The sequence below is a fragment of the Pseudomonas sp. EA_15y_Pfl1_P101 genome (genome assembly GCF_963970835.1).
Lineage (GTDB): Bacteria > Pseudomonadota > Gammaproteobacteria > Pseudomonadales > Pseudomonadaceae > Aquipseudomonas > Aquipseudomonas tritici.
In genome coordinates this window covers 55386-239579 of record NZ_CAXAPA010000011.1, presented here as the reverse complement: position 1 = coordinate 239579, position 184194 = coordinate 55386, and the positions used below count along the sequence as shown (strand labels likewise).

170 protein-coding genes, 8 tRNA genes and 9 pseudogenes (1 of these 187 cut by a window edge) are annotated in these 184194 nt (G+C 59.3%); 87 read left to right on the top strand and 100 right to left on the bottom strand.

What is annotated here, in order from left to right:
- Positions 1 to 497: 497 nt before the first annotated feature.
- The 4 genes and pseudogenes from rhtA to AACY36_RS19110 all read left to right on the top strand — a co-directional run.
- Positions 498 to 1385, top strand: coding sequence for a threonine/homoserine exporter RhtA (gene rhtA / locus AACY36_RS19125; RefSeq protein WP_339414599.1), 888 nt, complete (start codon positions 498 to 500; stop codon positions 1383 to 1385).
- A 164-nt stretch (positions 1386 to 1549) separates the two neighbouring features.
- Complete coding sequence (locus tag AACY36_RS19120) at positions 1550 to 1831, top strand: hypothetical protein (RefSeq protein WP_049709138.1); 282 nt, start codon at positions 1550 to 1552, stop codon at positions 1829 to 1831.
- 110 nt (positions 1832 to 1941) lie between these two features.
- A pseudogene (locus tag AACY36_RS19115) lies at positions 1942 to 2055 on the top strand (glucose 1-dehydrogenase); the annotation flags it as partial.
- Positions 2031 to 2258: pseudogene (locus AACY36_RS19110) on the top strand (DsbA family protein); the annotation flags it as partial. The pseudogenes AACY36_RS19115 and AACY36_RS19110, both read left to right, overlap by 25 nt.
- 51 nt (positions 2259 to 2309) lie before the next feature.
- On the opposite strand, the gene AACY36_RS19105 reads toward AACY36_RS19110, so the two are convergent.
- The 3 genes from AACY36_RS19105 to AACY36_RS19095 form a co-directional block, all read right to left on the bottom strand.
- Positions 2310 to 4118: an aminopeptidase P family protein gene (locus AACY36_RS19105; RefSeq protein ID WP_339414600.1), complete on the bottom strand. Its 1809-nt coding sequence runs from the start codon at positions 4116 to 4118 to the stop codon at positions 2310 to 2312.
- 49 nt (positions 4119 to 4167) lie between these two features.
- Positions 4168 to 5328: a cysteine desulfurase family protein gene (locus AACY36_RS19100; protein WP_339427806.1), complete on the bottom strand. Its 1161-nt coding sequence runs from the start codon at positions 5326 to 5328 to the stop codon at positions 4168 to 4170.
- Positions 5329 to 5561: 233 nt separating this feature from the next.
- Positions 5562 to 5831, bottom strand: a complete 270-nt coding sequence (locus AACY36_RS19095; protein WP_339414603.1) for a hypothetical protein — start codon at positions 5829 to 5831, stop codon at positions 5562 to 5564.
- 383 nt (positions 5832 to 6214) lie between these two features.
- Here AACY36_RS19095 and AACY36_RS19090 point away from each other — a divergent pair.
- The 3 genes and pseudogenes from AACY36_RS19090 to AACY36_RS19080 form a co-directional block, all read left to right on the top strand.
- A pseudogene (locus AACY36_RS19090) lies at positions 6215 to 6556 on the top strand (NAD(P)H-dependent oxidoreductase); the annotation flags it as partial.
- A 159-nt stretch (positions 6557 to 6715) separates the two neighbouring features.
- Positions 6716 to 6935: pseudogene (locus AACY36_RS19085) on the top strand (acyl-CoA dehydrogenase family protein); the annotation flags it as partial.
- A gap of 11 nt (positions 6936 to 6946) precedes the next feature.
- Complete coding sequence (locus tag AACY36_RS19080; RefSeq protein WP_339414604.1) at positions 6947 to 8050, top strand: sigma-54 interaction domain-containing protein; 1104 nt, start codon at positions 6947 to 6949, stop codon at positions 8048 to 8050.
- On the opposite strand, the gene AACY36_RS19075 is transcribed toward AACY36_RS19080, so the two are convergent.
- On the bottom strand, positions 8039 to 8404 hold the full coding sequence (locus AACY36_RS19075) for an antibiotic biosynthesis monooxygenase (protein WP_339414605.1): 366 nt from the start codon (positions 8402 to 8404) through the stop codon (positions 8039 to 8041). The two genes, AACY36_RS19080 and AACY36_RS19075, sit on opposite strands and share 12 nt — an antisense overlap.
- Before the next feature lie 101 nt (positions 8405 to 8505).
- Here AACY36_RS19075 and soxR point away from each other — a divergent pair, with 101 nt between their 5' ends.
- The 9 genes from soxR (at position 8506) to AACY36_RS19030 (ending at position 15352) form a co-directional block, all read left to right on the top strand.
- The gene (gene soxR / locus AACY36_RS19070) at positions 8506 to 8955 is read left to right on the top strand and encodes a redox-sensitive transcriptional activator SoxR (RefSeq protein WP_339414607.1); all 450 of its coding nucleotides are present in this window, start codon (positions 8506 to 8508) and stop codon (positions 8953 to 8955) included.
- Positions 8956 to 9183: 228 nt separating this feature from the next.
- Positions 9184 to 10386, top strand: a complete 1203-nt coding sequence (locus tag AACY36_RS19065) for a PepSY-associated TM helix domain-containing protein (protein WP_339414608.1) — start codon at positions 9184 to 9186, stop codon at positions 10384 to 10386.
- Positions 10383 to 10919, top strand: coding sequence for a thiamine pyrophosphate-binding protein (locus AACY36_RS19060; RefSeq protein ID WP_339414609.1), 537 nt, complete (start codon positions 10383 to 10385; stop codon positions 10917 to 10919). Before AACY36_RS19065 ends, AACY36_RS19060 begins: the two co-directional genes overlap by 4 nt.
- Positions 10916 to 11245 carry a hypothetical protein gene (locus AACY36_RS19055; protein WP_370467889.1) on the top strand — a complete coding sequence of 110 codons (330 nt, stop codon included), beginning with the start codon at positions 10916 to 10918 and terminating at the stop codon, positions 11243 to 11245. The genes AACY36_RS19060 and AACY36_RS19055 overlap by 4 nt, the downstream gene beginning before the upstream one ends.
- Positions 11242 to 11802 (top strand): DUF6162 family protein, encoded by a 561-nt coding sequence (locus AACY36_RS19050; RefSeq protein WP_339414611.1) that lies wholly within the window; start codon positions 11242 to 11244, stop codon positions 11800 to 11802. The genes AACY36_RS19055 and AACY36_RS19050 overlap by 4 nt, the downstream gene beginning before the upstream one ends.
- Before the next feature lie 19 nt (positions 11803 to 11821).
- Positions 11822 to 12754 (top strand): metal ABC transporter substrate-binding protein, encoded by a 933-nt coding sequence (locus tag AACY36_RS19045; protein WP_339414612.1) that lies wholly within the window; start codon positions 11822 to 11824, stop codon positions 12752 to 12754.
- Positions 12751 to 13497, top strand: coding sequence for a metal ABC transporter ATP-binding protein (locus AACY36_RS19040; RefSeq protein ID WP_339414613.1), 747 nt, complete (start codon positions 12751 to 12753; stop codon positions 13495 to 13497). Before AACY36_RS19045 ends, AACY36_RS19040 begins: the two co-directional genes overlap by 4 nt.
- Complete coding sequence (locus AACY36_RS19035) at positions 13494 to 14393, top strand: metal ABC transporter permease (protein ID WP_339414614.1); 900 nt, start codon at positions 13494 to 13496, stop codon at positions 14391 to 14393. The genes AACY36_RS19040 and AACY36_RS19035 overlap by 4 nt, the downstream gene beginning before the upstream one ends.
- Positions 14393 to 15352, top strand: coding sequence for a metal ABC transporter solute-binding protein, Zn/Mn family (locus AACY36_RS19030; protein WP_339427805.1), 960 nt, complete (start codon positions 14393 to 14395; stop codon positions 15350 to 15352). The genes AACY36_RS19035 and AACY36_RS19030 overlap by 1 nt, the downstream gene beginning before the upstream one ends.
- A gap of 65 nt (positions 15353 to 15417) precedes the next feature.
- Here the strand turns inward: AACY36_RS19030 and AACY36_RS19025 are convergent, their stop codons facing one another.
- On the bottom strand, positions 15418 to 16131 hold the full coding sequence (locus AACY36_RS19025) for a UTRA domain-containing protein (RefSeq protein WP_339414616.1): 714 nt from the start codon (positions 16129 to 16131) through the stop codon (positions 15418 to 15420).
- Between the two features lie 347 nt (positions 16132 to 16478).
- Between AACY36_RS19025 and AACY36_RS19020 the strand changes: the two genes are divergently transcribed.
- From AACY36_RS19020 to AACY36_RS18995, 6 genes are all read left to right on the top strand, one after another.
- Positions 16479 to 17555 carry an ABC transporter substrate-binding protein gene (locus AACY36_RS19020; RefSeq protein WP_049709160.1) on the top strand — a complete coding sequence of 359 codons (1077 nt, stop codon included), beginning with the start codon at positions 16479 to 16481 and terminating at the stop codon, positions 17553 to 17555.
- A 179-nt stretch (positions 17556 to 17734) separates the two neighbouring features.
- A complete protein-coding gene (locus tag AACY36_RS19015) occupies positions 17735 to 18541 on the top strand; it encodes an alkaline phosphatase family protein (protein WP_339414617.1) in 807 nt (268 codons plus the stop codon).
- Complete coding sequence (locus tag AACY36_RS19010) at positions 18538 to 19374, top strand: ABC transporter permease (RefSeq protein WP_445262853.1); 837 nt, start codon at positions 18538 to 18540, stop codon at positions 19372 to 19374. Before AACY36_RS19015 ends, AACY36_RS19010 begins: the two co-directional genes overlap by 4 nt.
- Positions 19361 to 20161, top strand: coding sequence for an ABC transporter permease (locus AACY36_RS19005; RefSeq protein WP_339414619.1), 801 nt, complete (start codon positions 19361 to 19363; stop codon positions 20159 to 20161). Before AACY36_RS19010 ends, AACY36_RS19005 begins: the two co-directional genes overlap by 14 nt.
- Positions 20158 to 21147 (top strand): ABC transporter ATP-binding protein, encoded by a 990-nt coding sequence (locus AACY36_RS19000; protein WP_339436692.1) that lies wholly within the window; start codon positions 20158 to 20160, stop codon positions 21145 to 21147. The genes AACY36_RS19005 and AACY36_RS19000 overlap by 4 nt, the downstream gene beginning before the upstream one ends.
- Before the next feature lie 29 nt (positions 21148 to 21176).
- Complete coding sequence (locus AACY36_RS18995; protein WP_339414621.1) at positions 21177 to 21830, top strand: HAD family hydrolase; 654 nt, start codon at positions 21177 to 21179, stop codon at positions 21828 to 21830.
- A gap of 130 nt (positions 21831 to 21960) precedes the next feature.
- Here the strand turns inward: AACY36_RS18995 and AACY36_RS18990 are convergent, their stop codons facing one another.
- Entirely contained in the window at positions 21961 to 22923 is a 963-nt protein-coding gene (locus AACY36_RS18990) for a zinc-binding dehydrogenase (protein ID WP_339414622.1), read from the bottom strand.
- 138 nt (positions 22924 to 23061) lie between these two features.
- Between AACY36_RS18990 and AACY36_RS18985 the strand changes: the two genes are divergently transcribed.
- From AACY36_RS18985 to AACY36_RS18970, 4 genes are all read left to right on the top strand, one after another.
- Positions 23062 to 25143 carry a carboxy terminal-processing peptidase gene (locus tag AACY36_RS18985; protein WP_339497423.1) on the top strand — a complete coding sequence of 694 codons (2082 nt, stop codon included), beginning with the start codon at positions 23062 to 23064 and terminating at the stop codon, positions 25141 to 25143.
- 118 nt (positions 25144 to 25261) lie between these two features.
- A complete protein-coding gene (locus tag AACY36_RS18980) occupies positions 25262 to 26761 on the top strand; it encodes a GGDEF domain-containing protein (RefSeq protein WP_339497422.1) in 1500 nt (499 codons plus the stop codon).
- A gap of 283 nt (positions 26762 to 27044) precedes the next feature.
- On the top strand, positions 27045 to 27860 hold the full coding sequence (locus tag AACY36_RS18975; RefSeq protein ID WP_339497420.1) for a Hachiman antiphage defense system protein HamA: 816 nt from the start codon (positions 27045 to 27047) through the stop codon (positions 27858 to 27860).
- Entirely contained in the window at positions 27850 to 30999 is a 3150-nt protein-coding gene (locus tag AACY36_RS18970) for a DEAD/DEAH box helicase (RefSeq protein ID WP_339497419.1), read from the top strand. Before AACY36_RS18975 ends, AACY36_RS18970 begins: the two co-directional genes overlap by 11 nt.
- Before the next feature lie 70 nt (positions 31000 to 31069).
- Here the strand turns inward: AACY36_RS18970 and AACY36_RS18965 are convergent, their stop codons facing one another.
- Positions 31070 to 31897: a hypothetical protein gene (locus AACY36_RS18965; RefSeq protein ID WP_339497418.1), complete on the bottom strand. Its 828-nt coding sequence runs from the start codon at positions 31895 to 31897 to the stop codon at positions 31070 to 31072.
- A gap of 94 nt (positions 31898 to 31991) precedes the next feature.
- On the opposite strand from AACY36_RS18965, the pseudogene AACY36_RS18960 reads away from it, so the two are divergent.
- Positions 31992 to 32435, top strand: a pseudogene (locus AACY36_RS18960) (diguanylate cyclase domain-containing protein); the annotation flags it as partial.
- On the opposite strand, the gene AACY36_RS18955 reads toward AACY36_RS18960, so the two are convergent.
- The 4 genes from AACY36_RS18955 to AACY36_RS18940 form a co-directional block, all read right to left on the bottom strand.
- On the bottom strand, positions 32432 to 32803 hold the full coding sequence (locus tag AACY36_RS18955) for a hypothetical protein (RefSeq protein ID WP_005786715.1): 372 nt from the start codon (positions 32801 to 32803) through the stop codon (positions 32432 to 32434). The pseudogene AACY36_RS18960 and the gene AACY36_RS18955 sit on opposite strands and share 4 nt — an antisense overlap.
- Entirely contained in the window at positions 32800 to 33138 is a 339-nt protein-coding gene (locus AACY36_RS18950) for a helix-turn-helix domain-containing protein (RefSeq protein ID WP_339414624.1), read from the bottom strand. Before AACY36_RS18950 ends, AACY36_RS18955 begins: the two co-directional genes overlap by 4 nt.
- Positions 33139 to 33232: 94 nt before the next feature.
- Complete coding sequence (locus tag AACY36_RS18945; RefSeq protein ID WP_339414625.1) at positions 33233 to 33691, bottom strand: YkvA family protein; 459 nt, start codon at positions 33689 to 33691, stop codon at positions 33233 to 33235.
- Between the two features lie 352 nt (positions 33692 to 34043).
- The gene (locus tag AACY36_RS18940) at positions 34044 to 34784 is read right to left on the bottom strand and encodes an FKBP-type peptidyl-prolyl cis-trans isomerase (RefSeq protein ID WP_339414626.1); all 741 of its coding nucleotides are present in this window, start codon (positions 34782 to 34784) and stop codon (positions 34044 to 34046) included.
- 258 nt (positions 34785 to 35042) lie between these two features.
- On the opposite strand from AACY36_RS18940, the gene AACY36_RS18935 reads away from it, so the two are divergent.
- A complete protein-coding gene (locus tag AACY36_RS18935) occupies positions 35043 to 36851 on the top strand; it encodes a di-heme-cytochrome C peroxidase (protein ID WP_339494395.1) in 1809 nt (602 codons plus the stop codon).
- Complete coding sequence (locus tag AACY36_RS18930; RefSeq protein WP_339414628.1) at positions 36848 to 38014, top strand: catalase family protein; 1167 nt, start codon at positions 36848 to 36850, stop codon at positions 38012 to 38014. Before AACY36_RS18935 ends, AACY36_RS18930 begins: the two co-directional genes overlap by 4 nt.
- 235 nt (positions 38015 to 38249) lie before the next feature.
- Here AACY36_RS18930 and AACY36_RS18925 read toward each other — a convergent pair whose 3' ends face one another.
- The 5 genes from AACY36_RS18925 to AACY36_RS18905 all read right to left on the bottom strand — a co-directional run bounded on the left by AACY36_RS18925 (position 38250) and on the right by AACY36_RS18905 (position 43363).
- The gene (locus AACY36_RS18925) at positions 38250 to 39185 is read right to left on the bottom strand and encodes a LysR substrate-binding domain-containing protein (protein WP_339414629.1); all 936 of its coding nucleotides are present in this window, start codon (positions 39183 to 39185) and stop codon (positions 38250 to 38252) included.
- Between the two features lie 83 nt (positions 39186 to 39268).
- Positions 39269 to 41278, bottom strand: a complete 2010-nt coding sequence (locus AACY36_RS18920) for a CocE/NonD family hydrolase (RefSeq protein ID WP_339457014.1) — start codon at positions 41276 to 41278, stop codon at positions 39269 to 39271.
- Between the two features lie 27 nt (positions 41279 to 41305).
- Positions 41306 to 42889, bottom strand: coding sequence for a BCCT family transporter (locus AACY36_RS18915; RefSeq protein ID WP_339427803.1), 1584 nt, complete (start codon positions 42887 to 42889; stop codon positions 41306 to 41308).
- A gap of 302 nt (positions 42890 to 43191) precedes the next feature.
- Positions 43192 to 43268: transfer RNA gene (locus AACY36_RS18910), tRNA-Asp, on the bottom strand.
- A 19-nt stretch (positions 43269 to 43287) separates the two neighbouring features.
- A tRNA-Val gene (locus AACY36_RS18905) sits at positions 43288 to 43363 on the bottom strand.
- Between the two features lie 324 nt (positions 43364 to 43687).
- Between AACY36_RS18905 and AACY36_RS18900 the strand changes: the two are divergent.
- A pseudogene (locus AACY36_RS18900) lies at positions 43688 to 43912 on the top strand (hypothetical protein); the annotation flags it as partial.
- A gap of 136 nt (positions 43913 to 44048) precedes the next feature.
- On the opposite strand, the gene AACY36_RS18895 reads toward AACY36_RS18900, so the two are convergent.
- Positions 44049 to 44125, bottom strand: a tRNA-Asp gene (locus AACY36_RS18895).
- A 19-nt stretch (positions 44126 to 44144) separates the two neighbouring features.
- Positions 44145 to 44220: transfer RNA gene (locus AACY36_RS18890), tRNA-Val, on the bottom strand.
- A 159-nt stretch (positions 44221 to 44379) separates the two neighbouring features.
- On the opposite strand from AACY36_RS18890, the gene rdgC reads away from it, so the two are divergent.
- The 3 genes from rdgC (at position 44380) to sugE (ending at position 46853) form a co-directional block, all read left to right on the top strand.
- Positions 44380 to 45300, top strand: coding sequence for a recombination-associated protein RdgC (gene rdgC, locus AACY36_RS18885; protein WP_034103031.1), 921 nt, complete (start codon positions 44380 to 44382; stop codon positions 45298 to 45300).
- A 166-nt stretch (positions 45301 to 45466) separates the two neighbouring features.
- Positions 45467 to 46432 (top strand): bile acid:sodium symporter family protein, encoded by a 966-nt coding sequence (locus AACY36_RS18880; RefSeq protein ID WP_339414632.1) that lies wholly within the window; start codon positions 45467 to 45469, stop codon positions 46430 to 46432.
- A gap of 106 nt (positions 46433 to 46538) precedes the next feature.
- A complete protein-coding gene (gene sugE, locus AACY36_RS18875) occupies positions 46539 to 46853 on the top strand; it encodes a quaternary ammonium compound efflux SMR transporter SugE (RefSeq protein WP_010211634.1) in 315 nt (104 codons plus the stop codon).
- Between the two features lie 118 nt (positions 46854 to 46971).
- Here sugE and AACY36_RS18870 read toward each other — a convergent pair whose 3' ends face one another.
- The 4 genes from AACY36_RS18870 to AACY36_RS18855 form a co-directional block, all read right to left on the bottom strand.
- A complete protein-coding gene (locus tag AACY36_RS18870; RefSeq protein ID WP_339414633.1) occupies positions 46972 to 48846 on the bottom strand; it encodes an MFS transporter in 1875 nt (624 codons plus the stop codon).
- 58 nt (positions 48847 to 48904) lie between these two features.
- Positions 48905 to 50053 carry a TDT family transporter gene (locus AACY36_RS18865; protein WP_339414634.1) on the bottom strand — a complete coding sequence of 383 codons (1149 nt, stop codon included), beginning with the start codon at positions 50051 to 50053 and terminating at the stop codon, positions 48905 to 48907.
- Between the two features lie 106 nt (positions 50054 to 50159).
- On the bottom strand, positions 50160 to 50471 hold the full coding sequence (locus tag AACY36_RS18860; RefSeq protein WP_028615765.1) for a cupin domain-containing protein: 312 nt from the start codon (positions 50469 to 50471) through the stop codon (positions 50160 to 50162).
- 43 nt (positions 50472 to 50514) lie between these two features.
- Entirely contained in the window at positions 50515 to 51708 is a 1194-nt protein-coding gene (locus tag AACY36_RS18855; RefSeq protein ID WP_339427802.1) for an MFS transporter, read from the bottom strand.
- 91 nt (positions 51709 to 51799) lie between these two features.
- On the opposite strand from AACY36_RS18855, the gene AACY36_RS18850 reads away from it, so the two are divergent.
- Positions 51800 to 52339, top strand: coding sequence for a TetR/AcrR family transcriptional regulator (locus AACY36_RS18850; RefSeq protein WP_339427801.1), 540 nt, complete (start codon positions 51800 to 51802; stop codon positions 52337 to 52339).
- A 69-nt stretch (positions 52340 to 52408) separates the two neighbouring features.
- Here AACY36_RS18850 and AACY36_RS18845 read toward each other — a convergent pair whose 3' ends face one another.
- The 4 genes from AACY36_RS18845 to AACY36_RS18830 all read right to left on the bottom strand — a co-directional run bounded on the left by AACY36_RS18845 (position 52409) and on the right by AACY36_RS18830 (position 55588).
- The gene (locus AACY36_RS18845) at positions 52409 to 53188 is read right to left on the bottom strand and encodes an ABC transporter permease (RefSeq protein ID WP_339427800.1); all 780 of its coding nucleotides are present in this window, start codon (positions 53186 to 53188) and stop codon (positions 52409 to 52411) included.
- Entirely contained in the window at positions 53185 to 54117 is a 933-nt protein-coding gene (locus AACY36_RS18840) for an ABC transporter ATP-binding protein (RefSeq protein WP_049709188.1), read from the bottom strand. The genes AACY36_RS18845 and AACY36_RS18840 overlap by 4 nt, the downstream gene beginning before the upstream one ends.
- Positions 54118 to 54253: 136 nt before the next feature.
- Positions 54254 to 54871: a glutathione S-transferase family protein gene (locus AACY36_RS18835; RefSeq protein WP_339414639.1), complete on the bottom strand. Its 618-nt coding sequence runs from the start codon at positions 54869 to 54871 to the stop codon at positions 54254 to 54256.
- Positions 54872 to 54928: 57 nt separating this feature from the next.
- Positions 54929 to 55588, bottom strand: coding sequence for a transglutaminase-like domain-containing protein (locus AACY36_RS18830; RefSeq protein ID WP_339414640.1), 660 nt, complete (start codon positions 55586 to 55588; stop codon positions 54929 to 54931).
- A gap of 158 nt (positions 55589 to 55746) precedes the next feature.
- Between AACY36_RS18830 and AACY36_RS18825 the strand changes: the two genes are divergently transcribed.
- Both AACY36_RS18825 and AACY36_RS18820 read left to right on the top strand, forming a co-directional pair.
- Positions 55747 to 58194, top strand: coding sequence for an acyl-CoA dehydrogenase (locus tag AACY36_RS18825; protein ID WP_339497416.1), 2448 nt, complete (start codon positions 55747 to 55749; stop codon positions 58192 to 58194).
- Positions 58195 to 58269: 75 nt separating this feature from the next.
- Positions 58270 to 58677, top strand: a complete 408-nt coding sequence (locus AACY36_RS18820; RefSeq protein ID WP_339414642.1) for a PA2817 family protein — start codon at positions 58270 to 58272, stop codon at positions 58675 to 58677.
- 91 nt (positions 58678 to 58768) lie between these two features.
- On the opposite strand, the gene AACY36_RS18815 is transcribed toward AACY36_RS18820, so the two are convergent.
- The gene (locus tag AACY36_RS18815) at positions 58769 to 59701 is read right to left on the bottom strand and encodes a LysR family transcriptional regulator (protein WP_339427799.1); all 933 of its coding nucleotides are present in this window, start codon (positions 59699 to 59701) and stop codon (positions 58769 to 58771) included.
- Positions 59702 to 59790: 89 nt separating this feature from the next.
- Here AACY36_RS18815 and AACY36_RS18810 point away from each other — a divergent pair, with 89 nt between their 5' ends.
- The 4 genes from AACY36_RS18810 (at position 59791) to AACY36_RS18795 (ending at position 65676) form a co-directional block, all read left to right on the top strand.
- Positions 59791 to 60417, top strand: a complete 627-nt coding sequence (locus tag AACY36_RS18810) for an alanyl-tRNA editing protein (RefSeq protein WP_339414644.1) — start codon at positions 59791 to 59793, stop codon at positions 60415 to 60417.
- 227 nt (positions 60418 to 60644) lie between these two features.
- Positions 60645 to 62384, top strand: a complete 1740-nt coding sequence (locus tag AACY36_RS18805) for a dipeptidase (protein ID WP_339414645.1) — start codon at positions 60645 to 60647, stop codon at positions 62382 to 62384.
- A gap of 117 nt (positions 62385 to 62501) precedes the next feature.
- Positions 62502 to 64670 carry a hypothetical protein gene (locus tag AACY36_RS18800; RefSeq protein ID WP_339414646.1) on the top strand — a complete coding sequence of 723 codons (2169 nt, stop codon included), beginning with the start codon at positions 62502 to 62504 and terminating at the stop codon, positions 64668 to 64670.
- Positions 64657 to 65676, top strand: coding sequence for an NAD(P)/FAD-dependent oxidoreductase (locus AACY36_RS18795; RefSeq protein WP_339436685.1), 1020 nt, complete (start codon positions 64657 to 64659; stop codon positions 65674 to 65676). The genes AACY36_RS18800 and AACY36_RS18795 overlap by 14 nt, the downstream gene beginning before the upstream one ends.
- A gap of 54 nt (positions 65677 to 65730) precedes the next feature.
- On the opposite strand, the gene AACY36_RS18790 is transcribed toward AACY36_RS18795, so the two are convergent.
- The 4 genes from AACY36_RS18790 to AACY36_RS18775 all read right to left on the bottom strand — a co-directional run bounded on the left by AACY36_RS18790 (position 65731) and on the right by AACY36_RS18775 (position 66145).
- Positions 65731 to 65806, bottom strand: a tRNA-Gly gene (locus AACY36_RS18790).
- A 3-nt stretch (positions 65807 to 65809) separates the two neighbouring features.
- A tRNA-Glu gene (locus AACY36_RS18785) sits at positions 65810 to 65885 on the bottom strand.
- A gap of 104 nt (positions 65886 to 65989) precedes the next feature.
- A tRNA-Gly gene (locus AACY36_RS18780) sits at positions 65990 to 66065 on the bottom strand.
- 4 nt (positions 66066 to 66069) lie between these two features.
- Positions 66070 to 66145, bottom strand: a tRNA-Glu gene (locus tag AACY36_RS18775).
- Positions 66146 to 66504: 359 nt separating this feature from the next.
- Between AACY36_RS18775 and AACY36_RS18770 the strand changes: the two genes are divergently transcribed.
- Together AACY36_RS18770 and AACY36_RS18765 are read left to right on the top strand one after the other, a co-directional pair.
- The gene (locus AACY36_RS18770) at positions 66505 to 67275 is read left to right on the top strand and encodes a hypothetical protein (RefSeq protein WP_339414647.1); all 771 of its coding nucleotides are present in this window, start codon (positions 66505 to 66507) and stop codon (positions 67273 to 67275) included.
- A 117-nt stretch (positions 67276 to 67392) separates the two neighbouring features.
- Positions 67393 to 68205, top strand: coding sequence for an alpha/beta fold hydrolase (locus AACY36_RS18765; protein ID WP_339414648.1), 813 nt, complete (start codon positions 67393 to 67395; stop codon positions 68203 to 68205).
- 36 nt (positions 68206 to 68241) lie between these two features.
- Here AACY36_RS18765 and AACY36_RS28355 read toward each other — a convergent pair whose 3' ends face one another.
- From AACY36_RS28355 to AACY36_RS18750, 4 genes and pseudogenes are all read right to left on the bottom strand, one after another.
- Positions 68242 to 69084, bottom strand: a complete 843-nt coding sequence (locus AACY36_RS28355; protein ID WP_370468012.1) for a methyl-accepting chemotaxis protein — start codon at positions 69082 to 69084, stop codon at positions 68242 to 68244.
- Positions 69085 to 69102: 18 nt separating this feature from the next.
- Positions 69103 to 70143 (bottom strand): annotated as a pseudogene (locus tag AACY36_RS28350) (HAMP domain-containing protein); the annotation flags it as partial.
- A 180-nt stretch (positions 70144 to 70323) separates the two neighbouring features.
- A complete protein-coding gene (locus AACY36_RS18755; RefSeq protein ID WP_339414650.1) occupies positions 70324 to 71736 on the bottom strand; it encodes an aminotransferase-like domain-containing protein in 1413 nt (470 codons plus the stop codon).
- A gap of 204 nt (positions 71737 to 71940) precedes the next feature.
- A complete protein-coding gene (locus tag AACY36_RS18750; protein ID WP_339414651.1) occupies positions 71941 to 72702 on the bottom strand; it encodes an SDR family oxidoreductase in 762 nt (253 codons plus the stop codon).
- Positions 72703 to 72942: 240 nt separating this feature from the next.
- On the opposite strand from AACY36_RS18750, the gene AACY36_RS18745 reads away from it, so the two are divergent.
- On the top strand, positions 72943 to 73950 hold the full coding sequence (locus AACY36_RS18745; RefSeq protein ID WP_339414652.1) for an NADP-dependent oxidoreductase: 1008 nt from the start codon (positions 72943 to 72945) through the stop codon (positions 73948 to 73950).
- A gap of 78 nt (positions 73951 to 74028) precedes the next feature.
- On the opposite strand, the gene pyrF is transcribed toward AACY36_RS18745, so the two are convergent.
- Entirely contained in the window at positions 74029 to 74727 is a 699-nt protein-coding gene (gene pyrF / locus AACY36_RS18740) for an orotidine-5'-phosphate decarboxylase (protein WP_339414653.1), read from the bottom strand.
- A gap of 259 nt (positions 74728 to 74986) precedes the next feature.
- Here pyrF and AACY36_RS18735 point away from each other — a divergent pair, with 259 nt between their 5' ends.
- Together AACY36_RS18735 and AACY36_RS18730 are read left to right on the top strand one after the other, a co-directional pair.
- Positions 74987 to 75751, top strand: coding sequence for a response regulator (locus AACY36_RS18735; protein WP_339414654.1), 765 nt, complete (start codon positions 74987 to 74989; stop codon positions 75749 to 75751).
- Entirely contained in the window at positions 75751 to 76788 is a 1038-nt protein-coding gene (locus AACY36_RS18730) for a sensor histidine kinase (RefSeq protein WP_339414655.1), read from the top strand. Before AACY36_RS18735 ends, AACY36_RS18730 begins: the two co-directional genes overlap by 1 nt.
- Before the next feature lie 38 nt (positions 76789 to 76826).
- On the opposite strand, the gene AACY36_RS18725 is transcribed toward AACY36_RS18730, so the two are convergent.
- The 9 genes from AACY36_RS18725 to AACY36_RS18685 all read right to left on the bottom strand — a co-directional run bounded on the left by AACY36_RS18725 (position 76827) and on the right by AACY36_RS18685 (position 84671).
- A complete protein-coding gene (locus AACY36_RS18725) occupies positions 76827 to 77888 on the bottom strand; it encodes an AI-2E family transporter (RefSeq protein WP_339414656.1) in 1062 nt (353 codons plus the stop codon).
- Positions 77889 to 77959: 71 nt separating this feature from the next.
- A complete protein-coding gene (locus AACY36_RS18720; RefSeq protein ID WP_339414657.1) occupies positions 77960 to 78778 on the bottom strand; it encodes a DUF4892 domain-containing protein in 819 nt (272 codons plus the stop codon).
- Positions 78779 to 78880: 102 nt separating this feature from the next.
- Positions 78881 to 79735: an alpha/beta hydrolase gene (locus AACY36_RS18715; protein ID WP_339414658.1), complete on the bottom strand. Its 855-nt coding sequence runs from the start codon at positions 79733 to 79735 to the stop codon at positions 78881 to 78883.
- The gene (locus AACY36_RS18710; protein WP_339414660.1) at positions 79732 to 80535 is read right to left on the bottom strand and encodes an alpha/beta fold hydrolase; all 804 of its coding nucleotides are present in this window, start codon (positions 80533 to 80535) and stop codon (positions 79732 to 79734) included. Before AACY36_RS18710 ends, AACY36_RS18715 begins: the two co-directional genes overlap by 4 nt.
- A gap of 97 nt (positions 80536 to 80632) precedes the next feature.
- On the bottom strand, positions 80633 to 81076 hold the full coding sequence (locus AACY36_RS18705) for a hotdog fold thioesterase (protein ID WP_339414661.1): 444 nt from the start codon (positions 81074 to 81076) through the stop codon (positions 80633 to 80635).
- Positions 81077 to 81106: 30 nt separating this feature from the next.
- The gene (locus AACY36_RS18700) at positions 81107 to 82756 is read right to left on the bottom strand and encodes an AMP-binding protein (protein WP_339414662.1); all 1650 of its coding nucleotides are present in this window, start codon (positions 82754 to 82756) and stop codon (positions 81107 to 81109) included.
- 85 nt (positions 82757 to 82841) lie between these two features.
- On the bottom strand, positions 82842 to 83291 hold the full coding sequence (sixA, locus tag AACY36_RS18695; RefSeq protein ID WP_339427796.1) for a phosphohistidine phosphatase SixA: 450 nt from the start codon (positions 83289 to 83291) through the stop codon (positions 82842 to 82844).
- On the bottom strand, positions 83288 to 83635 hold the full coding sequence (locus tag AACY36_RS18690) for a DUF4389 domain-containing protein (RefSeq protein WP_339414664.1): 348 nt from the start codon (positions 83633 to 83635) through the stop codon (positions 83288 to 83290). Before AACY36_RS18690 ends, sixA begins: the two co-directional genes overlap by 4 nt.
- 10 nt (positions 83636 to 83645) lie before the next feature.
- Positions 83646 to 84671, bottom strand: coding sequence for an NAD(P)H-dependent glycerol-3-phosphate dehydrogenase (locus AACY36_RS18685; RefSeq protein WP_049709214.1), 1026 nt, complete (start codon positions 84669 to 84671; stop codon positions 83646 to 83648).
- A gap of 194 nt (positions 84672 to 84865) precedes the next feature.
- Here AACY36_RS18685 and AACY36_RS18680 point away from each other — a divergent pair, with 194 nt between their 5' ends.
- The 5 genes from AACY36_RS18680 (at position 84866) to fabB (ending at position 91812) form a co-directional block, all read left to right on the top strand.
- Positions 84866 to 86986, top strand: a complete 2121-nt coding sequence (locus tag AACY36_RS18680) for a TonB-dependent receptor plug domain-containing protein (protein WP_339414667.1) — start codon at positions 84866 to 84868, stop codon at positions 86984 to 86986.
- A 1-nt stretch (position 86987) separates the two neighbouring features.
- Positions 86988 to 87917 (top strand): ABC transporter substrate-binding protein, encoded by a 930-nt coding sequence (locus AACY36_RS18675; protein ID WP_339414668.1) that lies wholly within the window; start codon positions 86988 to 86990, stop codon positions 87915 to 87917.
- Positions 87914 to 89815: an ATP-binding protein gene (locus tag AACY36_RS18670; RefSeq protein WP_339414669.1), complete on the top strand. Its 1902-nt coding sequence runs from the start codon at positions 87914 to 87916 to the stop codon at positions 89813 to 89815. Before AACY36_RS18675 ends, AACY36_RS18670 begins: the two co-directional genes overlap by 4 nt.
- Before the next feature lie 249 nt (positions 89816 to 90064).
- Positions 90065 to 90580: a 3-hydroxyacyl-[acyl-carrier-protein] dehydratase FabA gene (gene fabA, locus AACY36_RS18665; RefSeq protein ID WP_003210552.1), complete on the top strand. Its 516-nt coding sequence runs from the start codon at positions 90065 to 90067 to the stop codon at positions 90578 to 90580.
- 11 nt (positions 90581 to 90591) lie between these two features.
- Positions 90592 to 91812, top strand: coding sequence for a beta-ketoacyl-ACP synthase I (fabB, locus tag AACY36_RS18660; RefSeq protein WP_012723103.1), 1221 nt, complete (start codon positions 90592 to 90594; stop codon positions 91810 to 91812).
- A gap of 80 nt (positions 91813 to 91892) precedes the next feature.
- Here fabB and AACY36_RS18655 read toward each other — a convergent pair.
- Both AACY36_RS18655 and AACY36_RS18650 read right to left on the bottom strand, forming a co-directional pair.
- Positions 91893 to 92371, bottom strand: a pseudogene (locus AACY36_RS18655) (HAMP domain-containing protein); the annotation flags it as partial.
- A 173-nt stretch (positions 92372 to 92544) separates the two neighbouring features.
- On the bottom strand, positions 92545 to 93567 hold the full coding sequence (locus AACY36_RS18650; RefSeq protein WP_339415038.1) for an amidohydrolase family protein: 1023 nt from the start codon (positions 93565 to 93567) through the stop codon (positions 92545 to 92547).
- A gap of 139 nt (positions 93568 to 93706) precedes the next feature.
- Here AACY36_RS18650 and AACY36_RS18645 point away from each other — a divergent pair, with 139 nt between their 5' ends.
- Complete coding sequence (locus AACY36_RS18645) at positions 93707 to 94123, top strand: OsmC family protein (RefSeq protein WP_314567716.1); 417 nt, start codon at positions 93707 to 93709, stop codon at positions 94121 to 94123.
- A gap of 64 nt (positions 94124 to 94187) precedes the next feature.
- On the top strand, positions 94188 to 95054 hold the full coding sequence (locus AACY36_RS18640; protein ID WP_339414671.1) for a pirin family protein: 867 nt from the start codon (positions 94188 to 94190) through the stop codon (positions 95052 to 95054).
- Between the two features lie 107 nt (positions 95055 to 95161).
- Here the strand turns inward: AACY36_RS18640 and AACY36_RS18635 are convergent, their stop codons facing one another.
- From AACY36_RS18635 to AACY36_RS18620, 4 genes are all read right to left on the bottom strand, one after another.
- Positions 95162 to 95890: a dienelactone hydrolase family protein gene (locus tag AACY36_RS18635; RefSeq protein WP_339414672.1), complete on the bottom strand. Its 729-nt coding sequence runs from the start codon at positions 95888 to 95890 to the stop codon at positions 95162 to 95164.
- A gap of 67 nt (positions 95891 to 95957) precedes the next feature.
- Positions 95958 to 97862 carry a molecular chaperone HtpG gene (gene htpG, locus AACY36_RS18630; protein WP_339414673.1) on the bottom strand — a complete coding sequence of 635 codons (1905 nt, stop codon included), beginning with the start codon at positions 97860 to 97862 and terminating at the stop codon, positions 95958 to 95960.
- A 104-nt stretch (positions 97863 to 97966) separates the two neighbouring features.
- Positions 97967 to 98404, bottom strand: a complete 438-nt coding sequence (locus AACY36_RS18625; protein WP_339414674.1) for a PaaI family thioesterase — start codon at positions 98402 to 98404, stop codon at positions 97967 to 97969.
- Complete coding sequence (locus tag AACY36_RS18620) at positions 98401 to 98877, bottom strand: PaaI family thioesterase (RefSeq protein WP_339414675.1); 477 nt, start codon at positions 98875 to 98877, stop codon at positions 98401 to 98403. Before AACY36_RS18620 ends, AACY36_RS18625 begins: the two co-directional genes overlap by 4 nt.
- Before the next feature lie 157 nt (positions 98878 to 99034).
- On the opposite strand from AACY36_RS18620, the gene AACY36_RS18615 reads away from it, so the two are divergent.
- Entirely contained in the window at positions 99035 to 99286 is a 252-nt protein-coding gene (locus tag AACY36_RS18615) for a hypothetical protein (protein ID WP_339497414.1), read from the top strand.
- 90 nt (positions 99287 to 99376) lie between these two features.
- Here AACY36_RS18615 and AACY36_RS18610 read toward each other — a convergent pair whose 3' ends face one another.
- From AACY36_RS18610 to sdhC, 11 genes are all read right to left on the bottom strand, one after another.
- A complete protein-coding gene (locus tag AACY36_RS18610; RefSeq protein WP_339414676.1) occupies positions 99377 to 100114 on the bottom strand; it encodes a DUF599 domain-containing protein in 738 nt (245 codons plus the stop codon).
- Between the two features lie 171 nt (positions 100115 to 100285).
- The gene (gene brnQ / locus AACY36_RS18605; protein ID WP_339414677.1) at positions 100286 to 101599 is read right to left on the bottom strand and encodes a branched-chain amino acid transport system II carrier protein; all 1314 of its coding nucleotides are present in this window, start codon (positions 101597 to 101599) and stop codon (positions 100286 to 100288) included.
- Positions 101600 to 101972: 373 nt separating this feature from the next.
- Entirely contained in the window at positions 101973 to 102854 is an 882-nt protein-coding gene (gene sucD, locus AACY36_RS18600) for a succinate--CoA ligase subunit alpha (protein WP_065872666.1), read from the bottom strand.
- Positions 102854 to 104020 (bottom strand): ADP-forming succinate--CoA ligase subunit beta, encoded by a 1167-nt coding sequence (sucC, locus tag AACY36_RS18595; RefSeq protein ID WP_060754516.1) that lies wholly within the window; start codon positions 104018 to 104020, stop codon positions 102854 to 102856. The genes sucD and sucC overlap by 1 nt, the downstream gene beginning before the upstream one ends.
- 204 nt (positions 104021 to 104224) lie before the next feature.
- Complete coding sequence (gene lpdA, locus AACY36_RS18590) at positions 104225 to 105661, bottom strand: dihydrolipoyl dehydrogenase (protein WP_339414678.1); 1437 nt, start codon at positions 105659 to 105661, stop codon at positions 104225 to 104227.
- 108 nt (positions 105662 to 105769) lie between these two features.
- Positions 105770 to 106984 carry a 2-oxoglutarate dehydrogenase complex dihydrolipoyllysine-residue succinyltransferase gene (gene odhB / locus AACY36_RS18585; RefSeq protein ID WP_339414679.1) on the bottom strand — a complete coding sequence of 405 codons (1215 nt, stop codon included), beginning with the start codon at positions 106982 to 106984 and terminating at the stop codon, positions 105770 to 105772.
- 44 nt (positions 106985 to 107028) lie between these two features.
- Positions 107029 to 109860 (bottom strand): 2-oxoglutarate dehydrogenase E1 component, encoded by a 2832-nt coding sequence (locus AACY36_RS18580; RefSeq protein ID WP_339414680.1) that lies wholly within the window; start codon positions 109858 to 109860, stop codon positions 107029 to 107031.
- Between the two features lie 263 nt (positions 109861 to 110123).
- Positions 110124 to 110828: a succinate dehydrogenase iron-sulfur subunit gene (locus tag AACY36_RS18575; RefSeq protein WP_003172807.1), complete on the bottom strand. Its 705-nt coding sequence runs from the start codon at positions 110826 to 110828 to the stop codon at positions 110124 to 110126.
- A gap of 11 nt (positions 110829 to 110839) precedes the next feature.
- Positions 110840 to 112612, bottom strand: coding sequence for a succinate dehydrogenase flavoprotein subunit (gene sdhA, locus AACY36_RS18570; RefSeq protein ID WP_065872671.1), 1773 nt, complete (start codon positions 112610 to 112612; stop codon positions 110840 to 110842).
- A gap of 3 nt (positions 112613 to 112615) precedes the next feature.
- A complete protein-coding gene (sdhD, locus tag AACY36_RS18565; protein WP_003172805.1) occupies positions 112616 to 112984 on the bottom strand; it encodes a succinate dehydrogenase, hydrophobic membrane anchor protein in 369 nt (122 codons plus the stop codon).
- Positions 112978 to 113364, bottom strand: coding sequence for a succinate dehydrogenase, cytochrome b556 subunit (gene sdhC / locus AACY36_RS18560; RefSeq protein ID WP_094950716.1), 387 nt, complete (start codon positions 113362 to 113364; stop codon positions 112978 to 112980). The genes sdhD and sdhC overlap by 7 nt, the downstream gene beginning before the upstream one ends.
- 351 nt (positions 113365 to 113715) lie before the next feature.
- Here sdhC and gltA point away from each other — a divergent pair, with 351 nt between their 5' ends.
- The gene (gltA, locus tag AACY36_RS18555) at positions 113716 to 115005 is read left to right on the top strand and encodes a citrate synthase (protein ID WP_339414682.1); all 1290 of its coding nucleotides are present in this window, start codon (positions 113716 to 113718) and stop codon (positions 115003 to 115005) included.
- A 151-nt stretch (positions 115006 to 115156) separates the two neighbouring features.
- On the opposite strand, the gene AACY36_RS18550 is transcribed toward gltA, so the two are convergent.
- From AACY36_RS18550 to AACY36_RS18540, 3 genes are all read right to left on the bottom strand, one after another.
- Positions 115157 to 116815, bottom strand: a complete 1659-nt coding sequence (locus AACY36_RS18550; protein WP_339414683.1) for a cation acetate symporter — start codon at positions 116813 to 116815, stop codon at positions 115157 to 115159.
- Positions 116812 to 117123 (bottom strand): DUF485 domain-containing protein, encoded by a 312-nt coding sequence (locus tag AACY36_RS18545; RefSeq protein WP_339414684.1) that lies wholly within the window; start codon positions 117121 to 117123, stop codon positions 116812 to 116814. The genes AACY36_RS18550 and AACY36_RS18545 overlap by 4 nt, the downstream gene beginning before the upstream one ends.
- Before the next feature lie 217 nt (positions 117124 to 117340).
- Positions 117341 to 118192: a glycine betaine ABC transporter substrate-binding protein gene (locus AACY36_RS18540; protein WP_339414685.1), complete on the bottom strand. Its 852-nt coding sequence runs from the start codon at positions 118190 to 118192 to the stop codon at positions 117341 to 117343.
- 332 nt (positions 118193 to 118524) lie between these two features.
- On the opposite strand from AACY36_RS18540, the gene AACY36_RS18535 reads away from it, so the two are divergent.
- Complete coding sequence (locus tag AACY36_RS18535; protein ID WP_339497412.1) at positions 118525 to 120078, top strand: glycoside hydrolase family 17 protein; 1554 nt, start codon at positions 118525 to 118527, stop codon at positions 120076 to 120078.
- Between the two features lie 33 nt (positions 120079 to 120111).
- On the opposite strand, the gene AACY36_RS18530 is transcribed toward AACY36_RS18535, so the two are convergent.
- Positions 120112 to 120480, bottom strand: coding sequence for a hypothetical protein (locus AACY36_RS18530; protein WP_339436677.1), 369 nt, complete (start codon positions 120478 to 120480; stop codon positions 120112 to 120114).
- 235 nt (positions 120481 to 120715) lie between these two features.
- On the opposite strand from AACY36_RS18530, the gene AACY36_RS18525 reads away from it, so the two are divergent.
- Both AACY36_RS18525 and AACY36_RS18520 read left to right on the top strand, forming a co-directional pair.
- Positions 120716 to 122014 (top strand): serine/threonine protein kinase, encoded by a 1299-nt coding sequence (locus AACY36_RS18525; protein ID WP_339414688.1) that lies wholly within the window; start codon positions 120716 to 120718, stop codon positions 122012 to 122014.
- Positions 122007 to 122795, top strand: a complete 789-nt coding sequence (locus AACY36_RS18520; protein ID WP_339414689.1) for an MlaA family lipoprotein — start codon at positions 122007 to 122009, stop codon at positions 122793 to 122795. The genes AACY36_RS18525 and AACY36_RS18520 overlap by 8 nt, the downstream gene beginning before the upstream one ends.
- A gap of 55 nt (positions 122796 to 122850) precedes the next feature.
- Here AACY36_RS18520 and AACY36_RS18515 read toward each other — a convergent pair whose 3' ends face one another.
- Positions 122851 to 123765, bottom strand: a complete 915-nt coding sequence (locus AACY36_RS18515; protein WP_339497410.1) for a DUF808 domain-containing protein — start codon at positions 123763 to 123765, stop codon at positions 122851 to 122853.
- Positions 123766 to 123899: 134 nt separating this feature from the next.
- Here AACY36_RS18515 and AACY36_RS18510 point away from each other — a divergent pair, with 134 nt between their 5' ends.
- Together AACY36_RS18510 and AACY36_RS18505 are read left to right on the top strand one after the other, a co-directional pair.
- Positions 123900 to 124505 carry a TetR/AcrR family transcriptional regulator gene (locus tag AACY36_RS18510; RefSeq protein WP_339414691.1) on the top strand — a complete coding sequence of 202 codons (606 nt, stop codon included), beginning with the start codon at positions 123900 to 123902 and terminating at the stop codon, positions 124503 to 124505.
- 209 nt (positions 124506 to 124714) lie between these two features.
- A complete protein-coding gene (locus AACY36_RS18505) occupies positions 124715 to 125173 on the top strand; it encodes an REP-associated tyrosine transposase (protein ID WP_339414692.1) in 459 nt (152 codons plus the stop codon).
- A 129-nt stretch (positions 125174 to 125302) separates the two neighbouring features.
- Here the strand turns inward: AACY36_RS18505 and AACY36_RS18500 are convergent, their stop codons facing one another.
- Complete coding sequence (locus tag AACY36_RS18500; protein ID WP_339497409.1) at positions 125303 to 125743, bottom strand: GlcG/HbpS family heme-binding protein; 441 nt, start codon at positions 125741 to 125743, stop codon at positions 125303 to 125305.
- Between the two features lie 267 nt (positions 125744 to 126010).
- Here AACY36_RS18500 and gcl point away from each other — a divergent pair, with 267 nt between their 5' ends.
- The 8 genes from gcl (at position 126011) to AACY36_RS18460 (ending at position 135294) form a co-directional block, all read left to right on the top strand.
- A complete protein-coding gene (gene gcl / locus AACY36_RS18495) occupies positions 126011 to 127786 on the top strand; it encodes a glyoxylate carboligase (protein ID WP_339436674.1) in 1776 nt (591 codons plus the stop codon).
- Positions 127787 to 127796: 10 nt separating this feature from the next.
- Complete coding sequence (gene hyi / locus AACY36_RS18490; RefSeq protein ID WP_339438597.1) at positions 127797 to 128579, top strand: hydroxypyruvate isomerase; 783 nt, start codon at positions 127797 to 127799, stop codon at positions 128577 to 128579.
- 172 nt (positions 128580 to 128751) lie between these two features.
- Complete coding sequence (locus tag AACY36_RS18485) at positions 128752 to 129642, top strand: 2-hydroxy-3-oxopropionate reductase (RefSeq protein WP_339414695.1); 891 nt, start codon at positions 128752 to 128754, stop codon at positions 129640 to 129642.
- Positions 129643 to 129726: 84 nt separating this feature from the next.
- On the top strand, positions 129727 to 131007 hold the full coding sequence (locus AACY36_RS18480; RefSeq protein WP_339414696.1) for a glycerate kinase type-2 family protein: 1281 nt from the start codon (positions 129727 to 129729) through the stop codon (positions 131005 to 131007).
- Positions 130997 to 132412: a pyruvate kinase gene (gene pyk, locus AACY36_RS18475; RefSeq protein WP_339414697.1), complete on the top strand. Its 1416-nt coding sequence runs from the start codon at positions 130997 to 130999 to the stop codon at positions 132410 to 132412. Before AACY36_RS18480 ends, pyk begins: the two co-directional genes overlap by 11 nt.
- 40 nt (positions 132413 to 132452) lie before the next feature.
- The gene (locus tag AACY36_RS18470) at positions 132453 to 133328 is read left to right on the top strand and encodes an urea transporter (protein WP_339414698.1); all 876 of its coding nucleotides are present in this window, start codon (positions 132453 to 132455) and stop codon (positions 133326 to 133328) included.
- Positions 133329 to 133359: 31 nt separating this feature from the next.
- On the top strand, positions 133360 to 134184 hold the full coding sequence (locus tag AACY36_RS18465) for an ion transporter (protein WP_339414699.1): 825 nt from the start codon (positions 133360 to 133362) through the stop codon (positions 134182 to 134184).
- 105 nt (positions 134185 to 134289) lie between these two features.
- The gene (locus AACY36_RS18460) at positions 134290 to 135294 is read left to right on the top strand and encodes a sulfate ABC transporter substrate-binding protein (RefSeq protein ID WP_339414700.1); all 1005 of its coding nucleotides are present in this window, start codon (positions 134290 to 134292) and stop codon (positions 135292 to 135294) included.
- Between the two features lie 39 nt (positions 135295 to 135333).
- Here AACY36_RS18460 and AACY36_RS18455 read toward each other — a convergent pair whose 3' ends face one another.
- Entirely contained in the window at positions 135334 to 136701 is a 1368-nt protein-coding gene (locus AACY36_RS18455; RefSeq protein ID WP_339427791.1) for a hypothetical protein, read from the bottom strand.
- Between the two features lie 125 nt (positions 136702 to 136826).
- A complete protein-coding gene (locus AACY36_RS18450) occupies positions 136827 to 137441 on the bottom strand; it encodes a DUF5666 domain-containing protein (protein WP_339436670.1) in 615 nt (204 codons plus the stop codon).
- Positions 137442 to 137616: 175 nt separating this feature from the next.
- Here AACY36_RS18450 and AACY36_RS18445 point away from each other — a divergent pair, with 175 nt between their 5' ends.
- Positions 137617 to 138813, top strand: coding sequence for an MFS transporter (locus tag AACY36_RS18445; RefSeq protein WP_339414703.1), 1197 nt, complete (start codon positions 137617 to 137619; stop codon positions 138811 to 138813).
- Here the strand turns inward: AACY36_RS18445 and AACY36_RS18440 are convergent.
- The 6 genes and pseudogenes from AACY36_RS18440 to AACY36_RS18415 form a co-directional block, all read right to left on the bottom strand.
- On the bottom strand, positions 138776 to 140356 hold the full coding sequence (locus AACY36_RS18440) for a M10 family metallopeptidase C-terminal domain-containing protein (protein ID WP_339497407.1): 1581 nt from the start codon (positions 140354 to 140356) through the stop codon (positions 138776 to 138778). The genes AACY36_RS18445 and AACY36_RS18440 overlap by 38 nt on opposite strands.
- A gap of 161 nt (positions 140357 to 140517) precedes the next feature.
- Positions 140518 to 140999, bottom strand: a pseudogene (locus AACY36_RS18435) (type II toxin-antitoxin system HicB family antitoxin).
- A 283-nt stretch (positions 141000 to 141282) separates the two neighbouring features.
- Positions 141283 to 143007, bottom strand: coding sequence for a M10 family metallopeptidase C-terminal domain-containing protein (locus tag AACY36_RS18430; RefSeq protein ID WP_339497405.1), 1725 nt, complete (start codon positions 143005 to 143007; stop codon positions 141283 to 141285).
- 212 nt (positions 143008 to 143219) lie between these two features.
- The gene (locus tag AACY36_RS18425; RefSeq protein WP_339414706.1) at positions 143220 to 143624 is read right to left on the bottom strand and encodes a type II toxin-antitoxin system HicB family antitoxin; all 405 of its coding nucleotides are present in this window, start codon (positions 143622 to 143624) and stop codon (positions 143220 to 143222) included.
- 11 nt (positions 143625 to 143635) lie between these two features.
- A complete protein-coding gene (locus tag AACY36_RS18420; RefSeq protein WP_339414707.1) occupies positions 143636 to 143824 on the bottom strand; it encodes a type II toxin-antitoxin system HicA family toxin in 189 nt (62 codons plus the stop codon).
- A gap of 112 nt (positions 143825 to 143936) precedes the next feature.
- Positions 143937 to 145058: a cytochrome P450 gene (locus AACY36_RS18415; RefSeq protein WP_339414708.1), complete on the bottom strand. Its 1122-nt coding sequence runs from the start codon at positions 145056 to 145058 to the stop codon at positions 143937 to 143939.
- Between the two features lie 74 nt (positions 145059 to 145132).
- Between AACY36_RS18415 and AACY36_RS18410 the strand changes: the two genes are divergently transcribed.
- Positions 145133 to 145819: an ArsR/SmtB family transcription factor gene (locus AACY36_RS18410; RefSeq protein ID WP_339497403.1), complete on the top strand. Its 687-nt coding sequence runs from the start codon at positions 145133 to 145135 to the stop codon at positions 145817 to 145819.
- Between the two features lie 71 nt (positions 145820 to 145890).
- On the opposite strand, the gene phnN is transcribed toward AACY36_RS18410, so the two are convergent.
- Positions 145891 to 146463, bottom strand: coding sequence for a phosphonate metabolism protein/1,5-bisphosphokinase (PRPP-forming) PhnN (phnN, locus tag AACY36_RS18405; RefSeq protein ID WP_339414710.1), 573 nt, complete (start codon positions 146461 to 146463; stop codon positions 145891 to 145893).
- Positions 146464 to 146728: 265 nt separating this feature from the next.
- Between phnN and AACY36_RS18400 the strand changes: the two genes are divergently transcribed.
- The gene (locus AACY36_RS18400; RefSeq protein WP_339414711.1) at positions 146729 to 147007 is read left to right on the top strand and encodes a DUF6124 family protein; all 279 of its coding nucleotides are present in this window, start codon (positions 146729 to 146731) and stop codon (positions 147005 to 147007) included.
- A gap of 175 nt (positions 147008 to 147182) precedes the next feature.
- Here the strand turns inward: AACY36_RS18400 and AACY36_RS18395 are convergent, their stop codons facing one another.
- From AACY36_RS18395 to ccmA, 10 genes are all read right to left on the bottom strand, one after another.
- On the bottom strand, positions 147183 to 147578 hold the full coding sequence (locus AACY36_RS18395) for a hypothetical protein (protein WP_339414712.1): 396 nt from the start codon (positions 147576 to 147578) through the stop codon (positions 147183 to 147185).
- Between the two features lie 16 nt (positions 147579 to 147594).
- Positions 147595 to 148782 (bottom strand): c-type cytochrome biogenesis protein CcmI, encoded by a 1188-nt coding sequence (ccmI, locus tag AACY36_RS18390; RefSeq protein ID WP_339414713.1) that lies wholly within the window; start codon positions 148780 to 148782, stop codon positions 147595 to 147597.
- Positions 148775 to 149248, bottom strand: a complete 474-nt coding sequence (locus AACY36_RS18385) for a cytochrome c-type biogenesis protein (protein WP_339414714.1) — start codon at positions 149246 to 149248, stop codon at positions 148775 to 148777. The genes ccmI and AACY36_RS18385 overlap by 8 nt, the downstream gene beginning before the upstream one ends.
- Positions 149245 to 149781 carry a DsbE family thiol:disulfide interchange protein gene (locus tag AACY36_RS18380; RefSeq protein WP_339414715.1) on the bottom strand — a complete coding sequence of 179 codons (537 nt, stop codon included), beginning with the start codon at positions 149779 to 149781 and terminating at the stop codon, positions 149245 to 149247. The genes AACY36_RS18385 and AACY36_RS18380 overlap by 4 nt, the downstream gene beginning before the upstream one ends.
- On the bottom strand, positions 149778 to 151766 hold the full coding sequence (locus AACY36_RS18375; protein ID WP_339497402.1) for a heme lyase CcmF/NrfE family subunit: 1989 nt from the start codon (positions 151764 to 151766) through the stop codon (positions 149778 to 149780). Before AACY36_RS18375 ends, AACY36_RS18380 begins: the two co-directional genes overlap by 4 nt.
- Before the next feature lie 3 nt (positions 151767 to 151769).
- Positions 151770 to 152225, bottom strand: coding sequence for a cytochrome c maturation protein CcmE (ccmE, locus tag AACY36_RS18370; protein ID WP_339414717.1), 456 nt, complete (start codon positions 152223 to 152225; stop codon positions 151770 to 151772).
- Entirely contained in the window at positions 152222 to 152398 is a 177-nt protein-coding gene (ccmD, locus tag AACY36_RS18365; protein ID WP_049709263.1) for a heme exporter protein CcmD, read from the bottom strand. Before ccmD ends, ccmE begins: the two co-directional genes overlap by 4 nt.
- The gene (ccmC, locus tag AACY36_RS18360; RefSeq protein WP_339414718.1) at positions 152395 to 153150 is read right to left on the bottom strand and encodes a heme ABC transporter permease; all 756 of its coding nucleotides are present in this window, start codon (positions 153148 to 153150) and stop codon (positions 152395 to 152397) included. The genes ccmD and ccmC overlap by 4 nt, the downstream gene beginning before the upstream one ends.
- An 86-nt stretch (positions 153151 to 153236) precedes the next feature.
- Positions 153237 to 153905, bottom strand: coding sequence for a heme exporter protein CcmB (gene ccmB / locus AACY36_RS18355; protein WP_339414719.1), 669 nt, complete (start codon positions 153903 to 153905; stop codon positions 153237 to 153239).
- On the bottom strand, positions 153902 to 154537 hold the full coding sequence (gene ccmA, locus AACY36_RS18350; protein ID WP_339427789.1) for a cytochrome c biogenesis heme-transporting ATPase CcmA: 636 nt from the start codon (positions 154535 to 154537) through the stop codon (positions 153902 to 153904). Before ccmA ends, ccmB begins: the two co-directional genes overlap by 4 nt.
- 200 nt (positions 154538 to 154737) lie before the next feature.
- Between ccmA and fliK the strand changes: the two genes are divergently transcribed.
- Positions 154738 to 156315 carry a flagellar hook-length control protein FliK gene (gene fliK, locus AACY36_RS18345; protein ID WP_339414721.1) on the top strand — a complete coding sequence of 526 codons (1578 nt, stop codon included), beginning with the start codon at positions 154738 to 154740 and terminating at the stop codon, positions 156313 to 156315.
- Complete coding sequence (locus AACY36_RS18340; RefSeq protein ID WP_269133304.1) at positions 156312 to 156641, top strand: EscU/YscU/HrcU family type III secretion system export apparatus switch protein; 330 nt, start codon at positions 156312 to 156314, stop codon at positions 156639 to 156641. The genes fliK and AACY36_RS18340 overlap by 4 nt, the downstream gene beginning before the upstream one ends.
- Before the next feature lies 1 nt (position 156642).
- Here AACY36_RS18340 and AACY36_RS18335 read toward each other — a convergent pair whose 3' ends face one another.
- From AACY36_RS18335 to moaB, 3 genes are all read right to left on the bottom strand, one after another.
- Complete coding sequence (locus tag AACY36_RS18335) at positions 156643 to 157899, bottom strand: hypothetical protein (RefSeq protein ID WP_339414722.1); 1257 nt, start codon at positions 157897 to 157899, stop codon at positions 156643 to 156645.
- Positions 157900 to 158002: 103 nt separating this feature from the next.
- Entirely contained in the window at positions 158003 to 159229 is a 1227-nt protein-coding gene (locus AACY36_RS18330; RefSeq protein ID WP_339414723.1) for a molybdopterin molybdotransferase MoeA, read from the bottom strand.
- Complete coding sequence (moaB, locus tag AACY36_RS18325) at positions 159213 to 159752, bottom strand: molybdenum cofactor biosynthesis protein B (protein WP_339414724.1); 540 nt, start codon at positions 159750 to 159752, stop codon at positions 159213 to 159215. The genes AACY36_RS18330 and moaB overlap by 17 nt, the downstream gene beginning before the upstream one ends.
- Positions 159753 to 159828: 76 nt before the next feature.
- Here moaB and mobA point away from each other — a divergent pair, with 76 nt between their 5' ends.
- A complete protein-coding gene (mobA, locus tag AACY36_RS18320) occupies positions 159829 to 160431 on the top strand; it encodes a molybdenum cofactor guanylyltransferase MobA (protein ID WP_339414725.1) in 603 nt (200 codons plus the stop codon).
- A 79-nt stretch (positions 160432 to 160510) separates the two neighbouring features.
- Positions 160511 to 160732: a YgdI/YgdR family lipoprotein gene (locus AACY36_RS18315; RefSeq protein WP_339414726.1), complete on the top strand. Its 222-nt coding sequence runs from the start codon at positions 160511 to 160513 to the stop codon at positions 160730 to 160732.
- A gap of 55 nt (positions 160733 to 160787) precedes the next feature.
- On the opposite strand, the gene AACY36_RS18310 is transcribed toward AACY36_RS18315, so the two are convergent.
- The 3 genes from AACY36_RS18310 to AACY36_RS18300 all read right to left on the bottom strand — a co-directional run bounded on the left by AACY36_RS18310 (position 160788) and on the right by AACY36_RS18300 (position 162397).
- Positions 160788 to 161678, bottom strand: coding sequence for a pseudouridine synthase (locus tag AACY36_RS18310; protein WP_339414727.1), 891 nt, complete (start codon positions 161676 to 161678; stop codon positions 160788 to 160790).
- Between the two features lie 72 nt (positions 161679 to 161750).
- Positions 161751 to 162086 (bottom strand): transcriptional regulator, encoded by a 336-nt coding sequence (locus AACY36_RS18305; protein ID WP_339414728.1) that lies wholly within the window; start codon positions 162084 to 162086, stop codon positions 161751 to 161753.
- Positions 162087 to 162160: 74 nt separating this feature from the next.
- Entirely contained in the window at positions 162161 to 162397 is a 237-nt protein-coding gene (locus tag AACY36_RS18300; RefSeq protein ID WP_339414729.1) for a glutaredoxin family protein, read from the bottom strand.
- Positions 162398 to 162546: 149 nt separating this feature from the next.
- Between AACY36_RS18300 and AACY36_RS18295 the strand changes: the two genes are divergently transcribed.
- Entirely contained in the window at positions 162547 to 164283 is a 1737-nt protein-coding gene (locus AACY36_RS18295) for a cation:proton antiporter (protein WP_339414730.1), read from the top strand.
- On the opposite strand, the gene AACY36_RS18290 is transcribed toward AACY36_RS18295, so the two are convergent.
- A complete protein-coding gene (locus tag AACY36_RS18290) occupies positions 164270 to 165478 on the bottom strand; it encodes an ammonium transporter (RefSeq protein ID WP_339414732.1) in 1209 nt (402 codons plus the stop codon). The genes AACY36_RS18295 and AACY36_RS18290 overlap by 14 nt on opposite strands.
- Before the next feature lie 360 nt (positions 165479 to 165838).
- On the opposite strand from AACY36_RS18290, the gene AACY36_RS18285 reads away from it, so the two are divergent.
- The 8 genes from AACY36_RS18285 to AACY36_RS18250 all read left to right on the top strand — a co-directional run bounded on the left by AACY36_RS18285 (position 165839) and on the right by AACY36_RS18250 (position 174646).
- Positions 165839 to 166153 (top strand): DUF883 family protein, encoded by a 315-nt coding sequence (locus AACY36_RS18285; RefSeq protein ID WP_012723021.1) that lies wholly within the window; start codon positions 165839 to 165841, stop codon positions 166151 to 166153.
- 2 nt (positions 166154 to 166155) lie between these two features.
- Complete coding sequence (locus tag AACY36_RS18280) at positions 166156 to 166539, top strand: phage holin family protein (RefSeq protein WP_339414733.1); 384 nt, start codon at positions 166156 to 166158, stop codon at positions 166537 to 166539.
- Entirely contained in the window at positions 166536 to 166871 is a 336-nt protein-coding gene (locus AACY36_RS18275) for a hypothetical protein (protein WP_339414734.1), read from the top strand. The genes AACY36_RS18280 and AACY36_RS18275 overlap by 4 nt, the downstream gene beginning before the upstream one ends.
- Before the next feature lie 93 nt (positions 166872 to 166964).
- On the top strand, positions 166965 to 168128 hold the full coding sequence (locus AACY36_RS18270) for an EAL domain-containing protein (protein ID WP_339414735.1): 1164 nt from the start codon (positions 166965 to 166967) through the stop codon (positions 168126 to 168128).
- A gap of 71 nt (positions 168129 to 168199) precedes the next feature.
- Positions 168200 to 169531 (top strand): deoxyguanosinetriphosphate triphosphohydrolase, encoded by a 1332-nt coding sequence (locus tag AACY36_RS18265; protein ID WP_339427788.1) that lies wholly within the window; start codon positions 168200 to 168202, stop codon positions 169529 to 169531.
- A gap of 172 nt (positions 169532 to 169703) precedes the next feature.
- Complete coding sequence (locus AACY36_RS18260) at positions 169704 to 170105, top strand: response regulator (protein WP_339414737.1); 402 nt, start codon at positions 169704 to 169706, stop codon at positions 170103 to 170105.
- Positions 170106 to 170354: 249 nt separating this feature from the next.
- Positions 170355 to 170981: a response regulator transcription factor gene (locus tag AACY36_RS18255; protein ID WP_339414738.1), complete on the top strand. Its 627-nt coding sequence runs from the start codon at positions 170355 to 170357 to the stop codon at positions 170979 to 170981.
- A gap of 8 nt (positions 170982 to 170989) precedes the next feature.
- The gene (locus AACY36_RS18250) at positions 170990 to 174646 is read left to right on the top strand and encodes a transporter substrate-binding domain-containing protein (RefSeq protein WP_339427787.1); all 3657 of its coding nucleotides are present in this window, start codon (positions 170990 to 170992) and stop codon (positions 174644 to 174646) included.
- Here AACY36_RS18250 and AACY36_RS18245 read toward each other — a convergent pair whose 3' ends face one another.
- Positions 174647 to 175129, bottom strand: coding sequence for a GAF domain-containing protein (locus tag AACY36_RS18245; RefSeq protein ID WP_339414751.1), 483 nt, complete (start codon positions 175127 to 175129; stop codon positions 174647 to 174649).
- Positions 175126 to 176016 (bottom strand): ATP-binding protein, encoded by an 891-nt coding sequence (locus AACY36_RS18240; RefSeq protein WP_049709281.1) that lies wholly within the window; start codon positions 176014 to 176016, stop codon positions 175126 to 175128. Before AACY36_RS18240 ends, AACY36_RS18245 begins: the two co-directional genes overlap by 4 nt.
- A 164-nt stretch (positions 176017 to 176180) precedes the next feature.
- Between AACY36_RS18240 and AACY36_RS18235 the strand changes: the two genes are divergently transcribed.
- Positions 176181 to 178490, top strand: a complete 2310-nt coding sequence (locus tag AACY36_RS18235; RefSeq protein WP_339415039.1) for a hybrid sensor histidine kinase/response regulator — start codon at positions 176181 to 176183, stop codon at positions 178488 to 178490.
- Here the strand turns inward: AACY36_RS18235 and AACY36_RS18230 are convergent.
- The 3 genes from AACY36_RS18230 to msrB form a co-directional block, all read right to left on the bottom strand.
- On the bottom strand, positions 178444 to 178923 hold the full coding sequence (locus tag AACY36_RS18230; RefSeq protein WP_339414753.1) for a MarR family winged helix-turn-helix transcriptional regulator: 480 nt from the start codon (positions 178921 to 178923) through the stop codon (positions 178444 to 178446). The genes AACY36_RS18235 and AACY36_RS18230 overlap by 47 nt on opposite strands.
- Positions 178920 to 179405, bottom strand: a complete 486-nt coding sequence (locus AACY36_RS18225) for a glutathione peroxidase (protein WP_339414754.1) — start codon at positions 179403 to 179405, stop codon at positions 178920 to 178922. Before AACY36_RS18225 ends, AACY36_RS18230 begins: the two co-directional genes overlap by 4 nt.
- A 138-nt stretch (positions 179406 to 179543) precedes the next feature.
- On the bottom strand, positions 179544 to 179936 hold the full coding sequence (gene msrB / locus AACY36_RS18220; RefSeq protein ID WP_339414755.1) for a peptide-methionine (R)-S-oxide reductase MsrB: 393 nt from the start codon (positions 179934 to 179936) through the stop codon (positions 179544 to 179546).
- A 201-nt stretch (positions 179937 to 180137) separates the two neighbouring features.
- Here msrB and AACY36_RS18215 point away from each other — a divergent pair, with 201 nt between their 5' ends.
- Positions 180138 to 181349 (top strand): pyridoxal phosphate-dependent aminotransferase, encoded by a 1212-nt coding sequence (locus AACY36_RS18215; protein WP_339414756.1) that lies wholly within the window; start codon positions 180138 to 180140, stop codon positions 181347 to 181349.
- A 304-nt stretch (positions 181350 to 181653) separates the two neighbouring features.
- Positions 181654 to 182541, top strand: a complete 888-nt coding sequence (gene htpX / locus AACY36_RS18210; protein WP_339414757.1) for a protease HtpX — start codon at positions 181654 to 181656, stop codon at positions 182539 to 182541.
- Positions 182542 to 182700: 159 nt separating this feature from the next.
- Here htpX and AACY36_RS18205 read toward each other — a convergent pair whose 3' ends face one another.
- Positions 182701 to 183357 (bottom strand): thiopurine S-methyltransferase, encoded by a 657-nt coding sequence (locus AACY36_RS18205; RefSeq protein ID WP_339497401.1) that lies wholly within the window; start codon positions 183355 to 183357, stop codon positions 182701 to 182703.
- 103 nt (positions 183358 to 183460) lie between these two features.
- Between AACY36_RS18205 and AACY36_RS18200 the strand changes: the two genes are divergently transcribed.
- A protein-coding gene (locus AACY36_RS18200; RefSeq protein WP_339414759.1) for a DODA-type extradiol aromatic ring-opening family dioxygenase crosses the window boundary here: on the top strand, positions 183461 to 184194 show its 5' portion. 34 nt of this gene lie beyond the right edge of the window; the window shows 734 of its 768 coding nt (coding positions 1-734); the start codon lies at positions 183461 to 183463; the stop codon falls past the right edge of the window.

Below are 184194 nucleotides of genomic sequence, written 5' to 3'. Positions count from 1 at the left end.
TCTACAGCAGCCTCATTTGCTGTCAAGTGATTATTTTCAGAAGTTTTCGAAGAATTCTTCAACAACTTCAACCACTTGCGCTTCCGATCTCTCGTTAGCGGGAGGCGAATTCTACAGCGTTACACGCCGCTGTCAACACCTCTTTTTCTCCGCTTTCGACCGAGAGGATCGAAACGTTAATAGAGCCAAACAACACCGCCCTACCAACTCCTTCTGGGCTTCGATTAACTGAAGCAACTCGCCGTCGAATTTCGCATAACTCTTTGTTTACCAAGTAGTTTTCCGTTTCGACTGCGCCGGAAGTGGGGCGAATTATAGACTTCCAGAATCTGCCGTCAACCCTTAATTTGGTTTTTCTATCAAAGAGGCTGAAAAACTCAAAACCCGCAGTCTGTAAGTTGCCTGCCAGGATAATTGAGCAATATATTGCTCAACCTCCGACAGTTAAGCATCATAGCGCCGACGCCTCTCTTAATATGACCTCGGACGTACACCCAATGAATACCTCCACCCGCAGCCTGGCCTCGACATTGTTCCCTGTTGGCCTGTTGTTGATCGCCATGGCTTCCATACAGTCCGGCGCCTCGCTGGCCAAGAGCATGTTCCCTATCGTCGGCGCACAAGGCACTACGACCCTGCGTCTGATTTTCGCCAGTGTGATCATGCTACTTCTATTGCGTCCTTGGCGCGCCAAACTGACGGCCAAATCCCTGCGCACGGTGATCGTCTACGGAATGGCACTCGGCGGCATGAACTTCCTCTTCTATATGTCCTTGCGCAGCGTGCCCCTGGGTATTGCCGTTGCCCTGGAATTCACCGGGCCGCTTGCCGTGGCGATCTACGCCTCACGTCGAGCGGTGGATTTTCTGTGGATAGCTCTCGCGATCACCGGCCTGCTTCTATTAATCCCAATCGGTGACGCCAGCAGCGGCATCGACTTGTTAGGCGCAGGCTACGCCTTGGGAGCTGGGGTCTGCTGGGCGCTCTACATTCTGTATGGCCAGAAAGCCGGCAATGACAACGGCGTACAAACCGCCGCCCTCGGCGTGATGATTGCCGCATTGTTTGTCGCACCGATCGGCATCGTCCATGCAGGCAGCGCGTTACTGACTCCCGCACTGATCCCGGTCGCCATCGGTGTCGCTATCCTGTCCACCGCCCTGCCCTACACCCTGGAAATGGTCGCACTGACGCGCCTCCCCGCCCGCACCTTCGGCACCCTCATGAGCATCGAACCGGCGTTTGGCGCGCTCTCTGGCCTGTTCTTCCTGAACGAGCACCTGTCCTTGGCGCAGTGGCTGGCAATTACTTGCATCATTCTGGCCTCCGTAGGTGCCACGGTAACGATGCGCAGCGAGTCAAAGCCATTGGTTCCGGCGGATTGAAACCTGTTTGAATGTAGCTCTGGCATTTAGCGCGCATTTAGGCCATGTTTAAGCCGTAAACGAATGTCTTTCATGGAGAATTTCGACAAGGACTGTGCCAACGCGACACCCGAGAGCAAGTAGAGCAAGCTTCACTCTTTGCGAGGCGGCTATTAAGGATAGGAATGAAGCGAATTTTGATACTGTTAATGGTCATGGCCATTGCTGGCTGCGCCGCGACCACCAAGACAGAAGTAAAACGTGGCAAAAAAGGGCTGCATATCAACTGTTCCGGCCTGTCTTCTTCCTGGGACCAGTGCTACACCAGTGCTACCAACGCCTGCGGCGCCAAGGGCTACCGGGTAATCGCAAAGTCCGGTGACAATTCCGAGGAGCCAGGGGACTACCCCTTCGGCCTCAACCCTGCCGGCTACACCAGCCGCAGCATGATCGTCATCTGTAAGTAATCGCTTGAGCAGTCACCTCCTGGCTGCTCACATCTAATTCCCGGCACAAACCGACCCTTTACACAGCTGCGTCTAAACGCCTGCTCGACATTCGAGCCAAGGGAGTTCCCATGACGCACAACAAGAAAATCGTCTTAGTAGTAGGCGCCGGTGATGCAACCGGTGGCGCCATTGCCAAACGCTTCGCCCGCGAAGGCTACGTTGCCTGCGTGACCCCGAGGTCGTGGCTGCCGTGCTTGCCGAGCACGGTTTCGATCCAGAAAAGGTCCTGGCCCAGGCAAACGACGAAGCTGTAAAGGCTGCCCTCAAGGACAACACCGAACAGGCCGTTAAGCGCGGCGTGTTCGGTGCACCCAGCATGTTCGTAGGCAGCCAGTTGTTCTTCGGTCAGGACCGTTTGGAGTTTGTGCGCGAAGCCCTGAGTTAGATGTCGACAATATAGCCGGCGCCCTGATCAAGGCGCCGGAACGGCAAGTGATCAGATAGCCGCCGTACGCACCCGCAGCCATTCAAGCGCCGCGCCACTGAGCAATAGGCTTAAGCGCTCACGCACTTCGGCGTGGTAAGCGTTGAACCACTCACGCTCGTCCGCCGTCAGCATCGACGGTTCCAGACAGCGCGTGTCGATCGGGCACAAGGTCAGGGTTTCAAACTTGAGGAATTCGCCGAACTCGGTCTTGCCCGCTTCGCGGTTCAACACCAGGTTCTCGATACGCACGCCCCAACGTCCCGGACGGTAAGTGCCCGGCTCAATTGAGGTGATCATCCCCGGCTGCATCGCCGTTTGCGGAGCAGTCGCAGCCTGGTAGGCAATCACTTGCGGACCTTCATGCACGTTGAGGAAATAGCCTACACCGTGCCCGGTACCGTGGCCGTAGTCCACGCCTTCGGCCCAGATCGGCGCGCGGGCAATGGCGTCCAGCAGCGGTGACAAGATGCCTTTTGGGAAATGCGCACGGGACAACGCAATCACACCTTTGAGCACACGGGTGCAGTCACGTCTCTGCTCTTCACTCGGCGTACCGATAGGCACCATTCGGGTGATATCCGTGGTGCCACCCAGGTACTGGCCACCCGAATCAATCAGCAACAGGCCATCGCCTTCGATCAGCGCGTGCTCCTCTTCAGTGGCGTGGTAGTGCGGCATCGCACCGTTGGCATTGTACGCGGCGATGGTGTTGAAACTCAGCGACACATAACCCGGGCGACGGGTGCGCGCAGCGGTCAGGTGTTCGTCGATGGTCAGTTCGGTAATGCGCTCACGGCCCAGCGCACTGTCCAGCCAGGCGAAGAATTCGCACAAGGCCGCGCCGTCCTGCTCCATGGCTTGGCGGATGTGCTCCGCGTCGGCCAGGCTCTTGCGGGATTTGGCCAATGTGGTCGGGTTGAGTCCTTCGACCAGCTTGACACCGGCATCAAGGTTTTCCAGCAAGCCGGCGGTGACGCGCGCTGGGTCGACCTGCAAACTGGCGCCCGCCGGCACCGCGCGCAACGCCTCTACCACTTCGCTGTAATCACGCAGTGTCACGCCATCCTGCTCCAGCACTGCCCGCAACTCGGCATCGACTTTGCTCAGTGCCACAAACAGCGTGGCCTGCTGTTGATTGATCAACGCAAAGGACACAAACACCGGATTGAACGAAACATCACCGCCGCGCAAATTGAACAGCCAAGCAATGTCATCCAGGGTGGCGATGAAGTGCCAGTCGACGCCCTTCTCTTTTAAGCTAGCGCGCAGTGCCGCGAGTTTTTCGCCACGGCTGACGGTGGCTTGCGGTGGAAGGTGTTGATAGATCGGTTGGTTCGGCAGCGCCGGGCGGTCTTTCCAGACCTCACTCAGCAGGTCGATATCAGTACGCAGCTGTGCACCGCGCTCCGCCAATTTTCCGCCCAGGGTACGTGCCGAGGCCACGGCCATCACCGCACCATCCACCGCCACCACACCACCTTCCGGCGTTTGCTCGGCCAACCACTCCAGCGGGCCAGGTTGGCCCGGTTGCAGCTTCACCAATTCGATGCCGCTGCCCTTGAGTTCCTTGGTGGCCTGCTCCCAGTAACGGCTGTCGGCCCACACACCGGCGAAATCCGCAGTGACAATCAGTGTTCCCACCGAGCCATGAAACCCCGATAACCATTGCCGCCCCTGCCAGTAACCCGGCAAGTACTCGGACAAGTGTGGGTCGGCCGACGGCACCAGCAAGGCATGAATGCCCTCGCGGCTCATCAGTTCACGGGTATGCGCCAGGCGCTGGGTAACCGTTCCATGGGTCAAAGGCTGCGTACTCATTGTGTCTCCTGCTAACCACGAATAATTATTATGTGTTGCGATAGATGAATCAGACCGCCCAGAACGCCGGCTCGCAGGCCAGGGCAGCCTTGATCAATTGCACCGCCTGGTCGATATCCTGCTCGGTGGTAAACCGGCCCAGGCTCAAGCGAATGGTACGGCCAGCACTGCGAGCATCATGGCCCAGCGCCAACAACACATGGGACGGTGCATTGCTCGCCGAATTGCAGGCCGAGGTCGCAGAAAACGCGATCCCCGCACTCAGCGCAGCGGAGTTGAATTCGCCTTCACTGAACGTGAGGCTCAGGGTGTGGGGAATACGTTGTGTAGCGCTGCCATTCAGGCGCACGCCCGCCACCGATGCCAACTGATCCAGCAAGCGCTGGCGCAAGGCGACGATTACTGCTTTTTCCTCTGAAAAAGACGCCGCCGCCAGGGCGAACGCAGTGCCCATGCCGGCGATCTGGTGGGTTGCCAGGGTGCCGGAGCGCAGGCCACCTTCGTGCCCACCGCCGTGAATCTGCGCCAAGACTTTCTGCTGCGCCCGCGGCCCGACATATAAAGCGCCGATACCTTTGGGGCCATACAGCTTGTGGGCGGAAAACGACATCAGGTCCACCGGCCACTGCGACAGGTCGATCGCCACCTTACCCGCGCCTTGCGCCGCATCCACATGCAAGAGCGCGCCATGCTCACGCACGCGAGCGCCGATGGCCGGGATATCGTTGAGGGTGCCCAGTTCGTTATTGACCAGCATCAGCGACACGAGGAAGGTGTCTTCGCGCAACGCTTCGCTGACCGCTTCGGCACTGATCAACCCATCCGCGTCCGGCACCAGGTAGGTCACGGCCACGCCGGCTTCCTGCAACTGCCGTGCGGTATCCAGCGTGGCCTTGTGTTCGATCTGGCTGGTGATGATATGCCCGCCCGCCACACCCCGCGCCTGGGCCACGCCCTTGATCGCCAGGTTGTTGGACTCAGTGGCGCCAGAGGTCCAGACGATCTGCTCGGAATTGGCACCGACCAGTTCGGCCACTTGGCGACGCGCCTGTTCAACCGTTTGCCGGGCCGCTTGGCCGAACGCATGGGAACTGGACGCAGGGTTACCGAAGTTGGCATTGAAGCCCAGACACTCGACCATCACCTGGATGACTCGCTCATCTACCGGGGTAGTGGCGGCGTAGTCGAAATACAACGGACGTTTATTCATGACGTTAAAAACTCGCAGAGCAGGTTCCCGAGAGCAGCGTCTCAGGGGCACCGACCGGAACAGAGGTCGTCAGGTTTAACCGATCGGATGCCATTAAAGAAGGACCACTTTATGAAAATGTGCGTAGGAAGGCTCCTGAAATTCAGCTTAACAGGCTGAAGTCGAGCCATGGCAAACAAAAAGCCCGAGGTTCCTTAAAGGAAGCCTCGGGCTTTTTGTCGCTGAGCGCAGGTTCAACTGGGACGACCATGCAGGGTCACGCTGCGTTCGGCGTTCATTTCACCCTGGCGATCAAAGCCGAAAGGTTTCTTTGGTTGACCGATCAGTGCGGCGCGCTGCTGTTGATACTCATCAAACGACAAACCACGACGGCTCAACGCTTCCAGGGACAACTCTTTGGTTTCTTCCGCTGTGTAAGGGCGCAATTCCGGCGAAGGATGGGTCGCACATCCGGCGAGGACAGAGCTGCCAATCAATAAGCAAACAGCGAGGAATCGGTTCATGGCGGTGGCCCTGCAGAGGAGGTTTCGAGTCAATGAACACAGGCTACTCCCGCCCTCGCACGGTGAAAAATCACCTCCCGTGATAGTTGCTATCAACCGCCAAGGCACCTCTGATAACGATGCCTTCATATTTCTTTATGATCTATAAATATGGAAATACATTCATTTACTGAATAAACGTAACCCTCTATAAATGTCGCTACGCCTCATCAGCACTGTTGCCCAGGCAACAGCCGTTCAACAAATCACCCGTCAGACAACAGCAGCATTTTCAGCAGTGAGCCTGCAACCCACGCCAATCAGGGGCTGAACCCGTTGGTGCAGTTCTTGCTCAACCGGTGTACTCCACCTGCGACAAACCACTGTTGAAAAAGGAACTGTTCATGACCCGTCCCCTGAATGTCGTTGCCCTCTGCGGCGGAACCTGGCGCCCGTCTCGTACCCTCGTGCTGACTCAAGCCTTACTGGCTGAACTGGCCACCTTGCTGCCGATCCAGAGCACCCTGATCGAAATGGGTGACATTGCGCGGCCGTTGGGCGGTGCGCTGTCGCGTGATGAACTGACCGCTGAAGTCGAATCCCAACTGTTGGCCATCGAACAAGCCGAGCGGCTGATCGTCGCCGCGCCGGTCTATCGCGGTTCGTACCCAGGCTTGCTCAAGCACCTGTTTGATCTGGTCGGCCTCAACGCCTTGATCAACACACCGGTATTGCTGGCTGCCACGGCATGTGATCGTGCACGAGAGCGAAGAGGACGCCTGGAAAGCCGCCGACAAGTTGATCGAGCCCATCAGCGACGAAGGCCTGAGTGCAATGAAGGCTAAATAGACATTGAGGAACACCGTGTGATAGCCAAACCCCACAGCGTCCTGCCTTCCCCTTTGCACACCGCCAAAGTAGCCGGCCCCCCCCCAGGGCCTGGAACTCTGCAGCCGCCTGTTCAAAGTTACCGGCGCGCGCTCCACCCATGCTTCGCTGCGCCTGGACCGTCACTTGCGCACCCTGCGCACGCAAACCCTGCACGACCTGGTGGACTACAAGCTCCATGAACTGGGGGATTGGGCATTGAACCAGTCCCTGCCGATTCCAACGTTCTATTCCTAAGAGAGGTGCCCATGCAGCTTTTGACCTTACCGCCCTCGCCCGCCCTTGCGACGTCGATCCGCGCCACGGCACAGGTCTTCGAAGACCCGAAATCCCAGGCGCTGCTCGACCACATCCAGCAAGTGGCGCCCAGCGAAGCCAGCGTGCTGATCATCGGCGAGACCGGCACCGGTAAAGAGTTGGTGGCGCGTCACATCCATAACCTCAGCGCGCGGCGTAACCGGCCGTTCGTGGCGGTGAACTGTGGGGCGTTCTCCGAATCTTTGGTGGAAGCCGAACTGTTCGGCCATGAAAAAGGCGCCTTTACCGGCGCCCTCAGTGCCAAGGCAGGCTGGTTTGAGGAGGCCGACGGCGGCACCTTGTTCCTCGATGAGATCGGCGATTTGCCGATGGCGATCCAAGTCAAGCTGCTGCGCGTCCTACAAGAGCGCGAAGTGGTTCGCCTGGGTTCGCGCAAGAGCATTGCGATTGATGTGCGGGTGCTTGCCGCGACCAACGTGCAACTGGAAAAAGCCATCAACGCCGGGCATTTCCGCGAAGACCTCTACTACCGTCTCGACGTGGTCAGCCTGGAACTCAGCCCGCTGCGTGACCGTCCTGGCGATATCCTGCCGCTCACCCGGCACTTCATCGAAGCCTACAGCCAGCGCCTTGGCTATGGCCCGATCACCATCAGCCGCGAAGCCGAGCACAAACTCAAAAGCTACAGCTGGCCGGGCAATATCCGCGAACTGGAGAACGTGATTCACCACACCCTGTTGATCTGCCACAACGGCCTGATCGAACGCGACGATTTGCGCCTGTCGAACCTGCGCATCGAGCGCCAGGACGACAGCCAGCACGGCACCGACAACAGCGCCGAAGCATTGCTGGCGCGTGCCTTCCAGAAACTGTTCGAAGAACAGGCCGGGGCCCTGCATGAAAAGGTTGAAGACGCCCTGCTCCGCGCCGCCTACCGTTTCAGCCATTACAACCAGGTGCACACCGCCCATCTGTTGGGCCTGAGCCGCAACGTCACGCGCAGCCGCTTGATCAAGATCGGCGAGTTGGCGGTCAACAAACGCCGCCCCGGCGAGAACGTGCAAGGCGAGCGCATGCTGCACTTATCCATTTAGGCGGCAGTGCAGCGCGTTGTCATGGCTGCGCTCAAAACTGCTCAGCACCTGGAACGAACCAAAGGTCACGGCGGTTGCCTGGTGGGCGCGAATCAGCGTCCAGAAATCTTCCTCACCGTGCTCAAAGCACTTGAATGCCGCCTCGCCGTCTTCACGCGTACGCCATTGCAGATAATTCAACACCCGCCGCCCATCAGCGCTGACCTGCACGCTTGCGTTGATAAAACCGCCATGGCCTTGGGCCAGACGCTCACTCTGGGTGCTCAAGGCTGCCACCAGGGCGAATTGTTTCTGGGGCTCGATCTGAAACTCGATCAACTGAGTGAAACTGCGATTTTTCTCTGATACCTGCATGAACACTCCCCTTTCTCTGTAGGCAGAATCTTGTGATTCGATGCCACGCAGGGTAAAACCTCTAGTTAAGTCAAGGTCAAGCGGTGTTTGGGGGTTTTTGCATGATGACTAAAGAACTCACCGTCGGCCAGTTGGCGGCGCGCAGCGGTGTGGCCGTCACGGCCCTGCACTTCTACGAGGCCAAGGGGCTGATCAAGAGCAATCGCACCGAGGGCAACCAACGCCGTTATCCACGGGATGTGTTGCGGCGCGTGGTGGTGATCAAGATCGCCCAGCGCCTGGGGATTCCGCTGGCAACCATTGGTGACGCGTTGCAAACCTTGCCGGATGGACGCACGCCCAACGCTCAGGATTGGGAGCGGTTGTCGGCGCTGTGGCGGGAGGACCTGGATGAGCGCATCAATAAGCTGATGCTACTGCGGGACAAACTCAGTGGTTGTATTGGCTGTGGGTGCCTGTCGATGGAAGCGTGCCCGTTGCGTAATCGGGATGATCAGCTCGGTGAGCGCGGGCCGGGGGCGCAGCTGCTGGAGCCCACCACACAACGCTGAAGTGATAACCCAGCGTTCACATTTGGATAGAGGTGTGTCAGGGGTTGGCTTGCAGGTGCAGGCGTTCGAACGGCTGAATTTGAACCTGAAACATTTTCTTTCATATCTGGCTTAGGGATTTCTCATTCTCATCCGTCTTAACTTAGATACAGCCTGTCGCGTCAGCAAAAGCTACGACCGGCCTTTTCTGGGCCTTTACTGCCCCTTCCGATCAAGACCCTCATTCACATGTCGAAGAAGTCACGCTCCAAACTCTGGTTTCTCGTGCATAGCTGGCTGGCATTGCCCATCTGGTTTTTTGTACTGATCGTCTGCGTCACCGGCACCCTGGCGGTGGTCAGCCAGGAGATCGTCTGGCTGGCCAACCCGGATATCCGTGCGAGCAAGCCGACGGACGACGCCGAGCCACTGAGCTACGACCAAGTGATCGCCGCGATCAAGCGCGAAGAGCCCCAGGTGTTCGTCCAGTCGATCAGCCGGCCCGACGAATCCCATTTCGCCCTCAGCGTCGACCTCAGCTACCCCGACGGGCGTTCCGTGGAGGTTTACGTCAACCCTTACACCGGAGCGATCCAGGGCATCAGCCCGTCCTTCAACTTTCAGCAATTCACACGCGCCCTGCACGGCTGGTGGCTGGTGCCGTTTACCAATGGCTACAGCTGGGGCTGGTATTTGGTGTCGGCGCTCGGCATCCCGCTGCTGGCGTCGCTGGTCACCGGATTGGTGGTGTACAAGAAGTTCTGGAAGGGTTTCCTGCGCCCGACCCTGCGCGTGCGCCATGGCGCGCGGATATTCTGGGGGGATTTCCACCGCTTGAGCGGTATCTGGTCAATCTGGTTTATCGCAGTGATTTCTGTCACCGGTATCTGGTTCTTGATCCGGGCGATCCTGGGCGACAACCAGATTTCGATTTCCACTGAACCCGTCATCCCAGTGATCGCCCGGGAGAAAGTGCCGATGTCGGCGCCAGGCGTGCCAGCGCCGATGATCCCGGTAGACGAGGCGATCAAGATCGCCACCCAGCGTATTCCTGGCCTGGAGCCGAGTTTCATCAGCCTGCCGCTCAATGCCTACAGCCACCTGCAGATTGGCGGGCGGGGCTGGTACCCACTGATGTTCCAGACCGCGCAAATCAACCCGTATGACGGCGAAGTCGCTGCGGCGCATTTGCTGTCCGACCGTTCAAAGCTGGAGTTCGTCACCGAATCCATGCGCCCGCTGCACACCGGCGACTTTGGCGGGCTGTGGATCAAACTGATCTGGGCGTTCTTCGGCCTTGTCATGAGCATGATGGTGTTGAGCGGCCTGCTGATCTGGACCAAGCGCACCGCCCTGGCCACCCTCAATGCGCTCAAGCGTGAAGCCAAGGCCCCGCGCAAGCCTGTTTCCATCCCGGCAAGGCAGGCTGAAACCTCGCAGGCCCAAACATGAGCAAGGTCGCTACCGCAAAGCCATCGCCGCTGCGAGCCTTCTGGCTGAAATGGCGTTTCCACATCAATGTGCTGTTGTTGCTCGTGCCCCTGGGCTTCATGCCCAAGTACTTCGCCGACGCGGCGCTGTTTCGCGGCGACACCGGCATCGGCGAGCGCGTGGCCGGTGAAGTGCAGGTCGGGCCCTGGAGCCTGACCCTCGCCGAATTTCGTAATGAAGGCCCGCGCCCAGACCCGGCCGGCCCGATGAAGTTTTTCAACGCTGCCCTGTGCGCCACCTGCGCCGACCAGGTCAAGGCCACCTACCTGCGTATCGGTAAGCCGCGCAGCCTGCGGGCCGCCGGGGTGATCTTCTTCGGTACGCCGTACCGCATGGGCGCTGCCCTGCCGATCCCGGAACGCACACCAGCCGACGCCGAACTGTGGGTCACCATGGAAGGCTGGGACGGGGCTATGCACCAGGGCTCCATCCCGTTGAACCAGGCCTCGCCTGCCACCATTGCCTGGCTGAACAAGCAAGGAGTTAAACCATGACTTTGATGCGCCTGACCCGCGCCTGTGCCGTCCTATTGGCGTGCGCCGGTTTCAGTACCGTCACCCTGGCCCACAACCCGATGTGCGAGTGCAAGGAAATTCCCGGCGAGCAGGTCCAGTGCAAAGGCGGTTTCTCTGACGGTAGCGGCGCGCCCGGCGTGACCCTGGACGTGATCGGCTATGACGAAACCATCCTGGTGCCCGGCAAGCTTGGCGAAGACTCGACCCTGACTTTCAAGAAGCCGTCCGCCGAGTTCTATGTGCTGTTTGATGCAGGCCCGGGCCACGTGGTGGAAATCGACCAAGCGGATATCCAGCCGCAATGAGTACCACACAGGTTGTACGCCCCGCCGGTGCCGGTCACGAAACCCTCTACGTGCTGCTGTTGTGCCTGATCATCCTTGCGGTGGCCGGCACGGTGGTGGCCCTGCACGGTGAAACCCAGGAAGTCGCGGCCGTGCCCAGCCACCAGTTGGACGCCCGTCGCGACCTGAGCGCCGCCGAGCAAGGCATCTACGCCGACCTGCGAGTGACCCTGGATGAGATCCAGCTGTTGCAGCAGGAGCAAAGCGCGCTTCCCACACCGGCGCATCTGGCCGAAGAAGGCTTCGCGCCGTTTGCCCAGGACGCCAGCTCGGTCAGCCGTGGCGATCATCGCTGGCAGTTGCTGGAACCCTCGGCCTACCTGGGGTTGAGCCAAGTGCCCGGCACCAGCGGCTCGCTGCTCATGCGCGTGCACGGTGCCGAACCGGATATCTGGCTCAACCGGCAAGCCAACCTCGCCGCCCCTTCCGACCTCACTGACCAGGCGCTGATCGCGGCCGGCTGGCAGCAGGTGGTCGCGCAATTCGATGCCGGCGTCACACGCCAGCACCGTCACTGAACGAGAAGACCGATTGCCCATGTCTATTTCATCTCCCCTGTTGCGCCTGTTGCTGGTTGGCCTGTTCAGCCTGATGCTCGCCCCCCTGGCCAATGCACTCTCTAACCCAGAGCCGGCTAAACGCCTGCGTATCGGCATCACGCTTCACCCTTACTACAGCTATGTGGCCAATATCGTCGGCGACAAGGCCCAGGTGGTGCCGCTGATTCCGGCCGGTTTCAACCCGCATGCCTACGAGCCGCGCGCCGAGGACATCAAGCGCATCGGCACCCTGGACGTGATCGTGCTCAACGGCGTCGGCCATGATGATTTCGCCGACCGCATGATCGCCACCAGCGAGCGCCCGGATATTCCCGTGATCGAAGCCAACGCCAATGTGCCGCTGCTGGCCGCCACCGGGAACGCTGCGCGCGGTGCGGGCAAGGTGGTCAACCCGCACACCTTCCTGTCGATCAGCGCATCGATTGCCCAGGTCAACAACATCGCCCGCGAGCTGGGCAAGCTCGACCCGGACAACGCCAAGACCTACACCCAGAACGCCCGCGCCTACGGCAAGCGCCTGCGCCAGATGCGCGCCGATGCCCTGGCCAAGTTGACCAGCGCGCCCAACCCGGACCTGCGCGTGGCCACCGTGCACGCGGCCTACGACTACCTGCTGCGCGAATTCGGCCTGGAAGTCACCGCCGTGGTCGAACCGGCCCACGGCATTGAGCCAAGCCCCAGCCAGTTGAAGAAAACCATTGATGAACTACGCGCCCTGGACGTGAAGGTAATCTTCTCGGAGATGGACTTCCCGTCCACCTACGTCGACACCATCCAGCGTGAGTCCGGGGTCAAGCTGTACCCGCTGTCGCATATTTCCTACGGCGAATACAGCGCTGAAAAGTACGAAGTGGAAATGACCGGCAACCTCAACACCGTGGTCCGCGCAATCCAGGAGTCCGGGTCATGACCGCGGCGCAGCAACTGAATGCGGTCAGCGTCGGTCCGACGCTGGCGTTCGACAAGGTGTCACTGACCCTGGGTCGCACCGTGATCCTTGATGACGTGAGTTTTCAGGTACAGCCGGGCAGCATCCATGCGCTGGTCGGCCCCAACGGCGGTGGCAAAAGCTCGCTGATCAAGACCCTGCTGGGGCAAACGCCGCATCAGGGACGGCTGAGTCTGCATTGGCCGACCACGCCCGGCACCATCGGTTATGTGCCTCAGGCCCTGGAGTTCGACCGTGGTTTGCCGATGACCGTTGATGATTTCATGGCGGCCATGTGTCAACGGCGCCCTGCATTTCTTGGCCTGTCAAAACATTACGCCGGCGCGATGGGTGATGCGCTCGAGCGCGTTGGCATGCAGGACAAACGCAAGCGGCGCATGGGTGCCCTGTCCGGCGGTGAACGCCAGCGCGTGTTGTTGGCCCAGGGATTGATACCGGCGCCGCAACTGCTGGTACTGGATGAACCGATGTCGGCGCTCGACGAAGCCGGAATCCAAGTGTTCGAACGCCTACTGAGTGACTGGCGTCTGGCAGGGATCACCGTGCTGTGGATCGAGCATGACCTGGAAGCCGTGGGCCGCCTGGCCGACCGCGTCACAGGCCTGAACCGCCGCGTGCTGTTCGACGCCACGCCCAACGAGGCGCTGACCCCGGATCGCCTGCTGACCCTGTTCTCCACCCACCCTCGGAGCCCGGCGCAATGAGTTATGAAGCCTTTCGCTTGATGGTCCAGGGCTGGGCCTCTTCCGGTTATCTGCCGGAGGCGCTGGCCTACGGGTTTGTGGTCAACGCACTGCTCGCCGGTCTGTTGATCGGCCCAGTGCTGGGTGGTTTGGGCACGCTGGTGGTGGTCAAGCGCTTCGCGTTTTTCTCCGAAGCGGTCGGCCATGCCGCGCTGACCGGCGTGGCCGTGGGCATTCTGCTGGGCGAACCCTACACCGGACCCTATGGCAGCCTGTTCGGCTACTGCCTGCTGTTCGGCATTCTGCTCAACTACCTGCGCAACCGAACCGGCCTGGCGCCGGACACCTTGATCGGTGTGTTTCTGTCGGTGTCACTGGCATTGGGTGCGAGCCTGTTGCTGATCCTGGCCGGCAAGATCAACGTGCATATTCTGGAGAACGTGCTGTTCGGCTCGGTGCTGACGGTCAATGGCAATGACTTGCTGGTGCTGGCGATTGTCGGCTCGTTGGTGATGGCCCTGGCCTTGCCGCTGTACAACCGCATCATGCTGGCCAGCTTTAACCCGCAACTGGCGGCAGTGCGCGGGGTGGCGGTGAAGACCCTGGATTACTTGTTCGTGATTCTGGTGACACTGATCACCGTCGCGGCGGTGAAGGTCATCGGCGCGATCCTGGTAGGCGCGCTGTTGGTGATTCCGGCCGCAGCGGCGCGCCTGCTGAGCCAGTCGCTCAAGGGGTTCTTCTGGGTCTCGGTGGTGATCGCCACCGTCAGCACACTGTGCGGGATCCTGCTGCCGATCATCTTCGACCTGCCGATCCCATCCGGCGCCGCGATCATTCTGGTTGCCGGTATCGCCTTCGCCCTGGCCGCCATCGCGCGCGGCACGGTGCCCAGCCTCAAGGGGAATTTTGGATAATGCGTCCTGTCTTTCGTCCATTGGCCCTGGCCATCGCTTATTTGATTAGCACTTCGGCACTGGCTGTCGACGGTGCAGAACCCAAGACCCTCAAAATCCATCCCGGACTGGGTCACGCCGCACTGAGCAAGGCCAAGTCTGTACAACCGGTGAAGGTCCTTGCCTCGCTGCCGATCACCTACGGCCTGGCCGAGGTGCTGCTCAAAGGCACCAATGTACAGTTGGAGCGCGCCGCCCCGGCCAACCTGCCGGGTTCGCGGCAGGTGTCCTACTTCACCGGTCGTGGCGCGCCGGCATTGAGCGCGTTGGCGCTGGACGCCGACGCCACTATTGGCCTGCGCTCGCTGTGGGCCGATGACCCGCTGTACCCAGTGGCGCGCCGCAGCAATATCCGCATCGTCGAAGTCGACGCCGCCCGCCCGGTGGACGGCGGCTTGCCGGGCATCGCCGTGCAGCCTGGCGTCACCGATGGTTTGAACAGCCAGCCATGGCAGTCGAGTAACAATATGGGACGCATGGCCGATGTATTGGCCGCGGACCTGAGCCGCCTGGCCCCCGACGCCAAGCCGACGATCGACGCCAACCTTGCCGCCCTCAAGCAGCGCCTGCTCAAACTCAGCGCCGACAGCGAAGCGCGGCTGGCCAAGGCGGATAACCTCAGCGTGGTCAGCCTTAGCGACCACTTTGCGTATCTGGTCAGCAGTTTGAACCTGGAAGTGCTCAGCACCGATGCCCGGCCAGACGCCGACTGGACGCCTGAGGCGTTGCAGAAACTCAGCGCCGAGTTGAAGGACAACGATGTCGCGGTGGTGCTGCATCATCGTCAGCCGAGTGAAGCGGTGAGGGCCGCTGTTGCGGCGGGGGGAGCGGGATTGTTGGTACTGAATGTCGACGGTGCAGAGCCGGTGACGGAGTTGGAGACCAATGTGGATCAGGTGATCACGGCACTCACCCCCTGACGACCCACCGATCGGTCATGCCTGGCACGGTTCAACTGTGGTGTGTCATTCAGCACGGTGCGCGGCTACACAACATCCACGCCGACGTGGATGGCATCATGCCGCCAGAACTCCAGGTCGCAGTCGATCAGCCTATGGTGCTGGTCATAATTGACCCGGGCTATCCGCAAGCCCGGGCTGCCGACCGACACGCGCAACGCAGCGGCAGCCTCTACCGGCAGTGACGTCGGCACGATCTCGAAACGCACCCGACCATAGTGCAAGTCGTACTTGCGCGCATACAGTTCGGTCATCGACAGGTTCAGGTCGCAGTCCAGAATGCCCGGAAAATACTTCGGGTTCAGGTAGTGCTCCACATACAACACCAAACGCCCATCAATCCGCCGGCCCCGGCAGATCTGGATCACGCGGGACAACGCCGGCAACTGCAACCACGCACACACCGCCGCCGACGCCGGTTGCATCCGTGCAGAGATCACTTCAGTGGATGCCACTCGCCCCTGGTCACCGACCATGGCGTGAAAGTGGCTGCGCTGCATCAGGTTGTAGGCCAGCCGTGGCGGCGAGACAAACCAGCCGCGACGTTCCTCACGATAGATCTGCCCTTGGGCCTCCAGTTGTAACAAGGCTTCCCGCACGGTAATCCGGGTGGTACCAAACAACTCGCTGAGCTTGCGTTCGGCGGGCAGTTTGCTTGCAGGCGGCAGCAGGCCATGGTCGATCTGCTCTTGCAGCGCCAGGCCGATGGATGTCACCGCCTTGATTGCCTCATCACGCATCAACGTTACCTATCTGGACTAGACCAGCACCGATCAGGTGCGCAAACCGCTTCGTAATTGGGCTTGCGCTGCTGCCTGCCAGCCTAGGCATTACAGATGACCGACAGATGACAGTCCGCGTCGATCCCGCGCAGCACACCCTGCAATACATCGGCCAAGTCCAACCGTAGCGGGCACTTGGACGTGGTCTACGCTAAGCCTGCGCGCTGCGACATCTGCGCTTTGAAAACGACATCGAAATGAAACTGTCATCCATCGCGTCTAGATTGGCTCAGGTATTGCTCTGACCTAGACCAACAACACCGTAGAAAAAACCGCCGCGTTGAAAACGCCCAAAGGAGCTTCGGATGAAACAGCTTTTCCTGGCATCACTGTTAGGCTCGACCATTGCCATGTGCACCGCCGCAATGGCCGCTGATACCGATCTAAAAACTCTGGAAGCCGCCGCGAAAGCGGAAGGCGCCGTCAACAGCGTCGGCATGCCCGATGACTGGGCCAACTGGAAAGGCACCTGGGAAGACCTGGCCAAGACCTACGGCCTCAAGCACATCGACACCGACATGAGCTCGGCCCAGGAAATCGCCAAGTTCAAGGCCGAAAAAGACAACGCCAGTGCCGATATCGGCGACGTGGGCGCGGCCTTCGGCCCGATTGCGGTGAAGCAGGAAGTCACCCAGCCGTATAAACCGTCCACCTGGGCCCAGATTCCAGATTGGGCGAAAGACAAAGACGGTCACTGGGCCCTGGCCTACACCGGCACCATCGCGTTTATCGTCAACAAAAAGCTGCTGCACGGTTCCGAGGTGCCTACCAGTTGGGCTGACCTGCAGACCGGCAAATACAAAGTGTCCGTCGGTGACGTAAGCACCGCGGCCCAGGCCTCCAACGCGGTACTCGCCGCCGCCATCGCCAACAAAGGCGACGAGAAGAACATCGCCCCAGGCCTGCAATTTTTCACCAAAATAGCCCAGCAAGGCCGTCTCGGCCTCTCCAACCCGACCATCGCCACCATGGAAAAAGGCGAAGTCGAAGTGGGTATCGTCTGGGACTTCAACGGCCTCAGCTACAAGGCCAAGATGGCCAACCCGGATGACTACGTGGTGCTGATCCCATCGGACGGTTCGGTTAAATCCGGCTACACCACCATCATCAACAAATACGCCAAGCACCCGAACGCCGCCAAGCTGACTCGCGAATACATCTTCAGCGATGCCGGCCAGCTCAACCTGGCGAAAGGCAACGCACGTCCGATCCGCGCGGAAACCGACCTGAAGCTGCCAGCCGATATCGCCAAGAACCTGATCCCGGGCGAGCAGTACACCAAGGCCAACCCACAGCCGATCAAGGACGCGGATGCTTGGGAAGCGACTTCCAAGAAGCTGCCTCAGCTGTGGAACGAGCAGGTCATCGTAGAGATGAAGTAATCAGGCTCCCGGCCTGAAATGCAGTCAGTGTGGGAGCTGGCTTGCCTGCGATAGCGGTCTGACATTCAACATCTGTGTCGATTGATGCACCGCCATCGCAGGCAAGCCAGCTCCCACATTTTGACCCGGTTGCGCCAGAGAAATTGAGTCAAGCCTACTGTTGCGGAGCGCCAGCCCCCATGAAGCACAATGTCATCCTTGTGGTGCTCGACGGCCTGAACTTCGAGGTTGCCCGGCACGCCATGGGGCACTTGCAGGCCTATGTCGGCGCAGGACGCGCAGCCCTCTACAAACTGGAATGTGAACTGCCCGCCCTGTCCCGCCCGTTGTATGAATGCATCCTCAGCGGCGTGCCTCCGATCCAGAGCGGCATCGTGCACAACAATGTCTCGCGCCTGTCCACCCAGCGCAGCATTTTCCATTACGCCACCGACGCAGGCCTTACCACTGCGGCGGCGGCCTACCACTGGGTCAGCGAGTTGTATAACCGCACGCCCTTTATTGCCACCCGCGACCGTCATACCGACGACAAGGCGCTGGCGATCCAGCACGGGCATTTCTACTGGAATGACCACTACCCGGATTCCCACTTGTTCGCCGACGCCGAAAGCCTGCGCCTCAAACACACGCCGAATTTTTTGGTGGTTCACCCGATGAACATCGACGACGCCGGCCACAAGCACGGCCTCGACACCGCGCAATACCGCAACAGCGCACGCTCGGCCGACATCATCCTGGCTGATTACCTGCAAGCCTGGCTCGACGCCGGCTACCAGGTCCTGGTGACCGCCGACCACGGCATGAACAACGACCGCTCTCATAACGGCCTGTTGCCCGAAGAACGCGAAGTACCACTGTTTGTGCTCGGCGATGCGTTCAGCCTGGACACCACTGCCACGCCGAAACAAACCGACCTCTGCGGCACCGTCTGCGAACTGCTCGGCGTGCCCCACGACAAACCTGTATGCCGGGAGCTGTTGAAATGACCCGTGGCAAATGGCTGGCACTGCTGTGCCTGGTGCCTTTCGCACTGTTCTTTATCGTGTTCGAGATTGCCCCGCTCGTTTGGGTACTGATCAACAGCCTGCAGACCGAAGAAGCCGGCTGGAGCCTGGAAAACTTCGTACGCATCTTCAGCTCGAAGTTCTACCTGCAAGCCATTCAGTTCAGCCTGGAGATCAGCTTCTACTCCAGCATTTTCGGGATCATCATCGCCACGCTGGGCAGCTACTCGTTGCGCCGGGTGGATTCGCCGCTGCGCAATTTCGTCACCGCCTTCGCCAACATGACCAGCAACTTCGCCGGCGTGCCACTGGCGTTCGCGTTCATCATCCTGCTGGGCTTCAACGGCAGCATCACCATCATGCTCAAGCAGGCGGGGATCATTCAGGACTTCAACCTGTATTCCAAAACCGGGTTAATCATCCTCTATACCTACTTCCAGATTCCGCTCGGCGTGTTGCTGCTGTATCCGGCCTTCGACGCGCTGCGCGAAGACTGGCGTGAGTCGGCCGCCTTGCTCGGCGCGAATGGCTGGCAGTTCTGGCGGCATATCGGCCTGCCGGTGCTCACCCCTGCCCTGCTCGGTACGTTCGTGATTCTGCTGGCGAATGCCTTGGGCGCCTACGCCACTGTCTACGCATTGACTACCGGCAACTTCAACGTGCTGCCGATCCGCATCGCGGGCCTGGTGTCCGGCGATGTGTCCCTCGACCCGAACATGGCCAGCGCCCTGGCCGCGGTGCTGGTGGCGCTGATGACCGTGGTCACCGTGGTCCATCAACTGCTGCTCAAGAGGAGCTACCATGTCTCGCGCTGAAGCCGGCCCGGCCTCCCTCTACCATCGGGTAGTGGTGTGGTTGTTATTTGCGATCCTGGTGTTGCCGCTGGTGGGCACTTTTGTCTACTCCATTGCCAGCAGTTGGTCGGCGACCATTCTGCCCGCCGGTTTTACCCTGAAATGGTACGTGCAGCTGTGGAGCGACCCGCGCTTCTTGATAGCCTTTGGGCAATCGCTGCTGGTGTGCGTGGGGGCGCTGATCCTGTCGGTGGTGTTGATTCTGCCGCTGCTGTTCGTGGTGCATTACCACTTCCCCAAGCTTGATGCGCTGATGAACATCCTCATCCTGCTGCCCTTTGCGGTGCCACCGGTGGTGTCGTCGGTGGGCTTGCTGCAACTTTATGGCTCCGGGCCGCTGGCAATGGTCGGTACCCCGTGGATCCTGATCGGCTGCTACTTCACCGTAGCCTTGCCGTTCATGTACCGGGCGATCACCAACAACTTGCAAGCCATCAACCTGCGCGACCTGATGGACGCTTCACAATTACTCGGCGCCAGCACCTGGCAGGCCGCGATCTTTGTGGTGCTGCCGAATTTGCGCAAAGGCCTGATGGTCGCGCTGTTGCTGTCGTTTTCGTTCCTGTTCGGTGAGTTCGTGTTTGCCAACATCCTGGTGGGCACCCGCTACGAAACCCTGCAGGTGTACCTGAACAATATGCGCAACACCAGCGGCCACTTCACCAGTGCCGTCGTGATTTCCTATTTCTTCTTTGTGCTGGTGCTGACCTGGGCCGCCAACATCTTGAACAAGGACAAAAGCCAATGAGCTTCGTCAGCGTCCAACACCTGCAAAAAGGCTACGCCGGCACCCCGGTGTTCAGTGATATCAACTGCGAGATCGCCAAGGGTGAGTTCGTCACCCTGCTCGGCCCGTCCGGTTGCGGCAAGTCCACGCTGCTACGCTGCATCGCCGGCCTGACCTCGGTGGACAGAGGAAAAATTCTGCTGGATGGGCAGGACATCGTCCCGCTGAGCCCGCAGAAACGAAACATCGGCATGGTGTTCCAGAGCTATGCGTTGTTCCCCAACATGACCGTGGAACAAAACGTCGCCTTCGGCCTGCGCATGCAAAAGGTCAACGCCGACGACAGCCATAAGCGCGTGCAGGAAGTGCTGCAACTGGTGGAGCTCAAGGACCTCGCCGGCCGCTACCCGCACCAGATGTCCGGTGGCCAGTGCCAGCGCGTGGCGCTCGCACGTTCACTGGTTACCCGCCCGCGCCTGCTGCTGCTGGATGAGCCGCTGTCGGCGTTGGATGCACGCATTCGCAAGCACCTGCGCGAACAAATCCGCCAGATCCAGCGCGAGCTGGGGTTGACCACGATCTTCGTGACCCATGACCAGGAAGAAGCCCTGACCATGTCCGACCGCATCTTCCTGATGAACCAGGGCAAGATCGTGCAAAGCGGGGATGCCGAAACCCTCTACACAGCCCCCGTCGACGTGTTCGCCGCAGGTTTCATCGGCAACTACAACCTGCTGGACGCCGACAAGGCCACGCAATTGCTGCAACGCCCTTTCAACAGCCGCATCGCGATTCGCCCGGAGGCCATCGAGCTCAGCCGCACCGGCGAGCTGGATGCCCTGGTGCGCAGCCACAGCCTGCTGGGCAACGTGATTCGCTACCGCATCGAAGCGCGCGGCGTGGAATTGGTGGTGGACGTGCTCAACCGCTCGGCCGACGATCTGCACCCCGACGGGCAACGCCTGGCACTTACCATCGACCCAAGCGCCCTGTGTGAAGTAGCCTGATGCAACGTTTTATTGAGAGAGCATGACCGATGGCATTGGTAATTTTTGATCTGGACGACACGTTGATCCATGGCGACTGCGCCACCCTGTGGAGCGAGCAGATGGGCCGCCTGGGCTGGGTCGACCCTGAGTCGTTCATGCGCAAGAACAATGAACTGATGGACGCCTACAGCCAGGGCAAGTTGTTGATGGAAGACTTCATGGGCTTCAGCCTGGAACCGATGATCGGCCGCACGCCGGAGGAAATCGAGCATCTGGTGGAGCCGTGGGTCGAGGACGTGATCGAACCGTTGATCTACAGCGACGCCACCAAGACCATCGCCCGCCACCGTGCGAATGGCGACCGGATTCTAGTGATTTCCGCATCGGGCACGCATCTGGTTACGCCGATTGCGGCGCGGATCGGCATTGATGAAGTGCTGGGGATCAACCTTGACGTCAGCCATGGTGTGTACAGCGGACGGACGGTGGGTGTGCTGACGTATCGCGAGGGCAAGATCACCCGACTGATGGAGTGGCTTGAGCAGGAAGGCGAATCGCTGGAAGGCGCGTACTTCTATTCGGACTCGCGCAATGATTTGCCATTGCTGCTGAAGGTGGATCATCCGCAGGTGGTGAACCCGGATCCGGTGTTGCGTTCCCACGCGGAACAAGCTGGCTGGCCGATCCACCACTGGACCTGATTCAACAGAGATCAAAATGTGGGAGCGGGCTTGCTCGCGAAGGCGGTGTGTCAGATGAAACATTCTTCACAGATATCCCGCCTTCGCGAGCAAGCCCGCTCCCACGTTTGGACTGCACTCCAAATTGAGATCAGTTCAACGTTTCATCAATCACAACCACCAACTTCCCGGAAATCTGATTGGTCGCCAACTCGGCGAACGCCGCCTCGGCATCCCCGATCGGAAAGGTCTTGGCCAGTTGCGGGCTCAACCGCCCTTCAACAAACAACGGCCAAACATGCTGGCTCAGATCACTGAACAGGTCCGCCTTGAACTGATCACTGCGGCTTCGCAGGGTCGAGCCCAACAGTTGAATACGCTTGCCGAGCACCTGCGCCAAGTCCAACTGCGCGTCGCGCCCGCCCATCAATCCGATCAACACCCAGCGCCCATCCAGCGCCAGCAGCTTGAGGTCCAGGGCTGCATAGCTGCCACCGACCGGGTCGAGGATCACATCGAACGGCCCGAAATCCCGCAGGCCTTCGATCCCGTCAGTACGCACCACGCCGCCTTGGGCGCCCAATGCCTCACAGTAGGCCAAGCGTTCCGCCGAGCCGACGCTGACCCAGCACGGGCTGCCAAACGCCTTGCACAGCTGGATCGCCGCCGAGCCCACGCCACTGGCGCCGGCATGCAACAACACTTTCTCGCCCGGCTTGAGGCTGGCCAGTTGGAACAGATTGAGCCACGCCGTGCTGTACACCTCAGGCAACGCCGCCGCTTCGATCAGCGACAAGCCCTCCGGGACAGGCAGCACATGCCGCGCGTCCACCACCACCTCTTCGGCCATGCCACCCCCGGCCAGCAGCGCGCAAACGCGGTCGCCGACTTGCCAGGATGAACCCGCCCCCACTTCGCTGATCACCCCGGAACACTCCAGGCCCAGCACGTGGCTGGCGCCCGGCGGGGGCGGATAAAGCCCTGCGCGCTGCAATAAATCCGCGCGATTGAGGCCCGCTGCCGCCACGCGAATGCGAACTTGGCCTACATCGCAGGTAGGACTGGCTTCTTCCAACCACTCCACATGACCGTCAACGCCTTGCAATGCTTTCACAGTGCCTCCATAGTGAGTCTGGACTGAGCCCGTAGCTGTATCGCCGGGCTTTTTGCATTATGCGACCGGACCATATGGAACCGGCTCCCTCAAAGACGGCCTAATATGCGTTATCAATTGCCCCCGCGTCGAATCAGCATGAAGCATTTGTTCCCCAGAACCGCCCTCGCTCTTTTCATTGGTCTCGGCTTCGCGTCGATGTCGACCAATACGTTCGCAGCCAACAGCTGGGACAAACTTCAGCCGGATCGCGATGAGGTGATTGCCAGCCTTAACGTCGTCGAGTTGCTCAAGCGTCATCACTACAGCAAGCCGCCTCTGGACGACGCTCGTTCGGTGATCATCTATGAGAGCTACCTCAAGCTGCTGGATCCGTCGCGCAGCTACTTCCTGGCCAGCGATATCGCCGAGTTCGACAAGTGGAAGACGCAGTTCGACGACTTCCTCAAGAGCGGCGACCTGCAGCCCAGTTTCACCATCTACAAGCGTTACCTGGACCGCGTCAAAGCGCGTCTGGACTTCGCCCTGGGTGAGTTGAACAAAGGCGTCGACAAGCTCGACTTCACCCAGAAGGAAACCCTTCTGGTGGACCGCAAGGACGCCCCTTGGCTGACCAGCACCGCCGCGCTTGACGACCTGTGGCGCAAACGCGTCAAGGACGAAGTGCTGCGTTTGAAGATCGCAGGCAAAGAACCAAAGGCGATTCAAGAGCTGTTGACCAAGCGCTACAAGAATCAATTGGCGCGTCTGGACCAGACCCGTGCCGAAGATATCTTCCAGGCCTACATCAACACGTTCGCGATGTCCTACGACCCGCACACCAATTATCTGTCGCCAGATAACGCGGAAAATTTCGATATCAACATGAGTCTGTCGCTGGAGGGCATCGGTGCCGTCCTGCAAAGCGACAATGACCAGGTCAAGATCGTGCGTCTGGTGCCGGCAGGTCCGGCAGACAAGACCAAGCAGGTCGCCCCGGCTGACAAGATCATCGGTGTGGCCCAGGGCGACAAAGAGATGGTCGATGTGGTCGGCTGGCGCCTCGACGAAGTGGTCAAGCTGATCCGTGGGCCGAAAGGCAGCGTGGTGCGCCTGGAAGTGATTCCGCACACCAATGCACCAAACGACCAGACCAGCAAGATCGTGTCGATCACCCGTGAAGCGGTGAAGCTCGAAGACCAGGCCGTGCAGAAGAAAGTCCTCAACCTCAAGCAGGATGGCAAGGACTACAAGCTGGGCGTGATTGAAATCCCGGCCTTCTACCTGGACTTCAAGGCCTTCCGTGCTGGCGATCCGGACTACAAGTCCACCACCCGCGACGTTAAGAAAATCCTGACCGAGCTGCAGAAGGAAAAAGTCGACGGCGTGGTCATCGACCTGCGCAACAACGGCGGCGGCTCCCTGCAAGAAGCCACCGAGCTGACCAGCCTGTTTATCGACAAGGGCCCGACTGTGTTGGTACGCAACGCTGACGGCCGTGTCGACGTGCTTGAAGACGAGAACCCAGGCGCGTTCTACAAAGGCCCGATGGCATTGCTGGTCAATCGCCTCTCGGCGTCGGCCTCGGAGATTTTCGCCGGTGCCATGCAGGACTACCACCGCGCCTTGATCATCGGCGGCCAGACCTTCGGCAAAGGCACCGTGCAGACCATCCAGCCGCTGAACCATGGCGAACTGAAGCTCACGCTGGCCAAGTTCTACCGGGTTTCCGGGCAGAGCACCCAGCATCAGGGCGTACTGCCGGACATCGATTTCCCGTCGATCATCGACACCAAGGAAATCGGCGAAAGCGCCTTGCCGGAAGCCATGCAGTGGGACACCATCCGCCCTGCGATCAAGCCGGCGTTGGATCCGTTCAAGCCGTTCCTGGCGCAGTTGAAGGCTGACCACGACACCCGCTCCGCCAAGGATGCCGAGTTCGTGTTCATCCGCGACAAGCTGGGCCTGGCCAAGAAGCTGATGGAAGAAAAAACCGTCAGCCTGAACGAAGTGGACCGTCGCGCGCAGCACTCCGACATCGAGAACAAGCAGCTTGTACTGGAAAACATCCGCCGCAAGGCCAAGGGTGAAGATCCACTCAAGGAGCTTAAGAAAGAAGACGAAGATGCGCTGCCAGCCGAGGCTGACAAAACCAAGCCGGAAGATGACGCCTACCTGGCCGAGACTGGCAGGATCCTGCTGGACTACCTGAAGATCACCAAGCAGGTGGCCAAACAGTAAACGATGGCGATTTAATGTGATCGCTCCTCGGAGTGTCATCATATAGACATCATTCTGTCGTGAAATGAAGGACCGCAGGTTTTCAGCCTGCGGTCCTTTTTTTTCGATCGAGATCGCCATGACCATGACAGAACAGCTGAATGCACTGGGCTCTATCCTGGCTCAAGGCAGTGTGCACAGCCTGTTCCAACCGATCATCAGCCTGTCCGAACGGCGCATCCTCGGCTACGAAGCCCTCAGTCGCGGCCCGTCCAACAGCCCGCTGCACTCCCCCGTCGCCCTGTTCTCGATTGCCAGCCAGGCCGGGCGCCTCAGCGAACTGGAGATCGCGTGCCGCGAAAGTGCCTGCCGGCGCTTCAGCGAGCAGAAGTTACCGGGCAAGCTGTTCCTCAACGTATCGCCACAATCGCTGATGGAAACCGCGCACCAACCGGGACGCACCTTGCAACTGCTGCATGACTTCGGCATCCCACCGAGCCAGGTGGTGATCGAACTCACTGAGCAAACCCCCACCAACGATATCGACCTGCTGCAAACTGCCTTGCACCACTACCGCAACATGGGTTTCTCGATTGCCCTGGATGACTTGGGCGTTGGGTATTCCAGCCTGCGGCTGTGGTCGGAGTTGCGCCCGGATTACGTGAAGATCGACCGGCACTTCATCGACGGCATTCATCAGGATGCGCTCAAGCGCGAGTTTGTCGGTTCCATCCTGCAAATCGCCAGGGCTTCGCGCGCCCAAGTGATCGCCGAAGGCATCGAGCTGCCCGAGGAGCTGGCGGTGCTGACGGAGATGGGCGTCGACCTGGTCCAAGGCTACCTGCTCTGCCGCCCGCAGGAACAACCGCCGCAGGAAGCACGGCTGATGTTACCCAAGCCCGACAGTGCCAACGTGGCACTGAACGATGAAGCCAGTGACCTCAGCGCCTTGCTCAGTGAACAACCGGCGGTAGACCAGGACACCGCCACCGCCCAAGTGCTCGAAGCGTTTCGCCGCCAGGCCAACCTCAATTCCCTGGCCGTACTGGATGGGCGCGGGCACCCGATCGGCATCGTCCACCGGCATTCGCTGTCAGATGCGCTGCTCAAGCCGTTCGCCACCGACCTGTTTGCGCGCAAGCCCATCAGCCGCTTGATGAGTACCGACTTTCTGGCGGTGGAGCTGAGCCAGTCCCTGCAACAGGTCAGTCGCTTGCTCACCAGCCGCGCACGGCAACGCATCGAAGAAGACTTCATTATTACGCTCAATGGCGACTACTTGGGCCTGGGCCGAGTGATCGACGTACTCAAGCTGATCACCGAGCTGAAAATCCAGCAAGCGCGCTACGCCAACCCACTCACCCTATTACCGGGCAACGTGCCGATCCAGCAATGCCTCACGCGCTTGCTGCAACAACAGCGCGAATCGGTGATCTGCTACGTGGATATCGACAGTTTCAAGCCGTTCAACGACCTAAAGGGATTTCACTGTTTAAAATTTATCGACGTGCCTAGCCCTACGTCTACCCAAGACCGTGAGCAAGGGGCCATCGCGGATAGATCAACACAATTAAGGATCACGATAGATTTTCCTCCCACCTCATACACTGATGGTGATCCCTCTCCTGAAAAGAGGTAGATGACCGCGAGATAGTGCTTGCAGGCATATAGACATCACCACCCTCCCCTGAAAGCTGCCTTCCAAAATTTCTACGCTTCGCCATGATCAAAAAGCAACAATACAAGTGGCTAATCGACATCAGACAAAATTTAATATAGGGTGAGCTTAGATAAAATCTTAGGCTAGTAATGGAGTACTACATGCTTAAAAACACATCAAACATACCAGACCCTTTGTATTTTAAGCCGCATACTAATAATAAACATCGGCATCCATCAAAAAATTATAAGGCCAAATAAATATGGCCTTCCCATTGGGCTACCTTAATTGGCTCCAAGATACTGGTGCCGCACTAACAACTAAAGATGGAGTCCCTGTCCAAGTATTCGAACTATTACATACGACGGATAATGGCATACTCTCTGAATGGGCCAAGCACTTTAGAAATCAGTACTGTAGTGATTCAGATATCGACTTCCTAAGAGAAGCCACTGGGAAAAGCAGAACAGAATACTTAGATGACTTAAAGTTTCCAACTGAAAAAGGAGGATTCGGCCCCGGAACCAGATCCGGTGATTTTGCCGAAATACTTGTATCAGATTACCTAGAATACGTTTCAAACTATTGGGTTCCTCGAACAAGGTACGATAGAAAAACAATTAGGAACGAGTCGACTAAAGGCTCCGATGTTCTAGCATTCAAAATATTGTCCCAGACAGACTCCCCTAACGACTGCTTAGCAATGTATGAAGTCAAAGCTAAACTTTCCGGTAAAAAAGCAAATGCGAGACTTCAGGAAGCTATAAACCACTCAGGTAAAGATAATCTTAGAAAAGCGGAATCGCTCAATGCCATAAGGCAGCGATTCTATGAAGCGAAAAACATTCAAGATGCACAAAAAATTGGCCGCTTCCAAAATCCAGCTGACAGGCCTTATAAAGATATTTATGGAGCAGTAGCTCTCTACGAAAGTGTTATATACGACCCATTAGAAGCCTCTGTATCAGATACGTCTGAGCATCCTAATAAGAGTTCACTTTCGCTAATAATCATAAAAAGCAAAGACTTTATGACCCTAGTAAATAGCCTCTATAAGCGAGCAGCTGATGAAGCCTGAAAGAGCATCGCGTGTTTTACTGGGTGTAACTCGCTCAAAAGCCAAAATGTACGAATACAACATACCGACTGAGCACCACATTGAAACAAGTAGTGATCCTTCTCAATTACTAATACTCTCCATCGCAACACTTGGGGAAATCTGTTTAGCAATCAACTCGACAGATACACCTGCAGATAGGCTGACCGAATTAAAAACGGATCTTCAGTTTTCGGCACAATTCTTTGACTCATACCTTCAATCCAAGCTTGACGAAGAAATAGACCCCTATTTAATTTTACTTGCATCTGCATCATATTATTTATGCGACCTACCCGGTAGTTCATCTGTTCTTATTAAAAAACTGCCTCCAACATGCCCATATCTAGACGCATCTCACTTAGAAGATCTATTGCACTGGCTGCTAGTAGGCGATTTTTCCATATATTTTACGGACGCGAGAGAAAAATACAAATCTAATATTATCGCACTGTCCTACTCAATCCTGACCTACTACAGTACCGGAGAAGGCGTCTCTAAAATCGAAACCGAACTGTCCAAGCTTAAAGCTAAGGCTTATGACATAGGTTCAGATAGAGAGCTACTATTTGCAGACGTAATTTGTGCAATCACTAATTTTAGACTAAAAAATTCCTCTTGGAGCTTACTCCCTCGTTACTCCGGCTTAGCAAAAGAAATCTGGATGAGCTATCTTAAAAAGGATGGCTCAATAAAAGAACTCTGGCCATCCCAACGCCTACTAGGGGAGAAAGGGATATTTGAAGAGTCATCAGCAATCATTCAAATGCCTACAAGTGCAGGAAAAACCAAGTCAATCGAACTTATTATCCGTAGTGCATTTTTATCGGCGAGAGCAAATCTGGTAGTTGTTGTAGCCCCATTCAAAGCCCTTTGCCAAGAAATAAGAAGTGAACTCTCAAGAAGCTTCGACGGCGAGGTAGTCAGCATTGATGGTGTCTCCGACGTACCGCAAATGGACTTTGCTGAATTTGATCTAGATGGTTTTCTAGACCTTGATTTTAACTCATTAGAAACGGACAGCATATTAGTCCTTACGCCCGAAAAATTGATGTATATACTGCGTCAATCTCCAGAACTAGCAGAAAGTATTGGAGTTGTAATCTATGATGAGGGTCATCAATTCGACAGCGGCCCTAGAGGCGTTACTTATGAGCTTTTACTTTCCTCACTGAAATCTTTGATACCAAAAGAAGCTCAGACTATACTTATATCAGCAGTCATTAATAACTCACAAGCTATAGGCAGTTGGCTCAATGGCGAAGACGGAATAAACATCAACGGCACAGACATACTTTCAACTTACAGAACAGTAGCGTTTGCAAGTTGGAAAGATTCACTAGGCAGGCTTGAGTTCGTAGAACAAAACAACACTGATGAAAAAACTTTTTTCGTCCCACGAGTGATAGAAAAATATAAGCTTTCACGCAAACCGAGGGAGAGAACCGATAGATTTTTTCCTGACAAAGCAGATGGGAAAAGTATTTCGATGTTCCTAGGTTTAAAATTGGCATCTAATGGCAGTGTGGCTATATTTTGCGGTGTAAAAGCAGCCGTCTCAACCATTGCTAAAGTGGCAGTTGATATTTACTCGAGAAACCTATCTATCCCCAAACCAAGCGAATATTCAGATGAGGCCGAAGTCAAAAACTTACTAAACCTGCACACAATTCATTTGGGCATAGAGAGCGAAACGACGAAGTGCTCGAGTTTAGGCATTTACTCCCACAGTAGTAACACACCACAAGGTTTGAGAGTCGCAATAGAATATGCGATGCAGAAAAGCCTGATAAAATTTATTATTTGCACTTCTACACTCGCACAAGGAGTGAATCTGCCGATAAGGTATCTGCTCATAACGAGCATTTATCAAGCTGGAAAACCGATTAAAGTAAGAGATTTTCATAATTTAATCGGTAGGGCTGGTCGTTCAGGGATGTATACAGAAGGCAGCATAATTTTTGCCGACCCTGATATTTTTGATATGAAATCCTCTGACAAGGGACGCTGGAAATGGTCTGAGTTCAAAAAAATCCTTAACTTTGAAAATTCAGAACCTTGTACCAGCAGCATTTTGAACATATTAGAGCCTATTAAAAGCGTAGATGGAAAGCATCACTTCACCATCAGCCCCATAGATTATTTGAAAAACTATCTTAACTCTCCAAAAGTCTTCCTAGAACAATTAGCAGAAGCCGCTAAATTAAGGTCCGATTTAAAATTTACTATTGAAAGCGTCCTCGACCAAGCCGAACAGAAAGCGAATATCATAGCCTCGATAGAGGGATACTTACTGGCCCACTGGGATGATACAAAAGAAGTCTTTGGCGAAAACGGTGCTGTACATCTAGCTCAGCAAACATTGGCCTACAACCTGAGCAGCGAAGACGACAAAGAAACCATTCTGTCTATATTTGACATTATTGCGAAAAACATCGAAAACAATTGCCCTTTAGAAGTTGAAAGACGTGCATTTGGAAGAACACTCTTCGGTCTAACACAAGCTCAAGAAATAAAAGAATGGACAACATTTAATATTGTAGCACTCGAACAGTGCACTAGCGAGTCCGACGCATTAGACGTACTATGGCCGTTTATTTACTCTCAATCGAACAGCAAAGGAATCCATAAAATTGAGTCTCGCGATGACTTAAGGTCATTAGTGTCCGAATGGATAAAAGGGATTCCATACTACGCATTAAGGACTCATTTAGAAAAAGCAAACTCGAAGTTGATTTGGGGAACTCAGAGACGTGACATTACAAATGAGCACGTCATTGACGCTTGCGAATCTGGAATTGCGTATGATGGAACCTTACTAATAGGCTCTATAATCGAACTATTAAAACTCATAAAACCAGAAATCGATCAACAACTATTAGATAACTTATCGACATTACAGAAAAAACTTCGATACGGCTTACCCTCTATTGACGCGATTTTATTATACGAAATGGGCATCTCGGATCGTCACATTGCTCAGGTTTTATCGAGCGTTCTGGTCCAGTCCAATGATTCAATTAGCATTCGAATTAAAAACTCGGGAAAAGCTTTAACCAACTGCGTGAGCGACTTCCCATCATACTATCAAGATTTTATAAAAAGGACTCTTTCCAGCTGACCTGCCCAATACATCACCTAATGAGTAAATAGTGTCAGGCACTTTAGTGCCTGACGCCAGTATCACTACTTTATTTTTTACAATACTCAGTCCTAAATGAATACCCCTCCACACCTTCCTTTATAATTAAATAACGCCCATCCTCTCCCTTTATACCTCTTTCCTTCTCATCCAACGTACAGCTTGTAAATTTCTTACCCTCTAACAAGAACAATGAAAACGGCAATTGTTTATCCAAAAAACTATCATAGCCGCGAGCCCACTCCTGCCCCTCAGCCTTTATAAACCCAAAAAGCAATAAAAATGCAATGAAACGAGCAGCCAAAGTTGTCTTAGCAAGATAATTGCTAAAAATACTTCCGACAAAACTAAAGCATGGATTTTGAGCAAAATCCTTACCGATTACCAAAAACATAAAAATTATCGGAAGAAACACAAAACTCATAGTCATTAAAAAAACTGAAATACCCCACGCGAACAATGGAATCATTATCACCGTTAGTATCGCCTTCGTATATACAACTGATATGAAGTCTGCCTTCGTCACTATATTTATAGCATTCTCCGACAGTCCAAGGGCGATATTAGAAAGCAGGAAGTAGGCTATTAGCAAAAACGCCTTCCCTAAAGTGGTCCCCCAAATTTTCTTATAAACCATGATAAGATCAGAAGTAACCCCGAGCCCCAACATCAGCATTATAAAATACAAAATATTAAGACCACTATCAAATCCGGCAAGCCGAATTACAATCACACTAAGTGCGATAGAGTAACCAAAAGCATATAGTTTTTGGCTCCTCGATGCTGTTGAGCAAAATACAGAGTTTTTATCCAGAAGCCACTTGGCGAAACGCTGAAGGCGAGTCAGTTTGAGATTGCAATCCTGCGTACTATTCAATTTTCAGTTCCATCCAAATTTTCATTGCCGCATTATCTTGAGCAGCGTCATAGAGACCTAAGGTCACAAGCTATTTTTTCACAAAACAGCATCCTTCAACGATATCTACGGCTACGGGCGCGGGGATGAGGTGTTGTTGTGCCTGGCGCAGTGCTTGAACGACCGCGTAGACCCTAGCCGCGACTTTGTCGGGCACATCGGTGGCGATGACTTTTTGTTGGTACTGGGCCCACAGGACTGGCGCAAACGGCTCAATCAACTGCTGGATGACTTCCACACCCAATGCCGGCGCTTCTACCGCGCTGAACACCTTGATGCCGGCTGTTTCGTGGCACTGAACCGCCAAGGCGTGCGTCAGGAATTTGCGCTGCTGTCGCTGTCCATCGGTGTCGTGCATTTGTATCCACAGGCCTGTGGACAACTCGATGCCAGTCAGTTGGCGGAGCTGGCGTCGCAAGCCAAACATCACGCCAAGAATGTCGCCGGCTACAGCATCCATGTGATCGACAGCATGGACACCTTGTCCCCGGCGCTCTAGGCCTCGGCAGACTCCGGGTACTCGTATTCGAATACCCGCACCACTTCCGAGGCGTGCCAGGAGGCCGCGGCCACACCGTCGGATGGCCCGCTGAATCGCCCCAGGCGCTCCACACATTCAAAGAAACCGGTACGCGGCAGGCGGCTGGCGCCCTGGCTGATCACCAGCGAGCTGCGCAACGGCTGCTCGGCCTTGGCGTCCAGCGCGGCCAGGTGTTCCAGGGCGGCGGCCAGGGTTTGCATGGCCGGCGTGGGGAACTGCAAGCGCTCCAGCAACGCGCGGTAAGTCAACAGATGGCGCTGGCGGCGCGCCTGGTCCAGTTCATTGAGTAACCCATCCCAGTGTTGACGACTGATACGTAGGCTCAAGATTCATCCCTCCAACCTGCAACGCCCAATTCCCAGGCCAGGCTGCGACGGATCGCGGCATCCGGCTGGCGCTCACCACTTTCAATCAATCCGAGATACGAGGGGCTGATACCCACGGTGCGGGCCAGGGTCTCGACCGCCAGGCCTTTGGCTTCGCGCAGGTCGCGCAAGTCTGCGAGCGGGCGCAGACCCTGCTCGGGAGCGGCTTGGGCAGTAGAAGAAGGAGGTGGCGAAGGTTGTTGCTGACCGGCAGCTTTTAGCAGCGCCTGATACTGATCCCATGGCAACACCGCGTATTCGGGTTCGCCATTCCGTGAAATTATCTGAATATCCATGACTGCCCCGTAGGATAACAACACTTACTGAGTAAGCTCTTTCCTTAGGAGTGTAATCCTAACAGCCACAAAGGTCGCAGGGGGATATGCCGTGTCATCCGTTTTTTTGCGGGTTTTCTTTGGCCAACAGGGCTGGCGTCGCTGGCAGACGCTCAACCACGGCGAGCTTTTCCGGACGCTGGGCGTCACGCCAGGCGCGAAAAGCGCTCAGTTCGCCGTCCAGGGTCTTCATGACCCATGCCAGCACGGCGATGTCGTCGAGCATGCCGAACATGGGTATAAAGTCCGGGATCGCGTCAATCGGGCTCAGGAAATACATCAGCCCTGCGACCACTGAAATCAGCGCCTTGGGACTGATTGCGCGGTACTCGCCACGCCAGTAGGCCAGGCACAGGGCCTGGAGCAACTTGAAGTCATCCTTGAGCTTGCCCAGGCGATTGCCCTGGCTGGAGCCTTTGGCGGCGACAGCGAACAGCAGCGTCGGTAAACGCCCACGACCCAGCAGGCGTGCGGCGATGGGCAGGAAACGGGTGAAATTGAAGGGTGGTTTCATCTGTCACTCCAGTTCCAGTCAACATAAAAGGTTATCCACACAAATTGTGGATAACCTTGTGAACAGAGCCTGTTTTATCGGCTGAAAGCCACGACTTACAAGGCTTTCAGTCAGATCGGGCGTTTTTTGCGCACATTAAAAAAACCCAAGATTTCATTGACTTGGTGTTGCTGTGCGGCTAGCCATGCTCGGGTTTTATATCAGACTGTTGCCAGGTGTGGACGTTCGTTTGGATTTGCACAGCCTGTGGACATGGGCCCGCTCACTACAAGATCGTGTAGATACCCGAAACTGCAGCCCCCGGAAACAACAACGCCCCGTCGAGACGGGGCGTTGTGTGTTCAGGCGCCTATTACTTCTTGGCGGCTGGTGCTGCTGGGGTTGCAGGGGCTTCAGCCTTGGCTGGGTCCTTGATGCCCAGCAGTTCCAGGTCGAATACCAGCACGGAGTTGGCTGGAATCGCTGGGCTCGGGCTCTGGGCGCCGTAGGCCAGGTCGGACGGGATGTACAGCTCGACCTTCTCGCCAACGTGCATCAGTTGCAGGCCTTCGACCCAACCTGGGATCACGCCGCTGACTGGTAGGTCAATCGGGCTACCGCGATCCACGGAGCTGTCAAAGGTAGTGCCGTTGGTGAGCTTGCCGGTGTAGTGCACAGTCACCACGTCAGTCGGCTTAGGCTGTGCGCCATCGGCTTTCTTGATGATCTTGTACTGCAGACCGGAAGCGGTGGTGACGACGCCGTCTTTCTTGGCGTTGTCTTCGAGGAATTTCTTGCCGGCGGTTGCCGACTCTTCACTCATCTTGGTCATGCGTTCTTCAGCACGCTTTTGCAGTGCGGCAAACGCTTCAACCAGCTCGTCGTCTTTGAGCTTCTGCTCTTTTTTGCCGACGGCATCTTCGATGCCTTGGGCTACTGCTTTGGAATCCAGGTCATCCATGCCTTCCTGGGCAAGGCTCTTGCCCATGTTCAGGCCGATGCCGTAGGAAGCTTTCTGCGCCGGGGTTTTCAGCTCTACGCTGGTCTGCGAATCACAACCCGCAAGTACCAGGCTAACCAGGGCCACCGCCGCCGCCAACCGATGCTGTTTCATGCTATTTCCTTGTTCATGCGCCAAAAGGGCATTCGAATAAAGTCGCGAGCTTATCAGGCGGCCACGACCAATGGCTACCGGCATGTGAGCAGGAAACTTCTGATAAGTTCACGTCTTTAAAAGCATTTTCATTCATGATGGGGCCCCACGAAGGATCGTGGGACCGCCGACTACCAGGCTCATGGCCACTTGCCGCACTTGTGGCGTAGTGGCATAACAACACGACTCCTCGACAAGACCGAGACAAGGATAGCTATCTTGCGCATTTTTTCCCGTGTATTACTGCTGACATTCACGATTCTGGTCCTATTACTGGCCGTGGTGCTCTATTACACCGTCAACCCCAAGCTGCCGGAATACGTGCCCGTGGAGCAGGTGCACTATCAGGACCAATGGAGTGCCGCCGACCGCCAGACTTATTACTTCACGCCCCAAGGCACTCAAGTAAAAGGCCTGCACTACGACTGGTTCACCGCCCTGGAACTGCCGTTTTCCGAGCGCCGTTTTGCCACGCCGGATTACCTCGCGCGCTTCGGTTTCCTGCTCGATCCCAAACAGCTGCCGACCGCGCAAAACCCCGGCAATCTGCCGGTAGGCTTCGCCCGACACAAGAACGCCGGCAGCAACGTCGAGTACCTGGATATCACCTGTGCCGCCTGCCACACCGGCGAGCTGCACTTCAAAAACCAGGCGCTACGCGTCGACGGCGGTTCCGCCCAGCACGTGCTGCCATCCAGTGTGCCAACCTTGCGCGGCGGCAGTTTCGGCCAAGCCCTGGTCGCCAGCCTTGCGGCTACCTACTACAACCCATGGAAGTTCGAGCGCTTCGCCCGCCAAGTGCTGGGAGATCGCTATGACGCTGAGCACAAACAACTGCGCGAGGACTTCAAGCAGTCCCTGAACAAGTTTCTCAAAGTGGCCTGGAACGACACTCACCGTGGTCTCTACCCCACCGAAGAAGGCCCCGGCCGCACGGACGCCTTTGGCCGTATCGCCAACGCCAGCTTTGGCGACGCGATTTCCCCGGACAATTATCGCGTCGCCAATGCACCGGTGGACTACCCACAACTCTGGGATATCTGGACATTCGACTGGGTGCAATGGAACGGCTCGGCCCAGCAACCCATGGCGCGCAATATCGGTGAAGCCCTGGGCGTAGGCGCGACCCTGACCTTTTTCGACGCCGCCGGCCAGCCGCTCCAGGGCGATGCGCGCTACCCGTCCAGCGTCCGCGTGCGCGACCTCAACCTGATCGAAGAAACCCTGCAACGCCTCAAGCCACCAACCTGGCCCGAGGAACTGTTCGGCGCCGTCGACAAACCGCTCGCAGCCCAAGGCCGCACACTGTTCGCCGAGCACTGCGCCGGCTGCCACGTGCCCAACGCCACCCAGGAAAACGGGCGGCCGGTGCAGCAGCTTAAAATGCTGCCCGTGGACTACATCGGTACCGACCCCGGCACCGCCAGCAACATTGCCGACCAGCGCTACGACCTCAGCGCCCTGCAATGGGACCCCGCGGAACTGGCCACGCTGAACGTCGAACTGCACCCCGCGCTAACCGAGCCACTGGACCTGAAAAAAATGTCCGTGGCCAAGGGCCTGGCCTACGTTACCGCCTTCGTCGAAGAGCATGCCTACCGCGCCGCCGGCGTGACCCCGGCCGAGCGCCCGCGCCTGGACGGTTACGGCCTGCCCATCGGCGTACGCGAGTTGCGCGCCTACAAGGCGCGGCCACTGGCTGGCGTCTGGGCGACGCCGCCGTTCCTGCATAACGGTTCGGTGCCGACGCTCTACCAGTTGCTCTCGCCCCAGGACGAGCGCAGCACCACGTTCTATAAAGGCACTTTCGACTACGACCCGCGCCATCTCGGTTTTGAAACCGGCGCGTTCAAGAATGCCTTCCTGTTCGATACCAAAATCACCGGCAACCACAACAGCGGCCACGAATTCCGTGCCGGCAGTCGTGGCAATGGCGTGATCGGCCGTGGCCTGCTACCGCAGGAACGCTGGGCGCTGCTGGAATACCTTAAAGTGCTGGGCGGCCCGCTGGAGCAACAACTGCCATGATGATTCGATCCCCTTACGACCGACCTTCCCTGCTCGGCCGCCTCTGGCTGCGCATCGGCGCATTTCTCGGCAAAACCTTGCTGTGGCTGGTGGGCCTCGGCCTACTCGGTTGGCTGGCGGCGACCGCCTGGTACGCCTGGCAACACAGCGGCCCGGTGTCACCAAATGAGCAAATCCCAGCGGGCGAAGCGGCGATGACCCAAGGCATCATCCAGACGGCGGTGCGCATCGTCGACCAACACCGCGAAGGCACGCGCTACCTGCGTGATGCCCACGCCAAGGCCCACGGTTGCGTGAAAGCCGAAGTCAGCGTGCTCGCCGATCTCGACCCGGCACTGCGCCAGGGCGTGTTCGCCGAACCGGGCAAGACCTGGCAGGCGATGATGCGGTTGTCCAACGGCAACGCTTACCCGCAGTTCGACAGCATCCGTGATGCCCGCGGCATGGCGCTCAAGTTACTGGATGTGCCGGGCAAGCAGCTGCTGGCCGACCAGCAGACGCGCACGGAACAAGACTTCGTAATGTTCAGCCACCCGAACTTCTTTGTCAGCGATGTGGCGGAGTACGCGCAGAATATCGGCGCGCAGGCGGACGGCAAGAAGGTGCTGGCGTTCTTCCCCAAGGCCGACCCGCGCAGCTGGCAAGTGCGTCACTTGTTCATCGCCCTGGCGACCCTCGCACCCGCACCGGCCAGCCCGACGCAGACTACGTACTTTTCAGTTTCGCCCTACAAGTTCGGCACGGCCAACGCCAAATTCCGCGTCGCGCCCGACCCGCAAAACTGCCCGGAGTATCAACTGCCGAAACAAAACCAGGACCTGCCAAATTTCCTACGCAGCGCCTTGAGCCAGCAGTTGTCCACCGACCGCGTGCCCGCGTGTTTCGTGCTGCAGATCCAGCGCCAGAACCCGCAGAAATTCATGCCGATCGAAGACACCAGCATCGAATGGAAAGAAAGCGATGCGCCGTATGAAACCGTGGCGAAGGTGCATATCCCGGCGCAGGATTTCGACACGCCCGAGCAGAACCTGGCGTGCGACAACCAGTCCTTCAACCCCTGGTTCGGCGTAGCGGAGCACCGCCCCATCGGCGGTATCAACCGTTTGCGCAAAGCCGTGTATGAAGCGGTCAGCGATTACCGCCACAGCCGCAACGCGCCATAAAGAATGCGTAACAATGGACCCGACGGTGTAAGGATTGCGTCGGGTCTATTGAGCCATTTTCACCCCGCCTCTACCGTGAGCACCTACCCCATCACCCGCAGGAAATCACCGTGGAAGGCTCAACCCTCGGCATGATCGTACTCACCCTGATCGCCGTGTTCGGCACCGCGTCTTTTTGCTTCGAACACCTGGCGACGCGCCAGATCAAAAACAAAAAACCAGTCAGCACTGACCTTCAGTCAGGGAGCCCAGCCTCTGCGGTACGGGCCCGCAACCACTGACGAAAACTGCGCACCGCCGCGGGTGGATTGCGATGATGCGGCTGCATCAGGTGCAAGCGACCGCGACTGTGCATGCTGTGGGGCAAGGCCATTTGCAGGCGCCTGGAGTCGAGGTCGCTTTCCAGCAAGCGCTTCCACCCCAGGGCGACGCCGTGGCCCATCACCGCCGATTGCATCAACAGTTGATAGCTGTTGGTGCGCAAGGCATGGCGCGGCGAGTAGTAATCGGCGCCCGCGTCAGCAAACCAGTCGGCCCAAGTCAGCCAGTCGTGGTGGTGGTCTTCCACGATCAGCAAGGTGTGAGCGTGCAACAGGTGATGCAGGTCGCGAATCGGGCCATGGCGCTCAAGGTAACCGGGGCTGCACACGGCGATGACCTGCTCGCTGTCGAACACCGGCGACAGCTCAAGGCCGTGGGGCGCGGCCAGTTCATCCAAGTGATAGAACAAGCCCAGGTCATATTCGCTGACATCCAGATGGCTGGGGCTTTCGCTGCACAGGATGCGGATATCCAGGTCCGGATGGTCGCGCTGGAACTGCGGCAACAGACCGGCCAGCCAGATAGAGCTGATGGTGGGCGTACTGGCCAGGGTCAACTGGCGATCGGCACCGCGCCTGCGCAACTCGGCGGACTCGCGGTCAAGCTCGCGCAACAGGCGTTGGACAGTTCGAAAATAACGCACCCCGGCGGGTGTCAGGCTCAAGCCCTGGGCCAGCCGATAAAACAGCGGGCGGGCCAGGTCTTCTTCGAGGCGTTTGACCTGGCGGCTGACCGCGCTCTGGGTCAGGTTCAATTCATGGGCGGCCTGGGTAAAGCTCAAATGGCGGGCCGCCGCTTCAAAGGTCTGCAAGCAATTGAGGGGAGGAAGATCGACGTTACGGCGCGACATGAGCAAGTCCATTGGCAATGACGGGCCCAGGTTACCCCAGGCCCGCAGAGATCACGTTGGCGAGCATCCTGCCAGTTGCCTGCTCAGAGTGCGACCCTGGCCACGCGTTTACTCCATTGCCGACGGTGTTCCAACTGGCCGTTTTCCCAGGCGGTCTGCTCCGCTTCGATGTAGAACCACTCGGCGTCGGCGTGCACGCTCAATTGGCTTTCCACCTCCACGGCCCACTGGTCGCGGCCGACTCGGTAGTGCCATTCGATATCGGCCCGCGTCGACAGCGGATCCCAGGGCAAAGTGCGGTATTGCTCAGTGCAACGCTGGTCCACCGACAAGCCGTGGTCGGTAAACCGCACTGAACCCAAGTCATCTTCGATTTTCACGGAGACTTCGCCACTGCCCACGTCTTCGATCAAGGTGCGTTTCGGCGCAGCGGCGCGTAGGACGTCCATCGCCACCGGCGTAGCCGACTGTGGCGCTTCGAACGGGCAGTCCACCGCCTCGCCTTTGAATATCGGCAGTTGCAGGCTTTGCAGACTCGGCAGCAACGTCAGAGTGGTCAGCTCACGGCTCGGCCACAGTAACGGGAAACTCGCGGTACTAAGGGCAAGACGCAAACGGTAGCCGACGGGCAGGCGCATGCCGATGTGGTCGAGGTTTAACTGCACGTCCATGGGCTCACCGGGGACTACAGGTGTTACCTGGGAAAAATCCTCACGCAGTGTGAGATTGAGTACCCCGTAACTGATCTGCGTGACTTGCCCGTCCGGCGCTATCGCATTCAGCCGGGCGACCAATTGACCACAGGCGGTGTCACTTGCCAGGCGCAACTTAAGACGTGCATCGCCGAGCAACGACAGCGGCTCGGTCAGCACCTGGGAGTCGAAGCACAGCGAGTGGGCGTCATCACGACGTTGATCCGTCGGTCCATCGGGGCCAAACCAGATGGCGCAGTATTCGCCTTGGTGCAGGCCGGTGGTCAGCGGCGAGCAGATGCTGCGCGGCGCCGCCAATGGCAGTGAGCCTGCACTCAGGCCCTGTTCGCCGAGACTGAAATCCGCCCATTGCACCTGCGGATCCGGCCAGCCGGAGGTCTGCACCCAGATCCCCGGCCGCTCGGCATAACTGCCCTTCGGCGGCAGAATATCCTGTAGGTAAAAGGTGCAAGACGCGTCATCCATTACCCCGTTATTGATGCCCTTGAGCCAATGATCCCACCAGCGCTTGGCCTCTTGCAGGAAGCCGATGGCCGGGTTGGGCACGGCGAAATGCGGGTACTTGTGGATCCAAGGTCCGATCATGGCTTTCTTCGGGCCTGGTAGGTTTTGCATCAGGCGCGAAACGGTGTTGCGGTAGGCATCGCCCCAGCCACCCACCGCATACACGGCCGCCTTGATCTTCGAATAGTCCTCGCACACCGAGCCATGGCGCCAATAGTCATCGCGGGTCTGGTGTTGCAGCCAGGTTTGCGCCAGCAACGGCATGGCGTCCAAGCGTTGGTGCCAGAGGTGTTTCCAGTCGTCGCCCACCAGCAAAGGATCCGGCACCGCGGCGCTGAAGTTGAGCATGGTGGCGGCCCAGCCGAAGTTCTCCATCAACAGATTGCCGCCCTTGTAATGGATGTCGTCGGCAAAGCGATCATCGGTGGAGCACAGGGTAATGATCGCCTTCAACGCCTCGGGCTGGCGTGCCGCGACTTGCAGCCCGTTGAAGCCGCCCCAGGAGATGCCCATCATGCCGACATTACCGTCGCACCAGGGTTGATGGCACAGCCAGTCGATCACTTCGAGGGCGTCTTCCTGTTCCTGAAGCAGGTATTCATCGGCCATCAAACCTTGGGATTCACCGTTGCCCCGCATATCCACCCGCACACATACATAGCCCTGCCCCGCCATCCACGGGTGGGTCAGCGCATCGCGTACGGCGGTGCCGTCGCGTTTGCGGTACGGCAGGTATTCCAGGATCGCCGGGAAGGTTTGCAGGCCGGCGACTTCCGGTAACCAGATGCGGGCCGCCAGTTGGGTGCCGTCCTTCAAGGGGATCAGGCAGTGCTCGATTTCGCGCACGGTGTAAGCAAATTCAGTGACGATTTCCATCAGTAACTCCTACAGCGGTTCAATCGATCAGCGGGCGAAATCCGGCACCGGGCTGGCGCCACGCGATTGCATTTCGGGGGTCCGCTGAAGGCGTTTCACATCCAGCAACGCGGGATTTTTCAACCAGAAAATCAGCGAGGTACTGGCCAACAACACCAGGATCATCCCGGGCAAACCGCCGAGGTTGGAGAGCATCTTCACCCCGTCGATGCCCACAAACGCGACCATGACCCACGACACCGTGCCGATAATCAGGCCCCAGACGATCTTCAGCAGCGGGTTGCCGTCGAGATCGGAGTCCGCGGTCACGCCTTTGCTGCACAGGTTGGCGATCACATCGGTGCTGGAGTCCGCCGCCGTGACAAACGAGATGAACGCTACTAACAGCAGGAACGCGATCATCAGGCCGCTGGCCGGCAATTGCTGGAACATCTGGTACAGCACGTGCTCCACGCCCTGCTCGTTCAGCACACGGTTGAGGCTGCCGTCGCCGAGGGCATCGAAGTACAGGCTGGTGCCGGAGAAAATGCAGATCCATATCGCCGTGAACAGCGCCGGGTAGAGCATGTTGATATGGATGAATTCGCGCACGGTATAGCCACGGCCAATCTTGCCAAGGAACAGCGCGCTCACCGGCGCCCAGGCAAACCACACCGACCAGTAGAACACCGTCCAGCTCTGCGGCCAGGTGTCGCCACTCGCGGCGCCAGTGAACAGGCTGCGGCTGAAGAAGGTGTCGAGGTACACGCCAAGGGACTCGACGCCGAGGCTGAACATGTACAAGGTCGGCCCGCACAGCAGCACAAACAATCCCAGCCCCAGCATGATCCAGGTGTTGAACGAGGACAGCATCACAATGCCTTTCTGCAGGCCGCTGGCGGCCGAGGCGACAAAGGTGATGACGATGATCGCAACGATGATGGCCAGGCGGAACGGCGTGGTTTCACCGCCGATATATTGGGCCAGGCCACCGGCCAGGGTCAGCGCGCCAGTGCCCAGGGATGAGGCCATGCCCGCCACCAGGGCGAACATCGCCAGGGTGTCGATCAGCCCGGCGTAGCGCTTGACCCGCGCTGCGCCCAGCAGCGGCTCGAGCATGGCGCCAATGGAGAAGTTGCTGCGACGGTTATAGAACACCAGCGCAAACACCAGCGAGGGCACCAGGTAAATGGCGTAGGGGGTGATGGTCCAGTGCAGGAACATCGTCGACATGGCAAAGGTCTTCGCCGCCGAACTGCCCGCTTCGATCGGCAGGCTGGTGGGTGGGCCATACAGGTGATAGAGCGGTTCGGCGGTGGTCCAGAACAGCACGCCCACTGCGAGCGTGGTGCACAGCGCCACCATGAACCAGCGCCATTTGCGCAGCAATGGCTGGGCGTCTTCGCCGCCGATACGCACCTTGCCCAACGCGGAGAAGTAGACGATCGCCGTCAGCACCACCATGGCAAACGAGCCGGCACTGAACAGCCATGAGAAGTTTTTCAGGATTAGGTTATTGAGCTGTTTGCTGATCGCCAGGAAGGCATTCAAGTCGACATAGCTGGCGATCACCGCCGCCAGCAGGATCAGGAACGTTGGCCAGAACACCAACGGACGCAGTGGATACTTCATAGAGAGCCATTCCCCTTGCAGACTATTCTTATCTTAGAGAGCGGGCACCGCAGCATCCTGCTGCCGTGACTCGCCTGGAAGTCTTCGCGTAGCTATAGATAAACGTTTAAGCGGCCAGGGACGCAATCAACCAATCTGCATAGGGGTATTCCGTCACGTCATGGCGCACCAGCACAGTTCAGGGCGACATGCAGTGCACAACGGCGAAGCGTAAGGCGGATAAATCGCAGACGAAAAAAAGCCCGCTCAATGAGCGGGCTTCTTGTGGTGACCTGGCGTTCAGCGTTCCAGGTGACCGAATATGGCGCAGCGGACGGGACTCGAACCCGCGACCCCCGGCGTGACAGGCCGGTATTCTAACCGACTGAACTACCGCTGCGCGTAACACTTGAAGCGAATGGTGGGTGATGACGGGATCGAACCGCCGACATTCTGCTTGTAAGGCAGACGCTCTCCCAGCTGAGCTAATCACCCTTCACTTTCGGTGTGGGCGGCATCATACACCAAAAATTCGCAATGTCTTGATTTAAATGCACTTTATTTTTGATTTTTTCCAGAGCCCGGCGAAACCCCGTAAAAACGGGCTTCTGCTCGCGCAAATACGAGTCTATTGGGTTTACCGGGCGCTTAACCGCACAATTAAAAATTATTCTCAATAACGCCTGAGCCACGCTTATGTCTGTGGGTGAACTGCCCTTCCAAAGGGAAATCACCCAGCTCTGCAGCGAGCATCATGCCTGGCTGCTCACCTGGCTGTGGCGCAAGCTCGACTGCCGCCAAAGTGCCGCTGACCTGGCGCAGGACATCTATAACTCTCCCCATGGCGGCGATGAAGAGCTCTCCCAGGACGCCAATTGGCTGGTCGACCTGATGACCCAATATCAGGTCAGCAAAAACCTGTCGGCGACGCTGAACGTCAACAATATCTTCGACAAGTCTTACTACACCAACATCGGCTTCCATAACTCCGCCGCTTACGGTGAGCCACGCAATTTCATGGTGATCACACACTGGAATTTCTGATCCCCCAATAAAAAACGCCGCCGACCATCGGAAATGATCGGCGGCGTTTTTTTTGCAAAGCCCAGACAGCAAAAAGCCCGCTCAATGAGCGGGCTTCCTGTGGTACCTGGCGTTCAGCGTTCCAGATAACCGAATATGGCGCAGCGGACGGGACTCGAACCCGCGACCCCCGGCGTGACAGGCCGGTATTCTAACCGACTGAACTACCGCTGCGCGTAACACATGAAGCGAATGGTGGGTGATGACGGGATCGAACCGCCGACATTCTGCTTGTAAGGCAGACGCTCTCCCAGCTGAGCTAATCACCCTTCGTTTCGGTGTGGCGCGCATTCTACGGAGCGGCCCTAGGTCTGGCAAGCACTTTCTTAAATCTTTTTTTTGATAGCTTCCAATGGCTTAGGCAGGGTTGGCCTGGGACGTTATCAAGAGAATAATGCCCCCCTTTGTATAAAGGAGAGACTCGCCCCATGTGGTTCAAGAACCTGCTTATCTATCGCCTGACCCAAGATCTGCCTGTTGATGCCGAGGCGTTGGAAGCGGCCATGGCCACCAAACTGGCGCGCCCTTGTGCCAGCCAGGAGTTGACCACTTACGGTTTCGTCGCGCCTTTTGGTAAAGGTGAAGACGCTCCCCTGGTTCACGTCAGCGGTGACTTCCTACTGATCGCCGCGCGCAAGGAAGAACGCATCCTGCCGGGCAGCGTGGTGCGTGACGCACTGAAAGAGAAAGTCGAAGAGATCGAGGCCGAGCAAATGCGCAAGGTCTATAAGAAGGAACGCGACCAGATCAAGGATGAAATCATCCAGGCCTTCCTGCCGCGCGCCTTTATTCGTCGCTCGTCGACCTTTGCCGCGATCGCGCCGAAACAGGGCCTGATCCTGGTCAACTCCGCCAGCCCCAAGCGCGCCGAGGACTTGCTGTCCACACTGCGTGAAGTGATCGGCACCCTGCCGGTTCGCCCGCTGACGGTAAAAACCGCACCAACCGCGATCATGACCGACTGGGTCACCACCCAGAAGCCGGCGGATGATTTCTTCGTGCTCGACGAGTGCGAACTGCGCGACACCCATGAAGACGGCGGCATTGTGCGCTGCAAGCGCCAGGACCTGACCGGTGAAGAGATCCAGCTGCACCTGACCACCGGCAAAGTCGTGACCCAACTGTCGCTGGCCTGGCAAGACAAGCTCTCCTTCATGCTCGACGACAAGATGACGGTCAAGCGCCTGAAGTTCGAAGACCTGCTGCAAGACCAGGCGGAACAGGATGGCGGTGAAGAAGCCCTGGGCCAACTGGATGCGAGTTTTACCCTGATGATGCTGACGTTTGGTGACTTCATCCCTGCGCTGGTCGAAGCACTCGGCGGTGAAGAGACCCCACAGGGTATCTAAAAGCTAATTAGATCTTATGTGGGCACGGTCAGTGTGGGAGCCGGGCTTGCCCGCGATGCAGGCACCTCGGTCTTCAGTTGAATCGAGTTGATGCTATCGCAGGCAAGCCAGCTCCCACATTTGATCGAGTTGCCACCTCCAGCACTCTAATAACAAGGACACCCCCATGCGCGCACTCGCCGTCTTGAGCCGCTTCGTTGGCAATACCTTCGCCTACTGGGTGTTGATTTTCGCCGTCGTCGCCTTCCTCGAACCCGGCTGGTTCATCGGACTGAAAAGCGCCATCGTCCCGTTGCTGGGTCTGGTGATGTTCGGCATGGGATTGACCCTCAAGATTGATGACTTCGCCGAAGTCGCCCGCCATCCGTGGCGCGTGGCATTGGGCGTGGTCGCACACTTCGTCATCATGCCGGGCGTGGCTTGGTTGCTGTGCCAGGCCTTCCACCTGCCGCCGGAAATTGCCGTTGGCGTGATCCTGGTCGGCTGCTGCCCAAGCGGCACCTCCTCCAACGTGATGACCTGGCTGGCCCGCGGCGACCTGGCGCTGTCGGTCGCCATCGCCGCCGTCACCACCCTTCTCGCCCCGCTGTTTACGCCGGCGTTGATCTGGCTGCTGGCGTCGGCCTGGCTGCCGGTGTCGTTCATGGAGTTGTTCTGGTCGATCCTGCAAGTGGTGCTGCTGCCGATCGTGCTCGGCCTACTGGCGCAGCGCGTGCTCGGTGATCGGGTACGCCACGCGGTGGATGTGTTGCCACTGGTGTCGGTGGTGAGCATCGTGATCATCGTCGCGGCGGTGGTTGCCGCCAGCCAGGCGAAGATCGCCGAGTCGGGCCTGTTGATCATGGTTGTGGTGATGCTGCACAACAGCTTCGGTTACTTGCTGGGCTACTTCACTGGCCGCGTGTTCAAGTTGCCATTGGCGCAGCGCAAGTCGCTGGCGCTGGAAGTGGGCATGCAGAACTCCGGGCTGGGTGCCGCATTGGCCAGCGCGCATTTCTCGCCCTTGGCGGCGGTGCCGAGTGCGTTGTTCAGCGTCTGGCACAATATTTCCGGGGCGTTGCTCTCGACTTACTTGCGCCGCATGAGCGAGAAGGAAGACCGTCGCGCCTTGGAGAACACGCCGCAAACTTGATCAGTCGATCACTTTTGGGCACTCTTACGAGCTTCGCGGGGACGACCCCGTGACGCTTTCAAGCGCCTAATCCGGGGACGACCCCACCTAGCGTTAGGAGGTCATCATGTCCTGGATCATTCTGTTTTTTGCGGGCCTGTTTGAAGTTGGCTGGGCCGTCGGCCTGAAATACACCGACGGTTTCAGCAAGCCGCTGCCCACTGCCCTAACGATTGCCGCCATGGCCGTAAGCCTTGGCCTGCTGGGGCTGGCGATGAAGGAACTGCCCCTGGGCACCGCCTACGCGATCTGGACCGGAGTCGGTGCCGTGGGCACCGTGATCGCCGGGATTATCCTGTTTGGGGAATCCATGGCGCTGTTCCGCTTGGCCAGTGTCGCGCTGATCATTTGCGGGCTTATTGGCCTGAAGATCAGTACTTAAGCCACTACCGCAATCGCGGCGATGCGGCGACCCGACAAGTCCGCTCCCACATTTGGATTTGTAGATACGCTCAGATGTGGGGGCTTGCCTGCGATGAGGGCCTTGAAGCCAGAAAAAACTACCTGACACTCCCCCGCAACACCCCCACCCTTTCCTGCAACTGCGCAGGCGTCGCGGCCTCTACCGTCACCGGCTCACCCGCCACCAACACCACCCGCGACCAGACCCGATGAAACAACCCTTTGTTCGGATCGCGGCTGAAAAAACTCCCCCACAACCCCTGCAACGCCATCGGAATCACCGGCACCTGCGTCTCCTCCAGGATGCGCGTCACGCCACCGCGAAACTCGTTCATCTCGCCATCGGCGGTCAACTTGCCCTCCGGGAAAATGCACACCAACTCCCCGTCCTTCAGATACTGCGCAATCCGCGTGAAGGCCTTTTCATAGATTTGGATGTCTTCGTGACGCCCGGCAATCGGAATCGCCCCGGCCGTGCGGAAGATAAAGTTCAGCACCGGCAAGCGGTAGATCTTGTAGTACATGACAAAGCGAATCGGCCGACGCACCGCGCCGCCGATCAGCAGCGCATCGACAAATGAAACGTGGTTGCACACCAGCAGCGCCGCGCCTTCGTCCGGGATCGCTTCCAGGTTGCGATGCTCCACGCGGTACATGGAATGGCTGAGCAGCCAGATCATGAAACGCATGGTGAACTCGGGGACGATCTTGAAGATGTAGGTGTTAACCGCGATGTTGAGCAGCGACACCACCAGGAACAATTCGGGAATCGACAGCTTGGCCACGCTCAGCAGCAGGATCGACACAATCGCCGAGACCACCATGAACAGTGCGTTAAGAATGTTGTTGGCAGCGATGACCCGCGCACGCTCGTTCTCGGCGGTGCGCGACTGGATCAACGCGTACAGCGGCACGATATAGAAGCCGCCGAACACGCCCAGGCCGAGGATATCGAACAACACCCACCAGGCTTGGCCGTAACTGAGCACCGCGAGCCAATCGTTGGCCTGCACGTTCTGCGGGAAGCCGCCGGAATGCCACCACAGCAACAGGCCGAACACGGTCAGGCCGAATGAGCCGAACGGCACCAGGCCGATTTCCACCTTACGCCCGGAGAGTTTTTCGCAAAGCATCGAGCCGAGGGCGATCCCCACAGAGAACACCGTGAGGATCAACGTGACCACGGTTTCGTCGCCGTACAGCCATTCCTTGGCGTACGCCGGGATCTGCGTCAGGTAAATCGCGCCAACAAACCAGAACCACGAGTTACCCACGATTGAGCGCGAAACGGCCGGCGTCTGCCCCAGTCCCAGGCGCAAGGTGGCCCAGGATTCACTGAAAATGTTCCAGTTCAGGCGCAACGCTGGGGTCGACGCCGCCGCCCGCGGAATACTGCGGCTGGCCAGGTAACCCAATACCGCCACACCGACGATCGCCACGGCTACCACCGGTGCGTAATGGGTGGACGACATCATTATTCCAGCGCCGATGGTACCGGCCAGGATCGCCAGGAACGTGCCCATTTCCACCAGGCCGTTGCCACCTACCAGCTCATCGTCGTGCAGGGCCTGGGGCATGATCGAGTATTTCACCGGACCGAACAGCGCCGAGTGGGTGCCCATGGCAAACAGCGCCAGCAGCATCAATTCCAGGTGGTTGGTCAGGAAGCCCGTCGCGCCCACGGCCATGATCACAATCTCGCCGATCTTGATCGCGCGGATCAATGCGTCCTTGTTGAACTTCTCGCCAAACTGCCCGGCCAGCGCCGAAAACAGGAAGAACGGCAGGATGAACAGCAAGGCACAGAGGTTGACCCAAATGGACCGGTCACCGTCGATGGTGAGCTTGTAGAGAATGGCCAGGATCAGCGATTGCTTGAAGATATTGTCGTTGAACGCACCCAGCAACTGGGTGATGAAAAACGGCAGGAAACGCCGTGTGCGCAGCAAGGTGAATTGCGAGGGGTGGCTCATCGTCCGTGTTCCTGCGTGGCCTGTTATCGATTCAGGCCACGACTTTACCTAATCCGGCTTACTTATTCGCTAGTCCTGCAATGCATGGCGAAACAAAAAGCTCACCTTTATAGGCGCCCTGCACCGTGCGTTTAGCGACGATCAGCCACATCAGCGTCAACGCCACCACCAACAGACAGCCGAATACACTAAAGAACCCCAGGTGCAGCAGGCTCGCCAACTTCAGTGTGGACAAGGCGTAAACCCCCAAGGGAAAAGTGAAGCCCCACCAACCCAGGTTGAACGGGATACCGGCGCGCAGGTAGCGCAGGGTAATCAGTACGGCGATCAGCATCCACCAAAGGCCAAAGCCCCACAGTGTAATGCCTGCCACCAGCCCGAGGCCGTTAGCCATTTCACCGACACCCGGCAAGCCATTGGCCGCGAAGATCGCCGGCGCATCTCCCCCCAGCAACAACATGCCCAAGGCACCGGTGCCGATGGGGCCTAGCGCCAGCCAGCTCGACGCGGCCATATTGGCGTGGGGCAATTTATGCAGGGCCATGCGCAGCATCAGGATGGTCAGGATGCTGAACGCCACCGGCAGGGAAAACGCCCACAGCACGTAGCTGGTCACCAGCATCACCAGTTGCGAATGGGCGTCCGCCAGGTGCGGGGCCAGCAGGCCACCGCTGGCGGCGGCGACTTCGGCGGCAACCACGGGCAGCAGCCAAACGGCAGTCATCTGGTCGATGCTGTGTTCCTGGCGGGTGAACATCATGAACGGGATAAGCACGCCGCAGGCCAAGGCCATCGCGACATCCAGCCACCACAGCGCTTCAGCCAGCGGGATCACGTCGCTGCCCCAACGCGGCAGGCCGAACAGCAGCAAGCCATTGAGAATGGTCGCGAGCCCCATGGGGATAGTGCCGAAGAACATCGACACCGTGGAGTGCCCGAAAATCCGCCGCGCCTCGTGGAAAAACATCACCCAGCGGGCTGCGTACAACACGCTGAACAACACGAACAGGCCGACGGTGAACAACCACAGCGCTTCAGCGATGGCGTACAAACCTGGCAGGTTGACCGGCAACTGCGCCAGCGCCAGCGCCAGCACGCCCGTGCCCATGGTCGCGGCAAACCAGTTGGGGGTGAACTGGCGAATCACTTCCCGAGGACGGGTCAGGTAACTGAAGGGTTTATAACTGATGGTATTCGAGCAGGTCATGATGGCAATCCTCTTCCTCACATGAGGTTGAGACCATGATAGAACCTGATCGAATATCTATATAACGGGTAATATCTCTATCTGTTATCTACTTTGTAGATATGGCCTAAACGCTGCCTTCGCACTCGATCACCAGAATACGCGCCGGGCCTTGGGGATGGGCCACATGCTCGGTGCCGACACTGGCATAGAAGATATCCCCTACGCCCAACTCCGCCACCTGTTCGAAGCCGTTGTCGCGGTAGTGCATCTGCACGCGGCCATCCAGCACCACGAACACTTCCTCGCCGTCATTGATGTGCCAGCGATACGGCTGGTCAGTCCAGTGCAGGCGCGTGGTGATGCCGTTCATATTGGCGATATCCAGCGCCTCCCAGGCGCGACTGCCGGTGAAGTCCTTGCTGCGGATGATCTTCATGCTTGAATCTCGGTCGGGCGATACGAGAGGCGATTATTACCTATCAGCCGCGTGTCGTCGCCTTGGCGCTCGCCGAATCCTGCAACAGCAGCCCGACCAGTGCGCCGAGGGACAGCAGGATGAGTACCGCGCCGTAACCATCGGTGGTGACGATCAAACCAAAGCTGCGAATCAGGTTGCCCGCCAGCAAAGACGGCAGGCAGAACGCCAGGTAACTCAGCACATAAAACGCCGACATTAAACCCGCACGCTCATGGGACAAGGCCAGCGGCACCACACTGCGCAGGGCACCGAGGAAGCCTGCGCCAAACCCACTGCCGGCGATCAGGGTGGCGATAAAAAACAAAGGCAGGCTGGCGCTGTGCACGGCCGTGAGGATCAGCGCCACACCGACTGCCAGCAAGCCGGCCCCAAGGCGTAGCACTTTGTCGGCCGGGCGATTGCGCAGCGTGAAGATCATCAATGCGCCGCTCAAAGTCAACACCGCCACCAGGCCGCCGCCGATCAGGTTGGAGGTCGAACCGGTGGCGGCCCGTACGAGTGACGGCGCCAGGGACAGGTAGAATCCGCCCATCGCCCACACCGCCACATCCACCGGCAGCGACAACCACAAGGCCCGGCGCGCTTGCGGCGGTACATGTAAGGTCGGACACAGCGAAGCCAGTGCGCCGGGGATACGGCTGACGGTTTCCGGCAGGCGCCATACGTACACGGCCTGCAACAGCATCAACACGAACAGCGTGCAGTAGATCAACTGGGTCGGCAGCGGCGCGAATTCCACCAGCAGACTGCTGCCCATCGCACCGCACGCCATGCCCAGCAGCGGCGCCACGCTGTTGACCAGTGGACCTTGCTGGCGATCCGTGTCGAGCAGTGCTGCGCCCAGCACGGCAGTGGCCATGCCCGTAGCAAAGCCCTGCAGCGTACGTGCGGCGATCAACCAGGCCACGCTGCCTTCATTGATAAACAGCAGCATCGCCAGCATGTTAAGGATCAATGCAGCGAAGATCACCGGCTTGCGCCCCAGGTGATCCGATAGTGAGCCGACGGTCAGCAGCGCCGCCAGGAGACTCAGCGCATAGACACCAAAGATCAGCGTGAGCATGCCTGCGGAAAAATGCAGGCCTTCCTGATACAGGTGGTACAACGGCGTCGGCGCACTGGAGGCGGCAAGAAACGTCAGCAAGGTGATCGCAAGGAACACCAGGCTGGAACGCTGAGAAATAAAGTTGGGCATGCGCACACTCCGCTAAAGCTAATATTTTGCTTTTGCGGAGTGTGCTACCAGGCTGGGCTTAAAGCAAATTCTTTGTGTTAAGGTTTTACACATGGCGATAAAAGAAGGCCTCCGCCCGGGGGGCCGTAGTGCCCGGGTACAAGAATCCGTCCATTCAGCCGTGCGTGAACTGCTCGAAGCCCATGAGCGCTCCAGCGTCACCGTGCCGATGATCGCTGCGCGCGCGGGGGTGACGCCGTCGACCATCTACCGGCGTTGGGGCGACCTTTCTGTGTTGCTGGCGGATGTGGCGTTAGCACGGATGCGCCCGGACAGCGAGCCGGCGAACACCGGCAGCCTGCGCGGCGATTTGCAGGCCTGGGCCGAGCAGTATCTGGATGAGATGAGTTCAGAGCCTGGGCGGAACATGATGCGTGATGTGCAGTGCATGATTACGCCAGGCTACTGCGTGAGCATCCTGAGCGGGCAGTTTCAGGCGATTGTCGATCGCTATCCGGACAGCAGCCCGCCGAGCGTGGATCACCTAATCAACCTGCTGGCGGCGCCAACGGTGTTTCGTATTCTATTCTCGACCTCGCCGCTGACGGTTGAACAGCTGCATAGCCTGATCGAACTGGCACTGAAGGTCTGAAGCCCTTGCACAAAACCAAATGTGGGAGCGGGCCCGCCCCCACATTTTAGACCGCGTTTAGGTCCGCGCTTACGTACGCATCCCGCGCCCGCTCACCAGCAGCTTCGCGCAGCCCATATACAGCACCACGGTCGCCACCAACATGAACGTAATCGCCACGCTGATCTTGATATCCGACACACCCAAAATACCGTAGCGGAAGGCGTTGACCATGTGCAGAACTGGGTTGGCCAGCGATACGGTCTGCCAGAAAGGCGGCAGCAAGCTGATCGAGTAGAACACGCCACCGAGGTAGGTCAGCGGCGTCAGCACGAAGGTCGGAATGATCGAAATATCATCGAAGTTGCGTGCAAACACGGCGTTGATGAAACCCAGCAGCGAGAAGATCGTCGCCGTCAGGACCACCACCAGAATGGTGAGCCCGAGGTGATGCACTTGCAGGTGGGTGAAGAACAGCGACAACAAGGTCACGATCACGCCGACCATCAGGCCACGCAGCACACCACCGGCGGTGTAGCCGATCAGGATGGTGTGTGGCGACACCGGCGACACCATCAATTCTTCAATCGAGCGCTGGAACTTGCTGCCGAAGAAACTGGAGACCACGTTGCCGTAGGAGTTGGTGATCACCGACATCATGATCAGGCCCGGCACGATGTATTCCATATAGGTGAAACCACCCATGTCACCGATCTGCCGGCCGATCAGATTACCGAAGATCACGAAGTACAGGACCATGGTGATCGCCGGCGGCAGCAAGGTCTGCGGCCAGATCCGGGTAAAGCGCTTCACTTCGCGATAGACGATGGTTTGCAGCGCGACGAGGTTGGGTTGCAGTTCGGAACTCATACCGCCACCTTCGCCAGATTTTTCTCCACCAGGGACACGAACAACTCCTCAAGGCGATTGGTTTTATTACGCAGGCTCAGCACTTCGATGTTCTGGGTCGCCAACTGCGTAAACAGCGCGGTGATGCCCATGGCTTTGTCCACCTGCACTTCCAGGGTGTGGCTGTCCAGCAGACGACTTGGGTAGCCCATCAGTTGCGGCGCCACCGACAGGTTATTTTTCAGGTCGAGCAAAAAGGTTTCCACGTGCAACTGGCCCAGCAGGTTACGCATGCTGGTGTTTTCGACGATGGTGCCATGGTCGATGATGCCGATGTTGCGGCACAGCTGCTCAGCCTCCTCCAGGTAGTGGGTGGTGAGGATGATAGTGATGCCTTTCTCGTTCAGCTCGGTGAGGAATGTCCACATCGAACGACGCAGCTCGATATCCACGCCAGCAGTGGGCTCATCAAGGATGAGAAGGCGCGGCTCATGCACCAGCGCGCGGGCGATCATCAGGCGGCGCTTCATGCCACCAGACAGCGAGCGTGAGGGCACATCGCGCTTGTCCCACAGGCCCAGTTGGGTCAGGTATTGCTCGGCGCGCTCCTTGGCGATTTTCGCCGGGATGCCGTAGTAGCCCGCCTGGGTCACGACGATATCGAAGGTCTTTTCAAACTGATTGAAGTTGAATTCCTGGGGCACCACGCCGATGGAGCGCTTGAGCGCCGCCGGGGATTTGTCCAGGTCATGGCCGAAGATATTCACCGAGCCGCTGGTCTTGTTAACCAGGGTCGAGAGGATGCCGATGGTGGTGGATTTGCCGGCGCCGTTGGGGCCGAGCAAGGCGAAGAAGTCACCTTCGGCAACGTCCAGATCGATACCACTCAGGGCCTGGAAACCGTTGCCGTAGGTTTTGGTTAGCTGCCGGATGGACAGAGCGGAACTCATATCGGGATACGCACCAAAAGAAGGGAATAGAAAGAGTAGATGAGGGCGCAGCGCAGGTAGTTCAACCTGCGATGCATGGCAGGCATGGTGCTTGCACGCGCGGCACAAGTACAGTCACCTGTATTAATAGTCAGTATTAAGTCAACACGGTCATGACCGCTTTGCGGTAGGCCGGCCGTTGTTGCAGGCGCTGATACCAGGCCTCTAGATGGGGCATTTCAGGCCGTTCAATGGGCATTTCAAACCAGGCATAGATGAAGCTGCCCAAGGGGATATCGCCCATGCCGATCTCATTGCCCGACAGATACGGCTGCGCGGCGAGCGCCTCGTCAACGGTCTTGAGCACATCGATACAGGTTTGGCGCCCGGCGTGGATGCTGTCCCAGTTCTGTTTTTCGGCCGGGGTGCGCAGCACGCCCCAGAACACGATCTTGAAGGGTTCGGCGAAAGTGGAAGTGGTCCAGTCCATCCACTTCTCCGCGTTGGCGCGGGCTTTCAAGTCACTCGGGTACCAGTTGGACGCCTGTTTGGCGCAGAGGTAACGCACGATGGTGTTGGATTCCCACAGCACAAAGTCGCCGTCTTCGATCATCGGCACCCGACCGTTGGGGTTCAACGCTCGGTATTGCGGTGTGTCGACTACACCAAAAGCCCCGCCCGCATCAATTGCCTCATAGTCCAGGCCGAGCTCCTCGGCGCACCACAGCGCTTTCCTGACGTTTGATGAATTTTTACGACCCCAGATTTTCAGCATGACCGCGCCTTCATTGTTGATGAACATGGCTGGATGAACGCAGCAGCATACGCCGGTTCAGGCGCGGCTCAAATCGCTGTGCATATCGCCAAGCAGGGGCGGCATATCCTCGGCAAACAGATGCGGGTAACACTGCTGGATATGGGCGAAGAAAAACGCCTCGGGTACGTCAGGGAATTGCCCATGGTCGACCACGTACTCCATCGAACGCTGGCCCTGGCGGTTGAAAGCGTGGAAAACGCTGTCGTTGATCCCGTCGAAATCCAGCGGCGGCACGTCGAACACATCGCACAGTTGCCTGTTGAACGCGGGCGTGGCTTTGACCCAGCGATCATTTAGGTAAAGCTCGGTATAACCGTGCATGGCAAACACGTCACTTTTGAGCAAGGCGAGCAGGCGCGGGGTCGACAAGTGATTGCGCACGTCCGCCAGGCCGATGCGCGCCGGGATGCCGCAGTGGCGGGCACAGGCCGCGAGCAACGTGGCCTTGGGCACGCAGTAGCTTTCGCCGGTGGACAGGGCAAAGCTGGCATTTAATGTGTCTGGATCGCGACTGAAGGTGTAGGGGTTGTAGCGAATCGCCTCACGCACGGCGTAGTAAAGGCTGACTGCCTGGTCACTTAAATTCGCACGAGTTCCGCGATGTTTTTCGGCGAACTCCACCACCGCAGGGTGGTCACTATCGATGAAGCGGCTGGAACTCAGGTACGTATCCATGAGTGTTATCTCCGAAGGAAGCCTAGAGTCTAACCACAGGCCTGCCGTGGAGTTAACGACGAATCGGCCAAATCTCGTTACACCCTGATCACCCCGCTTGCTCGGATGCCGACTAAGCTCCCTGGTGGTTTCGCCCCTGGTTTCACGGAGGATTGAATATGCTGTTGTTGTGGATACTGGTGCTGGTGGTCGGCATTGCCTACCTCGCACACCGCCGCGTCGCCCCCCTGCCCGCCATTGGCGTCGTCGCCGTGTACTTGCTGGCAATGGGCGCCTGGAGCCACGCACCGGGCTGGCTGTTGCTGATCTTCTGGGTGTTGATCGCGGTTGTGGCCGCGCCGCTGTTGCTACCCGATCTGCGCCGCCAATACTTCACCAAGCCGCTATTCAGCTGGTTCCAGAAAGTCCTGCCGCCGATGTCCGAAACCGAGCGCGACGCCATCGAAGCCGGCACGGTGTGGTGGGACGGCGAGCTGTTCAGTGGTCGCCCTGACTGGGACAAGTTGCTGGCCTATCCCAAGGTCCAACTGACCGAAGAAGAACAGGCCTTTATCGACGGCCCGACCGAAGAACTCTGCGCCATGGTCAGCGATTGGGAAATCGGCCAGGCCATGGACTTGCCGCCGGCTGCCTGGGAACACATCAAGACCCACGGCTTTTTCGCGCTGATCATTCCCAAGGAATATGGCGGCAAGGGCTTCTCGGCTTATGCCCACTCCCAAGTCGCGATGAAACTCGCCACCCGCAGCGGCGACCTTGCGTCCACCGTGATGGTGCCCAACTCCCTCGGCCCGGCCGAACTGCTGCTGCACTACGGCACTGACGAACAACGTAACCATTACCTGCCGCGCCTGGCCCGTGGCGATGACATCCCTTGCTTTGCGTTGACCGGCCCGCTGGCGGGTTCCGACGCTGGCGCCATGCCCGACACCGGCGTGATCTGCAAGGGTGAATGGGAAGGCAAGGAAACCCTCGGCCTGCGCTTGAACTGGGAAAAACGCTACATCACCCTCGGCCCGGTCGCGACCCTGCTGGGCCTGGCCTTCAAGGCCCATGACCCAGACCACCTGCTGGGTGAAGAAGAAGACCTGGGCATCAGCCTGGCGCTGATCCCGACCGACACCCCCGGCGTGGAAATCGGCCGCCGCCACCTCCCCCTCGGCGCCGCCTTCATGAACGGCCCCAACTCCGGCAAGGATGTGTTCATTCCCCTGGAGTACCTCATCGGCGGCCAGGAAATGCTCGGCAAGGGCTGGATGATGCTGATGAACTGCCTGTCGGTGGGCCGTTCGATTTCACTGCCCGCCGTCGGGACCGGCGCCGCCAAGTTCACCAGCCTGGTGACCGGCCAATATGCGCAGGTGCGCGAACAGTTCAACGTGCCATTGTCGGCCTTCGAAGGCATCCAGGAAGCCCTGGCCCGCATCGGTGGCAACGCCTGGCTGATGGACAGCGCGCGCATGCTGACCGCTAATGCCGTGGACCTGGGGGAGAAACCTTCGGTACTGTCGGCGATCCTCAAGTACCACCTCACCGAACGTGGCCGCGAGTGCATCAGCCACGCCATGGACGTGCACGGTGGCAAGGGCATCATCATGGGCCCGAACAACTACCTGGGCCGCAGCTGGCAAGGTGCGCCGATCTTCATCACCGTGGAAGGCGCGAATATCCTCTCGCGCAACCTGATGATCTTCGGCCAGGGCGCCATCCGTTGCCATCCGTTCGTGCTCAAGGAAATGGCCCTGGCCGGTCGCGAAGACCATGACCAGGCGCTGAAGGAATTCGACAGCCTGCTGATGCAACATATCGGTTTCGCCGTGAGCAACGCCGCCAGCACCCTGGTGCTGAACCTCGGCGTAGGTCATTTCGAGAAAGCGCCGGGCAACCGTTTGAGCCAGGGGTATTTCCGCGCATTGAACCGTCAGGCTGCCGCGTTCGCGCTGCTGGCCGACCTGAGCATGATGCTTCTGGGGGGCGAGCTGAAGCGCCGCGAACGCCTGTCGGCACGCCTGGGTGATGTACTGAGCCATATGTACCTGGCCTCGGCCGCACTCAAACGTTATCACGACCTCGATTCACCGGATCATCTGCAACCACTGTTCACCTGGGCCATGGAAGAGAGCCTCGGCGAGTCGGAGCGGGCATTGGATGAACTGCTGAGCAACTTCCCGAACAGGGTCCTGGGCTGCCTGCTGCGGGTGATCGTGTTCCCGTTCGGCCGTCGCCATACCGGTCCGTCCGATGCACTGGATGCCGAAGTGGCCGCGGTAATCGGCCGTGCCAAAGGCGACCCAACCCTGGAAGAACTGCTCGCTGGCTGCTACCGCCCGCAATCTGCGGAAGACCCAGTGGGCGCCCTGCAGCATGCCTACGACCTGCTCGGCGCGAGCCATCCACTGCAGAAAAAACTGCACACTGCGTTAAAAAGCGGCCAGGTCAAACCGGCTGCCGGGGAACATGCCATCGACGCCGCGCTGCACGCCGGGGTATTGCAACCGGCCGAGGCGCAATCTTTGCGTGATGCCGAAGCGGCACGGCGCAAGGTCATCGACGTGGATGATTTCAGCAAGGAAGAGCTGACCCAAGCCGAAGGTAAAGTCCGCTGACCTCAGCGGTCATATAAATGCGGGCGTGAGAGCTATATACTCTCGCGCCCGTTTTTGCTTTAGAGGACTTATCTCGTGTCCAACATCGTTGCCGATCATCTCGTCTTGCTCGACCACTTGCGCAGCATCCTGGTTGCCGTCGGCGAAGCCGAGCAGGTGCCCGAGGAAAGCCATACGCTTTTTCTGGAGCGTTTTGACGAATTGCGCGCCCAGCTGCCGATTGATCCGATCGAAAGCCAGTACCTGGGCCAGGACCTGATGAGCCAAGTCATCCTGCGCTACCCACAAATTGCCCACTTGGTGCCGCGCGACCTGCTGTGGTTCTTTGGCGGTGACTGCCTGCACTTTATGCCAGACGAAGAACTGGACCTGTACCAGGCCCTGGAAGAACGTCGCTTCGAAGCCGAACAAAACGACGAGCCGTTCGACTGGAACCGGGAAAAACAGCTGCTGGCCATGCCGCAAGACCAGAGCAAGCACTGATTCCTGTGGGAGCTGGCTTGCCTGCGATGCAGGCAACTCGGTCTGCAGTTGAGCCGAGGTGATGCCATCGCAGGCTAGCCAGCTACCACATCTACCGACGACGCAGTGTCGGCTCCTTTGCCATACACTCCACCAGATAATCGATAAACACCCGCAACTTCGGCGGCAGATACCGCGTGGGTGAATGCAGCAACCACGCCTCGCCATGATAGGACGCAATAAAGTCCCACCCCGCCAACACATGCACCAACCGCCCCTCTTCCAAGGCATGGCGCGCCGTGAAATACGGCAAGCTGCCAATCCCTACATGCTGCAACACCGCATCCAAGCGCACACCGGTATGGTTCGCCGCATAACGCCCGCGCACGGGAACCGTCACTGCCTTGCCGGCCTGGCGGAATCTCCAGCGAGAATCCCCCGGCGTTTCCCCCAGATAGATGCAACTGTGCTCCAGCAAATCATGAGGATGGCCCGGCGTACCGTGATCGTCCAGGTACTGCGGTGTCGCGCACAACAAATGCTCGATAGGCAGTAACTGCCGGCCCACCAACCCCGGCGGTGGGCTGTCGGTGATGCGAATACTCAAGTCGATATTGTCATCAATCAGGTCCACCGGCCGGTCCTCGAGGATCAACTGCACATCTACCTTGGGATAACGCCGCAGGAACTCCGGCATGTGCGGGTGCACCACAAACCGCCCCACCGCCTTGGGCACGCTGACCCGCACCAGCCCTTCGGCTTCATGGGTGAACTGGCCGCTGATCTCCATCACCGAACGCGCCGCGCTGACCATTTCCTGGCAGCGCCTGAACACCTCTTCGCCACCCTCGCTCAAGCGCAATTTGCGTGTGGTACGTTGCAGCAACCGAGTCGCCAGGGCTCTCTCCAGGCGCGAGATGCTGCGGCTCACCGAGGAGGGTGAAGCGCCCATCTGCCGGGCGGCTTCGGAGAAGCTGCCGGCCTCCACCACATTGACGAAAATCGCCATTTCGCCCAGCAGCGGCAAAGGTAGATTGATGCTCATGGTGCACAGGTCCATTGACGATTCGGCGGATTATCACCCATTTGCGCACTATTTATACTGTCGGTAGAACCCTGATACGGATGTAGATAATGACCGAGCGCCTGTTTTTCACCCACGACCACCTGACTGCCGAGCTTGAAGTACTGGGTTGCACCCCGCACGAGGACCAGTTTGCAGTCATCCTGCACTCGACCATTTTTCACCCCCAGGGCGGCGGACAACCCTTCGATACCGGCTGGCTCGGTGACAGCACTGTACTGCGCGTCACCCAGGAAGCCGATCGCGTAGTGCACTACGTCGACCGGCCACTGGAACCGGGCCCGATCACCGCGCGGGTCGATGAACAACGCCGCGCGCTGCACACCCGGCTGCATTCCGCCGGGCACTTGATCGGCAACGTGGGCGAGACCTTGGGTTGGATGCCGATCAAGGCCCATCACTGGCCAGGCGAAGGCAAGATCACCTTTATCCGTGGTGAAACTGCGCAGGTCATGGAGGCCGCGGCGATTCAACAGCAGGTCAACCAATGGATCGCTGCGGACTCCCCACGCCATATGAGCCTCAAAGACGGCACTCGCGAAGTCGGCTTCGGCGAATTACCCGCGTATGCCTGCGGCGGTACTCATGTGCAGACATTGAGCGAGTTGGGCCAGGTGACCATCCTGGCCGTGTCGGAGAAAAAGGGCGCGCTCTGCGTTCGCTACGAAATCGACTGAGAAGACGCCTATATTCCGCAAGTGCGCGTGCAACTGCAAATAGCCCAGGCACGCCGGTTAGCCGGTCAATTCGCGTCGTCGTTGACGACCATTGCCGGCAAGCCTGCTTCTACAGGTCCGTTCGACCCCCTCGCCCATGGAAAAAGGAGGTGGTAGTGTGTGGAAATATTTCTGACACTTCGATCAGAAATCTTCTACTGACTACCAGCAAAGGAATGCGTCCCTCCATGCACTTTCCACTCAAGCAACTGGCGGCTGCCACCCTGTTCGCGGCGAGCCTATCGGCCATCTCTGGCCCAGCTTTCGCCACTATCACCCCCGACCAAAGCACGGCGATTCTCAAGAGTTTCAGCGAAACCTCCGTCAGTGATTTTCGTGGTTTCCTCGGTACCCTGGCCAACGGCGACCTTGGCAAGACCAGCGATGTGGGCCCGGCGATCAGTGCCTTTCTCGACAACAAAACCCTGAGCGCCGACCAGCAGAACGAAATCAATCGGCTGCTGGGCATCTATACGCGGGTGAAGTATGGCAAGGCCGCCACCGAAACCCTGCGCGAGCTAGTGGAAATTCCGACCTTCAATGTGGACGGTCTACCGCAGTATAAAAATCCGGAATTCATCAAGATCGCCGGCAAGATCCAAGACCTCGCCAAGGCCTTCAACCTGAATTTCCGCAATATCGACAATCGTGTGTACGAAATTTCTCTGGAAGGCAGCGGCGATGAGGTGGTCGGCATCCACGCCCATGCCGATGTGGTACCGGTAACGCCGGAAAACTGGGTGCTGAAAGACGGCACCAAGCTAGATCCGTTCAAGGTCACGCTGATCGGCGACCGCATGTACGGCCGTGGCACCGAGGATGACAAAAACGCCATTGTGGTAGCCCTGTATGCCATGAAGGTCATCAAGGAAGAGAAGCTGGCGCTGGCGCGTAACTTCAAGCTGCTGGTGGACACCACCGAAGAAACCTCCGGCGACGCAATTCCGTATTACTTTGAAAAGAACCCGACGCCGCAATACAACCTCGCGCTGGATGGCGGCTACCCAGTGGTAATTGCCGAGAAAGGCTACGGCACGGTGATGGCAACCTTCCCGCGTCGCAAGCCTGAAGGCAAAGGCGCGGAAATCATCTCGATGACCGGCGGCATGGCGACTAACCAGATCCCGTCGGCTTCGGTTGCAACGTTTCTCAGCGACAAACCTGCCGAATTGGCCGCCAGCCTGCAAAAGGCCGGCACTGAATATGCCAAGCGTAACGGCGGTGATTTCGAGGTCGCCACCAAGGTCGACGGTAAAGACGTCAAGCTGACGGTCACTGGTGTTTCGGCTCACTCGTCCGAGCCGGAGTCCGGCATCAACCCGGTATCGCGCATGCTGGAACTGATCCACAGCATCGACGGCAAAATCGCACTCAAGCACAACCAGATTACCGATGCCGCACGTTATGCGTCTGACAACTGGGGCCTGGACTACCTCGGCGGCAAGCTGGGCGTGGGCTTCTCTGACGAATTCATGGGACCGCTGACCACCTCGCTGACCTTTGTTGGCCTGGATGACAAAGCCTTCAAACTGGCGGTGAACCTGCGTGTGCCGAAGGGCAAATCCCCGGAGAAACTCAAGGCACAAATCGCCGAAAAGTTGAGCGCCTGGGACAAGAAAACCAAGGTTAACGTGGACTTTACCTACTCGGTGGCCGAACCGATGTTCCGCAACCCGGAAGGTGAATGGGTGAAAGCACTCTTGGCAGTGGCCAGCGAAAACCTCGGCATGGAGCACAAGTTCGGCACCTCGGCCGGCGCAACGTCCGTGCACGAACTGCCGAACGGCGTGCAATTCGGCCTGGCGCGGCCGGAAGTAAAGTACACCGGGCACACCGACAACGAGTTCAAGACCGTCGACCAGTTCTTGCTGGACTTGCAGATTGTCACAGAAATGATGGGCCGTATCGGGCAGTTGCCGAAGCTCTGACCCTCCCCGGACCCGCCAGCCTGGCGGGTCCTTTTGGCGCCGACCTAGCCATTCGGTCAGTTACCACGCTGAATCCTCTTGCGTACCCTGCCCTCTGACTCTGTCGGAGGAATCGGGATGTCTCTGCTCAACGCTGTCGAACGTGCCTGTACACGCCTGGCTCCCTTTGGGTGGCGCGACCTGTTGCTGCTCCATGGCCTGGATATCACTTCGGGCACGCTGCGCGAAGAACTTGCCCAACCTCTGCAGATCAACCGCACATTGGCGGGTTTCGAAGACTTCTCTGTCAGCGCTATGCGTGGTATCGAACCGGGGCGACCGGCTGACAGCCTGCTGTTTCATGCATTCGCATCGCCCAACGTGAGCACCGATATCCGCGGTGAAGCACTGACCGAATTTCCGACAGCGGCTGAAATCGAGCAGATCCTCAATTACGTCTACGGCGCAGCGCCCCCCAGCTTGGCGTCATTCGGTGATCAGCAACTGGCGATCGCGGTGTTTGCCTACGAATACCGGACACAGCCTGAAACCGTGCATCGCCGCCAGGCCGACTTGTGTTTTTCCCGCACCGGCGTGGCCCGCGTGGGCACAGCCGCCGCGCTATATGACCCGCAACGGCGAGGGTTCTTGCCATTCGTTGAGGGCCAGCCCAGTCAAATGCGCGTTATACCGGCGCGCTACGGCGCCTTTATCGCGGCAAAACACATTGGCCAGCCAGAACAATTTGGCCCGATGAACGCCCAGCCCATCGACTCGGACCTTGAGTTCTGGGTGCCCCTGCACAAACTTTTCGATGGAGATGAATGCCTGGCGGGGATGGACCTGAGGGTGCAACTGGAAAGCCACCAGATCAACGAAAAGATCGGGCAGATCCACCGGCGCTTTCACGGTACCGGTTGGCAGGAACCTGACATTCTCAACCCGCCTTTCGTGATTACCCAAGGACTCTGCCATTGGGCGGATGTCGATACGTTCGCGCCGGGACTGCTGGTGCCCGACGCTAAAAAGACCCTGGTGGAGCTGGCTTATTATCAGGGCAGCCCGCTGTCGTTCATGATGCCGTCGGACTCGGGTGGCCTGATCCATGGACGGCATCGCGTGCGCGACGACGGCTCGGTCGAAGACCTCAATGAGTTGGAAAACGTCGATGCAATCGTCAAGGCCGGCGGCTATCGCGCCCTGCACTATCAAGACGCCATGGCGGACGGCTGGGTGCGGGCGAACTGCCCGCAGTTGATGCTGGAAAGCATTGCCGCCTATTCCATCATTGGTGCCCCGGACTTTTTCCCACTGTGCGGACAACGAGAACTCAAGGCGTGGTCCAGCGACCCCGAGGTGTTCCCCTGCCCGGCGCCACCTTGCCCGGAGGTGTGGCATACACGGGTCAATCCGCTGTGCGACGTGCGCTTCTATATCAATCAGTCCCTGACGGGTAATCACTTCTCCCCGGAAGATCGCGGCGTCACGGCGATTATCTCCCATCCCCAGCCCTCGACAACGCCCAACGCGAGCACGTCGGTGGCGGGTGCCCAGCGACAATCCTGGCTGCCGGATTTCGCCAACGGTGTGTTTGGACCCGGCTGGGAAGTCGGCCGCGGCTTGGTGGATGCGCCGTTTACCAATGTGCTTTGCGGCTATCAACTGGCCAGCCCATTTACCGAGGACGCACGTATCTGTGCCGCGCTGGGCTCCTACTGGCCAGGTGTCGCGCCGGACTCGACCCGCACGTTCGAACCGCGCAGTGTGTCGGCCACGGTCATCCCGCTGACAGACAGCGAAACAGGCCAGCGCGGCAGCCCGGGCTGGGATGGCCGCAGCGGACCGGCACTGATTGAAGTTGAAGGACGCTCGGTGGTCCAGTACGAGGCCTATGAGTACAGCGATTACACAAGAGCCGCACTGGCCGGCCAGTTGTCGCTGGCGATGACCGGGCAGACCAGCACCGAGCAGTACCATCAGCGTGTGCTGGGCATGCGGCGCGCGTACAAGGCAGTCGGCGCAGGATCAGACAAAGAACAGCGAAAACTCTGGCCCCTGCTGTCGTTTTATCGGGTAGAACTGCCGGATGACGCCTTCGAGGCGGCGCAACAGCAAGCCAATCATCGGCTGGAGGGCGATGTGCAGCACTACTGGCTGTACAAGCGCGGGGGGATCACCACACCGACGGACAACTTCAAGCTTCGCCATGTGCAGATCGAGCAACAGGTGCAACTGTATATGGGCCAGGACGCGCTGCTTGTCCGCCAGGACGGTGGGCCCTGGCGCAAAGTTGATGAACGACGTTGACGTGGTGGTCATGGGAGCGGGCCCGGCGGGATGTGCCGCGGCGATTCATTGCGCACAACGCGGTTTGCGGGTTGGCTTAGTAGAAAGAAGCCATTTCCCTCGACACCGACCCGGGGAGACTTTGCATCCAGGGGTTGAACCCTTGCTGCGGCAACTCGGCGGCAACGCACTACTGACCGATCCGGCATACCTGAGACACGCCGGGCACTGGGTGCATTGGGATGGCCCACCGCGCTTCCATGGATTTGGCGGTGAGGCCTGGCGGGGTTTTCAGATCCCGCGCGCCCTGCTCGATCAGCAATTGCTCCAACAGGCCCGCACGCTGGGCGTGCAGGTTAGCCAACCGAAGTGCGTCAGCCAGGTGTTGCAACAGCACGGTCGGGTATCGGGCGTTCAGGTCGGGGCTACCCAATGGACCGCGCGCTACGTGTTGGACGCCACCGGTCGGCATGGCTGGCTGCAACGTCAATTGCAGATACCCTGCCTGCGCCTTTCACCTCGGCTGATTGCAAGGTATGGCTACTGCGAGGACCACCGCCTTCCGGATACAGCACTGGGACTGTTTGCCAACCGCCAGGGCTGGCACTGGCTTGCTCGAATCAGCAGCACCTGCGTGCATTGGACGCAGCTGTCGTTTTACGCTGCGGACACCTGCAGGGCGATCCCTAAAGCACTGGACCAACAAACAGCGACCGACGTGACGCGAGGCGCCGACGTGACGTGGCGGTGCGCTCAGCACACCACGGGGCCTGGCTACTTTTTAGTCGGCGATGCCGCCGCAACCCTCGACCCTTGTGCCTCCCATGGCGTAATCAAGGCATTGATCTCAGGCATGCAGGCTGCCTCGGCGATTGTTGATTGCCTGTCCTGGCCGGCGGGGGAATCGATTATTCAAGCGGCCTATCACGCCTGGGTACGGGAAGGCTTCAAACGTGATGTGACGGCGCTGCGCGGCTTTTATCAAGCCCACCCCCACCCACCGGCGTGGCTGCACACTCAGGAATAAAAATCGACACACACAAAAACGCCGATCATCTCTGATCGGCGTTTTCGTTGAATATGGAGCGGGAAACGAGACTCGAACTCGCGACCCCGACCTTGGCAAGGTCGTGCTCTACCAACTGAGCTATTCCCGCAAATGGCGTCCCCTAGGGGACTCGAACCCCTGTTACCGCCGTGAAAGGGCGGTGTCCTAGGCCACTAGACGAAGGGGACACGCTACTGAAATACATGGTGTGTATTTCAGTGCCCAGAGATTAGATCCGAAGATCATGCCCTGGTTTCACTCAGTGTCGCCCAAGAGCAACACTGCTTAAATTTGGAGCGGGAAACGAGACTCGAACTCGCGACCCCGACCTTGGCAAGGTCGTGCTCTACCAACTGAGCTATTCCCGCATATTGGCGTCCCCTAGGGGACTCGAACCCCTGTTACCGCCGTGAAAGGGCGGTGTCCTAGGCCACTAGACGAAGGGGACACACGTACAACATTCACTCCCTACCGCGTTTCGCTGTGCGCTTTACGCTGTAAGTGGCGCGCATTCTATGGATGGATTGAAAGGTCGTCAACCCCCAAGGATAAATTTATTTAAATCAATGACTTCGCCCTGCTTTACGGGCTTGTGCGAACGTTATGCCCGTTCGGGCTTTGGCGCCTATATTCTGGCGCCCGACAAGACGCTATAGTTCACTCCGGAAAATGATGGCAATGTGCATTCATGCAGGGAACGCCTATCTATATAGAAGCAAACTACCTGGGCAACTGGTCGATCAGTTCTATCCGCCGGAACGCCCAGTCACTACACTCCACTGTAAACCCTATAAAGAGGTCACACCGGTGACACCACTCATGATCACCCTGTTGGTAATAGCCGTTATCGCCATACTGATTGCCATTGGCTATATGAACCACGTGGTGGAAAACAACAAGCTGGAAAAGAAACGTACCGAAATCGAACTCAATGATCGGCTGCGCCGCTGCGGTGAAATCACCGAGACCTTTCCTGGCCAGTTGATGACCCCGGCGCTCAAACTGTTGCTGACACGACTGGAGCTCAACGTTAACCAGCGGCTGTTGAACCTCAACAAGACCAGCGCACCGATCAAGGCCCGCATCGCCGAGCTGAATGCGCTGGTGGCCCAGGGTGAATCGATCCCGGTGAGCAACCCGCCCGCGCCGATCCAGACCGAAGCCAAGGCCAAGGACGTGCGTTTCCTGCTTGAAGCCCTCCACGGCCAGGTCACCCGCGCTGCTCAGGACGGCTTCCTGTCGTCCAACGAGGCCAAGCACTGGATCAAGGAAATCCGCCATATCCTGGTGTTGCTGCATATCGAGTTCTTCAACAACCTCGGCCAGCACGCTTTGCAGCAAAGCCAGCCGGGCCAGGCGCGCCTGGCATTCGAACGTGGCGTGCAGTACCTGCGCAAACAACCGGAGCCGGGGATCTACAGCGCACAGCTGCAACAACTGGAAGCCCAACTGGTCCGCGCCAACTCCACGGTACTGACCAACAGCAAGCCTGCCCAAGACGAGGTCAACGAATTGACCGAAGGCCTCAAAGTGGTCGACGCCGACGCGGAATGGAAGAAAAAAGCCATTTACGACTGATTGGCCCCTCTCCATGTGGCGAACTCTGTTCGCCACATGCCATCACTTTGCATCTATCCGCCGCCCCTCGACTAGCGTAAAAAAGTGCCCCTCACTCCGTGAAGTCAGAGGCCTGCTATGCCTGTCGCCGTCATTGATGGACAACCGCTGCACTACGTCGACCAGGGCTGCGGCCCCGTCGTCCTGCTGGGCTCAAGCTACCTGTGGGACCGCGACATGTGGTCGCCGCAGGTCGAAGCCCTGTCGCAACAGTACCGCGTGATCGTGCCCGAGCTGTGGGGCCATGGCGAGTCCGGCCCGCTGCCGGCGCAAACCCATTCCCTCGACGACCTCGCACGCCAGGCCCTGGCCCTGCTGGACCAGTTGGACATTTCACACATCAACCTGGTGGGTCTCTCGGTCGGTGGCATGTGGGGTGCGCGGCTGGCGTTGCTCGCACCCGAGCGGGTCAACAGCCTGGTGCTGATGGACACCTACCTCGGCGCCGAGCCCGAGGCCACGCGCCAGTACTATTTCTCGCTGTTCAAGATGATCGAAGACGCCGGCGCCATCCCTGAACCTTTGCTGGATGTTATTACTCCGATCTTCTTCCGCCCAGGCATCGATCGCGAATCAGCGCTGTACCAGGATTTGCGCAAGCAATTGCAGGGTTACTCCAAAGAGCGCCTGCTGCGCAGCATCGTGCCCCTGGGCCGGTTGATCTTCAGTCGCGAGGATGTGCTGGCGCAGTTGCCACGCTTGGATGCCAACACTACCTTGGTAATGTGTGGCGAACAGGACAAACCGCGCCCTCCCGCCGAGTCCGAGGAGATGGCCGGTCTGATCGGCTGCAGCCTGATCCTGATTCCGCAGGCCGGCCATATCAGTGCGAGGGAACATCCGGACTTCGTCAACGAAGCGCTGCTGACCTTCCTGGCCAACCACGCCTGACCGCCCTCCCCAGTGATCGCAGCCAACACGCTGCGATCACAGGCGAAAATGCCCCACCATGCCCTTGAGCTCCGCCCCCAACTGCGCCAGTTGAATACTCGACGCAGCGTTGCCCTGCATGCTCAGCGCCGACTGATCCGCACTGGCACGGATACTGGTGACGCTGCGGTTGATCTCTTCGGCCACCGAGCTTTGTTCCTCGGCCGCAGCGGCAATCTGCTGGTTCATCTGCTGGATCAACGACACCGCCGCCGCGATGCTGCCCAGGGCGCTTTCGGTTTCCAGCGCATCGCTCACTGCCAGCTTCACCAGCTCGCCGCTTTGCTGGATCTGCTGCACGGACGACTGCGCCGCACTGCGCAAGGTACTGACCAACCGCTCGATTTCTTCCGTGGATTGCTGGGTGCGCAGGGCCAACGCGCGCACCTCATCGGCGACCACCGCAAAACCCCGCCCCTGTTCGCCCGCGCGGGCGGCTTCGATGGCGGCGTTAAGGGCCAGCAGGTTGGTCTGTTCAGCCACGCTTTTGATGACGCTCAACACGGTGCCGATATGCTGGATCTCTGCGCTCAGGCTCTCGATGCTGGTGCTGGCACTGGTGCTGGAGGTGGCCAGTAATTCGATGCGCTGCAGGCTTTGGCGCACCACCCGTTGGCCACTGTCGACTTTGTCATCCGCCGTCTGCGCGGCTTGCGCGGCCTCTTCGGCATTGCGCGCCACGTCGTGAACGGTGGCGGTCATCTGGTTCATCGCCGTGGCAACCTGTTCGGTTTCTTCTTTTTGGCTGCTGACTTCGATATTGGTCTGCTCGGTGACGCTGGACAATGAATGCGCCGAGCTGGCCAGTTGTTCGATACCGGCTTGCAGGCCGCTGACCATTTGGCTCAAGCCACTGCCCATCTGCTGCATCGCCTGCATCAACTGGCCGATTTCATCGCGACGACTGACGTCCATGCGCCCGCTCAAGTCGCCGGCGGCGATCTGCTGGGCCACGGCGATCACACTGCGCAGCGGCGCGACGATCAATCGGGTTATCACCCACGCCGCAATCAACCCTACCAGCAGTGCCAGGGCCGAAGAACCGATGATCAGCCCTGCGCTTTTCTTTAACTGCGCCTGCATCGACTGATCTTCGGCGCTGTAAGCCTGGTTGACCCGGCTGACCACTTGCTCCGCCCGATCATGCAACTGTTTGTAGACCACTTTCTCCTGCGCCAGCAGGCCGGTGTATTCGCCGAGCTTTTCACTGAACGCGGCAATATGCCCGGAGACTTCGTTGAGCACGGTCTGGTAGCCCGAGTCCTTGACCGAGGTCTTCAGTTGCTCGACCTGGGCCAGGGCCTGGTCGGCCTGCTCGATCTTGCCCTGCTCAGTGCCCTCCCCGCTCACTTTGCGGCTCTGATCCAGACGCACATGGGCTTCGTTCATGGCTTGCAACATCAAGCGTGAGACTTGGCTGATCTGTCCCGCCTGCTCGATAAACTCAGCGCCCTCCTTGCCCTGGCTTTCCTTCAGGCCATAGGCACCGTCATCTGCCAGCCCGGCCTGCAAGACGTCTAGGTTGTTCGCCACGCTGGACACCGACCAACTGGCCATTTCAAGGGCCAGGTCCTTGGTCTGGGTCAATTCGACAAACTCATCGAATGCCTTGCGGTATTCCGCCAAGGCTTGCTCGACATCGTTCATCACCGGCACGTTGGCGGGCGATTGAGCCTTGAGGCTGGCCGCGAGCGCTGCCAGGGTATCGACACTTTCATGCAGGGCATCGACGGCCTTGGGGTCGGCATGCAATGCGTAGTCCTGCTCGATCAGGCGCACCTTGAGCAGGCCGCTGTTGAGCGAAGACATGGCCTTGAGGCCTTCGAAACGCTGTCCAACGGATTGCAGGGACCACACGCCGATGGCCGCGACCAACGCGGTCAGCAGCAATACCAGCATGAAGCCCAAGCCCAGTTTCTTTGCCATACCGAGGTTGGCGAAATGTCGTTGCACGACCGAAATCATTGCACTTGAATCCTCTTGCAATGGCAGATGCCATAAAGCCCGGTTAACTCAGGCGAGATTCGCAACCACAAGGCATTGAACACAAGGCGTTGGCGCCACAATAATGGCAAAAAGCTACACGCTCGTCGTTTTCAGGATGGTCGAGGTCGATCTGGCAGGCCCCATGGCGCGGAACAACGCCAAGGCTCGTTGATCGGCCGCATAGGCCACATTGATACGCAGCCAGTCACTGGGTTCGCCGGTTGGACTGAACAGCGCCCCCGGCGATAACAAGACACCGAGCCGCCGGGCACACCCCTGCACTCGTGACCGATCCCCCACCCCTGGCCGTGCCCACAGGAACATACCGCCAGCGGGTTTGGCGAACACCTCCCACTCCTCGTCCTCCAGTACCTGCAACGTAGCGGCCATTTGCGCACGCAGTCGCTTGCGCAGGCGCTGCACACACTTGCGATAGGTGCCATTAGCCAGCAGCGTGGCCACCACCGCCTCGGCAAATCGCGAGGTGCCAAACCCGGTCATGGTCTTGAGGCTGGCCAGTTGCGCGATGATCACCGTGCTGGCACTGAGATACCCCACGCGCAGGGCACTGCTCAGGGTCTTGGAAAAGCTCGCGACATAGATCACCCGGTCATCATGGGGAAACGCCGACAGCCGCGTGCAACTGGCAGGTTGCAGGTCGCCGAAAACATCCTCTTCAATGATCAGGAAGTTCTCGCGGTGCGCCAGTTCCAGCAAACGTTCAGCCACTGTGCGGTTCAGGCTGGTGCCGGTGGGATTGTGATACAGGCTGTTGATGAACAGGCACTTGGGCCGATGCCGCTGCAACAATGCTTCCAGCGCCGAGAGGTCCGGGCCTCCTTGGGTGCGCGGCACTTGCAGCAGTTGCACGCCGTGGAACGCCAGCTGCCGATAGAGGTTGCCGTACCCCGGCGATTCGACCACCACGCAATCGCCAGCCTTGAGCAACGTGCGTATCAGCAAGTCCTGTGCATGACTGGCGCCTGACGTGGTGAGAATGCAGTCAAGGTGGGTGGCAATGTGGATCTGGGTCAGTCGCTTGAGCAGTTGTTCGCGCAGCGCCAGCAAACCCAATGGGGTGCTGTAGTTGAACAGACCGGCGGTGTCGGTACGGGTGACTTCACGAATCGCATAGCTGATGTCATCGCTTTCGCGCCAGGCATCCGGCAACCAGCCGCAGCCCAGTTTCAGCTCACCCATTGGGTTATCGATGAACGGCCCCCATTCCCGCTCTGCGCCTTCGTACCATTGGCCCTCATGCAAGCCGGACGGCTGCGCGACCACAAACCCCGAGCCGGGCTTGGACACCAGTACGCCCTGGGCGGCCATCCGCTCGAACGCCTCGATCACGCTGGACTGGCTGAGCAGATTATCGAGGGCCACCTGTCGAATGGACGGCAAGCGCGTGCCGGGACTCGCCCCACTGTTGCGAATCCACTGCGCCACTGCGCTGATGATTTGCTGCACCACCGGTACAAGGGCTTGTCGATCGATCCCTAAATCCATGCGCCACTCACTTCCTCTGTCTGTTATTCAACCCAGAACAGTTAAGCACAGAAGCCCCTCACAACCCGTCGCCAAATTTTATTAAAGTATTGATTTTATTGAATTATTTACCTAATGATACACATTCTGACAGGGCCCATTGCCAGCTATGGAAACGCCCCACAGCCCTCCCAAACCTTTTCGAATGGCGGGCGACGCGAGGTCCTAGATAGCCGTAGCACCACCGTCCACCGCCAAGGCCTGGCCAGTGGTAAAGGCCGCGCCATCGCTACAGAGGTAGAGCACCGCGCTGGCGACCTCCTCGACCTTGCCAATGCGCCCGACCGGATGCATGGCGGCGGCAAATTCGGCTTTGCGTGGGTCGGCTTCATAGGCACGCCGGAACATATCGGTATCGATCACCGCCGGGCAGACCGCATTGACGCGAATTTTCTTCTTCGCATATTCAATGGCCGCCGATTTGGTCAGGCCGATCACCGCATGCTTGGAAGCGGCGTAAATGCTCATCTTGGGCGCCGCGCCCAAACCCGCTACCGACGCGGTGTTGACGATTGCCCCGCCACCCTGGGCCAGCAGTAGCGGCAACTGGTACTTCATGCACAGCCACACGCCTTTGACGTTGACGCCCATGATGGCGTCGAACTCATCCTGGCTGCCGTCGGCCAACTTGCCTTTCTCGATCTCGATTCCGGCGTTATTGAAGGCATAGTCCAGGCGGCCATAGGCGGTGATGGTCTGGGCCATCAATTGCTGCACATCGGCCTCCAGCGTGACGTTGCAGCGTACAAACAGCGCTTCCCCGCCCGCCTGGTGGATCAAGGCGACGGTACCCTCGCCGCCCGCTGCATCCAGGTCGGCAACCACGACCTTCAAGCCTTCGGCGGCGAATGCGAGCGCAGTGGCGCGACCAATACCGGCGGCGGCACCGGTTACCAGGGCGACTTGACCGGAAAACGTCATGCTCATGGAGGATGTCCTGAAGAGTGTGTTGTGGGAAATCTAGCCGTGGCCCGAGTCTAGCCAACGCCACGCCGGACGCGTCAGCACTATCAAAAGGCCAGTTAAGGCTGCATGGATCGCAGTGATAACAGACATAGGCTGACTATCAGCAATGCCTATCGACAAGCATTCGCGCATTGGGTGAACCTTGCTCCATGGCCGTTCAAGGTTTATCACTTCAGGTTCATTTCCAGAAGAGTCCCTGCCATGACCGCCCAGACCAACCGCCAATTCCTGCTCGCCAAGCGCCCGGTCGGCGCGGCGACCCGGGAAACCTTCACCTACCAGGAAGTGCCGGTGGGCACACCCCAGGATGGGCAGGTGCTGGTGCGCAACGAATACCTGTCCCTCGACCCGGCCATGCGCGGCTGGATGAATGAAGGCAAGTCCTACATTCCGCCGGTCGGCATCGGTGAAGTCATGCGCGCGCTGGGTGTGGGAAAAGTGATTGCGTCCAACAACCCGAAATTTTCGGTCGGGGACTACGTCAACGGTGCCTTGGGTGTGCAGGATTACTTCCTGGGCGAGCCGCGTGGTTTCTACAAGGTTGATCCAAAACTCGCGCCTTTGCCGCGCTACCTGTCTGCCCTGGGCATGACCGGCATGACGGCCTACTTCGCGTTGCTGGACACCGGCGCACCCAAGGCAGGCGAAACCGTAGTGATCTCCGGCGCGGCCGGCGCCGTGGGCAGCATTGCCGGGCAGATCGCCAAGCTCAAAGGCTGCCGCGTGGTGGGCATTGCCGGCGGTGCAGACAAGTGCACGTTCCTGGTGGATGAACTGGGCTTCGACGCCGCCATCGATTACAAAAGCGAAGACGTGCCCGCCGCGCTCAAGCGCGAATGCCCCAAGGGCGTGGATGTGTATTTCGATAACGTCGGCGGCGATATTCTCGACGCCGTCCTCAGCCGCCTGGCACTGAAGGCGCGCGTGGTGATTTGCGGTGCCATCAGCCAATACAACAACAAGGAAGCCGTGAAGGGCCCGGCCAACTACCTGTCATTGCTGGTCAATCGCGCGCGTATGGAAGGTTTTGTGGTGATGGATCACGCGGCAAACTTTGCCGCGGCCGGGCAGGAAATGGCCGGCTGGATGGCGCAGGGCAAGCTCAAGAGCAAGGAAGATATCGTGGAGGGGCTGGAGACGTTCCCGGAGACGTTGATGAAGCTGTTCAACGGGGAGAACTTTGGCAAACTGGTACTCAAGGTCAACTGACACACCTTGGATCTAATTGTGGGAGCAGCGATGCGACGTGCTCGCTCCCACATCTATGTTTCCAGGTTCGACCTGATATCAGGCGATCTCGGCAACTACCGCCGCCAGCGCCTTCGCCGGATCCGCCGCCTGGCTGATCGGGCGGCCAATCACAAGGTAATCCGAACCCGCATCCAGTGCCTGACGCGGGGTCAGGATACGGCGCTGGTCATCCTGGGCGCTGCCCGCCGGACGAATCCCCGGAGTCACCAGCTGCAGCGACGGGTGCGCGGTTTTCAGCGCCTGGGCTTCCAGCGCCGAACACACCAGGCCATCGAGGCCGGCTTTCTGCGCCAGGGCGGCCAGGCGCAGGACTTGCTCCTGGGGCTCGATGTCCAGGCCAATACCGGCCAGGTCTTCACGCTCCATGCTGGTGAGCACAGTGACGCCGATCAGCAGCGGTTTAGGACCGCTGCGCTGTTCCAGCACTTCACGGCAGGCGGCCATCATGCGCAGGCCGCCGGAGCAGTGCACGTTGACCATCCACACGCCCATTTCGGCGGCAGCCTTGACCGCCATGGCGGTGGTGTTCGGGATGTCGTGGAATTTCAGGTCGAGGAACACCTCGAAGCCTTTATCACGCAGGGTGCCGACGATGTCCGCGGCGCAGCTGGTGAACAGTTCCTTGCCGACTTTGACGCGGCAAAGCTTCGGATCCAACTGGTCAGCCAGCTTCAGTGCGGCGTCACGAGTGGGGTAATCCAGGGCGACGATGATAGGAGTCTGGCAGACGGGCATTGGAATGGGCTCTCAGGCAAGTCGAAATCGGCGCGGATTGTAGCGCAAGCAGCGCCTTTGCGGGATCCGATGATCGGTAAATACTGACCAAGCGCCGTCAGGCGGGCATTTCTGGAAATTATTTCAAAGCTGATACATTCACGACATGCCCACAACACGCCCTACGGCTAGCCTCGCCTGCACGACCCACCGACCAGCACTTCCAGCCATGGGGCTGGGCGCCTATGCTGACCGCAACGACCAGGCAGATGATTGCATTATGCACACCCCTTCCGTCTTTATGAACGACGAGCAAAAAGCCGCGGTGATCGCCGACGACAAGCGCTGGAACACTCGTGCGCTGATCGTTGACGACGATGTGCCGATCCGCGAACTGCTGATCGACTACCTGGCACGCTTCGGCATTCTCGCCACCGGCGTCATCGACGGCACCGCGATGCGCCAAGCCATGCACGCCGAAACCTTTGACGTGGTGGTGCTCGACCTGATGCTGCCAGGCGAGGACGGCCTCTCGCTGTGCCGCTGGCTGCGCGCGGAATCGGACATCCCGATCCTGATGCTCACCGCCCGCTGCGAACCCACCGACCGCATTATCGGCCTGGAACTGGGCGCCGATGACTACATGTCCAAGCCGTTCGAGCCGCGCGAACTGGTGGCGCGCATCCAGACCATCCTGCGCCGCGTGCGTGACGACCGTACTGAACAGCGCACGAATATCCGCTTCGACAACTGGCGCCTGAACAGTGTGCTGCGCCAGCTGGTGGCCGACGATGGTTTGGTGGTGCCGCTGTCCAACGCGGAATTCCGCTTGCTGTGGGTGTTTATCGAGCGCCCGCGCCGCGTACTGAGCCGCGAGCAGTTGCTGGATGCAGCCCGTGGCCGATCAATTGAAGCCTTTGATCGCAGCATCGACTTGCTGGTATCGCGCCTGCGGCAGAAACTCGGGGATGATCCCAAGGCACCGCAGTTGATCAAGACCGTGCGTGGCGAAGGCTACCTGTTCGATGCGCGAGATATCGGCTGATGCGTGCGCCCTTCAACACGCTGTTTGGTCGGCTGTTTGGCGTGTTGCTCGTGGCGATTGTGCTGGCCCACGCGCTGGCGTTCTTCTGGTTCCACCATTACGGCCAACCGCCGCCGCCACCGCCTGAGCGGTTTATCGAGCAACCGGACGGAACAAGGGTACCGGAGCGCAAAGAGCACCACCGCCCCTGGTTTGGCGGCCCGGTGGTGCCCCTGACGTTTCAATTTGTCTCACTGATTATCGCCGCCTGGTACGGGGCCAAGCTGTTGAGCAGACCGATTCAACGCCTCAGCGAGGCGGCCGAGCGTTTAAGCCTGGACCTTGACAGCCCGCCGCTGGAAGAGTCCGGGCCGCTGGAAGCGCGGCAGGCGGCATCGACCTTCAACCTGATGCAAAAACGCATCCGCGAACAGGTCAGCCAACGCGCGCGCATGCTCGGTGCGGTCTCCCATGACCTGCGCACCCCACTGTCACGCCTCAAGCTGCGCCTGGAACAGATCGAAGATACGCGGCTGCAGGGCCAGATGCGCCAGGACCTGGACGACATGATCGGCATGCTCGACGCCACCCTGAGCTACCTGCACGAACAACGCACCAGCGAAACCCGGCATTGGCTGGACGTGCAAGCGCTGGTGGAGTCGATGAGCGAAAACGCCCAGGACCAGGGTTCGGATGTGCAATTCGCCGGCACCTGCGCGCCGTTGCAAGTACAGCCGATGGCCTTGCGTTCGTGCCTGAATAACCTGATCGACAACGCCTTGCGTTATGCCGGCTCGGCACGCATCGAGCTGACGGACAGTCGCGAGGCACTGGTCATCCGCGTCATTGATCATGGCCCCGGCATCGCCGCCGACAAGCGTGAAGCGGTGTTCGAGCCGTTCTACCGGCTCGAAGGCTCACGCAACCGCAACTCCGGCGGCGTCGGCCTGGGCATGACGATTTCCAAGGAAGCGGCGGAACGCCTCGGCGGTCGCCTGAACCTGGAGGAAACCCCAAGTGGTGGACTGACTGCCGTGATGTGGTTGCCCAGGACCTGAGGGCCAGCACCACTCCCACATTAGGCCTCATACAACCGTTACAGCGGCTTATCTTCCAGACGCGCCTGAGCCTGGGTCGCACTCCAATCCGTCAACAGGCTGTAGGCCACCGCCAGCAAGGTCGGGCCGATAAACAGGCCGATAAAACCAAAGGCAATCAAGCCACCGAACACGCCGAGCAGCACAATGACCAGCGGCAGGTTGCCGCCCCGACTGATCAGGTAGGGCTTGAGCACGTTGTCCACGCCGCTGATGATGAACGTGCCCCATACACCGAGGAACACCGCATAGGTGTAATCGCCTTTCCAGGCCAGCCAGGCCGTGGCAGGGATCCACACCAGCGGCGGGCCCATGGGGATCAGGCTGAGCAGGAAGGTGACGACGCCCAGCACCAGCGCGCCCGGTACGCCGGCGATCAGAAAGCCGATCAGTGCCAGCACCGCCTGGGCGGCGGCGGTGCCAATCACGCCGTTGACCACCCGTTGTACGGTGCCAGCCACCAGTTCGATGTAGTAGCCCGCGCGTTCGCCGATCAAGCGTTCCAATAAACGGTGGACGAACATCGCCAAGCGCGGCCCGTCTCGATAGAAAAAGAACACGAACACCAGGCTCAACGTCAGTTCAAGAATGCCGCCGCCGATCTGCGCACTGCGCGCCAGCAACCAATTGCCAACCTGCCCCAGGTACGGTTTGATGCTGACCATCAAGGCCGCGCCTTGTTGGTCGATGCTGTCCCAGGTTGCCACCAGCCGCTCGCCGACAAAGGGAATCGAACCGAGCCAGGTGGGCGCCGCCGGCAAGCCGTCGACCTGGATATCCTTGATCAACGCCACCGCGTCGCGCACATGGTCCGCGAGGTTGAAGCCCATCCACACCAGCGGCACCGCCACCAGCAAGATCCAGCCCAGCGTCAGGATGGCGGCCGCCAAAGACTCCCGGCCGCCGAGCCAACGCGTGAGCAGGACCATCAGTGGCCAACTGGCAAACGCCAGCACCGCGCCCCAGAACAGCGCCGACCAGAACGGCGCCATCACCCATAGACTGGCACCAAACAGCACCAGCAGCAGGATTTGCACCAGTAGGCGATCGTTATTGAGCATGGGGTATCTCTAGAAGAAGGCTTAGGAAGACAGCTTAGGCGAACGAAGCGGGTCCGTTCGCCTGGTCACGCCTAGCGTATCAGATGCACGCGCAGGCCTTTGGCATCACCGGCGCCGGTTTCCAGGCGAGCAGCGCGCACGCCTTTGTCGATCAGGCCCTGGCGCCACGCTTCGGCGTTCGGCCCGGTCAAACTGACGCGCAACGTGGTGTCGAGGTTCAACCCACGGGAAATCAAGGTCAGCCAGGTGGTGTCGGGTGCGCCGGCGAGCGCGGGGAAGTCCAGCTCACCGGTGCTTTTCAGCTCGCGCGACAGGGTCGCCGAGGTCGGCAATAGATGGCCCAATGGCGCGCTGGCGTCCAATTGCTCCACATGCAGATAGGCGCGGCGATTGCCCCGGGTGATGCCATAGAGCGCGACCAGGGAGTTGGCCTGTGGCTCGGCCAGACGCAGCAACACGTATTCCTGCTGGCTGTCGGCGCCGACCAACTTGGCGTTGCCGAAAATCTCATTGGCCCACAGGCTGCTTTCACCACAATCGCGGGCATTGCACCAGAATAACAACTGCGCGCCCTTTTCCTGCAACGCTTCACGCGTCGCGGTAAACGCGGCGCTGGAGCTGTGTTCGGCGGGCAACTCATAGGTGATGGCGGTGGCTTGGCCGCGCGCGATGGCCTGGTCTTCATAGCGCAACTGGCCGCTGATCTTGCGGATCGCGCCCATGGGGTAGATCCGTTCTTTTTCTTCAGCGGGCCGGTAATCGACGATTTGCGAATCGACCTGGCGGGCCACGGCGGGCAGGTCCTGGCTACCCGGTAGGTCGGCGGCGAATACCAACGGGCTAAGCAGGCTTAAGCCCAAGACACGGATACATCCGTTACGCACGCTCATAAGATCAACGAGCCCTGGCCATCGTTGGTCATAGCGATGTCGAAGTTGTTCATGGTTGACTCCTTTTCAATCCGCCCAGCCTCGGCAGTTGACCGCCCCAAGTCAAGGCGCTCGGAAGAACCGATTGAAACAGTCTGCAACAAGGAGCGCCCCAGACTCATCATTCAGGTGCAAATGATGGCCACCGGGCAGCGTGGTCACGGTAAAGGGTAGCTGGGAAAGCAATTCGGGATGTTTCGCCAGCATGCCGTCGGCAGCGACCACTAACTGCGTAGGGCACCTTACGCGCCGCACGAAGGCCATGGCTTGTTCGTCGGTCAGGCGCATCGGCGAAGCCAGGGTCAGGCGGCTATCGGTACGCCAGGTGTAACCACCCGGCACCGGCATCAAACCGCGCTGGGCCAGCAGTTCTGCGGCTTCGCGACTGACCGCTACCACGCCTTTCATGCGCGCTTCGACGGCGCTATCCAGGGTGTTATAGACCGGCTTGCGCTTGTCCTGCAGGTTCAATTGCGCTTGCAACGCCATGCCCAGCCGCTCGGCGGCGTTCTCACCGTTGGCCGTCGGCGGGATGACGCCGTCGATCAATCCCAGGTGCGTTACGCGCTCCGGCAACGCACCGGCGAGCACCAGAGACACGATAGCGCCGAGAGAGTGACCAAGTAATGCAAAACGTTTCCACCCGAGTTGCTCGGCGACTTGCAGCACGTCATAGACGTAATCCCACAAGGCATAACCGGCGCCTGTAGGACGATGCGCCGAATGCCCGTGCCCGGCCATATCCAGCGCAACGACGCGCAAACCCTGAAGTTTCGGGGCCAGTCGCGCAAAGCTGTTGGCGTTGTCCAGCCAGCCATGCAGCGCGATCACCGGCACACCGTCCTCGGGGCCGAACAGGTGGGCCGCCAGTTCGATATGCGGCAGGCTCAGGCGGACGTCCTCGACGGGTGTGCTCATGCGCAACTACGCTCGCGCGTTTCCCAGCGGGAGAACAGGTTCTTGATCAAGGTCGCGGTGTCTTGGGGGCGCTCAAGGGGGAACATATGGCCGCCGGGCATGGTGAGCATTTCACCCATGGGCAGACGTCCGACGCCGCTGGCGTGGTGACGCATCACTACGCGGCTCTGTCGGCCGCGCACCACCGCCAGCGGCACCTTCAGTTGGCGCACCTGGCCCGGGCTGGTGTGCGGCACGCCACGGTAGATGCTGATTTCTGTGGCCGGGTCAAAGCGCAGGCGCAGGCGATCACCCACCTGATACAAACCATGTTGCAGGTAAGCGTCGAAGCATTCCGGGTCAAAGCCACGGAACAAGGTCTTGCCGGCGAAGTAACTGCGCGCAGCCTCTAGGTCGGTAAATTCCTCGCGACGGCCCAGGGTGCGTCCAGCCGGGGTCAGGCGGTCGATGAAACCCAAGCGCTTGGCCGCGCGAATTACCCAGCGGTCGGCGCGGGTCAGCACCGGCGAATCGAGCATCACCACACCGCGATACAACTGCGGGCAACGCATGGCCGCGTGCAGATGCAACACGCCGCCCAAGGAATGGCCCACCCCCCACACCGGTTCCGGCTGCTGCTCAAGGTGGTGGATCAACTCGTCCACCAGGTTCTGCCAATTATCATCCACCGGAAACCTGGGATCATGACCGTGCTGCGGCAGATGAGCCACCTTGTATTCCGGGGCCAGGGCGGCAAACAGCTTGCCGTAGGTGGCCGAAGGGAAGCCATTGGCGTGGGCAAAAAACACATGCTGCGACATACCGGATCCATCTACAAAAACAGAGATTGATTGTCACCATGCCTGGCCGGCACAGCAATGACTGTAACTGCCAGGAATGATGACACTCACGCCACGCCTATCGCGCCGGGGGGTTCTCGCCCAGCGGTACCACCGCCATGGTCAGGCGCGAGATACAACTGGCTTTGCCATCGTCGCTGGTCAAGCGGATGTCCCACACCTGAGTAGTGCGGCCGATGTGAATCGCGCGCGTTACGGCAGTCACCCGCCCGCTGCGCACACCACGCAGGTGGTTGGCGTTGACCTCAAGGCCGACGCAATAGAACTTGGCGGGATCAATACACAGGTAGGCGGCCGTCGAGCCGACGGTTTCTGCCAACACCACCGACGCACCACCGTGCAGCAAGCCGTAGGGTTGATGGGTGCGATGATCGACCACCATGCTGGCGGTCAGGGACTCGTCGTCCACGCTGTCGAAGCGAATATCCAGCAGCTCACCGATGGTGTTTTTCTGCATGGCATTGAGTTGCTCGATATTCGGCTGGGTGCGCCACAGGCTCATACAAGTGTCCTTCTTGGTTTTATGATGGGCCTAATCCTGCCACAGAACCGATTCGGAACGCTCGCTCCACGCCTGCAATTGTGCACCGTAGGTCGATTCGATCACGTTGCGCTTGATCTTCAGGGTCGGGGTCAGAAAGCCGTTTTCCACCGCCCAGTTTTCGTTCACCACCACCAGTTGACGCAAACGCTCATGCTTGTCCAAGGCGCCGTTGACCTGTTCCAACAGGCGCTCAAGGCTGCTGCGCAGCACTTGCCGGTCCTGGCTCCCCGCCGACAGCACACACAGGCCGATTGGCGCAGCCAGGCCGTCGCCCACTACGCACACCTGCTCGATGCGCGAGTGTTCGGCCAGGCGGTTTTCGATCGGCGCCGGGGCTACGTATTTGCCTTTGCTGGTCTTGAAGATTTCCTTGAGCCGCCCGGTCAGGCGCAAACGGCCATCGGCATCCTGCTCGCCCTTGTCGCCGGTACGCAAGAAACCATCGGCGGTGAGGGTCTCGCAGGTTTTCTGTGGGTCCTTGAAGTAGCCGAGCATGGTCGCACCGCTGCGCACCTGCACTTCGCCCGAGGGGTCGATGCGCACTTCAACACCGGGGCACGGCAGGCCAATCCAGCCGAGGATCTGCTGGCCGGGACGACACACATGGGAGTAGCCGCAGCTCTCGGTCATGCCATACACCTCGAGCACATCCAGGCCCAGGCGTTGGTACCAGCGCAGCAGCGCCTCAGGCACGGGCGCCGCGCCGGACAGTGCGATGCGCAACGCGTCCAGGCCCAGGCCGGCAAGTACCTTGTGGCCTACACGTTTGCCGATAAAGGGCAGGCGCAGCAAGGTATCGAGGCGCTTTTGCGGGATCTTGGCGTAGACGCCCATCTGGAATTTGCTCCAGATCCGCGGCACGCCAAACAGTGCGGTCGGACGTGCCCTACGCAGATCGGTCAAAAAAGTATCCAGGCTTTCTGCGAAATAAACCGTTTGCCCAGTGTAAATCGACGCCATCTCCACAAACATCCGCTCCGCCACATGGCACAACGGCAGGTAGGACAACAGCCGGTCGCCCTCCCCCAGCCCGAATAACTCGGTGCCGCGGGTGGTGGCAAACCCCAAGGCGCCAAAGCTGTGCATCACGCCTTTGGGCAGGCCGGTGGTGCCGGAGGTATAGATGATGGTGGCCAGGTCCGAAGCGGCAGGCTGGGGGTCGTCATGAATCGACGGGCAGGCTTGCAGGTCGGCCCAACTGAAATCGAACGCGCCCGACGGGCACAGTGGCAGGCTGATGGTCGGCACACCCGCCGGCACACCGGGTGCCATGGCGGGCCAATCGTCGAGCTTGCCGATAAACACCAGTGCCGCCTCGGAATGGCTGAGCACATGGGCAACGGAGTCGGCGGTGAGGTTGGGGTACAGCGGCACAGAGACGTGCCCGGCCATCCAGATCGCCAGGTCGGCAATGATCCAGTGCGCGCAGTTTTTCGAGATCAGGGCAATGTGCGAGCCCTGGGGCAACTCGCGAGCACGCAGCCACTGCGCGGCGCAACGGGCCTGGTGGCCGACATCGCCCCAACTGAGGCGTTGCACCTCGCTGCCGCCAACGGGCTGGACCAGAAAGGTCTGACGCGGGTGGCGCGCTTCACGTTCAAAGAAGACCTGCAACGGCAAACGAAAAGCGACGGGCATGGGACGCGCTCCTTTGTGGTCCGACGATAGCCAACCAAGCACTTGCTTGGTTGAATATATAGCACACACAAAGCAGCGATATAGCCTACGGGTGTTTCACACCGACCAGGCTCATCAGCCCCGCCAGCGGGAAATCCCCCTCCAGTTCCGCCAGGCTGGCGGTGTGCATCGGCTGCGGCTGACGCTGGTGACCATGCTGCAGAAAGCTGATCAGGCTGCCCACCAACGGCTGGTGGCTGACCAGCAGCACGTTGTCATCGGTGTCGAGCTTTTCCAGCACCTGCAAAGGATTGCCCTCCGGCGTCAGCCACGGCACCGTGCGAATATCCGGCTCGAAACCCAAGGCCTCACGCACCAGGTGCGCGGTCTGCTGCGCCCGCACATAGGGGCTGGCGATGATGGCGCTGAGGGGTTGGCCAATCAGGTGCGCAGCACTGCGCAACACTTCGGCGCGCCCGTGTTCGGTGAGGTTGCGCTGAGCGTCGGAGGGGGCATGGGCTTCTGCTTCGCCGTGACGCAAAATCCACAACTTCACAGCTTTGGCTCCTCATCACGCACCGGGTGCGGCGCTGGCGGCACACTGTGGGCGGCTTCGCCCTCGGGTGCGCGCGGGGTCGGCCAGTCGGCGAACGGCCATGGTTTCTGTTCGGAGTGGAAGCTGCCGAAACGGCCGATCTGCGCCAGGAACTGGCTGAGGCTGTCGCCGAAGTTCATCAGGCCCAGGTTCGGTGCGCCATAGATCAAGCGGTAGATCAACTGCACCACCACCAGCGCGCCGAGCAGGAACTGAGCCACCTGCCACACCAGGGCAAACACCAGCATCCACAGAATGCGCAGGCCAATGGATTCGTACTTGGGCGCTGCTTTTGGATCGTTCATGACGCGTTCCTCAGTTGAAACCACTGGTGGAAATAAAGTCGACATCGGTTTTCGGCTCGGCGCGCATCAGCAGCTCGATGACCTGGTCCAAGGTGCGCCCTTCAAACAGGATAGCGTGCAGCCCGGCGACCAGCGGCATATACACGCCGGCCTCCTGGGCCTTGGCCTTGAGCACCTTGAGGGTGTTGACGCCTTCGGCCACTTCACCCAGGCGCGTGACCGCGTCGTCCAGGCTCAAGCCCTGGCCGAGGGCGAAACCCACCTGGTAGTTGCGGCTTTTCGGCGAGGAGCAGGTGACGATCAAGTCGCCCACACCCGCCAGCCCCAGGAAGGTCATCGGGTTGGCGCCCTGGTTCACGGCAAAACGGGTCATCTCGGCCAAGGCGCGGGTGATCAGCATGCTCTTGGTGTTTTCGCCCATGCCCAGCGCCACGGCCATGCCGGCGATGATCGCATAGACGTTTTTCAGCGCACCGCCCAGTTCGACGCCAAAGCGGTCGTTGCTGGCATAGACGCGGAAGGTCCGGCCATGCAGCACGGCCTGGACGCGCTCGCAGAGCGCTTCGTCTTCACTGGCGACCACGGTGGCGGTCAGCGCGTGCTCGGCCACTTCCCGCGCCAGGTTCGGCCCGGACAGCACGCCAATGCGCGCCTGAGGAGCGATTTCTTCAAGGATTTCACTCATCAGCTTGAAGGTCTGCGCCTCGATGCCTTTAGTCAGGCTGACCAGCAGCTTGCCCGCCAGGCGTTCAGCGTGAGGCGCCAACACCGAACGCAGTGCGCTGGACGGCAGCGCGACAAAACACAGGTCGCAGGCTGTGAGGGTTTCCAGCAGGTCGGTGACAGGCTCGACCGCCGGATGAATCTTGATGCCTTTGAGGTAACGCGGGTTTTCCCGGTTAACCCGAATGGCCTCGGCCTGTTCGGGATCGCGCATCCACTGGCGCACAGCGTGACCGTTTTCGGCCAGCAAATTTGCCACGGCGGTACCAAAACTTCCGCCTCCCAGGACCGCGATAGGGCGCTGTTCAGTCATATGCAATCCGTTAATCCATACCAGTGGCGATGGCGCATTATACGGGCCGACCCGCTTGCGGCCAGCCCCCGTATCAATTCATGCGTTTGCCGGAAAATGGCAAATTTACATGAAGTAATTACAAGTCCGACGACTGGCAAAAGGCCCCACCTCAGTTAACATGGGCGGCTATCCGCAATTATCAAGGCCGTGCCGTGTATTTGGGCCCTCCTCCTCGTCTACTTCTGTGGCTGATGCCGCTGTGCAGCGCGCCGGTCATGGCCGATGACCTGTTCCTCGACAGCCAGCCCCTGCCCCAAGTGTTGACCGCCACGCGCCTCAAGCAATCGGCCGCCGCCGTGCCTGGCAGTATGACCGTGATCGACAGCCAGCTGATCAAGGCCAGTGGCGCGCGGGATATCAGTGAACTGCTGCGGCTGGTACCAGGGATGATGGTCGGCTACACCACCGGCAACCAGGCGACGGTGAACTACCATGGCACCAGTGCCAGCGATGCGCGGCGCATGCAGGTGCTGATAGACGGCCGCTCGGTGTATCGCGCGGGCCTGGCCACCGTGGACTGGAGCGACATTCCGGTCGCCATGGAAGATATCGAGCGCATCGAAGTGTTCCGCGGCCCCAACACCGTCAGCTACGGCGCCAATGCCTTGATGGCGGTCGTCAACATCCTCACGCGCTCGCCGGCCAACAGCCATGGCTCGCGGGTCAAGGTGGTGCGTGGCGCACGCGGCATCAACGACTTCTATGCCAGCCAGGGCGCAGGCTGGGAAACCGGCGACTTGCGCTTGTCCCTCTCCGGGCAACAGGACGACGGTTTCGACAGCGACGCTGCCGGCGCCGACCGCCGTGACGGCCGCCGCCTCAACCGCTTCAGCCTGGCGATCAGCCAGACGCTGAACACCCAACAGAGCATCGACGTGCAGTTGGATGCAAAGGAAGGCACCAACCAACGACCTTATACCTACACTCCAGTGTTTGCCGGGATTACCGAAGGCGGTAACAATTCCGACGTCACAGCCAAAGACTACGCGGGTTCCCTGCGCTGGAATTTTGATTTCAATCCTGACCACAGCCTGTATATCCAGGGCTCGGCCCAACAGTGGGATCGCCGGCAAATCTGGAACGCCTGTGATGCCAAGGTCTCGTTCAGCCCGGAGCTGACCCAGTTATGGCAGTTGAACCCCAATTATGCCGAACGGCTGGCCCGGCACATGGACACCTACAGCCAAGGCAGTGCGCCACCGGGCAGCCCCGCCGAGCAAGCCCTGGCCGACCAGGTGCTGGACCAATGGCGTAACGGCGCCAACCAGAGCGTGTGCGGTGACATCGACCAAAGCACTCGCGAAAGCCGCTACGACCTGGAGATTCAGGACACTCTCAGCCTGTCCGACAGCCTGCGCCTGGTCAGCGGCATGAACTACCGCTACGACCGCGCCGACTCCGACACCTATTTCAACGGCACTCTGGACGACAGCACCTGGCGTCTGTTCGGCCAGTTGGAATGGCGCGCCAGCGAGCATTGGCTGCTGCAAGGCGGCGCGATGTACGAAGACACGCACCTGAGCGGCAACTCGCTGACGCCACGGGTGGCCGTCAACTACCTGATCAACCCGCGCCACGGCCTGCGCGCGGTGTATTCCGAAGCGATCCGCTCGCCGGACATGTTCGAGAACAATGTCAACTGGAGCTATCGCGTCACCAACCTCGGCTCCCCGGCCTATGGGCAGACCACCGGGCAATACTTCGTAAAGACCCGGGGCCCGGGCAACCTCGATAAAGAGATGATGAAATCGAGGGAACTAGGGTACAACGGCTTTTTTGCCGACATCGGGCTGAACATGGACGTGAAACTGTTCTACGACGAGATCACCAACATGATCAGCTCGCCGCTGCGCAATAACCAATACATTGCCAGCAACGCCAACAGCTCTCGGTTTACCGGTGCTGAATCCCAGTTCGACTGGCGCGTGAGCAACGCCGACCGCCTGCGGCTGACCTATGCTTACGTCGATGCCACCAGCAGTAACCCGCGTGATAAAGCACAAACCGCGCGTAACAGTGGCTCCGCCGGCTGGTTGCGTGAATGGGGTCAGGGCTGGTCGAGCGCGCTGTTCTACTATGGCGACGACGCACTCAACGGCTATCGCTTCGAACGGGCCGACCTGCGGGTGGCCAAGCGCATTGCCCTGGGCAAAGCCAATGTGGAGCTGGCCGGCATGCTGCAACAACGCCTCGACAACCAGCCCACCACCTGGGCCGATAACAATTATGACAGTCGCCACGTGCTCTACTTCAGCGCGGAGTTAGAGTTCTGACATGGGCGACTCGTCACGGATGACCCGTTCTTTTGTCAATACGTTCTGGCGACGCGCTGCGCTGCTCGGTTGCCTGCTGTTTGCCGCTCCTGCCTGGAGCGCCGATATCCTGCTGACCGCCGCCGAAGACGGCGCGGGCGTGCAAGCCTTTGCCCAGGCGCTGGCCCAACAACGCCCCGAAGACCACGTCACTTTCACCGCCCTCAAGGATTTACCGGCTCCCAGCCACCTGCCGGCCAACACGCGCCTGATCTTGCTCGACCTGCCCGGTCTCGACTGGCGCCTGCAGGACACCCTGGGCCCGCCGACCCTGGTGCTGCGCATCAGTCGGGTGCAGGCCCACCAGCGCCTGGGCACAACGCAGCACCCACGCATCAGCCTGTTGTGGAGCGACCCGCCGCTGGAGCGCCAATTGCGCCTGATCACCGGCATCCTTCCCCGAGCACGGCGCATCGGCGTGCTCTATGGCACCGAAAGTGAATTTCTCCTGCCCGAATTGCGCCAGCACGCCACGCCCTTGGGCCTGGAAATCGTGCCGCAGCGCTGGGACAACATAAATGACAGTCGGCCGCTACAAACCCTGTTCAGAAAAAGTGACGTGTTGCTCGGCCTCGACGACCCGCAGTTGTACAACCCGAAAACCGCGAAGAACCTGTTGCTGAGCAGCTATGCCCAGCAATTGCCGCTGGTGGGCCCAAATGCGGGCTTTGTGCGGGCCGGCAGCCTGGCCAGCACCTACAGCGACCAGGACGACTGGCTGCGCGTGCTCGACCGCCTGCTCGACCATCCGCCAGCCCATTGGCCGAGTTCGCTGTATCCGGAACACTTCAAAGTCGTGGGCAACCCGCAAGTCGCGCGCTCACTGGGGATCGAACAGGTGGACGAAGCCAGCGTTGCCACGCGATTGGCCGAAGGAGAAAAACGCCCATGACCTTGCGTCGCCGTTGGGATATCAACACCCGTACCCAGCTCATCACCCTGGGCCCGGCACTGTTGCTGACGTTGCTGTTGATCAGCTTCTTTACCTTCGTGCGTATCCAGGACCTGCGCCAGGAACTGGACCACACCGGCCAATTGATCGCGAACCAACTGGCGCCCGCCACCGAATACGGGGTGATTTCCGGCAACAATGATGTGCTTGATAGCCTGTTGCGCGCCACGCTGGCCACGCCCCATGTGCGCTTCCTGGAGATCCAGGACAGCAGCGAGAACATTCTGGTGTACGTCGAGCAACCTTCAGAGCACCACGACCGTTCGCTGTCGGTAAAAGTGTTCCAGGCGCCGATTCGCCTGCAACACATCCAGTTGGGCAATGACTTCTTCCAGGACACCCTCAACGAACCCAAGGCACCGCGTGAGGACTACCTGGGCCGGGTGATCGTCGGCATGTCCAACGACGCGTTCAGCCAGCGCCAGCAGGAGATCCTGTTGAAGGCCGGCATCCTGGCGCTGTTCGCCCTGTTGTTCACCTTCCTGCTCGCACGGCGCCTGGCCGCCAGCCTGTCACAACCGATCAGCGCCATGGGCAATGCGGTGAAGGCCATCCAGCAAGGGGACTACAAGACGCCGCTGCCGATCGTGGATGATTCGGAGCTCGGCGACCTGTCGCGGCATATCAATAACCTCGCCGAAGGGCTCAATCAGGCCAGTCGCGAACAACAGCAGGCCATGGCCCAGTTGATCCAGACCCGCGAAGAAGCCGAGCGCGCCAACAACGCCAAGTCGGATTTCCTGGCGATGATGAGTCATGAGCTGCGCACGCCCATGAACGGTGTGCTGGGCATGTTGCAGTTGCTGGAAACCACCGAGATGACCGAGGAGCAGACCGAGTACGCGGCGCTGGCTTGCGAGTCCACCGAGCATTTGCTCAAGGTCATCAATGACATCCTCGACTTCTCGCGGATCGAGCGCGCCGCGCTGGAGTTGGAGCACATTCCGTTCAACCTCGCGGACCTGATCAACAACTGCGCCCAGGCCTTCCAGCACAGCGCGCAGCAGCGTGGGTTAGCGCTGCAGCTGTCGATCCCGCAAGGAATGGACGCCTTGCGCGTGCAGGGCGACCCGACGCGGATCCGCCAAATCCTGGTGAACCTGATCGGCAACGCACTGAAGTTCACCGAGCACGGCGCGGTCAGCGTTGAACCCCAGTGGCAGACCCTCGACCATGAGCTGGTGTGGTTCACCTGTACCGTGCGTGACAGTGGCATCGGGATTTCCACCGAGCGCCTGGAGTTGATGTTCGATGCATTCCAGCAAGCCGACAGTTCCATTTCAAGACGTTACGGCGGCACCGGCCTGGGACTGCCCATCGCCCGTACCCTCGCTGAACGCATGGGCGGCACCCTGCGCGCCCAGAGCGAAGAAGACCGTGGCTCGTTGTTCACCCTGGAAATTCCCCTGGCCATTGATCAGCAGAGCTTGCCGACCATCGCTACCGACGCCGACGGCAAAGGCAGCGCCGGCGATGGCCGCCATGTCCTGCTGGTGGAAGATAACCCAGTCAACCGCACCGTGGTCGAAGCCATGCTGCGCAGCCTGGGCTTCGCAGTGAGCATTGCCACCGACGGCGCCGAGGCGATCCGTAGCGCCGAAAGCCTGATTTTCACGGCGATCCTGATGGATTGCCGGCTGCCGCTGATCGATGGCTACGAAGCCACCCGGCAGATTCGCCAATTGCCGGGGTGCGCTGACCTGCCGATCATCGCCCTGACCGCCAACGCCTTGCAGGGTGACCGTGAAGCCTGTCTTGCAGCCGGAATGAACGATTACCTGGCCAAGCCGTTCAAACGCACGGATTTGCAGCAAATACTGCAACGTTGGGTGCAATAGCGCCGCGCCATCAGCCAACTCCGACTGGCGTGAAAGGCGAAAGTGCGGCAGTCTTAGGCACCCGAACGGGCCCATAAACAGACCCGGTTTAAAATTTCAGTGAACAAGTGTACATTCAGTGCCTTGCCGCTGTGACTTTCACTACAACGCAATAGTCTATGTGTAGGCTGCCGACATGAGGCATGAACGCTTCATTCGGTTCGGGAAGATTTGCCCTACCCTGCCGCATGGGATTATTGAGGAGCTCGCATGACCAAACAAAACGCCTTTACTCGGGAAGACCTGCTGCGCTGCAGTCGCGGTGAGCTGTTCGGCCCAGGTAACGCGCAACTGCCCGCCCCGAACATGCTGATGGTGGATCGAATCACCCATATCAGCGAAGAAGGTGGCAAGTACGGCAAAGGTGAATTGGTCGCCGAGCTGGATATCACCCCGGACCTGTGGTTCTTCGCCTGCCATTTCGAAGGTGACCCGGTGATGCCAGGCTGCCTGGGCCTTGACGCCATGTGGCAACTGGTTGGCTTCTACCTGGGCTGGCAAGGCCTGCCGGGTCGCGGTCGCGCCCTGGGGTCAGGCGAAGTGAAATTCTTTGGCCAGGTCTTGCCGACCGCCAAGAAAGTCACCTACAACATTCAAATCAAGCGCGTCCTCAAGGGCAAGCTGAACCTGGCTATCGCTGACGGTTCGGTGACTGTCGACGGTCGCGAGATCTATACTGCCGAAGGCCTTCGAGTCGGCGTATTCACTTCCACTGACAACTTTTAAGGGTTATCCGCATGCGCCGCGTCGTTATCACTGGTCTGGGCATCGTTTCTTGCCTGGGCAATGACAAAGAGACCGTCACCGCTAACCTGCGTGCAAGTCGCCCTGGCATCCGCTTCAACCCGGAATATGCCGAAATGGGTCTGCGTAGCCAGGTTTCCGGCTCCATCGACCTGCCCCTCGAAGAACTGATCGATCGCAAGATCTATCGCTTCGTCGGCCACGCAGCCGCCTACGCCTACCTGGCGATGAAAGACGCGATCGCCGACTCCGGCCTGAGCGAAGACCAGGTATCCAACGTACGCACCGGCCTGATCGCTGGCTCCGGCGGCGCATCGACCCTCAACCAGATGGAAGCGCTGGACATCCTGCGCGAAAAAGGCGTGAAGCGCGTTGGCCCGTACCGTGTTACGCGGACCATGGGCAGTACCGTTTCGGCCTGCCTGGCCACGCCATTTGCAATCAAGGGCGTGAACTACTCGATCTCCTCCGCCTGCGCCACCAGTGCTCACTGCATCGGGACTGCCGTTGAGCAGATCCAGCTGGGCAAGCAGGACATCGTGTTCGCCGGCGGCGGTGAAGAAGAGCATTGGAGCCAATCGTTCCTGTTCGACGCCATGGGTGCACTGTCCACCCAGTACAACGAAACCCCGGAAAAGGCCTCCCGCGCCTACGACGCCAAGCGTGACGGTTTCGTCATTGCCGGCGGTGGTGGCATGGTGGTGGTCGAGGAGCTGGAACACGCTCTGGCCCGTGGTGCCAAGATCTACGCGGAAATCGTTGGCTACGGCGCGACGTCCGATGGCTACGACATGGTTGCACCAAGCGGTGAAGGCGCCATCCGCTGCATGCAAATGGCAATGTCTACCGTTGACACCCCAATCGACTACCTGAATACCCACGGCACGTCGACTCCGGTCGGTGACGCCAAGGAAATGGAAGGCGTGCGTGCGGTTTTCGGCGACAAGGCCCCGGCCATCAGCTCTACCAAGAGCCTGTCCGGTCACTCCCTGGGCGCCGCTGGCGTTCACGAAGCGATCTACTGCCTGCTGATGATGGAAGGCAACTTCATGGCCGGCTCGGCCAACATCGACGAGATTGATCCGGTTGTGGCTGATATGCCAATCCTGACCAAGACCGTTGAAAACGCCAAGATCGACACCGTGATGAGCAACAGCTTCGGCTTTGGTGGCACTAACGCTACCCTGGTGCTGAAACGCTGGCAGGGTAAATAAACCTCGCAGTTTGATCATATGAAAAGCCCCGACTGGTTCGGGGCTTTTTTGTGGGTCACTGAATTTGAGATCGTGCTGCGCTACACAGAAAACCGCGCCACCATCGAATTCAAATCCACCGCCAACCGCGACAACTCCTGGCTCGCCGCACTCGCCTGATTCGCCCCCTCGATGTCTGATGCGCCAGATCGCGAACGTTCATCAAATTGCGATCCACTTCCCGCGCCACTGCCGCCTGTTGCTCAGACGCACTGGCAATCACCAGGTTACGCTCATTGATGAGGGTAAACGCCGAGGCAATTTCCTCCAGCGCCGTGCCCGCCGAGGTCACACAGCTGAGTTCTTCAGAGGCCGACGCCAACTGGTTGGAAGACGCGGAGATACGCCGGATGGTGTCGCGCAAGTTCTCCTGCATGCCCTTGAGCGCCCGCTGCAAGCGCGCCGGCTCGTCGCGGCCACTCACGCCGACCTCACCGGTCAAGTCTCCGCTGGCCACGCCCTGGGCGACTTTCAACGACTACGCCAACGGCTGCACGATACTGCGTGTCAGCAAAACCGCCCAGGGCAAACACCATCAACGCCAACACACCAAAACCCAATCCTGCACGCGGGGGATATTCAGACGTCTGATACTCATGCCTTGGCTCCTTCCAAACGCGCTGCATCCATTTGCAGCCGGCTCCTGAAAGGAATCGGCCGATTACGGCCATTGCGCAAGACCACAACGTGATATCAACGTGCTCCGCCATCGCGGCTCGCTTTAGGCAAGACGGCAAGAAAGTTGTCACGCGCGACTTTTTTGGCAACCTCCTCAGGCAACGCATCTAGAAAAGGGTCAAAGCGGCGCATTTCCTTACCCAGCTTGTTGAAACGCCCGACTACATCCGAGCCCACCATAAACCGATCTGGAAAGCGCCTCACCAGCGCTACCCACTCCGAGCGTGGCTGACCTGCGTCGTCCAGTAGATACGGCGTGAGCATGCTCCAGGACAAGTCGATATACAGGTTGGGGTAGGCCTCCAGCATGCGGCTCAACGCGGGCAACAAAAAGTCCATCTGCACCTGATGCCGGTGGATTTCCTTGCTGGTGCCGGCATGGGCCCAGATAAAGCGGGTGTGCGGATGGTTGCGCAGCGGCTCCTCGACCTCGGCGAGATACAGCGGGTTACGCTCGCGTTTGGAGGTGATATTGGAGTGCAGCATCACCGGCAGGTCGTTTTCCGCGGCGAGGTGATAGATGCGTGTCATGGCTTCGTTATTCGCGCGCGGCGTGTCACCCGCCGTGATGGCTGTGAGGTCGTCATGGCGCGTGAAGACTTCGCCGATGCCCTGCCAAAGCCCTGGGTTGAGGTCGAGCATGCGCTGGATATGGGCGTCTGAATTCTTGTCGTTGGGATTGAAGCCGGACAGGAACGGATGAAAGTGCTGGCGCTGCTCTGGGGTCAGTTTGTTGACGGCTGCCGCGACGATCACGTCGGTGGCGCTGTACCAATAGGCATCGGCGTCATCACCGGCGTAGTAGCGTGGGCGTTTGGGCTCGTCTTCGTGCCATTTCTTCGCGACCGGTATGCCGGAAATCATCACATGCTCAATGCGGTTGTCGGCCATCGCCTTGAGCAGCTTGTCCATGCCCGCGGTTTCCTGGAAGAAATCCACGTAATGCAGGTGCGCGTCGCTGTAGGCATAGTCGCGAGCCTGCACGGCAAGGCTACTGGCGGCGAGCCACAAGGCAAGGGTCAGGCGAGTCCAGGGCACGGTAAAACCTCGATTAGGGCTGATACGGGTAGACCTTGCGCGCCATGCCAGGTTCATCCAGCAAAAAACGCGGAACACCGAAGTGCCCGCATGCTCTATAACTGCATGACCTTCATCCTGCCACCCTGTGAGGTTTGCCATGCCTGTTACCGTGAATACCCTGAACCAGGACAACTTTCGCCATAGCGTCAATATCAACAACCATGAGTTGTTTACTGACCTGCCCAAAAGCCTGGGCGGCGACGATTCGGCGCCCTCCCCCCATGACTACTTCGACGCGGCACTGGCGTCGTGCAAGGCCTTGACCGTCAGGCTTTATGCCCAGAAAAAAGACATCCCGCTGACCGGCGTGACCGTGGAAGTCACCCACGACGCCACCGAAGAGCAAAAGGGCAAATACAAGCTCAACGTCAAGCTGACGCTAAAGGGCGTACTCACCGACGAACAACGCGATGAGCTGCATCGCGTGGCTGATCGCTGCCCGGTGCACAAGTTGATGACTACCGCCGAGGTCAGCATCGAGACCCAATTGTCGGAAGGCGCCTTCAGCCAATAGCGGCAACATCCTACCGAGCGGGTTATGCTCAGAAGCATCCAACCCGCTCAGACTGGGATGCACCATGACCACCCTCACCGTGATTCGCCCTCGCCCCGAAGATGTCGAAGGCCAACCGATCCTGCGCCCTTTGCCATCGCGAGAATGCCGCAGCGTTGGGCCTTTTGTGTTTTTCGACCATATGCTGCTCACCCGCTACACGCCGGGCGATGGCATGAACATCCGCCAGCACCCGCATATCGGGCTGTCGACCCTCACTTATCTGTTCGACGGTGCACTGCAGCATAAGGACAGCCTGGGCTCGGACCAAGTGGTGCAGGCCGGCGATGTCAGCTGGATGACTGCCGGCAGTGCGATTGCCCACGTCGAGCGCACGCCAGAGGCGCTCAAGGCCAGCGGTTTCAGCCTGCATGGGCTGCAAGTCTGGCTGGCATCACCAAAGGACCACGAAACGGGGCCGGGACATTACAGCCATCACCCGGCAGCGAGCTTGCCGGTGAGTGACAACCTCGGCGTGCAGATCCGCCTGATTGCGGGTGATGGGTTCTGCCTCAAGTCGCCGGTGCCGGTGCTATCGCCCACGCTGTATGCAGAGGTGCGCATGCAACCCTCCACCACGCTGCTGATTCCTGATGAGCATGAGGAACGCGCGGTGTATGTGCTGGAGGGTGAAGCGCAGTTGGATGGTGAGGTGTTGGAGGTGCACAGCCTGGTAGTGTTGCCGACCGGGCAGGAAATGACGTTGTGTGCCGAGAGTGACTGCCATCTGGTGGTATTTGGCGGCGCGGCGCTGGATGGGCCACGGCGGATCAATTGGAATTTTGTGGCGAGTGACCCCTCAAGAATCGAACAGGCGCGGCAGCGCTGGGCGGCTGGGGATTGGCCGACGGTGCCGGGTGAGTCTGAGAGAATTGAGTTGCCGGTGAGATAGCATTCGCGAGCAAGCCCGCACACATTCGACCGCGTTTACCCTGTAGGAATGCGCTCGAATGTGGGAGCGGGCTTGCTCGCGATGAGGCCCGAACAAGCGCTAGGGATTTAGCCCTTGAACACTTCATCCAACAAGTTATGCATCGACTGAAAGGCCCGCGCAGCGGTCTTCGCGTCGTACATCATCGTGCCCGGCACATTCGCATGCGGGTCAGTGAAGGAATGTACCGCGCCGCCGTAGCTCAGCAACTGCCAATCCACACCCGCCGCGCTCATTTCATCTTCAAACGCCGGCAGTTGCTCTTTCGGCACCAACGGGTCGCAAGCACCGTGCAGCACCAGCACTGAACCCTTGATGTTCTTCGCATCCGCCGGATTCGGCGTGTCGAGGGTGCCGTGGAACGATACCGCCGCCTTCAACGGCGCACCGGTGCGCGCCAGCTCCAGGGAGCAGCAACCGCCAAAGCAGAACCCAAAGGTTGCCAACCTGGAGGTATCAACCTTCGCTTCGGCCTGGCCTTGCAACTGCTCGAAGGCCGCCTGCATACGCTGGGTCAGCAACGGGCGGTCATTCTTCAACGGCATCATCGCTGCGCCGGCTTCATCGCCATTCGACGGACGCACGGTTTGCCCGTACAGGTCGGCGATGAGCACCACGTAGCCCTTGCTGGCCACGCTTTTGGCGATCTCTTCGGCACCCGCACTCACACCCATCCAGTTCGGCGCCATCAGCAGGCCCGGCAACGGGCCTTTGTGGCTGGCATCGAACGCCAGGCGGCTTTCATAAGACTGGCCATCAATCTGATAGACCACGGAACGCACAGTGACTTGGCTCATCATTTACTCCAGTTGAGATGCACTAGAACGAAAAAACCCGCCGAGGCGGGTTTTCTCTACAACGGTGTCAAACCGACAGTTCAACCAACAGCTTGTTCAGGCGGCGCACATAGGCGGCCGGGTCTTTCAGGCTGTCGCCAGCAGCCAGGGCCGCTTGGTCGAAGAGGATGTGCGACAGGTCGCCAAAACGCTCTTCGTTCTGCTCGGCGTCGAGCTTCCCGATCAGCGGGTGAGCCGGGTTGAATTCGAAGATCGGCTTGGAATCCGGAACCTTTTGCCCGCTGGCTTCGAGGATCTGACGCATCTGCATGCCCAGGTCCGCTTCGCCGATGGCCAGGATCGCCGGGGAATCGGTCAGACGGTGGGAAACCCGCACTTCGCTGACAGCCTCGCCCAGGGACGCCTTGATCCGCTCAACCAGGCCTTCTTTGGCCTTGGCGACTTCTTCGGCTTCTTTCTTCTCTTCTTCGGAGTCCAGGTTACCCAGGTCCAGGTCACCACGGGCCACGTCGACAAAGGACTTGCCGTCGAAGTCGCTGAGGTAGCTCATCAGCCACTCATCGATACGGTCGGTCAGCAGCAGCACTTCGATGCCTTTCTTGCGGAAGACTTCCAGGTGCGGGCTGTTCTTGACCTGAGCGTAGGTTTCGCCGGTCAGGTAGTAGATCTTGTCCTGACCTTCCTTGGCACGTGCCAGGTACTCGGCCAGCGACACAACTTGCTCGCCGCCCTCTTCATGAGTCGAGGCAAAACGCAGCAGGCCGGCGATTTTTTCCTTGTTGGCGAAATCTTCAGCAGGGCCTTCTTTCATGACCTGGCCGAAGTTTTTCCAGAAGCCTTTGTATTGCTCAGGCTCGTTCTTCGCCAGTTTTTCCAGCATGTCGAGCACGCGCTTGGTCAGCGCCGACTTCATGGAGTCGATGATCGGGTCTTTCTGCAGGATTTCACGCGACACGTTCAGCGACAGGTCGTTGGAGTCGACCACGCCTTTGATAAAGCGCAGGTACAGCGGCAGGAAGGATTCCGCCTGGTCCATCACGAACACGCGCTGCACGTAGAGCTTGAGGCCCTTCGGCGCTTCACGCTGGTACAGGTCGAACGGAGCACGGGCCGGCACGTAGAGCAGCGAGCTGTATTCCAGCTTGCCTTCGACCTTGTTGTGGCTCCAGCTCAGCGGGTTTTCGTAGTCGTGACCGATGTGCTTATAGAACTCCTGGTATTCCTCGTCCTTGATCTCGGTACGCGGACGGGTCCACAGCGCGCTCGCGCGGTTGACCACTTCCCATTCCTGGGCCTGCGCTTCTTCGCCTTCGGCAGCAGCCTGTTCTTTAGGCAGTTCGATGGGCAAAGCGATGTGGTCGGAGTACTTCTTGATAATGTTGCGCAGGCGCCAGCCATCGGCAAACTCGTCTTCACCGTCTTTGAGGTGCAGCACGATACGCGTGCCACGGTCGGCCTTATCGATGGTAGCGATTTCGAACTCGCCCTCACCTTTGGATGACCAGTGCACGCCTTCACCAGCGGCAAGGCCGGCACGGCGGCTGAACACTTCAACTTTATCGGCAACGATAAAGGCCGAGTAGAAGCCCACACCGAACTGGCCGATCAGGTGCGAATCTTTTTTCTGGTCGCCCGACAGATTCTTCATGAAATCAGCGGTACCGGATTTGGCGATGGTACCCAAGTGGGTAATCGCGTCTTCACGGCTCATGCCGATGCCGTTGTCTTCGAGGGTGACGGTCTTGGCGTCCTTGTCGAAGCTCACACGGATTTTCAGTTCGGCGCCACCTTCAAGCAACTCCGGCTTGGACAGGGCTTCGAAACGTAATTTGTCGACAGCGTCAGAGGCGTTCGAGATCAATTCGCGAAGGAAGATTTCCTTGTTGGAATACAGCGAATGGATCATGAGGTGCAGCAGTTGCTTCACCTCGGTCTGGAAGCCCAGGGTTTCCTTTTGAGTTTCCACACTCATGGTCATCAAACTCCAATTGGATGGTAGTGGCCGCGCCCTTGAGGGTTGGCGGCGGGTTGTCATCAAAGTTGGGGGCTAAGACCAGGATTTCAAGGGCAGCTCTGTTACTCGATTTTGAAATGCGCACGAGCGGTGGCGATGGGCTCGGCCGCGATGCTTTGCCAGGCGGTGATCGCCACGTTTGCCACTCGTCGGCCTTGGCGCCACACCTGGCATTTGGCGTAAGTGTCGCGAAACTGCCCGGCGCGCAGGTAATCCAGGGAAAAATCGATGATTTTCGGGATGCCTGGCGTACCGGTAAACACCAGTAGGTGCAGCGCCGCCGACAGCTCCATAAACCCCGCTATCACCCCACCGTGCAGCGCCGGCAATATCGGGTTACCAATATTGTCCTTGTTGGCCGGCAGCCGAAACAGCAATTCATCTCCAAGCCGGGTGCATTCGATGCCGATCAGTTTGGCGTAAGGGATCAGGTTGAGCAGCGCCTCGTAATCGCCGCGCGCATGGGCCTGCTCCAGGCGGGTCTTGAAACGGTACGTCATGCCTGTTCTCCCTTGATCGTACTGCCCAGCCCTTGTGTGCCTTTGAGGCGCTTGCCCATGCGCATGAACGTACCCACCACATGGGCGATGGGTTGCTGAGGGTCATCCTGATAGGCGAAGCCACGGGTGAAGATCACGTCGGTGGTCACTCGATAGCATTGGGCGAAGCCATACACCGGTTTATGTGGCGCGGCGGGATGCATGTAATCGACCCGCAGGTCGAGGGTCGGGCACACCTCGAATTCCGGCAATACACACAAGGTGGCCATGCCGCAGGCCGTGTCCATCAAGGAGGTCAGCGCGCCGCCGTGGATCACGCCGGTAGCGGGGTTTCCTACCAGATGCGCGGCGTAGGGCATGACAAGTGTGACGCCCTGCGCGTCGGCATGATGGGCAGTAATGCCCAACACCTGACAATGGCGCAAGGCCGATACAAAGCGTGTCGCACGCGCTAGCAGGGGATTTTCGGTCATCGTGTCTGGACTCTTATTTGTATGGATTCGCAATATCGGTGGCGCATATGGAAGTTCCTAGGTGACTGTTTTTATATATCTTCGTAACAAAAGGAACTAATGCTGAACCGCCATGCTCGAAAGGCCAGTAGATATCTTCAATAAGGAGAAACACCCAATGCGCAAGACTTTAGCTATTTCCATGATGCTGGCCGCTGCCCTCAGTCTCGCTGCCTGCGACAAGAAATCCGAAGACAAAGCCCAAGACGCCGCAGCACATTCCGAGCAAGCTCAGAAAGACATGGCGAAGGCTCAGGATAAAGTGAACGACGCCGCGAAAGAAAATGCCGATGCTGCCAAAGCTCAGGCTGAATCGAACGACGCCGCCGCAAAAGAAGCAGCACCTGCTACCCCTGCCACCGGTTCTTGAGACCGCGGCTTGAAATAGCTTTGCTGCAAGAAGAAAGCCCGCTTAGATAGCGGGCTTTCTTTTGTCTGGCATTTAGAGTTGACGGTTTAACTAAATCGTCTCTTTAACCACTTCCGGCAACGGCGTATCGGTCTGCGTATACACCATCACTTGCAGTACGTCGGAATGAAACTCCCGGCGATACAACACCAGCACCACCCCACTGCTCATCAACATGAACAACCAGGGGCTGACAAACCACGCGAGCATGGTCATGCCGAAGTAATAAGCGCGCAGACCAAAGTTGAACTGGTTGGCGGCCATGGAGATCACCCGTGCCGCGCGCAGGGCGAATGCGTTGCGCTCCTGCTCCGACACGTGCCGCTCGCCGATCATCGGTGCCGAGCCCACCAGCACCGCCGCGAAGTTGTATTGGCGCATGCACCAGCTGAACGTGAAAAACGCATAGACGAATACCAGCGCCAGGCATAGCAGCTTGATCTCTGACATGCCTTGGGAGGCCTGTTGCACCATGGGGATGTCCGCCAACAGCGACACCGCGCGCTCCGAGGCGCCGAGCACGGTGAGAATGCCGGCCAGGATAATCAAGGTACTGGAGGCGAAGAACGAGGCGTTGCGTTCCAGGTTGCCGATCACACTGGCATCGGCGATGCGGTTGTCGCGCAACAGCATGCGGCGCATCCAGTCTTCGCGATACAGATGCAGCACGCTGGCGAGGCACGCGGTGTCCCGGGCTTTCCAGGTGGCATAGCGGGTGTAACCCCCCCAGCAGAGGACGAACCAGAGGGCGGCAAGCAGGTGGATCTGATTGGTTTCGACGAACGACATGTGGGTCCTGTTACACGGTGGTGTGGATGTTCACGCAGTCTAAAATGTGGGGGCGGGCTTGCTCGCTCCCATATTTACTGCGCTCCAACTTTAGAAGGTTGTTGTCTCATAAGCATAAAAAATGCCCCGTATCGATTGATACGGGGCATTTCAGTACTGCGCGAGCGTGGGTTATGCGATGGCTTCGCTACGCTTGCCGAGCATACGGTCAACCACCACCGCAACCCCCAGGGTCATCACCGAAGGCACCAGCCACGCCAGGCCCTGCTCGCTCAAGGGCAAATTTGCAAACTGCGACGGCAACCAACCCGCCAGGCCCGCACCCTTGAGCGCATCGATGCAGCCAAAGATGAACGACACCAACATCACCGGTCCAACGATACGGCCCTGCTCCTGCCAGAAGTCTTTGCAGAAGCTCAGCGCAACCAGCACGATGCACGGCGGATAGATCGCGGTGAGTACCGGGATCGAGAAGGCAATCAGCTTGGTCAGGCCCAGGTTGGACACGAACAGCGAGAACAGCGCCAGGATCACCACTAGGGTCTTGTAGGACAGCGGCAAGACGCGGCTGAAGTACTCGGCGCAGGCACAGGTGAGGCCAACAGCCGTGACCAGGCACGCCAGGGAGATCAGCACAGCCAGGAAGCCGCTGCCCAGGGAGCCAAATGTGTGTTGCACATAGGCGTGTAATACGGCGGCGCCATTGGCAGCACCGGCGGCGACTTCATGACTGCCCGAACCAAGGCGGAACAGGCTGACATACACCAGCGCCAAGCCCACACCGGCGATCAAGCCGGCGATGATTGCGTAGCGGGTGATCAGCTTTGGCGACTCCACGCCACGGGAGCGAATGGCGTTGACGATCACGATGCCGAACACCAGGGCGCCCAGGGTATCCATGGTCAGGTAGCCGTTGATGAAGCCTTGTGAGAACGGCGCAGCCACGTATTCCGGGGTAGCGACACCCACGTCACCGGCCGGCAAGGCAAACGCGGCGATGCCGAGGATGGCCAACGCAATGATCTTCAGCGGTGCGAGGAATCGACCCACGGTGTCCAGCAGTCGGCCTGGGTACAGGGAGACAAAGAACACCACCAGGAAATACACCGAGCTGTAGAGGAACAGCGCCAACGGGCTTTCGCCGGTCAGCGGTGCCAGGCCCACCTCAAAGGATACGGTCGCGGTACGCGGCGTGGCGAACAGCGGCCCTACCGCCAGATACGCCGCCGCCGCCAGCAGGCCACCGGCAATCTTGCCGATCGGGCTGCTCAACGCGTCCATACCGCCGCCAACCTTGGCCAGCGCGATCACGGTGACCACCGGCAAACCCACCGCGGTGATCAAAAAGCCCAGCGCTGCCATCCAAACGTGAGGTCCGGACTGCAAACCCACAATAGGCGGGAAGATGATGTTGCCGGCGCCCACGAACAGGGCAAAGGTCATAAAACCCAGCGCCAGGATGTCCTGGCCTTTCAACACTTTCATTTGAGGAAATACCACACTACTGAATCGGAATTTAGAGAGGGATTCCCTATGGATGAGGGAAATACTGCCGGCCCTTATGGGAGCCGACCGGTCTAGCGCGCGGCTTCCTTTTGGGATGCGGGCGCATAAAGAGGCGGCTAGGGTACAGAATTGGGCTGACAAACGCACTGTTGCGGGGCGGACTGTCCGATAAGCGACAGTTCCATGTCGCATTCTCGTAAGAGCAGCAACAAGAGGCAAGCTTCAAGCGGCAAGAAGCACCGCATGCTTCTTTCTTACAGCTTAAAGCTTGCCGCTTATAGCTGCCTTTAAACGCACAAAGGCCACCCGAAGGTGGCCTTTGTGTGGGTAAAGCGTCAGCTAAGCGCGAGGCTTATTTGACAGCCCAACCCGTCAGCTCGGACAAAGCCTTGCCGATGTCTGCCAGCGAACGCACGGTTTTAACGCCTGCGTCTTCCAGGGCAGCAAACTTCTCGTCTGCAGTGCCCTTGCCGCCAGAGATGATTGCGCCAGCATGGCCCATGCGCTTGCCAGCAGGGGCAGTCACACCAGCGATGTAGGAAACAACCGGCTTGGTCACGTGTGCCTTGATGTAGGCAGCCGCTTCTTCTTCAGCCGAACCGCCGATCTCACCGATCATGACGATCGCTTCGGTCTTCGGGTCTTCCTGGAACAGCTTCAGGATGTCGATGAAGTTGGAGCCTGGGATCGGGTCACCGCCGATGCCGACGCAAGTCGACTGACCGAAACCGGCGTCAGTGGTCTGCTTAACAGCTTCGTAGGTCAGGGTGCCGGAACGGGAAACGATACCGACTTTGCCTGGCAAGTGAATGTGTCCTGGCATGATGCCGATCTTGCATTCGCCTGGGGTGATCACGCCTGGGCAGTTAGGGCCGATCAGGGTAACACCCAGCTCGTCGCACTTAACTTTAGCGTCCAGCATGTCCAGGGTAGGAATGCCTTCGGTGATGCAAACGATCAGCTTGATGCCGCCGAAGGCTGCTTCCAGGATGGAGTCCTTGCAGAAAGGAGCTGGAACGTAGATCACGCTGGCGGTAGCGCCAGTGGTTTCTACAGCTTCTTTCACGGTGTTGAACACTGGCAGACCCAGGTGCTCGGTACCGCCTTTACCAGGAGTAACGCCACCCACCATCTTGGTGCCGTATTCGATGGCTTGCTGGGTATGGAAACTACCTTGCGAACCGGTAATACCCTGGCAGATAACTTTGGTGTCTTTATTGATCAGGACGCTCATTATTTGCCCTCCGCAGCTTTGACAACTTGTTGAGCAGCGTCGGTCAGGCTGGTAGCCGCGATAATGTTCAAACCGCTTTCTGCCAGTACTTTAGCGCCCAGTTCAGCGTTGTTACCTTCAAGGCGAACAACAACCGGGATTTTAACGCCGACTTCTTTCACTGCACCGATGATGCCTTCGGCAATCATGTCGCAACGAACGATGCCGCCGAAGATGTTGACCAGTACTGCAGCGACGTTGGCGTCGGACAGGATGATCTTGAAGGCTTCGGTCACGCGTTCTTTGGTAGCACCACCGCCTACGTCGAGGAAGTTGGCTGGTTTGCCGCCATGCAGGTTGACGATGTCCATGGTACCCATGGCCAGGCCAGCACCGTTGACCATGCAACCGATGTTACCTTCCAGCGCTACGTAGTTCAGTTCGAACTTGGCAGCGTGCGCTTCGCGCGGATCGTCTTGCGACGGATCGTGGAAAGTCTTCAGCTTAGGCTGACGGTACATGGCGTTGGCGTCGATGTTGATCTTGGCGTCCAGGCAGTGCAGATCGCCGTCAGCCTTGATCACCAGCGGGTTCACTTCCAGCAGGGCCAGATCGTGATCCTGGAACAGTTTGGCCAGACCCACAAAGATCTTGGCGAACTGGGCAACTTGCTTGCCTTCCAGGCCCAGCTGGAATGCCAACTCGCGACCCTGGAATGGCTGAGCGCCAACCAGTGGATCGATAGTGGCTTTCAGAATTTTTTCTGGGGTTTCGTGAGCGATTTTCTCGATGTCCACGCCACCTTCGGTGGAAGCCATGAACACGATGCGACGGCTCGAACGGTCAACGACAGCGCCCAGGTACAGCTCTTTAGCGATATCAGTGCACGATTCAACCAGGATCTTGGTGACTGGCTGGCCATTGGCATCAGTCTGGTAAGTCACCAGACGCTTGCCCAGCCACTGCTGTGCGAAGGCTTTGGCGTCTTCTTTGCTGCGAACCAGCTTAACGCCGCCCGCTTTACCGCGACCACCAGCGTGGACCTGGGCTTTGACAACCCACTCGGTGCCGCCGATTTTGTCGCACGCTTCCGCTGCTGCTTCCGGGGTGTCTACTGCGTAGCCCTTGGATACTGGCAGGCCGTATTCAGCGAACAGCTGCTTACCCTGATACTCGTGAAGATTCATGCTTTTTACCGTCTTCGTTAGGTACTGCGCATTCGGCGCTGCGCTCATTATGAGTGCCGCGCCACCTGTGACTGCTGCTTGCGCAACTTGCGGGGCTCAGGGCCCGTAAAGCTGCGCAAGACTGCGTCCAGCGGATATTCCGCGGTGAGTCTTGCGCGCAAGGCTCACGACGGGCAACTCCGCCGTGGTTTCTTATTATCTCGCTTAGCGCTTCTTGCGGTTGGCGATGTGGATGGCGCCGCCATTCACCGCCAACGCTGCTTCGTGCAACGCTTCGGACAGGGTCGGATGGGAGAAGACCATCATGCCCAGGTCCTCGGCACTGGTGCCGAATTCCATACCGATCGCGCCTTGCTGAACCAGTTCTGCAGCGCTTGGGCCAATCACGTGGACGCCCAATACGCGGTCAGTCTTGGCATCAGCGATGACTTTGACAAAACCACCGGTGTCGTTGGCTGCCATGGCACGGCCAGATGCAGCAAACGGGAAGGTGCCGACGTTAACTTCAACGCCTTCAGCTTTCAACTGCTGTTCGTTCTTGCCGACCCATGCAATTTCCGGGTGGGTGTAGATAACCGATGGGACCAGGTCGTAGTTCATCTGGGTCTTGTGACCCTTGATGCGCTCGACAACCATAATGCCTTCTTCGGAAGCCTTGTGCGCGAGCATCATGCCGCGAACCACGTCACCGATGGCGTACACGCCAGGCACGGTGGTAGCGCAGTGATCGTCAACGTGGATGAAGCCACGTTCGTCGATGTTCACGCCGCTGTCAGCTGCCAGCAGGTCAGTGGTCACTGGACGGCGACCAACGGCTACGATCAGCTTGTCGAATGTGATGGTCTGCTCGCCTTCTTTATCGGTGTAGGTCACAACGACTTCTTCGCCGTTGACCTTGGAACCGGTAACACGGGCGCCCAGTTTGATGTCCAGACCTTGCTTGGTCAGGGTTTTCAGGGCTTCTTTGGACACCGCGGTGTCGGCAGCCAGCAGGAACGTGTCCAGGGCTTCCAGCACGGTGACGTCGGAACCCAAACGGGACCATACCGAACCCAGTTCCAGGCCGATCACGCCAGCGCCGATCACGCCCAGACGCTTAGGAATCGATTGGAACTCCAGGGCGCCGGTCGAATCAACGATCACGTTCTGGTCAACTGGAGCAGGCGGGATGTCGATTGGGCGCGAACCTGGGGCCAGGATCACGTTCTCGGCTTCGATGACTTCAACCGAGCCGTCTGGCTTGGTGATTTCAACTTTCTTGCCGGCCAGCAACTTGCCGTGACCTTGCAGGGAAGTCACGCCGTTGGCCTTGAACAAGGTGGCAACGCCGGAAGTCAGGCCTTTAACGATGTTGGCTTTACGGCCGATCATCGCTGGCACGTCCATGGTCACGCCAGCGTGGTTAATGCCGTGGATCGCGAAACCGTCTTGGGCTTCGTGGAATTTCCAGGAGCTGTCCAGCAGCGCCTTGGAAGGAATGCAACCAACGTTCAGGCAAGTACCGCCCAATGCCAGTTTGCCTTCCTTGTCGGTGTATTTTTCGATGCAAGCAGTCGAGAGGCCCAGTTGTGCGGCCTTGATGGCGGCAACATAGCCGCCAGGACCTGCACCAATCACTACAACGTCAAATTTCTGTGTCATAAAAAGGTTCCCTTTTTAGCTGCAAGCTACAAGCTGCACGCCGCAAGTTGAAAGCACCGTTCGCCACTTTGGGCTTGGCGCTTTCAGCTTGCGACTTGCAGCTGCTTTTTAGATATCCAGAAGCAGACGAGCTGGGTCTTCCAGCAGGTTTTTGATGGTCACCAGGAAAGTCACGGCTTCTTTACCATCGATCAGGCGGTGATCGTAAGACAGTGCCAGGTACATCATCGGGCGGATCACGACTTGGCCGTTGATGGCCATCGGGCGCTGGATGATGTTGTGCATGCCCAGGATCGCGGCTTGTGGCGGGTTGACGATCGGCGTCGACATCATCGAACCGAAGGTACCACCGTTAGTGATGGTGAACGTACCGCCGGTCATCTCGTCGATGGTCAGTTTGCCGTCACGGGCTTTCTTGCCGAAGCCTGCGATGCCGCCTTCGATTTCAGCCAGGCTCATCAGCTCAGCGTTACGCAGTACTGGAACTACCAGGCCACGGTCGCTGGACACGGCAACGCCGATGTCTGCATAGCCGTGGTAAACGATGTCGGTACCATCGATCGAAGCGTTGACTGCCGGGTAGCGTTTCAGCGCTTCAGTAGCCGCTTTCACGAAGAACGACATGAAGCCCAGGCGCACGCCGTTGTGGGACTTCTCGAACAGATCCTTGTACTTCGAACGCAGGGCCATGACTTCGGTCATGTCGACTTCGTTGAAGGTAGTCAGCATCGCCATGTTCGACTGTGCTTCAACCAGACGCTTGGCCACGGTGGCCCGTACGCGGGTCATCGGTACGCGCTTCTCGGTGCGGTCGCCAGCGGCGAACACAGGCGCAGCGGCAGCCGGGGCAGCAGCCTTGGCAGGTGCGGCAGCTGGAGCGTTTTTCTTGGCTTCAACTGCAGCCACCACGTCTTCCTTGGTCACACGGCCGTCTTTGCCGGTGCCTTTGATGGACGACAGGTTGATGCCGTTTTCTTCAGCCAGCTGACGGGCAGCCGGTGCAGCGATTGGATCTTCGCCGCCTGCAGCCGGAGCAGCAGCGGGAGCCGAAGCAGCAGCCGGTGCAGCGGCAGCAGGAGCAGCGCTGCCCTCTTCGATCGAGCCCAGCACCTGGTTCGACAGAACGGTAGCGCCTTCTTCGGCAACGATTGCACCCAGTACGCCGTCAGCTTCGGCCAACACTTCCAGAACGACTTTGTCGGTCTCGATGTCGACGATCAGGTCGTCACGCTTTACAGCGTCGCCTGGTTTCTTGTGCCAGGTGGCAACGGTGCCATCGGCAACCGATTCCGGGAATGACGGGGCTTTGATTTCGATAGCCATTATCTGTGGGTCCTTAAAATTCGGTTTCAGTCAGCGCGAAGGCGTTAAACAGTGAAAGCATCTTGCAGCAGTTTTTCCTGCTGCTCGGCGTGCATCGACGCATAACCACACGCAGGTGCAGCAGAAGCGTCACGACCGGCATATTCCAGGCCCAGGGCCTGCTTATGGTTACCGATGCTGCGACGCAAATGATGCTGGCTGCTGTACCAAGCGCCCTGGTTCATCGGTTCTTCCTGGCACCACACAACATTAGTGAGGTTGGTGTAAGGCGCGATGGCCTCCATCAGGTCGTCTTCCGGGAACGGGTAAAGCTGCTCGATACGCACGATGGCGATGTCTTCGCGGCCTTCGGCACGGCGTTTTTCCAGCAGGTCGTAGTAGACCTTGCCGCTGCACAGGACCAGGCGAGTCACTTTCGCCGCGTCCAGCGTGTCGATCTCTGGAATAACGGTCTGGAACGAACCATCCGCCAGATCTTCCAGGGTCGAGATGGCCAATTTATGACGCAGCAGCGACTTCGGTGTCAGTACCACCAGCGGCTTGCGCAGCGGGCGGATCACCTGGCGACGCAGCAAGTGGTAGATCTGGGCCGGGGTAGTCGGCACGCACACCTGGATGTTGTGCTCGGCGCACAGCTGCAGGTAACGCTCCAGACGGGCCGAGGAGTGCTCCGGACCCTGACCTTCATAACCGTGCGGCAGCAGCATGGTCAGACCGCACAGACGGCCCCACTTGTGCTCGCCGCTGGTGATGAACTGGTCGATAACCACCTGGGCACCGTTGGCGAAGTCGCCGAACTGGGCTTCCCAGATCACCAGCGCCTGCGGCATGGTGGTCGAGTAACCGTACTCGAACGCCAGTACGGCTTCTTCGGACAGGAACGAATCGTACAGGTCGAAACGTGGCTGGCCTGCATACAGGTTCTGCAACGGGATATAGGTGCCCGCGTCTTTCTGGTTGTGCAGCACAGCATGACGGTGCGAGAACGTACCACGGCCGATGTCCTGGCCAGTCATGCGGATAGGGTGACCTTCGAACGCCAGGGTCGCGTACGCCATGGTTTCGGCGTAACCCCAGTTGATCGACAGGCCGCCGGCTTGCATCTTCTGACGGTCTTCGTAGATCTTCGCAACCTGGCGCTGAACCACGAAACCTTCCGGGATTTCCAGCAGCTTGGCGGACAACTCCTGCAAGGTCTTCAGATCGAACGACGTATCGTGACGCGCAGTCCAGGCGTGGCCCAGGTACGGACGCCAGTCAACGAACAACTCTTTGTTCGGCTCTTTAACCAGGCTTTTTACAACATGCAGACCATTGTCCAGCGCGTTGCGGTATTCATCGACTTTCGCCTGAACACGCGCATCGTCAACCACGCCGGCCTTGGTCAGGCTTTCGGCGTACAGCTCACGGGTAGTGCGCTGCTTGGTGATCTGCTGATACATCAACGGCTGAGTACCACTTGGCTCGTCCGCTTCGTTGTGACCGCGACGGCGGTAGCAAACCAGGTCGATCACCACATCGCGCTTGAACTGCATGCGGTAATCAATGGCCAACTGGGTCACAAACAGCACAGCTTCCGGATCATCGCCATTCACATGGAGGATCGGCGCCTGGATCATCTTGGCAACGTCGGTCGCGTACTCGGTAGAGCGCGCGTCCAGCGGGTTGCTGATGGTGAAGCCAACCTGGTTGTTGATGACGATGTGAACGGTACCGCCGGTCTTGAAGCCGCGGGTCTGCGACATCTGGAACGTTTCCAGGACCACGCCTTGACCGGCGAAAGCCGCGTCACCGTGGATGGAAATCGGCAGAACCTTTTCACCGGTGGTGTCATTACGACGATCCTGGCGAGCACGGACCGAACCCTCGACCACTGGAGAAACAATTTCCAGGTGGGATGGGTTGAAGGCCATGGCCAGGTGAACTTCACCGCCGGTGGTCATCACGTTGGACGAGAAGCCCTGGTGGTATTTAACGTCACCGGAACCCAACTCAACCTTCTTCTTGCCTTCGAACTCGTCGAACAGCTCACGCGGGTTCTTGCCGAAGGTGTTGACCAACACGTTCAAGCGACCACGGTGAGCCATGCCGATCACGATTTCCTTGGTGCCGTAGGAACCCGAACGCTGGATCAACTCGTCGAGCATCGGGATCAGGCTTTCGCCGCCTTCCAGACCGAAACGCTTGGTGCCCGGGTATTTGGTACCCAGGTACTTTTCCAGGCCTTCGGCAGCGGTTACGCGCTCGAGCAGATGGCTGCGGACATCGTCAGACAGCACTGGACGACCACGCACACCTTCCAGACGGTGCTGGAACCAGTGGCGTTGCTCGGAATCGGTGATGTGCGTGAACTCAGCGCCAATGGTGCGGCAATATGTCTGCTGCAACGCTTCGTGAATTTCGCGTAGGCTCGCTTCCTCTTTGCCGATGAACAGGTCGCCGGCACGGAAGGTCGTATCAAGATCGGCATTGGTCAAGCCGTAATGATTGATCGACAGGTCAGCAGGTGCAGGACGCTTCCAGAGCCCCAGCGGATCAAGCTGGGCCGCCTGGTGGCCACGCATCCGGTAGGCCTGGATCAGTCGCAATACCTCAACTTGCTTCTTCTCGTGCTCACTGCTCACGCTGCCGGCGGAAACCGGTTGGGCGCGGCGCTGGTTCTTTGCCAGCAGCACAAACTGATCGCGAATCGTGGCGTGCGATACATCGGTGGCAGCGTTGCCGTCTGAAGACAACGTCTGAAATTTGGTGCGCCATTCTTCTGGCACAGCGTTAGGGTCGTGCAGGTAGAGCTCATAAAGCTCTTCCACATAGGCAGCGTTACCACCTGAAAGATAGCCGCTGTTCCACATGCGCTGCATCACGCTTTCTTGCATGCTTGGTCACCCTCGATTTGGGGACACCACCGGCGAAAACACCGAGTTTGCTTGCGAAAGGCCAAGTGCAGCGACCAAAACAAGCCACTTAGGATCACGCTGATAGTTCGGGTACCAACCCGAATGCCCCTGCTTGTCTCATTTCTTCAAAATAAGAGCCGCGGCTTTGTAAGTCGCTGCTCAAGTTAAAACTACGGCGCCGGTTGAAGCCTGCGCCGTAGCATTTACGGGCACAACGGTCCTGCTTTTACGAAAAACGTCGCTTACACGCCGCTCTGCAGCAGCATGTTACGGATGTGACCAATGGCCTTAGTCGGGTTCAGGCCTTTAGGACATACGTTGACGCAGTTCATGATCCCGCGGCAGCGGAATACGCTGAACGGGTCATCCAGCGAAGCCAGACGCTCGGACGTCTTGGTGTCACGGCTGTCTGCCAGGAAGCGGTACGCTTGCAGCAGGGCAGCTGGACCCAGGAACTTGTCCGGGTTCCACCAGAAGGACGGGCAAGACGTCGAGCAGCAAGCGCACAGGATGCACTCGTACAGACCGTCGAGCTTCTCGCGCTCTTCCGGGGACTGCAGACGCTCGATGGCCGGAGCCGGCGTGTCGTTCTGCAGGAACGGCTTAACTTTCTCGTATTGCTTGTAGAAGATGCTCATATCCACGACCAGGTCACGGATAACCGGCAAACCTGGCAGCGGACGAACGATCAGCTTGTTGCCTTTAACCACGGCAGACAGCGGCGTGATGCACGCCAGGCCGTTTTTGCCGTTGATGTTCATGCCGTCGGAACCGCACACACCTTCACGGCAAGAGCGACGATACGAGAAACCTTCGTCCTGCTCTTTGATCAGCGCCAATACATCCAGCACCATCAGGTCTTTACCACCGGTATCAACCTGGAACTCCTGCATGAACGGCGCAGCGTCCTGATCAGGGTTGTAGCGATAAACACTGACTTTCAACATGGCAGCCACCCTTAGTAAGTCCGAATCTTCGGTTCAAACGTCGGTACCGTCTTCGGCGAGAAGTTCACGGCACGCTTGGTTACGCGCTTGTCACCCGGGAAGTATAGGGTGTGGCACAACCAATTTTCGTCATCGCGATCCTCAAAGTCTTCACGCGCGTGAGCACCACGGGATTCTTTACGAACCTCGGCGGCGATCGCAGTCGCTTCAGCCACTTCCAGCAGGTTTTGCAGCTCAAGGGCTTCGATACGAGCGGTGTTGAACGCCTGGCTCTTATCGTTGATCTTGACGTTGGCGATGCGCACGCGCAGATCGGCCAGTTGGGCAATACCCTTCTGCATGTATTCGCCGGTACGGAATACACCGAAGTAGTTCTGCATGCAGCTTTGCAGCTCGCGACGCAGGGTAGCTACGTCTTCGCCATCCGTGCGCGAGTTCAGCGCATTCAGACGGGCCAGGGCCGCTTCGATGTTGGCGTCGGTCGCGTCATCGTATTCGATGCCGTCGGTCAGCGCTTTTTCGAGGTGCAGGCCGGCAGCACGACCGAATACCACCAGATCGAGCAGCGAGTTACCGCCCAGACGGTTGGCACCGTGTACCGATACGCACGCCACTTCGCCTACGGCGAACAGACCATGAATGATCTCGTCCACGCCTTCAGCGTTCTGGGTGATCGCCTGGCCATGAATGTTGGTCGGCACGCCGCCCATCATATAGTGGCAGGTTGGAACAACCGGAACCGGTGCAACGACCGGGTCAACGTGTGCGAAGGTCTTGGACAGCTCGCAGATGCCTGGCAGACGGCTGTGCAGCACTTCTTCGCCCAGGTGATCGAGCTTGAGCAGTACGTGGTCGCCGTTCGGGCCACAGCCGTTGCCGGCGATGATTTCTTTAACCATCGAACGGGCTACAACGTCACGGCCAGCAAGGTCTTTCGCGTTCGGCGCATAACGTTCCATGAAACGCTCGCCGTGCTTGTTGATCAGGTAACCACCTTCACCACGGCAACCTTCTGTAACCAGTACACCGGCGCCGGCGATGCCGGTCGGGTGGAACTGCCACATTTCGATGTCTTGCACCGGAACACCGGCACGCAGCGCCATGCCAACGCCGTCACCGGTATTGATCAGGGCATTGGTAGTCGAGGCGTAAATACGGCCTGCACCGCCCGTCGCCAGAACAGTAGCCTTGGCACGGATATAGGTGGTTTCACCGGTTTCGATGCAAATGGCGATCACGCCGACGAATGCACCGTCGGCGTTCTTCACCAGGTCAACCGCGTAGTATTCGTTCAGGAACGTGGTGCCGGCTTTCAGGTTGCCCTGATAAAGCGTGTGCAGCAGCGCGTGACCGGTACGGTCGGACGCGGCGCAGGTACGGGCAGCCTGCCCGCCTTTACCGTAATCCTTCGACTGGCCACCGAATGGACGCTGGTAGATACGGCCTTGCTCGGTACGGGAGAACGGCAGACCCATGTGGTCAAGCTCGAACACCGCGGCCGGGCCTTCCTGACACATGTATTCGATAGCGTCCTGGTCACCGATATAGTCGGAACCCTTGACGGTATCGTACATGTGCCAGCGCCAGTCATCGTTCGGGTCGGCGGAGGCGATGGCGCAGGTGATGCCACCCTGGGCCGATACGGTGTGGGAACGGGTCGGGAACACCTTGGTGATCACGGCAGTCTTGTGACCGCCCTGTGCCAGCTGCAGCGCAGCGCGCATGCCAGCACCGCCGCCACCAATAATGATGGCGTCGAATGAAATAGTTGGAATGTTAGCCATGAATCAGATACCCCAAAGAATCTGCACACCCCAGACGAAGTAAGCGAACATCGCGACGCCGCATACTGCCTGGAAGAGGAAACGTACTGCGGTCGCGGACTTGCCCAGCGCCATTGGCGTCAGGTAGTCGGTCGCGATGGTCCACATGCCAACCCAGGCATGAGCACCCAGGGCGACAAGGGCCAGCAGACTGAAGATTCGCATCGCATTGTGGGAAAACAGGCCGTGCCATTGCTCATAGCCGATGCCCGGATTTGCGACGAGGTATCCGATCAGGAAAATGAAATAAGCCGCGAGAACAACCGCAGACACACGTTGTGCCATCCAGTCATAGAGGCCCGAACGCGATAGGTTCGTAACGCTGGTTACCATATCCAAACTCCTGCCAGAACGATCAGCACCACAGAAATGGCGATGATGATTTTCGAGCCCAGGCGGCCGCCTTCCAGCGTCTCACCGATGCCCATGTCCATGATCAAGTGGCGCACACCGGCTACCAGGTGATACAGCAGAGCGGACAAGAGGCCCCATGCTACGAACTTGGCCAGCGGGCTGGTCAAGCATGCCTTCACCTCGGCGTAACCTTCCTCGGAACCCAGGGATTTGCTCAATGCATAAAGCATGATGCCCAAGCCCAGGAACAGGATGATGCCGGAAACACGGTGCAGGAACGACGTAACGCCGGTGATGGGGAGTTTGATGGTCCTTAGGTCTAGGTTTACAGGTCGTTGGCTATTCACGGCTTTTTTCACACTTAAGAGCCCCTAACAATCAGGGCAAAGTTGTCGGGGAGTGCACTGGTCAGGTAAGCACCACCCAGGGAGTGCGACCCCCAATGAAAGCAAGCCCAAAAGCCCTTGGCGGTCGGTGGCCGAGTATAGACAGTTAGGTTACTAATGACAACGCGCTCACCTCACCCTAATAGCGGATTGCGCTGACGGGATAAAAGGCGTAAACGGCAGTCAATTTCGAGGAAAAAGTACGCTTAAAGCCTTCTGGGGCAAGACTTTAGGCAAATTGACATCTGAATTTATCTCACTATAGTGGTGCGGGCCCTGCGTGGGGGGTCTGTCTGATGATTTGAAGCATAAATAGGAGGCCACATGGCTGACAAAAAAGCGCAGTTGATCATCGAGGGCGCAGCCCCCGTCGAGCTGCCCATTTTAACCGGCACCGTTGGTCCCGATGTTATCGACGTACGGGGCCTGACAGCCACGGGCCGTTTCACTTTCGACCCTGGCTTCATGTCGACCGCCTCATGCGAGTCGAAGATCACCTATATCGACGGCGATAATGGCATTCTGCTTCACCGCGGCTACCCGATCGAACAACTGGCTGAGCAGTCGGACTACCTGGAAACCTGCTACCTGCTGCTAAATGGCGAATTGCCAACAGCCGAGCAAAAAGCCCAGTTCGTCAGCACCGTGAAGAACCACACGATGGTTCACGAGCAGTTGAAGACCTTCTTCAACGGCTTCCGTCGCGACGCCCACCCGATGGCCGTCATGTGCGGCGTGGTCGGCGCCCTGTCGGCCTTCTATCATGACTCCCTCGACATCAATAACCCGCAGCATCGCGAAATCTCCGCGATCCGCCTGGTTGCCAAGATGCCGACCCTGGCCGCAATGGTTTATAAGTACTCCATGGGCCAACCCATGATGTACCCGCGCAACGACCTGACGTACGCGGAAAACTTCCTGCACATGATGTTCAACACCCCGTGCGAGATCAAACCGATCAGCCCGGTGCTGGCCGCCGCGATGGACAAGATTTTTATCCTTCACGCCGACCACGAACAGAACGCCTCGACTTCTACCGTACGTCTGGCAGGTTCTTCGGGTGCCAACCCGTTCGCCTGTATCGCCGCCGGTATCGCCGCACTGTGGGGCCCTGCCCACGGCGGTGCGAACGAAGCCGTGTTGGCCATGCTCGATGAAATCGGCGACGTCTCGAACATCGACACATTCATCGCCAAGGCCAAGGACAAGAACGACCCGTTCAAGCTGATGGGCTTCGGTCACCGGGTCTACAAGAACCGCGACCCGCGCGCCACCGTCATGAAACAGACCTGCGACGAAGTGTTGAAGGAACTGGGCATCAAGAACGATCCGCAACTCGAACTGGCCATGCGCCTGGAAGAGATCGCCCTGACCGACCCCTACTTCATCGAACGCTCGCTGTACCCGAACGTCGACTTCTACTCGGGGATCATCCTCAAGGCGATCGGCATTCCAACCAGCATGTTCACCGTGATCTTCGCCCTGGCGCGGACCGTGGGCTGGATCTCCCACTGGAAAGAAATGCTCTCCAGCCCGTACAAGATTGGCCGCCCGCGCCAGCTGTACACCGGCTACGAGTCGCGTGACATCACCAAGCTGGAAGATCGGCACTAAATTCCAGCCAAATAAAACGGCCTCTTAATGAGGCCGTTTTTTTTGGCTGGAATTTAGTGAGCTGCAAGCTGCAAGCAAAAAAATACCCCTGCATCTCTACAGGGGTATTTCTCTACACAGCACTGCTTTTAACTTGTAGCTTAAAGCTGCTTCAGTGCTGTACTGCCCCACTCGCCCCCAGGCCAGTTTGCGAACGCACAAACTGCGGGAAGTACAGCGCACGCTCTTTCTCTGCCGCCGCCGACTTGTCGGTGATGGAGAAGAACCAGATGCCGACGAACGCAATGATCATCGAGAACAGCGCCGGATACTCGTACGGGAAGATGGCTTTTTCATGATGCAGGATCGAGACCCAGATGGTCGGGCCCAGCACCATCAGACCAACGGCACTGATCAAGCCCAGCCAGCCGCCAATCATCGCGCCACGGGTGGTGAGGTTTTTCCAGTACATGGAAAGCAGCAACACCGGGAAGTTACAGCTGGCCGCAATGGAGAACGCCAGGCCGACCATGAACGCAATGTTCTGGCTTTCGAACAGGATACCCAGGCCGATAGCCAAAACGCCCAAGGCGATGGTGGTGATCTTCGATACGCGAATCTCATCCTTGTCGTTGGTCTTGCCTTTCTTGATCACGCTGGCGTACAGGTCATGGGACACCGCCGAAGCACCGGCCAGGGTCAAACCGGCAACCACCGCTAGGATGGTGGCGAACGCCACGGCCGAGATGAAGCCCAGGAAGATACTGCCACCCACCGCATTGGCCAGGTGCACCGCCGCCATGTTGTTACCACCCAACAAGGCGCCTGCCGCGTCTTTGAACGCCGGGTTGGTGCTGACCAGCAGGATCGCGCCAAAGCCGATGATAAAGGTCAGGATGTAGAAGTAGCCAATGAAGCCGGTGGCATACAGCACGCTCTTACGCGCTTCCTTGGCGTCGCTTACGGTGAAGAAGCGCATCAGGATGTGCGGCAGACCAGCGGTACCGAACATCAGTGCCAGGCCCAGGGAGAATGCCGAAATCGGGTCTTTGACCAGGCCGCCGGGGCTCATGATCGCTTCACCTTTAGGGTGAACCTTGATCGCCTCGGAGAACAGGGCGTTGAAGTCGAAGTTGACGTGCTTCATCACCATCAGCGCCATGAACGAGGCACCGGACAGCAACAGCACTGCCTTGATGATCTGCACCCAAGTGGTCGCCAGCATGCCGCCGAACAGCACGTACATGCACATCAAGATACCCACCAGGATGACCGCTACGTGGTAGTCCAGGCCAAACAGCAGTTGGATCAACTTGCCCGCGCCAACCATCTGCGCGATCAGGTAGAACGCCACCACTACCAGGGAGCCACACGCCGACAGGCTGCGGATCTGGGCTTGCCCGAGGCGGTAGGACGCCACGTCGGCAAAGGTGTACTTGCCAAGGTTACGCAGGCGCTCGGCGATCAGGAACAGAATGATCGGCCAGCCCACCAGGAAGCCGATCGAGTAGATGAGGCCGTCATAACCGGAGGTATAGACCAGCGCGGAAATCCCCAGGAAGGACGCCGCCGACATATAGTCACCGGCAATCGCCAGGCCGTTTTGGAAACCGGTAATCTTACCGCCAGCCGCGTAGTAGTCGGCTGCCGAATTGTTACGTTTGGACGCCCAGTAGGTGATGCACAAGGTGGCACCGACAAACGCGACAAACATCACGATGGCGGAGATGTTCAGCGGTTGCTTTTGCACTTCACCGGTCAATGCCTCCGCCGCCCAAACGGCCGGAGCAAAGAGCGAAGCGCCGAATACTGCCAGTAGACGCCGGATCATTGCGCAGCCTCCTTGAGAATCGCATTGTTCAGGTCGTCAAACTCGCCATTGGCCCGCCGCACATAGATGCCGGTCAGGACAAAAGCCGACACAATCAGCCCGACACCCAAGGGAATGCCCCAGGTAATCGACGAGCCGGGGCTGAGCTTTGCCCCCAGCACGTGTGGCCCGTAGGCGATCAACAGGATGAAACCGGAGTAAAGCCCTAGCATGATCGCCGAGAGAATCCAGGCGAACCGTTCCCTTTTTCTCACCAGCTCCTTGAAACGCGGGCTGTTTTGAATCGAGAGGTAAATGCTGTCGTTCATTGTTTTTATCCTCGCAGCACAGCTTTTTTATTATTGGAACGTATCCACTGTATGCGGCTGCACAAAGGGTTCCAGACGACCTTAGTATTAGAACGACATGAGGGTTATCGCCAGTTTTGCACTGACTGAATTGACAGGCTTTGGCCCAGAAACGACAAAGCCCGCCTGACGACAACGCCAGACGGGCCTGCAAGGTGCTATCTAGACACGTCAGGTTTTATTTACCAACCCACTCGGCGACACGCTCCGGGTGCTTGGCGACCCAATCCTTAGCCGCCGCATCAGGCTTGGCACCGTCTTGTATTGCCAGCATGACTTCGCCGATTTCGTCCTTGGAAGCCCACTGGAATTTCTTCAGGAAGGCTGCGACTTCCGGCGCTTTCTTCTCCAGGCCCTTGCTACCGATACTGTTGACTGTTTCAGCAGCACCATAAATCCCTTTTGGATCGTCCAGGAAACGCAGTTTCCACTTGGCGAACATCCAGTGTGGCACCCAACCGGTAACCACAATGGATTCCTGCTTGTCTTCGGCACGGGCCAACTCGGCGATCATCGCCGCGCCCGAACTGGCTTGTAGCTTATAGTCGAGGCCATATTGCTTGATGGCTTCGTCGGTCTTGAGCATCACACCTGAACCTGCGTCAATGCCGACGATTTTGTTGTTGAAGGTGGTGTCAGTCTTGAGGTCTTCGATGGACTTGGCCTTGACGTACTCCGGCACGATCAAGCCGATCTTAGCGTCCTTGAAGTTGGGGCCGTAGTCGACCACCTTGTCCTTGTTCTTGGCCCAATACTCACCGTGGGTGACCGGTAGCCAGGCAGAAAGCATGGCGTCGAGCTTACCGGTGGCAACAGCCTGCCACATGATCCCGGTGGCGACCGCTTGCAGTTTCACGTCATAGCCGAGCTTTTGCTTGATCACCTCTGCCGCCACGTGGGTGGTGGCAACGCTGTCCGACCAGCCATCTACGTAGCCTATGCTCAGGGTTTTGCTGTCGGCGCTGGCCAGTGTGCAGCTCATCGCAACTGCCAAAGTGGCAGCTGCGCCCAAGAGTCGTCGCATCTTCATTGTGCTTCCCCGAAAGTGCTGCGCCCAGCGGATGCCGAGCGACGTCAACCTGTTGTTCTGTGGTGCACCGCACCCCCTTCATGCGCATCGATCCGGCTGCTGCGCCGTCAGTGGAGTGCTGACCCTTCGATCATCGACCTGACTGGACTTGGAACCTGCTCTGTCAGCGACCTTGTACTAGCAGGAAACGACATCACATCGCCAGCAGGACGGCTTGTAGAGCTTGACGCCAAAATCCCGCCCGAACTTTGCATGTCAAAATTGTGCTGCCCCACTGGCACGCGCCAAATCCGGGTAAGATGCGCGCCTTTGCTCTTCCAGATAAGCCGACCATGCCCGCGAATGCCCGCTTCCCTGCCCTAACCTATTTCTTCGCCTTGCTCCTCGGCCTGTTGGCCCTGATCGGTTACTGGTATGGCCTCGGCCGGCCCGTGGTGTTACCCGATGTCGCCAGTGCTACGCACAAGATGCAGTGCGCGTCGTACACGCCGTTCGACAAAGACCAATCGCCGTTTGACCAGCCGTTCAAACTGCGCCCGGAACGCATGGACGCCGACCTGGCCCTGCTGGCCACCCGCTTTGAATGCATTCGCACCTACTCCATGACCGGCCTGGAAGCCTTGCCGGACATGGCGCGCAAGCATGGGCTGAAGGTGATGGCCGGCGCCTGGGTCAGCAGCGATCCGGTGGCGACCGAAAAGGAAATCGACCAGTTGATCGCCTCGGCCAACGCCAGCCCTGATGTCGTGACGTCGGTGATCGTCGGCAACGAAGCCCTGCTGCGCAAGGAAGTCACCGCCACGCAACTGGTAAAGCTGATCCATAAAGTCAAAAGCCAAATCAAGCAGCCGGTGACGTATGCGGATGTGTGGGAGTTCTGGCTGCAACACCCAGAAATAGCTCCGGCGGTGGATTTCCTGACCATTCACCTGTTGCCGTACTGGGAAGATGACCCGTCCGGCATCGACCAGGCCCTCAAGCACGTGGGCGATGTGCGCCAGACCTTTGGCAACAAGTTTGCGCCCAAGGACATCCTGATCGGCGAGACCGGCTGGCCCAGTGAAGGCCGCCAGCGCGAAACCGCGGTGCCAAGCCGGGTCAACGAAGCCAAGTTCATGCGCGGCTTTGTGGCCATGGCTGAGGCCAATGGCTGGCGTTACAACCTGATCGAAGCGTTTGACCAGCCCTGGAAGCGCGCCAGCGAAGGCGCCGTGGGTGGTTACTGGGGCCTGTTCGATGCTGATCGCCAGGACAAGGGTATCCTCGCCGGGCCGGTGACCAATGTGCCGTACTGGTCACTGTGGCTGGGAGTGGGTGGGGTTATCCTGCTGGGCACCTTGGCGCTGGGTGGGCGTGTACGCAGCACGCGCGCCGCCATTGCCCTGCCGCTGCTGGGTGCAGTCGCCGCCTGCTCCATCGGCACCTGGGCTGAGCTGAGCCGGGTGACCGCACGCTTCAGTGATGAATGGGTGTGGGCAGGTTTGCTGATGGTGTTGAACCTGTTGGTGCTGGCTCACGCCGCACTGGCTTTGAGCGCGCGCGAAGGCTGGCGTGAACGGGCGTTCAACTGGCTGGAGCAGCGTGCAGGCTGGCTGGTGGCGATTGCCGGGTTTGCCGGCGCAGTGATGATGTTGGCGTTGGTGTTTGACCCGCGTTATCGCAGCTTCCCGAGTGCGGCGCTGGTGCTGCCTGCTCTGGTGTACCTGGTACGTCCGGTGACGGGGCCGCGTCGGGAGATCGCGCTGCTGGCTTTTATCATCGGTGCCGGCATTGCGCCGCAGTTGTACCGTGAAGGGTTGTTGAACCAGCAGGCTTGGGGTTGGGCGGTGGTCAGCCTGCTCATGGTTGTGGCTTTGTGGCGTTGCTTGCGGGTGCGTAAGGCTTAACGGCGCTTTCGCGAGCAAGTCGAAGAGGCTCTATCAACCAGCACGAGGCTTCCTGACCAAACGCAACCCCGCAATCACCACCGCAAACACCGCAAAAGCCGTGTTGTACAACGCCAGCGCCGGCAACCCGAACACCATCCCCAGCACTGCCAACCCCCATCCCGCACGACCCGGCACGAAAAACGCCAGGACCGACGTAACCAACGCCGCCCAGCCGAGTACCTTGAAGTGAATCATCAACCCCAGGTTCGAACGCAGCTGACACTCCCAGCGGCTGGCCTCATCGGCGCAAATGCCAACCCACCGGCCATCTTCCATAAAGCCGTAACGCGCGCCATAACTGGCGGCCAGCCATAACGGCAAGGCAATAAGCAGCAAAATCAGCGGCAAACGACGGGACATGAGGTACTCCGATAGGCAAAAACGGCGCTCAGCTTAATGCTCCGACGGCCGTTAGCAAGGTATACGCGCAGATAACTGTTCACCAATGGGCGGCAAAGTGTATCTTCTCGCTACTATTACCCCGATTCCGACGTTATTTTCCGACTTTTCGTGCCGAGAGCTGGCACTTCGGTTGCAAAGCGGTGGTCATAGCCTGCGAACTTTATTAAGCACGTTTCCTCCTAGGGATTAAGTCATGCTCCGTTCCTTGCGCTGTGCTGCCTTGCTGGGCAGCCTTTTTTTGAGTGCGTCAGCACTGGCCGTCGACATCGACCAGGCCACCTATGGCTATCCTTTGACGAATCCGTTCGAGGCGACCATCGCCACTACCCCGCCTGACCTTCGGCCGAAATTGCCGAGCGATGACGAGATCAACCAGTCCGACTACACCCTGAACATGCGCCCCGAGCGCGAATTCAGCCTGCCGGACAACTTCTGGGCGGTGAAGAAACTCACCTACCGCATCGCCAAGCAGGATCGCGCCGCGCCGTTGATCTTTCTGATCGCGGGCACCGGTGCGCGTTTTGACAGCAGCATCAACGAATACCTGAAAAAACTGTATTACCAAGCCGGCTACCACGTGGTGCAACTGTCGTCGCCGACCAGCTTCGACTTCATCAGCGCCGCCTCGCGCTTCGCCACGCCGGGGATCACCCAGGAAGACGCCGAAGATATGTACCGGGTGATGCAGGCCGTACGGGCACAAAACGCTTCGCTGCCGGTCACCGACTTTTACCTCACCGGCTACAGCCTCGGCGCACTGGATGCGGCGTTTGTCAGCAAACTCGACGAGACACGCCGCAGCTTCAACTTCAAGAAAGTCTTGCTGTTGAACCCGCCGGTCAACCTCTACACGTCGATCACCAACCTCGACAAGCTGGTACAGACCGAGGTCAAGGGCATCAACAACTCCACCACTTTCTATGAGTTGGTGCTGAACAAGCTGACCCGCTACTTCCAGCAAAAGGGCTACATCGATCTGAATGACGCCCTGCTCTACGACTTCCAGAACTCCAAGCAGCACCTGACCAACGAACAGATGGCCATGCTGATCGGCACCTCGTTCCGCTTCTCGGCGGCCGACATTGCCTTTACCTCGGACCTGATCAACCGCCGCGGCCTGATCATCCCGCCGAAATACCCGATCACCGAAGGCACCAGCCTCACGCCGTTCCTCAAGCGTGCGCTGCAATGCGACTTCGATTGCTACCTCACAGAACAAGTCATCCCGATGTGGCGCGCGCGCTCGGACGGCGGCAGCCTGTTGCAACTGGTCGACCAGGTCAGCCTGTACGCCCTCAAGGACTACCTGCACACCAACCCGAAGATCGCCGTCATGCACAACGCCGACGACGTGATCCTCGGCCCTGGCGACCTCGGTTTCCTGCGCGAAACCTTCGGCGATCGCTTGACCGTCTACCCGCTGGGCGGCCATTGCGGCAACCTCAATTACCGCGTCAACGCCGACGCCATGCTGGAGTTCTTCCGTGGCTAAATATCTTCTGCTGCTTGCCGCCTTGATGTGCGCAGGCGTGGCCAATGCCGACAACAGCAAGGCTCACGAACCCACCGTGGTTGGCTCAGACGGCTTCAAGGAGCCGCTGACCAAGCTCAAGTTCAACCCCGGCTTGGACCAGCGTGAATTCGAGCGTTCAACGCTCACCGCGCTCAACGTCTACGACCCGCTGGAAGCGTGGAACCGTCGCGTGTACCACTTCAACTATCGCTTCGACCAATGGGTATTCCTGCCGGTGGTCGACGGTTACCGCTACGTCACCCCAAGTTTCCTGCGCACCGGCGTGAGCAACTTCTTCAACAACCTGGGCGACGTGCCGAACCTGTTGAACAGCCTGCTGCAGCTCAAGGGCCACCGCTCCCTGGAGACCACCGGGCGCCTCCTGGTCAACACCACCATTGGCATCGCCGGCCTGTGGGACCCTGCTACCGCCATGGGCCTGCCGCGCCAGAGCGAAGACTTCGGCCAGACCCTGGGCTTCTACGGCGTGCCTGGCGGCGCGTACCTGGTACTGCCGGTCTTCGGCCCGTCAAACCTGCGCGACACCGGTGGTTTGCTGGTCGACTACACCGCCGAAACCCAGATCAACTTCCTCAATGTGGCTGAAGTCAGCTCCAACCATCCGGAACTCTGGGCACTGCGTGCAGTGGACAGGCGTCATCAGACCAGCTTCCGGTACGGTCAGATGAACTCCCCGTTTGAGTATGAGAAGGTGCGGTACATCTATACGGAATCGCGCAAGCTGCAGATTGCGGAGTAATTAGCGCCATAAAAAAAGGCCATTCGATTGAATGGCCTTTTTTATGGCTATTGGATCATGCCTTCGCGGTTTTCCAGCGCTTACCCACTACGCTGACCACCGCCAGCACCACCGCCCCCGCAACCATCCCCGCCACGCCATTCAGCAGCGTCGGCACCCACCATGCCACGCTACCTGTCCCCTGGCTGACCGTCTCGATCCAGTGATGCACCACGGGTACACCATGGGTGAGAATCCCACCGCCGACCAGGAACATTGCTGCCGTGCCGATAACCGACAGGCTCTTCATTATGTAAGGCGCTGCGCGCAGGATGGCACCACCGATACTGCGCGCCACCTGGCCAGGTTTCTGGGTGAGCCACAGGCCCAGGTCATCCAGCTTGACGATGCCGGCCACCAGCCCGTAGACACCCACCGTCATGACGATGGCAATGCCCGACATCACAACCACCTGCTGCATCAGTGGGGCGTCTGCCACGGTGCCAAGGGTGATGGCGATGATTTCGGCGGAGAGGATGAAGTCGGTGCGGATTGCGCCCTTGATCTTGTCCTTTTCAAAGGCCACCAGGTCGGTCGCCGGGTCGCCAACAGCTTCGACCAACTGGGCGTGTTCAGCTTGATCTTCATCCTTGCTGTGCAGGAACTTGTGCGCGAGCTTCTCAAAGCCTTCGAAACACAGGTAGGCACCGCCAAGCATCAACAAAGGCGTCACCGCCCAAGGCGCAAATGCGCTGATCAACAGTGCGGTGGGCACTAGGATCAATTTATTGATAAACGAGCCCTTGGCCACCGCCCACACCACGGGGATTTCCCGCTCGGCCCGCACCCCGGAGACCTGCTGGGCGTTGAGTGCCAGGTCGTCACCCAGCACGCCTGCAGTCTTCTTCGCCGCCATTTTTGTCATCAGGGCAACGTCATCGAGCACGGCGGCGATATCGTCGATCAACACCAACAAGCTGCTTCCTGCCATGAATCGGACTTCCGTAAGAGTGAGATGGCGCAAGCATAACGCGGCGCAAAGCGTTGCAGGCACATTGTTGAGGCTCGCGGATGGCCGGTGCTACCATGCGCAACCGCCTGTACTGGCAAGGAAACCTCTGGTTTATGAGCACCATTCGCGAGCGCAACAAAGAAAAGATCCTGCGGGCGGCCAGCGAGGAGTTTGCCGACAAAGGCTTCGCCGCGACCAAAACCAGCGACATCGCCGCCAAGGCCGGGCTGCCCAAGCCCAACGTGTATTACTACTTCAAGTCCAAGGACAACCTCTACCGCGAGGTGCTCGAAAGCATTATCGAGCCGATCCTGGCGGCTTCCACGCCGTTCAATCCGGAAGGCGAGCCTTCGGTGGTGCTGAGCAACTACATCCGTTCGAAGATCCGCATTTCCCGCGACCTGCCATTTGCCTCGAAGGTCTTCGCCAGCGAAATCATGCACGGCGCGCCGCACTTGAGCGCTGATCAGGTCGAACAGCTCAACGCCCAGGCCAAGCACAATATCGCGTGCCTCCAGAGCTGGGTGGATCGTGGCCTGATCGCGGCGATCGACCCCCATCACTTGATGTTCAGCATCTGGGCGGCGACGCAGACGTATGCGGATTTTGACTGGCAGATCTCGGCGGTGACCGGGAAGGCCAAGTTGGATGAGGCCGATTATGAGGCGGCGGCGTTGACGATTATTCGGTTGGTGCTGAAGGGGTGTGAGTTGGACTGAGAGACCGGGGTGCCTGTGCCATTCGCGAGCAAGCCCGCTCCCACTTGGATTTAGCGTCAGACACAAGTTGTATAAACACCCAAGATCCAATGTGGGAGCGGGCTTGCTCGCGAAAGCGCCCTCCCAGACACATCCTGCCAAAAGCCTACCATTCAGCATCAGCCACCTAGATCTAGCCTCTCAGAACCCCACTGAAGAGAGGCCAAGGAATGCCTGATCTAGCCACATCACACCGCCTGCGCATTGGGCGCTTCAGCGAACCCAACCGCATCTACCTGATTACCACCAATACCCACGAACGTGTGCCGATATTCAGTGACTTTCATCTGGGCCGTTTGGTGGTCTGGCAATTCAGGCTTGCCCAGTATCAAGGATTAGCAAACTCACTAGCCTGGGTGGTGATGCCCGACCATTTCCACTGGCTGCTCGAACTACAAAAAGGCTCACTGGGGGATCTGATGTGCCAAGTGAAATCCAAAAGCACTCGAAGCGTAAACGGGGCTACCGGGCGCAAAGGTCGGCTTTGGCAAACCAGCTTTCATGATCGCGCGCTGCGCAAGGAAGATGACTTGGTGAAAATGGCCAGGTATGTGGTGGCCAATCCATTGCGAGCCGGGCTGGTGACGCGGATTGGCGACTATCCGTTGTGGGATGCGATTTGGGTTTAGAGCAGAGACCGAGGTGCTGCCCTTCGCGAGCAAGCCCGCTCCCACATTTCGACCGCATTCTCATGCTGAAAAACGGTCGAAATGTGGGAGCGGGCTTGCTCGCGAAGGGGACCTTTCATTCACCTCAAATCAAGCCGACACCCCCGCATCCGCCATCAAACCCACCCCCTCAATCGCCGTAATCGCACACTGCTCATCAATATCCGATGTATCCCCGCTGATCCCGATCGCCCCCAGCACTATGCCTTCATGACTTCGAATCAACACCCCCCCCGGCGCCGGCACCACGCTGCCTTGCCCCAGGCTGTTCAATGCCGCGATAAACGCTGGCCGTTGTTGCGCATCCAGCGCCAGCAGCCGTGAGCCCTTGCCCAGGGCAATCGCGCCCCAGGCTTTGCCGATGGCGATCTGCGGGCGCAGCAGGCTGGCGCCGTCTTCGCGTTGCAAAGTGACCAGATGGCCGCCGCTGTCGAGTACTGCGATGGTCAGGGGCGCCGCCACAATCGTGCGCCCTGCGCTGAGGGCCTGGCTGGCCAGTTGGGTGGCGAGTTTCAAGGTTAAAGCGCTCATGGTGCCGTCCTTCTTTTGTTATTGGGAAAGCGGTGGAGGTCTGAGAGATCAGATGCTCGACCAAACAAATAGAACACAATGATATGATTTTATGTATACAATATTTTCAAACAAATTCGCCATTCGTCGATAAAACTCGCTCTTAAGGCTATCCGACGCACAGGCAGGCCAGAAAATAAAATGCATTGACCTGCGCAGGCGGCCGTGAATACACTTCAATCAGAAACAACTTGTATACAATTACAAAACGCAAGAGGCACCAAAACAATGAGCAAAATGAGAGCAATCGAAGCCGCCGTCCTGGTGATGCGCCGTGAAGGCGTGGACACCGCCTTCGGCATCCCAGGCGCCGCGATCAATCCGCTGTACTCGGCCTTGCAGAAGGTGGGTGGCATCGATCACGTCCTTGCTCGCCACGTTGAAGGCGCCTCGCACATGGCGGAGGGGTACACCCGCACCAAGGCCGGCAATATCGGCGTGTGCATCGGCACCTCGGGCCCGGCGGGCACCGACATGGTCACCGGCCTCTACAGCGCCTGGGCTGACTCGATCCCGATCCTGTGCATCACCGGCCAAGCACCCCGCGCCCGTATGCACAAGGAAGATTTCCAGGCCGTCGACATCACCAGCATCGTCAAGCCTGTGACCAAATGGGCGACCATGGTGATGGAGCCCGGCCAAGTGCCCTACGCGTTCCAGAAAGCCTTCTACGAAATGCGCTCCGGCCGCCCAGGCCCGGTGCTGATCGACCTGCCGTTCGACGTGCAGATGGCTGAGATCGAATTCGATATCGATGCCTACCAACCGTTGCCACTGGCCAAGCCACGGGCAACCCGCATCCAGGTCGAAAAAGCCCTGGCCTTGCTGGACCAGGCCGAACGCCCACTGCTGGTCAGCGGTGGCGGCGTGATCAATGCCGACGCCAGCGAACTGCTTGTTGAATTTGCTGAGTTGACGGGTATCCCTGTGATCCCGACGCTGATGGGCTGGGGCACCCTCCCGGACGATCACCCGCTGATGGTCGGCATGGTCGGCCTGCAAACCTCCCACCGCTATGGCAACGCGACGCTGCTCAAGTCGGACGTGGTGCTGGGCATCGGTAACCGTTGGGCCAACCGCCACACCGGTTCGGTGGAGGTCTACACCGAGGGTCGCAAGTTCATTCACGTCGACATCGAGCCGACGCAGATTGGCCGCGTGTTCACCCCAGACCTGGGCATCGTTTCCGACGCCGGCTCGGCACTGACGATGTTCATTGAAGTGGCCCGCGAGTGGAAAGCCGCCGGCAAGCTCAAGGATCGCAGCGCCTGGTTGAATGACTGCCAGCAGCGCAAAGCCACCCTGCACCGAAAGACCCACTTCGACAACGTGCCGGTCAAGCCGCAACGGGTGTACGAAGAGATGAACCAGGTGTTCGGCAAAGACACGTGCTACGTGAGCACCATCGGCCTGTCGCAGATTGCCGGCGCGCAATTCCTGCATGTGTACAAGCCACGCCACTGGATCAACTGCGGCCAGGCCGGCCCGTTGGGCTGGACCATTCCGGCGGCGCTCGGCGTGGTCAAGGCTGACCCGACGCGCAAAGTGGTGGCGCTGTCCGGCGACTACGACTTCCAGTTCATGATCGAAGAACTAGCCGTGGGCGCGCAGTTCAAGCTGCCGTACATCCACGTGGTAGTGAACAACTCCTACCTGGGCCTGATCCGCCAGGCCCAGCGCGGGTTTGAAATGGACTACTGCGTGCAGTTGTCCTTCGACAACCTCAACGCGCCGCAGCTCAACGGTTATGGCGTGGACCACGTGGCCGTCGCCGAAGGCCTGGGTTGCAAGGCACTGCGTGTGTTCGAGCCAAGCCAGATCGCGCCTGCTTTGCGCCGCGCCGAGCAAATGATCGAAGAATTCAAGGTCCCGGTCATCGTTGAGATTATTCTGGAGCGCGTGACCAATATTTCCATGGGCACCGAGATCAACGCCGTTAACGAATTCGAAGATCTGGCACTGGTCGGCAACGATGCGCCGACTGCCATTTCCCTGCTCGATTAAGGAGAACCTTATGCCGCGTTTCGCCGCCAACCTGTCCATGCTGTTTACCGAACAGGACTTCCTTGCTCGCTTCAAAGCGGCCGCCGATGCTGGCTTCGAAGGTGTCGAGTACCTGTTCCCCTACGAATTCAGCTCCGCTGAAATCAAGGCGCAACTCGACGCCCATGACCTGACCCAAGTGCTGTTCAACCTGCCGGCCGGCGACTGGGCCAAGGGCGAACGCGGCCTGGCGTGCCACCCGGACCGGGTCGAGGAGTTCCGTGCGGGGGTCAAGCTGGCCATCGCCTATGCCGAGGTGCTGGGCAATACCCAGATCAACTGCCTGGCGGGCATTCGGCCACAAGGCGTGGATGATGAAACCCTGGAAAAAACCTTTGTCGCCAACCTCAAGTACGCCGCCGACAAGCTGCAAGCGGTGGGCATCAAGCTGGTGATGGAAGCGATCAACACCCGCGACATACCGGGTTTCTACCTGAACAACACGGCGCAGGCCCTGTCGATTCGCGAGCAAGTGGGCAGCGCCAACCTGTTCCTGCAATACGACATCTACCACATGCAAATCATGGAAGGCGACCTGGCCCGCACCATGGCCGCGTACCTGGGTGAGATCAACCACATCCAGCTGGCGGACAACCCTGGGCGCAATGAGCCGGGGACTGGGGAGATCAACTACCGCTTTGTGTTCGAACATTTGGACCGGATTGGGTACCAGGGGTGGGTTGGCTGTGAGTACAAGCCGTTGACCACCACCGAGGCGGGCTTGGGTTGGCTGAAGACCCACAACGCCATCTAACAGACACAAAACTAAACAATGTGGGAGCTGGCTTGCCTGCGATAGCGGCGTATCAGGCAATCAGTCTGTAACTGAACGATCGCCATCGCAGGCAAGCCAGCTCCCACAGTAGATCTTTGGTGCTTGGCAGACCGAGCTGGGCCTGCCTATCGAATAACAAGAGGATTTTCTCATGGCTAAAATCGGATTTATCGGCACCGGCATCATGGGCCAACCCATGGCCGCCAACCTGCAAAAAGCAGGTCACCAACTGTTCCTGTCCGAGCACCACGGCAAGGCTGCGCAAGCACTCGTCGACGCCGGCGCCGTGGCCCTGGCCAACCCGCAGCAAGTGGCGCAGGAAGCCGAGTTCATCATCGTGATGGTGCCCGATACCCCGCAGGTCGACGACGTGCTGTTCCGCGCCGACGGCGTGGCCGCAGGCCTGTCGCCCAACAAGGTGGTGATCGACATGAGTTCGATCTCTCCCACGGCGACCAAGGCTTTCGCGTCCAAGATCAACGCAACTGGCGCGCAGTACCTCGACGCGCCGGTGTCCGGTGGTGAAGTCGGCGCCAAGGCCGGCACCCTGAGCATCATGATCGGTGGCGAGCCACAGACCTTCGAACGCGCCTTGCCGTTGTTCCAGGCCATGGGCAAGAACATCACCCTGGTGGGTGGCAATGGCGATGGACAGACCGCCAAGGTCGCCAACCAGATCATCGTCGCGCTGAACATCCAGGCGGTGGCCGAAGCGCTGCTGTTCGCCGCCAAGAACGGCGCCGACCCGGCCAAAGTGCGTGAAGCGCTGATGGGTGGCTTTGCGTCATCGAAGATCCTTGAAGTGCATGGCGAACGCATGATCAAGGGCACCTTTGATCCGGGCTTCCGCATCAATCTGCACCAGAAGGACCTCAACCTGGCGCTGGCCGGTGCCAAGGAGTTGGGGATTAACCTGCCGAACACGGCTGGCACGCAGCAGGTGTTCAGTACCTGCGCTGCGATTGGCGGCGGTAACTGGGACCATTCGGCGCTGGTCAAGGGCCTGGAGCATATGGCGAATTTTTCGATTCGCGATAAATAACCCACATCGCTCCCACATTTGATCGCGTTCCAATGCTCGAATTTGCTGAAACTCTAATAACAAGAATCCCCCGGGAGCCCGCTTATGTCGGTCGATCCGCAACACCTGCTTCGCCAGCTGTTCGCCACAGCTATCGACGCCGCCCACCCCCGGCACGTCCTTGAATCCTACCTGCCCACCGACCGCAGCGGCCGTGTAATCGTGATCGGCGCCGGCAAGGCTGCCGCCGCCATGGCCCTCGTGGTCGAGAACTGCTGGCAGGGCGAAGTCACCGGCCTGGTGGTCACCCGCTACGGTCACGGCGCGCCGTGCAAGACCATCGAAGTGGTCGAAGCCGCCCACCCTGTGCCCGATGCGGCCGGTCTGGCGGTAGCCAAGCGCGTGCTTGAATTGATCAGCAACCTGTCCGAAGACGACCGCGTGATCTTCCTGCTGTCCGGCGGCGGCTCGGCGTTGCTGGCCCTGCCCGCCGAAGGCATCACCCTGGCCGACAAGCAGGCCATCAACAAAGCCCTGCTCAAATCCGGCGCGACCATTGGCGAGATGAACTGCGTGCGCAAGCACCTCTCGGCCATCAAGGGCGGCCGACTGGCGAAAGCGGCATGGCCCGCGACGGTCTACACCTACGCGATTTCCGATGTGCCGGGTGACCAGGCCACGGTGATCGCCTCCGGCCCCACGGTCGGTGACCCCAGCACGTCGCAGCAAGCCCTGGCAATCCTCAAGCGCTACAACATCGACGCCACGGCCTCGGTGCGCAGTTGGTTGCAGAACCCAGCCTCGGAAACCGTCAAGCCCGGTGACCCGGTACTCGCCCGCAGCCATTTCCAGTTGATCGCACGCCCGCAGCAATCACTCGAAGCGGTCGCGGTGAAAGTCCGCCAAGCCTGTTTCAGCCCGTTGATCCTCGGCGACCTCGAAGGCGAAGCGCGGGACGTGGCCAAGGTGCACGCCGGTATCGCCCGGCAGATCGTGCAGCACGGCCAGCCACTGGCAGCGCCGTGCGTTATCCTGTCCGGCGGCGAAACCACCGTCACCGTGCGCGGCAATGGCCGTGGCGGGCGCAACGCGGAATTCCTGTTGAGTCTTACCGACAACCTCAAAGGCCTGCCCGGTGTGTACGCCTTGGCGGGTGACACCGATGGCATTGACGGTTCTGAAGACAACGCCGGCGCCCTCATGACCCCGTGCAGCTATGCCCGCGCCGAAGCCCTCGGCCTGTCAGCCAGCGACGAGCTGGACAACAACAATGGCTACGGCTACTTCGCCGCCCTCGACGGTTTAATCATCACTGAGCCGACGCGCACCAACGTCAACGACTTGCGCGCCATCCTGATTCTTGAGACTGCCAACCATGACGCCTGACAAGAAGGTCAAAATCCTCGCCACCCTGGGCCCGGCCACCGACGGTATCGATGACATCCGCGAGCTGGTGGAAGCCGGGGTGAATATCTTCCGGCTCAATTTCAGCCACGGCGATCACGCCGACCACGCCCAGCGCTTCCAGTGGATTCGCCAAGTCGAACGCCAGTTGAATTACCCGCTGGGCATCCTCATGGACCTGCAAGGGCCGAAGCTGCGGGTCGGACGTTTTGCCGAGGGTAAGGTGCAACTAGTGCGCGGCCAGGCCTTGCGCCTGGACCTGGACCCGACGCCGGGTGATCAGTGCCGGGTCAACCTGCCCCACCCGGAAATCATCGCGGCGCTGGAACCGGGCATGGACCTGCTGCTGGACGACGGCAAGCTGCGTCTGCGGGTGATCACCAAACATACCGACGCCATCGACACCACGGTGCTCAATGGCGGCGAATTGTCTGATCGTAAAGGCGTCAACGTCCCACAAGCCTTGTTGGAGCTCAGCCCACTGACCGCCAAGGATCGGTGCGATTTGAGCTTCGGCCTGGAGCTGGGTGTGGACTGGGTGGCGCTGTCATTCGTGCAACGCCCGGAAGACATCCGCGAAGCCCGCGAGTTGATCGGCGACAAGGCCTTTCTGATGGCGAAGATCGAGAAGCCGTCCGCCGTGCAACGCCTGCGGGAGATCGCCGAACTCAGCGACGCGATCATGGTGGCCAGAGGCGACCTCGGCGTGGAGGTGCCGGCAGAAAGCGTGCCGCAGATCCAGAAAGACATCATCAGCACCTGCCGCCAACTGGGTAAACCGGTGGTGGTGGCCACACAGATGCTTGAATCCATGCGCTTCTCCCCGGCGCCGACCCGTGCCGAGGTAACGGACGTCGCCAATGCCGTAGCCGAAGGGGCGGACGCCGTAATGCTGTCGGCCGAAACCGCGTCCGGCGAGTACCCGCTGGAAGCCGTGCAGATGATGAGCAAGATCATCCGCCAAGTGGAAAACGGCCCGGACTACCAAACCCAACTGGATGTCAGCCGGCCCAAGGCGGATGCCACGGTGTCGGACGCCATCAGTTGCGCGATCCGCCGCATCAGCAGCATCCTGCCCGTGGCGGTGCTGGTGAACTACAGCGAGTCCGGCAGCTCCAGCTTGCGCGCGGCGCGGGAACGGCCGGTGGCGCCGATCCTCAACCTCACGCCGAACCTGTCCACGGCGCGGCGGTTGAGCGTGGCGTGGGGCGTGCATTCGGTGGTGAATGATCGGCTGCGCCAAGTGGATGAGGTGTGTTCCACGGCGCTGGAGATTGCCCAGGCGCAGGGCATGGCGCAGCGCGGAGATACCTTGGTGATTACGGCGGGGGTGCCGTTTGGGCAGCCGGGGTCGACGAACTCGTTGCGTATAGAGATGTTGATTTAGCGTCTGTAAGGGGGCAACTCGGTCTAACTGACTTAACCAAATGCACAACCAAACCTGCCCAGACTGGGCCGAAGCCCTGCTCAACGGTTTCAGCCAGATCTTCCTGCTGCGCCAGCCGCTGTGTGGCCTGCTGTGCCTGCTGGCCATCCTGATCGGCGCGCCGGCCTTGTTCGGCGGGGCGTTGCTGGGTGGTGTGGCGGGATTGCTCACGGCTCAGCGCCGCGGCTATCCCAAGGCTGAGCGCCAGGCCGGCCTTTATAGCTACAACGGCGTGTTGCTGGGCGTGTTGATCAGCCATGACCTCGCCTCGTCGGCCTTGTTGCCGCCGTTGATCCTGGCGTGCGGTGGCTTGAGTGCGATCCTGACCCGGCAATGGTTGAAGCGCGCCAGCCAGCCCGATGACTTGCCCGCATATACCGCGCCTTTTGTGGTACTGGGTTGGCTGCTACTGGGCACGGTCCAGGAGAGTACGTTTACCCTGAGCGAACCCGACACCTTGAACATCCTCACGGCACCTTTTATCGGGCTCGCCCAAATCGTGCTGCTGGACCAACCCATCGCCGGGGGCCTGATTGCGCTGGGCCTGTGGCTGGCCAACCGCCGCGCCGCCGTGTGGGCCTTGATTGGCGCCAGTGTCGGCGTGCTGATTGCGCTTTGGCTGGACGAACACGCCAACGCCCTCCTCGGCCTGCACAGCTACAACCCTGCGCTGGCAGCGCTGGCGCTGAGCCAAGTGCGCCGCCAACCCTGGCTGCCGCTGCTCGGCATCGTGCTGGCGATCCTCCTCACGCCGGGCTTTGCCGCCCTGCACCTGCCCGCATTGACCGCGCCCTTCATCCTTGCTTGCTGGCTGGTGCGCGCAGGCGGTCGCGTGCTGCGCAAACCCCGCATGGACAGCCCCTTCGAATCACCCTAGGCTTGCCCAATATCAGTTTCAGGCGGGATTTATGGACAGCAACAACGAATGGCGCGAGCGGCTCTACGTCATAATTTTTCAAAGTGACACCAAGGCCGGGCGGCTTTTTGACGGCATTCTGCTGCTGGTCATACTCGCCAGCCTGGTGATCGTGATGCTCGACAGCATCGACCAGATCCACCAGAACTACGCTGACGTGCTGGCCTATATCGAGTGGGGGTTTACCCTCATCTTCCTGATCGAGTACGGGCTGCGGCTGTATTGCTCGCCCAAACCCTTGCGCTATGCCTTCAGCTTTTATGGGCTGGTGGACCTGCTGGCCATCGTGCCCGGCATCCTCGCGCTGTATTACAGCGACGCGCAGTACCTGCTGATCATCCGCATCATCCGGATGCTGCGGATTTTCCGCGTGTTCAAGCTCAGCCCGTACCTCAAGCAGGCCAATTACTTGATGGCGGCGCTGCGCGGCAGCAAGCAGAAGATCGTGGTGTTCCTGGTGAGCGTGTGCACGCTGGTCACGGTATTCGGCACCTTGATGTATGTGATCGAAGGTCCGGAACACGGCTTTACCAGCATCCCCAAGGGTATCTACTGGGCCATCGTGACGCTGACCACCGTGGGCTTTGGCGATATCGTGCCGACGACGCCGCTGGGCCAGGTGATTTCGTCGCTGGTGATGATCACCGGTTATTCGATCATCGCCGTGCCCACGGGTATTTTCACCGCCGAACTGGCGAGTGCCATGCGCGGCGAACAGCTGCAGACCGACTGCCCGGTGTGCAAGAAAGACAGCCATGAGCCCAACGCCGCGTTCTGCTCGCGGTGTGGGAGTCATCTTTTTCGTAAAGTGGAATAAGCAAAGTGCGTTTTAATCTTTAAACGTCTATGCGACGCCAGCTATAGTCACTGGCAAAATGCCCTCACGCACACAGCAACCTTCTCGAACAACAAGGAATGAGCAGTGAAAAAACTCGTTAGCGCCTCTCTTCTGGCCGCCGGCCTTGTCCTGGCGGGCGCCGCACAGGCTGCCCCGGTCACACTGCTCAATGTCTCCTACGACGTGATGCGCGATTTCTACAAGGACTACAACGCCGCCTTTCAGAAACATTGGGAAGCCGAGCACCCAAACGACAAGCTGACCCTGCAGATGTCCTTCGGCGGTTCCAGCAAACAAGCGCGCTCGGTCATCGACGGCCTGCCGGCTGACGTAATCACCATGAACATGGCCACCGACATCAACGCACTGGCAGACAACGGCAAATGGGTGCCGGACAACTGGGTCACCCGCCTGCCGAACAACAGCGCACCGTTCACCTCCGCCACTGTATTCATCGTGCGCAAAGGCAACCCAAAAGCCCTGAAAGACTGGCCGGACCTGCTCAAGGACGGCGTGCAAGTGATCGTGCCCAACCCGAAAACCTCGGGTAACGGCCGCTACACCTATCTGTCGGCCTGGGGTTATGTGCTGAAAAACGGCGGTGATGAAGAGAAGGCCAAGGCCTTCGTCGGCAAACTGTTCAAACAGGCGCCTGTGCTGGACACCGGGGGCCGTGCTGCTACCACGACCTTCATGACCAACCAGATCGGCGACGTGCTGGTGACCTTCGAGAACGAAGCTGAAATGATCGCCCGTGAATTCGGCCGTGATCAGTTCGAAGTGATCTACCCAAGCGTCTCTGCCGAAGCTGAACCGCCGGTGTCGGTGGTCGACAAGGTGGTCGAAAAGAAAGGCACCCGCGTGGCGGCCGAAGACTACTTGAAGTACCTGTGGTCGCCGGAAGGCCAGGAAATCGCGGCGAACAACTACCTGCGCCCACGTGATCCGAAAGTGCTGGCCAAATACACCGACCGCTTCCCGACAGTTGACTTCCTGTCGGTGGAGAAGACCTTTGGTGACTGGCGCACCGTGCAGAAGACTCACTTTAATGATGGTGGGGTGTTTGACCAGATATATTCCGGTCAATAAGCCCTGGTTCAAAAGCCCCTGATTTCAGGGGCTTTTGCTTTATGCAGGGATACACCACACACCCTCACTGCCTGTACCCTTCCTGGGAAACGGCGCATCGACTTCAAACCCAGCCCCCTTCAACCGCAGTCGCCCGGCCGGACCATTTGGGAACTCACTCGCGGTGATGGGCACCACCACAAAGCCACTCTTCTCACCGCAGGCCTCGCTGACGGCCAGTGCTACCGTGGCACGATCAAACGTGACACGACCTTTTGATGGTGAGAACTGTGCCGAGAAATCCACGAGCATCTCGTCGGGCGCCTCTTCAACCTGATAGCTGCCGCTCATGCTGATAGACCCGGCCACAGCGCTCATGGGGACCATGAGGCGTACCGTGTCGGGGTGCTTCAACTGTGCAATGACAGGATCAATGACCTGCGCCAGGTGCCGATTGCGCTCGCTGATCTCCTCGGCGATCCGTCGATTCAGCGCTGCATCCGGCACATCGACGCTCTGCCTCACGTTCGCCAGCAAACGTTGGACGGGAGTTTGCCCCTCGATGATTGACTGCCACCCATTGGCGTCCAGACGGTCCAGGATATAAATGGCCAATGCGCCCAACGCGTAGCTTTCGCCATCCAGAGACAAGGCTGCAGCGCTCGGGAAGCGTGCCATCACGCCTTGCGCCCAGGCCTCAGGCTCATCTGCAGCAACACTCGCAAAAGTCCGAGCAAGCCCTTCTATGTATTCGGCGGTGCCTTCGAGAATGTCGTAGTAGCGAATTTCCTGAGCCTCCAGGGCAAACTCGGTCTGCCAACGGTCATGCCAATAGCGCGCCTTGCCCAACGCCTGGGGATCACCTTGCAGCGACGCATGTAAGGCGTTGATCACGTGTTGCCGGTACTGCCTGGGCTGGGCCTGAAGAGGATAGCGCCCGGCGCGCGAGCCCGAAATCAATTGCCAACCGGCCTGACCAAAGAAATGAAAGGCTTCATGGGTTGCCAGTGCAAACAATGCTGGTACTGCGCCGGGGTTGTTGAGTATGTTGCGCGCTTCAACCTCCGGCAAGGTTTGACCCAGGCCCATATAGACGGTGGGTTGCCCTTCCCACAGCAGTTCCTTGAAGGATTTGTAATCCGACGAAAAACCAAGCGCGTGTACAGGTCCCGCCGCAATCGCCCGATAACCGTTTGCATCGATCAACCAGGCCGAAACGCCGTCGTACACCAGAATCTGCGCTTGGGCATAAAATCCGGTCTGGCCTTTCAGGCGCTCCATTGTCGCCAGCCTCGGCCAGGCGGATGCGGTAGCCGCGGCCATCCGCTCGACGTAAACCGTGTGAGTGATCGTTTCGAGCTGTTTTTCAGCGGCGACTGTGATGACCGGTATGAGCAGGCAAAGCATCAACATCTGGATAATCCGCATAGTGAGGTTCCTGTCTTGATTCAGCCTGCGAGCGTGCATGCGTCGAATCTACGACAGGCAGCCCCTGCGGCCTTGCCAGACAAGTCCTGTAACTGCGTCGGAACCAGCCTATATGAAAAAGCCAACTACATAGGGGGTGTTACGCCATCTTTGCCGGCCGAGATGGCCTGGGCAGTGACCGTCCCATCCGCCCCCTGCGCCGCAAACAACACCACCTTCACCCCCGCCTTGAGCAAGCTGCGATCGCCGGCTTCCAGGTTGACGATCGGCACCCCCTCCGGCACCACGATCTTCTTCTCGCCGCCTTTGTACTTCACGGTCAGGGTACGGCCGTTGCTGACCACCAAGTCGCCAACGGTGCCGTTGGTCATGCTGCTGCCTTCTTTCAAATCAAACGCGCGGTGCCCGTCGCCCGTACCGGCCATGGCCGGTGGGAACACATGCACTTCAAGCGCAGTCAACGTGCCATCAGCATTGGGCATGGCCGCCGAACCGATGTAACTGCCAGGCTTGATCTCGTCGATCCTGGCCAGGGTGACTGCGCGTACTTGAGTGGCCTGTGTCAAATGCACCGTGACGTCTTCGCCGCTATTGACCTTGACGTGCATCGTATCGCCGTCTATGGCGGTGATGGCGCCGCGCACGCCCACGCGCGGGGCCTCGGCAGCCTGGGCCAGCCCTACGGCCATAGCGGCGGCCAGCGTGGAAGCCAGGAGCATCTTGTTCAACGTGATCTTCATCGTAATGGATTTCCTGTTTCGGCGGTTGTTTCTGAATGTATCATTCCCCTTCACACAGAAAGTTAACGATTCACTCATCATTACCGAGCATGAGTGTTATCACTGCCACCAGCCTACCCAGGCTACGGTGTTGTCTTTAGGCTCGCTCCACTTCCTTCGCTGTTATGAGAACACCATGAACGCTACTTCCCACGCTACAAGCACCATGACCCGGAGCATGGTGATGCTGTTTGCGTTTTGCTGCGGCGCCATCGTCGCCAACATCTACTACGCGCAACCGATCATCGAACTGATCGCGCCGGACATCGGCCTCACGCCTGCCATGGCCAGCCTGATCGTATCGCTGACGCAAATCGGCTACGCCCTTGGCTTGTTTTTCCTGGTGCCCCTGGGCGACCTGCTGGAAAACCGCAAGCTGATGATCGCCACTACCGTGCTCGCTATCGCCAGCCTGCTGGGGGCAGCGTACACCGAACAACCCAACCTGTTTTTGCTGGTGTCGCTGCTGATCGGCTTCAGTTCGGTGTCGGTGCAGATCCTGATCCCGCTGGCCGCGCACCTGGCGCCCGCCGAGTCCCGTGGCCGTGTAGTCGGCAGCATCATGGGTGGCCTGTTGCTGGGTATCCTGCTGGCCCGACCGGTGTCCAGCGTGGTCGCGGATCACTTTGGCTGGCGCGCAATGTTCATGGCGGCGGCCGCGTTGATGGCATTTATCAGCGTGGTGCTGATGCTGACCATTCCTAAACGTCAGCCGGATCACTCCGCCAGCTATGGCCAATTGCTGGGTTCTTTGGGCACCTTGCTGCGTCAGCAACCGGTACTGCGCCAACGGGCGTTCTACCAGGGCTGCATGTTCGCCACCTTCAGCCTGTTCTGGACCGCCGCCCCACTGGAGCTGGCACGCAACCACGGCCTGAGCCAAAGTGAAATCGCGCTGTTTGCCTTGGTCGGTGCCCTGGGTGCCATCGCCGCGCCTATCGCAGGTCGCCTGGCCGACGCCGGCCATACCCACCGTGCTTCGTTGCTGGCCATGCTATTGGCCGCGCTGAGCTTCCTGCCAGCCTTCGTACATCCGTTGTACAGCGTCATCGGCCTGGCCGTGACCGGCGTGGTCCTGGACTTCTGCGTGCAGATGAACATGGTGCTTGGCCAACGCGCCATCTACGCCCTCGACGCCAACAGCCGCAGCCGACTGAACGCGCTGTACATGACCAGCATCTTCATCGGCGGCGCCTTCGGCTCGGCGATTGCCAGCAGCGTGTATGAACACGGCGGCTGGCTGGGCGTGATGCTGGTGGGCAGCGCGTTTCCGCTGCTGGCGCTGTTGCGGTTCCTCAGCGCTTCGCGTCAGGCCATGGCCGCCACCGCTTGAGTGACGGGTTCAAGGCTGGTTTTTCCCCGCGGATGCCTGGCCGGACGGCGACGTTATCAGGCTTAATCAACTGCGAGAAAAACGCTAACAGGGTGATGGCAAACATTTGGATCAAGCCGGCGGCGCCTTCCAGTGTCTTATCCTGCAACGGGGCGGGTGCAGGGGCAGGCGTAGGCATAGGCATAGGCATAGGCATAGGCATAGGCATAGGCATAGGCTGGACTTTAGGTGTCTCGCCGCCCCCCTGCACGTCGGCTGACTTGATCTCCCCTTTGCTCTTGACTACCAGGTCCGCGTTGCCCGTGCCTTTCAGGTCAATAGCCAGGCTTGAGAGGCCCGTACTGGGGTCATGCTTGAGCATCGCCTCACCCGCTCGCCCGGTGAAACGGTCAGTAAAAACCAGGGCCCCCACACCCGCGTCCTTTATGGCGCCCGAAACGTCGATCTTATCGGTGCCGCTGGTGAAGTCCTCGATCATGTCAGGGTCGGATGGCGTGGAGTCGCCGGCCTTGTCGTAGACAAAGGTGTCTGCGCCGGCACCGCCTCTCAGGGTGTCGCCCTTCCCACCCCCCTTGAGCCGATTACCGGCTTCATTCCCCGATATCGTGTCCCGGCCAGAGCCGCCAATCGCGTGTTCAATCGTGCAGCCCTTGGCAATGGACACACTGCCCTTCAACCCGCCTACGTCAGAAAACGATTCGGCATTCAGGTTGATGTTCTGGTCCTGAGAAAACCCGGAGAAATCCAGCGTGTCGACACCACCACCGTCCCAGACACAGAACACGGGTTTGTCCGTGGCCTTATTGAGACTCATCGCCTCCCGCTCGGTATTGGAATTGAAGCCATAGGTGGTGTCGGTGTTACGGGTTTGGTGGTTGGCCCCGTACAAGCGTTGCGCCGCCGCGATATCGTCCATCATCGGCGCAGAGGGGTTCTGCCGCTTGAAGTCGTGCCCCTTCTGATTCTTCTCCGACCAATAACTCATCACCGTGCGCGCCTTTGTGTCCTCGGCGTAGACCGCGCCGTTCTGGTAATTGGAGCCACCACCGTTGTAGTTCCCCGGATGGTGCAGGCCGATGGCGTGGCCCACCTCATGGATCGCAGTGACGGAAAAGTGACTGCCCAATGCCGGTGACCCGCTCTCTCTAAGCGTGCCGATCGTGGCAGATGTGTTGGAAGTGGAGCGACCGGGAAATGTGGCAACCCCGCGATCACCGCGAGGGTTATTGCGGATATTGAGCGTGCCGTCCGAGTTGCCTGACTGCTCGCGAAAATTGATATTGGCTACGTCCTGCCAGGACTGCACCGCCTGGCGGACGCGTTGCTGCTGTGGTTTAGTGAAACTGTTGTCCACCGTGTAATTCACGTCGACCTTCGAGTCGCCATTACGGTCATGAAATCGCAGGTTGTCCCGTGTGATGTGTTTGGCTGCCTGGTCCGTGGCGTAAGACGGCTTGTTACCAGCCCTCGCACCAAACGGGCCGAGGTCCGATACTGGTAGGTTGTGAAGAGGAATAACACTACGCAGGTCATAATTGTTCATTGTGCGGCGCCTTTGGTTTTAATAAATAGGGCCGGCCAACGGATCGTCGGCCAACCACTCCAGAGGTAAATTCGCACGTTGAAAAATCTGATACCAACGCAGATTTGGTTCTAATCGCAACACTTGCGCGCCTCGAAATACGGGGCGAAACAACCAAGAATTCATTTGCAAATTAAACACTCAACAACACAAATGCCCGGGCGATATCGAGTTGTTTTTACAAGAGAAAAACAAAATCTAAACAAGCAATGCTTGCTCAAGTACGCCGTTTTTCCAGCGCTCAGGACACATCCATTAACCCTTCCGCAGGACCGCACCAGCTTCTCAAGCGCAGCATCTGCCAGGAAGGAAGAACGACTCTTGACCTTATGCTCACGCACATACCGGTCGATGCGCTGGATGACATAACCTGGCAAAGTCACATTGGCCTTCTCGGTCTTGCCCAGATAGGGCGAGATGTCCAACTCCAGCATCCCCAGCCCATTCCCGCGTAGTCGTCGTGCGCGTGATAGTTGGCCACCGACGTTGGCATCGGTATCGGCCCGCCCTCTGCGGCGATCTCCTGCAACAGGATGTGGGCGACTTCCACAGCGGCGTTGTAGGCCTCTTCAAAACTGTCCCCGGCGGTGACTGCGCCCGAGATATCGGGGATCTGGATACCGGTGGCGGTAAAGTCATCGCCCCATTCGATACAGATTGGTTACTGCATGAATATTCTCCTTAAAACTCAAACAGGCCGGCGCGTTTCCTGATGCTTCTGAAGGTGCCCAGCGGCAGGTCCTTCTTGGGAGGCCTCGGTGGCGACTGCCTGACGCGCCTGACTACCTGTCAAAGCCCGTCTGCCAGAAATGGCGGACGGCTTTAATGAGGCATCAGTCCCTGGAAATCGACCGAGTATTGAATCAGTGCGCTTCGTTGCAATAACATCAAGTACGCTCGGATAACTGCCGATCATACTTTCGGTTCAACTTCATACCTACAATATCTCCACCCCGTATTACGTGAGGGCTATTGACAATAAAATCACTGCATTTATCTCCATCCAAGTCAACGTCCACCCAGTACCGGCCATCACAGTTTGATTTCATGATGACCGTCTCACCAGCTCTCCCTGTAAACTTATCTACCTGCGTCAGCGAAACACCCGATTTTTCAACCACCTTGGTTAAATCAATTTTATCCTTGCCACTTGTGAAGTTCTTTAAGCGGTTGATTTTTTGACAGTTCGATTTAGAAGTAGAATCATACGTGAACGTCTTGCCACCCCTATCGTCTTTTGTTTTGTCATCTCTTCTCGTTCTTGGCGGATCTGGCTTTGGCTTTGGATCAGGTTCTGGAACTGTAGTCAAATCGGGTTCATGCTGAATTGAAGTGGATGGCTCGGGGTTGACCATCAGGTCCTTGTAGTGAATTTTTCCATTACTTTTCACCAGAAAATCGGACTTGCCATTACCTGTCAGATCAAGAGCCAGGCTTCCCTGACCAGTGCTGGCATTGTGGCTTAATACTGCCTCGCCAGCCTGGCCACTGAATTGGTCAACAATCCACAGAATCTTCACAGCAGCACGCCTCAATGGTTTGGATATGTCGATTCTGTCAGTGCCACTGACAAAATCCAGAATCCAATCAGAGGACTCAGCCGTGGAATCTGCCACGCTGTCATAGGCAAAGATATCCGCCCCGCCGCCGCCCTCAAGCTTGTCCGCTCCGGCCCCACCCTTGAGGCGATTGCCTACCTGATTTCCGATCAATGTGTCATTACCAGAGCCACCAACAGCGTTTTCCAGCCTCACACCTTTTGCGATGGAGACGTTGTTCTTCATGCCTCCCACATCCGAAAACGATTCGGCATTCAGATTGATTTTCTGTTGCTGGTGAAAAGCGGAAAAGTCCAGGGTATCAACCCCGCCAGCGTCCCATACACAGAAAACAGGTTTGTCTTTAGCGCTGTTGAGGCTGTAGAAGTCTCGACCGGCATTGGAATTGAAGCCGTAGGTAGTGTTGTTTTTTCGAGTGTTGGTATTCGCACCGTACAATTTTTGTACCGCAGCAATATCATGCATCATGGGGGCCGAGATTTTTTTCCCTTTGTAAGGATGATCGCCAAAAGAAGCATCGTGGTAGCTCATGGCGGTATAAGCGGTTGAGTCCTCCCGATAACGCGGTCCCGCTCCGTGAGGATGCTCCAGACCGATAGCATGACCAATTTCATGGACAACCACACTGTCAAACACGGTCCCATGTTCCAGCTTTCCATCAGTTCCGCCAGTACCAACGTTGACCGTGCCGCTCCTCATGTACTCATTGGGCAGGCTCGCGACGCCGCCGGCGTATCCAGGTATGGCTGAGATATGGAGGGAACCATCAAGCCCCTTGGTATTTTCTACAAAGTTCACGTTGGTCACCTCTGCCCAAGAGTGAATGTCCTCCCGGATTCGTCGCTTCTGATCAGGGGTGAACTTTGGATCCAAGGTATAGGAAAGGTCTACTTTCTTGTCTTTATTTCGACCCCTCCATATATAACCTCCACGTGTAAGATGTTTCGCCGCTTTATCCGTCGCATAGGAAGGTTTGTTAGCGCCTGGATTAATAGCGTGAAATTCTAAAGCGCTGGCATTGTACGGAACGGTGGAAATACTTGGCGTCTTCATGGGCAGCTCTCTAGCTTTTATAAGGCCTGACATAATTACTTATACTACGCACCTGAATTACGACTGAGTAAGCAGTGCATGCCAGAGCAAAATCGCACACAAAAAAACACCAAACAAGCACTGGTTTCATACCAATTGAAACGCTGAAAATACGGCCTAAAAAAACTAACAACCCCTCACACTAAACCATAAAGCTCGACTATATTTTCGTTTTATGAACGCACTAACTTCTCCAACGCCGCATCCGCCAGAAATGACGAGCGGCTTTTAACCTTGTGCTCACGCACATAACGATCGATGCGTTGAATGACGTAACCGGGCAAGGTCACATTGACCTTCTCGGTCTTGCCCAGATAGGGCGAGATGTCCAACTCCAACATCCCCCAGCCCATTCCCGCGTAGTCGTCGTGCGCGTGATAGTTGGCCACCGACGTTGGCATCGGTATCGGCCCGCCCTCTGCGGCGATCTCCTGCAACAGGATGTGGGCGACTTCCACAGCGGCGTTGTAGGCCTCTTCAAAACTGTCCCCGGCGGTGAATGCACCTGGAATATCGGGGATCTGGATACCGGTGGCGGTGAAGTCATCGTTCCATTCGATACAGATTGGGTATTGCATGAATGCTCTCCTTAAAACTGAAACAAGCCTGCGCGTTTCCTGATGCTTGTGACGGTGCCCAGCGGCAGGTCCTTTTTCGGATGAGGTACTGGAATCGTGTACGGGTTATAGCGATGGGTAAAAATAGGATGACTGCCCGTGACCCGATCCAACACCCAACCTGCCTCTTGCAGTTCCTTGATCAATAACCTGCTTTGCACCTCAGCCTCCTTGGCTTGGCCCGAATAAAAATAACCCTAGAGTTATCTTTACTCAAGCACAAAATACGTAAGGCTGACTGGCAGTTTTTTTGCGGGATGTTGAAAGCCAGCTTTACGAGCTAACCGGCGCGGCGTTGAACCTGGGGATACGGCCATTGAGGGACGGCCAGTAGCCTTGCTGGCAAGCGTGCTCGAGCACGGCCGGCTGACGACGCAGCAATTGCACAATGGCCTGCGCGGCAATAGTCAGCGCGAGCGTCTGGCCTGGGCACTGGTGGCGCCCCAAGCCAAAACTGAACAGCCGTCGCTGCGGGCGTTCAAGCACAAAGCTATCGGGCTGCGAATGTGCATCGCTGTCGCGGTTGGCGGACGCCAACAGGACTAAAACAGTGTCCCCCGCCTCCAGTACCCAACGGCCAATCGTGCAGCGCCGTGCCACGAATCGCCGCGTGTTCTGCACGGGCGAGTCGAAGCGCGCCACTTCTTGCACCAGTGCGATCGCCACTGTGGGCTCACGCTTAACCCGTTCAACCAAGTCAGGTCGTCGCGCAAGTAACACCAGCGAATTACCAATCAGGCCAGCGGTTGCTTCACAGGTCTGCGACAACAACCCAATCAGGTTGGCAGACATCACCTCGGCGTCTTTCCAATCGCCCGCGCGGATAGATGACAACAACACCGTTTGCTCAAGCACCCCGCTGAACATCTGCCTCAGCTGTGATGCCCCGGCATCGGCGTTGCGCAGTTGGGCTTCGTTGCTCAACGGCGACAGGCAGGCCACGAAGTCCCGCGTCAGGCCGGCAACGATCTGCAACTGCTCATCAGGCAAGCCCAGCAGACGTGCAACCACCGATACCGGCAAGGTGAACATCCACGCATCCAGATTGTTCACGCCGGCACTGAGCTGCTCCACGTCGAGGGCTATACGTTGCGCATCCAAAGCGGCCAACGCAGGCTCCATCACCGCTCTTGGGCAGCGATGGGCCACGCCTTCATTCATGCGCATCAGCCGAGCAAATACCTGGCCCGCCACTCGTTGTGCAATCGCGGCCGGAACCGGCTCATGCAGCGGGCGTACGCAGCAGTCAGGATGCGCCAAAACGGCCTCGACCGTCTTCGCGCAACTGGCTATCCACAGCCCGAGGTCGGTATCGAACAGCAGGCCGGCATTGCGCCGCAAGCGAGCGTAGTAATCATAAGGGTCAGCATGGGTCGCAGCTTGCAGCGGTGTCATTCGGCAGGTCCTGTTCTAAAAGAACCGGTACTATCAGCCACGCCGCACGGTAACGATTCGCTCAGGAACGAAATATGAACGGCCACGACCCTGACGCCGCCCTCTCGCAAATCGCCGGCGCGATTGCAGAACCTGCGCGTACGAAAATGCTTTGCGCGTTGATGGACGGCCATGCGCGCACCAGCGCCGAAATGGCGGTGATCGCTGAAGTGAGTACCTCCACCGCCAGCGCCCACTTGGCCAGGCTCAAGGACCAGGGCCTGATCATGTTGCACACCCAGGGGCGCCACCGTTACTACAGCCTGACAGGCCCGCACATCGCCCAGGCCATCGAAGGGTTGATGGTCATCAGCCGCCACAGTGCCAACGCCTTTGTGCCGAACACCCCCACCCGCTTGCAGTTCGCGCGTACCTGTTACGACCACATGGCCGGCACGCTGGCGGTGCAGCTGCATGACCATTTCATCGCAGCGGGCTGGCTGATTGGCGAGGGTACTTACCAGCTCAGCCTGACAGGTGAAAAAGCCATGATCGACCTCGGGGTGGATGTCGCCGCACTGCGTTCACAGCGCCGGCGTTTTGCCTGTGCCTGCCTGGACTGGAGCATGCGCCGTCCGCATTTGGCGGGAGCATTGGGTGCGGCATTGCTGCAAAGCGTGATCCGCCGGGAATGGGTGACACAGGACCTGGATACCCGGGCACTCGGCTTGACGCCCAAGGGACGAAAGGCACTGGCTAGCCGATTCGGAATAGAAACCTGAATGTAGTGAGCGGGCTGTCGGGTCACTACCAGCGATGTATCAGCAACATCTTCGCTGGCAAGCCACCTCGGTCATGCGCATGCCGAATGGCCATGATCCAGGCAGCACAGCAAGCGCTCGACCGTATGCTCCAACGGGCCGGAGTTATCCAGCACGAACAACCCTGGGCCATTGCCGGCAATCAGTTCGGCAGTGAGTTGCGCATTGCGCGCCAGGCGCGCTTCGATATCTGCCAGAGCTTCACGCCCCCGCGCGACCAACCGCTGGCGCAATATGGCTTGATCAACCGTCAGCAGCAACACCAGCAAGGTGGGATAGCGCTCACGGGTTTGCGCCAAGTGAGCACGGGAGCCGTTGACCAGTACGTCTTCGCCTGCGGCCAGCCAGTCGTCGATTTCCCTGGGAATGCCATAGCACAACCCATTCGCCTGCCAACTCAACGCAAACGCGCCCGCCGTTTCCAGCGCTGCAAATTGCGCCGGGCTAACACCTTGCGCGGCCTCGCCCACCGCTTCCGCCGAACGGGTGATGACGCGGCGCACGATGCGGCAACCGCGCTCGACCAAACGCGGTCGTGCGGCATCCAACAGGCTGTCCTTGCCCGAACCCGATGGTCCGATGAGATAGATCAACCTGCCTGCCATCAACACACCCTCTTTGCTGGTCGCCGGTCCCAGGTCAGTGGGCCGGCGGGGCCACATTACCCGAGTGCGACCCGTTCGCCATCTGGTATTTCGTTGTTATGACAGTAGCGCACTAGATGGAAGCGCTGAGCCATCGTTAGGACCTGCCCTACACAGATTTCGGGTTGTGTCCGATCAACCTCGCCGCTTCTCTTCGCCGGGCGCTGCAAAATCAGCGAACGGGTGTGGTAGCGAGATGGAGGTGCTCATTCATAGGAGCTTCGTCATGAAAAAAGTCACGCCTAACCCCGCGCCATCCACTTCGGATGCCCCCCAAAAAAAACACGCCACCAACGTAATCTTCATCGTCCGCCCCGGCCTCAGCACCGAAGCTGCCCTGAGCAATGCCAGCGAGCTGCTTGAATCGGCGACTGTCTGTGCGTACGACTGCGCCGAGCATTTGGATGGCTCGGGCCGTAAACAGGTGTTGGCGGTGGTGCAGATGATCGAGATCGCGCAGTTGTTGGTGGATGAGGCGCTGAATCGGGAGTGTCCCGTGGCCTGACGGCCTGAAATGATTGTTCCCATGCTCTGCGTGGGAATGCCGCCTGGGATGCTCTGCGTCCCTAAATTGGCGTAGGGCTTGAGCCTTGCACGAGGTGACGCAGAGCGTCACGGGATGCGCTACCACGCGGAGCGTGGGAACGATCAAAAAAAGGCGACCCGAAGGTCGCCTGTTGTCATTGCGCGTAGTGCTTGCTCAACCCCGGCGGCACGCCCTGCACGTCGGTCTCTTCCCACGGCCCGTTCGGGCTGATGGAGCGGCTCCAGCCGTTGCTCCAGCGGTAATACGTGCGCTGGCGGTAGAAGGTGTCGGGCTGCTCTTCCAGCACATACACCTGCATCTTGCCGTCCCAGTGGCTGGCGGCGCCTGGAGGGGGTGCGAAGGTTGGCGATTGGGTTGGCACTGGCTTCGGCGGCGGGGTCACCGGACCGGAAGGTTTGGTGCCTGGCTGGGTAGACGGGCCCGACGATGGGATGGTCGGGCCGGTAGGCGCAGGAGGTGGCCGGTGGACCGCGCAAGCGCTCAGGCCCAATACCAGGCTGAGCAGGGTGATGCGTGCGAGTGCGGTCATAGGCGTTTCCTCAAGTTTACTTATCCGGACTGTCGATGGTCAGCTGCTGCAGCGCAGTGGTGCTGCTGGCCAGGGGTTGGCTGCGGCCGATCCACTCGCCAGCGGTCGGAAGACCTGCCCGGGATATGCGCGCAACCAGTTGGACTTCAGGGAAGTTCGACAGTTTCAACTGCGGCATCATCGCGTCGGCATCGCCCAGTTCGACGGTGATCGGCAGTTCGGCGACGGTGACGCGCTTGGCTGCCAACGGTGCCGGCGGACCTTTCACGGCGCGGGCGAAGATGAATACGCTGTCGGTTGGCAGCGCCTTGGCCTTCACCTCGGCGGACACGTCCACCCGGACTTTCATCACGGATTTTTGAGGGGCGACGGTGCCGCCGCTCTCTTTCAGCTTCTCGGCCGCACGGTCAATGCCGCCCTGCAGCGCCGCACGGGAATTGTCTCCCGGCGGCAGTTGCGCCAGCAGACGGTTCCAGTAATCGATCGCTTCCTGATAACGCTGGCCTTCAAACGCCGCGATACCCAGCAGGCCAAGGCTGGTGACTTCCTTCGGGTCAAGCTTCAACGCTTCGTCAGTTAGCGCCTGGACCTTTGGCGACCACTGTTTATTGTCGGCAAAGTACTGGGCCTGAGCCCACTGCCCGAGCAGTTCCGGCTGGCGCCCGGCCAATGCCACGGTGCGTTCGAAGACTTTCGCGGCATCGGCGGAACGCTCCTGAGCCATGTAGGCGCGACCGAGGAAATACAGGCCTTGCGCCGAATCAGGCTGCGCGGCCGCGGCGCGCTCCAGGCGCTGGGTCATGTCTTCCATGGACACCGGCGGCTGGGAGAATTCGCGGGTCAGCTCGACCTTGTCGCTCGCGCCATAATGCAGGTACAGCGCAACGCCCAGGACAGGCACCAAAAAGGCCGCCAGAAATGGCAGCGGTTTGCCCAAACGCGATTCGCGAGGTTTTTCCACGCCTTCGGTGTCAGCCAACAATTCGCGAGCAGCCTCGGCACGGCCGCTGTCGAGTTGCGCGGCATTCAGCACGCCTTCGTCCTGCTGCACTTGCAGCTCGGCGACGCGTTCCTGATACAGCGCCACGTTCAGCGCGGTGCGGTCCTCTTCACGCTGGGCACGGCGGCCACGCAACACAGGGATCAACAGGAAACTCAGGGCAATCAGTAGCAGCAAGCCGGCTGCGAGCCAGAAATCAATCATCAGTCTTGGTGTCCAGCAAGTGGTCGAGACGTTTACGCTCTTCAGGGGACAGCGCGTCGGAACCATCGGTAGGCGCGGCGCGGCGGCGGCGCACGATCACGGCCATCACCACCACGCCGGCCAGCAACAGCCCGGCGGGGCCGAACCAGAGCAACGCGGTCTTGCCGGTAAGGGCCGGTTTGTAGCGCACGAAATCACCGTAGCGGTCGACCATGAAGTCGATGATCTGCTGGTCGTCCTTGCCCTCCCCCAGCATGCGGAAGATCTCTCTGCGCAGGTCGGTGGCGATGGGCGCGTTGGAATCGGCGATGTCCTGGTTCTGGCATTTGGGGCAGCGCAGTTCCTTGGTGAGGTCGCGGAAACGCTCACGCTCGGCGTCGTTGGCGAATTCGTAGGTGTCGATGGCGGCGTGGGCCACGCCAGCCAATCCCAGCGCCAGAACAGCGGCGGCTAACAAGCGCTTCATGGCTTGGCCTCATCGACCAGCGCCTGGTACTTGGCGGCCAATTGTTCGCGCCAGACCACCTCATCGATCACACCCACGTATTTGTCGCGGATCACGCCCTTGGCATCGATGAAGAAGGTTTCCGGGGCACCGTACACGCCAAGGTTCAGGCCGAGGTTGCCGTCTTCATCACGGATATCCAACTGGTACGGGTTGTGGAACTCGGCCAGCCACTTCAAGGCCGCTGCGTTGTCGTCCTTGTAGTTGATGCCGTAGATCACCACGCCCTTCTCGGCCAGAGTGTTCAGCACCGGGTGTTCGACGCGGCACGAGATGCACCAGGTGCCCCACACGTTGACCAATGCCGGTTTGCCCAGCAGGTCGGCCTGGGTCAGGGTCTTGTCGCCCTGCACCGTCGGCAGGCTGAACGCGGGGAACGGTTTGCCGATCATTGCCGAGGGCAACTCGGCCGGGTCCAGGTACAAGCCACGGTAAAGGAACACCGCCACCACCAAAAACAAAGCCAGCGGCACAACCATCAACCAACGCTTCATACCGCCGCTCCTTGCAGGCCGAGCGCTTCACGCACCCGGCTCTTGACCTTGACCCGATAACGCCGGTCCAGCGCGGCGAGCAAACCACCGAAACCGGTGAGCAAACCGCCGAACCAGATCCAGCGCACGAACGGTTTCACATGCACGCGCACCGCCCAGGCACCCTCGCCCAGCGGTTCACCCAGTGCCACATAGAGGTCGCGGGTGAAACCGGCGTCGATCCCGGCTTCGGTCATCATCGAACTCTGCACGGTGTACAGGCGTTTTTCCGGGTGCAGCACGGCGATTTCCTTGCCGTTGCGGACGACGCGCACGGTGCCTTTGTCTGACGTGAAGTTCGGGCCTTCAAAGTGCTTGGCGCCTTCGAAGATGAAGTGGTAACCGGCCAGGTCCATCGACTCACCGGGCGCCAGGCGCAGGTCGCGCTCGGCGCTGTTCTGGCTGGAAAGCACCACGCCCAGGGCGCAGACGGCGATACCGATGTGGGCGATCTGCATGCCCCAGTAGCTGCGGGTCAGCGTCGGCAAGCCTTTGAGCAGGCCCTTGTGGCGGGTCTTGTCGAAGATGTCGCACACGCCGGCCAGCAATACCCAGGCAGCGAGCAGGAAGGTCGCGAGCACTGCCCAGTTGAAGTCGCCATAAGCGAAGCCGGCGATCACCGCCAAGGCCACGCTGCCGAGCAACACTGGCATCAGCATGCCGGCCAGCCATTTCACCGGTGTGTCTTTCCAGCGCACCAGCATGCCTACCGCCATCACCACCATCAACAGGCCCATCAAAGGGATGAACAGCGCGTTGAAGTACGGCGGGCCGACCGACAGTTTGGCGCCACTGAGGGCATCCAGCACCAGCGGATACAGAGTGCCGAGCAGGATCATCGACGCGGCCACCACCAGCACCAGGTTATTACCCAGCAGCAGCGTTTCCCGCGACCACAGGTTGAAGCCGACCTGGCTCTTGACCACCGGGGCGCGCAGGGCGAACAGCGTGAGTGAGCCGCCCACCACAAACAGTAGGAAGATCAGGATGAACACGCCGCGCTCCGGGTCGGACGCAAACGCGTGCACCGACGTCAGCACGCCCGAACGCACAAGGAATGTGCCGAGCAGGCTGAGGGAAAACGCCGCGATGGCCAGCAACACGGTCCAGCTCTTGAACACGCCACGCTTTTCGGTAACGGCCAGCGAGTGAATCAATGCCGTGCCGACCAGCCATGGCATGAAGGAGGCGTTTTCCACCGGGTCCCAGAACCACCAGCCGCCCCAGCCAAGTTCGTAGTAAGCCCACCACGAACCGAGGGTGATGCCGATGCCGAGAAACGCCCAGGCGACGATGGTCCACGGCCGCGACCAGCGCGCCCAGGCTGCATCGAGACGCCCGCCCAGCAAGGCGGCGATGGCGAAGGCGAAGGCCACGGAGAAACCCACGTAACCCATGTAAAGCATTGGCGGGTGCACGATCAGGCCGATGTCTTGCAGCAGCGGGTTGAGGTCATGCCCGTCCACCGGGATCTGCGGCAAGATGCGCGTGAAGGGGTTGGAGGTCATGATCAGGAACAGCAGGAAACCGATGCTGATCATGCCCATCACCGCCAGCACCCGCGCCAGCATCACTTGCGGCAGTTGGCGCGAGAACACCGACACGGCGAAGGTCCAGCCGCCGAGGATCAACGCCCACAGCAGCAACGAACCTTCGTGGGCGCCCCACACGGCGCTGAATTTGTAGTACCACGGCAGCGCGCTGTTGGAGTTATTGGCGACATAGGCGACGGAAAAGTCGTCGGTCATGAAGGCGTAGGTCAGGCAGCCAAACGCGAACAGCAGGAACGCGAACTGGCCCCAGGCGGCCGGCTGCGCCAGGCTCATCCACAGGCGGTCACCGCGCCAGGCGCCAAGCAATGGCATCACCGCCTGGACGATGGCAAAGCACAGGGCGAGGATCATCGCCAACTGACCCAGTTCCGGAATAAACAGTGCGGACGTCATGGCTCAACCCTCCTTGGCAGGCATTGGCGCGGACTGGCCGCTGTCTTTCAACGCTTTGGTGACTTCTGGCGGCATGTATTTTTCGTCGTGTTTGGCCAGCACTTCATCGGCCACCACCACGCCGTCGGCGTTGAGCTTGCCCAGGGCGACAATGCCCTGGCCTTCGCGGAACAGGTCCGGGAGGATACCGCGGTAGGTGATGGTCACAGATTTGCTGAAGTCGGTGACCACGAAGGTCACGTCCAGGGAATCGCCGGAACGCTTCAAGGAGCCCTTCTCCACCATGCCGCCAGCACGGATGCGCATATCGACAGGCGCTTCGCCGTTGGCGATCTGGGTCGGGGTGTAGAACAGGTTGATGTTCTGCTGCAGAGCGCTCAACGCCAGGGCCACGGCAATGCCGACGCCAGCGAGGATGGCAAGGATGATCAACAGACGCTTTCTACGCAGCGGATTCACTTTTCGGTCTCCCGGCGCAGACGACGCGCCTCTTGTTGCAGGTAACGCTTGCGGGCCAGGATCGGCGCGGCGACGTTGAGGGCCAGCACTGCCAGGCAGATGCCATAGGCCGTCCAGACATACAGGCCGTGGTGGCCCATGGCGATAAACTCGCTGAAAGAAGCAAAACTCATCCACGCGCTCCCAGGCTGCTTTGCACTTCGGCCTTGACCCAATGGGTGCGGGCTTCACGCTTGAGCACTTCTAGGCGCATGCGCATCAGCAGCACGGCGCCGAAGAAACAGTAGAACCCCAGCACCATCAGCAGCAGCGGCGCCCACATTTCCATAGGCATCGCCGGTTTTTCGGTGAGGGTGAAGGTGGCGCCCTGGTGCAGGGTGTTCCACCACTCCACCGAGTATTTGATGATCGGGATATTGATCACACCAACAATCGCCAACACCGCGCAGGCCTTGGCGGCGCTGTCACGATTGCTGATCGCGTTGCCCAGGGCAATCAGACCGAAGTACAGGAACAGCAAAATCAGCATGGACGTTAGTCGCGCATCCCACACCCACCAAGAACCCCAGGTCGGCTTGCCCCAGATTGCGCCGGTGACCAGCGCCACGGCGGTCATCCACGCGCCGATGGGGGCAGCGCATTGCAGCGCGACGTCTGCGAGCTTCATCTTCCACACTAGGCCGACGATGCCGCACACCGCCAGCATCACGTAGCAGGACTGGGCCAGCATCGCGGCGGGAACGTGGATATAGATGATGCGAAAGCTGTTGCCTTGCTGATAGTCCGGCGGCGCGAAGGCCAGGCCCCAGACCAGGCCGATGCCGATCAGCAACACGGCGGCGATGCTCAACCACGGCAGCAGCTTGCCGCTGATGCCATAGAAGAATTTGGGCGAGCCGAGCTTATGAAACCAGGTCCAGTTCATTGCTGTTTCCATCACGGTTGCTTCTTGTCGTGACAAGAAGCGTAGGGTCTTTACTGACTGAACGTATAGCGTTCAGTCAGACCTCATTATTCGCCAACGCTAATCTTCAGGCCGGCCGCTATAGCAAAGGGTGTCAGGGTTACCGCCAGGGCGGTCAGGCTACCCAGCCACAAGAGGTAACCGGTCGCCGGCATGCCCATGAGCGCGGCTTGCAACGCACCGCTGCCCAGGATCAGTACCGGGATATACAAAGGCAGAATCAACAAGGCCAGCAACAGGCCGCCGCGCTTCAAACCCACGGTCAACGCCGCGCCCACCGCCCCCAGCAAACTGAGGACCGGTGTACCGAGCAGCAGGCTCAGGAGCAGGATCGGCAGGCATTCGGTGGGCAGGCCCAGCATCATCGCCAGCAGCGGCGAGAGCAAGACAAGCGCCAGGCCGGAAAAAGCCCAGTGTGCCAGTACCTTGGCCAGTACCAGAAGTGGCAAGGGGTGCGACGAAAGGACCCACTGTTCCAGGGAACCGTCTTCGAAATCACTGCGAAACAGTCCGTCCAGCGAGAGCAGGACGGATAAAAGTGCGGCGACCCACACCAGCCCAGGGGACAAGGTTTGCAACAGTTTAATCTCGGGGCCGACCGCCAACGGGAACAACGCGATGACAATGGCGAAGAATACCAGCGGGTTGGCCAACTCGGCCGGGCGACGACACAGCAGCCGCGCTTCGCGGGCAACCAGCAGGGCGAATACGCTCATGCCGACCACCGCCCCAGGTCCAGGTCACGGTAACCGGCGGGCTTACGCGTGAGGGTATGGTGAGTGGTGAGGATGACCAGACCGCCCCGCTCGCAGTGCTGGGCCAGGTGTCCTTCCAACTGGGCGACGCCTTGCTTGTCGAGGGCGGTGAACGGCTCATCGAGGATCCACAACGGCGGGCCGGGCAGGTACAAACGCGCCAGGGCCACGCGGCGCTGTTGACCAGCGGACAGGGTGTGGCAGGGCACGTCTTCGAAACCCTTGAGACCAACAGCGGCCAGAGCCTGCCAAATGGCATCGCGCGAAGCAGGGTGATGCAGGGCGCTGAGCCAACTGAGGTTTTCTTCGGCGGTGAGCACGTCCTTGATGCCGGCGGCGTGGCCGATCCAGATCAGGTTGCGTGCCAGTTCGGTGCGTTGTTCGTTGAGGGGCTTGCCGTTGAGGCGTACCTCGCCGGCCGTCGGCTGCATCAGCCCGGCCAGCAGGCGCAGCAAACTGGTCTTGCCGCTGCCGTTGGGGCCACTGATCTGCACCATGTCGCCGCCCACCAGCCGCAGTTCGAGGTGCTCGAACAGCAGGCGCAGGTCGCGTTCACAGGAGAGCGCTAAGGCTTCAAGAAGAGGGCTGGTCAAAAGATCGCGGGCCTTTACGGTTCAAGTCGGCGGTGCAGCGGCCGTTAAAGAGAAATGCACAATAACGGCTTCGGCGACCGATTTTAGAGAGCTGGATCAAATAGTTGTGAGGTTTTTAGCGCTCTCTTTGCAGACGGGCGGCATTATACATGTGATGCCCGACTCTAAAGAGGGCAATTTCCCCAGAGACGACGCGCGCGATGACCGGTGAGATCAACCTTCCTACGCTTCCACCTGCTACTGCGGCCGGGCCCAGCCCTGCGCCTGCGACCGGTGAATTGCTGAAACTGCTGGAGCCGCAGATCGGCCTGATCGCCCCAGGGAAAACCGCAAACGCTGAAGTGATCGCCTTGAAACAAGGCGGCGACGCCTTTCAGTTGCTACTCAAATTGACCTTGGAAGGTGGCCGTCAGACCCTGGTGCAAGCCAGCAGCACCCAGCCCTTGCCGCTGGGCAGCAATGTCGCGGTGAGCCAGACGCCCGCTGGCAACCTGACCCTCAGCCTGCAGCAGGCCTTGAGCGCGAATGTCGCCGCCCTCACCCGCATCGATACCCACCAGACGCCAGTGGGCACGCTGTTGCAGGCCAAGGTGCTGACCACCCAAATGCTGCCCCAAGGCACGGCGCAACCAGCGATTTACCGCTCACTGGTGACCGTGCTCAACAGCGTACTGACGGGCGCCACCCTGACCGTGGAAAGCCCGCAGCCGCTGCGCGTCGGCAGCCTGCTCAGTGCCGTGGTGCAGAACGCGCAGACCTTGAGCTTTGTGCCCTTGAGCGGGCTCAAGGATCAGTTGGCCGTCACGCAGCAACTGTCGACCCAACAAAGTCGCCAAGGCTCGCTGGATGCGGTGTTCACTGCGCTGCAAAACCTGCCGCGCGGCGACAGCACCTCCGCCGACCTGCGCGCCGCCGCCGACCGTTTGCTGGCCGCCTTGCCGGATTTGGCCCAGGTCAGCAATCCCAAGGTACTCGCGCAAGTCATCCAGAACAGCGGGGCGTTTCTTGAAACCAAGCTGCTCGCCGGGCAAAACCCGCAAATTCCCCCGTTGGACATGAAAGGTGCCTTGCTGCGCCTGGTCGCGGACTTGTTGCCCGCCCTGCCCGCCAGCACCAACCTGAATGCCATCCTCGCCGCCAATACCCTGGCACAGGTGCTGCCCAACTTTGTACGCAGCCCGCTGAACACCCTCGGCCAGGTCAGCGCCCGACATCTACCCGCTGGCTTCCCGCTGCCCGAACGCCTGATGGCCAAGCTGGAAGGCGAAGGCGACCTGGAAAACCTGCTGCGCCTGGCCGCCGGGGCGATTTCACGGTTGCAGAGCCATCAGCTGTCGAGCCTGGAGCAGACCGGCACCACCGCCGACGGTCGCCTGCAAACCACGTGGCAGCTGGAAATCCCTATGCGCACCCTGCAGGACATCGTGCCCTTGCAGGTCAAGTTCCAACGCGAAGAACCGGCGCCGGACAAAGACCAGCCCGAACGCAAAGACAAGAAGGACGCCAAACAGATGCTCTGGCGCGTCGAGTTGGCCTTCGATATGGAGCCACTGGGACCGTTGCAGGTCCAAGCGCAATTGAGCCAGGGCAAACTGTCCAGCCAGCTGTGGGCGACCCGGCCATTCACCGCCAGCCTGATCGAAAGCCACTTGAGCAACCTGCGCGAACGCCTGGTGACCTCGGGCCTCAACGTCGGTGACCTCGATTGCCACCTCGGCACCCCGCCGCGCGGGCCCAAAACTGGACTGGAACAACGCTGGGTGGATGAGACCGCATGAAAAACCCTACGCCACCGCGCCAAGCGATTGCCCTGAAGTACGACGGCCAGCAAGCACCTACCCTGACGGCCAAGGGCGATGATGCCCTGGCCGAAGCGATCCTGAAGTTGGCGCGTGAAAATGAAGTGCCCATCTATGAAAACGCCGAGTTGGTGAAGCTGCTGGCGCGGATGGAGCTGGGGGACAGCATTCCCGAGGAGTTGTACCGCACAATTGCCGAGATCATTGCGTTTGCATGGACGTTGAAGGGCAAGTTTCCGGTGGGGTATGACCCGGATGCCGCGCCAGTGGAACGCGACGTGACCGAACGTGGGGATGACTACTGAATCAGCCGGGCATCACACCGGCCAATACGCGAGCCGCGACCGACGTGGCAACGGGCTTGCGCTGCGCATGCTGCTTCAACGCCTGCTCGAACGTCTGCCCCTCGTACCGTCGCAATGCTGCACCGAACGCGCTGGCCTGAGCCGGCGCAAGCGGAGCAGTGAAGGCCTCGATGAACTGCGCGTTAATGACGGTGTTGCGAACATTGTCTATCTCCGCCTTTATGGAACGGCTATCTCGGGCAGTAACATGATCGAACAGGACCTGATCCTTGATCACAAACGCCTTCGTACCTGGTGCGCGCTGGGCGACGAGCACGTTCTGCTGACCGTCCCAGGCCGACAGTGAATACTCCTTGAGCCTGTCCTGATTGCTCTTGACCGACTCGATACTCGGGCCACGATGCTCCAGACCCGCACTGAAAAACTGGCTCAGGACATTGAAGTCCATCACCGCATCATCCGTCCCACGTTTGAGAATCCGGCAGCACAAGGTCGCTAGGTCCACCTGGATATCATGGAAATGCAGCTTCGGCTCTTGGCTCAAACGTGCGACATCGGCGATCTTCTGATTGAAGTCATTTGGCCACAAGTACAACGCGTCCCGCGTCAATGGCTGCCCCAAGCGCTTTTCCATAGGCCCCATGAACTGCTGAACCAGTGCCGCGCCCTGATCATGCACTTGCAGCATGCTGGTACCGGGCATACGGTTCTGGATCATATTCTTCACAACATCGGTGTTGAGCGCGAACTGGCCGGTCAGAAAGGTGGTTTTACCCGCTGACGGCGCACCGCGAACTATCGAGACATCTTGCGACACGGCAGGTACCGGGTCTTGGAGGATGGACTGGAACTGCGTCAGGTACTTCTCTGCCATCTGCGCCGTCAGGTTTTTCAGGATGTTGCCATTGAGGCTTTCCACCTCAGGCAGCCAGACGTTTCTTTTGCCCAGAGCCTGCGCCAGTGTTGGCATACTTCTGTCAGCAGCAGCCGGGTTGGACCAGCCCAACCGCTCGTTATCCTGCAGCCGTTGCAATTGCCTTGGGTTGCGCGTCAACGCCTGCCAGGAAGTAATATTCGGATCGGCGATCATGCAGGCAAGTCGCTCTCGATAATTGTTCTCGGAAGGCGGCCGGCCAATCAATTCGCTCAAGACACTACGCGCATTGGTTGAATTGATTGAGGCTGCAGTGGGCATGCCGGGCTCGGCGTAAACGGGCGCCTCCACGCTATTAACGGATGTAGCACGTTGGATAGTCATCGTCAGTCCTCCAGTCAACCAGAACTCGGCAAATTAGCCTGCCTGCTCAGGTTTACTCATAGGACTTTTCTTGAGTGTGAGTCTGCCACCGATGAACTGCGCGTCAGCTCATTACTTCACTCAAAGGAATGAAATTGACCCGGTCGCCAATCGTCAACGTGGTGCCTTCCAACACCTCCACAAACCCTTGCGCCCACGCCGCACTGCGCAGCACGCCCGAGCTCTGGTTGCGGTAGATGATTGCCTTGCCCTGCTCGATGCGTCCGCGCAGGTATTCGCGACGGTTGCCCGGTTTGGGCCAGGTGAACCCCACCGGCACTTCAAAGCGCAGCGGCTCGACATCTTGCACGCCTTGGCGGCGCAGCAAATAAGGGCGCGCGAGCAGAGCGAAAGTCACCAACGTCGAGGCCGGGTTACCCGGCAAGCCGATCACCGGCACGCCTCGGAAGTGGCCGAAGGTCAGCGGCTTGCCTGGCTTGATCGCGAGTTTCCACAGCGCCAGCTCACCCTCTTCACGCAGGGCAATGCCGAGGAAATCCGCCTCGCCTACCGACACACCGCCGGTCGACAGGATGAGGTCGACATTGCCCAAATCGGCCAGGCGAGTGCGAGTCCGGTCTAGATCATCGGGCAGGATCCCAGCGTCGATCACTTCGCATCCCATGCGCGCCAGCCATGAGCAGAGCACGCGTCGGTTGCTGTTGTAGATCTGCCCCGGCCCGAGCGGCAAGCCCGGCTCGATCAATTCATCGCCGGTGGACAACACCGCCACGCGCGGTCGGCGTACGACTTCCAGGCAATCACGGCCGAGGGAAGCGGCCAGGCCCAGTTCAATCGGGCCCAGGCGCGTGCCGGCCGTTAACACAAGCTCGCCTACGGTGGTTTCCTGGCCTTGGGGGCGGATGTTCTGATCGATGTGCAGGGCTTCGGTGAAGCTCACGCGCTCGTCGGCGTGGACCACAGCGTTCTCTTGCATTTCCACACAGTCAGCACCTTCGGGAACCGGCGCGCCGGTGAAGATCCGCGCGCAAGTACCGGTGGCCAGGGGCTGTGGCGCCTGACCGGCGAAGATGCGCTGGCTCACGACCAACGGTTCCCCGGTCCAGTCCGCCAAGCGCACGGCGTAACCGTCCATGGCGCTGTTCGGCCAAGGTGGCAGATCGAGCGTAGAGATCAGGTCTTGGGCCAATACACGGCCATCGCAGTCAGCCAGGGGCAGCGTTTCCTGCTCGCGGATCGGCGCGGCTTCGGCCATCGCCAGCAGTTGTTGCAATGCCTCTTCCACCGGCATCAGAGCGCCGGTCTTGCCAGGCTTACCCACGGGATTCACAAGGCTCGGCCTGCTTCAGGTGCGGCACGAAGTTGCACGGGCGATGACGGTTGTCCAACTGCTCGGCGAGGATGCCATCCCAACCGGTACGCACCGCATTGGTGGAACCCGGCAGGCAGCACACCAGGGTGCCATTGGCCAAGCCTGCCAATGCGCGGGACTGCACGGTAGAAGTGCCGATATCAGCCACGGAAATCTGGCGGAACAGTTCGCCAAATCCGTCGACCTGTTTATCGAGCAGGCAACTGACGGCCTCAGGCGTGCTGTCACGGCCGGTGAAGCCGGTGCCGCCGGTGATCAACACCACTTGCACCACGTCTTCGGCGATCCAGTGGGCGACTTGGGCGCGGATTTTGTAAAGGTCGTCCTTAAGCAGCACGCGCTCGGCCAGCTGATGGCCAGCGGCGGTGAGACGGTCGACGAAGACCTGGCCCGAGGTGTCGGTGTCCAGGGTGCGGGTGTCACTGACGGTCAATACAGCGATATTCAGGGGTACGAAGGGCGCATCTGCCTTGGCGTTCATGGCACGGTCCGGTTGTCGAAGGAACAGCCCGATGTTATATCACAGCCCCCCCTTTTGCTGCCGCTGCGGAACCGCCATGCCTATCGACTCATCCCCCCTGCCATGTTCGGTCCTGCTGCTATCCGGTGGGCGCGGGCAGCGCATGGGCGGCCAGGACAAAGGCCTGTTGGATTGGCGCGGCCAGCCCTTGATCGCGCATCTACAGAGCCTGGTTCGACCGCTCACGGATGACCTGATCATCTCGTGCAACCGCAACCCGCAACACTACGCCGCCTATGCCGACCAACTGGTGAATGACGATAGCCCGGACTTTCCCGGTCCGCTCGCCGGTATCCGTGCGGGACTCGCCGCCGCGCGCCACGCACACCTGCTGATATTGCCGTGCGATGTACCGCATATTGACGCGCGATTGCTCGCCGACCTGCGGCAGACAGCGCGGCACAACCCGCTGCTGCCGGTGATGGTGCGCCATGGTGAATTCTGGGAACCCTTGATCTGCATCATCCCTACCCACCTGCAAACCGAGGTAGAAGAGGCATGGCGTGCGGGTGAACGCAGCCCACGCAAGATCTTCCTGCAACTGGGTGGCGTGGGACTGGAGTGCCCGGCGGATGACCCGCGACTGGCCAACCTTAATACGCCCGAGCTGTTACAGACGCGGCCGGGCATGTCAGAATGAACCTCGCATCAGGAACTTTGTCGGCGCCGCACGCGTCACAAGGTCAGCAATTAAAAAGTATTCTCTCGGAGACAATCTCATGACTCAACGGACCATCGCCGCTCTCATGCTTGCACTGGGCCTCGCCACCCTCGCCGGTTGCGCTTCGCCGACAGTGATCACCCTGAATGACGGTCGCGAAATCCAGGCCGTCGACACCCCGAAATACAATGACGATTCGGGTTTCTACGAATTCGAACAACTTGACGGCAAGCGCACCCGCATCAACAAAGATCAGGTTCGCACCGTTAAAGACCTGTAAGTCTTACCGTTTGCTACAAGGCCCGCCTCGCGCGGGCCTTGTCGTTTCCGAGGGGTTACCAGTCGAGGGTGATCTGGCTGCGAAAGCGGCGCTCTGCGCCTGTGACCGGGTCGATAAAACGCACGCCCTGTGCCAGCAGCTTGAGTGGGTTGGCGTAGTCGTCCACCGCGTCCTTGATCACGTCCGGATAGAACGGGTCGTTACAGATACTCGCGCCAAGCGCCGTCATATGCACGCGCAGCTGGTGCTTCTTGCCGGTCACGGGAAACAGGCCGTAGCGCCATAGATCGCCATTCTTTTCGCGCACTTCCATAGCCGTTTCAGTGTTGGCGGCGCCGGGCCCCTCCTGCATACGAAAGAACGGTTCGCCACCGACCAGACGGCTTTTATGCACCCTGGGGAACGTCAGGTCAGGCAAAGCCGGTGCGATGGCCTCGTAGAATTTATCGATCTTGCGCGTGGGAAACAGTTGTTGATACGCGGAGCGGCTGGCCGGGTTGACCGAGAACAGCACCAACCCCGCTGTATGTCGATCGATGCGATGCAAGGGCACCAGCGACGGGTTGTCGAGGCGGCGAATCAGGCGCCGCAGCAGGGTTTGCTCGACATATTCACCGGCCGGGGTCACGGGCAGGAAATGGGGTTTGTCTGCCACCACCAGGTGCTCGTCGGCATACAGGATGGTTTCCTGTACGGGGATGATTTTCTCGTTGGGCACTTCGCGGAAGTAATAGATGCACAGGCCTTCCTTGTAGGCCAGGTCCTGGCTAATCGGGCTGCCGTTGATATCCAATACACGGCCGCGGGCGATGCGGTCCAGCCAATGTTCACGGCTGATCGCCGGGAAGTGTTCGCAGAGGCAATCGAGCACCGTCGCCCAAGGGCCCGGTGGCAAGTACAACGTACTGGCTTGATGCTCGGAGGCGATAAAAACAGAAGTGGACATGCAGATGCTCAAGCCTTGGGAAAACCGGCAGGCATTATCCCGCATTGCGCGGGATTGAGCCTAGGGCGAATCTCAGGCCTTGGCCAACGTTGCCCGCAGAACCTTCGAGGCACTGGCGGCGTCGGTGAATTCCTTGAGCCAGCGCAGCACGTCCACCGCTTCCCAGCGGCCCGGGTCGTACAACGCGTACAACAAGCCCTGGTAACCCACCACATCCAGCTGCTTGTGATAACCGGCGCGCTGGAACAGCGCCTCGATCTCGGCGAAGCAAGTATTGAAATGCACTTTATTAAACGGCGTCTTGCCTTCCGTGACCAGGCCGTCAAGGCGCAGCTCGTTCACCGCGTCGCGCACGACGTCGGCGGACATGCGATTGACGCTGCTTTTCAGTTGTTCAACATTCACCACGGGCGTTCCCTCTATTCAATCGCTGTACAAACATACAGTAACGTAATAATCGGAAACCTGCCATCGCATAACACTCAGCGAAGGAAGGCGACAACCTGTTGTGCGTCGAATGGCCAATCCAGTTCCGCCCCGGTGTCTACCCGGCGAAGCACCGGGATCCGCAGGCCGTAGGCTTCGGTCAGGTCTTCGGGGTCGGTGATATCCACCAGTTCCACCAGCAACCCGTGTTCGACGAGCGGCATGATTATGGCTTCGGCGATTTCACAAAGATGGCAACCCAGGGTGCCGAATAACTGGCATTCAGGAAGCATGGCAATGGACCTGGTCAGAAAACAGGCCACCATTCTAAGCCCGGTTACGGCCTCTCGCCCACCTTCACTAAAACCCTGACCCAGGTCACCATGGCGTATAACTGATTCGGCGATTCTGGCGGTTTTTTGCCTACCCCCTAGCAACGGAGATGCGTGTGTTTGCCAACCTGCTGATCATTTTGGCCTCATCCCTGGTGGTGATTGCACTGTTTCGCCGGTTGCGATTGCCGCCTGTGCTGGGCTACCTGTGCGTCGGCCTGGCCGTGGGGCCCACCGCGCTGGACTGGGTGAATGACAGTGAGGACCTGCCCGACCTCGCCGAACTCGGTGTGGTGTTCCTGCTGTTCTCCCTGGGCCTGGAGTTTTCCCTGACCAGGACGCTCGCCCTGCGCCGCGTGGTGTTTGGCCTGGGCAGTTTGCAGGTGCTGGGTTGCGCAGTACTGCTGGGCGGATTATTGATGGCCTTTGGTGTGGCGCCGGGGATCGCCCTGTTGCTGGGGGCTGGGCTGGCGTTGTCATCCACGGCGATCGTCAGCAAGGAGCTGACCAGCCTTGGTGAAATCTTCAGCAGCCACGGCCAGAACGCGATTGGCGTGTTGCTGTTTCAGGACGTAGTGGCGGTGTTGCTGCTGACCCTGGTGCCGGTATTTGCCGGCACCGGCGAGCAAGCCTGGTACCTGGCGCTGCCGCTGACACTCGGCAAAACCGTGTTCTTATTTGTCGGCCTGCTGCTCGCCAGCCGTTGGCTGTTGCCGCGTTTGTTCCGCGAGGTCGCCGCGTCCCATTCGGCGGAGCTGTTTGTGCTGCTGGCGCTGGTGATTGTGTTGCTGACCGCCTGGCTCACTCACCTGCTTGGGCTCTCCCCTGCGCTGGGTGCGTTCCTCGCCGGCATGCTGTTAGGGGAAAGCCACTACCGCCATCAGATCGAGGCGGATATACGCCCGTTTCGCGACATCCTGCTGGGGCTGTTTTTCGTCAGCATCGGCATGCTTATTGACCTGCAACTGTTCGTCAGCCATAGCCTGCTGATCCTCGGCCTGACCCTGGCACTGATGGTGGTCAAAGGCTGTGTGGTCGCCGCGCTGGTCAAGCTGCGTGGCAGCGACAGTGAAACTGCCTGGCGCAGTGGCCTGGCCCTGGCCCAGGGTGGCGAGTTCTGTTTTGCGTTGATGGCACAGATGCAGCAAAGCCGTCTGATCCCGGATGAATTCAACGGCCTGCTGCTCGCTGCCACGTTCTGTTCGATGTTGCTGACGCCGCTGCTCTTGCGCGCCGCACCACGCATTGCCCTGCGCCTGCACCGCAAGCCCAACCAGCAAGTGCAGTTGGAGGAAATCACCGCGCTGAACGCCGAATTGCGCGGGCACGCGGTGATTTGCGGGTATGGGCGTGTTGGCCAATCCATCGGACGTTTCCTTCGCAATGAGCAACAGGCCTTTATCGCCCTGGATGACGACCCGGAACGGGTCCAGGAAGCCAACACCGAAGACAGCAGCGTGCATTACGGCGATTGCCGGCGTGGCGCCCTGCTCAGTGCAGTCGGCCTGGAGCGTGCACGGTTGGTGGTGATTGCGGTGGACAACAGCGACGTTGCCTTGGTGGTGTTGAAAGAAGCGCGCCGAATCAACCCCGACGTGCCGATCCTGGTGCGCACCCGCGATGACAGCCAACTGGCTGAACTGAAAGCCGCGGGCGCCAATGAAGTGGTGCCCGAGCTGTTGGAGTCGAGCCTGATGCTCGCCTCCCATGCCTTGATCCTGTTAGGCCTGCCGGACCAACAGGTACAGGCGCGTGTCGATGAAGTGCGGCAGAACCGCTATCACCTGCTGCACGGTTTCTACTCGCACCCGAACAACGCAGAAGAGGCGCCGATCAATCCTGACTGACCGCGCCGATCTTGTGGATCGACAGGTCCGCACCGTAGTACTCTTCTTCCTGGCTCAGGCGCAGTCCGGTCACGCGCTTGATCACGCCGTACACCAACAGGCCGCCGGCCAGCGCCACCAGCACACCGAGGGTGGTGCCGATCAACTGGCTGATCAGGCTGACACCCCCCAGTCCACCGAGGGCGGTCTGGCCGAAAATGCCACAAGCGATGCCGCCCCATACGCCGCAGAGGCCGTGCAACGGCCACACACCCAGCACGTCGTCGATCTTCCAGCGATCCTGGGCCGCGATGAAGAACCACACGAACACACCACCGGCGACTGCCCCCGTGACCAGCGCGCCCACCGGGTGCATCAGGTCGGAGCCCGCGCAGATCGCCACCAGCCCGGCCAATGGACCGTTATGCAGGAAGCCTGGGTCATTGCGCCCGATGATCAGGGCCGCAACGGTGCCGCCGACCATGGCCATCAGCGAATTGACTGCCACCAGGCCACTGACGTCGTTGAGGGTTTGCGCGCTCATCACGTTGAAGCCAAACCAACCGACGATCAAAATCCACGAGCCCAACGCCAGGAACGGAATGCTCGACGGCGCGAACGCTACCAGGCGCCCGTCCCGGTAGCGCCCATTGCGCGGGCCAAGCAACAACACCGCCGCCAGCGCCAGCCATCCGCCCATGGCGTGCACCACCACGGAACCGGCAAAGTCGTGGAAGCTGGCGCCAAAGGTCGCGAGCAGCCATGCCTGCAGGCCGAAATTGCCGTTCCACACCATGCCTTCGAAAAACGGGTAGATAAACGCCACGATCAACGCCGTTGCGCAGAGCTGCGGAGCAAACCGCGCACGCTCGGCGATACCGCCGGAAATAATCGCAGGGATCGCCGCCGCGAAGGTCAGCAGGAAAAAGAACTTCACCAACCCATAACCATGATCGGCACTGATCACAGCGGCCGGTTGCATGAAGCTCACACCGTAGGAGATCCAATAGCCTATAAAGAAATAGGCCAACGTGGAAATGGCGAAGTCGCTGAGGATCTTCGACAAGGCGTTGACTTGGTTTTTCTGGCGCACGGTGCCCACTTCCAGGAACGCGAAGCCGGCGTGCATGGCCAGCACCATGACCGCACCGATCAGGATAAACAGGGTATTGGAACTATGGACGAGGGTGTCCACTGCACTTTGCACATTTTCCATGAACGTTGGCAGACCTGTAATAAAGGCAAAAAGCACCAAAGCGGTTCAAGCCAGAGTTGCGCGCACTAAATTGGCACCACCGCCCCCACCCCTCGACAGAGGATGTGAACCGCTTTAGCGCAGCGATCGACACAACAGGCCGTTGCCGACAGGGTTTTTCCGCGGGATTGAGTTATTTAGGGTAAGGTTTTTCAAGGCATTGCCTAAGGCCGCCCGGATTCAGCGCAAGCCCCGGGGCCTGCGCACCAACGCAAAGCAAAAGCTGTACCAGACAATTGCACTGAACCTTCACCGATGCCGGTGACTCGAAACAAATACGTATCGAACCGACGTACAGATCAGCCAATCACGGAGATAACCATGGCCAGAAGAACTGCAAAGACTGCTCAAGAAATATTGATGGCGGATTTTCAAACCTTGGTGACTGACACCGAACGGTTGCTGGATGACACCAAGGTGCTTGCGGGTGACCAGGCCGATGAGCTGCGCGCGAAGATTCATGACACGCTGCTGCAGGCCCGCGAAACCCTGAAACAGACCGAAGACTCCTTGCGCGAACGTGGCCAGGCGGCCGTCACCGCCACTGAAGATTACGTGCAGGCCAACCCTTGGCAGTCGGTAGGCATTGCCGCTGGCGTGGGTTTTCTGATCGGCCTGTTGGCCACAAGGCGCTAATCATGTCTATCGGCGAAACTGGCTCGTCCACGGGCACTACCTCAAGACGTTTGGGCGCGGCCGTGTTGGGCTTGCTGCACAGCCACGTCGAATTGTTTGGCATTGAATTGCAGGAACAGAAGGCCCGCACTGTCAGCCTGCTGCTATTTGCAGGCCTGGCGCTGGTGTTTGCGCTGCTGTTGCTGGTGGGGCTGTCGACCTTGGTGATGATCCTGGTGTGGGACACCGGCTACCGCCTGACCGGGATCATCTGCCTGTGCGTGTTCTACACGCTGGCCGCAGTGTTCTGCGGGGTGCGCTTGAAAGCGGCGGTGTTCGATGAGTCCACACCGTTCCACGCCACCCTCGAAGAGCTGGCCAATGATCGGGAGCGCCTGCTGCCATGACTCAACTACCCACAAACACCTCACGGCGGGAAATGCGCAAGGCGTTGATTCGCCTGCGCATGGAAATGCATCGCCAGGAGATTCGGCACGAATCCCAGCAATTGATGTTGCCCTTGAACAAGGTGCGCAACCTGGGCCAGAACGTTCAGGACGGCCTGGGCATCAAGCACGCGCCGCTGTGGGGCGTCGCCGCCGTGACGCTGATGGGCTTCTTTACCGGCAAGGGCGCCAAGGGCGGCGGTATCGGCAGCCTGACGCGCATGGTGCGCCTGGGCGCCGGCTTGATCCCGCTGATCAAACTGGCCATGCAGGGTTCATCGCGCAAAGGTTGAGCCTCGCTGGCTGCATTCTTGCTAACAGAATCGGCCCGGCCCTCGTTTTCGAGGGCCGGGCCTTTTTTTCGCCACCTCGCTTAAGGAGGCCCCGTGATCGACGGGCAACCGCTCGCCTGCTTCCAGCCGTTTATCGACACCGCCACCGGCCGCATCGCCGGCGTTGAGGCCCTGGGCCGTCTGCGCCAGGCTGACGGCCGCTTGCAGTCCGTGGGCCCGCTGTTCGCCGACCCACGCACGCCGGGCGTGACCTTGCGCCGTCTCGACCGGCAGATCCGTGACAATGCACTGAGCCGCTTGCACGAAGCCCCCGAAGATTGGTTCCTGAGCTTGAACATCTCGCCGCGCTGGATCAATCGCCTGCGCCCGGGCCAAGCCTTGCCGAGCCTGAAGCAGATCCACAGCCATGGCGTCGACCCGCGACGCATCGTGTTCGAGATCACCGAACTGGGCGGCGACATCCAGCGCCTGGCCGACGTGGTGGTGCGTTATCGCGAGGCCGGCGCGCGCATTGCCATCGATGACTTTGGCGCCGGCTATTCGCAGCTCGACCGGGTGCTGGCATTGCAGCCGGATATTCTCAAGCTGGACATGCGCCTGTTCCAGGCCGCCGCCCGCGGCGGCCCGAGCAGCGAAGTGGTCAGGGCATTGGCGCAAATGGCGGAGAAGACCGGCTGCTGGATCATCGCCGAAGGCGTGGAAACCGAAGCGCAGTTAAGCTTCGCCCTGGAGTGTGGTTCTCGCTATGTGCAGGGCTATCTGTTCGCCCAGGCGCAGCTGGACTGGTTCGCCGCCGACGCCTTCGTCTCGCGCTTCGCCCAATTGCGCACAGCGTATGTCCAACAAAAGCTCGCAGAGCGTGGGCGCATCATGCAATTGCGCCAGCGATTGGCCGAGCTGATGAACATCCTGCAAACCTGGGCGCAGGCCCAGGCGCCGCTGAGCCAGTTGCCGCAACTGCCGGCCTTTCCCTGGCTGCTGCGCTTCTACCAGTGCGACCGGCATGGCACGCAACTGACCCCCAACTTTGAATGGCGCCAGGATGCCTGGCAGGCCGACAGTCGCTACCTGGGCCACAACTGGTCGTGGCGCCCGTACTTCTATCACCTGCTGGCCGAGGGTTGGGAGGAGCGGCGCCTGACTCTGTCTTCGACCTACCGCGACGCGACCACCAATCAGTATTGCCTCACTGCCGGACAATTCTTCGATAACGGTCAGCGCTTGCTGTTAATCGATATCGACGCCGCCGGGCTGTAGATTTTCGCTTGCCCAGGCCGCGCTGAACCGGGAAGCTGGGAGGGTCATTCACCGTACGGAGAGTACCCGCCTTGGATTGGCCCACCCTGCTGACTCGCGAACGTCTTGGCAAACTGCTGCACAGCCCGGAAGAACTGGGGCGTAGCCCGTTTCACAAAGACCACGACCGTATTATCTTCTCCGGCGCCTTTCGCCGCCTGGGCCGCAAGACCCAGGTACACCCGGTCTCCAGCAACGACCACATCCATACACGCCTGACCCACTCCCTGGAAGTGAGCTGTGTGGGCCGCTCCCTCGGCATGCGCGTCGGAGAAACCCTGCGCAGCGCCCTGCCCGACTGGTGCGACCCGAGCGACCTGGGCATGGTGGTGCAATCGGCCTGCCTGGCCCACGACATCGGCAACCCGCCATTCGGGCATTCCGGCGAAGACGCCATCCGCCACTGGTTCCAGCAGGCCGCAGGGCGCGGCTGGCTGGACGACATGAGCAGCGCCGAACGCAATGACTTCCTCAACTTCGAAGGCAACGCGCAGGGCTTTCGTGTGCTCACCCAACTGGAATACCACCAGTTCGACGGCGGCACGCGGCTGACCTACGCGACCCTGGGCACGTACCTGAAATACCCCTGGACCGCCCGGCACGCGGATTCGCTGGGCTACAAGAAACACAAGTTCGGGTGCTACCAGAGCGAGCTGCCGATCCTCGAGCAGATCGCCCACAAGCTGGGCCTGCCGCAACTCGAGGATCAGCGCTGGGCCCGGCATCCGCTGGTGTATCTGATGGAGGCGGCGGACGACATTTGCTACGCCTTGATCGACTTGGAAGACGGCCTGGAAATGGAGTTGCTGGAGTACACCGAAGTCGAGTCGCTGCTGCTGGACCTGGTGGGCGATGACCTGCCACAGACCTATCGCCAACTCGGCGCCCAGGACTCCCGTCGACGCAAGTTGGCGATCCTGCGTGGCAAGGCCATCGAGCATTTGACCAACGCGGCGGCACGGGCCTTCGTCGAACAACAAGACGCTTTGTTGGCCGGCACCCTGCACGGGGATCTGGTGGAGCACATGCACGGCCCGGCCAAACGCTGCGTCTTGGATGCCAAAGACATGGCGCGCAAGAAGATCTTTCAGGACAAGCGCAAGACCCTGCATGAAATCGGCGCCTACACCACTTTGGAGATTCTCCTGAACGCCTTCTGCGGTGCCGCGCTTGAGCAACATGGCGGGCGCACGCCGTCGTTCAAGAACCGGCGCATTCTCGACTTGCTCGGCAACAACGCGCCCAACCCCGAGTGGCCGTTGCACGCGTCTTTCCTGCGCATGATCGACTTTATCGCGGGCATGACCGACAGCTATGCCACCGAGATGGCGCGGGAAATGACAGGACGCTCCAGCCCTCAATAACGAGCACGATCACGTCGCCTGTTTCCTGAAAGGAATCTACCTACAAAGGGAACAGAGCGGCCTGATCGAATTCGCACAACCGCCCGATGAATAATCACGCACGCTCCCGGCGACCCTGGCGATCTGTTCCTACGCGCCCCCATCGACGCTTAACTCACCGCGTGGCCCCCCAATGCCCAATTACCCACTTCGTATCCTGCTGGTGGAGGATCATCCTTTCCAACTTCTCGCCACCCAATGCCTGCTCAGAAGCTTCGGTTTCGCACGGCTGACGCCAGCCGAAAACGCCGAGCAGGCAATCTGTTTGATGTCACGGGCCGAGGAGCCTTTCGACATCATCCTCTGTGACCAATGCTTGCCTGACCTGCCCGGCCTCGAACTGATTGAAATCGCTAGCCGCCGACGCTTTACCACGACCGCCATCCTGCTGAGCGGATTGCCCGTGGCGGAACTCGCCAGCCTGATATCCCAAGCGGCGGAGCGTGGCCTGCCACTGCTCGGCTATTTATCAAAACCGCTGAACAAGCATGAACTTGCGCACTTGCTGTGCCCTTTACTCAAGTTACAGATGTAGGAACTAAACATCATGGACTGCCGAAAATTGTCGACACCGCACCCGTTAACTCCATGACAGCAGCATTTAGTTCACTCACTTCCACAGCACTGACATATCGCTTCACAACGCCTTAGCAGCCGGTAGGCATTTACCTTTTCTAATGTAGGAATTTTCTTGTTTTATATCCAGTTCCCCCTCGGCTTATGCTCCTCCCTCCTCTTCTGAGCTAATGTGCCCGCTTTATTTGCACTTGCATGGAATGTGATCATGAACTCAGTTTTTATTATTGATGACCACCCAGTTATACGGCTTGCCATCCGAATGTTACTGGAACACGAAGGTTACAAAGTGGTGGGTGAAACGGATAACGGCTGCGACGCCATACAAATGGTCCGAGAATGCCTGCCTGACCTGATTATCCTGGACATCAGCATTCCCAAGCTGGATGGGCTGGAAGTGCTCTGCCGCTTCAACGCGATGAACACGTCAATGAAGACCCTGATCCTGACAGCCCAGTCCCCCACCCTGTTCGCCACACGCTGCATGCGCTCGGGCGCCGATGGTTACGTGTGCAAGGAAGGCGATTTGAGTGAGTTGCTCAGCGCCATTCGCGCGGTGTTATCCGGCTACAACTATTTCCCGAGCCAGGCACTGAACAGCAATGGTGTAGACGGCGGGGACTCCCAGGAACTCGAATTGTTCAAGGCCGTCAATGACCGCGAACTCATGGTCTTGCAACTTTTTGCACAAGGCCGCACCAACAAGGAAATCGCCAAAGGTATGTTTCTGAGTAACAAAACTGTAAGCACTTATAAAAAGCGGCTAATGCAGAAACTTCAAGCCAAATCCTTGGTAGCACTTATCGAGATGGCAAAACGAAACGCGCTAGTGTGAGAAAGCGGATGCCCAGGCGTATAAAGGACTACCTGATTACATTGAGTGCCGGCTTGTGCTTCAGCACCGTCGTGCTCGCGAACCACCCAGCGGGTCCGGAACATTTCACCTTGTTGAGTCGTGCAGGCTCGGTTCAACTGGAAACCCACCTGAACAAGGCCCAACGCCAATGGCTGGAAAACAAGCGCGAGTTGGTGCTGGGCACCGCGTTTCCTGATTATCCACCCTTCGACCTCACGTCCAGCGGCCGCGACTACGAGGGACTCACCGCCGATTACGCCGGCCTGCTGGCCAAGGCACTGGCCCTGCCGATGACAGTCTTGCGCTACCCCTCCCGAGAAGCCGCGATCCGCGCCCTTGAAACGGGGGAAATCGACTTACTGGGATCGTCCAACGGCTTTGAGGCGGCAAACCCGAATCTCATGCTGTCTGAACCCTATGCAGTGGACCAGCCGGTACTGGTCACCCGTGAAGGCGAGACCCGCAGCCTGAAGGATGGGCTGGCCGGGATGCGCTTGGCTTTGGTCTACCACTACCTGCCACTGGGCGAAGTAGAAAAGCTTTACCCGCAGGCGAACATCCGCGTCTACCCCTCTTATCAAAATGCCTTGAATGCGGTGGCATTCGACCAAGCGGACGTGTTTCTCGGCGATACCATTTCCACCCATTACATGATCAACAAGGGCTACCTGAAGAATATTCGCATGGCCAATTTCGGCAAGCACGAGGCCTATGGGTTCAGCTTTGCCATCCCCCAGCAGCAGCGCACCTTCTTAAGTATCGTCGATGCGGTAATGACAGCCGTGCCTACCGCTGAACGCGAAACGATCGCCAAGCGCTGGAGCGCCGGCAGCGACATCCTGCTGACCGATGAGAAGCTGCAACTGACTCAACGTGAGGAGCGTTGGTTGAAGGACCACCCGGTGGTCAAAGTGGCGGTGAACGAAACCTTCGCTCCGTTGACGTTCTTCGATGCCGACGGCAATTTTCGTGGCATTACCGCCGATCTGCTGGAGTTGGTTCGCCTGCGCACCGGACTGCGTTTCGACATTCAGCGCGGGCGTGACGTGAATGCGATGATCGAACAGGTGACCACCGGCAAGGTCGATATCATCGGCGCAATAGTGCCCAGCGCTGAACGAGAAGCGCAATTGAACTTCAGCCGACCTTACCTGGAAAACTCCTACGTACTGCTGACACGTAAAGAGCCCGATGCGCCCTTGAGCCTCGAGCAGATGGCCGGCAAGCGCCTGGCGATCACCCCGGGCAACCCTCTGGAATCCGTCCTGCGCCGCGACTTTCCACAGATCCAACTGGTACAAGCCAGCGATACGTTCAAGGCCTCCGAAATGCTGGCCCAAGGGCATGTGGAAGGTGCGGTGAACCCTTTAGTGGTCGCCAACTATTTCCTGTCGTCCCAGGTGTTCCAGGACAAACTGCAGATCAGCACCACTATCGGCACGTTTCCAGCCACCTTTGCCCTGGCCACAGCGCGCAGTGCCAACGAACTCAGTTCGATTCTCGACAAGGCCTTGCTAAGCATCGCCCCGGATGAACTGGGGGTCAACAGTCGCTGGCGAGGCTACACCTCCGCCTCCGATAGCTACTGGCGCAACTATCATCAACTGATCGCACGCATCATCATCGGTACCGGCCTTTTGCTGTTGGTTTCCCTGTGCTGGAACGCCTACATGCGTCGCCAGATCAACCACCGCAAGATGGCCGAACGCGCGCTCAGTGACCAGTTCGAGTTCATGCGCGCGCTGGTCAATGAAACCCCGCATCCGATCTACGTGCGTGACCGTAAAGGCCTGCTGCAGACCTGCAATGACAGCTACCTGCAGGTCTTCGGCGTCAAGCGCGAGGATGTGATCGGCAAAAGCGCCATCCAGATGAGCGAGGCCCTTGAAACCGACGCGGCTCAATATCACGCCGATTACCAGCGGGTGATGGCCGAAGGTAACCCGCTGATCCTTGATCGCACCCTGTATATCCGCGGAAAAAAACTGACGATCTACCACTGGATCCTGCCATACCGCGACTCTACCGCAGAGGTGCAGGGCATCATTGGTGGCTGGATTGACATCAGCGAGCGGCGCCAATTGTTCGACGAAATCCGTGCCGCCAAAGAGCGCGCCGACGAAGCCAACCGGGCCAAGAGCACATTCCTCGCCACCATGAGCCATGAAATCCGCACACCGATGAACGCGGTGATCGGCATGCTCGAACTGACCCTCAAGCGCGCCGACCAAGGCCACCTTGATCGCCCGGCGATCGAAGTGGCGTACAACTCGGCCAAAGACCTGCTGGAACTGATCGGCGATATACTCGACATCGCGCGCATTGAATCCGGCCGTCTCAGCCTGGCGCCGGAGCGCGTGAACCTACGAGAGGTAATCGAGTCGGTGGTGCGTGTGTTCGACGGCCTGGCCCGCCAGAAAACCCTCAGTTTGTCCCTTGAGTTCAAACCCAACCTGGATGACACCGAAGTCTTGATCGACCCGCTTCGGTTCAAGCAGGTGCTGTCGAACCTAGTCAGCAACGCGATTAAGTTCACTGAGCGCGGCCAGGTCAAAATCAAGGTAGAGGTACTGCCCACCGCACTGGCGCAGCAGGTCGAGATGAAACTGGTGGTCGAGGATACCGGCATAGGTATCAGCAGGGATGACCAGTTACGCCTTTTCGAACCCTTTGCCCAGGCCGACAATTCCGGGCTGCTCGCCAGGAGCGGTGCAGGCCTTGGGCTGGTGATCTGCCGCAGCCTGTGTGAAATGATGGGCGGGCAACTTAGCCTGAGCAGCGTGCCCATGGTGGGCACTCAGGTGCATATAAGCCTGAACATGACGCGCCTGCAGCCGGAGCAAGCAACGGTCGAACAAAAACCCGAAGCGCCTGCGACCGCGCCAGTACTCAATGTGCTGGTAGTGGACGATCATCCCGCCAACCGCTTGCTGATGTGCCAGCAACTGGGTTACCTGGGACACCAGTTCACCGCCGCCCAAAACGGCGCCACCGGTTTCCAGGCCTGGCGTCAGGAACGCTTCGACCTGGTCATCGCGGACTGCAACATGCCCATCATGAATGGCTACGAGCTGAGCCGCTCGATCCGCGAGTACGAACAGCGTGAGCAACTCGCGCCGTGCGTGGTGCTGGGTTTTACCGCTAATGCCCAGCCTGAAGAGAAGCACCGCTGCGCCGAAGCCGGTATGAACGATTGCCTGTTCAAACCGATCAGCCTGAGGGCATTGGAGCGCCAACTGGCCAAGATTGCCCCCCAACCCAGCGACCTGCACCTCGACCTCGGGAACTTCGAGGCCCTGACCGGCGGCGATCCACAGTTGAGCTGGCGTTTGCTGGAGGAGCTGTTGAGCAGCAGTCAACATGATCGTCAGGAACTGGCTGCGCTGATAAGTGCACATGCCCCGCTCCAGGAAATCATCGAGCAGGCTCACAAAATCAAAGGTGCTGCCCGCATTGTTCAGGCGACCCCCTTGGCCAGGCAGTGCGAGACTCTTGAACAAGCTTGTGCTAGCGGAGACGACTGGACGCTGGTTGAAGCCTGTGCGAAATCCTTGGAAAAGCTCATGCTGGAACTGGAGAGGCTACTGCAAATGCAGCTTCAAGAACTCGATGCCAGCAAGGGGCGGTTGCCGCCCCTTACGTGATCAGCAGTCGGTCAAACGCAGGAAAATCGCGGCCAGTTGTTCAATACCCGCCTGGTCCTGGGGGGTAAAACGCGCCAACGAAGGGCTATCGAGGTCAAGGACGCCGATCAATTTGCCGTCCTTGACCAGGGGTACCACCAGCTCGCTGTTCGATGCGCTGTCACAGGCGATATGCCCTGGGAACGCATGCACATCCTCCACCCGCTGGGTCTGCCGCGTCGTCGCCGCCGCACCGCACACCCCGCGGCCGAACGGTATGCGCACACAGGCGATCTGGCCCTGGAACGGTCCGAGCACAAGCTCTTCGTTACGATTAAGGTAGAAGCCGGCCCAGTTCAAATCGTCCAGCTGGTTGAACAGGAAGGCAGAAAACTGCGCACTGTTGGCGATGAAATCTCGCTCATCGGCCAGCAACGACTCCAGTTGCGCGCAGAGCATGGCATAGCCATCAAGGCCAGTACCGGCGCTTTGTAAATCAATCATGGTTGACGTTCCAGTAATTTGAGACCGACCCAGTAACGAGCGAATTGGTACGCGCAACGACCGTTGCGGTTGCCGCGTCCGGTAGCCCAGCGTACTGCAAGAATGTCTAGCGCTTCATCGCGCTGCCACTGCAAACCGGCCTTGCTCGCCAGTTCGCCGATCCAGTGCTCCACGACATCCAGGAAGTGTTCCTGGGTAAATGGGTAAAACGAAAGCCACAAACCAAAACGGTCGGACAAGGCGATCTTGTCTTCCACCGCTTCGCTTGGGTGCAACTCACCATCCACGCGTTTCCAGTTGTCATTGTCGCTCTGGTTTTCCGGCACCAAGTGACGGCGGTTGGAAGTGGCGTACAGCAGCACGTTTTCCGGGGCCTGTTCGAGGGAGCCGTCGAGCACGCTTTTCAGCACACGGTAATCGCCTTCGCCTGCCTCGAATGACAGGTCGTCGCAGAACAGGATAAAACGCTGCGGCAGCTTGAGCAGTTGCTCGACCACACGCGGCAGGTCGGCCAGATGGTCGCGTTCGATCTCGATCAGGCGCAAACCGGCCTTGGCGTGCTGCGCCAGCAAGGCGCGCACCATTGACGATTTACCCGTGCCACGCGAGCCCCATAGCAGCGCATGATTGGCGGGCAGGCCATCGATGAATTGTTGGGTGTTGCGCGCCAGCGTTTCACGTTGCTTGTCGACACCGATCAGGTCCGACAGGCGCATGTCCAGGCTCACGTCCAACGGCAACAGGAAACCACTGCGGCCTTCGCGCTGCCAGCGGGCAGCCAGGCACTGGTTCCAATCGATGGTTTGGCGTGGTGCGGGCAATAAGGGTTCGAGGCGGGCGAGCACTGCATCGGCCCGCTCAAGAAAGGCGCTCAATCGAGAATCCACAATTATTCCTCTGGCAAGTTCTTGCAAAAGATGGCGTATTGGCAACCCTGCGGCAGACCGCACGAGGCTGCGTAAAAAAACGATTCATGCCGGGTAAGCCAGAGCCTGTGGATGTTCAGCTATGCTTGCCGGGCGAAGGGAAACGTAAAGTGGTTCAACACTCGATGGATATCAAGTTCGCCCACCGCTTGTCTTATAAACAAGCCAGATTGACTGTGCTGGTCGGTTTCGTGTTGGGAACCTTACTGAGCCTGATCCAAATCGGCATTGATTATGCCAGCGAAGACGCATCCATCAACCGTGAAATTCGCTCGCTGATCGAAATCAGCCACAACCCCGCGTCACGCATCGCCTACAACATCGACGCCGAATTGGCCCAGGAACTGACCCTGGGCCTGCTGCACTCCCCCGCCATCATCCATGCCCAGTTGATCGACAATAATGGCGTGGTACTGGCCGATGTCGACCGGCCGCGTAAAGAAAGCACCTACCGCCCCCTCAGCGACTTTCTGTTTGGTGCCAACCGCCAGTTTGAAGATCAGCTGTTCCTGAACCCTATGCCCAACGAGTCCCTCGGCGTGCTACGTCTGGACGTGGACACTTATGTCTTTGGCAGCCGTTTCCTGCGCCGTGCCGAGATCACCCTGCTCAACGGGTTTGCCCGCAGCCTGCTGCTGACCGGCATCCTGCTGGGTCTGTTCTACGTCATGTTGACCCAGCCACTGGTGCGCATTATTCGCGAGCTGAGCAACCGCAGACAGGCACGCCTGGATTGCCCGCCGGGCCATGAACACGACGAAATCGGCGTACTGGTGAACGTTGCCAACCACCAGTTCGAAAGCATGGAGACGGAGATCCAGCAACGCCGCCAGGCGGAAGATCGACTGACCGAATACCTGGGGCAATTGGAGGACATCGTCTCCGCGCGCACCCTGGAGCTCAAGGCCAGCAACCAGCGGCTGAGCCAGTCCAACGACGAATTGGAAGCGGCGAAGATGCATGCATTGGGCATGGCGCAGGCCCGTGCGGCGTTCCTGGCTAACATGAGCCATGAAATTCGCACCCCGCTCAACGGCCTGCTGGGGATGATCGCACTGTCGCTGGACAGCCCGCTCAACGCCGAACAGCGTCAGCAACTGTCTATCGCCCATGACTCGGGCAAAGTGCTGGTGGAGTTGCTCAACGATATCCTTGACCTGTCCAAGTTCGATGCTGGCCAGTTGGAGCTGGAACGCATCCCCTTCGACCTCGGCTCGCTGGTGGAGGACACCGCTAACCTGCTGTCACAAAACGCGGCGCCGAGTGTGGAACTGACCTGCCTGATCGACCCGCAGTTTCCCGCCCAGGTGCTGGGCGACCCGACCCGTGTGCGGCAAATCGTCAGTAACCTGCTGTCCAACGCCTTGAAATTCACGCGCTTCGGCCGGGTCGATGTGCGCCTCAGCGCGCTGGATGGCCGAGTGCGTATCGAGGTCTGTGATACCGGCATCGGCATTGCGCAGGAAGCCCAGGTAAAGATTTTCCAACCGTTCACCCAGGCCGGAGCCGGTATCACCCGCCAGTTTGGCGGCACGGGTCTCGGCTTGGCGTTGACGCACAACCTGTGCGAAGCGATGAAAGGCCGACTGAGCATCAGTTCGGAGGTCGGCTTCGGCAGCCAGTTCTGCGCCGACCTGCCGTTGCCGATCCATTTGCCCGCGGTTCAACAGTTGCCGCTCAAGGGTGAGGTGATCGCCATTACCAGTGCCGGCAGCGGCCTGACGGAACTGCTGACCACCCTCCTGCCCCACTGGGGGCTGACACCCCACTGCTACCCGCGTGATGAGGATTTAAGCGGGCAAACGCCGGACTTGCTGATCACCGACTGCCCCGAATGCCTGTTCCGCCTGCGGCCTTCCATCACCGCGCCGATCCTGCTGGTGACCGCCTATGGCAATTTCATGCCCAGCGAAGAAGTTGCGGCACTGGCGCCGTTGCAGCAACAGGCGCGCCCGCTGAGCCGCAATGCGCTGTATCAGATACTGGAACGTAACTTGCGCAGCGATCACCCACTCATCCTTGATCCCATCCAGATGGAAGCCGTGCCCCTGGCACGCCGGGCGCGCATCCTGCTGGTGGAGGACAACGCGGTCAATCAACTGGTCGCCAAAGGCATGCTCAGCAAACTGGGGTGCGAGGTGATCGTGGCCGCCCACGGTGGAGAGGCGCTCAAGTTTCTTGAAGAACAACACTTCGACATGGTGTTGATGGACTGCAATATGCCGGTAATGGACGGTTACGAAGCCAGCCGGCAGATTCGTCGCAGCGGCCGCTGGCCGGACCTGCCGATCGTCGCGTTGACCGCCAACGCCCTGTCCGAAGAGCGCGAGCGTTGCCGGGCCGCGGGCATGAATGACTACCTGGCCAAGCCGTTTCGGCGCGAGGAACTCAGCGGTTTGCTGGACTTGTGGGTGCCGAAGACGACAAGTCTCTGACCTGCAGCAGCAACTGGTCCAAGCCGTCGCGCAAGGCATCGGCCTGGTTCAGGTCGATGCCGCTGTCGCACAGCAGCCGGGTCTTGAGCGCATGGGTCTGGACGCGCAACTGCACACCGCTTTCGCTGAGGCTCAGGTGCACTTCCCGCTCATCCTTGGCGCTGCGCTGGCGCTTGACCCACGTAAGGTGTTCAAGGCGCTTGAGCAACGGCGTCAGCGTGCCCGAATCCAGCATCAAGCGCTCGCCCAACGCCTTGACCGTGGGTTGCGCGGGGGCTGTGTCGTGCCACTCCCACAACACCAGCATCACCAGGTATTGCGGGTAGGTCAGGCCCAGTTGATCCAGCATCGGCTTGTAGGCGCGGATCACCGCCCTGGACGCGGCATAGAGCTTGAAACACAGCTGGTTATCGAGGGCCAGGGATACGCTCATTTGAGCAGGGCTTCGATCTCTTGAGTCAGGTCCTGAGGCTTGGTGGTCGGGGCAAACCGCTTGACTACCTGGCCTTCACGACCGATGAGGAACTTGGTGAAGTTCCACTTGATGCCTTTGGAGCCGAGCAGGCCCGGCGCCTGTTGTTTCAGTTGCACGAACAGCGGGTGGGCATCGCTGCCGTTCACGTCGATTTTCTTGAACAGCGGGAAGCTGACGCCGAAATTCAGCTCGCAGAATTCGGAGATCGCCCCTTCGTTACCCGGTTCCTGCTTGCCGAACTGGTTGCAAGGGAAACCCAATACCACCAGCCCCTGGTCCTTGTACTGCTGCCAGAGTTGCTCCAGGCCGTTGTACTGCGGGGTGAAGCCACACTTGCTGGCGGTGTTCACCACCAGGATGGCCTTGCCGGAAAAATCGGCCAAGGTCTTTTGCTCACCTTTGATGGTGGTGCAAGGGATGCTCAGCAGGTTGTCATTCATGGCAGTGCCTTGATAAGGGGGAGAGAAGATAAACATAGTCGGCAATTCAATTGTGTGCAATTTAATTGACCGCAATGATATCCCATTATCACCTCCCTCTGTAGGAGCCCGGCTTGCCGAACGCCTACAGAGGTTTTATCAACGCGGGACGAGGTCCAGGCACACCGAATTGATGCAATAACGCAGGCCAGTCGGCGGCGGACCGTCGGGGAATACATGGCCCAGGTGGGCATCGCATTTGGCGCAGGTGACTTCGGTGCGGGTCATGCCGTGGCTGACGTCACGGATTTCGATCATCGCGCTGTCGGCAATCGGCGCGTAGAAACTGGGCCAGCCGCAGCCGGAATCAAACTTGGTGGTCGAATCGAACAGCGGCTCGTTGCAGCAGATGCAGTGGTACACACCGTCCGTCTTGGTGCCGTTGTACTTGCCGCTGAAAGGTCGCTCGGTACCCTTGAGACGACATACGTTGTACTGCTCGGGGTCGAGCATGGCTTTCCATTCATCAATGGTCTTCTGCAGCTTTTCCATCGGTACACCTCGGCAACTGAAAAAGCCTGATCTGTGTCTTTTCCGTAGATCAGGCGGCACGTATGATTGCGCCTCTTCAAAACGCCAGTCTGGCACCCGCGCTACCGGCATTCAAACGTATTTATGGGGGCGGCCCCGCGGGATTCACAGTACGGTAGTGTCCACACCGTCTGGATCGTTCATTTTCAGGATCACATCGCCATGCAGGTCAGCAAATCGAACAAGCTCGCCAACGTCTGCTATGACATTCGCGGCCCAGTGCTCAAGCACGCCAAACGCCTGGAAGAGGAAGGCCATCGCATCCTCAAGCTGAACATTGGCAACCCGGCGCCCTTTGGTTTCGAAGCGCCGGACGAGATCCTCCAGGACGTGATCCGCAATCTGCCCACCGCCCAGGGCTACAGCGACTCCAAAGGCTTGTTCAGCGCGCGTAAAGCGGTGATGCAGTACTACCAGCAAAAGCAGGTCGAAGGTGTTGGCATCGAAGACATCTACCTGGGCAATGGCGTGTCCGAGCTGATCGTGATGTCCATGCAGGCCCTACTCAACAATGGCGACGAAGTGCTGGTGCCGGCGCCGGACTACCCGCTGTGGACCGCCGCCGTGACCCTGTCCGGTGGCCACCCGGTGCACTACCTGTGTGACGAAGGCGCCGACTGGTTCCCGGACCTGGCCGACATCAAGGCCAAGATCACCCCGAACACCAAGGCCCTGGTGATCATCAACCCGAACAACCCGACCGGCGCCGTGTATTCCAGGGAGGTGTTGCTGGGCATGCTCGAACTGGCGCGCCAGCACAACCTGGTGGTGTTCTCCGACGAGATCTACGACAAGATCCTCTACGACGACGCCGTGCACATCTGCACCGCGTCGCTGGCGCCGGACCTGCTGTGCCTGACCTTCAACGGCCTGTCCAAGTCCTACCGCGTGGCGGGGTTTCGCTCCGGCTGGATCGCCATCTCCGGCCCCAAGCACAACGCGCAAAGTTACATCGAAGGTATCGACATACTGGCCAACATGCGCCTGTGTGCCAACGTACCCAGCCAGCACGCGATCCAGACCGCGCTGGGCGGCTACCAGAGCATCAACGACCTGATCTTGCCCCAAGGTCGCCTTCTGGAACAGCGTAATCGCACCTGGGAACTGCTCAACGCAATCCCGGGCGTGAGCTGTGTGAAACCCATGGGCGCGCTGTACGCCTTCCCGCGGATCGACCCGAAGGTGTGCCCGATTCTCAACGACGAGAAGTTTGTGCTCGACCTGCTGCTCTCGGAAAAACTGCTGGTGGTGCAAGGCACGGCGTTCAACTGGCCGTGGCCGGATCACTTCCGCGTGGTGACATTGCCGCGCGTGGATGACCTGGAGATGGCCATTGGTCGCATCGGTAGCTTCCTCAAGTCCTATCGCCAGTAACGGAAACGGCGCTGTACGATCGACAATCGGTCGTACAGCGAGTATCTGGCAACACTTCTCTGCCCCTTCTCCGTTCCAGCCGTTTGCTGGCGCAGCAAAAGCTATCCCCCCCCTATATTTACTGGGCTGGAAGGTATAGGCGAACCGATCAAGGCGGCTTTTTCGCGTCGGAAAAGCCCTTCAAGGCTCTACATTCAGGCTGTAGGACACAGTTTGAAATAGTCGCTCGGTTGAATCACCCCATGCCGCACCTTATATACCCCGCAGTACGCGACATATTAAGCATGAGGAGAACTCTACAACCATGATGCGCATCCTGCTGTTCTTGGCCACTAACCTTGCGGTCGTGCTGATTGCCAGCATTACCTTGAGCCTTTTCGGCTTCAATGGGTTCATGGCGGCCAACGGGGTTGACCTGAACCTCAATCAGCTGCTGATTTTCTGTGCGGTCTTTGGTTTTGCCGGCTCGCTGTTCTCGCTGTTCATCTCCAAGTGGATGGCGAAAATGAGCACCAGCACCCAGGTGATCACCCAGCCACGTACCCGGCATGAGCAATGGTTGCTGCAGACCGTCGAGCAATTGTCCCGCGAAGCAGGCATCAAGATGCCCGAGGTCGGGATCTTCCCGGCCTATGAAGCCAACGCCTTTGCCACCGGCTGGAACAAGAACGACGCACTCGTTGCGGTCAGCCAGGGCATGCTGGAACGCTTCTCGTACGATGAAGTGAAGGCGGTGCTGGCCCACGAGATCGGCCACGTGGCCAACGGTGACATGGTCACCCTGGCGCTGGTCCAAGGCGTGGTGAACACCTTCGTGATGTTCTTCGCGCGGATCATCGGCAACTTTGTCGACAAGGTGATCTTCAAGAACGAAGAAGGCCGCGGTATTGCCTACTTCGTGGCAACCATCTTCGCCGAAATCGTGCTGGGCTTCCTGGCCAGCGCGATCACCATGTGGTTCTCGCGCAAACGGGAATTTCGCGCAGACGAAGCCGGTGCCCGCCTGGCCGGTACCGGGGCGATGATCGCAGCGCTGCAACACCTGCGCTCCGAACAGGGCCTGCCGGTGCATATGCCGGACAGCCTGACGGCCTTTGGTATCAACGGTGGCATCAAGCAGGGCATGGCTCGCCTGTTCATGAGCCACCCGCCACTGGAAGAGCGTATCGACGCACTGCGTCGTCGGGGCTGATAGCTCGGTAGTGACACCGAAAGGGGCGATCTGATCGCCCCTTTTTCGTGGGTACGTCTTTGAGCATTGCGGCATAGGTATCTACACCTCTAGAGCGAGCCTCTGCTACGTGATATCACATTTAGAATGTGTAGATACCGATGGCCATCGCTAGCAGGGTCAGCACCTGGTCAGTTGATACCCACGCTCTTCCAGCCGCGTAACGCCGTCCTGCACGAACTTCCAGCTCTCGCCCAGAATGTCTTGCTCTTCCACCACCTTCAGGGCCCAGTCCGCGCCAAACAGCACCTTCACCTCCTCATCCGTCACCGCAAACGGCGGGCCGGCTTTTTGCGTCTGGTCGTAATCGAGGGTGATCAGCAGCCCCTGGCAACCCGGCCGCAAAAGCGTATTCAGGTGCTCGGCATACTGCGCACGCATCAGCGGCGGCAAGGCGATCAGCGCGGCGCGATCATACAGCGCCGTGCAATCAGCCAGCGCCTCGGCGTCCAGGGCGAAGAAATCGCCGCACCACACTTCGATCAAATCAGCCTGATACACCTTGAACACGCCCCGCTGGGTGATGCGCGGCGCCAGGCTCTGTTCGCTGAAGAAAGCTTCCACCGCCTGCTCCGACAGCTCCAAGCCAAGTACACGATGCCCACGGCTGGCCAGCCACATCAGGTCCAGGCTTTTGCCACACAATGGCACCAGCACTTTGGCGCCCTTGGCGAGGGCCAACGTCGGCCAGTGCCGTTGCAGGCAAGAATTGACCTCGGGCAAATGAAAGCCGATCTGATTGCGCGCCCAGCGCTCCCGCCAAAACTCAAGCTCCATGGATACCCCCGAAAACTCGATCAAATGGTGCTAAAACTTATATTAGATTTAGATCAATGATCTGATTAAAGATGGGCCCATGTTAACGCTCAGGACCCCCCTTATGTTCCCCAGCCTGTTTATCTCCCACGGTTCGCCCATGCTCGCCCTGCAACCCGGCGCCAGCGGCCCGGCGCTCCAGCGACTCGCCGCTGAGATGCCACGGCCGAAGGCAATCGTGGTGGTGTCGGCGCACTGGGAAAGCCATGAGCTGCTGGTCAGCGGCAGCGCGGCGCCCGACACCTGGCACGACTTTGGTGGCTTCCCCCGCGAATTGTTTGCCGTGCAATACCCCGCGCCGGGCGATCCGCAGTTGGCCGGCGAGATAGTCAAGCGGCTGCACGCCGATGGTTTGAATGCACGCATAGACGACCAACGCCCGTTCGACCACGGCACTTGGGTACCGCTCTCGTTGATGTACCCGGCGGCAGACATTCCAGTGGTGCAGGTTTCCCTGCCCAGCCGCATGGGCCCTGCCCTGCAGACACGGGTCGGGCATGCGCTTGCCAGCCTGCGCGACAGAGGTGTGCTATTGATCGGCTCGGGCAGCATCACCCATAACCTGGGCGAACTTGACTGGCACGCAGGGCCTGAGAGCATAGAGCCCTGGGCGCGGGATTTCCGGGACTGGGTGGTGGACAAGCTGGCGGCTAACGATGAGAACGCGCTGCACGACTATCGCCGTCAGGCACCGCATGCGGTACGTAGCCATCCCAGCGATGAGCATTTGTTGCCGCTGTACTTTGCACGTGGCGCCGGTGGCGATTTCAGCGTGGCGCACCAGGGGTTCACTATGGG

Coding starts and splice junctions, on each gene's coding strand:
- pyrF (WP_339414653.1), bottom strand. CDS start 74,727: ATGCCCGTCTGCCAGACTCCTATCATCGTCGCCCTGGATTACCCCACT.
- AACY36_RS18485 (WP_339414695.1), top strand. CDS start 128,752: ATGGCTAAAATCGGATTTATCGGCACCGGCATCATGGGCCAACCCATG.
- fabB (WP_012723103.1), top strand. CDS start 90,592: ATGCGCCGCGTCGTTATCACTGGTCTGGGCATCGTTTCTTGCCTGGGC.
- AACY36_RS19040 (WP_339414613.1), top strand. CDS start 12,751: ATGACCGCGGCGCAGCAACTGAATGCGGTCAGCGTCGGTCCGACGCTG.
- AACY36_RS18310 (WP_339414727.1), bottom strand. CDS start 161,678: ATGTCCACTTCTGTTTTTATCGCCTCCGAGCATCAAGCCAGTACGTTG.
- AACY36_RS18980 (WP_339497422.1), top strand. CDS start 25,262: ATGACCATGACAGAACAGCTGAATGCACTGGGCTCTATCCTGGCTCAA.
- AACY36_RS18575 (WP_003172807.1), bottom strand. CDS start 110,828: ATGTTGAAAGTCAGTGTTTATCGCTACAACCCTGATCAGGACGCTGCG.
- moaB (WP_339414724.1), bottom strand. CDS start 159,752: ATGAACGCCAAGGCAGATGCGCCCTTCGTACCCCTGAATATCGCTGTA.
- fliK (WP_339414721.1), top strand. CDS start 154,738: ATGACCGGTGAGATCAACCTTCCTACGCTTCCACCTGCTACTGCGGCC.
- rdgC (WP_034103031.1), top strand. CDS start 44,380: ATGTGGTTCAAGAACCTGCTTATCTATCGCCTGACCCAAGATCTGCCT.
- sdhA (WP_065872671.1), bottom strand. CDS start 112,612: ATGGCTAACATTCCAACTATTTCATTCGACGCCATCATTATTGGTGGC.
- AACY36_RS18530 (WP_339436677.1), bottom strand. CDS start 120,480: ATGTCCCGTCGTTTGCCGCTGATTTTGCTGCTTATTGCCTTGCCGTTA.
- AACY36_RS18550 (WP_339414683.1), bottom strand. CDS start 116,815: ATGATCCGGCGTCTACTGGCAGTATTCGGCGCTTCGCTCTTTGCTCCG.
- AACY36_RS18255 (WP_339414738.1), top strand. CDS start 170,355: ATGAACTCAGTTTTTATTATTGATGACCACCCAGTTATACGGCTTGCC.
- AACY36_RS18710 (WP_339414660.1), bottom strand. CDS start 80,535: ATGTCGCAGCATGTGTTTTTTGCCCACGCCAATGGCTTCCCTTCGGCC.
- AACY36_RS18300 (WP_339414729.1), bottom strand. CDS start 162,397: ATGCTTCCTGAATGCCAGTTATTCGGCACCCTGGGTTGCCATCTTTGT.
- AACY36_RS18825 (WP_339497416.1), top strand. CDS start 55,747: ATGCTGTTGTTGTGGATACTGGTGCTGGTGGTCGGCATTGCCTACCTC.
- ccmC (WP_339414718.1), bottom strand. CDS start 153,150: ATGAACTGGACCTGGTTTCATAAGCTCGGCTCGCCCAAATTCTTCTAT.
- AACY36_RS18815 (WP_339427799.1), bottom strand. CDS start 59,701: ATGAGCATCAATCTACCTTTGCCGCTGCTGGGCGAAATGGCGATTTTC.
- AACY36_RS19025 (WP_339414616.1), bottom strand. CDS start 16,131: ATGCGTGATGAGGCAATCAAGGCGGTGACATCCATCGGCCTGGCGCTG.
- brnQ (WP_339414677.1), bottom strand. CDS start 101,599: ATGAAAGTGTTGAAAGGCCAGGACATCCTGGCGCTGGGTTTTATGACC.
- AACY36_RS18380 (WP_339414715.1), bottom strand. CDS start 149,781: ATGAAGCGTTGGTTGATGGTTGTGCCGCTGGCTTTGTTTTTGGTGGTG.
- gcl (WP_339436674.1), top strand. CDS start 126,011: ATGAGCAAAATGAGAGCAATCGAAGCCGCCGTCCTGGTGATGCGCCGT.
- AACY36_RS18230 (WP_339414753.1), bottom strand. CDS start 178,923: ATGAGCGTATCCCTGGCCCTCGATAACCAGCTGTGTTTCAAGCTCTAT.
- AACY36_RS18275 (WP_339414734.1), top strand. CDS start 166,536: ATGACTCAACTACCCACAAACACCTCACGGCGGGAAATGCGCAAGGCG.
- AACY36_RS18285 (WP_012723021.1), top strand. CDS start 165,839: ATGGCCAGAAGAACTGCAAAGACTGCTCAAGAAATATTGATGGCGGAT.
- AACY36_RS18870 (WP_339414633.1), bottom strand. CDS start 48,846: ATGAGCCACCCCTCGCAATTCACCTTGCTGCGCACACGGCGTTTCCTG.
- AACY36_RS18340 (WP_269133304.1), top strand. CDS start 156,312: ATGAAAAACCCTACGCCACCGCGCCAAGCGATTGCCCTGAAGTACGAC.
- AACY36_RS18795 (WP_339436685.1), top strand. CDS start 64,657: ATGAACGACGTTGACGTGGTGGTCATGGGAGCGGGCCCGGCGGGATGT.
- AACY36_RS18800 (WP_339414646.1), top strand. CDS start 62,502: ATGTCTCTGCTCAACGCTGTCGAACGTGCCTGTACACGCCTGGCTCCC.
- AACY36_RS19030 (WP_339427805.1), top strand. CDS start 14,393: ATGCGTCCTGTCTTTCGTCCATTGGCCCTGGCCATCGCTTATTTGATT.
- AACY36_RS19100 (WP_339427806.1), bottom strand. CDS start 5,328: ATGAATAAACGTCCGTTGTATTTCGACTACGCCGCCACTACCCCGGTA.
- AACY36_RS18610 (WP_339414676.1), bottom strand. CDS start 100,114: ATGTCGTTCGTCGAAACCAATCAGATCCACCTGCTTGCCGCCCTCTGG.
- AACY36_RS18395 (WP_339414712.1), bottom strand. CDS start 147,578: ATGACCGCACTCGCACGCATCACCCTGCTCAGCCTGGTATTGGGCCTG.
- AACY36_RS18335 (WP_339414722.1), bottom strand. CDS start 157,899: ATGACTATCCAACGTGCTACATCCGTTAATAGCGTGGAGGCGCCCGTT.
- AACY36_RS19080 (WP_339414604.1), top strand. CDS start 6,947: ATGCAGCTTTTGACCTTACCGCCCTCGCCCGCCCTTGCGACGTCGATC.
- AACY36_RS18465 (WP_339414699.1), top strand. CDS start 133,360: ATGGACAGCAACAACGAATGGCGCGAGCGGCTCTACGTCATAATTTTT.
- AACY36_RS18410 (WP_339497403.1), top strand. CDS start 145,133: ATGAACGGCCACGACCCTGACGCCGCCCTCTCGCAAATCGCCGGCGCG.
- sdhD (WP_003172805.1), bottom strand. CDS start 112,984: ATGGTAACCAGCGTTACGAACCTATCGCGTTCGGGCCTCTATGACTGG.
- AACY36_RS18215 (WP_339414756.1), top strand. CDS start 180,138: ATGCAGGTCAGCAAATCGAACAAGCTCGCCAACGTCTGCTATGACATT.
- AACY36_RS18510 (WP_339414691.1), top strand. CDS start 123,900: ATGAGCACCATTCGCGAGCGCAACAAAGAAAAGATCCTGCGGGCGGCC.
- AACY36_RS18450 (WP_339436670.1), bottom strand. CDS start 137,441: ATGAAGATCACGTTGAACAAGATGCTCCTGGCTTCCACGCTGGCCGCC.
- AACY36_RS18245 (WP_339414751.1), bottom strand. CDS start 175,129: ATGATTGATTTACAAAGCGCCGGTACTGGCCTTGATGGCTATGCCATG.
- AACY36_RS18670 (WP_339414669.1), top strand. CDS start 87,914: ATGACCTTGCGTCGCCGTTGGGATATCAACACCCGTACCCAGCTCATC.
- mobA (WP_339414725.1), top strand. CDS start 159,829: ATGCCTATCGACTCATCCCCCCTGCCATGTTCGGTCCTGCTGCTATCC.
- AACY36_RS18735 (WP_339414654.1), top strand. CDS start 74,987: ATGCACACCCCTTCCGTCTTTATGAACGACGAGCAAAAAGCCGCGGTG.
- AACY36_RS18915 (WP_339427803.1), bottom strand. CDS start 42,889: ATGAAGTATCCACTGCGTCCGTTGGTGTTCTGGCCAACGTTCCTGATC.
- AACY36_RS18620 (WP_339414675.1), bottom strand. CDS start 98,877: ATGACCGAAAATCCCCTGCTAGCGCGTGCGACACGCTTTGTATCGGCC.
- AACY36_RS19060 (WP_339414609.1), top strand. CDS start 10,383: ATGAGCAAGGTCGCTACCGCAAAGCCATCGCCGCTGCGAGCCTTCTGG.
- AACY36_RS19055 (WP_370467889.1), top strand. CDS start 10,916: ATGACTTTGATGCGCCTGACCCGCGCCTGTGCCGTCCTATTGGCGTGC.
- ccmB (WP_339414719.1), bottom strand. CDS start 153,905: ATGAGCGTATTCGCCCTGCTGGTTGCCCGCGAAGCGCGGCTGCTGTGT.
- AACY36_RS19020 (WP_049709160.1), top strand. CDS start 16,479: ATGAAACAGCTTTTCCTGGCATCACTGTTAGGCTCGACCATTGCCATG.
- AACY36_RS18685 (WP_049709214.1), bottom strand. CDS start 84,671: ATGACTGAACAGCGCCCTATCGCGGTCCTGGGAGGCGGAAGTTTTGGT.
- AACY36_RS18515 (WP_339497410.1), bottom strand. CDS start 123,765: ATGGCAGGAAGCAGCTTGTTGGTGTTGATCGACGATATCGCCGCCGTG.
- AACY36_RS18840 (WP_049709188.1), bottom strand. CDS start 54,117: ATGAGTTCCGCTCTGTCCATCCGGCAGCTAACCAAAACCTACGGCAAC.
- AACY36_RS18750 (WP_339414651.1), bottom strand. CDS start 72,702: ATGAGCATGACGTTTTCCGGTCAAGTCGCCCTGGTAACCGGTGCCGCC.
- AACY36_RS18755 (WP_339414650.1), bottom strand. CDS start 71,736: ATGGATTTAGGGATCGATCGACAAGCCCTTGTACCGGTGGTGCAGCAA.
- AACY36_RS18745 (WP_339414652.1), top strand. CDS start 72,943: ATGACCGCCCAGACCAACCGCCAATTCCTGCTCGCCAAGCGCCCGGTC.
- AACY36_RS18855 (WP_339427802.1), bottom strand. CDS start 51,708: ATGCCCAACTTTATTTCTCAGCGTTCCAGCCTGGTGTTCCTTGCGATC.
- AACY36_RS18500 (WP_339497409.1), bottom strand. CDS start 125,743: ATGAGCGCTTTAACCTTGAAACTCGCCACCCAACTGGCCAGCCAGGCC.
- AACY36_RS18865 (WP_339414634.1), bottom strand. CDS start 50,053: ATGACCTGCTCGAATACCATCAGTTATAAACCCTTCAGTTACCTGACC.
- ccmI (WP_339414713.1), bottom strand. CDS start 148,782: ATGATTGATTTCTGGCTCGCAGCCGGCTTGCTGCTACTGATTGCCCTG.
- AACY36_RS18945 (WP_339414625.1), bottom strand. CDS start 33,691: ATGAAACCACCCTTCAATTTCACCCGTTTCCTGCCCATCGCCGCACGC.
- gltA (WP_339414682.1), top strand. CDS start 113,716: ATGGCTGACAAAAAAGCGCAGTTGATCATCGAGGGCGCAGCCCCCGTC.
- AACY36_RS18415 (WP_339414708.1), bottom strand. CDS start 145,058: ATGACACCGCTGCAAGCTGCGACCCATGCTGACCCTTATGATTACTAC.
- AACY36_RS18315 (WP_339414726.1), top strand. CDS start 160,511: ATGACTCAACGGACCATCGCCGCTCTCATGCTTGCACTGGGCCTCGCC.
- sugE (WP_010211634.1), top strand. CDS start 46,539: ATGTCCTGGATCATTCTGTTTTTTGCGGGCCTGTTTGAAGTTGGCTGG.
- AACY36_RS19000 (WP_339436692.1), top strand. CDS start 20,158: ATGAGCTTCGTCAGCGTCCAACACCTGCAAAAAGGCTACGCCGGCACC.
- AACY36_RS19005 (WP_339414619.1), top strand. CDS start 19,361: ATGTCTCGCGCTGAAGCCGGCCCGGCCTCCCTCTACCATCGGGTAGTG.
- AACY36_RS18280 (WP_339414733.1), top strand. CDS start 166,156: ATGTCTATCGGCGAAACTGGCTCGTCCACGGGCACTACCTCAAGACGT.
- AACY36_RS18445 (WP_339414703.1), top strand. CDS start 137,617: ATGAACGCTACTTCCCACGCTACAAGCACCATGACCCGGAGCATGGTG.
- AACY36_RS18920 (WP_339457014.1), bottom strand. CDS start 41,278: ATGGAAATCGTCACTGAATTTGCTTACACCGTGCGCGAAATCGAGCAC.
- AACY36_RS18440 (WP_339497407.1), bottom strand. CDS start 140,356: ATGAACAATTATGACCTGCGTAGTGTTATTCCTCTTCACAACCTACCA.
- AACY36_RS18705 (WP_339414661.1), bottom strand. CDS start 81,076: ATGAGCCTGTGGCGCACCCAGCCGAATATCGAGCAACTCAATGCCATG.
- AACY36_RS18640 (WP_339414671.1), top strand. CDS start 94,188: ATGACCACCCTCACCGTGATTCGCCCTCGCCCCGAAGATGTCGAAGGC.
- AACY36_RS18675 (WP_339414668.1), top strand. CDS start 86,988: ATGGGCGACTCGTCACGGATGACCCGTTCTTTTGTCAATACGTTCTGG.
- AACY36_RS18425 (WP_339414706.1), bottom strand. CDS start 143,624: ATGCAATACCCAATCTGTATCGAATGGAACGATGACTTCACCGCCACC.
- AACY36_RS18645 (WP_314567716.1), top strand. CDS start 93,707: ATGCCTGTTACCGTGAATACCCTGAACCAGGACAACTTTCGCCATAGC.
- AACY36_RS19075 (WP_339414605.1), bottom strand. CDS start 8,404: ATGCAGGTATCAGAGAAAAATCGCAGTTTCACTCAGTTGATCGAGTTT.
- AACY36_RS18715 (WP_339414658.1), bottom strand. CDS start 79,735: ATGAGCACACCCGTCGAGGACGTCCGCCTGAGCCTGCCGCATATCGAA.
- AACY36_RS18615 (WP_339497414.1), top strand. CDS start 99,035: ATGCGCAAGACTTTAGCTATTTCCATGATGCTGGCCGCTGCCCTCAGT.
- pyk (WP_339414697.1), top strand. CDS start 130,997: ATGACGCCTGACAAGAAGGTCAAAATCCTCGCCACCCTGGGCCCGGCC.
- AACY36_RS18235 (WP_339415039.1), top strand. CDS start 176,181: ATGGATATCAAGTTCGCCCACCGCTTGTCTTATAAACAAGCCAGATTG.
- AACY36_RS18535 (WP_339497412.1), top strand. CDS start 118,525: ATGCCCGCGAATGCCCGCTTCCCTGCCCTAACCTATTTCTTCGCCTTG.
- AACY36_RS18985 (WP_339497423.1), top strand. CDS start 23,062: ATGAAGCATTTGTTCCCCAGAACCGCCCTCGCTCTTTTCATTGGTCTC.
- AACY36_RS18835 (WP_339414639.1), bottom strand. CDS start 54,871: ATGCTGAAAATCTGGGGTCGTAAAAATTCATCAAACGTCAGGAAAGCG.
- AACY36_RS18850 (WP_339427801.1), top strand. CDS start 51,800: ATGGCGATAAAAGAAGGCCTCCGCCCGGGGGGCCGTAGTGCCCGGGTA.
- AACY36_RS18950 (WP_339414624.1), bottom strand. CDS start 33,138: ATGGATATTCAGATAATTTCACGGAATGGCGAACCCGAATACGCGGTG.
- msrB (WP_339414755.1), bottom strand. CDS start 179,936: ATGGAAAAGCTGCAGAAGACCATTGATGAATGGAAAGCCATGCTCGAC.
- AACY36_RS18690 (WP_339414664.1), bottom strand. CDS start 83,635: ATGAACGATCCAAAAGCAGCGCCCAAGTACGAATCCATTGGCCTGCGC.
- AACY36_RS18700 (WP_339414662.1), bottom strand. CDS start 82,756: ATGCCCGTCGCTTTTCGTTTGCCGTTGCAGGTCTTCTTTGAACGTGAA.
- sucD (WP_065872666.1), bottom strand. CDS start 102,854: ATGAGCGTCCTGATCAATAAAGACACCAAAGTTATCTGCCAGGGTATT.
- lpdA (WP_339414678.1), bottom strand. CDS start 105,661: ATGACACAGAAATTTGACGTTGTAGTGATTGGTGCAGGTCCTGGCGGC.
- AACY36_RS18625 (WP_339414674.1), bottom strand. CDS start 98,404: ATGACGTACCGTTTCAAGACCCGCCTGGAGCAGGCCCATGCGCGCGGC.
- AACY36_RS18545 (WP_339414684.1), bottom strand. CDS start 117,123: ATGAACGACAGCATTTACCTCTCGATTCAAAACAGCCCGCGTTTCAAG.
- AACY36_RS18635 (WP_339414672.1), bottom strand. CDS start 95,890: ATGAGCCAAGTCACTGTGCGTTCCGTGGTCTATCAGATTGATGGCCAG.
- AACY36_RS19050 (WP_339414611.1), top strand. CDS start 11,242: ATGAGTACCACACAGGTTGTACGCCCCGCCGGTGCCGGTCACGAAACC.
- AACY36_RS18540 (WP_339414685.1), bottom strand. CDS start 118,192: ATGAAGATGCGACGACTCTTGGGCGCAGCTGCCACTTTGGCAGTTGCG.
- AACY36_RS18455 (WP_339427791.1), bottom strand. CDS start 136,701: ATGCGGATTATCCAGATGTTGATGCTTTGCCTGCTCATACCGGTCATC.
- AACY36_RS18295 (WP_339414730.1), top strand. CDS start 162,547: ATGCGTGTGTTTGCCAACCTGCTGATCATTTTGGCCTCATCCCTGGTG.
- hyi (WP_339438597.1), top strand. CDS start 127,797: ATGCCGCGTTTCGCCGCCAACCTGTCCATGCTGTTTACCGAACAGGAC.
- AACY36_RS18720 (WP_339414657.1), bottom strand. CDS start 78,778: ATGAGCGTGCGTAACGGATGTATCCGTGTCTTGGGCTTAAGCCTGCTT.
- AACY36_RS18765 (WP_339414648.1), top strand. CDS start 67,393: ATGCCTGTCGCCGTCATTGATGGACAACCGCTGCACTACGTCGACCAG.
- AACY36_RS18580 (WP_339414680.1), bottom strand. CDS start 109,860: ATGCAAGAAAGCGTGATGCAGCGCATGTGGAACAGCGGCTATCTTTCA.
- AACY36_RS18975 (WP_339497420.1), top strand. CDS start 27,045: ATGGCCTTCCCATTGGGCTACCTTAATTGGCTCCAAGATACTGGTGCC.
- AACY36_RS18995 (WP_339414621.1), top strand. CDS start 21,177: ATGGCATTGGTAATTTTTGATCTGGACGACACGTTGATCCATGGCGAC.
- AACY36_RS18250 (WP_339427787.1), top strand. CDS start 170,990: ATGCCCAGGCGTATAAAGGACTACCTGATTACATTGAGTGCCGGCTTG.
- AACY36_RS18925 (WP_339414629.1), bottom strand. CDS start 39,185: ATGTCGCGCCGTAACGTCGATCTTCCTCCCCTCAATTGCTTGCAGACC.
- AACY36_RS18470 (WP_339414698.1), top strand. CDS start 132,453: ATGCACAACCAAACCTGCCCAGACTGGGCCGAAGCCCTGCTCAACGGT.
- AACY36_RS18725 (WP_339414656.1), bottom strand. CDS start 77,888: ATGCTCAATAACGATCGCCTACTGGTGCAAATCCTGCTGCTGGTGCTG.
- htpX (WP_339414757.1), top strand. CDS start 181,654: ATGATGCGCATCCTGCTGTTCTTGGCCACTAACCTTGCGGTCGTGCTG.
- AACY36_RS18430 (WP_339497405.1), bottom strand. CDS start 143,007: ATGAAGACGCCAAGTATTTCCACCGTTCCGTACAATGCCAGCGCTTTA.
- AACY36_RS18940 (WP_339414626.1), bottom strand. CDS start 34,784: ATGAAACAGCATCGGTTGGCGGCGGCGGTGGCCCTGGTTAGCCTGGTA.
- AACY36_RS19035 (WP_339414614.1), top strand. CDS start 13,494: ATGAGTTATGAAGCCTTTCGCTTGATGGTCCAGGGCTGGGCCTCTTCC.
- AACY36_RS18860 (WP_028615765.1), bottom strand. CDS start 50,471: ATGAAGATCATCCGCAGCAAGGACTTCACCGGCAGTCGCGCCTGGGAG.
- rhtA (WP_339414599.1), top strand. CDS start 498: ATGAATACCTCCACCCGCAGCCTGGCCTCGACATTGTTCCCTGTTGGC.
- AACY36_RS19095 (WP_339414603.1), bottom strand. CDS start 5,831: ATGAACCGATTCCTCGCTGTTTGCTTATTGATTGGCAGCTCTGTCCTC.
- AACY36_RS19120 (WP_049709138.1), top strand. CDS start 1,550: ATGAAGCGAATTTTGATACTGTTAATGGTCATGGCCATTGCTGGCTGC.
- AACY36_RS18810 (WP_339414644.1), top strand. CDS start 59,791: ATGACCGAGCGCCTGTTTTTCACCCACGACCACCTGACTGCCGAGCTT.
- AACY36_RS18845 (WP_339427800.1), bottom strand. CDS start 53,188: ATGAGTTCCGAACTGCAACCCAACCTCGTCGCGCTGCAAACCATCGTC.
- AACY36_RS18930 (WP_339414628.1), top strand. CDS start 36,848: ATGATGATTCGATCCCCTTACGACCGACCTTCCCTGCTCGGCCGCCTC.
- AACY36_RS18480 (WP_339414696.1), top strand. CDS start 129,727: ATGTCGGTCGATCCGCAACACCTGCTTCGCCAGCTGTTCGCCACAGCT.
- AACY36_RS18525 (WP_339414688.1), top strand. CDS start 120,716: ATGCTCCGTTCCTTGCGCTGTGCTGCCTTGCTGGGCAGCCTTTTTTTG.
- AACY36_RS19045 (WP_339414612.1), top strand. CDS start 11,822: ATGTCTATTTCATCTCCCCTGTTGCGCCTGTTGCTGGTTGGCCTGTTC.
- sucC (WP_060754516.1), bottom strand. CDS start 104,020: ATGAATCTTCACGAGTATCAGGGTAAGCAGCTGTTCGCTGAATACGGC.
- fabA (WP_003210552.1), top strand. CDS start 90,065: ATGACCAAACAAAACGCCTTTACTCGGGAAGACCTGCTGCGCTGCAGT.
- AACY36_RS18830 (WP_339414640.1), bottom strand. CDS start 55,588: ATGGATACGTACCTGAGTTCCAGCCGCTTCATCGATAGTGACCACCCT.
- AACY36_RS19065 (WP_339414608.1), top strand. CDS start 9,184: ATGTCGAAGAAGTCACGCTCCAAACTCTGGTTTCTCGTGCATAGCTGG.
- AACY36_RS28355 (WP_370468012.1), bottom strand. CDS start 69,084: ATGGTCAGCGGCCTGCAAGCCGGTATCGAACAACTGGCCAGCTCGGCG.
- AACY36_RS19015 (WP_339414617.1), top strand. CDS start 17,735: ATGAAGCACAATGTCATCCTTGTGGTGCTCGACGGCCTGAACTTCGAG.
- AACY36_RS19105 (WP_339414600.1), bottom strand. CDS start 4,118: ATGAGTACGCAGCCTTTGACCCATGGAACGGTTACCCAGCGCCTGGCG.
- AACY36_RS19010 (WP_445262853.1), top strand. CDS start 18,538: ATGACCCGTGGCAAATGGCTGGCACTGCTGTGCCTGGTGCCTTTCGCA.
- AACY36_RS18970 (WP_339497419.1), top strand. CDS start 27,850: ATGAAGCCTGAAAGAGCATCGCGTGTTTTACTGGGTGTAACTCGCTCA.
- phnN (WP_339414710.1), bottom strand. CDS start 146,463: ATGGCAGGCAGGTTGATCTATCTCATCGGACCATCGGGTTCGGGCAAG.
- AACY36_RS18730 (WP_339414655.1), top strand. CDS start 75,751: ATGCGTGCGCCCTTCAACACGCTGTTTGGTCGGCTGTTTGGCGTGTTG.
- AACY36_RS18385 (WP_339414714.1), bottom strand. CDS start 149,248: ATGAAGCGCTTGTTAGCCGCCGCTGTTCTGGCGCTGGGATTGGCTGGC.
- AACY36_RS18260 (WP_339414737.1), top strand. CDS start 169,704: ATGCCCAATTACCCACTTCGTATCCTGCTGGTGGAGGATCATCCTTTC.
- AACY36_RS18290 (WP_339414732.1), bottom strand. CDS start 165,478: ATGGAAAATGTGCAAAGTGCAGTGGACACCCTCGTCCATAGTTCCAAT.
- AACY36_RS18805 (WP_339414645.1), top strand. CDS start 60,645: ATGCACTTTCCACTCAAGCAACTGGCGGCTGCCACCCTGTTCGCGGCG.
- AACY36_RS18505 (WP_339414692.1), top strand. CDS start 124,715: ATGCCTGATCTAGCCACATCACACCGCCTGCGCATTGGGCGCTTCAGC.
- AACY36_RS18375 (WP_339497402.1), bottom strand. CDS start 151,766: ATGACGTCCGCACTGTTTATTCCGGAACTGGGTCAGTTGGCGATGATC.
- AACY36_RS18225 (WP_339414754.1), bottom strand. CDS start 179,405: ATGAATGACAACCTGCTGAGCATCCCTTGCACCACCATCAAAGGTGAG.
- soxR (WP_339414607.1), top strand. CDS start 8,506: ATGATGACTAAAGAACTCACCGTCGGCCAGTTGGCGGCGCGCAGCGGT.
- AACY36_RS18205 (WP_339497401.1), bottom strand. CDS start 183,357: ATGGAGCTTGAGTTTTGGCGGGAGCGCTGGGCGCGCAATCAGATCGGC.
- odhB (WP_339414679.1), bottom strand. CDS start 106,984: ATGGCTATCGAAATCAAAGCCCCGTCATTCCCGGAATCGGTTGCCGAT.
- htpG (WP_339414673.1), bottom strand. CDS start 97,862: ATGAGTGTGGAAACTCAAAAGGAAACCCTGGGCTTCCAGACCGAGGTG.
- AACY36_RS18880 (WP_339414632.1), top strand. CDS start 45,467: ATGCGCGCACTCGCCGTCTTGAGCCGCTTCGTTGGCAATACCTTCGCC.
- ccmD (WP_049709263.1), bottom strand. CDS start 152,398: ATGAGTTTTGCTTCTTTCAGCGAGTTTATCGCCATGGGCCACCACGGC.
- AACY36_RS18400 (WP_339414711.1), top strand. CDS start 146,729: ATGAAAAAAGTCACGCCTAACCCCGCGCCATCCACTTCGGATGCCCCC.